Consider the following 228,138-nt stretch of genomic DNA (forward strand, 5'->3'; position numbering starts at 1 on the left):
AAGCTGCACGCCCGCGGCCCGATGGGCCTGCCCGAACTGACCAGCACCAAGTACATCGTCACCGGAGACGGACACGTCCGGGGCTGACCCGGCGCTGCGATCGGTCAGGCGGGTGTCCGGCCTGCCGGGCACCCGATCAGCCGGTGGCACCCGCTCGGCGGCAAGGCACAGACAAGCGGCTGGCCCGGCGCTAGGCTGCTTAGAAGCCCCGCCGGCGGTCGGATGGCGCATCTGCCGGTGGACGCTGACTCTGCAGTGAGACGACCTGGGGGCCTCCGTGAATCCCGATGGCTTCGACTCCAGCACCGGTGACTTCGGTGGCGGCGAGTCCGATGACGATGCCTTCACCGGTCTGATCCTCGACGAGGCGTTCGTGCTCGCCGCCCTGGTGCACGAGCCCTCCGCCGAGGAGCGGCTCCGGGCGCTGCGCGCGGGCGGACGCCGCCGCGGCGGCCCCGGCGGGGTGTCGCGCGAACTGCACTACCGCTCCGACCGCGACGAACCCGGCGGGGCGCCGGCCGACGGCGCCGGTGATCCCTACGGTTCCCGGCGGCGGGGTCGGTACCAGGCGGCTCCGGGGCGCTGGCAGCGGGTCGTCGCCCGGATGATGCTGGTGGTGATCGGCATGCTCGCGGTGCTGGTCGCCGCGGCGGCGGTGTACCGGGGCTCGGGGGAGGGGCAGCAGCCCGTGCAGCGCCCGGTGACCGGCAGCAGCGGCAGCACGGTCACCGCGCCGGCCACAGCGGGCGCCTCGCACTGAGCAGTTGGGGCACGGCCGGTGCGGCACGGGTGGGGGCTGGGATCCCGACGGCGCACCTGTTCAGTGACCAACATCTCATGCTGGGGCCAAGGTTGGGGGTTATGTCCGCTATGTCATAGCTTTCCCGGCCCGCCCTGGCACGACTGCCGCACAACGTCAAATCCCGGACAGAAGTTGCCCCCTGGGGACCCGTCACTGGGCTCACGGGCGACATACCCTGGGGGCATGGGTGGCCGGGCAGAGCCTCCGGAAGGCACGCCCGAGGGCGGATCCGGGGGCGAGGACGAGTTTCGATCCGTCGTGTTCGACGAGTCGTTCGTCCGGGCTGCGCGGATCCAGGAGCTGTCGGCGCGGGAGCGCGCCTCGGCGGGTACCCGGCCGGTCAGGCGGCGCGGGATGCGGGTCGGGCTGCCCCGTCAGGCGGTGGTGCTGATGCTGCTGGTGTCGCTGGCCTTCGCCGCCGCCGTCTACCTGGGCACCAGGCATCCCTATCCGACCGCCGGCGGTACCGCGGCGGAGCTCAGCATGACCATCGTGCCGCTGCAGCCCGGCCCGGGCGGCATCCCCACGGTTGCCGCGTTCAGCGCCCCGACGGCCACACCGACGGCCACGGCCACGGCAGGTGCCACGGCGACGGCCGGCGCGACGGCCACCGCGGCCTCCGGTGCGACCGCCACGCCGTCCGGCTCCGCCTCCCCCTCGGCGTCCGCGACGCCCTCGGCGGCCGTTTCGCCGGGCCCGTTCGCGGGCATTCCGCTGCAGGACTACCCGGTCGGCGACCACGGGCTCGGGCTGCCCGAGGCGAACCACACCACGCACTTCGCCCTCGGTCAGGTGGTCAACGCGCTGAACCTGGTCCGGCAGTACCTGGTGGCCTCGTCGCTGGATCCGCAGGTGCTCACCGGCGGACGGACGGACTCGGTCCGCGCGCTGCTGGCCCCCGGCCAGTACGGCCAGTTCGACTCCAGCATCGCCCACCCCAGGAACGACCGGCGGCACGAGGCGACCGGCTGGATGGTCCGCTTCGACCCGCAGCTGGTGCGGCTGGCGGTGAACGAGGTCAGGTCGCTCGGCTCGATCAGCTACCGGGAGCTGGACCCGGCCACCCTGGAGGTCGTCAGTGACCACACCTTCGTCTACGCGCTGAACCCGGTCCCGCCGAAGGGGACGGTCCCGGTCGCCTCGGTGGCCGAGCCCACCGTGCTCTTCGCGGTGCGGCGTGAGATCCACTACCTGATCACCGCCGACGACCTGCTCTCCGGTCAGCTGGAGCTGTCCGACTCGGTCACCCAGGCCGGGCCGATGTCCTGCGACAGCGCCACCTCGGCCTACCTGCAGCCGCTGTTTCCGCACCCGGCGACGGCCTCGACCGCGGGGGGTTCCACGGCGGCGGGCGCGACCGGTGCGGCCAAGGCGGTACCGACCCCGACCTCCGCGCCCGGGCCGACCGTCGACCCGTTCGACCGCAGCCGCCCCGCCTGGTCGGTGTGCGGCGTGCTGACGGGGTCGACGCTCTGACAGGTCAGTGCGCCGACCCCGTCGGGTCACCGTGCCTGAACGGGCGTCAGCCCGGTCAGCTCCGGCCCGGTGCGGCGTCGGCCGGGGGCTCCGAGTCGCCACCCGAGCCGTTGCCGGCCGCACTGCTGCCGCCGGACTCCGAGCCGCGCCCGGCGAAGACGTCGCGCAGCTTGCCGCCGAGGTCGCCGGCGCCGCCGGCCACGTCCCGGATCAGGCCCATCAGCGGGTCCTTGGTCTCCTTGAAGGACTGGGCGTAGGAGTCCGCCGCCGCCTTGAACTGGTCGCCGACCGAGGCGTCGCCGTCCTGCTCGCGGCGCGGGTAGGAGCCGGACATGATCTGGCGGAACTCCTCGCTCTCGCCCCACTTCTTCAGCTTCTGCACCCGCACCGCCACGAACGGGTGGGTCTGCGGCAGCAGCTGCAGCAGCTTTATCACCCCGTCCCGCAGGTCGCCGGCCCGGTCGTACTCCTCCGCCTGCTCCAGGAAGGCGTCGGTGTTCATCTCGTGCAGGTGGTGGCCGCCGGCCAGCTTCATCAGGCCGCGCATCGACGCCTGCAGGTCCTGACCCACCAGCAGCCCGGCCCGGTCGCAGGAGATCTCCGACTTGCGGAACCACTCCTTGAGCGCGGTGATCAGCGCCAGGATGGCGATGTTGCCCAGCGGCACCCAGGCGATCTTCGTGGCGATGTTGGTGAGGATCAGCAGCATCGTCCGGTAGACGGCGTGGCCGGACATCGCGTGGGCGACCTCGTGGCCGATGACCGCGCGCATCTCCTCCTCGTCGAGCAGCTCGACCAGGGAGGTGGTGACCACGATCACCGGAGCGTCCATGCCGATGCACATGGCGTTCGGGACCGGGTCCTGGGTGACGTAGAGCGGCGGGATCTTCTCCAGGTCCAGGATGTAGGCCGCGTCCCGCACCATGTCGTTCAGGTGCGGGAACTGGCGCTCGGAGGCGCGGACCGCCGAGGCCAGGAACATCAGCCGCACCGAGCGCTCGGAGACCATGCCGCCGAGCTTCTTGAGGATCTCGTCGAAGCCGCTCAGCTTGCGCAGCGCGACCAGCGCGGAGCGGTCGGCGGGGTGCTCCCAGGCGCGGGTGGAGATTCCGGGGAAACGCTTGCGGTTGCGGCTCGGCACGCTGCCGTCAGTGGGTTCGGTCATCTCTACTGCTTCCTCCCGGTCGACAGCGGAGCCCCCGGCCTCGCCGACCGGTCCCCCGCCGTCCTGCTGTCTGACTCTCCTGCTGGGTGGCGCCCCTGCTGTATCCGGCCCTCCCACGCTCTACAACGTCGGAGAGCCGCCGCTCGTCCCCTCGGCGCCACAGTACGCCGAGACCCCGTCAGCGGACCCGCGATCCCGCCGACAACCGCCGCGTGTGTCAGGACTAACCTGAGGGTGTCCGACTCGTTCCCCGAGGAGTCCTGTTCCCATGCGCACCACCACCGCCCTGCAGCAGCTGGCCGCCATCTCGGACGGCAGCGGCCCGGGGATGTTCCTGCGGATCATCGTCATCGCCTCGGTCGTGGGCGTCGTCCTCCTGGCCTTCATCCTGCTGCGCGGCTACAAGCAATGAGCGGTGCGGCCCCTGCTGGAGCACACGACATGTCAGACGCGTGGAGCCGACGAGCGGTTGCCCGTGCCGTGCCCGTAGCATGAGCCCGATCAAGCAGGCCCCCACACGCCTCCGAGTCAGAAGGTCCCGCCACCGATGAGCCTCCACGCCGCCGTCCCCGCGCTCGCCATGCTCGCCGACGACAACTCCAACCACGACAGCCTGAACCCGCTGCTCACCGGCGGCGGCGCGCTCGCGGTCCTGCTGCTGCTGCTGTTCCTGGCCACCCGCTTCAACAAGGACCGCTAGAGCGTTCGCGGCGAGCCCGCCGGAACCACGCCACTCCCGGCCGCCCAGCCCCGTCAGCCTCCGGCCGGGACCTTCGAACGCCATCCGGATCACGTACAGTGACTGCCCATGGGAGAGCAGGCTGAGCCCGATCGCGGGCCGGTGAAGAAGCGCCTCGGCGTGATGGGCGGCACCTTCGACCCGATCCATCACGGGCATCTGGTCGCCGCGAGCGAGGTCGCGAGTCAGTTCCACCTCGACGAGGTGGTCTTCGTGCCGACCGGGGAGCCCTGGCAGAAGGGCGGTCGGCCGGTGTCGCCTGCCGAGGACCGCTACCTGATGACGGTCATCGCCACCGCGTCCAACCCGCAGTTCTCGGTGAGCCGCATCGACGTCGACCGCAAGGGGCCGACGTACACCACCGACACGCTGCGGGACCTGCGCGTGCTGCACGCCGACGCGGACCTGTTCTTCATCACCGGGGCGGACGCCCTCGGCCAGATCTTCTCCTGGCGTGACGCCGAAGAGCTCTTTGACCTCGCGCACTTCATCGGAGTGACCCGTCCGGGGCACACTTTGACGGATCCCGGACTGCCCGAGGGCGGCGTGTCCCTGGTCGAGGTGCCCGCGCTGGCCATCTCCTCCACCGACTGCCGGCTGCGGGTCTCCCGGGGTGAACCGGTCTGGTACCTGGTACCGGACGGCGTCGTGCGCTACATCGACAAGCGCAGGCTTTACCAAGGCATAGGGACAGGGGCGGCGTGACCGGAACCGCAGACCGCAGGGGACCGGGGGGAGAGGCGTGGCCGGAGGAGCCGCAGCAGGGGGACTACGCGGCCCCGTACGGCGGCGTCCCGTCGCAGTACGGCTACGAGCAGCAGTACCAGCAGGGGTACGACACGGGCCAGTACCCCGCGCCGCTCTATGACGAGTACGGCCGCCCGGTGCAGCAGTACCAGGAGCCCGGCTACGGGTACCAGCAGCCAGCCGCGCCGGGTTACCAGGACTACCCGGAGTACCCGCAGCACTCGCAGCCCCCGGGGACCCAGCAGTACCGGACCGGGCAGCAGCAGTACCAGGAGACGCAGCAGTACCAGGGGGCACAGGAGTACCCGCCGGCGCAGCAGTACCCGGGCTACCAGGAGCAGCAGTACCAGCCGACGGCCTACCAGCCGTCCGGGTACCAGGCCTCCGGCTACGCGACGGCGCCGTCGTACGACGCCCCCGTCCACGAGGCTCCGGCCCACCAGGCTCCCGCCCAGCAGGCGCCGGCGCGGGAGACCTCCGCGCCGGCCGCCGAGCCCCGGGCGTACGTCCCGCCGCAGCCCGCGCCGAAGCGCACCGCGCCCGGCGCCGCCGCGCTGCCCTCGGAGAAGGTCGGCTACAACCAGGACGAGTTCGGCTTCGTCGACGACGAGGAGGAGTCCGCCGACGTCATCGACTGGCTGAAGTTCAGCGAGACCCGGGGCGAGCGGCGCGACGAGCGCCGCCGCCAGCTGCGCAGCCGGGGGCTGGCGGTGCTGGTCGCGCTGGCTGTGGTCGCGGTCGCCGGGGCCGGATACCTGTGGGCCACCGGCAAGCTGTTCGCCTCCTCACCGGGCACGGTCGCCGCCTCGACCCAGCGCACCGTGATCGCGGTGCACCTGCACGACCTGAACAAGAACGTCACCACCGCGCTGCTGGTCTCCGACCCGGGCGCCGGCAAGGCCAGCGTGGTGCTGCTCCCGGGCACTCTGGGCGTCCCCACCGACGGCGGCGGCCCGAGCGTGGCGCTGTCCTCCTCGGTGGACGCGCAGGGCAACGCGGCCACCAGGACCGGGCTCAACACGCTGCTGGGCTCCCAGGTGTCGGCGACCTGGGCGCTCTACACCCCGTTCCTGCAGTTGCTGGTGGACCACCTCAACGGGATCACCCTCAACGCCGACACCACCATCAGCCAGAACGGCAAGGACCTGGTCACCGCCGGACAGGGCACGCTGAACGGCACGGCGGCCATCGCCTACGCCACCTACCAGGCCAAGGGCGAGAGCACCGGCGCGCAGCTCTCCCGCTTCGGCCAGGTGCTGTCGGCGCTGGTCCAGGCGATGCCGCAGGATCCGACCAGCGCCGCCGCCGACATCACCAGCATGGGCGCGGTGCCGGACCCGTCGCTGCCCGACGCGACCCTGGGTGCGCTGCTGGCGACCATGTCCAAGGACGCGCACAGTGGCCACGCGGACACCCGGACCCTGCCGGTGAAGGCGGACGGCGGCCTGCCGGCCACCGCGAGCACCATGGTCAAGCAGCTGCTCGGCGGTTCGGTGAGCGCGAACGGTGGCGGTCCCACCGTCGCCCGGGTCGCCGTGCAGGACGCCTCCGGCAGTTCCAACAAGGTCAACCTCGCCGACGCGGCCGTGATCAACGGCGGCTTCACCCTGGTCCCGGGCACCGCCAAGGCGGCGTCCACCCAGGCCACGACGACGATCAGCTACACCGACGACGCCCGCGCGGCCGACGCCAGGACCCTGGCCTCCGCACTGGGGCTGCCGGCCTCCGTGGTGAGGAAGGTCACCACCAGCCAGGACGCGGACCTACTGGTGGTCCTCGGCCAGGACTACAAGGGCTGACAGCGGCCGGCCGGTAGCCGGACGGCCCTCCGGCAGACCGCTCCGGGCGGCAGCCCGCTCCCGGCGAAGGAAAGGCCGGAGCGGGCTGTCGGCCGTCCATGAGATCCTGGAGGGTATCCGAGTCCCCGAACCGAAAGCATCCTGTGACCGCGACTGACCGGGCTGTAGAACTCGTCACCACCGCCGCCCAGGCGGCGGCAGACAAGCTTGCCCACAACATCATTGCTTTTGACGTCAGTGAGGTCCTCGCGATCACTGACGCCTTCGTCATCGCCTCCGCGCCCAACGACCGCCAGGTCAAGGCCATCGCCGACGCCATCGAGGAGCAGCTCTCCGCGCAGCACCAGACCAAGCCGGTGCGCCGCGAGGGCGAGCGCGAGGGCCGCTGGATCCTGCTCGACTTCCTGGACATCGTGGTGCACGTCCAGCACTCCGAGGAGCGCTCCTACTACGGCCTGGAGCGGCTGTGGAAGGACTGCCCGGAGATCGCCCTCCCCGAGGACGCGGTGGCCAGCCGCAACCGTCCCGAGGACGAGCAGTTCGTGCGCGAGCCCAACGAGTTCGACCACGTGGAGGCCGTTCTGCAGGCCGAGGCTGATCGGAGTCTGCGCTGAACGGCATGGCGCGCGGACGGCGCGTCGTCTTCTGGCGGCACGGCCAGACCTCCTGGAACCTGGAGAACCGCTTCCAGGGCAGCACCGACATCCCGCTGACGGAGACCGGTGTCGCCCAGGCGCGCCGCGCCGCCCGGCTGCTGGCCGCGCTCAGCCCGGACGCGGTGGTCTCCTCGGACCTGAGCCGTGCCTCGGCCACCGCCGCCGAGCTGGCCGCGGTGACCGGCCTCGCGGTCGCCCACGACGCCGGCCTCCGGGAGACCTACGCGGGGACCTGGCAGGGGCTGACCAACGCCGAGATCCAGGAGCTGCACGGCGCGGAGTACCGGGCCTGGAAGCTCGGCGAGCCGGTCCGCAGGGGCGGCGGCGAGCTCGGCACCGAGGTCGCCGACCGGGCGGTACCGGTGGTCCTGGACGCGGTGAAGAACCTGCCGGAGCGCGGCACCCTGGTGGTGGTCAGCCACGGCGGCACGATCCGGATGGCCATCGGCCGGATGCTCGGCCTCGACCCGCTGCACTGGGAGGCGCTGGGCGGGCTGTCCAACTGCTGCTGGTCGGTGCTGGGCGAGGGCGCCCGCGGCTGGCGGCTGCAGGAGCACAACGCGGGCACCCTGCCCGAGCCGGTCATCGGCGACGACACCTGAGGCCGGGGCCGGATTTCGCAGTTCGGCCCCCCAGCCGCTAATGTTCTCTCGTCCGCACAACATCGCCGTGTGCAGGGCAGCGGGGCTGTAGCTCAGTTGGTAGAGCGCTTGCATGGCATGCAAGAGGTCCGGGGTTCAATTCCCCGTAGCTCCACGCAGGAAATCTCAGGCAGTACATCTCAAGCTGTACATTTCAATACGCGGGGCTGTAGCTCAGTTGGTAGAGCGCTTGCATGGCATGCAAGAGGTCCGGGGTTCAATTCCCCGTAGCTCCACAGAAGTTCGGGCCGTCTCCAGTTCACCGGAGGCGGCCCGCGCGCTTTCCGGCGGCCCGGCCGGGCCGCTCAGTGGGTGTGGTCGACCGGCGAGAGGCCGGGGTTGGCCAGCAGCCACCCGATGCGGTCGGTGCTCTCCTGGTCGGCCGGGGTGTAGACCACCAGCCGGGCCTCGGGTATTCCGAAGACGGTCAGATTGGTCACGGACATCCGCACCTCGCCGACCGCCGCGTGCCGGTACACCTTGTACCGGGTGGAGTGGGCCGCCACGTCCTGCCGTGCCCACAGCCGGGCGAACTCCGGGCTGGCGTCGATCAGGCCGCGGATGAAGTCCTCCCAGTACGGCTCTCCGACGTGCTTCCCGTAGCCGGAGCGCAGCACCGCGACCATCCGCGGCAGCTCCTCGGCGCGGTTCAGGAAGGCGTTGCAGCAGGACGGGACGGTGGCCGTGCACCACAGGCTGTTGCGCCGGGCGGGTTCCGAGCGCGTCAGGCCGGGGAACAGCGCGTCGTAGGCGCTGTTCCAGCGGACGATGTCGTAGCGGGCGTTGCTGATCGCGGCCGGCAGCGGCGAGAGCGCGTCCAGGATGGTCTGCATGTCCGGCGACAGCGGGCAGGATTCGGGCTCCGCCGGGGCCGGTTGAAGTCCGGCCAGGTGGTAGAGGTGGGCGCACTCGGCGGCGTCCAGCTTCAGCGTCCCGGCGATGGCGGCGAGGACCTGCTCGCTGGCGTTGATGGGACGCCCCTGCTCCAGCCAGGTGTACCAGGTGACACCGACACCGGCGAGCTGCGCCACCTCCTCGCGGCGCAGCCCAGGGGTGCGGCGGCGCAGGCCCGGCGGCATGCCGACGTCCTCCGGGGTGACCCGGGCGCGTCGGGCCTTGAGGAAGGCGGCGAGTTCGGTGCGGCGCGGTGCGGTGGCACGTCGCGAGGCCGGGGCCGCGACCGGGGCGGGCACGGCGGTGATCGTGGCGGCCGCCGCGATCGTGGCAGCCGTCATGGGCAGGTCCGTCACACTCATCCGGCTATCGTGCCGCATCCCGCGGGCCGGTGACAGGTACTGCCGGTACCAGCATCAGCAGGCTCTAACTACCTGTATCCGCGGCGGGCCAGGATGGACCCATGACCACGGCGGAGAACCTGAAAGCAACCGTAACCACCGTTTCCGACACCACAGTTGACGGCGCGAGAGGCAGCCGGGAAACCCCCGGTGCGGCGCCGCCGTCCGGACCGGCCCGGCCGGGGCTGCTGCTGGGCCTGGTACTCACCGGGCAGTTCATGGCGGTCCTGGACGTCTTCATCGTGAACGTCGCCGCACCGGTGATCCGCACCGACCTGCACACCTCGGGTGCGGCACTGCAGTTGGTCATCGCCGGCTACACCATCGCCTACGCGGTGCTGCTGATCACCGGCGCCCGGCTGGGTGAGCGGATCGGGTTCAGCCGGGTGTTCCAGTTCGGCGTGGCCGGTTTCACCGTGGCCTCGCTGGCCTGCGGCCTCGCGCCCGACGCCGGGACGCTGATCGGCTTCCGGGTGCTGCAGGGCGTGGGCGCGGCACTGATGGTGCCGCAGGTGATGAGCCTGATCCAGCGGACCTTCCAGGGCGCCTCGCGGCTCCGGGCGCTGGGCGGCTACACCGCGGTGATCGCCGGGGCGGGTGCGATCGGACAGGTGGTCGGCGGGGCGCTGGTCCAGGCCGACCTGTTCGGGTCGACCTGGCGGCCGGTGTTCCTGGTGAACGTGCCGATCGGACTGCTGCTGCTGGCCGCGGGCCGCACCCTGCTGCCGGTGATCCCCGGCAACCGGGAACGGGGGCTCGACCTGCCGGGGCTGGTGGTGCTCGCCGCCGCGATGGGCCTGCTGGTGGTGCCGCTGGTGCTGGGCCACGAAGAGCACTGGCCGGTGTGGGGGTGGCTGATGCTGGCCGGGAGTGTGCTGCTGTTCGGTCTCTTCGTCGTGGTCGAGCGGCGGGTCGCGGCCCGTGGCGGCAGCCCGCTGATCCACGGCCGGGTGCTGCGCTCGCCGGGTCTCGCGGCCGCGGGTGCCTCGATCTTCCTGACCATGTGCGCCGTCGGCGGCTACATGTTCGCGATGGCCATGCACGTCCAGGCCGGGCTCGGACTGGACCCGCTGCACGCCGGGCTGGTGTTCCTGCCGATGTCCGCGGGCTTCGGGATCTCCGGGATGTACTGGCAGCGCCTGCCGCAGCGGCTGCACCTCGCGCTTCCCGCGGTCGCCCTGGTGCTCTGCGCGGCCGGCTACGCCTCGGTCGGGCTGCTGCTGCGCGACGGCGGCCAGGTGGGTGTGGGCGTCGAGGTACTGCTCTTCCCGCTCGGCCTGATCGGCGGCTGCGCCTACGGCCCGCTGATGGGCCGGGCCCTGGGCCGGGTCGCCCCGGTGGACGCGGCCGACGCGAGCGGGGTCCTGGTCACAATGATCCAGCTGGGCAGCGTCATCGGTATCGCGGCGCTGGGCACGCTCTTCCTGAGCGGGGTGTCCTACCCCGCGCCCTCCTCGGTCTCCGGCCACGCCCTCGCGGCGACCACGCTGGCGGTGGGCGCGGTGATGCTGCTGGGCTCGGTCTTCGCCCACCGCACCCGCCGGGCCGTCCCGCCCCGGTAACGGCTGCGCCGACTGGCATCCGGAACCGTCCTGTGGTGGCTGTCCGGCCCTCGACCTTGCAGGTCGGGGGCGGGACAAGTGATTGGTGAGCCGCCTCGTGGACCGTGTAGAGTGGGGGATGTCGCCGCGGGGAACACCGCAGCGCGACGATCTGGGGCTGTAGCTCAGTTGGTAGAGCGCTTGCATGGCATGCAAGAGGTCCGGGGTTCAATTCCCCGTAGCTCCACAGAGGTTGAAGGGCCCGCCACCGTCACGGTGGCGGGCCCTTCGGCGTTGGTCCTCCAGGACCGGCCGCACCGGCCCACCCGCGGCCGAGCCGCGTCGGCCGGCCCGCGTCAACGGGCCGGCTTGCCGAACCGGAGGGCCAGGGCCGGGCACTGGCTCACCGCACGGCGCGCGCCGTGCTCCAGCCAGGGTGCCACCGGTGTGGTGCCGATCACGGGGTAGCCGTGCGGGCCGAGGGCGATCAGCTCCGGGGCGAGCGCCGCGCACAGCCCGTGCCCCTCGCACCGGGCCCAGTCCACCTCCAGCGACAGCTCCGCCGACGCGTCCGGCGCCGGGAGCGCGGAGCCGGTGTCGCCGGGCAGCGGCAGCAGGCCCCGCACCGGACGGCCGCAGCCGCGCCCCGACTCGTGCGCGGCCAGGTCGTCCGCGAAGACGGCCAGCGCGGACAGCACGAAGCGCGCCGTACCGTCCGGGTGGGCGCACGCCCCGCGGCCCCGGACCGCGGAGACCGTACGCCGTGCCTCGTCCAGCGCCGACGGGCCGCCGCCGCGCAGGGCGAGCTGCGCCAGGGCGTCGGCGGTGTTCGGCAGGCCGAGCCGGCAGGGCCCGCACTGGCCGGTCGACTCCGCGGCCAGCCAGGCCGTGACCCGGGCGACCTCGCCGATCGGGCAGGTGTCGGTGGGCAGCGACACCACGGCGCCGGCGCCGAGAGTGCCGCCGACCGCTGCGAGCCCGGCCCGGGAGAGGGCCGCATGGGCGGCGTCCTGGGGGCGGATCCACGCCCCGTGGTAGCCGCCGACCAGCAGACCCTGTCCGGGTTCCACGCCGCAGGCGTCCAGCACCACGCCCAGCCGGGCGCCGGCGGGCACCTCGACGACCAGCGGCGGCAGGGCGGGCAGGGTGACGGTGAGCAGCACGGTGCCCGGCTCCGCCGGGGTCCCGACCACGGCGAAGGCGTCCGGGCCGAGCCGTGCGGCCACGGCCAGCTGGGCGAAGGTCTCGGCGTTGGACAGCAGCGTCGGCCGACCGCGCACCCCCGCCGGTCCGCCGTCGCTGGCCCTGGCCTTTCGCGCGGGCGGGACGGCGGGCTGCCCGGAGACACCCCGGATCAGTGCGCCCGACTCGCCGGAGACGAAGCGCTCGGGCAGGCACAGCGTGCGGACCGGGCACGGCAGGGTGCCGCTCCGCTCGGCCACCGCGCGGGGCACGGACGTCTCGCCGGGGCCACCCGCGCCCACTCCGACGATCACCTCCTCGGCCCCGAAGGCGGCGGCGGCCAGGCAGGCGCCGTCCAGGATCAGATGCGGGGCGCGGGCCAGCAGCATCCGGTCCTTGGCGCTGGCCGGCTCGCCCTCGGTGGCGTTCACGACGATCACCAGAGGCGCGCGGGTGCGGTCGGCGGTGGCCAGGGTGGCGCGGGCCTTGCGGGCGAAGGGGAAGGCCGCGCCGCCGCGACCGCGCAGGTCGATGCGGTCGACCAGGTCGAGCAGGGCGGCACGGTCGAAGGAGGGGAGCGGGCCGTGCGCGGTGCGATGGTCCGTCAGATCGAGCCGGGCATGCTGTTCGAGGCCCGCGGTGAGGCGTGCCGGGCCGAGCCGCAGCACCTCGGTGACGGTCACCAGCCGTACCCGCCGCCGCCCCAGCCCGGCGCGGCCTGCGCGACCGGGATGCCGTTCGCGGGAGTGTCCCAGGTCAACGCACCCCACTCGGCGCTGTCGTCCCGCCATCCGCTGTTGCCCGCCTCGGCGTACCGCGCCCCGAACAGGCCGCCGGGCACCTCGGCCCCGGTCATCGCCTGCCCCGGCCCGGCCTGCCCCTGCATCGCCTGCGCCTGCGCCTGGGCCTGCATCGCCTGCGCCTGCATGTGTGCGGGCATGGCCTGCGCCGGCACGGCGAACCCGGGCATCGCCATGCCGGGTACGGCGAACCCCGGCACGGTCAGCCCCGGCACGGCGAACCCGTGCGGCGGCGTCTCCGCCAGCGCGGGATGCTGTCGCGCCTCCCCGTCCCCGGCCCACGGTGACGGGGCGGGGTACCCGTACCCGAACGACGCGCCCGGCTCCGGCGCGAACGGGTACTGCTGCATCGACTGCTGCGGCACCGAGCTCGGCTGCATCGACTGCTGCTGCATCGCGGGCTGCTGCATCGTGGGCTGGGCCATGGGGCTCTGCTGGGGCATCGGGCCCTGCGGCATCGCATACTGCGCCATCGACGGCTGCGGCATCGCCTGCTGCGCCGTCGGCGCCCCGGGGCCGTAGCCGTCGCCGCCGTAGTTCGCGCCGCCGTAGCCTGCACTGCTGTATCGGGCGTCTCCGGCTGCGCCGCCCGCAGGCGCGTAACCACCCGTCGGGGCACCGGTTCCGGCGAAGCGCGGGTCGAACCGGGGATCCCCGGGGTCGGCCTGGGCCGCTCCGACGGCCGCCAGGTCGGCATCGGTGAAGCTCAGCCCGACGGCGGTCGACGTCAGGGCGCTGTCCGCGTCCGCGGCGTCGGCGAAGGCCGCGTAGGGGATCGGGTCCGCCGGGGCGGCCGCGTCGGCCCGGGTCCGCCGGGAGGCGCGCGCGGGTTCCGCGCGGCGGGTGGTGGCCGGGGCCTCGGCCTCGGTGCCCCGCGCGTCGCCGGCCTCGTAGGCCAGCAGGGTCCGGGTCATGCGTCGCCGTGCGTCGCCCCGGCCCGCCGCGGCGAGGACCCGGATCAGCAGGGCCAGCCCGACCGCAGCCGCGCACAGCCCGTAGCTCCACAGCACCCACACCGCCGCCGCCCGGCCCGCGGTCAGCCCGTGCGCCAGGGCTATCGGCCAGCAGGCGTACGCACCCGCGTGCAGCACCCGCCACAGCCAGGGCCGTTTGCTCCCGGCGAACCGGCCGCGCACCGCGCCCGTGGCCGCCGTCAGCACCAGCAGGTCGGCCGCCACCGTGCCCAGGCCGACGGCGAAGGTCGCGCCGCCGCCGAACGGGAGCAGCACGGTGAGCGGACTGGCGTCCTGCTCCATCACCTTGACCGTGATGTGGGTGACCAGGAAGCCCAGCGCGGCGACCGAGGTGGCCCGGTGCACCGACTGCATGGCGACCCGCTGACGCGGGCTCAGCACCAGCCGGTCGGTGGCGGCCAGGCCGCACACCACGGCGGCGGTCAGCGACAGCAGCGTGAACACCCCGGCGAAGTAGTCCAGGAAGGCGAGCAGGCGCTCGGCCGTCCCGGCCAGGGCTCCGCTCATGCTCGACGTGCCGCTGCCGGTGAGTGCGCGCAGCGAGGTGGCGCCGACGGTCACGGCTGCGCAGACCGTCAACAGGAACACTGGGAGGGGAAGGCCACGTCGACGCGTGGCTCCCCTGGTGCGGGCGGTCATGGTCGCGGCCTCCGACTCGTCCTACGGTGATGTGCTGCAGGGCCCCCGGGATCGTGATCTGACCGTGATGCTAGCCGCGCCCGGTGACACTCCGTCGATTCCCGCGAAACCGTGTGCGGAAGTGAGTGGTGTGGCCTACCGTTCGCGCACCAGGGCGATAACCTGAACTGATGAATAATCAGCTCCGGGCTCGGGCGATCGGCCCAAGCCCCTGCTGACATCTCCCCAGGACTGCGCATTCTTCACATAAGTGAGGTCCCATCAGTCCCAGGAGAGATACCCCATGCGTGTTACACGGTCACGCTCCAGAGCGGGCGCGGCAGCGCTCCTGACCATCCCGCTGCTGTTGGCCGGCCTCGTCGCCGGGGCCCCCGCCGGGGCCGAGTCCCAGGCCACCCGGGTGACGCTGCCCGGCGGCGTGCCGGACTGGGCGGGGTCCGCCGCCGACCGGGGTCCGGTCGCCGACAGCGCCGCGGTGACCGCGCACGTCTACCTCGCCGGCCGGGACCGGGCCGGGCTGGCCGCGCTCGCGCACGCGGTCTCCGATCCCAGGTCCTCCACCTACGGGCAGTACCTGACCGCCGGTCAGGTGCAGCAGCGGTTCGGGGTCACCGCACGGCAGCGTGCCGCCGTCCGCGCCTGGCTGACCGGGGCCGGCTTCCGGGTGACCACCGAGGACGCCCACGAGCTGACCGTCCTCGGTGACGCCAGGGCGGTCCGGCTCGCCTTCCGCACCGAGCTGCACGCCTACCGCCGCGGTGGCCGGGTGTACTCCGCCCCCGTCGTGCGGGCCTCCGTCCCGGCCTCGGTCGCCGCCGACGTGCTCGCGGTCACCGGCCTGGACAACGCTCCGCACCTGGTCCACCACGACGGCCTGCGCGCCGTCGGCGCCGCCGCCGTGCCCGACCGCACCGCGCCCGCCGACGACCCCGCCGGCCACGGCGCCCGGCGCGACATCCTGCCGGGGCCGGGCCCGGCCTACGTCAACTCGGGCCCCTTCTCCTCCTCCTTCGGCCAGCGCCCGGCCACCTCCCTCCCGCGCGCGTACGGACACACCCAGCCGTACGCGCTGGCCGGGTACACCGGGACGCAACTGCGCCGCGCCTACGGCGCCACGGCCGGCGGGCTGACCGGCACCGGGGTCACCATCGCGATCGTGGACGCCTACGACTCCCCGACCCTGGGCCAGGACGTCACCCGCTACGCCGCCGCGCACGGTGACGCCGCCTACCGCAAGGGCCAGCTGACCCGGGTCGACCCGGCCCAGTGGACGGACGTGGTCGACCCGAGCCCCGCCTTCCCGAACGGCTGCGGCGCCTCCGGCTGGTACGGCGAGCAGACGCTCGACATCGAGGCCGCGCACGCGATGGCGCCGGACGCCAACCTGGTCTATGTCGGGGCGGCCTCCTGCGGTGACGACGACCTGGTGGGGGCCCTGAACCGGATCGTCGACGGACACCTCGCGGACATCGTCAGCGACTCCTGGAGCTCGCTGGAGGGCGACACCGACTCCGCGACCGACGCCGTCTACAACCACGCGCTGATGGGCGGCGCGGCCGAGGGCATCGGCTTCTACTTCTCCAGCGGCGACCACGGCGACGACCTGGCCGCGACCGGGACCAAGCAGGTCGAGACGCCGGCCGCACTGCCCTGGGCGACCGCGGTCGGCGGCACCTCGCTGGCCACCGACGCGGACGGGACCTACCGGTTCGAGACCGGCTGGGGCACGGCGAAGGCGTTCCTGGCGATGAACGGGCGCAGCTGGAGCCAGCTCCCGGGCGGCTTCGACGCGGGCGGCGGCGGTGGCACCAGTCGGCGCTCGGCCGAGCCGGACTACCAGCAGCACGTGGTCCCGGCCGCGCTGGCCGGAATCTACGGCGGGCACCACCGGGTGGTCCCCGACGTCGCCGCCGTGGCCGACTCCGGCACCGGCTTCCTGGTCGGCCAGACCCAGACCTGGCCGGACAACACGGTGCGCTACGGCGAGTACCGGATCGGCGGCACCAGCCTGGCCGCGCCGGTGTTCGCGGGCATCCAGGCACTGGCCCAGCAAGCCTCCGGCAAGCCGTTGGGCTTCGCCAACCCCGCCCTCTACCAGCGCTACGGCACGGTGGCGTACCACCAGGTGACCGACCATCCGTTGGGCGCCGGCACCGAACTGGCCCAGGTCCGGGTGGACTACCGGAACGCCGTCGACGCCACCGGCGGGCTGAGCACCACGCTGCGGACCATGGGCCACGACTCCTCGCTGCACGCGACCGTCGGCTACAACGACGTGACCGGAGTCGGCACGCCCGCCGCGGGCTACCTGACCTCCTACCTGCCGACGCACTGAGCGGCGACGGCGGCGGGGGGGGGCCCCCCCCCCCGGGGCCCCCCCCCCCCCCCCCGCCGCGCCCCCCCCCCCCCCCCCCCGGGGGGGGGGGGGGGGGGGGGGCCCCGCGGGCCGCCCCCCCCCCCCCCCCGCCGTCCGGACCTGCCGGACCTGCCGGACCTGCCGTCCGGTGCCTTCCGGTTCCACCGTCCCGGGCCCCCGGGGGAGCGGGTCCGCCGGTCGGGCGACTCCTCCGCTCCGGGCGGAACGTGCGGGCGGCGGGGCGGGGCGCTGCGGTATCCTGTGCCCATGCGATCCGTGCGCCTGCTTCTTAGCCGGCCGCGCTGACACGTACCGGCGTCGAGCCGGAGTCAGCGTGGCGACCCCTCATGTGAGGGGTCTTTCTGTTTTTCCGGCACATCCATCCGTCGACCACACCTGTCGTCGGGGGAGTCGGTGGCCGGGACCCGGAGCAGCAGTCGGCAGCGAGCAACCCCTGATGGAGTCTGACAACGATGAGCGAGACCACACCCGAGGCGCCCGAGGCGTACCGCTACACCCCCGCGCTGGCGGCGCGGATCGAGAGTGACTGGCAGGACCGCTGGGAGCGTGAGCGCGTCTTCGACGCGCCCAACCCGGCGGGGACGCAGGCCGACGGCTCCGACGTCGCGGGACGCCCGCACGCCTTCATCATGGACATGTTCCCGTATCCCTCCGGGGCGGGTCTGCACGTAGGGCACCCGCTGGGCTTCATCGCCACCGACGTCTACGCCCGCTTCATGCGGATGACCGGCCACAACGTGCTGCACACGATGGGCTTCGACGCCTTCGGTCTGCCCGCGGAGCAGTACGCCGTGCAGACCGGCACCCACCCCCGGGTGTCGACCGAGGCCAACATCGCCAAGTACCGGGAGCAGCTGCGCAGTCTGGGTCTGGGCCATGACTCGCGCCGTTCGATCGCCACGATCGACCCGTCGTACTACAAGTGGACTCAGTGGATCTTCCTGCAGATCTTCAACTCCTGGTACGACCCGGAGGCCGAGGCCGCCCGTCCGATCACCGAGCTGGTGGCCCGGTTCGAGCGCGGTGACCAGGCCACCCCGGACGGCAGGGCCTGGTCCGCGCTGAGCCCGTCCGAGCGGGGCGAGGTGCTGAGCGACTACCGCCTGGCCTACATCAAGATGGCCCCGGTCAACTGGTGCCCCGGGCTGGGCACCGTGCTGGCCAACGAGGAGGTCACCGCGGACGGCCGCTCCGAGCGCGGCAACTTCCCGGTGTTCAAGTCCAACCTGCGCCAGTGGATGATGCGGATCACCGCGTACGGTGACCGGCTGATCGACGATCTGGACCTGCTGGACTGGCCGGACGCGATCAAGCTGCAGCAGCGCAACTGGATCGGCCGCAGCGAGGGCGCCAAGGTCGACTTCGCGGTGGACGGCGCCGCGATCACCGTCTTCACCACCCGGCCCGACACCCTGTTCGGCGCGACCTACATGGTGCTGGCGCCCGAGCACGACCTGGTCGACGGCGTCGTCCCGGCCGCCTGGCCGTCCGCGGACCTGCCCGCCGAGTGGACCGGCGGGTACGCCACCCCGGCCGAGGCGGTCGCCGCGTACCGCAAGCAGGCCGCGTCCAAGTCCGAGGTCGAGCGGCAGACCGAGGGCAAGAGCAAGACCGGCGTGTTCACCGGCGTCTACGCGGTCAACCCGGTCAGCGGCGAGCAGGTCCCGGTGTTCATCGCCGACTACGTGCTGATGGGCTACGGCACCGGCGCGATCATGGCCGTCCCGGCGCACGACCACCGCGACTTCGAGTTCGCCCGGGCCTTCCGGCTGCCGATGCGCTGCGTCGTCCAGCCCGCCGACGGCCGCGCCACCGACACCGCCGACTGGGACGACGCCTTCGTCTCCTACGACGCGGCCATCGTGAACTCCGCCAACGGCGAGGTCTCGCTGGACGGCCTGGGCGTGGTCGACGCGAAGAAGGCCATCACCGAGTGGCTGACCGCACGCGGCATCGGCGAGGGCACCGTCACCTTCAAGCTGCGCGACTGGCTGTTCAGCCGCCAGCGCTACTGGGGCGAGCCCTTCCCGATCGTCTACGACGAGGACGGCGTCGCGCACCCGCTGCCCGCCTCGATGCTGCCGGTCGAGCTGCCCGAGATCGACGACTACTCGCCGCGCACCTTCGACCCGGACGACGCCGACACCTCGCCGGAGACCCCGCTGTCCCGGCGCGAGGACTGGGTCACCGTCGAGCTGGACCTGGGCGACGGCGTCCGGACCTACCGCCGCGAGACCAACACCATGCCCAACTGGGCCGGCTCCTGCTGGTACGAGCTGCGCTACGTCGACCCCGACAACGACGCCGAGGTCGTCGACCCGGTCAACGAGGCCTACTGGATGGGCCCGGAGACCGGGAAGCCGGCCGGTGGCGCCGACCTGTACGTGGGCGGCGCCGAGCACGCGGTGCTGCACCTGCTGTACTCGCGGTTCTGGCACAAGGTGCTGTTCGACCTGGGCCACGTCAGCTCGAAGGAGCCGTTCCACAAGCTGTTCAACCAGGGCATGATCCAGGGTCAGGTCTACCGCGATGAGCGCGGCTTCCCGGTCCCGGCCGCCGAGGTCGAGGAGCGCGACGGCGCCTGGTTCTACGAGGGCCAGCAGGTCAGCCGGGAGATCGGCAAGATCGGCAAGTCGCTGAAGAACGTGGTCGCCCCCGAGGAGGTCACCGACGAGTACAGCGTGGACACCCTGCGCCTGTACGAGATGGCGATGGGCCCGCTGGACGTCTCGCGTCCCTGGGACACCCGCGCCGTCGTCGGTTCCTTCCGCTTCCTGCAGCGGCTGTGGCGCACCGTGGTGGACGAGGAGACCGGCGCCGTCGTCGTCACCGACGAGGAGCCGGACGAGGCGACGCTGCGCGCCCTGAACAAGGCCATCGACGGGATCCGCAAGGACCTGTCGGGACTGCGCTTCAACACCGCCGTCGCCAAGGCCACGGAGCTGAACAACTTCCTGGTCAAGCGGGGTTCGACGCCGCGGGTCGTGGCGGAGCAGGCGGTGCTGCTGGTCGCGCCGCTGGCCCCGCACATCGCCGAGGAGCTGTGGTCCAGGCTGGGCCACACCGGCTCGCTGGTGCACCAGTCGCTGCCCGAGGCCGACCCGGCGTACCTGATCGACGACACGGTGACCTGTGTCGTGCAGGTCAAGGGCAAGGTCAAGGCCCGGCTGGAGGTGCCGCCGGCGATCGCCGAGGACGAGCTGGAGGCGCTGGCGCTGGCGGCCCCCGCGGTGGTCGCGGCGATCGCGGGCGCGGAGGTCCGCAAGGTGATCGTCCGGGCGCCGAAGCTGGTGAACATCGTCGTCTGACCGGCGCGGGCACCCGTCCGCGGGCGCTCGTCGGTGGTTCGGGCGGGCCGCGGGTGGCGCCGAGCGGTGCCCGGGGCCGGGGAGGACCCTGAGGTTCCCCTGATCCAGCCCCTGCTCTGCCCCGGAACCGGGCCTGACCGTCCCTCCACGGGTCTACCGTGGGGGGACAGTCCCCGTCCCGGAGGAGTCCTGCCGTGGAGGCAATCGCCATCGTGCTCGGCCTGCTGGTCGTGCTGCTGGGCGGAGTCGCAGCGCTCACCGGCCTGGTGGTCGTCAAGACCAAGCGCGCGCTGACCCGGGCCGCGCCGCAGGCCCGCCGCGCGGCGGAGGACGTCGCCATCAAGGCCCGCTCGCTGACCAGGGGCGGTGCCCACGGCAAGGTCGCCGGGCTGCGTGGCCAGGTCCGCTCGGCGCTGGCAGCGTCGCGCCGGGTGCTGGAGTCGGGCGCGGGGGACGACCCGCAGCTGGTCGAGTCGCTGCGGCTGCTGGCCAGGCTCGACGGGCATGCGGACGAACTGGACGGCGAGCTGCGGCTGCTGGAGCGCGAGCCGGATCTGACCAGGGTGGAGGCCCGTCTCGCTGTCGCGCGCGAGCGCGCCGAGCGGATCGTGCACCTGGCGTCCTCGCTGCGCTGGGCCGCCCAGGACCGGATGCACCGGTTCGCCGACGACGACCTGCAGCGGCTCGGCGAGGAGTGCGAGGCGGAGGCGGGCGCGCTGCGGCACTGGGCCCCGGCCGGGGCGGTGCCGCAGGCCGAGGACGTCGCCGGACTGGACCCGGCTCGCGAGCGCTCCGGCGCCCTCGGGGCGCTGGGCGAACGGCTGCGCAAGCCCCGGCCCGGAGCCAGCGCCGGCTGACGGCCGCCGGCGACCGCCGTCGTCCTTCGGCCCCCGACCGTCGTCGTCCGTCGCCGCCCTCTGTTGTCCGTCGTTGTCCGGGGCGTCACCAGGGCTTTGTTCCCCTGTCCCTTCCTCTTGGGTGGGGGTAATCTCCCGGACATGCCCGTCGCCCTGGTCACCGACTCCACCGCCTACCTCTCCGACGAGGTGATCGCCCGGCACGGGGTCGACGTGGTGCCGCTGAGCGTGGTCCTCGGGGACGAGGTGCTCGCGGAGGGCGTCGAGGCGACCCCGGCGGTGGTGGTCGAGGCGCTGCAGCGGCGAGTCAAGATCACCACCTCCCGACCCAATCCGGAGGCCTTCGCCGCCGCGTACCGGGCCGCCGCCGAGCGCGGCGCGGACGCCGTGGTCTCGCTCCACCTCTCCGCCGAACTGTCCGGCACCTACGCGGCCGCGCTGATGGCGGCCGAGGCCGCGCCGCTGCCGGTACGGGTCGTCGACACCCGCATGATCGGCATGGCCCAGGGCTACTGCGTGCTCGCGGCGGCCGGGGCCGCGCAGGCGGGCGGTACGTTGGACGAGGTCGTTGCGGCCGCCGAGAAGCGGGCCGGGGCCACCACCGCGTTCTTCTACGTCGACACGCTGGAGTACCTGCGCCGGGGCGGACGGATCGGCGCGGCGCGCGCCATGCTCGGATCCGCGCTCGCGGTGAAGCCGTTGCTGCACCTGGCCGACGGCCGGATCCAGCCGCTGGAGAAGGTCCGCACCTCCAGCCGGGCCATCGCCCGGCTGGAGGAGATCGCGATCCAGCAGGCCGGCGCCGCGGAGGTGGACCTGGCGGTCCATCACCTGGCCGCCGAGGAGGGCGCGCGGATGCTCGCGGAGCGGCTTCGGGAGCGGATCCCGGGGCTGCGGGAGATGTACGTGGGCGAGGTCGGCGCGGTGATCGGGGCGCATGTCGGCCCGGGGCTTCTGGCCGTGGTCGTCTCACCCGTGTGAGTGACGGGTTTCTGCACAGTGGCAGGGTTATCCACAGGTCGTCAGTCGGGCCGCTGGGACGTGGGTGCCGCGGTCTAGCGTCCTCGGCATGAGAACCGCACTGACCGGCGCTCGCCGGGACACCGATGCCGACCTCGTCCGCCGCCGCATGGACGCACTGTTCGCAGTGCAGCCGTACGCCCAGCAGCCGCACGCCGCACAACCGCACCGCTCGCAGCCGTACGCCTCGTCGCTGTTCCCCACGCAGCCCTGCCGACCGCAGCCGTACCCGGCGCAGATGTCCCCGGAGCGGCCTTCTCCTGGTGCACAGCCGATTCCGCCGTCGTTCGCGCCGCCGATCGACTCGCCGTCGCCGTCGCCGTCGTTGTCACAGCGTCAGTGTTACGTCGCGGCGCGGCCCCCGACCGATCCTGCGCCGTACTCCGAGCCGCTCCCCGGTGCGGACGAGCCGCGCGCGCCCGTACCGCCACGGTCGGGCGGTGGACGACCGGCACGGTCGTTGCGAAACCTGTCCCTGCCGCTGGCGCTCCAGGAGCGGCTGGACCTGGACCGACGGGCCATGGTCGGCCTCTCGGTGCTGCTGCTCCTCGCCCTCGGCTACGGCGTCCAGCACTTCTGGTCGGGGCGGCCCGAGCCGCTTTCCGTCCCCGTCGCGGAGGGGACCGCGCCGCCGAGCCCCGGGTCCAAGCAGGGTTCTCCGTCCGGTACCCAATCCGGTTCCCAACCCGGCTCCCGACCAGGCTCTCCCGCCGTGCCGACGGCTGCCGGCGGCCCCGGGCTGGTGGTGGACGTGGCGGGCCGGGTGCGCGAGCCGGGGGTGCGGACGCTTCCGGCCGGGTCGCGGGTGCAGGACGCCCTGCGTGCCGCCGGGGGAGCGGTCCCCGGTACCGACCTGACCGGTATCAACCAGGCCCGGCTGCTCAACGACGGCGAGGAGATCGTCGTCGGTGCGCCACCGGGGGCGGCGGGCGCCCCGGCCGTCGCGTCCGGTCCGCTCAGCCTCAACGCGGCGACGGCCCAGCAACTCGACGCCCTGCCCGGCGTCGGTCCCGTCCTGGCCCAGCGCATCATCCAGTACCGGGACCAGCACGGCGGCTTCACCTCCCTCGACCAGCTCAAACAGGTGAGCGGCTTCGGTGAACGCCGCCTCCAGGACCTCCGCGCCCTGCTCCGCCCCTGAGAGAGGCCGCTCCCCATGCCCCCGCCCCCGCCCGAATCCCCGCCCCCGCCCGTCCCACCACCCACACCCGCGCTCGCGTCGCCGCCCGCGCTGCACCTGCTCCCGCCTGCGTCGCCACCCCCGCCCGCGTCGCCGCCCTCGCTCCCGCCTGCGTCGCCGCCCTTGCTGCACCCGCTCCCGCCCACAACGCCACCCGCGCTCGCGCCCCCGCCCGCGCTGCACCCGCTCCCGCCTGCGTCGCCGCCCTCGCTCCCGCCTGCGTCGCCACCCGCGCCGCCCTCGAAGGCACGGCATGCTCAGCCGCTGCCTCCGCCCGCCCGCACATCCGCGTCGGCACCGTCGGCGCCACCCTCACCGCGGCAGCCGCAGGACCTGCGGCTGGTCGGACCGGCGCTGGTGGCCTGGGGGACCTCGGCCACCCTGCTCGGCCTCGGCGGTCGCGCCCAGCCGTGGGTACTCGGCACCGCCCTGCTCTGCTTCCTCGCCGCTGCCGCCCTGCTGCGGCACGCGCGGCGGCCGCTCCGGAGATCCCTCGCCGGTCTGCTGCTCAGCGCCTGCGCGGCAGCGTCCGCGACCACCCTCGGCACCGCCGACCTGCGCCGGGGCCCGGTTCCGGACCTCGCCCGCCGGCAGGCCACCGTTCCGGTTGAACTGACCGTCACCCGGGATCCCCGTGAGGGGACATCCGCCTCCACCGCCTTCGTCGTGCTGCGGGCGACCATCGACCGCGTCGGCACGACCAGGACCAGAACGCCCGTGGTCGTGGTCGCGAGCGGTCCGGACGCCGCCCGCTGGCTGCCGCTGCTCCCGTCCACCCGGGTGGCCACCACCGCCCGGCTGGGACCCGCGCGGGCGGGCGACGACGTCGCCGCCGTGCTCTACGGCCGAGCGCCGCCGCAACTCCTCGCGCCGCCCGTGGTGTTGCAGCGCGCGGCCGGGGTGCTGCGCGCCGGGCTGCGCCGCGCCACCGACGGGCTCGCGCCGGACCCGCGCGCCCTGCTGCCGGGAGTGGTCGTCGGGGACACCAGCCGGATCCCGCCGGACCTGGACGAGGCCTTCCTGGCCACCGACCTCGCCCACATCACCGCGGTGTCGGGCGCCAACCTCAGCGTGGTGCTGGTCCTGCTGATCGGGGTGGCGGCCCGCTCGCGTACCCCCGAACGCGGTGGCATCGCGGCTCGGCTGGGGCTGCCGCTCCGGGTCACCGCGGTGGGCGGGGTGGCGGCGACCGTCGGCTTCGTCATCCTCTGCCGCCCGGACCCCAGCGTGCTGCGTGCCGCGGCCACCGGCCTGATCATGCTGCTGGCGCTGGCCACCGGACGCCGGGCACCGGCGTTGTCCGCCCTCGCGGGCGCCACGATGCTGCTGGTTCTCATCGACCCCTGGCTGTCCCGTTCCTACGGGTTCGCGCTCTCCGCCCTGGCCACGGGCGGGCTGCTGACCCTCGGTCCGCGCTGGACCGCCGGCCTGGTCCGGCGCGGCTGGCCGCGCCGACTCGCCGAGGCCGTCGCCTGCGCGGCGGCGGCCCAGGCGGTCTGCGGGCCGCTGCTGGTCCTCAAGGCGGCCCGGGTCAGCCTGGTCGCCATCCCCTGCAACCTGCTCGCGGAGATCGCGGTGGCCCCGGCCACCCTGCTCGGCTTCGCGGCCCTCGCCGCGGCGCCGTTCTCCCTGCCCGCCGCGGTCGTCATTGCCCGGCTGGCATCCGTCCCGGCCGCCTGGATCGCCTGGCTGGCCCGGCGTGCCGCCGATCTGCCCGGCGCCGAGGTGGGCTGGCCGGGTGGCTGGACCGGCGCGCTGCTGCTGACCGCGTCCACCTGTGCGGCGGTTGCCTGCCTGCCGGTGCTGCGACACCGCTGGGTGGTGATCCCGCTCTGCCTGGCGCTGCTCGCGCTACTGCTCCGACCGGCACCGCTCACGCGTATGGTCACCGGCTGGCCGCCGCCGCACTGGCGGGTGGTCGCCTGCGACGTGGGGCAGGGCGACGCCCTGGTGGTCTCGCCCGGCTCGGCCGCGGGGGCGGCCCTGGTCATCGACGCCGGACCCGACCCGCACAGCGTCGACCAGTGCCTGCGCCGGCTCGACGTCACCCGGGTCGCCCTGCTACTGCTCACCCATCTGCACGCCGACCACGTCGAGGGCGTGCCCGGCGTGCTGCACGACCGCGAGGTCGGCGCCATCGAGACCACCCCCGACGAGGAACCGGCCGGCGAGTGGGCGAAGGTGCGCCGATGGGCCGCGGCGGCGGACGTCCCACTGCTGCACTCCAGCCCCGGCGAACGCCGTACCCTCGGCGACCTGCACTGGCAGGTGCTCTGGCCCGACGGGCCGCTGGACCTGGGCACGCCGGGCCCGAACAACGCCAGCGTCACCCTGCTGCTGACCACCCCTCATCTGCGGATGGCCTTCCTCGGCGACCTGGAACCACCCGCCCAGTCCCGTCTGCTCGCCCACCTCTCCGGCTATCCGGCGCTGCGCCACCTGGACCTGCTCAAGGTCGCGCACCACGGATCGGCCAAGCAGGACGTCGAGTTGATCCGGGCCCTGGCGCCGCGCGTCGCCCTGATCTCCTGCGGGATCGACAACTCCTACGGCCACCCCGCCCCGTCCACCCTCGGTCTGCTGCACTCCCTCGGCACCACCGTGCTGCGTACCGACCAGCAGGGCGACCTCGCCGTGCTGGACGAGCCGGCCGGCACCGACGGTACCGAAGGCCTGGCCGTGGCCACCAGACCGCGCTGAGCGAGCTGACCGCAGCGGGTGATCAGCACCGGCATTGAAGGCTCATTGCTCACTATTGTTTGATTGAGTGGATCGATCTGCATTTCTAATCATGTTTGACCCTTGTTTATGCACTCCTGCGCATCTACTGTCTGACACGTCCACGCTGAACCGGTCTGCGCGCCGACCCGCGCGCCTGCTGCTCGTGCGCCCTGGCAGTCCCTCAACTGTTCTCTGCCGCAAGTCGAAAGGAACCACGATGTCCTTCGTCCGTGATCGGGGCAGGCCGCGCTCAAGGTCCGTCACCGCGGCGGCGTCCACCGTCGCGCTGGCACTGGTCCTGCTCGCCGGTGGCGCCGCCGCCGCACCGGCCGCCTCGGCCTCGACCACCGCCACCTCCGGGGACGGCGCGGCACTGGCGGTGACGCCGCCGATGGGCTGGAACGACTGGGCCCACTACCAGTGCGGCTACAACGAGGCCACGATCCTGCAGAACGCCCAGGCGCTGGTCTCCTCCGGCCTTGCCGCGAAGGGCTACACCACGGTCACCATCGACGACTGCTGGATGAAGACCGCGCGCGACTCCTCCGGCAACCTGGTGGCCGACCCGGGCCTGTTCCCGGACGGCATGGCCTACGTCGGCTCCTACCTGCACGCCAGGGGCCTGAAGTTCGGCATCTACGAGGACGCGGGGACCAGCACCTGCGGCGGTTACGCGGGCAGTTGGGACCACTGGACGCAGGACGCCGACCTCTTCGCGTCCTGGGGCGTCGACTACCTCAAGCTGGACGGCTGCAACCTGCCGAGTGTCAGCGGCCAGACCGAGGAGCAGACCTACCGGTCGGCGTACTCGCAGATGTCCCAGGCGCTGAAGAACTCGGGCCGGGACATCGTCTTCTCCGAGTCGGCCCCGGCCTACTTCGAGGGCACCACGGACTGGGACACCGTCCTCGGCTGGGTCGGGCAGTACGGCCAGCTGTGGCGCGAGGGTTCGGACATCCAGACGTACGACTCCTCGGCCCCGAATACCAGCCGCTGGAACAGCGTGCTGACCAACTACGGCTACAACAACCCGATCCACCGCTATGAGAGTCCGGGGAACTGGAACGACCCGGACTTCCTGATAGCCGGCGACTCCGGGCTGACGGCCGCCGAGTCGCAGAGCCAGATCTCGCTGTGGGCCACCATGGGCTCACCGATGATCATGAGTGACGATGTGAGCAGCCTGTCGGCCGCCTCGATCGCCGCCCTCGGCAACACCCGGGTGATCGCCGTCGACCAGGACCCGCTGGGCTCTCCCGGCTACGTGGTCTCCCAGAACGGCTCGGAGGACGTGCTGACCAGGCCGCTCGCCAACGGCGACCGCGCCGTCGCGATCCTGAACCGGAGCGGTTCCACGGTCACCGCCGGCACCACGACCGCCGCCGTCGGCTTCACCGGCGGCTCGGGCTGCAGCTACTCGGCCCAGGACCTCTGGACCGGGGCCACGTCCAGCACCACCGGCACCATCACCGCGCAGATCCCCGCGCACGGCACCGCCCTCTACCGGGTGACACCCAGCGCGGGCTGCGGCGGGACCGTCGATCGCGGCCAGGTCACCGGCGCGAACGGGCAGTGCGTCGACGACTCCGGCAGCGGCACCGCCAACGGCAACCCGATCATCCTCTGGGGCTGCACCGGCAACCCCAACCAGCAGTGGACGCTGCCCGGCGACGGCACCGTCCAGGTCCTCGGCAAGTGCCTGGACGTCCCCGGCGCGGCCACCGCGGCCGGCACCGCCGTCGACCTGAGCAGCTGTACCGGCTCGGCGGGCCAGCAGTGGAGCTACGCCCAGAACGGCAACCTGACCAACCCGCACTCCGGCGACTGCCTGGACGCCACCGGTGGCAGTGCCGCCGACGGCACCCGGCTGGAGATCTGGCCCTGCGGCACCAACCAGACCAACCAGACCTGGTCGCTGCCGCAGTAGTCGCCGCTGCAGTAGTCGCAGCGTCAGCAGCTGCCCGGAAGCCGCGCGGTCAGCAGGTGCAGTAGCCACCGGCACCACACCGGGCCGAGCCGTGCGGGGGCCCCCGCCCCCCCCCCCCCCCCCGCCCCCCCCCCCCGCGCACCCCCCCCCCCCCCCCCCCCCCCCCCCCGGCCGCCCCCCCCCCCCCCCCCCCGGGCCCGCCCGGGGGGGGGCCCGGGCCCCCGGGGCCCCCCCCCGGCCGCCGGTCCGTCAGAACAGAACCGTCCCGCAAGGAGGCACCAGCACCGTGAGCATCGCCGACCGCGCCGCAGCCGCGTACCGGGTGGCACAGGAGCACCGGGTCCACGAGTCGTACCGGCTCGACACCGACGTCGACATCGCCCGCGTCATCGGACAGTTGGCGGCCCTGCTCGGCGTCGATCCGCAGCTGGTGCGGCCGGACCGCACCCGGCCCCGCCGTTCGCTGCCGCTGGAACCGCTGACCCTGCGCGTCGCCGACCCGGACGACCCAAGGCGCGGTTACACCTTCACCTACCTGGACCCGCTCTACGACGACGAGTCCTTCTTCCTGCTCGGGCCCTGCCCGAGCTGCGGCGCGCCGGTACCGCTCGCCGAGATCCGCACCCTGGCCGAGCTGGGCGCCTTCCTGGCCACCGGCCCGGACCTGCTTCCGGACGGCGGTGGCACCCCGCCCGACAGCTACCCCGACGCCTTCGACCAGCACCCCGCTCACCAGGTGGCCTGCCCGTACCAGGAGTCGCGGCGTGTCGGGCTGATGCGGCGTGGTCGCTGCGCGGAGGCCCTGGACCTCGACGACGCGCGTCCGCCGATCCTCCAGCCCGGGCGCGGCGGCCGCAGGCAGCCGGTGACCGAGCGGGTCGAGATACCGCTGGACCAGCGGTTCCCGTGGATCACCGGACCGGCCCTGATGGTGCTCCCGGCCCGGGCCTGACCGCCCGGCGTCGATAATGCCGGTGTGCACAACGACGACCCCACCGTGAATGATCCCTACGTTCTGGTCCTGCCCGATCGCGACGCCGCCGAGGCGGTCGCGGAGCAGCTCGCCGAGCGGCATCCTGGCCTGCCCGAACCCGAGCTGCACCGGGAGGCGCTGGCCGGGGAGGACGACGCCGAGGACGCGCAGTGGCTGGTCGTCCTGCACGACCCGCTGCCGGACGGGCTCAGCGGGGCCGTGCTCGACGCCCTCGCCGCCGAGCACGAGGGCTGGCTGGAATAGCGGCCGCACCACGCCTGGTGGGGCGGGCCGCACCACGCCTGCGGGGACGGACTGTCGGTGTCGGCCGATAGGCTGGCGGGCGATGGCCAGGAAACCCAGTGACGACCTGCTCTCCCCGCTGACGATCGTGGTCGGCCAGGAGGAGCTGCTGCTCGACCGCGTGGTCGCGCAGACCACCGCCGCCGCCCGGCAGGCGGATCCGGACGCCGACGTGCGGGACCTGCAGCCGGGCACACTGCAGCCGGGCATGCTCAGCGAGCTGACCAGCCCGTCGCTGTTCTCGGAGCGCAAGGTCATCGTGGTCCGCGCCGCCCAGGACCTCGCCGCCGACGTCGTCAAGGACGTCAAGGCGTACCTGGACGACCCGGCCCCCGAGGTGATCCTGGTACTGGTCCACGCCGGTGGCGCCAAGGGCAAGGGCCTGCTGGACGCGGCGCGGAAGAACGGCGCCCGTGAGGTCGTCTGCCCCAAGCTCACCAAGCCGGCCGAGAAGCTGGCCTTCGTCAAGGCCGAGTTCCGGGTCACCGGCCGCTCGGCGACCGAGGACGCCTGCCGGGCGCTGCTCGACGCCGTCGGCAGCGACCTGCGCGAGCTCGCCTCCGCCTGCAGCCAGCTCGCCGCCGACACCGAGGGCACCATCGACGAGACCGTCGTCGCCCGCTACTACACCGGCCGCGCCGAGTCCTCCGGATTCCAGGTCGCGGACCTGGCGGTGACCGGCCGCACCGCCGAGGCCCTGGGCCAGCTGCGCTGGGCGCTGGCGGTGGGGGAGAAGCCGACCGGGATCGTCTTCGCGCTCGCCTCGGGGGTGCGCGCGATCGGACGGGTGGCCACCGCCGACCGTGGCATGCGCCCTGGAGACCTGGCCCGCGAGCTCGGCATGCCGCCGTGGAAGATCGACCGGGTGCGGCAGCAGCTGCGCGGCTGGAGCGGGGACGGTGTCGCCGCCGCGCTGACGGCCATCGCCGAGGCCGACGCCGCTGTCAAGGGCGGCTCGGGCGACCCCGCGTACGCGCTGGAGCAGTGCGTGGTCGCGGTCGCCCGCGCCGCCCGCTCCCAACGCTGAGCACCGAGCACTCAGCACTCAGCACCGAGCACCCAGCACCCCGGTCGGGTGCTCCGCCGACAGGGTCCGGAAAACGACGAGACCCCCGACCGGTGAGGTCGGGGGTCTGCGCGAGGCTTTTCGCCGTATGAGCACCACTGCGGCCGAGGAACTACGGTCCGGAGACCGCAGGCGTGGCGAACGCAGGCCGCTGTGGCGCGTGATCCTGCACGGAGCCCGGGTAGAGGGCCGGGCGTGGTCCGTGCGGGGGCCGGATCGGTGCGGTTGAGAGGGACCGCTTATCCGCTCCGGCGGTGTGCATCAAGGCCGTGCACATCCAGGCGTCGGAACGACGCAGGGATGCGCGCAGGACAGAGAGGAAGGTCAGCCCTGGAGACCGGCAGCGCGAGCGGAGAGCGCCGACTTCTTGTTGGCGGCCTGGTTCTTGTGGATGACACCCTTGCTGACGGCCTTGTCGAGCTTCTTGGTGGCCTCGCGGGTCAGCGCGGTGGCCTTCTCGACGTCGCCCGCCTCCATGGCCTCACGGGCCTTGCGGACCGCGGTCTTCAGCGCGGACTTGACAGCCTTGTTGCGCTGACGAGCCTTCTCGTTGGTCTTGATGCGCTTGATCTGGGACTTGATGTTCGCCACGAAAGAGCCTCAGTCTGATTGGTTGGAACAGAATGTCGTGCCCGCCGCACCGCCGGCCCGAGGGCATGCGGTATCGCAGACACGGTGACCCAGGCTACCAGGGCTGATTCGCCCGGCCCAATCGACGGCGCCGTCGGGCCGCGGACGGGCCGGCGCGACGAACGGCGGCGATCCCGCCGCGGTCACGTCCCGGCGCCGACACACCGAGCCGCCACCGGGGCGCCATCGTGTCGCCACCAGGGCACCCGGCGGAGCGCATGAGCGGCGAGGCCCCTGCTCGTGGGACGATAGGCGGAACAACCCGCACACGCGCTGTCGCGCGGGCGTGCGTGGAGTCCCGCTCCAGCCACTCGACACCTTTGGACCCTGAGTGCCCGCCTCTCCCGTCAACGTTCCGCAGCCCAGCCGCACCGACCCGGCGCTGATCCGCAACTTCTGCATCATCGCCCACATCGACCACGGCAAGTCCACGCTCGCCGACCGGATGCTGCAGATCACCGGCGTGGTCGACCCCAGGCAGATGCGCGCGCAGTACCTCGACCGGATGGACATCGAGCGCGAGCGCGGCATCACCATCAAGTCGCAGGCGGTGCGCCTGCCCTGGGCCCCGCTCACGGGCGAGAACCAGGGCACGACGCACATCCTCAACATGATCGACACGCCGGGGCACGTCGACTTCACCTATGAGGTCTCCCGCTCGCTGGCGGCCTGCGAGGGCACGCTCCTGGTGGTGGACGCGGCCCAGGGCATCGAGGCGCAGACCCTGGCCAACCTCTACCTGGCGCTGGAGAACGACCTCACCATCATCCCGGTGCTGAACAAGATCGACCTTCCGGCCGCCCAGCCGGAGAAGTACTCCGAGGAGCTCGCCCGCATCATCGGCTGCGAGCCGGAGGACGTGCTGCTGGCCAGTGCCAAGAGCGGTCTCGGTGTCGAGGCGATCCTGGACGAGGTGGTCAAGCGGGTGCCCGCCCCGGTCGGGGTCAAGAACGCGCCCGCCCGCGCGATGATCTTCGACTCGGTCTACGACACCTACCGCGGCGTGGTCACCTACGTCCGAGTGGTCGACGGTGAGCTGACCAAGCGCGAGCGGATCGCGATGATGTCCACCGGCGCCACCCACGAGCTGCTGGAGATCGGTGTCATCTCCCCGGAGCCCAAGGTCGCCGACGGCCTGGGTGTCGGCGAGGTCGGCTACATCATCACCGGGGTGAAGGACGTCCGGCAGTCCAAGGTCGGTGACACCATCACCTCGATGCACAAGGGTGCGACCGAGGCGCTGGGCGGCTACAAGGACCCGCGTCCGATGGTGTTCTCCGGTCTCTACCCGCTGGACGGCTCCGACTACCCGCTGCTCCGCGACGCCCTGGACAAGCTGCGCCTCAACGACGCCGCCCTGGTCTACGAGCCGGAGACCTCGGTCGCGCTGGGCTTCGGCTACCGCTGCGGCTTCCTCGGGCTGCTGCACCTGGAGATCATCCGCGAGCGGCTGGAGCGCGAGTTCAACCTCGACCTGATCTCCACCGCCCCCAACGTGGTCTACCGCGTGGTGATGGAGGACGGCAGCGAGATCACCGTCACCAACCCCAGTGAGTTCCCCGGCGGCAAGATCACCGAGGTGAACGAGCCGGTCGTGCGCGGCACCATCCTCGCCCCCAACGAGTTCGTCGGCGCGATCATGGAGCTGTGCCAGGCCCGGCGCGGCAACCTGCAGGGGATGGACTACCTCTCCGAGGACCGGGTCGAGCTGCGCTACACCCTGCCGCTCGCGGAGATCGTCTTCGACTTCTTCGACAACCTGAAGTCCAAGACCCGTGGCTACGGCTCCTTCGACTACGAGCCCATCGGCGAGCAGGCCGCCGACCTGGTGAAGGTCGACATCCTGCTGCACGGTGACGCGGTGGACGCCTTCTCCGCCGTGGTCCACAAGGACAAGGCCTACAACTACGGCGTGATGATGGCCGGGAAGCTGCAGAAGCTGATCCCGCGCCAGCAGTTCGAGGTGCCGATCCAGGCCGCCATCGGCTCGCGCGTCATCGCCCGTGAGACGGTCCGCGCGATCCGCAAGGACGTGCTGGCCAAGTGCTACGGCGGTGACATCTCCCGTAAGCGGAAGCTGCTGGAGAAGCAGAAGGAGGGCAAGAAGCGGATGAAGATGGTCGGCCGCGTGGAGGTCCCGCAGGAGGCCTTCATCGCCGCGCTGTCCACCGACGCCGACGCCCCGTCCGAGAAGAAGAAGTAGGACTGCGGCGCGAGCGCGGTACCGACAGGGCGCCCTCCGGACCACCGGAGGGCGCCCTGTCGACATCGGGCGAGGTCGGGCGAGGTCAGGCGGGCGACCAGTTCGGGTCGCGGCCGGACAGGGCCAGCGCCCGGTCGAACATGGTGCTGTCCGCTGGCACCGGCAGCGCCTCGGCGAAGCCCTGGTACTGCCGGTACATCTCCGCGTACTCCTCGACCAGGCCGAGCGTCGCCGCGTCGACCGCACCCGGCACCCGGAACTCCTGTCCGGTGGCCACGGCCAGCTCCCAGCCGTGCAGCACCAGTTCCAGCAGGATCATCCCGGCCACCGCGGCGGCGGGCATCGACGAGCCGCCCATGTCCACCTCGCGTTCCCACACGGACGGCTCCGACCAGGCCACCAGCGCCTGGTCCAGGTGCTTCACATAGTCCTCGGCCCAGTCGGGGGCGGACGCGAAGTCGCGCTTCTGCAGTTCCTCGGACGCGGACTCGCCGCTTGCCCGCAGCTCGAAGTTGTACGAGGTCCACAGCACCAGATGGTTGACGAGGGTACTGACGTCCCACTCGGTGTCGGGGGTGGGACTGGACAACTGCTCGGCGGTGACCCCGCGCGCGACCCGGGAGACCTCGTCGGCGGCAGCGGCCAGCTGGGGAAGAAGATTGGTCATGCGGCCACGCTAAGCCCGCCCCGCTCCGCTGTCTTGAAGAAACGCGACAGCTTACAATCGGGCCCATGACCAGCGCGGAATCCCCCCGCGGTGTGCTGCACCCACAGGGGGCGGCCGGACGCTTCCAGCTCGACACGGTCCAGCCGTCGGCGGCGCTCGCCCCGTTCGTGGCGTACCACTGGCGCGTCCGCTGGGATCTGCGCGGACAGCCGCCGTACGAGCAGAAGGTGCTTGCGCACCCCAATGTGCACCTCGTCTTCGAGGAGCCCCGCCCCGCCGTCTACGGAGTGGACCGGGGGTTGTTCGTCCGCCGGCTGGAGGGCTGCGGCCAGGTGCTGGGGGTGAAGTTCCACCCAGGTGGCTTCCACCCGTTCTGGGGACGGCCGGTGCAGGAACTGGCCGACCGGGTGCTGCCCGCGACCGAGGTCTTCGACCCCGGCTCAGAACACGCCGGCCCGGAGGATGCCCGGCTGCTCGGGGTCGAGGAGACGGGGCGTCAGATCCTGGCCCTGGACGACTCCGCCGCGATGGCGGCGCTGGCCGAGGAGTTCCTGCTGGCCCGGCTGCCCCTGCCGGATACCCGGCCGGATCATCAGGCCGTGGAGGTCGCCGCGATGGTGGCGCTGGCCACCGGCGACCACACCCTGGTGCGGGTGGAGCAGCTCGCCGAGCGCTGCGGGGTGTCGGTACGGACCCTGCAGCGGCTGTTCGCCGAGTACGTGGGCGCGGGCCCCAAGTGGGTGCTGCGCCGGGCCCGGCTGCAGGAGGCCGCACAGCGCGCGGACGCGCGGGGCGGCGCCGTTGACTGGGTGGTGCTGGCCACCGACCTCGGCTACTCCGACCAGGCGCACCTGAGCCGCGACTTCACCGCCGTGGTCGGACTCCCGCCGACCCGCTACGCGAACTCCTGACATGCCGACAGTCGACACGAACCTTTGAACGATTGCGGTAATCTCCCGACGCCCCACCTGTCACACGAGGAAGCCGGGTCGTCCCATGCAGCAGTACCCACCGCCGCTCTCCGATCCGCGCGTCTTCGCGAGCACGGGTCTGGACCGCCTTGGCGCGGTGCCACTGCGTGCCGTCGACCCGCGGCAGGTCGGACCGTTCCGGATCATCGCCCTGCTCGGCGGTGGCGGGATGGGCCGGATCTACCTCGGCCGCGACGCCGCCGGTGCCCCCGGCCTGGCCGCGGTCAAGGTGATCCGCCCGGAGTACGCCGACGACGCGCAGTTCCGGCTGCGCTTCGAGCGCGAGGCGGCGGCCCTGGCCCGGGTGAGCGGGGAGCAGGCGGCGGTGCTGCTCGGCACCGGCTTCGACGGCGATCTGCTCTGGATGGCCACCGACTACATACCCGGCCTCAACCTCTCCGACGCGGTCAGGACCCACGGCCCGCTGGACGCCGCCGCGACCTGGCGCCTCGCCGCCGACCTCGGCCAGGCGGTGGGCGCGATGGAGCGGGTCGGGGTGGTGCACCGCGATGTGAAGCCGTCGAACGTGATCCTCGGCGCGGACGGCTCCCGGGTGATCGACTTCGGCATCTCCCAGGCCGCCGACACCAGCGCCATCACCACCACCGGACAGCAGGTCGGGACGCCCGCCTACATGTCGCCGGAACAGGTCAGGGGGCTGCCGGTGGCCATCTCCTCGGACGTCTTCGCGCTCGGTTCGGTCCTGGCCTACGCGCTCACCGGGAACGCCCCCTTCGGCGACGGGACCAGCGTCGACGTGCTGCACCGGGTGGCGTTCGAGCCGCCCAAGGAGGAGGTGCTGGCCCGGGTCGCCGGGATCGACGCCGACCTGGCCCTGCTCATCGCCGCCTGCCTGGACAAGGACGCGGAGCAGCGGCCGACCCCCGCCGAGGTGGTCGGGGCGGCGATGCCCCGCCAGGTGGCGGCGCCCTGGTCCGAGACGCTCAGCGGCGAGATCATGAGCCGGGTTCAGGTCGCGCTGTCCGTCCAGCAGTTGCCGCTGGGGGTGCAGGCCGGCCCGGATCCCGTCCAGCACACCGTGCTGCTCGGTGGTGCGGGCCCGAAGCCGGTCGGAGCGGGCTACCCGGCCCCGACCGAGACCGCCACGCCGCTGCCGGCCCCACTGCCGACCCCCACCCCGGGCTCGCCCTCCGGCTCCGGCTCCTACCGGACGCTGCCGACGGTGGCGCAGTTGCCCGGGGTCGGCATGGGCGTGGGCGTACCGATGCCGCCCGCCGCCGGTGTCCCGCTGCCCGGTCCGGCCGGGCGCCCGCAGCGGCGGCGCAACGCCTGGCTGATCGGCGGCGCGGTCGCCGCGGTGGCGGCCATCGCCACGGTCACGGTGCTGCTGGCCGGCTCGTCCCCGCAGCGGACGGTGACCGCCGGCAGCAGCCCGGGCGACGGAACCGCCTCGGCGGCCGGGCAGGGCGGCGGATTCGGCGGTTCACTCGGACCCTCCGCCTCAGCTTCGGCCTCCACCGGCAGCTCGGCGTCCGCGAGCGGCAGTCCCAGCGCGAGCGCGTCCGCGAGCAGCGTCGCCCCCGGCGCTCAGCCGAGCGGTAAGGCGGGCGCTCCGCAGCCGGGCGCCCCCGGCAGGACGGGTGCTCCGGGCGGCGCTCCCGCGTCCACCCCGGCCGGCGGCCCGGCCGCGCCGCCGCCGACCCCCAGGCCGACCCCCAGCCCGGCCGGTCCGCCCGCCTGGGACCAGGCCTGCCAGTACTACTCGGGCAACACGGAGACCGACTACGGGCAGAACAACAGCCGGGTGGTCGAGCTGCAGTGCCTGCTCACCCATCGCGGCTACAGCGTCGGCGCCTCCGGGGTGGACGGCCAGTTCGGCCCGGACACCCGGACCGCCGTCGAGCAGTTCCAGACCGCCAAGGGGCTGCAGGTCGACGGCCAGGTCGGCGTCAACACCTGGGCCGCCCTCCGCAGCGCCAACTAGGCAGCCCGAAGCGGCCCGAAGCAGCCGGAAACAGTCTGAAGCAGCCGGAAGCGGAAGGAAGCACGGACCGGGTACGCGAACGGCCCCGCACCACCTCGGTGCGGGGCCGTTCGCGCGGCCGGTGTCGCGCTTCGGGGCGGGGTTCGGCCGCCCCGGCGGGTCAGTCGACCTCGGCGACCGCCTGGGCGAACTGGGCCTCGTAGAGCCGGGCGTAGGCGCCCGACGCGGCGAGCAGCTCGCTGTGCGTGCCCTGCTCCACGATCGCGCCGTTCTCCATCACCAGGATGGTGTCGGCGTCGCGGATGGTCGACAGCCGGTGTGCGATGACGAACGCGGTGCGGCCGCTGCGCAGGGTGGCCATGGCGCGCTGGATCAGCACCTCGGTGCGGGTGTCGACCGAGCTGGTGGCCTCGTCCAGGACCAGGATGGACGGCTCCGCCAGGAACGCCCGGGCGATGGTGATCAGCTGCTTCTCGCCGGCGCTGACCCCGGTGCCCTCGTCGTCGATGACGGTGTCGTACCCGTCCGGCAGGGTGCGCACGAAGCGGTCGACGTGTGCGGCCCTCGCCGCCGCGACGACCTCCTCGCGGGTGGCCCCCTCCCGCCCGTAGGCGATGTTCTCGGCGATGGTGCCGCCGAAGAGCCAGGTGTCCTGCAGCACCATGCCGATGCCGGCCCGCAGTTCCTCGCGGGACATCCGGGCCACGTCCACCCCGTCCAGGGTGATCCGGCCGCCGGTGACCTCGTAGAACCGCATCAGCAGGTTCACCAGGGTGGTCTTGCCCGCGCCGGTGGGGCCGACGATGGCGACGGTGTGGCCGGGCTCGGCGGTCAGCGAGAGGTCCTCGATCAGCGGCTTGTCCACGTCGTAGCGGAACGCCACGTGCTCGAAGACGACCTCGCCGCGCAGGATCTCGGGGCGCAGCGGCTCGACCGGGTCGGGCTCCTGCTCCGGCGCGTCCAGCAGCTCGAAGACCCGCTCGGCCGAGGCCACCCCGGACTGCATCAGGTTGGCCATGCTGGCGACCTGGGTCAGCGGCTGGCTGAACTGCCGCGAGTACTGGATGAACGCCTGCACGTCACCGATGGACAGCGCGCCGGAGGCCACCCGCAGACCACCGACCACCGCCACCAGCACGTAGTTGATGTTGCCGATGAACATCATGCAGGGCTGGATCAGGCCGGAGATGAACTGCGCCTTGAAGCTGGAGGCGTAGAGCTTCTCGTTCTGCTCGCGGAACAGCTCCGCCGACTCCTCCTGCCGGCCGAAGACCTTGACCAGCGCGTGCCCGCTGTACATCTCCTCGATGTGGGCGTTCAGCTTGCCGGTGGTCTTCCACTGGGCGACGAACTGCGGCTGCGCCCGCTTGCCGACCTTGGCGGCGACGATCGCCGACGCCGGGATGCTGATCAGCGCGATCAGGGCGAGCATCCAGGAGATGTAGAACATCATCGTCAGCACGCCGACGATGGTCAGCAGCGAGGCGACGACCTGGCTGAAGGTCTGCTGCAGGGTCTGGCCGATGTTGTCGATGTCGTTGGTGACCCGGCTCAGCACCTCGCCGCGCGGCTGCTGGTCGAAGTAGCTCAGCGGCAGCCGGCCGATCTTCTCCTCGACGTCGGTCCGCAGCCGCTTCACGGCGCGGTTCAGCGCGCGGTTGGCGGTGCGGGCCTGGACGATGCCGCAGAGGCCGGAGAAGACGTAGATCGCCAGCACCCAGAGCAGCACCGTGCCGACGGCGTGGAAGTCGATGCCGTGGCCGGGGGTGATGTGCATCGAGGCGAGCAGGTCGGCCTGCTTGGTCTCGCCCTTGGCCCGCAGCGCGGCGACCGCCTGGGCCTGGCTGACCCCGGACGGCACGTGCCGTCCGAAGACTCCGGACAGGATCAGGTCGGTGGCGTGGCCGAGGATCTTGGGGCCGATCACCGACAGGGTGACGCTGACTGCGGCCAGCGCCAGCACCGCGGCCATCAGGGCGCGTTCGGGGCGCAGCAGGCCGAGGACGCGCTTGCCCGAGGCCTTGAAGTTCAGGGACTTCTCGGTGGGCTGACCGCCCATCATCCGGGCCGGGCCGAGGGCCGGCGCCGGTCCGCGCCTGGGCGCGGCGACGGGCTTCTCGGCCGTGGGCTCCTGGGAGTTGCTCATGCCGCCTCCTCCTCGGTGAGCTGGGAGAGGACGATCTCTCGGTAGGTGTCGTTGCTGTCCATCAACTCGTGGTGGGTGCCGGTGCCGACCACGTGGCCCTCGTCCAGGACGATGATCCGGTCGGCGTCGCGGATGGTGCTGACCCGCTGGGCCACGATGACCACGGTGGCGTCGGCGGTCTCCTGGGACAGCGCCGCGCGCAGTCGCGCGTCGGTGGCGTAGTCCAGGGCGGAGAAGGAGTCGTCGAAGAGGTAGATCTCCGGACGGCGGACCAGCAGCCGGGCGATGGCCAGCCGCTGGCGCTGCCCGCCGGAGACGTTGGTGCCGCCCTGGGCGATCGGCGCGTCCAGCCCCTCGGGCAGCGCCGAGACGAAGTCCCTGGCCTGCGCGGTCTCCAGCGCGGCCCACAGTTCCTCGTCGGTGGCGTCCGGGTTGCCGTAGCGGAGGTTGCTGGCGACGGTGCCGGTGAACAGGTAGGGCTTCTGCGGGACCAGGCCGACGGTCTTCGCGAGCAGTGCCGGGTCGAGGTCGCGGACGTCGACGCCGTCGACCAGCACGCTGCCGTCGGTGGCGTCGGAGAGCCGGGGGATCAGCGTGAGCAGGGTGGTCTTGCCGCTGCCGGTGCTGCCGATGATGGCGGTGGTCTCGCCCGGACGGGCGCTCAGGCTGACGTTGCGCAGCACCGCGGACTCGGCGCCCGGGTAGCGGAACTCGGCGTCGCGCAGCTCCAGGAACCCGCTCCGGCGCAGCTCGCGGACCGGGGCCAGCGGCGGGAGCACGGTGGTCTCGGTGTCCAGCACCTCCTGGATGCGCTCGGCGCAGACCTCGGCGCGGGGCACCATCATGAACATGAAGGTGGCCATCATCACCGACATCAGGATCTGCATCAGGTAGCTGAGGAACGCGGTGAGCGCGCCGATCTGCATCCCGCCGCTGTCGATCCGGTGCGCGCCGAACCACATCACGGCGACGCTGGAGATGTTCACCACCATCATCACCAGCGGGAACATCAGCGCCATCAGCTTGCCGACGCGGACCGCGGTGTCGGTCAGCTGCTCGTTGGCGGTGTCGAAGCGGCGGCGCTCGTGGGTGTCCTTGACGAACGCGCGGATCACCCGCAGGCCGGTGATCTGCTCGCGCAGCACCCGGTTGACCGTGTCGATGCGCTCCTGCATCGAGCGGAACAGCGGCCGCATCCGGCTGACGATCAGTCCGATCACGATGCCGAGCACCGGCACGATGGCGACCAGCAGGGTGGACAGCGGCACGTCCTGCCGCAGCGCCATGATGATGCCGCCGACGCACATGATCGGCGCCGAGATCATCATGGTGAACGTCATCAGCACCAGCATCTGGACCTGCTGGACGTCGTTGGTGCTGCGGGTGATCAGTGAGGGGGCGCCGAACTGGCCGACCTCGCGGGCCGAGAAGGACTGCACCCGGGCGAAGACCGAGGCACGCATGTCGCGGCCGAGCGCCATCGCGGTGCGCGCACCGAAGTAGACCGCGCCGATGGCGCACACCACCTGCGCCAGCGTCACCGCCAGCATGATCCCGCCGGTCTGCAGGATGTAGGTGGTGTCACCCTTGATGACGCCGTTGTCGATGATGTCGGCGTTCAGGGTGGGCAGGTAGAGGGTGGCGATGGTCTGGATCAGCTGCAGCAGCACCAGAACCGAGATCGGTCTGGTGTACGGGCCCAGGTGGGCTCGCAGGAGTCGGATCAGCACGCGAATCTCTCAGGATCTCGGGCGGTGGGCAGTGGGCGGAGGAGGAACGGGCTTCTGCGTCGGTGCTTCTGAGTCGGAGCCGGCGGCGTCGGTGCGTCTTGATTGGAGCATGCGGCTCTGACAGGTGGCGGCGATGCATCTGCGTACACCGTACCCGGTTTTCCTGGCCGGGGACGGCTGATCGATCCGGATGGCCATCGTAAGTTCCTTACTTGCCGACCGGCAAGTGAATTGCGGGCGACAGTTACCCCTTACGCCGAGGCCGCTGAGGTCCTACTCTGTCGTTGCCTGCTAGTTACTCGTGAGTTAACAACCGTCTCGGCCCGCCAGCTGGGCCCCGGAGGTAGCCGTGAGCCCGTCCCCTGACCTTCCGGTCCCCACCTCGCTGATCGACAGCCGCCCGGACTCCGTGGCACAGCTGTTCCTGTCGCGGGTACGTCAGACGCCCGAGCGCGAGGCGTACCGCTACCCCGTCCCCGTGGACGAGCACGCGGCCGACGGCGCGCCCGGCGCCGAGCAGTGGCGTTCGCTCACCTGGGGTCAGGCCGCGGAGCGGGTCAACAGCATCGCCGGCGGTCTGATGGCCCTGGGTATCAGGCCCGAGGAGCGGGTCGCCATCTCCTGCTCCACCCGCATCGAGTGGATCCTCGCCGACCTCGGCATCATGTGCGCGGGTGCGGCCGTCACCGCCGTCTACCCCAGCACCAACGCCGAGGAGACCGCCTACATCCTGTCCGACTCCGGCAGCCGCGCGGTCGTGGCCGAGGACGGCAAGCAGCTCGACAAGATCCTCGGGGTCAGTGCCGAACTCGCCGAGCTCAAGCACATCATCACCATCGACGGCAGCCTGCCGGAGCAGCCGGTCGAGGGCGTCGAGGTGCTCTCCCTGGCCGACCTCGAGGAGCGCGGCGCCGCGTACCTCAAGGAGCACCCGGACGCGGTCACCGCCGCGGTCGCCGCGATCGACCGCGAGCAGCTGGCCACCCTGATCTACACCTCCGGCACCACCGGACGGCCCAAGGGCGTGCGGCTGGTCCACGACTGCTGGTCCTACCAGGCCGCCGCGCAGGCCAGCACCGGCCTGCTCAACGCCGAGGACGTGCAGTACCTGTGGCTGCCGCTGTCCCACGTCTTCGGCAAGACCCTCACCTCCGGCCACATCCAGCTGGGCTCGGTCACCGCGGTGGACGGCCGGGTCGACCGGATCATCCACAACCTCCCGGTGGTCCGCCCCACCTACATGGCCTCCGCGCCGCGGGTGTTCGAGAAGGTCTACAACGGCATCGCCGGCAAGGCCAGGGCCGAGGGCGGCGCCAAGTACAAGATCTTCCTGTGGGCCGCCAAGGTCGCCCGCGACTGGGCCCGCACCGGCCAGGAGACGCTGATCGCCACCGGCACCCGGCAGATCCCGTTCGGCCTGCAGCTCCAGCACAGCATCGCCGACAAGCTGGTCTACGCGAAGATCCGCGCGGCCTTCGGCGGCCGGCTGCGCGCCTGCGTCTCCGGCAGCGCCGCCCTGGCCCCCGAGATCGGCTTCTTCTTCGCCGGCGCGGGCGTGCACATCCTGGAGGGCTACGGCCTGACCGAGACCAGCGCCGGATCCACCGTCAACCCCGGCGAGAACTACCGGGTCGGCACCGTGGGCACCCCGCTGCCCGGCACCGAGGTCAGGATCGGCGAGGACGGCGAGATCCTGCTGCGCGGCCCCGGCGTGATGCGCGGCTACCACAACCAGCCCGAGAAGACCGCCGAGGTGCTGGAGAGCGACGGCTGGTTCCACACCGGCGACATCGGCGAGGTCGACAAGGACGGCTTCGTCCGGATCACCGACCGCAAGAAGGACATGTTCAAGACCTCCGGCGGCAAGTACGTCGCCCCCAGCGAGGTCGAGGGCCGGTTCAAGGCGGTCTGCCCGTTCGTCAGCAACATCCTGGTGATCGGCAACGGCCGCAACTTCTGCACCGCGCTGATCACCCTGGACGAGCCCGCGATCATGCAGTGGGCGGACACCCACGGCCAGCAGGGCCGCAGCTACGCCGAGGTCTGCTCCTCCGCCGAGGTGCACACCCTGATCGACGGCTTCGTCCGTCGGCTCAACGGCGACCTGCAGCGCTGGCAGACCATCAAGAAGTTCACCGTCCTGCCCCGGGACCTGGACATCGAGCACGGTGAGCTCACCCCCAGCCTCAAGGTCAAGCGCCCGGTGGTGGAGCGGGAGAACGCCGAAGCGATCGAGGCCATGTACGCGGGCACCATCGAGGCCTGACCGGGGTGTGACGGGAGTGTGACCGGGGCGTCCGGCCGATACCGGACAATGGGTGCATGCCCTCCGCACTCCCCGACGGCGAAGCCGTCCCCCTCGACGGAGCCCTGCCCGAGCACGCCACCCGCGAGCTCGGGCAGCGGCCCTTCGGCTTCTACGTCCACGTCCCGTACTGCGCCACCCGCTGCGGGTACTGCGACTTCAACACCTACACCGCGACCGAGCTGCGCTCCTCCGGCGCGGTGGCCTCCCAGGACACCTACGCGGACAACCTGGTCGCCGAGATCCGGCAGGCCCGCCGGATCCTCGGGGACGCCGAGCTGCCGGTGCGGACGGTCTTCCTCGGCGGCGGCACCCCCACCCTGCTGCCGGCCGGCGACCTGGTCCGGATGCTGGCGGCGATCCGGGACGAGTTCGGCCTGGCGCCGGACGCCGAGGTGACCACCGAGGCCAACCCGGAGTCGGTCGACCCCGCGTACCTGGCGGAGCTGCGCGAGGGCGGCTTCAACCGGCTCAGCTTCGGCATGCAGAGCGTCCGGCCGCACGTGCTGGAGCTGCTGGACCGCAGGCACACCCCCGGCCGTCCGCAGGCCTGCGTCGCGGAGGCGCGCGCGGCCGGCTTCGAGCACGTCAACCTGGACCTGATCTACGGCACGCCGGGGGAGAGCGACGACGACTGGCGCGCCTCGCTGGAGGCGGCGCTGTCGGCCGAGCCGGACCACGTCTCGGCGTACGCGCTGATCGTCGAGGAGGGAACGAAGCTCGCGGCCCGGATCCGCCGCGGCGAGATCCCGATGACCGACGACGACGTCCACGCCGACCGCTACCTGATCGCCGAGGAACTGCTCAGCGCGGCCGGCCTGCACTGGTACGAGGTCTCCAACTGGGCGACCACCCCGGAGGCCCGCTGCCGCCACAACGAGCTGTACTGGACCGGCGCGGACTGGTGGGGCGCGGGTCCCGGCGCGCACAGCCACGTCGGCGGAGTGCGCTGGTGGAACGTCAAGCACCCGGCGGCGTACGCCCAGGCGCTGGCGGAGGACCGCACCCCCGCCCACGGCCGTGAGCGCCTCTCCGCCGAGGACCGCCGCGTCGAGCGCATCCTGCTGGAGCTGCGGCTGTCCGACGGCGTCCCCCTCGACCTCCTGCACCAGCCCGGCCGCATAGGCGCTGACCGCGCCCTCGCGGGCGGGCTCCTGGCGGCGCAGCCGTACGAGGCGGGCCGCGCGGTGCTGACCCTGCGGGGCAGGCTTCTGGCCGACGCCGTAGTCCGAGACCTGGTCGATTAGGCACACGAGCAACAACAGGGGCGCGGGGAACTGCGCTGCCAACCGTGCACCTCCGTAAAGGGCTGGCAGCGCAGTTCCCCGCGCCCCTCAGGTGGTTGCCTGTGCTGTTACGAAGTCGATCAACTCTTCGACTCTTCCGAGGAGTGCCGGGTCGAGGTCGCGGTAGGAGTTCACCGAGGCGAGGATCCGCTTCCACGCCGCCGGCGGATCCACCGGCCAGCCCAGCCGGCGGCAGACCCCCTCCTTCCAGACCTCACCCCGCGGCACCTCCGGCCAGGCCGCGATGCCGACCGAGGAGGCCTTCACCGCCGCCCAGACGTCGATGTAGGGATGCCCCACCACCAGCACGTCGGCACCGCTCACCTGCGCGGCGATCCGCGACTCCTTGGTGCCGGGCACCAGGTGGTCCACCAGGACCCCCAGCCGCCGTCCCGGTTCCGGAGCGAAGTCGGCGACGATCGCGGGCAGATCGTCGATCCCCTCCAGGTACTCCACCACCACGCCCTCGATCCGCAGGTCGTCGCCCCAGACCCGCTCCACCAGCTCGGCGTCGTGGCGGCCCTCGACGTAGATCCGGCTTGGCAGCGCCACCCGTGCCCGCACCCCCCGCACCGCCACCGACCCCGACGCGGTGCGCGCCGGTGCGACGGGTGCGGCGGCGGTGGGCCGGACCAGGGTCACCGGCTTGCCGTCCACCAGGAAGCCGCGCGGCGTCAGCGGGAAGACCCGGAGCCTGCCGTGCCGGTCCTCCAGGGTGACCGTGAACCCCTCCGCGGTCTTCTCGCAGCGCAGCACCGCGCCGCAGAACCCGGTGGTGACCTCCTCCACCACCAGGTCCCGCTCCGCGGGCAACTCCGGGACGGGCGCCGAGCGCTTCCACGGCGGTGTCAGGTCGTAGCTGCGCGGGGCGTTCGGCGGGGTCACAGGCCGGGCGCTCCCCAGACCGGGAACCACCGGGTCAGGTCCTGCTCGATCCGCAGGTCGTCGCCCAGCATCGCCTTGATCTGCAGCTCCAGCGCGTTGTCGCGCCGCTCGCCGCCCCCCTGCTGCGGGGAGAAGGGGTAGAAGGAGCCGCGCTTGTAGAGGTAGACCAGCGCCAGCGAGCGGTTCCGGCTGTCGGTGAAGTTCACCAGCGAGCACAGCAGCTGCGGGCCGAAGCCGGTGCTCTCCAGCGCGGTGTTGATCGCGTGCACGTCGTTGACCAGCGACACGATGTCGTCCGCGCTGTGACGCGAGGTCAGCCAGGTGTAGCCGTAGGAGTCGCGGGTGCTCTCCACCGGTACGCCGCCGCGCTCGGTGTCCGCGTCCAGCAGGGCCTGCACGTCCTGCTGGACCTGCGCGAAGGCGCCCCCCTCGGCGGCGGCGAAGCACACCGAACCGATGCCGGTGGGCTTGAAGTCGGCCGCCGCCTCCAGGGTGATCGCCGCGGACGGCAGGCCGAAGAGCTGGTCGAGATTGGGCTTGACGGGCTTGGTGCGGCCGAGCAGGGCGTCCAGGAAGCCCATGGGTGCTGCTCCTAGGGGAGTGGGGGAGGGAACGGTGTCCGCTATCCGCGGCCGAGTTCGGCGGAGATCTTGCCCAGCTGCTCCAGCCGCTGCTCCAGCGACGGGTGGGTGGAGAACGCCTGGCTGGCCATCTCCCGGGCCGAGATGGCCGGGGCGAAGTAGAAGGCGTTGAACGGCTGCGCGCGGCGCAGGTCCTGGGTGGGGATCGCCGCCATCTGGCCGGTGACCTTGGTCAGCGCCGAGGCCAGCGCCGAGGGGCGGCCGGTCAGCAGCGCCGCCGAGCGGTCCGCGGACAGCTCGCGGTAGCGCGAGAGCAGCCGGGTCAGCAGGAAGCTGATGGCGTAGACGACCGCGCTGACCGCGATCACCACCAGCATCACCATGCCGCTGTTGTCGTCCCGGTCGTCGCGGCGGTCGAAGCCGCCGAACATGCCGAACTGCAGGCCGACCCGGGTGATGATGCCGGCCAGCACGCCGAGGAAGCCGGCGATGGTCATCACCGCGACGTCCTTGTGCGCCACGTGCGAGAGCTCGTGCGCCAGCACGCCCTCCAGCTCCTCCGGCTCCAGCCGGCGCAGCAGTCCGGTGGTGACACACACCACAGCGTTCTTCTCATTGCGGCCGGTCGCGAAGGCGTTGGGCACGTCGCTCTGCGAGACCGCGACCCGCGGCTTCTGCATGTCGGCCAGCGCGCACAGCCGGTCGACGGTTCCGTGCAGCTCCGGGTACTCCTGCGCGGTGACCTCCTTGGCGCCCATGCTGAACGCGGCGATCTTGTCGCTGAACCAGAACTGGGCGATGAACAGCCCGCCGGCGACGACCGCGATGATCGGCCAGGCCCCCTTCAGCACCACCAGCAGCACGCCGACGAACACCACGTACAGCAGGCCGATGAAGAACATCGTCAGCAGCATCCGGCTCGTCAGTCCGCGGTCCGGAGCGAAACGTGTCCTGGCCATGGCCTCTCCTCGGTACTGCGCCGCTACGTGGCGGCGCTATCAGCTCATTCTGCCCTGTCGGGCCTACCCAGTGGTACGTACGGGACGGCCCAGCCGTTCCTGTGGCGCACCCCTGCGCCTTACACTGGCCGGACAGCTCCTGGCACTCGTTCGTCCAGAGTGCCAGAACGGCCCAGCGGACCGGTCAGCACAGGTCGCCGGCCACGACTCGGCAGAGGAGGTGCGTGCCCCGTGCATGAAGATCGCAAGCTCGACGATCGCAAGCTGGCGGTCCTGCGCGCCATCGTCCAGGACTATGTCGGCACCGAGGAGCCGGTCGGTTCCAAGGCGCTGGTGGAACGCCACAGCCTCGGCGTGTCCCCGGCGACGGTGCGCAACGACATGGCCACGCTTGAGGACGAGGGCTACATCCACCAGCCGCACACCAGCGCGGGCCGGGTGCCGACCGACAAGGGCTACCGGCTCTTCGTGGACCGGCTGACCGAGGTCAAGCCGCTGTCCGGGGCCGAGCGCCGGGCGATCGGCAGCTTCCTGGACCACGCGGTGGACCTCGACGACGTGGTGGCCCGTACGGTGCGGCTGCTGGCGCAGCTCACCCGCCAGGTCGCGGTGGTCCAGTACCCCTCGCTGTCCCGCTCCACGGTGCGGCACGTCGAGCTGGTCGCACTGAGCCCGAGCCGGGTGATGCTGGTGCTGATCACCGACACCGGCCGGGTCGAGCAGCGGCTGATCGACTGCCCGACGGTGGTCGGCGAGACCTTCCTCACGGACCTGCGCACCCGTTTGAACGGCGGGGCCGCAGGGCAGCGTTTCGCCGAGGTGCCGACGCTGCTCCAGGATCTTCCCGAGACCTTCGAGCGCGAGGACCGGGGCGCCGTCACGGCCGTCCTCACCTCGCTGTTCGAGGCGCTGGCGGAGCAGACCGAGGAGCGGATCGTGATCGGCGGCTCGGCCAACCTGACCCGCTTCCCGCACGACTTCCCGCTCACCATCGCCCCGGTCCTGGAGGCGCTGGAGGAGCAGGTGGTCCTGCTGAAGCTGCTCGGCGAGACCGCGGACGCGGGCATGATGGTGAGGATCGGGCACGAGAACGCCTACGAGGGGCTGAATTCCACGTCGGTCGTGTCGGTGGGCTACGGTTCGGGCGACGAGACAGTCGCCAAACTGGGCGTGGTCGGACCGACGAGAATGGACTACCCGGGCACCATGGGCGCCGTCCGGGCGGTGGCACGATACGTCGGTCAGATCCTGGCCGCGTCCTAACAGCCTTCTCAGCACCCTGAGCTCGCTGGACAAACTGGCGCGAACGAAAACAAGCGGAGCATTTTGGTGGCCACGGACTACTACGCGGTACTCGGCGTCAGGCGTGACGCGGGGCAGGACGAGATCAAGAAGGCATTCCGCCGACTCGCGCGCGAACTGCACCCGGACGTCAACCCCGACCCGAAGACCCAGGAGCGGTTCAAGGAGATCAACGCCGCCTACGAGGTCCTCTCGGACCCGAGCAAGCGGCAGATCTACGACCTGGGTGGCGACCCGCTCTCCGCCAACGGCGGCGGCGCGGGCCAGGGCGGTTTCGGCGCGGGCGCGGGATTCGGCTTCAGCGACATCATGGACGCGTTCTTCGGCGCGTCCGGGGGCCAGCGGGGACCGCGTTCGCGGACCCGGCGCGGCCAGGACGCGATGATCCGCATCGACATCGACCTGCAGGAAGCCGCGTTCGGCACCACCAAGGACATCCAGGTCGACACCGCCGTCGTCTGCACCACCTGCAACGGCGAGGGCGCGGCCCCCGGCACCTCCCCGCAGACCTGTGACATGTGTCGCGGCCGCGGCGAGGTGTCCCAGGTCACCCGGTCGTTCCTGGGCCAGGTGATGACCTCCCGTCCGTGCCCGCAGTGCCAGGGCTTCGGCACCGTCGTGCCCACCCCCTGCCCCGAGTGCGCCGGCGACGGCCGGGTCCGCGCCCGCCGCACGCTGACGGTGAAGATCCCGGCCGGCGTCGACGACGGCAACCGGATCCAGCTGGCCGGCGAGGGCGAGGTCGGCCCCGGCGGCGGCCCGGCCGGTGACCTCTACGTCGAGATCAGCGAGAACGCCCACTCCACCTTCCAGCGCCGTGGCGACGACCTGCACTGCACGGTGACGCTGCCGATGACCGCGGCGGCGCTGGGCACCAAGGTCCCGCTGGAGACGCTGGACGGGATGGTGGAGATCGACGTCCGCCCCGGCACCCAGTCCGGCCAGTCGGTGCCGCTGCACGGGCGCGGCGTCACGCATCTGCGCGGCGGCGGACGCGGCGACCTGATAGTGCATGTCGAGGTCCAGACCCCGGGCAAGCTCGACGCGGAGCAGGAGGACCTGCTGCGGCGGCTCGCCAAGCTCCGTGGCGAAGAACGCCCTTCGGGCACGTTCGCTCCGGGGCAGCAGGGGCTCTTCTCGCGTCTGAAGGATGCGTTCAACGGGCGTTAGTAACCACAGGGGCGCGGGGCTCTGCTTGATCAACCGCGCGCGCTGCCAGCCCTCTACGTAGGTGCGTGGTTGGCAGCGCAGTTCCTCGCGCCCCCAGGTAGTAACAGGAACAGGTACGTCGTGACTGCACCCGTGTTTGTTGTGGAGACCGCGCAGCTCGCGCCCGTGGGGGCGGTCGTCGCGCTGGGCGGGGCCGAGGGGCGGCACGCCGTTGCGGTCAAGCGGCTGACCGTGGGGGAGACCGTCGTACTGACGGACGGTGCGGGGGCCGGGGTGTCCGGGCCGGTCGTCGGCGTCGTCGGCAAGGACGTGCTGGAGGTCCGTGTCGCCGAACTCCTCGCCGAGCCCGAGCCGGAGCTCCGCCTCGTCGTGGTCCAGGCACTGCCCAAGGGCGACCGGGGCGAGCTCGCGGTGGAGCTGATGACCGAGGTCGGCGTGGACGAGGTGGTGCCGTGGGCGGCCTCGCGCTGCGTCACCCAGTGGCGCGGCGACCGGGGCCTGAAGGCGCTGGGCAAGTGGCGGGCCACCGCCCGCGAGGCGGGCAAGCAGTCGCGCCGGCTGCGCTTCCCGGTGGTCCGCGGGGCGATGAGCACGCGTCAGGTGGGCGAACTGCTGGCCGGGGCCGCCCTGGGCGCGGTGCTGCACGAGGAGGGGTTCTCGCAGCCGCTGGCCACCGCCGCGCTGCCGGAGCGGGGCGAGCTGGTGCTGGTGGTCGGCCCGGAGGGCGGGGTCTCGCCGGACGAGCTGGCCCGTTTCGCGGAGGCCGGGGCGGCCCCGTACCGGTTGGGGTCCTCGGTGCTGCGTACCTCCACGGCCGGGGTCGCGGCGGGTGCGCTGCTGCTCGGGCGCAGCGGGCGCTGGAACTGATCGTCCAGCTTCGGAAACCGCTGTCGCACTGTCAGTGGTGGTGGCTAGGGTGTCCGCGTGAGTGAAGCTGACAGCTACCCCCGGTTCCCGCACCTCCACGCCGATCTGGTCACCTTCGTGGCCGACGACGACGTCTGGCTGGCCCCGCTGGCCGGCGGACGGGCCTGGCGGGTGAGCGCCGACCAGGTGCCGGTCACCCGGCCGCGCATCTCGCCCGACGGCAGTCGGATCGCCTGGGCGTCGACCCGAGACGGCGCCCCCGAGGTGCACGTCGCGTCGGTGGACGGCGGCCCGGCCCGACGGCTGACCCACTGGGGTGTCAACAGCACCACCGTGCTGGGCTGGACCGAGGCCGGCGAGGTGCTGGCGCTCAGCACGGTCGGCCGGATGTCGCGGGCGCACCCGTGGGCCTACGCGGTGCCGCTGGACGGCGGCCCGGCCCGGGAGCTCCCGTACGGACGGGTCGGCGGGGTCGCGGTGGAGCCGGGCGGGGAGCGCGCGCTGCTGTCCTCCGCCGGGATGGGCCGCGAGCCGGCCCACTGGAAGCGCTACCGGGGCGGCACGGCCGGGAAGCTGTGGATCGGCACCGAGGGCGCCTACGCCCGGGTGCACGCCGGTGTGGACGGCAACATCGAGTCCCCGATGTGGGTCACAGGGGGTGCGTCGCGAAGCGACTCTCTTGGGGGTGGTGGTCGGGCGACGGGCGGGCGGATCGCGTTCCTCTCGGACCACGAGGGCGTCGGCCAGCTGTGGTCGAGCCTGCCGGACGGCTCCGACCTGCGCCGGCACAGCGACCACGAGTTCTACGCCCGCAACGCGAGCACCGACGGCGCCCGGGTGGTCTACCACAGCGGCGGCGACCTCTACCTGGTGCGGGACCTGACGGACGCTCGGCCGGAGCGCCTGGACATCCGCCTCGGCGGTCCGCGTACCGGCCGCCAGCCGTTCCCGATCAACGCCGCCGAGTTCCTGGGCGCGGTCGCCCCGGACGCGGACGCCCGCTCCAGCGTGGTCGAGGTCCGCGGCGGCATCCACCGGCTCACCCACCGCGACGGCCCGTCCCGGGTACTGTCCGCGCAGCCGGGCGTCCGCAACCGGCTGCCGCGGGCGCTTCCTGACGGCGCGTCGGTGTGGGTCACCGACGCCGAGGGCGAGGACGGCCTGGAGTTCTCCGACGGGCGCCGCCTGGGCGTCGGCCGGCTGGGCCGGGTCGAGGACCTCGCCGTCTCCCCGGACGGCAGCAGGCTGGCGATCGCCAACCGCGACGGCCGGGTGCTGCTGGTCGAGGGCGAGGACATCCGTGAACTGGACCGCGGCGACAGCGGCCAGGCCGACGGCCTCGCCTTCTCGCCGGACTCGCAGTGGCTGGTCTGGTCGCAGGCGCTGAGCACCGATGACTTCCCGCGCCAGCTGATCCTGGCGGACCTCGCCGAGGGCGGCGCGCTCACCGAGCTGACCTCGCCGCGCTTCAACGACTTCGCCCCCACCTTCACCACCGACGGCAGGCACCTGGCCTTCCTGTCGATGCGCGACTTCGACCCGGTCTACGACGAGCACGTCTTCGACCTGTCCTTCCCGCTGGCCTGCCGCCCCTACCTGCTGACCCTGGCCGCCGACACGCTGTCGCCGTTCGGCCCGCAGCCGCAGGGGCGCGCGCTGGGCAAGGGCGGGGAGCAGCCGGACCAGCCCGCCGCCGAGGGGCAGAAGCCCGGCGACGGCGACGCGGCCGGGAGCCCGGACGCCGGTGACCCCGCTCCGGAGCGGACCCGGCTGGATCTGGAGGGGCTCGGCGACCGCGTCGTGGCGTTCCCGGTCCCCTCCGGCCGCTACACCCGGCTGGAGGCGGTCAAGGGCGGCGTGGTGTGGCTGGAGCACCCGCTCACCGGTGAGCTCGGCACCAGCAGGGCCACCCCGCAGGACAAGCCGCAGCGCGCCTCGCTGCAGCGCTTCGACTTCGCCACCCGCCGCGCCGAGACCCTGGTCGACGCGCTGGACCGGTTCGCGGTCTGCGGCGACGGCGGCCGGCTGGCCGTCGTCGACCAGGACGAGCTGCGGATCGTCCCGGCCGACCGCAAGGCCGACAAGGACGACGCGGACGACTCGGTGCCGGTCGACCTGGGCCGGGTCCGGGTGACCGTCGACCCGGCCGCCGAGTGGCGGCAGATGTTCGACGAGACGGCCCGGCTGATGCGCGACAACTTCTGGCGGATCGACCTCGGCGGCCTGGACTGGCCCGCCGTGCAGCGGCGCTACCGCCCGCTGGTCGAGCGGGTCGGCTGCCACAGCGACCTGGTGGACCTGCTCTGGGAGCTCCAGGGCGAGCCCGGCACCTCGCACGCCTACGTCACCCCGCCGCCGGGCGGCCCGGCCGCCAACCGCCGCCAGGGTCTGCTCGGCGCCGACCTGGCGCGCGACGAGGAGGGCGTGTGGCGGGTGGCCCGGGTGCTGCCCGGCGAGTCCTCCGATCCGGCGGCGCGCTCGCCGCTGGCCGCCCCCGGCGTCGGCGTCCGGGCCGGCGACGCGGTGCTCGCGGTGGACGGCCGTCCGGTGGACCCGGTCACCGGACCGGCGCCGCTGCTGGTCGGCACCGCCGGGCGCCCGGTCGGGCTGACCGTCGGCAGGACGGACGGCACCGAGCGGACCGTGGTGGTGGTCCCGCTCGCCGAGGAGGAGTCGCTGCGCTACCACGACTGGGTCGCCGGCCGCCGCGCGTACGTCCGCGAGCAGTCCGGCGGACGCCTCGGTTACCTGCACGTCCCCGACATGATCGCCAACGGCTGGGCGCAGGTGCACCGCGACCTGCGCACCGAGATCGCCCGCGACGGCCTGGTCGTGGACGTCCGCGAGAACCGCGGCGGCCACACCTCGCAGCTGATCATCGAGAAGCTCAACCGCCGGGTCATCGGCTGGGACGTGGTGCGCGAGCACAAGGCGATCAGGTACCCGATGGACGCCCCGCGCGGCCCGCTGGTCGCCGTGGCCGACGAGTTCTCCGGCTCCGACGGCGACATCGTCAACGCCGCGTTCCAGGCGCTGAAGCTCGGACCGGTGGTCGGCGTCCGCACCTGGGGCGGGGTGATCGGCATCGACGGCCGCTACTCGCTGGTGGACGGCACCGGGGTGACCCAGCCGCGCTACGCGTTCTGGCTGGAGGGCTACGGCTGGGGGGTGGAGAACCACGGGGTCGACCCGGACGTCGAGGTCGTCTGCGCCCCGCAGGACTGGGTCGCCCGCCGCGACCCCCAGCTCGACGAGGCGATCAGGCTCGCGCTTGCGGCGCTCGCCGAGACGCCTGCGGTGACGGCGCCCAGCATTCCGGCGTTGTAGGAACCCGTCGGGGCGGGGGTGGCTGCGCGATCAGGGCTCTCCGTGAGTGTGTGGCTGGTCGCGCGGTTCCCTGCGCCCCTGTGGGGGTGTCGCCTGTGGGTAGCATGCGCGTAGTTGTTGTACTGACGAGGAGATGACGACGTGTCGGGTGAGCCGCAGGCTGACTGCCTGTTCTGCAGGATCGTGGCGGGCGGGATCCCGGCGACCGTGGTGCGGGAGACCGAGACCACGCTCGCGTTCCGCGACATAAACCCGCAGGCGCCGACGCACGTCCTGGTCGTCCCCAAGGCGCACTACCCCAACGCCGCGGCGCTCGCCGACGCGGACCCGGCGCTGGCCGGGACGCTGCTCGCGGAGGCGGGCCGGGTCGCGGAGGAGGAGAAGGTCGCCGAGGCGACCGGCGGGGCCGGCTACCGGCTGATCTTCAACACCGGCAGCGGCGCGGGGCAGACCGTGTTCCACGCCCATGTGCACGTCCTCGGCGGCGGGAACGGGCTGCGCGAGAAGCTGGTCTGATCGGGTGTCGCAACGCGAACTCGTGGTGCTGGGGACGGCCAGTCAGGTCCCGACCCGGCACCGCAACCACAACGGCTACCTGCTGCTCTGGGACGGCGAGGGCCTGCTGTTCGACCCGGGTGAGGGCACTCAGCGGCAGATGCTGCACGCCGGGGTGAGCGCGCACGCGGTGACCAGGATCTGCGTCACCCACTTCCACGGTGACCACTGCCTCGGCCTGCCCGGGATCATCCAGCGGATCAACCTGGACCGCCCCCCGCATCCGGTCAGCGTCTACTACCCCGCCTCCGGCCAGCACTTCTTCGAGCGGCTGCGGCACGCCAGCGCCTTCCACGAGACGGTGGAGCTGCGACCCGAGCCGATCGCGGCCGACAGCGCGCCCACGTTCGTCCCGCTCAGCGCGCCCGGCGCGCCCTTCGCGCTGGAGGCGGCGGCGCTGTCGCATCCGGTGGAGTCCTTCGGCTACCGCCTGGTCGAACCGGACGGGCTGCGGATACTGCCCGAGCAGTTGGCCCGGTACGGGATCGCCGGGCCGGCGGTGGGATGGCTGCAGCGCGAGGGCGAGGTGCTCGTCGACGGGCAGCGGGTGACCGTGGAGCAGGTCAGCGAGCCGCGCCGGGGCCAGCGGGCGGCGTTCGTGATGGACACCCGGATGTGCGAGGGCGTCGAGCGGCTGGCCGAGGGCGCGGACCTGCTGGTCATCGAGGCCACCTTCCTGGAGCAGGACGCCGCGCTGGCCCGCGACCACGGGCACCTCACCGCCGCCGAGGCGGGCCGGGTCGCCGCCGCCGCGGGGGTGCGCACCCTCGTGCTCACCCACTTCTCGCAGCGCTATCCCGTCCTGGAGGGCCACCTCGCGGAGGCCCGGCGCCACTTCGACGGAGAGCTGGTGCTGGCGCGGGACCTGATGCGGGTGCCGGTGCCCGCGCGGGCGTGAGGCGGCCGCGCGGGCGTGAGGCGGTGCGGGGGTGGTGCCTCAGCGGCCGCACCGGTCGCAGGAGCATGCGAAAAACGACTGGCGTCATCGACGGCACCGGCGGACCATCGTTCACGTCCCCCCGCCCGTCCGTCGTACCCTTGTCACACCACGCCCACGAGGCTGGCGGACCCGATAGAGAGATGGGATGAGGCAGGCCTCAGAGCCGACCCATGACTTCTACGACATCACGCGCACAGCAGCTGCCGACGCAGAACCAGGCGAAGATCGTCATCCCGGAGAAGCATCCGATGGTGACCGTGCTGGGCACCGGGGATTCGCTCCTGAAGGTGATTGAGAAGGGCTTCCCCGAGCTCGACCTCCATGCCCGCGGCAACGAGGTCACCGCCACCGGTGACCGTGCCGAGATCCGTCTGGTACAGCGCCTCTTCGACGAGATGATGCTGGTGCTGCGCACCGGCCAGCCCCTGACCGAGGACTCCGTGGAGCGTTCCATCACCATGCTGCGCAAGGCCGCCGAGGACCCCACCAGCCCCGAGGGCTCGGCCAGTCCCTCGTCCGTGTTCACCGCGAACATCCTGTCCAACCGGGGCCGCTCGATCCGCCCCAAGACGCTGAACCAGCAGAGCTACGTCGACGCCATCGACCGCCACACCATCGTCTTCGGCATCGGCCCGGCCGGTACCGGCAAGACGTACCTGGCGATGGCCAAGGCCGTGCAGGCGCTGCAGGCCAAGCAGGTCACCCGGATCATCCTGACCCGCCCGGCGGTCGAGGCGGGGGAGCGGCTGGGCTTCCTGCCCGGCACCCTCTACGAGAAGATCGACCCCTACCTGCGCCCGCTCTACGACGCGCTGCACGACATGATCGACCCCGACTCCATCCCGCGGCTGATGGCCGCCGGGACGATCGAGGTCGCCCCGCTCGCGTACATGCGCGGCCGGACCCTGAACGACGCGTTCATCATCCTCGACGAGGCGCAGAACACCAGCGCCGAGCAGATGAAGATGTTCCTGACCCGGCTCGGCTTCAACTCCAAGATCGTGGTCACCGGCGACGTCACCCAGATCGACCTCCCGGGTGGCACCACCAGCGGCCTCAAGATCGTCCAGCACATCCTCGCCGATGTCGAGGACATCCACTTCAGCCGTCTGACCAGCCAGGACGTGGTCCGCCACAAGCTGGTCGGCAAGATCGTGGACGCCTACGGCCAGTACGACGCCGAACAGGGAGCCCAGGCCGCCACCGACGCCCGGAGCACCTCCGGCACCCGAACACCCCGTTCCAACCACCGACGATCCGAAAGCTGAGATCCACTCCCCTCATGTCGATCGACATCAACAACGAGTCCGGCACGGAGGTGGACGAGCAGGCGATCCTCGACATCGCCCGCTTCGCCCTCGACCGGATGCGCATCCACCCCCTCTCCGAGCTCTCCGTGATCGTCGTCGACGCGGAGGCGATGGAGGCCCTGCACCTGCAGTGGATGGATCTGCCCGGACCGACCGACGTGATGTCCTTCCCCATGGACGAGCTGCGCCCCGGCAAGGAGGACGAGGAGCCCCCGCAGGGGCTGCTCGGCGACATCGTGCTCTGCCCCGAGGTGGCCGAGCGCCAGGGCACCGCCAACGGGCACTCCATGGACGCCGAGCTGCAGCTGCTCACCGTCCACGGAGTGCTGCACGTCCTCGGTTACGACCACGAGGACCCCGACGAGGAGCGGGAGATGTTCGGGCTGCAGAAGCGCATCCTGGACGACTGGCGCGCCGCACGCGGCGAGACCGGACCGTCACCCGCCCCGACCACTCGGTGAGCGTTCCACGATGAGCGGCAACAGTACCGGCTTCCTCGTCATCGCCGTCGTCCTGGTGATCCTCGCCTGGCTGGCGGCCTGCGCGGAGGCCGGCATCGCCAGGGTGTCCCGGTTCCGCGCCGAGGAGGCCCTGCGGCACGGCCGGCGCGGCGCCCTGCGGATGCTGACCCTGGCCAGCGACCCGATCCGCTACCTGAACCTGGCGACGCTGATCCGGGTCACCTGCGAGATGGCCGCGACCGTCCTGGTGACCGTGGTCTGCGTCCGCTCGTTCCACGAGACCTGGCAGGCGCTGCTGGTCGCCATCGGCGCGATGGTGCTGGTGTCCTTCGTCGCGGTCGGCGTCTCGCCCCGCACCATCGGGCGCCAGCACCCCATGAACGTGTCCACCGCGGCCTCGGTGGTACTGCTGCCGCTGAACCGGGTGCTCGGCCCGATCCCGCGGCTGCTGATCCTGCTCGGCAACGCGCTGACGCCCGGCAAGGGCTTCCGCGAGGGCCCGTTCGCCTCCGAGGCGGAGCTGCGCGCGCTGGTCGACCTGGCCGAGAAGGACTCGCTGATCGAGGACGAGGAGCGCCGGATGGTGCACTCGGTCTTCGAGCTGGGCGACACCATCGTCCGCGAGGTGATGGTGCCGCGCACCGACCTGGTGATGATCGAGCGGGAGAAGACCGTCCGCCAGGCGCTGACCCTGGCGCTGCGCAGCGGGTTCTCCCGGATGCCGGTGGTCGGCGAGAACGAGGACGACGTCGTCGGCATCGTCTACCTCAAGGACCTGGTCCGGCGCACCCACGTCAACCGCGACGCCGAGGCGGAGCCGGTCGGCTCGGTGATGCGGCAGGCGACCTACGTGCCCGACAGCAAGCCGGTCGCCGACCTGCTGCGGGAGATGCAGCGGGACCGCATCCACGTCGCCGTCGTCATCGACGAGTACGGCGGCACGGCCGGGCTGGTCACCATCGAGGACATCCTGGAGGAGATCGTCGGCGAGATCACCGACGAGTACGACCGCGAGGCGCCCCCGGTGGAGTCCCTGGAGGGCGGCGCCTACCGGATCACCGCACGCCTCCCGGTCGAGGAACTCGGCGAACTCTTCGGGATAGAGCTGGAGGACGAGGACGTCGAGACCGTGGGCGGCCTGCTGGCGAAGTCCCTGGGCCGGGTGCCGATCCCCGGCTCCGGGGTGGAACTGCCGGTGCCCGAGGACGGGGACCTCGCGATCCGCGCCATCCGGCTCACCGCGGAGAGCACGGCGGGCCGCCGCAACCGCATCGGCACGCTGCTCGCGGAACCGGTGGGGCGCGGCAGCCGCCCGCTGCACGACGACGAGGAACTCCCCGAGTCGGACTAGACCCGTCCGGCTAGGCCCTGCGGCGCAGGCCGAAGCCGACCAGCAGGGCGAAGGCGGCGACCAGCACCGCGTCCGCGCCCAGGCCGAGCCGCACCCCGCCGAGCGTCGCCCGGGCCAGCGAGTGGCCGGCCGTCCGCAGGCTGTCGGTCCGGGCCGAGGCCAGCGCGCTCAGCAGCGGGATGCCCACGGTGAGCGCCACCTGCTGGGTGGTGGTGACCAGGCCGGTGGCCAGGCCCTGCTCCTCGTCCGGCAGTCCGGCGGTCGCGGTGACGCTGTAGGCGACGATCGCGGACAGGTGGCCGACCGCGGCCAGCGAACCGGCGACGGTGAACACCCAGGCCCCGACGCTGCCCTGGCCGATCGTCAGCAGCACGGCGGTCAGCGCGGCCTGCAGCACCAGTCCGGCGACCAGAGTGCGGGCCGAGCCGATCCGGGCCACGATCCGCGGCGCGATGGTGCCGCTGATCGCGCAGGACACGCCCAGCACGCCGAAGACCAGGCCGGTCATGACCGGCGACATGCCGTTGACCTGCTGCAGGTACAGGGTGCCGAGGAAGACCACGGAGCTCATCATCGAGAAGGTGGCCAGTCCGCCCAGGTTGCCGAAGGCCACCGTCGGGCGGCGCAGGATCCGCAGCGAGACCAGCGGCTCGGCGGTGCGGGCCTCGATCACCACGAACGCGGTCAGCAGCACGACCGCCGCGACCAGGGCGGCGACCACCGAGGTGTCGCCGAAGCCGGCCTGCGCGGCCGTGGACAGACCGTAGATCAGCGCCAGCAGACCGCCGGTGACGGTGATCGCGCCGGGCACGTCGACCCGTGGCCGGACCTCGTTGCGGGACTCGGTCAGCAGCAGCGGTGCGCCGACCAGGACCAGCAGGCCCATCACCACGTTGAGGGCCATCGTCGAACGCCAGCTCAGGGTCTGCGTGAGGACGCCGCCCAGGACCATGCCGAAGGTGAAGCCCAGCGACATCAGGCTGCCCATGACGCCCAGCGCCCGGTCCCGCTGCGGGCCCTCCTTGAAGGTGGTGGTCAGCAGCGCCATCCCGGACGGGACGATCGCCGCCGCGCCGACGCCCTGCAGTGCACGGGCCGCCAGGAAGACCGTCGGCGACCACGCCAGCGTGGCCAGTACCGAGGCCGCGGTGAACAGGCTCAGCCCGACGATGAAGATCCGCCGCCGTCCGACCCGGTCCGCGATCCGCCCGAACAGCAGCAGGAACCCGCCGGACGGCAGCGCGAACGCGGTCATGCCCCACTGCAGGTTCGCCTGCGTCATGTGCAGGTCCCGGCCCAGCGTGGGCAGCGCGATGTTGAGGATGGAGAAGTCCAGCGCCACCGCGAACTGGGCGGCGCAGAGCAGAAAGAGGACCAACCGGGCCCGTACCGACAGCGACCCCGCTGTTGGGTCCGCCGCCGGGTTCGCCACCGGATTCGAGGTCGCTGCCACGGCGTCTTCCGTGGTCTCGTGTGCTGCAGTGTCCATTGTCATGCCCCGATGCTGCTGCCGATCACCAGGGCCTGGAGAGAGCCCACTTATCCTGTTGGCACCACCACCAGGCAGTTCGGCGGGCCAGGAATTACCAGGTCACCGGCCGGTGTTTGGATATCCTGTCGATACGACCACCAGCCAGGGGGAGCCTGTGGAAGCCGCGCCGAAGACGACTGCCGACGAGCGCCGCCGTGCCGACCTGCGTGAGTTCCTGATGAGCCGTCGGGCCCGGGTGACCCCCGCGGAGGCGGGGCTGCCGGACGGCGGGGCCCGGCGGCGGACGCCGGGTCTGCGGCGGGAGGAGGTCGCGGTGCTGGCGGGCGTCGGGGTCTCCTGGTACCAGTGGCTGGAGCAGGGCCGGGACATCACCGTCTCCGGGCAGGTGCTGGACTCCGTCTCGCGGGTGCTGAAGCTCGACGAGCCGGAGCGTCACCACCTCTACGTGCTGGCCGGGCTGAACCCGCCGCTGCAGCGGCCGGGGCCGGTCACGGCTCCGGTGGCGGAGGGGCTGGCCCGGATCATCGACTCCTGGATGCCGTTCCCGGCGAACATCATCGACCGGTACTGGAACAACATCGTCTTCAACGAGGCCGCCGCCACCGTCTTCGACTTCAACGAGCAGTGCCGCAACTGTCTGGTCAGCTACTTCACCAACCCGCTGTACCGGGTCTGGCACCTGGGCTGGGCGGAGGACGCGGCCCTGGTCGCCGCCGAGTTCCGGGCCGCGGCGGCGGAGTACCCCGAGGACGAGGGATTCCGGGCGATCACGGGCGAGCTCGCCGAGGCCTGCCCCCAGTTCGCGGAGGTCTGGGCGCGCGGCGACGTGCGGTCGCCGGGACAGCGGACCAAGTGGATCCAGCATCCACTGGTGGGCGAGCTGAGCTTCGAGAGCACCCATCTCAAGCTGCCGCAGCGTCCCGACCTGACCTTCGTGCTGCACAACCCCACGCCGGAGACGGACACGGCGCAGAAGCTGGAGTGGCTGGCCAGCAGCGAGGGACGGCAGGCCAGCCTGCGGCTCGTCGCCGGCTGACGGACATCGGCACGCTGCGGCGGCGGGCCGTGAGCCGGCGTAGGCGGGGACGGGCTGACCTCTCTGGGGCGGGCTCAACCCACCGGGGACGCGGCCGATCCGGGTCCGGTCCCCGGTGACGCGCGGGCGGTGATCGCTCTGTTGATCCGCTCGATCGTCGCCCCGTGCTCCACCAGGAGGTGACGGGAGACCCGGACGGTGATTCGCCGCTCCGGGTGGGTCGCGTGCGTGAACACGAGCGCCGCCGGAACCCGGTGCGGCCAGCGGCCCCGTTGAGGGACCACCCTGATCGGCTGCATCGCGTCGACGTGGAACAGCCGGCCGACCGGCCCGCGCCGCCAGTAGCGGTGCCGGACCGCGCGGGTGAACTGGAGCGGCCAGCCGCCCTCCTCCCGGAAGACCCGGTGATGGCGGGTCAGCCACCATCTGCGGCGCAGTACCACCACCACGTCGCCGGTGTACTCGATCGTGCAGTGCCGACACTTGAGCGTGATCGACCTGTTCAGACTCATGCGCCCCCCATGATCCGAGGATGCGCATTCTCCGGCACCGGATCGGAGGAGGCCAGTGGTTGGCCCCGGGGTCAACGGGCGGGTCGCGCCGGCGCCGCGCGCGGTGCCGGCGGCCGAGGAGGCGGTGGTGACTGATGCGGTGCTGCGGTGATAGGACCCCTGTGAGCTGTTCCGTCCCGTCGGCACACCGTCAGGAGCACACCCCATGCAGACCGCAGGTTCGTCGTCCCCGGCCCAGCAGTCCCTTCCCTCGCTGCGCGAGTCCGCCGCGCTGCTGCAGCCGGAGCTGGTCGCGCTGCGCCACGCCGTGCACCAGGAGCCCGAGATCGGCCTGGACCTGCCGCGTACCCAGGCGGCGATCGTGGCCGCGCTGGACGGGCTGCCACTGGAGGTCACCCTCGGCGAGAAGCTCAGCTCGGTCACCGCGGTGCTGCGCGGTGGCGCGGCCGGGCCCGCGGTGCTGCTGCGGGGTGACATGGACGCACTGCCGGTGCAGGAAACCAGCGGCCTCCCGTTCGCCTCACAGGTCCCCGGGGTGATGCACGCCTGCGGCCACGACCTGCATGTCGCCGCCCTGGTCGGCGCGGCGCGGCTGCTCTGCGAGCGGCGCGAGGAACTGGCCGGTGACGTGGTGTTCATGTTCCAGCCGGGCGAGGAGGGCCTGGGCGGTGCCAAGGTGATGATCGAGGAGGGCCTGCTGGAGGCCACCGGCGCGCTGCCGGTGGCCGGCTACGCGCTGCACGTGCTGTCCGGCCTGCTGCCCACCGGCACGGTCGCGGCCCGCCCCGGGACGATCATGGCCGCCGCCGACACCCTGACCGTCACCATGCGCGGACGCGGCGGCCACGGCTCGGCCCCGCACGGTGCGCTGGACCCGGTGCCGGCCGCCTGCGAGGCGGTGCTGGCGCTGCAGACGATGGTGACCCGCCGCTTCGACGCCTTCGACCCGGTGGTCGTCACGGTGGGCACCTTCCACGCCGGGACCGCCAACAACATCATCCCGGACGACGCCTTCTTCGAGGCCACCGTCCGCTCCTTCTCGCCGGAGGCGAGAGAGCGGGTCCGCGAGGAGACGGTCCGGGTGGTCCGCGGCATCGCGGCGGCCCACGGCCTGGACGTGGACGTGGCGTACAACGACATGTACCCGGTCACCGTCAACAACTCCGCCGAGGCGGAGTTCGTCGCCGGCACGGTCAGGGAACTGCTCGGCGACGAGCGCTTCGTGACGATGCCCCAGCCGCTCGCGGGCGCGGAGGACTTCTCCTACGTCGCGGAGCGGATCCCCTCCGCCTACTTCCTGCTGGGCGCCTGCGCCGAGGGCCGGGACCACACCACCGCCCCCTACAACCACTCGCCGGAAGCCGCTTTCGACGACTCCGTCCTCGCCGACGGCGCCCTGCTGCTCGCCGAACTCGCCCAGCGCCGCCTCACCCGCTGACCCGGGGTCGACACCAAGTCGTGGGCGAGGAAGCCGTGTTGCACACATGGTGGGGGAATCCTGGCCGGATCGCGGGAGTTCATCCCGCAGGGATCCGGCGGACCCGCCGGTGCACGGAGTCGAAGGAGTTCACACCATGGACCAGGCCCAACGGCTTGAGTGGAACCAGCGCATCATCGAGGAGTTCCGGGCCAACAAGGGAGTCGTCGGCGGCCAGTTCGAGGGCTCGTTGCTGCTCCTGCTCACCACGACCGGGGCGCGCAGCGGCGAGTCGCGCACCATGCCGCTGGCCTGTCTGGCCGACGGGGACCGCTATGTCGTCTTCGCGGCGAACGGCGGTCGGCCCACTCGTCCCGGCTGGTACTACAACCTGCTCGCCGATCCGACCGCGACGGTCGAGGTGGGCAGCGAGAGCTTCCACGCCGTGGCGACCTTCGCCGAGGGCGAGGAGCGGGACCGGCTCTGGGCGGAGCGACTGCTGACCGCCCCGTTCATGGCGGACTTCCAGGCCGCCGCGCCGGGCCCGATCCCGGTGGTCGTGCTGACGGCCGAGGGCGGGGCCGTATCCTCGGAGGCATGAGCGACCTGGTGGCGGGGACGGGGCCGGACGCGGCCCTGAACGCAGAAGACAAGAAGATCATCACTCTGGCGCGGTCCACCCGCGCCCGCAACGGCGTGCCCGAGGGCGCGGCGGTGCGGGACGAGACCGGGCGTACCTACGTCGCCGGCACGGTCGCCCTGGAGTCGCTGCGGCTCAGCGCGCTGCAGACGGCCGTGGCGATGGCCGTGGCCAGCGGTGCGCGGGGGCTGGAGGCGGCGGCGGTGGTCAGCGCGGCCGAGCAGCTCACCGCTGACGACCTCGCCGCGGTACGCGACCTCGGCGGCGCGGGCACCCCGGTGCTGCTGGCCGGCCCGGACGGCACGCTGCGGCTCACGGCCGAAGCGGTCTGACCGCTTCGAACGGACGTCTTGTCATCCGCCCCGACCCCGCTAGGGTCGGGGCGGAGGCCGTTGCGGCCACGGGGGACGGGCCAAGGGGGAGGGGTGCCGTGGGGGGCGTAGGTTTCGTCGCGGGGGTGCTGTTCGTGCTCATGGGGATGGGCCACTGGCAGCAGGACAAGAACCCCGGCTGGCTCGCGGCCTCGATCGTCGTGGCGCTGTTCACGGTGGTCGGAGGCATCGGAGCGCTCTTCAACCGCAGGAAGTGAACGCCCGCTCCCGCGTTCGGATGAGTGATCACGAAACCACTATGGGTACGCTTGACTGGTCGGCCAGGATCCTGCCCATGGGAGCACCAATGACCGCCGAACCTCAGCTCACGTGGCCCGTTCCGCCGGAGCGCGGATGGATCGCGGACGACCTCGACCGGCTCCCCGGCCTGCCTCCGCACACGGAGCTGATCGACGGGAACCTCGTTTTCATGAGCCCGCAGACTGCCTTCCATGATCGGGCGATGCTGTTGCTGCAGCTGGGTCTGTTCCGGACGGCCCCGCCGGAGCTGGACGTCCGCCGTGAGATGACGGTGACGCTCGGCCCGCGCAACCGACCCGAGCCCGATCTTCTGGTCATCCACGCGGATGCGTTGACCAGCGACACCCAGACCACGTTCCAGCCCGCAGATGTGGTGCTGGCGGTCGAGGTGGTCTCGCCGGACTCCGAGGCGCGAGACCTGGATGTCAAGCCGCGCAAGTATGCGGGCGCAGGCATCCCCCACTTCTGGAGAGTGGAGAACGAGGAGGGCTACCCCGTGGTCCATGTCTTCGAGTTGGAACGGGCGACGGACTCCTATGTGGCGATGGGAATCTTTCGCGAGAAGCTCTCACTCTCCGTGCCCTTCGAGATCGAGATCGACCTGACGGGGATGAACCGACGGCCTTGACCTTATGGGCTCCCCTGATGGGGGAGAATGGCCCCCATGAGCTCTCGCCCCGTCCAGCAGCACGCCAAGCCCGACACCGCCGCCGACGCCGCCCCGCAGGGGGCCAAGCCGCACCGGTCGGGCTTCGCCTGCTTCGTCGGGCGGCCCAACGCGGGCAAGTCCACGCTGACCAACGCCCTGGTCGGCATCAAGGTGGCGATCACCTCCGACCGCCCGCAGACCACCCGGCACACCGTCCGGGGCATCGTGCACCGTCCCGACGCGCAGCTGATCCTGGTGGACACCCCCGGACTGCACAAGCCGCGCACGCTGCTCGGTGAGCGGCTGAACGACGTGGTCAGGTCGACCTGGGCGGAGGTCGACGTGATCGGCTTCTGCGTCCCCGCCGACCAGAAGCTCGGCCCCGGCGACAAGTTCATCGCCAAGGAACTCGCCGGGATCAAGCGCACCCCCAAGGTCGCCATCGTCACCAAGACCGACCTGGTGGACTCCAAGCAGCTCGCGGAGCAGCTGATCGCGGTCTCCCAGCTGGGCGCGGAGCTGGGCATCGAGTGGGCGGAGATCGTCCCGGTGTCGGCGACCGGCAACCAGCAGGTCGAACTGCTCGCCGACCTGCTGGTGCCGATGCTGCCGGAAGGCCCGCTGCTCTACCCGGAGGGTGACCTCACCGACGAGCCCGAGCAGATCATGGTCGCGGAGCTGATCCGCGAGGCCGCGCTGGAGGGTGTTCGGGACGAGCTGCCGCACTCGCTGGCGGTCGTGGTCGAGGAGATGCTGCCGCGCGAGGGCCGGCCGGAGGGCCGCCCGCTGCTGGACATCCACGCCAACGTCTACATCGAGCGGCAGAGCCAGAAGGCCATCGTCATCGGCTCCAAGGGCGCCCGACTGAAGCACGTCGGCACGGTGGCCAGGCAGCAGATCGAGGCTCTGCTGGGCACGCCGGTCTACCTGGACCTGCATGTGAAGGTCGCCAAGGACTGGCAGCGGGACCCGAAGCAGCTGCGCAAGCTCGGCTTCTGACGCTTCGTCCGGCCCCCGGTGGGGGCCGACCTCCGGGCGGGGCCGACCTCCGGCGCGACCCGGGCGTCAGGCCGAGTCGCGGACCACGACGTGGGCGGTTGCCAGGTCGTGGGTCTCGGTCGGAGCGTCCGGGGTCTGGACCAGCCGGTCCACCAGGGCGGCCAGCATGTCGCCGGAGGGCAGGAGCTGGTGCACCGTGGTGAGCCGGGGCCGGGTGAGCCGGGCCAGCATCAGGTCGTCCGCGCCGACCAGTGCGGCCTCGCCCGGGACCTGGATTCCGGCGTCCTGGAAGGCGCTCAGCAGCAGGTGGGCGTACTCGTCGTTGTAGCAGAACAGTGCCGTCAGGCCGGACTCCCGCCAGCCGGAGGCGAGTTCGGCGGCTGACTCCTCGGTGTAGTCCAGGTCGATCCGCTCCACCCGGACCCCGCCCCCGGCGGACACGGCGGCGGATGCCGCGGCCGCGCGTACCCCGGCCAGCCTGGGCAGGCTGAAGCCGTCCAGGCTGCGGTCGGTGGGCACGATCGCGCCGATCGCCCGGTGACCCCGCGCCAGCAGGTGCGCGGAGGCGGCCGCGCCGACCTCTCGCTGGTCCAGGATCAGCGCGTGCGCCCCGGCCACCGGCCGCCCGCCGAGGGTGAGCACGGTACGGGTGCCGGAGCGGCGCAGCAGGCTGACCCCGCGCGGGGTCAGCCCGGCGTCCACGGTGGTGAGCACGGCGGTCGGCCGCAGCTCGGCCCAGGCGCGGGCGGAGGCGTCGTCCTGGCCGTGGCTGTCGCCGTAGATGACGGTGGTGTAGCCCCGGTCGCGCAGCCCGGCCCGCAGTTCGCTGAGGAAGGTGGTGAACAGCGGGCCGAAGACCACCTCGGGGATGGTGAGCAGCACGATCCCGGTGTGCCCGGCCCGCAGCGAGCGGGCGGCGGCGTGCGGGACGTAGCCGAGCTCGTCGGCGGCCGCGCGCACCCGCGCCCTGGTCTGCTCGCTGACCCGTCCGCCGGCGGTGTCGTTCAGCACGTACGAGACCGTGGCCCGGGACACCCCGGCGCGTCTGGCGACGTCGGCGCTGGTCGGTGCGGCGGGTGTGGGGTCGTGGGGGTGCTGCGGTGACTGTGTCATGGCAGGAGGAGATCTTTCCAGACCAGGGGGTGGTGCCGCTGGCGGGCAGGTGTTCGCGGCCCTGTTCAACCCGGTGGCCGGCGCCCTGTCGGACCGCTCCGGCCGGCGCAACCCGTGGATCCTGGCCGGCGGACTGCTCGCGGTCCCGGCCATGGCGCTGCTGGGCGCGGTCAACTCGGTCCTGCTGGTCGCCATCGCCTGGTGCCTCGGCCAGGCCGTGATGAACGTCTACCAGGCGGCCCTCACCTCGGTGGTGCCCGACCGGATCCCGGCCGCCCGGCGCGGCACCGCCTCGGCCGCCGTCGGTCTGGGCATGCCGGTCGGCAGCATCATCGGCGTGCTGGTCGCCAACGGTTTCTCCGGCCGCTTCGGCACCGGCTACCTGGTCCTCGGCGCGCTGGTCGCCGCCGCCGCGGTGCTGTTCACCGGCCTGAGCCGCGAGCCCGGCGGCCGGCTCGGCGACTCTCGTCGCGAGCCCGGGGACTCCGGCCGCGAGCCCGGCGGCGAGGCGCTCCCGGCCTCGTCCGCCCAGCGGTCCGGCGGCTCCTTCGGCGGGCAGGTGGCCGCCTTCGCCGACAGTCTGCGGGCGCACGACTTCCGTTGGGCCTTCATCGGCCGCGCGCTGCTGGTCCTCGGCTACTTCTCGGTCAGCGGCTACCAGTTGTACATCCTGCAGGACCACATCGGGCTGCCGCACGGCATGTCCCCGACCGCCGCGGTGGCCGTGCTCACCCCCGTCGCCAGCCTGGCGATGCTGGTCTCCATCGCCGTCTGCGGGCCGCTCTCGGACCGGCTGGACGCGCGCAAGCGTTTCGTCGGCGTCTCGGCCGCGGCGGCGGGCTGCGCCATGGTGATCCCGGTGATCAGCCCCACGTTCCCGGCGATGCTGCTCTTCGGTGTGCTCAACGGGCTGGCCTTCGGCTGCTACATGGCCGTGGACACCGCCCTGGTCACCCTGGTCCTGCCCAGGGCCGAGGACGCCGCGCGGGACATGGGCGTGCTGAACATCGCCAACGCCGGACCCCAGATCGTGGCCCCGTTCATCGCCTCCCTGGTGGTGAGCCTGGCCGGCTACACCTCCCTCTTCCTGGTCGGCGGGGTGCTGAGCATCCTCGGCGCCCTCGCCGTCCGTCCGATCCGCGGCGTGCGCTGACCGCGCAGGCTCACAACAACACAGACAGGTACCGCAGCATGAAGCTCAACATCCGCGAGTGGGGCACAGGCGACCGGATCGCCCTGCTGGTCCACGGCATCATGTCGGACTCCCGCACCTGGCGCCGGGTCGGCCCGGCCCTGGCCGAGCGCGGCTACCGGGTGATCGCCGTCGACCTGCGCGGCCACGGTGGCTCGGGCCGGGGCGAGTACAGCCCCGGGCTGTTCGCCGAGGACCTGGTGGAGACCCTGCCGGTGGGCGCGGAACTGGCGATCGGCCACTCCCTCGGCGGGCTCACCCTGTCCCGGGCCGTGGACCGGCTGCTGCCGCGGCGGGCCGTCTACTCCGACCCGGCCTGGCACTTCGCCAGGCCCGAGGAGGGCTTCGACCCGGCGGTGTTCGTGCAGTTCGCCGCAGCCGCCACGCACGACACCATCGCCGGGATGAACCCGCGCTGGGAGGAGGCGGACATCCAGGTCGAGCTGGAGACCCTGGCGGTATGGGACGGCGCGACGGCACTGGGCCTGTCGGCGCTGGCCGAGCAGGCCGGGCTGCCGGCCGGTGCCGTGGTGCCCTCGCTGGTCCAGGCCGCCGACCCGAGCTTCCTGCTCAGCCCCGCCGACCAGGAGACGCTGCGGGAGCGCGGTTTCGAGGTGCGTACCGTCACCGGGGCCGGGCACACCATCCACCGGGACGACTTCGACGGCTTCATGGGCTCGCTGGAAGGCTGGATCTGAGCATGGGCATGGGCAGCATCGACGACGGCAGTACCCGCCGGAACACCGGTACCGAGGAGAACGGCGACGCGGCCCGTGAGCGCGCCGTCGAGGCAGCGCTCGGCAAGCTGGACCTGACCGCCAAGGTCGCCCTGCTGGCCGGCGCCGACATGTGGTCGCTCCCGGCCAACGCGGACATCGGCCTGGGCCGCCTGGTCATGTCCGACGGACCGGTCGGCGTCCGCGGCGAGCAGTGGACCGCGGACGACCCGTCCATCGCGATCCCCTCGCCGACCGCCCTCGCGGCCACCTGGGACCTCGACCTGGCCCGCCGGATCGGCGGACTGCTGGCCCAGGAGGCCCGCCGCAAGGGCGCCCACGTGGTCCTGGCACCCACCGTCAACCTGCACCGCAGCCCGCGCGGCGGACGCCACTTCGAGGCGTACTCGGAGGATCCCCACCTCACCGGGGAGATCGGCGCGGCCCTGGTCGCGGGCGTCCAGGAGGGCGGGGTGGCCACCACGCCCAAGCACTGGGTCGCCAACGACTCCGAGACCGAGCGCTACACCGTGGACGTCCGGGCCGACCGGCGCACCCTGCGCGAGCTCTACCTGGCGCCGTTCGAGGCGATCGTCCGCAAGGCCCGCCCCTGGGGCCTGATGGCGGCCTACAACCAGGTCGACGGCCACAGCATGAGCGAGCACGACGCACTCAACAACGGTGTGCTGCGCGAGGAGTGGGGCTTCGACGGGTTCCTGGTCTCGGACTGGACCGGCGCGCGGGACACCGTCCGGTCCGCGCTGGGCGGCCTGGACGTGGCGATGCCGGGCCCGGTCACCGTGTACGGGGAGCGCCTGGTCGCCGCGGTCCGCGACGGCCGGGTGCCGGAGCAGGCGGTGGACGAGCTGGCCCGCCGGGTGCTGCGGCTGGCCGCCCGGGTGGGGCTGCTCGCCGGTGCCCCCGCCGCCGTCCCGGTGCCCCCGGCGCCGGTCGACGGCGAGGCGCTGGCCCGCGAGATCGCCGCCCGTTCGTTCACCCTGCTCCGCAATGACGGCATCCTGCCGCTGCGGCCCGGCCTCGGCTCGGTCGCGCTGGTCGGCGCGGCCGCGGCGGAGGCCCGGATCGGTGGCGGCGGCAGTGCGCAGGTCTTCCCGACCCGGGTGGTCAGCCCGCTGGACGGGCTGCGCGCGGCGCTGCCGGCCGCTACCGCGCTGAGCTACACGCTGGGCGCCGAGCCGCGCACCCACGTCCCCCCGTTCGCGGGCGGGCTGAGTGCGGAACTGCTGGGCGCCGACGGCGCGTTGCTGACCACGGCGACGCTGCCCGACGGCACCGTCCGCTGGCTGGGACAGCTGCCGGACGGCGTCGGCTTCGACGTGCTGCGCGCGGTGAAGGCCGTGGGCACCCTCACGCCGCGCTCGACCGGTCGGCACCGGCTGGCGATCCGTGGTGCCGGACGCTTCGTCCTGACCGCCGACGGGGCCCAACTGTTCGACGGTGTGCTGGAGTTCGAGGGCAACGACCCGGCCGGGGCCTTCCTCAACCCGCCCGAGCTGGTCGTCGAGCTGGAGCTGGAGGCCGGTCGCCCGGTCGAGGTGACGCTCCGGCACACCCTGCCCGAGGCCTCGGCGTTCGCCGGGTTCGGTCTGGTCTCCTTCGCGCTCGGCCACGCGGAGCCGGTCGGCACCGCGGACGAGCTGATCGACGAGGCGGTGGTGGCGGCCGCCGCGGCGGATGTCGCCGTGGTCGTGGTGGCGACCACCGAGGAGGTGGAGAGCGAGGGCGTGGACCGCGACAGCCTGGCTCTGCCGGGCCGTCAGGACGAGCTGGTGGCCCGGATCGCGGCGGTCAACCCGCGCACCGTGGTGGTGGTCAACGCCGGTGCGCCGGTGCTGATGCCGTGGCGCGACCGGGTCGCCGCGGTGCTGCTGACCTGGTTCCCGGGGCAGGAGGCCGGCGCGGCACTGGCCGACGTGCTGCTGGGCGCGTGCGAGCCCGGTGGGCGGCTGCCCACCACCTGGCCCGCCGAGGAGGAGGACTGCCCGGTCTGGGAGGTGGCCCCGACCGAGGGCCGGCTCGACTACACGGAGGGCCTGTTCGTCGGCTACCCGGCCTGGCAGCGTCGCGCGGCGGCGCAGCCGGCCTACTGGTTCGGTCACGGGCTCGGCTACACCGAGTGGGCCTACGAAGGCCTGGACGTGCACCTGACCGCCCCCGGTGCCGCACCCGCACTCGCCGCACCCGCCGCGGCCTCCGCTGCCGTCCCCGCGCCCGTGGCCGCCGCCGGCGAGGACCCGTACGCGGCGCTGGCCCGGGCCGTGGTCCGGGTCCGCAACACCGGGGCGCGGGCCGGTCGCGAGGTGGTCCAGGTCTACCTGGCCCCGGACGGCGTCGACCCGTCGCGTCCGGACCGCCGGCTCGCGGGCTTCGCCGTGCTGGAGGCCGAGCCGGGCCAGGTCGCCGAGGTCCGGATCGACCTGCCGCTGCGCGCCTTCCAGACCTGGGGCGACGCGGGCTGGGAGCTGCGCCCCGGCGGCTACGGCGTGGAGGCCGGCCGCAGCGCCGCCGACCGCAGGCTGTCCGGCGTCCTGGACGTGCCTGCCCTGGACGTGCCTGCCCTGGACGTGCCTGCCCAGGGCTGACGGCGCGGACGCCGTCCCCGGGGGCGGCGGGCTGTCCGTGCCCCTGCCGGTGCCGGCGCCCGCGTCGGGTGGTCCGGACGGGGCCGGTGGCCGTGGTGCCGTCTCACGTGCGCTGTCTCAAGGGGCGGAATGTCGCTGGGATGAGCTGTGGTACGCGGCGGGGCTGGGTTAGGGTTGCAGAATCATGCGCACCGGGCTGCTTCTTCTTAGCTGCCGCGGCGAGGGCCTGTAGTCCGCACCTGGCGGTGCCTACCTGGCCGACTCCCTCGTCGCGGGGGTTCGTGCTGTGTGTGCTCTCTGTGCCTCAGTCGTCGGCCGTCGGTCCTCCTTCCAGCGAAGCCATCGACAGCCCACCTCGATCAGGGAGCATGCGCCCCATGTCTGACACGCCCTTCAACGAGCGTTCCACGCCTGTCACCGCCGCCAGTGTCCGCCAGCGCCCGTCCGGGATGCCGTTCCAGCGGTACGTACCCTTCGGCACCGTGGACCTGCCGGACCGCACCTGGCCGAGCAAGGTGATCACCAAGGCCCCGCGCTGGCTGTCCACCGACCTGCGGGACGGCAACCAGGCACTGATCGACCCGATGTCCCCGGCCCGCAAGCGCGCGATGTTCGACCTGCTGGTGCGGATGGGATACAAGGAGATCGAGGTCGGCTTCCCCTCCTCCGGGGCCACCGACTTCGACTTCGTGCGCTCCATCATCGAGGAGGGCGCGATCCCCGAGGACGTCACCATCAGCGTGCTGACCCAGGCCCGCGAGGACCTGATCGCCCGGACCGTCGAGTCGCTGGTGGGCGCCCCGCGCGCGACGGTGCACCTGTACAACGCCACCTCGCCGCTGTTCCGCCGGGTGGTGTTCCGGGGATCCGAGGAGGACATCAAGAACATCGCCGTGGACGGCACCCGTCTGGTGATGGAGTACGCCGAGAAGATGCTGGCCGAGGAGACCGTCTTCGGCTACCAGTACTCGCCGGAGATCTTCATCGACACCGAGCTGGACTTCGCCCTGGAGGTCTGCGAGGCGGTGATGGACGTCTGGCAGCCCGCCGAGGGCCGCGAGATCATCCTGAACCTGCCCACCACAGTCGAGCGCTGCACCCCGAACGTCTACGCCGACATGATCGAGTGGATGTCGCGGAACCTGTCCCGGCGCGAGTTCGTCGCGCTGTCCACGCACCCGCACAACGACCGGGGCACCGGCGTCGCCTCCGCCGAGCTGGCCGTGATGGCCGGCGCCGACCGGGTCGAGGGCTGTCTGTTCGGCCAGGGCGAGCGCACCGGCAACCTGGACCTGGTCAACGTCGGCATGAACCTGTTCTCGCAGGGTGTCGACCCGATGATCGACTTCTCGAACATCGACGAGATCCGCCGCACCTACGAGTACTGCAACCAGATGGTCGTCCCCGAACGCCACCCCTACGCCGGCGACCTGGTCTACACGTCCTTCTCCGGCTCGCACCAGGACGCGATCAAGAAGGGCTTCGACGCGCTGGAGGCCGACGCCGCCGCGGCCGGCCACCCGGTCGGCGAGCACACCTGGGGCGTGCCGTACCTGCCGATCGACCCCAAGGACGTGGGCCGCTCCTACGAGGCCGTGATCCGGGTCAACAGCCAGTCCGGCAAGGGCGGCATCGCCTACGTGCTGAAGAACGACCACAAGCTGGACCTGCCGCGCCGGATGCAGATCGAGTTCTCCCGGATCATCCAGGCCAAGACCGACACCGACGGCGGCGAGGTCACCCCGGCGCAGATCTGGGCGGCCTTCGAGGACGAGTACCTGCCCACCCCGGACAGCCCCTGGGGCCGGATCCAGCTGGGCGGCTACAGCACCGCCAGCACCCCGGACGGCAAGGACTCGATCACCGTCGAGGCCGTGGTGGACGGCGCCCCCGTCGAGCTGTCCGGCATCGGCGACGGCCCGCTGGACGCCTTCTTCGGTGCGCTGGCGTCCATCGGCGTGGACGCCCGCCTGCTGGACTACGTCGAGCACACCATGAGCCAGGGCTCGGGCGCCCAGGCCGCCTCGTACTGGGAGTGCGCGGTGGACGACAAGGTGCTGTGGGGCGTCGGCATCGACACCAGCATCGTACGGGCCTCGATCAAGGCCGTCGTCAGCGCCGTCAACCGGGCGCAGCGCGGCTGACACCCGCAGTTCCGGAACCGGCCCCGTGCTGTTCGGCGCGGGGCCGGTGTGTTTCCCGCCACAAAAATCTGATCCGGTGGCCGACTCGGGTACTGACAGGGCGTCATCCCGCATGGCAGCATCGGTGCCACCGACAGTGGAGTCGGAGCAGCAGGCAGGGGAGTGCGCCGTGGCACAGCTGGTGTGTGTCCGAGCCCGGTGGCGTACCGAGGCGCTCGGGGAGTTCTTCTGTCTGGGTTGCGGGGGTGACCGCAACTACCGCCGCCAGGGCGGACGCCGATGGCTGCGACTGCTGGGCCTGCCGGTGCTGCCGGTCGGCGACGCGGGCACCACGCTGCAGTGCACCGCCTGCCGCGCCCGGTACGGTCTGGACGCCCTGGAGCGGCCCACCTCCGGCAACCTGCTGGCGATGCTGCGCACCGCCCAGTACACGATCGCGCTGGCGCTGCTGGCCTCCGGCGGCACCGCGCGCACGGCCCGGGACGCGGCGGTGGGCGTGGTCCACGAGGCCGGCTACCCGGAGCTGGACGAGCCGCAGCTGCTGGCCGCACTGGCCGCGCTGACCGAGGGCGAGGACGAACTCGGCGAGCTGTACGGCTGCGGCAGCGGCCTCGCGGTGGAACTGCACACCGCGCTGGAGCCGCTGGCCCCGCACCTCGCCGGCGCGGGCGCGGAGCGGCTGCTGCGGCAGGGGGCGTGGATCGCCCTGGCGGACGGTCCGTACCGTCCGGCCGAGCGGGAGACGCTGCGCGCGGCGGGGGCGTGCCTGGGGCTCAGCCCGGACCGCATCGACGCGACGCTCACCGCCGCGACGCATACTCCGCACTCGTAGCCTGGGCGCGGGGGCTGAGGGCAGCGGGTATGTGCGGGTTCGAGGGGGGTTGTTCGCGCAGTTCCCCGCGCCCCTGGGGTTGTCGCTGTTTGCGCGCATGCTCATGCACGACAATGGGGGCATGAGTCTGTTTCGGGACGACGGGGTGGTGCTTCGCACGCAGAAGCTGGGCGAGGCGGACCGGATCATCACCCTGCTGACCCGGCAGCACGGCCGGGTCCGCGCGGTGGCGCGCGGAGTGCGGCGGACCAAGTCCAAGTTCGGGGCCAGGCTGGAACCGTTCTCCCATGTCGACGTGCAGTTCTTCTCCCGGGGGGAGGAGCTCGTCGGCAGGCACCTGGCGCTCTGCACCCAGGTGGAGACGATCACCCCCTACGGCGGCCGGATAGTCGACGACTACGGCCGCTACACCGCCGCGACGGCCATGCTGGAGACCGCCGAGCGCTTCACCGAGAACGAGGGCGAGCCGGCGGTGCAGCAGTACCTGCTGCTCATCGGTGCGCTGCGGACCCTCGCCGCGGCCGAGCACGACGCGCCGCTGGTGCTGGACGCGTTCCTGCTGCGGTCGCTGTCGGTCAACGGTTACGCGCCGTCCTTCGACGACTGCGCCAAGTGCGGACTGCCGGGACCGAACCGGTTCTTCTCGGTGCAGACCGGCGGAGCCCTGTGCGCGGACTGCCGGGTGCCGGGGAGTGTCGTACCCTCCCCTGAGACACTGGAGCTCCTGGGCGCGCTGCTGTCCGGGGACTGGGAGACGGCGGACGCCTGCGACGGCCGTCACTGCCGCGAGGGCAGCGGGCTGGTCGCGGCCTACGTCCAGTGGCATCTGGAGCGGGGACTGCGGTCGCTCCGTTTTGTTGATCGTCGCAGCGTTGATCATTGATCGTCGCGGCGTCACAGCGTTGGCTTTCACAGTGTGGAGAAGAAGAAGCTCATGGCAACTGCACGGCGGGGACTCTTCGGCACCCGGCAGCGGGAGTACCTCCCGCCCACTCCGCACCCCAGCGGCGCGCGTCCGCCCCGGATCCAGAGCGAGCTGATCCCCGAGCACGTCGCGATCGTGATGGACGGCAACGGCCGCTGGGCCAAGGAGCGCGGGCTGCCGCGCACCGAGGGCCACAAGGTCGGCGAGTCGGTCGTGCTCGACGTGCTGAAGGGCTGCATCGAGCTGGGGGTCAAGAACCTCTCGCTCTACGCCTTCTCCACCGAGAACTGGAAGCGCTCGCCGGAGGAGGTGCGCTTCCTGATGAACTTCAACCGGGACGTCATCCACCGTCGCCGGGACGAGATGAACGCGATGGGGATCCGGGTCCGCTGGGCCGGGCGGATGCCGAAGCTGTGGAAGAGCGTGGTGCAGGAACTGCAGGTCGCGGAGGAGATGACCCGCGACAACGACATGATGACGCTCTACATGTGCGTCAACTACGGCGGCCGTGCCGAGATCGCGGACGCGGCGGCGGCACTGGCGGCTGACGTCGCGGCCGGGAAGCTGGACCCGAAGAAGGTCAACGAGAAGACCCTCGCCAAGTACATGTACCACCGCGACATGCCGGACGTGGACCTGTTCATCCGCCCCAGCGGCGAGCAGCGCACCTCCAACTTCCTGCTGTGGCAGTCGGCGTACGCGGAGATGGTGTTCCAGGACGTGCTGTGGCCGGACTTCGACCGCCGCGACCTGTGGCGCGCCTGCGAGGAGTTCGCCTCCCGGGACCGCCGCTACGGCGGCGCGCTGCCCAACGAGGTCGTCCTCCCGCAGCAGGGCTGAGCGCCCCGGCGCCGCGACCGTGCGGCGCCGGGCACCGTTCCGCCGGGGCCCGGGGGCGGTCAGCCCTGCTGCGCCGCGCAGTCCGCGCAGGTGCCGAAGATCTCCAGGGTGTGGGCCACGTCCACGAATCCGTGGTCCCTGGCCATGCCCTCGGCCCACCGCTCCACCGCCGGGCCCTCCACCTCCACCGTGCGTCCGCAGCTGCGGCAGACCAGGTGGTGGTGGTGCCCGCTGCTGCAGCGGCGGTAGACGGCCTCGCCGTCGTCGGTGCGCAGCACGTCGATCTCACCGGCGTCGGCCAGCGCCTGCAGCGTGCGGTACACGGTGGTCAGGCCCACCGAGTCGCCGCGGTGCTTCAGCAGGTCGTGCAGTTCCTGGGCGCTTCGGAAGTCGTCGATCTCGCCGAGCAGGGAGGTGACCGCGGTGCGCTGCCGGGTCGACCGTGCCGGGGACGACTGGTTCGCAGACGACGTCACTTGGGTCTCCTGTACCTCTCGTGCGGGGGCTGCCGCCGCCATTGTGCCAGTCGGTGCCCGCCTCGTGGCCATCGTGCGCGGCAGAATCGGTCGCAGCCGAAACAACTGCGGCAGAAAACCAGAAGAAAACCATTGTCAATCTAAATGGAAACGATTGTCAACTTGCTGGCCGAGGCCGCCCTCCGCGCCCGATCCCGGGAAACGGTGTGAAGGCCCTCCCGTGCGGCCCGGTAACCTGAGGTATTCGGTCGCGTCGCCGGCTCCCCCTTCGCGGGGCGCCCGCACGCGCCCCGCGTGCACTGAAACCCATCACTGACCGCATTCGTCGTACTGAAGAGAGCACTGTGGCCGCCGACAAGATCGACACCATCGTCAGCCTGAGCAAGCGCCGTGGCTTCGTCTACCCCTGCAGCGAGATCTACGGCGGCCAGAAGGCCGCTTGGGACTACGGACCGCTGGGTGTCGAGCTGAAGGAGAACATCAAGCGGCAGTGGTGGCGCAACATGGTCACCAGCCGCGAGGACGTCGTCGGCCTCGACTCGTCCGTCATCCTGGCCCGCGAGGTCTGGGAGGCCAGCGGCCATGTCGCCACCTTCAGCGACCCGCTGACCGAGTGCACCTCCTGCCACAAGCGCTACCGCGCGGACCACCTGGAGGAGGCGTACGAGGCCAAGCACGGCCACGTCCCGGCCAACGGCCTCGCCGACGTCAACTGCCCCAACTGCGGCAACAAGGGCGGCTTCACCGAGCCCAAGCCGATGTCGGGCATGCTGCAGACGCACCTCGGCGCGTTCAACGCCGACGACCCGGCCGGCCTGGCGTACCTGCGCCCGGAGACCGCGCAGGGCATCTTCGTGAACTTCGCCGCGGTCCAGCAGACCTCGCGCAAGAAGCCGCCGTTCGGCATCGCCCAGACCGGCAAGAGCTTCCGCAACGAGATCACCCCCGGCAACTTCATTTTCCGCACCCGCGAGTTCGAGCAGATGGAGATGGAGTTCTTCGTCAAGCCGGGCGAGGACGAGGAGTGGTTCGAGTACTGGACCCAGCAGCGCTGGGACTGGTACACCGGCCTCGGCCTCCGCGAGGAGAACATGCGGTTCTACGAGCACGCCAAGGAGAAGCTCTCGCACTACTCCAAGCGCACCGTGGACATCGAGTACCGGTTCCAGTTCGGCGGCAACGAGTTCGGCGAGCTGGAGGGCATCGCCAACCGCACCGACTACGACCTGGCGCAGCACTCGGAGCACTCCGGCCAGGACCTCAAGTACTTCGACCAGGAGTCCGGCGAGCGCTGGTTCCCCTACGTCATCGAGCCCGCGGCCGGCGTCAACCGCGCCATGCTGGCGTTCATGCTGGACGCCTACCGCGAGGACGAGGCCCCCAACGCCAAGGGCGTGATGGAGAAGCGCGTCGTCATGCGCCTCGACCCCCGGCTCGCGCCGGTCAAGGTCGCGGTCCTGCCGCTGTCGCGCAACGCCGCGCTGTCCCCGAAGGCCCGCGGCCTGGCGGCGGACCTGCGCAAGCACTGGAACGTCGAGTTCGACGACGCCGGCGCGATCGGTCGCCGTTACCGTCGCCAGGACGAGATCGGCACGCCGTTCTGCATCACCGTCGACTTCGACACCCTCGACGACAACGCGGTGACCGTGCGTGAGCGCGACACCATGGAGCAGCAGCGGATCTCGCTCGACCAGGTCGAGGCCTTCCTGGCCGGCAAGCTGCTCGGCTGCTGACACCGCACCACCGACGCCCAGGGGCGCGGGGGCCGGCGCGACCTGCTCCGCCACGCGATTCGCGTGGCGGAGCAGGTCGCCGGTTCCCGCGCCCCTGGCGCATCACAGAGGTTGTCGCCCCCTTCGCCCGGTGCTCGCCCTCGTCGCTGGTTCGCGCCGCTGCCCGTGGCCGCGGGCCCGGTCAGACGGAGGCGCGGAGGGCGAGCCGGGTGCAGAGGACGGAGATGGGCAGCTCCAGGAACGCGGCCATGGCGAGGGCGACAGCCAGGTCGGTGCCGGGGGCGGCGGTGGTGATGTCGAACCAGGCGTCGGTCAGCAGCAGCGCTGCGGTGGCGACGGCGGTCAGGCCGTGGCGCGGGTCAGCGCGGCGCAGCAGCAAGCCGGTGGAGATCAGCCCGGCCGCCTCCAGCGCGTCGAGGCCGACCCAGTTCCACTCGCCGGCCGCACCCAGCGTCGCCAGCCAGGGCAGCAGGGCCAGGCCCAGGCCGACCAGCGCCCAGGCGAGCCGGTCCGCGCGCCCGGCGGCCGGGAGCTTCCAGGCGAGCGGCAGCCGTGGGGAGGTGGTGCGGTGCAGGCCACCGCGCGCGGCGGTGGTGGTCGGCAGGGCAAGGCTCATCGGGACCACCCCGCGCGGATCCGCTCGCTCCGGACGCTGCCGTCGGCGGCGCTCGCGGTGACCCGGTCGAAGCAGCCCTCCACGGTCGCGATCCAGAACTCGCCGGCCGCGACCACGGTCTCGGCGCGGCCCGCGAGCCGGTGCCGCTGGCTGAAGGTCACCGCCGGCGGTTCCCCGCCCGGTGGCAGGTGCCCCCAGGCGAGCACCGAGGCCCGGCCGTTGTGCTGCGCGCGCCGCGCCCCGCGCAGCACGTCCCCCGCCAGCGGCTGGGCGACCAGCACGTCCAGCAGCACGCCCAGGTTGTAGACCTCCAGCGCGGTGCGCCCCCGGGTGCCCTGGGCGAACCGGACCGACCACGGCGAGTCGAGCAACGGCAGCCCGTCGGTGCCGTAGTCGAGGTCCAGTGTGGTCGGTCGGTTGCCCGGGTTGTTCATGGTCATCAGGTTCCCCCTCGAAGCTGTGCGCTCCCTGCGAGCACAGTGATCAGACTCTCGGAATCCGGGCCCCGCGTCGGTAGTGCCGGACTCCCAATCAGAGGTGGTGCCAGGTACACCCTTAGGGGGAACCGGGGTTCATGGTGGGGTGCCGATCACGGGCCGTAGGCTCTGCCCATGGACACCTCCGGACCTGCCACGACGACGCTGCCGCCGCCGTCCCGACCGCCGGGTCCGCCGTCCTCGGGACCGCGGCGGCCGTCCGGCTGGTCGACCGGGTGGCGGATGCTCTGGCTGGTGCTCACCGGACCGTTCCGTCGGCAGACCTGGCGGGAGACCGCGTTCCTCGCCGCGGGGGTGCCGCTGGCGCTGGCGCCGGCGTTGGCCTGGCTGGTGCCCGACAAGGGCGAGGTCGTCCTGGTCTGGGACGTGATCCTGGTGCTGATGGTGTTCTGCCGCCGGATGCTGACGGATGTCCAGCGGGACCGGTTCCGCTCGATGCTGGGGCTGGAGATCCCGGCGGCGCCGACCGCGGAGGGCGGTCGCCGGCTCCGCCGTGGTGCGCTGTCCCGGCTCCGCTCCGAGTCGACCTGGCGGCAGCTCCTCTACCACGTGCTGGTTGTGCCGCTGTTGGCCCTCGGTGCGGTCGGGGTGCTGATGGGGTGGACCGCGGCGGTGCTGTGCTCCACCGTCTTCGCCTGGGCCTGGGCGGCACCCGAGGACAGCACCGCGTACCTGGGCCAGGGCGATGTCGACGTGGTGACCACCGTGGCCGGCGTGCTGCTGCTGCTGGCGCTGCCGTGGCTGGTACGGCTGCTGGTCCACCTGGACACCAGGGCCGCCGCCGCGCTGCTCGGGCCGAACCGGGCCAGGGAGCTGCAGCGCAGGGTCGAGTCGCTGGCGGAGAGCCGCAGCGAGGTCGTCGACGCCGCCGACGCCGAACGGCGCCGGATCGAACGCGATCTGCACGACGGCGCCCAGCAGCGGCTGGTGTCGTTGGCGATGAACCTGGGCCTGGCCAAGCGGATGCTCCGCGGGCTGCCCCCGGAGGAGCAGGCGGCCCGGGCCATGACGGTCATCGACGAGGCCCACCTGGAGGCCCAGGCGGCCATCGCCGAACTGCGGGACCTGGTACGGGGGCTGCACCCGGTGGTGCTGGAGGACCGTGGCCTGGACGCGGCGCTGTCGGGCATCGTCGCCCGCGCCCCGCTGCCGGTGCGGCTCAGTGTGGACCTGCCGCGCCGGGCCGCGCCGCCGGTGGAGGCGGTCGCGTACTTCGTGGTCTCGGAGGCGCTCGCCAACATCGCCAAGCATGCCCGCGCCTCGCGTGCCGAGGTCACGGTACGTCAGACTCGGGGCGGCGACGGCTCCGGCGACGCTTCCGGCGGCGGCCCCGAGGACGTCTCCGGCGCCGGCGACCGGATGGTGATCGTGATCACCGACGACGGGGTCGGCGGCGCCGACCCGGCCAAGGGCACCGGGCTGTCCGGGCTGCGCCAGCGCGCCGCCTCCGTGGACGGCACCCTGACCATCACCAGCCCCCTCGGGGGCCCCACCATCCTGACTGTGGAGTTGCCGTGCGTGCTGTGATCGCTGAGGACTCGGTCCTGCTGCGGGTCGGACTGGTCAAGGTGCTGGAGGCGGTGGGCTACCAGGTGGTGGCCGCCGTCGGCGAGGCCGAGGCGCTGCTGGCCGCCGTGGCCGAGCACCGTCCCGACGTGGTGGTCACCGACGTCCGGATGCCGCCCGGCTTCACCGACGAGGGGGTGCGCGCCGCGCTGCTGATCCGTCGGCAGTGGCCCGAGGTGGCGGTGCTGCTGCTGTCCCAGTACGTGGAGGAGCGCTACGCCGCCGACCTGCTGGCGGGCAACACCCGGGGGGTCGGCTACCTGCTCAAGGAGCGGGTCGCCAACGTCGACGACTTCCTCGACGCCCTGGAGCGGGTCGCGGCCGGGGGCACCGCCCTGGATCCGGAGGTGGTCTCACAGCTGCTGCTGCGGCGGCAGAGCGTCCCGCTGGACTCGCTCACCCCGCGCGAGCGGGAGGTGCTGTCGCTGATGGCCGAGGGCAGGTCGAACGCGGCGATAGCGCAGGCGCTGGTGGTCGGCGAGAGCGCGGTGGCGAAGCACATCAACAGCATCTTCACCAAGCTCCAGCTGTCGCCCACCGAGGGCGAGCACCGCCGGGTGATGGCCGTCCTGCAGTTCCTGGACAACGCGTGAACATCCTGGTCCGGCGTCGGCTGTGGTGGGTGCTCGCTCTGGTGACGGCGGTGACGGTGGCGCTGACCACCGGCGGGAGCATGGTCGGCCGGCTGGTCAGCCAGGCGACCACCGCCAGCGGCAGCTACACCGACGGGGTGACGATGCTCGACCTCGACGTCACTGCCGGGAGCGTTGAGATCAACCCGGGCCCGCCCGGCGTGGTGAAGGTGTCCCAGGAGATCAACTGGACCTCCACCAAGCCGACCGTGGACGTCAGGGAGGACCAGGTCACCCACACCCTGCGGATCCACGCCAGCTGCGACAGCTTCGGGCCGTTCTCGGCCTGGGGCTGCGGGGTGGGACTGCGGATCACCGCCCCGCCACAGACCGTGGTCCGCACGGTCACCCGCTCCGGCTCGGTCTTCGTCGACGGCCTCACCGGGCCGCTGGACCTCACCACCACCTCGGGCTCGATCACCGTGCAGGACGTCACCGGAAACCTTCAGGCGACCACCTCGTCCGGCGCGATCTCCGGCCAGGGGATCCGGTCGGCGTCCGCCGTGGCCGAGACCGGCTCGGGTTCGATGGACCTGACCTTCGCCGTCGCGCCGAAGCACCTGGAGGCCGGCACCGGCTCCGGCTCCATCGACCTGATCGTGCCCAGGAACAGCCACTACCGCGTGAACCAGAACACCGGCTCGGGCCACACCGACGTCGCCCAGGGCCTCGACGACTCCGCCTCCCCGAACCTGCTCTCCCTCTCCGTCGGCTCCGGCGTGGCCGACGTCGAGTACGGCTGACCGCGCCCCATACCGGGTGCCCGGGGGATGTGCGGCGGCTCATCTACTCCGCGCGGCAGCTCGCCGCGCAAACGGTCGACGGCGAGGCTCGCCGCGTCGTCGACCGCGCTGCGGCCCGAGCGCCGCGCTCAGGTCGAGGGCTGGTCCGCGAGGCGGGAGCGGGCTTCCATCAGCGCGAAGCCGAGCAGGTTGAGGCCGCGCCACTGGGAGGGGTCGGTGGCGCGCTCGTTGGCGGCGCCGAGGCCGATGCCCCAGATCCGGTCGCGCGGGCTGGCCTCGACCAGGACCCGGTCGCGGGTGCCCAGCAGGTACTCCCGCAGGGCCTCGTCCTGTCCGAACTTCGCCACGTTCCCGGCCACGACCAGCTCGTACCGTGCCGCCGTCCAGTGCACGTCGTCGAAGCCGCGCACCAGCCGCCCCAGGTTCTTCGCCTCGGCCGGGGTACGGGCGGCGAGGATCGCCGGTATCGACGCCTCGTCGTCGAACATCCGGGCCTTGCCCGCCATCATCCAGTGCTCCGCGGTGGCGTAGCCGACCCCGTCCACCGTGAAGGCCGACGGCCACCACTGGCTCAGGCAGCCCGCCCCGATCGAACCGTCCCGCTGCGGCCGGTGGCCCCAGAACATCAGCCACTTCGGCCGCGCCCCGGCGGCCGTCAGTCCCGCCAGCTCCTCCCGGCTGCGGGCCTGCGCCGGGTGCTGCTGCCCTGTTGTCGTCATACCCGCGATCCTCGCACCCGCCACCGACAACAGGCGACGGGGTTTCCCCGGCGGCAGGCGCCCGGCGGTCGAGTTGCACCGTGCACGTGCCGCAGCTCCCACTTGCCGGTTTCCAATCCGCGGACATGTTCCGTCAGGTGGGATACGGCGGTCAGAGACCCAGGACGGATGGCTGTTTCTCTGCTTCGCGCCGCTTCGCCAGGCGTGCGCGCACAGGGCTTCTGCTTCTCCTTGCCCGCCGCTACGGTGCGGAGCAGCCCGGTGACACATCCGGGATCGAGTGAAGGGTGACCACCATGAAGCTCAGGTTCCTCGGCACCAACTCCGAAGACGGCAAGTGCCCCACGCTGTACGAGACCGAGACCGGGCAGATCGTCGTGCAGGGTTACGAACTCACCGACGCCGAGGCGTTGGAGCAGCTCCGCGACGTGCTGCCCGGGGAGAAGTTCGTCATCGTCCCGCGCGATCTGTTGATCAACTTCGCCCCCAGGGAGTAGACCGCGTGCCCGAGTTCATCAGCGACGAGACGTTCGACCGCCTGCTGTCCGGCGGCTTCCAGCACACCGCATGGCGGCTGGAGAGCCGTCGGTCCTACGCATCCGACCAGGCTGGTCCCGGCTACCAGCGGTGGGAGCGCGGTGAGGACCCGGAGACCGATCCTGACCGGCCCTGGTGCCGCAACATTCGGGCCCAGGTCGCGGCAGGAAAGCGGGTCGGGCGTGTCCGGGTCGCCGACGACCCTCTCACGCTCGGCCAGGCGTATCTGTTGCGGGTGGGCTGGGCGAACGTTGCGGCTGGGGAGGACATTCGGCACCTGCCGAGGTCCGACGCGGATCGATTGGAGCTGCCTCAACGGGACTTCTGGCTCTTCGACTCCCGCACGCTGTTGGAACTGCATTTCGACACGCAGGACGGGTACCTCGGTGCCGAGCTGGTCGAGGACCCGGCCAGGGTGCTCACGGGCTGTCAGATCCGCGACGCTGCCTGGCACCACGCGATCAGGTACCAGGAGTTCAAGTTGCGGGTACCTTCCCCCGTGTGACCACCGATTTCCAGCGAGCCCGTGAAGCCCTCGGGGCGCGGTCCTCATCGTGCCACTGACCGATCCCCACCCCACCAAGCCCGTGCTGACGCGGGGAAGGGTGCCCGAGCGTTCAAGCCCACAATGCCGGACCTGGCGTCAGCCTGACCAGTGCGCACGAGTCGCGGTGGATCATCCGTCCTCCTCGTCGCGCAGTTCCTCCAGCGTCTCGGAGAGCGGCTTCTGCCCTGGGTGCGGTGGGAGCGGCTCCCAATCGGCGAGACCGACGGCCTGCTCGACGTTGCGCGGGTCCAGCGTTCCGTCCCGGACCAGGTCCTCCAGGAGAGGCACTCTCGCGGTCATGAACCCACGATAGGCCCGAGCGTGCGTCGATTCCACGGAGCGTGCGTCAGGTTCACGCGATCGAGTAGTAAACGTGCCCGCGCCGCGTGGGGGTCGGCTGAGGCTGCGTCGGGTCGCGGGCTAGTCGGCGTGCCAGACGTGGGGGCCGCCGCCGATCCAGTGCACGTTGCCGGGGGTCTCCAGATCGAGGTCGGCCAGGCCGGCGCGGCGGCAGAACTCGGCGACGTCGCGGAGCGAGTGCGCCTTGCCGACCTGTGCGCCGAGGATGTCGACGCGGCGGAACGGCGGGGTGGCGTCGACGACGGGGTGGACGACGACATGGGCGAGGTGCGCGGAATCGGGGAGGTCGTGGGCGCTCATGGACTCAGGGTCCCCTCTGTGGCACGGGTCGGCATCCGGAGGCCTCGACCAGGCCACCGGGACCCCGGGGGCTGCCGCCCGACCGCGAGGACACGGCGCCCGACGGCCCGGGAGACGGCACCCGACCCGTGGGGAATGCGGCAGGCCTCCCCCGGGCGGAGCCGGGGGAGGCCTGTGGCTACTGCTGGCTACTGCCGGCCGCGGTCAGCCGATGCGGCGGGGGAGACGGGTGGAGAGGGCGATGACCACCAGGGTGAGCACCACCTGCGTGCCGAGCACCCAGGTCAGCGCGGCGTGCATGCCGATGGACGGGGACAGGGTGAGGAACAGCGTGCCCAGGGTGGCCACGCCCAGCGCGAGGCTGGACTGCTGGGTGGTGGCGAGGATGCCGCCGCCCACGCCCGCGCGCTCGGCCGGGATCTCCGACAGCACCAGGCGGATCAGCGGGGGCATCACCAGGCCCTGGCCGGTGCCGGCGATGGCCATGCCGGGCAGCAGCACCAGCGGGCTCAGGCCGGACCAGTCGGTCAGCACGGTCACCGCGAGCACGGTCAGGCCGATTCCCTGGACCACCGCGCCGACCCGGATCACCAGGCTGCCGTAGCGGGCCAGCAGCCGCGGTCCGGCCAGCGAGGTGGCGAAGAAGCCCACCGCCATCGGGACCATGGCCAGGCCGGAGGCGATCGGGCCCTCGCGCAGGCCCTGCTGCAGGGCCACCGCCATCACCAGCATGAAGCCGCCGAAGCCGGTGAAGAAGGGGACGGCCATGGTCAGCCCGGTGCGCAGACCGTCGATACGGAGCAGCGACAGCGGGATCAGCGGGATGCCGCCGGCCCGCTCGGCGCGGCGCTCCACGGTCACGAAGGCGGTGCCGAGGAAGGGGACGGAGGCCAGCAGCGCCCAGGTCCACCAGGGCCAGCCCACCGCGCGCCCCTCCATCAGCGGGACCAGCAGCGCGAGCAGCGTGGCGGCCAGCAGCGCCGTGCCGGGCAGGTCCACCCGGGCCGGGTTGGCGGAGCGGGTCTCCGGGACCGAGCGCAGCGCGAGCACCGCGGCGACCACCGCGACCGGCACGTTCACCAGGAAGATGAAGCGCCAGCCGGTCCCGAACAGGTTCGCGGAGAGCAGTACCCCGCCCAGCACCTGGCCGATGACCACCGAGATGCCGCCGACGGCGCCGTAGATGCCCATGGCCCGGGCCTTGCGCTCGCCGTGGGTGGCGGACTGGATGGTGGCCAGCGCCTGCGGCAGCATCAGCGCCGCCGCCGCGCCCTGCAGTACCCGGGCGGCGACCAGCGCCAGCGCGGTCGGGGCCAGGCCGCAGGCCAGCGAGGTGAGGCCGAAGGCGAGCGATCCGGCGATGAACAGCCGGCGGCGCCCGAAGAGGTCGCCGAGCCGTCCGCCGAGGACCAGCAGCACGGCGTAGGCGATGCCGTAGCCGGCGACGAACAGCTCAAGCGTCGCGGGCCCGGCGACCAGGTCGCGGTCGATGGTGGGCAGCGCGACGTTGACGATGAAGAAGTCCAGCATCGGCAGGAACGCGCCGAGCAGGACGGTGACCAGGCCCAGGGTGCTGAGCCGGGGAGCGGTGGACGGCGTGGAGGGCCTGGCACCGGAGGGGCTGGTGCCGGGGTCGAGTCGGGTCACTCGGGGCAGGACGTTCGCCCGGGTCGCGGGGGCGGTCAGTGGAGTAGCCATGACCCAAAGATCCGCCCATCCTCAGCCTGGTACCAGAGTGTGGTTATCCAGGTATAAGAACTACCTGGCACAGGAACTCCCCATGGAGCATCCTGGTAGACATGGCCACTCCAGCAGCCTCCCTCGAACTTGTCCACTCCTCCTCCGGCAAGCCGGAGGAGGTCCGCCGCCGGGAACTGGCGGCCTTCCTGCGCAGCCGGCGCGAGCGGATCTCGCCGGAGCAGGTCGGCCTGCCCGCGGTCGGCCGCCGCCGTACTCCGGGGCTGCGCCGCGAGGAGGTGGCCCAGCTCGCCGCGGTCGGGGTCACCTGGTACACGTGGCTGGAGCAGGCCCGCGCCATCCAGGTCTCGCCGCAGGTGCTGGACGCCATCGCACGGGGCCTGCTGCTGGACTTCAACGAACGCCAGCATCTCTTCGCACTGGCGGACGCGGCCGACCCGATGCCGAGGCCGACCTGCCCCACGGTCACCCCGGCGGTGCTGACGATCATGGAGCAGCTGGAGCCGCTGCCTGCGGTCGCGATGAACAACCGCTACGACATCCTCGCCTACAACCGCACCTACGGACGGTTGTTCGGCGACCTGGACGCGATCGCGCCCGAGGACCGCAACGCCATGCTGCTGGCGTTCACCCACCCCGGCTGGAAGCGCACCCTGGTGGACTACGAGGCGGCCACCGCGATGATGGTGGCCAAGTTCCGCTCGGCGATGGCCGACCACGTCGCCGAGCCGGCCTGGAAGTCGCTGGTCAAGCGGCTGCTGCTGGCCTCGCCCGAGTTCGACGCACAGTGGCGGCGGCATGAGGTGGGCACCTCGGAACACGGCGAGAAGCGCTTCCTCAACCCAGAGGTCGGGCTGCTGCACTTCGAGTTCACCTCGATGTGGCTCGGCCCGCGCCAGGGCACCCGCATGGTCACCTACACCCCGGCCGACGACGAGACCCGCGAGCGGGTGGAGAAGCTGCACGCCATCGCGGTCGAGCAGGGCTGCGCCGCCGACGGCCCGCAGTAGCCGCGCCATCCGCCGACGGCGGGAGGCGAACACCAGGCGGCAGACGGCGAGGGCACCGGACGGCGAGGACGGCGGACGGCGAGGACGGCGGACGGCGAGGAGTGGTCGGCGCGGGTGGGACACTGGAGGATCGCGCCCGAGGACCGCACCGGACCGCCACGGCGCACCGCGACGCACCGGCCGCACCACCACGGGCCGGGCCCTACTGGAACAGATCGGGAAGCAGCAGCACCATGACGACCGCACTCGAAGCCCCCGCCGCCGCGCCGCTGCGCCTCGGCCCGTCGATCGAGGTGTGGCCGCCGGTGGTGCTCGCGCCGATGGCCGGGATCACCAACGCCCCCTTCCGCACCCTCTGCCGCGAGCAGAGCGCCGGCAAGGGCCTGTTCGTCTCCGAGATGATCACCACCCGGGCCCTGGTCGAGCGGGACCAGAAGACCATGCGGCTGATCCGCTTCGACGCGTCGGAGCAGCCCCGTTCGATCCAGCTGTACGGGGTGGACCCGGTGACCGTCGGACGCGCGGCCCGGATGATCGCGGACGAGGACCTGGCCGACCACATCGACCTCAACTTCGGCTGCCCGGTCCCCAAGGTGACCCGCAAGGGCGGCGGCTCCGCGCTGCCGTACAAGCGGAACCTGCTGCGGCAGATCCTGCGCGAGGCGGTGGCCGGCGCCGGCCGGCTGCCGGTGACCATGAAGATGCGCAAGGGCATCGACGACGACCACATGACCTACCTGGACGCCGGCCGGATCGGCGCCGACGAGGGCGTGGCCGCCATCGCGCTGCACGGCCGCACCGCGATCCAGCACTACAGCGGGACGGCGGACTGGAGTGCCATCGCCCGGCTGCGCGAGGCGGTGCCCGCGCACATCCCGGTGCTGGGCAACGGCGACATCTGGTCGGCCGACGACGCGGTGCGGATGGTCCGCGAGACCGGCTGCGACGGCGTGGTGGTCGGCCGCGGCTGCCTGGGGCGGCCGTGGCTGTTCAAGGAGCTCGTGTCGGTGTTCGAGGGTGAGACCCAGTACGCGCGGCCCGACTTCGGCTATGTGGCCGGGGTGATGCTGCGGCACGCCCAGCTGCTGGGGGAGTGGATCGGCGACGAGAAGCACGGCGTCGTGGACTTCCGGAAGCACGTGGCCTGGTACACCAAGGGCTTCTCGGTGGGCTCCGAGCTGCGGCGGGCGCTGGCGCTGTCCTCCTCGCTGGACGAGCTGGAGACCCACCTGGCGGCGGTCGACCAGGAGCAGCGCTGGCCGGAGAGCGCGGACGGCCCGCGCGGCCGCACCTCGGGGGCGAACCGGGTGGTGCTGCCCGAGGGCTGGCTGGACGACCCCTACGACTGTGCCGTGCCCAGCGCCGATGCTGAACTGGACACATCAGGCGGCTGAAGCCGAGGTTTCTACGTCCGAGAGCTGACCGAGTGCCTCACCTGGGGACGTGACTCTGGCCACACCGGTGCTCACTTTGCGTCAGTTGGACGTGAAACGGCGCGCGCACGCGGGGGTGGATCAGCTCTCGAACGGGTGGGCGTCACGGGGTGGCTGATTCCTACACATGATCAAGCCAAGGTTGCCCGGCTGAAACTGATCATGAACGCAGAGTGGCGGTTATGTGATCGTACGGTTTCCCTTCCTTCAACCTTTGAAGGCAAGCTAGCGTCAGGGCGACGATTTAACTTTCACAGGCGAAGCCCGATACGGCGCATTCGATCTATCGGGTTACCCATGGGTACAGGCCACTGACGGCCCAACGGGGGCGCTGAACCGCCTTTGATCTGGGTATGTTCTCCGGCGTCAGGGCAACCGTGCGGCAGGAGAACAACCCGTGTCGGCAGAGCAGAAATTCGTCTACGACTTCACCGAGGGCAACAAGGATCTGAAGGACCTGCTCGGCGGGAAGGGTGCGAACCTCGCCGAGATGACCAACCTCGGTCTCCCGGTCCCCCCCGGGTTCACCATCACCACCGAGGCCTGCAAGGTCTACCTGGAGACCGGTGACGAGCCCGCCTCGCTGCGGGACGAGGTGACCGCGCACCTGGACGCGCTGCAGCAGCAGATGGGCAAGCGCCTCGGCGACGCGGCCGACCCGCTGCTGGTGTCGGTCCGCTCCGGCGCCAAGTTCTCCATGCCGGGCATGATGGACACGGTGCTGAACATCGGCCTGTCCGACGCCTCGGTGGCCGGCCTCGCCGCCCAGTCCGGCAACGACCGGTTCGCCTGGGACTCGTACCGCCGCCTCATCCAGATGTTCGGCAAGACCGTGCTGGGTGTCGAGGGCGAGCTGTTCGAGGACGCCCTGGACGCGGCCAAGCAGGCCAAGGGCACCGCGGACGACCTGGACCTCGACGCCGACGACCTGAAGGCGATCGTCGAGGTCTTCAAGGGCATCGTCCGCGAGCACACCGGCCGCGCCTTCCCGCAGGACCCGCGCGAGCAGATGGACCTCGCCGTCCACGCCGTCTTCGACAGCTGGAACAGCGACCGGGCCAAGCTCTACCGCCGCCAGGAGCGCATCCCCGGCGACCTGGCCACCGCGGTCAACATCTGCTCCATGGTCTTCGGCAACCTGGGCACCGACTCCGGCACCGGCGTCGCCTTCACCCGCGACCCGGCCAGCGGCCACGCCGGGGTCTACGGCGACTACCTGCAGAACGCGCAGGGCGAGGACGTCGTGGCCGGCATCCGCAACACCATGCAGCTGGCCGAGCTGGAGGGCCTGGACAAGGCGTCCTACGACCAGCTGATGGCCATCATGGAGACCCTGGAGAACCACTACCGGGACCTCTGCGACATCGAGTTCACCATCGAGCGCGGCAAGCTGTGGATGCTGCAGACCCGGATCGGCAAGCGCACCGCCGCCGCCGCCTTCCGGATCGCGGTCCAGCTGGTCGACCAGGGCCTGATCGACCTGGACGAGGCGCTGCACCGGGTCAACGGCGCGCAGCTGGCGCAGCTGATGTTCCCGCGCTTCGACGAGTCCACCAAGGCCGAGCGGGTCGCCTGGGGCATCGCCGCCTCGCCCGGCGCCGCGGTCGGCAAGGCCGTCTTCGACTCCTACACCGCGGTCAAGTGGTCCCGCTCCGGCGAGCAGGTCATCCTGGTGCGCCGCGAGACCAACCCGGACGACCTGGACGGCATGATCGCCGCCGAGGGCATCCTCACCTCGCGCGGCGGCAAGACCTCGCACGCGGCGGTCGTCGCCCGCGGCATGGGCAAGACCTGTGTCTGCGGCGCCGAGGAGCTGGAGGTCGACACCAAGAAGCGCCGCTTCACCACCGCCGACGGCAAGGTGGTGGAGGAGGGCGACCTGATCTCCATCGACGGCTCCACCGGCAAGGTCTACCTGGGCGAGGTCCCGGTCGTCCCGTCCCCGGTCGTCGAGTACTTCGAGGGCACCCTGCACGCCGGCGCCGACGAGGAGGGCGGCCTGGTCCAGGCGGTCCACCGGCTGATGGCCCACGCCGACGTCCGGCGCAGGCTGAGCGTCCGCGCCAACGCCGACAACGCCGACGACGCGAACCGCGCCCGCCGCTTCGGCGCCCAGGGCATCGGGCTGTGCCGCACCGAGCACATGTTCCTCGGCGAGGAGCGGCGCAAGGAGGTCGAGCACCTGATCCTGGCGGACAACGACAAGGACCGCGAGTCGGCCCTGTCGACGCTGCTGCCGCTGCAGAAGGGCGACTTCGTCGAGCTCTTCCAGGCCATGGACGGCCTGCCGGTGACGGTCCGTCTGCTCGACCCGCCGCTGCACGAGTTCCTCCCGGACATCACCGAGCTCTCGGTCCGGGTGGCGCTGGCCGAGGCCCGCAAGGACCCCAACGAGAACGACCTGCGCCTGCTCCAGGCCGTGCACAAGCTGCACGAGCAGAACCCGATGCTGGGCCTGCGCGGCGTACGCCTCGGCCTGGTCATCCCCGGTCTGTTCGGGATGCAGGTCAGGGCCATCGCCGAGGCCGCGGCGGAGCGCCGTCTGGGCGGCGGGGACCCGCGCCCCGAGGTGATGATCCCGCTGGTCGGCACCGTCCAGGAGCTGGAGATAGTGCGGGACGAGTGCGAGCAGGTGCTGGCCGAGGTCGCCGCGGCGACCGGCGTCACCCTCGACATCAAGCTCGGCACGATGATCGAGCTGCCCCGGGCCGCGCTGACCGCCGGTCAGATCGCCGAGGCCGCCGAGTTCTTCTCCTTCGGGACGAACGACCTGACCCAGACGGTGTGGGGCTTCTCCCGCGACGACGTGGAGGCCTCGTTCTTCACCGCGTACCTGGAGAAGGGGATCTTCGGGGTCTCCCCGTTCGAGACCATCGACCGGGACGGCGTCGGCGCGCTGGTCAGGCACGCCGTGAAGGAGGGCCGGGCCACCCGTCCCGACCTCAAGCTCGGCGTCTGCGGCGAGCACGGCGGCGACCCGGACTCGGTCCACTTCTTCCACGAGGTGGGGCTGGACTACGTGTCCTGCTCGCCGTTCCGTATCCCGGTGGCGCGCCTGGAGGCAGGCCGCGCCGCCATCGAGACCGCGGGCAGCGACTCGCGCTGACACACCCTCACGGGGCCCCTCACCCCGTGTCAGCGTGAGCACCCCCTTCACCCCGTTCCCCGACCAAGGATGAGGGGGCGAAGGGGGAGCTGCCCGCCCACCCGTCGCCCACCGCCACCCTCAACCGGCGCGCGGCGCGCGACACCCCCCCAGAGCACGGCGGCGCTCGGCGCAGAGTTCCCGCCGTACGGCTGGGGCGGGTCATCCGGACAACGGCGTCCGGGCGACCCGCCCCAGCCACCTTCCGTTTCGGCACCCGAACGCCGCCGTGCCGCCCGAACGTTTCGGCAGAGCTCCGCGGTGCGGGTGCTATGCGGAGATGAGGTGCGGCTCGTAGACGCGGCGTTCCAGCGCGGCCTGGGCCACGGGCCACTCCTCGTCCAGGATCGAGTAGAACGCGGTGCCCCGGACCAGGCCGTCGAGGCCGCGGGTGTGCGCCCGGTGGACACCTTCCAGCACCGCGCCCAGCCGTTCGATCGCCGCGCGGGACCGCGCGTTGCGGGCGTCCGCGCGCATGGAGATCCGGCGCACCCCCCACTTCTCGAAGGCATGACGCAGCATCAGCAGCTTGGCCTCGGTGTTGATCCCACTGCCCTGGGCCTCCGCGGAGAGCCAGGTCGCGCCGATCTCCGCCGCGTCCGGCACGGCGGTCAGCGGGTCGCCGACCGGGCCCCGGGGGGCCGGCGGCCAGATCACCGGGCCCTCCCAGTAGTCCAGTTCGCAGAACCGGGTCGAGCCCACCACCAGGCCGTCGCGCATCCTGACCGTGGCGAACGGCAGCGCCCGGCCCGCCGCCTGGGCGGTCAGGGCGTCCTGGACGTAGCGGGCGGTCGCCTCGATCCCGTGCGGGACGGGCGTGAACGCGTAGCTGCTGCGGTCCTGCGCGGCGGCAGCGGCCAGCGCCTCCACGTGGCGCTCGGCGAGGGGCTCCAGCCGCACGCTGCGGCCGAGCAGGAAGACGGAATCAGGCACAGGGATTCGGTCCTTCGGCGTTCTCGGGCAAGGGGTGGCGCCCTGCGAACCGGGTGCGGCGACGGAGCGCGTCAACCGTGTCGGTGCAGGGAGCGAGGGGACAGTGTGTGTCCGGGAGATGGCCGAGGAAGGAACGAGAGCGCGAAGGACAGCGGGCGGCCAGGTGAAGGCAAGGTGCGATGCGAGGTACAGCTGTGGCAAGGTCTGCTGACAGCAGCGATGCAGTGCAGCGAGAGGACCATACCGGCCTGCGGTGGCCAAGTCATCCCACGCCGCGCCCGAGTATTTCAGGCCGATCGTGTTTGTGAAAGTCGCTGCGGGAAATCGTCCCTGGTCGGGAATGTGGCGCGGGTCCGCGCTGCTGGTGCTTGGATGAAGGAGTCCGCGCGAAACCCGCCCGCGGACCTCAGGAGATTGGGTTCACCGTGCTTGATCCGCAGGCGCTGTTCGCATTCGAGCCGCAGGCCCTGGAGGCCGTCGAGGCGGCCTTCGGCACGGGTGCGGGCGAGGCGTCCGCCGTCGCCCCGACGGGCCCGGTGCTGCTGCACTTCTTCGAGGGCTTCATGGACGCCGGCGAGGCCGGTGACCAGGTCGTCGCCCATCTGCTGGAGGATCCGGAGCGGGTGCTGCTGGCGCGTTTCGACGCGGACCGGCTGGTGGACTACCGGGCCCGGCGCCCCTCGATGGTCTTCGACCGGGACCACTGGGCCTCCTACGAGGCCCCGGCGATCGACCTCTACCTGCTGCACGACTCGGTCGGGGCGCCGTTCCTGCTGATCAGCGGCCCGGAGCCGGACGTGGAGTGGGAGCGCTTCGCGAAGGCGGTGCTGCTGATGGTGGAGCGGCTCGGGGTGCGGCTCTCGGTGAACTTCCACGGCATCCCGATGGGCGTCCCGCACACCCGTCCGGTGGGCCTCACCCCGCACGGCAGCCGCGAGGACCTGCTCGGGCTGTACCCGCGCTGGTTCGAGAAGGTGCAGGTCCCGGCCAGCGTGGCGGCGATGCTGGAGTTCCGGCTGGCCGAGGCCGGCCACGACGTGCTGGGCTTCGCCGCGCACGTCCCGCACTACCTGGCCCGTACCCCGTACCCGCAGGCGGCGGTCGCGGTGCTGGAGGCGGTCCAGGCGGCGACCGGGCTGGTACTGCCGGGGATTGAACTGCGCGCCCGGCTGGACGAGGTGCGGTCCGACATCGACCAGCAGATCGAGGACGGCGACGGCGAGCTGCGTACCGCCGTGGCAGGCCTGGAACAGCAGTACGACGCGGTGGCGGGTGCCGCCGACCGGGAGAACCTGCTGGCCGAGCCCGCCGACCTGCCCTCCGCGGACGAGCTGGGCCGGGCCTTCGAGGAGTTCCTGGCCGAGCAGTCCGACGGCGACGCCTGACCGCCTACCGGCGCAGTACCGGGGGAGTCTGGTGCGTCACCGGCGGGGTCACCACCTGGGCGTCGTCCAGGTGGGCGCTCAGCCAGGGGAAGACGGTGGGGAACAGGCGCTGCCAGGTGTTCCAGTTGTGACCGCCGGAGGGAAGTATCTCGGGGGCGGCGAGGTCGGTCGGCCACTGCACCACCTTCGCGAAGTCGGTGATGTTGGACACCGGGCTGTACCGGTCCTTGGCACTGGTGGCCAGCATCAGGGAGACCGCGGGCTTCTGCCGGGCCAGCCACATCGGGCTGTTGGCCTGGCGCAGCTGCGCGTCCTTGAGCACCGAGGGGTCGCCGGACAACGGGTCGGGGTCCATGCCGACGGCCGAGGCGAAGGTGTTGGGGTACTGCATCGCCAGTTTCACCGAGCAGAGCCCGCCGGTGGAGAAGCCGATCAGGCCCCAGCCCCTGGCGTCGTTCAGGGCCCGGAACTGGGTCTCGATCAGCTCGGGCACGTCCTTGACCAGCCAGGTGGCGTTCTTCCTGACCGGGGTGTCGCTGCAGTCGGTGTCGCCGCCGCCGGGATCGATCACCGGCATCACCACGATGGCCGGCTTCACCGTCCCGGCCGCCATCATCTGCGCCAGCGTGCCCGGCATACCGCCGCCCTCGGCCCAGGACTGCGGCGAGCCGGGGACCCCGTGCAGCAGCATCATCACCGGGAACCGCATGGTGCGGTACTGCGGCTGGTCGTACTGCGGCGGCGTCCAGACCAGCACCTGGCCGGACAGCTTGGAGTACTTGCCGTGGACGTAGGTCTCCAGCAGGCCGTTGCCGGTCCGGGTGAACATGGCCCGGCTGGGCGGCGGCCCGGGCATGGCCGGTACCGGCCCGCTGGTGCCGCTGCCGGCCGCGACCGCGCCGCCCTTCTCCTCGCCGAGCAGGTCCGACCAGGAGGTGTAGAGGCCGTAGCTGTTGTTGATCCACACGGCCACGATGGAGATGGCGGTGAGCTGGCACACCACGATCATCAGCAGCCGGACCGCCCAGCGCAGCGGGCGCGGCCCGCGGACCAGGCCCCAGGCGACCAGGGTCCCGGCGACCGCCAGTACCGTGGCGAGGATGAGCAGGTAGAAGAACGCGCTCCCGGTCAGGCTCACGGGTGGGCTCTCCTGCTCTCCACGGTCGGGGCTGGTGCCGTGGCGTCTCCGGTGGCGTGCGCGGCCCGCCGCGGGGCCGACTGCTCTCTCAGCAGACCTTAACCCGGGGCGGATGCGTAGTTTGACCGTTCTATGTGCTTTATTACGCGCCTGTGACACTGCGGATTGCCGGGGATGGGCGTCCGAGATGCGGCATAATGCCGGAAATGGTCGCCCCTCCCGACAGCGCTGCCACTGACGCCGCCGCTACCGACGTCGAGGCCGCCGGACGAACGGTCCCTCGTGGCAGGCATCGACAGCAGCGCCCAGGGCAGTCTACGGTCCACCCAGTCAGCACTGACGCCCGACCGGTCGGTAGGCCGGGGCGGCGACGACGGCCTGCCTGGCTCGGAAGGGAGCTCCTGGGTGTGACCCGTTCTCAACTGCGCCTGCTCTCCAGAACCCTCGGCGTCCTGGCTTTCGGCGTCTGCTTCGCGGTGGTGGTGGACCAGTCGCAGGACGAGGGTTCCGGGCCCCGCCCCGCGCCGTCGGCGCAGGCCGCCGCCCGGCGCGCGCCGGTCAGGCTGCCGAACGTCGTCGTCCCCACCGCGCTCGGCGGGACGGGGAGCGCGGCGGCGCCCGCGGCCGGGACGCCGTCCGCCGGCCCGGCCGGGTCCGGCACCAGCTCCGACGCCGCGCCGGCCGGCTCCGCGCCGGCCACTCCGGCGACGCCCGTCGGCGTCCCCTTCACCGGCCTGCCGACGGTCGGCGCGGTGTTCGTGACCGGACCGGACGGCAAGGCCGACCTGCACCACCACTTCTGCACCGGCACCGTGGTCGACAGCCCCGGCGGCGACGTGATCGCCACCGCCGCGCACTGCCTCTCCGACCCCGCCAACGGCATCCCCTCCCCGGGCGCCTTCGTCTTCGTCCCCGGCTACCACGACGGGCAGGAGCCCTACGGCGAGTGGACCCCGGTGAAGGTCTCGATCGACCCGCACTGGGCGGCGAACAGCAACCCCGACTACGACGTGGCCTTCGTCCGGGTGCAGCAGTCCGGCGGCTCCGGAAAGGCGCTGGCGGACCAGGTCGGTGCCCAGCACATCGCCTTCTCCCAGCTGCGCCCGGCCCAGGTCGGGGCGATCGGCTACCCCAGCTCCACCGAGCAGCCGGTGGCCTGCACCAACACCCTCAAGGTCTACGCGGCGACCCAGTCGGAGTTCGACTGCGTCGGTTTCGCGGACGGCAGCAGCGGCGGGCCGATGCTGGCCGGGATCGACGCGACCACCGGCCTGGGCACCATGGTGGGAGTGATAGGGGGCTACCAGGAGGGCGGCGACTCGCCGGACGTCTCCTACAGCTGCTACTTCGGCGACGACGTCAAGGCGCTGTACCAGCAGGCGATCGGAGCGGGCTGAACCGCCGGCTCCGGCCGGTTGAGGCGTGTCCGACCTGGCCTGTCACTGCTTCCGACTAGCGTGGCCCCATGGACGTCACCTCGTCGAGCACCGAGTGCACCGAGTACAGCGCCGCCGCGGCGGCCCGCTGGGTGGACGAGCCGGACAAGCGCCCCGGCCGCACCGCCTTCCAGCGCGACCGCGCCCGGGTGCTGCACTCCGCCGCGCTGCGCCGCCTGGCCGGGACGACCCAGGTGGTGGCGCCGCTCGCGGACGACTTCCCGCGCACCCGGCTGACCCACTCGCTGGAGTGCGCGCAGGTCGGCCGGGAGCTGGGCGCGGCGCTCGGCTGCGACCCCGACCTGGTGGAGACCGCCTGCCTGTCCCACGACATCGGCCACCCCCCGTTCGGCCACACCGGTGAGGAGGCCCTCGACCGGGCCGCCGCGGCCTGCGGCGGCTTCGAGGGCAACGCCCAGAGCCTGCGCATCCTGACCCGGCTGGAGCCCAAACGGTTCACCCCGGGTGCCGACGGCCGCAGCGTCGGGCTGAACCTCACCCGCGCCGCGCTGGACGCCGCCACCAAGTACCCCTGGACCCGGGGCAGCCACCCCGAGTTCCCGCACAAGTTCGGCGTCTACGACGAGGACCTGGCGGTGTTCGGCTGGCTTCGGCAGGGCGCCCCCGGTGCGCACCGCTGCTTCGAGGCCCAGGTGATGGACTGGTCCGACGACGTCGCCTACTCCGTCCACGACGTCGAGGACGGGCTGCAGGCCGGCCATGTCGCCCCGGCCGCGCTGCGCTCCGAGCCGGAGCGCGAGGAACTGTTCCAGGTCGCGGTCCGCTACGCGCCCAACGCCGAACCGGCCGAACTGGCCGAGGCACTGGACCGGCTGCAGGCGGAGGACTGGTGGCCGCGCAGTTACGACGGCTCGGCCCGGGGCCGGGCCGCGCTCAAGGATGCCACCAGCCAGCTGATCGGCCGCTTCTGTACCGCCGCCGAGCAGGCCACCCGCTCCGCGTACGGGCCGGGACCGCTCAGCCGCTACCAGGCGGACCTGGTCGTCCCGCGCGGGGTGCGGCTGGAGTGCGCGGTGCTCAAGGCGGTCGCCGACCGGTACGTGATGCAGCGCGACGACCAGGAGCAACTGCGCACCTGGCAGCGCACCGTCATCGCCGAGCTCGCCGACGCCCTGGTCGCCTCCGCCCCCTACGGCCTCGACCCGGTGTTCGCCGCCCTCTACGAGGACGCGGCCACCGACGAGGCCCGGCTGCGGGCGGTGATCGACCAGATCGCCACGCTTACCGACGCCTCCGCCGCCGCCCGGCACCGGTTGCTCACCAGCTAGTCCCCCCGCACCGGCCCGCCGGGCCGCCGTTCGGGGTGCGGCGCGCGCTGTGCGCCCTTTTCCGTTCCCGGCCGGTGCGGGAGGCTGCACTCTGGGCAGTGCGGCGTCGCGCGCGGAGGCCTCCCCCCAACCGATCCCGTCCGACCCCGTCCGACGAGCCGACAGGAGAACGTTCCATGGTGGACGCACATGAGACCCACGTCATCGTCGGAGCCGGTCTGGCCGGGGCCAAGGCCGCCGAGACCCTGCGGGCGGAGGGGTTCACCGGGCGGGTGATACTGGTCGGCGCCGAACGCGAGGCCCCGTACGAGCGGCCCGGTCTCTCCAAGGGCTACCTGGCCGGCAGCACCCCGCGCGCGGACCTGTTCGTCCATGACTCGCCCTGGTACGCCGCGCACGAGATCGAGCTGCGGCTCGGCTCGCCGGCCACCCGGCTGGACCGGTCGGCCCGCGAGGTGCACCTGGCCGACGGCACCGTGCTGGGCTACGACCGGCTGCTGCTCACCACCGGCTCGGCCCCGCGCCCGCTGGACGTGCCCGGCATCGGCCTGGGCGGTGTGCACTACCTGCGCAAACTCGCCGACTCGGAGCGGCTGCGGGCCACCCTGCAGGCGCTGGGCCGGGAGAACGGCCGGCTGCTGCTGGTCGGCGCGGGCTGGATCGGCCTGGAGGTCGCCGCGGCCGCCCGTACCTACGGTGCCGAGGTGACCGTCATCGAGCCGCAGCCAACCGCTCTCTACGGCGCGCTGGGCCCGGAACTGGGGGCCTTCTTCGTCAACCTGCACCAGGACCGCGGCGTGACCTTCCGCTTCGGCGCCTCGGTCACCGCGATCGAGGGCGAGGACGGCATGGTCCTGGCGGTGCAGACCGACGACGGCGACGAGTACCCCGCGCACGCCGTGGTCGTCGGCATCGGCGCGGCCCCGCAGACCGGCCTGGCCCAGGACGCCGGCCTGGAGCTCGCCGCCAGGGAGGACGGCGGCGGCATCGCCGTGGACGCCTCGCTGCGCAGCGTCACCGACCCGGCGGTGTTCGCGGCCGGGGACGTCGCCTCCGCCTGGCACCCGCTGTTCGAGCGGCGGCTGCGGGTCGAGCACTGGGCCAACGCCCTCAACGGCGGCCCGGCCGCCGCCCGCGCCATGCTCGGCCAGGAGGTGGTCTACGACCGCGTCCCGTACTTCTACTCCGACCAGTACGACGTCGGCCTGGAGTACTCCGGCTTCGCCGCCCCCGGCGCCTACGACCACGTGGTGCTGCGCGGCGACGCGGGCAAGCGCGAGTTCATCGCCTTCTGGCAGGCGCCGGACAACCGGGTGCTGGCCGGGATGAACGTCAACACCTGGGACGTGGTCGGCAGCATCCAGCAGCTGGTCCGCTCCGCCCGCCCGATCGACCCCGACCGCCTCGCGGACCCCTCCGTGCCACTGGCCGACCTCTGACGCCTGCCGTCCCGCTCGCCCGGGGAGTCCTGTCGGCCCCCGGGCATACACTGCACGACGTGGCAGGGCGGATCAGGGACGAGGACGTGGACGCGGTCAAGGCCGCCGTCCGGATCGACGACGTCGTGGGCCAGTACGTCCAGCTCACCAACGGTGGCGGGGGGCAGCTGAAGGGCCTCTGCCCGTTCCACGACGAGAAGTCCGCGTCGTTCTACGTGAGTCCGAGCAAGGGCGTCTTCAGCTGCTTCGGCTGCCAGGAGAGCGGCGACACCATCGGCTTCGTCATGAAGATGGAGCACCTGTCCTTCGTCGAGACGGTGGAGCGCCTCGCCGCGCAGCTGAACATCACCCTGCGCTACGAGGGCGGCGGCTACCAGCCGGGACGGCAGCAGGGCGAGCGCACCCGGCTGCTGGAGATCAACCGGATCGCCGCCGCCTGGTTCACCGAGCAGCTGGCGAGCCCGGAGGCGGAGACCGGCCGCCGCTTCCTCAAGGAGCGCGGTTTCGAGTCCGAGGCCGCCGCGCACTTCGGCGTGGGCTATGCGCCCGGCGGCTTCGAGAACCTCACCCGCTTCCTGCGCGGGCGCGGTTACACCGACCGCGAACTGCTGGTCTCCGGAATCTGCTCGGAGGGCAACCGGGGTCCGATGGACCGCTTCCGGGGCCGGCTGGTCTGGCCGATCCGCGACATCACCGGCGAGGTGGTCGGCTTCGGCGCGCGCAAGCTGCGCGAGGACGACAAGGGTCCCAAGTACCTGAACACCCCGGAGACCCCGCTCTACAAGAAGTCCCATGTGCTCTACGGCATCGACCTGGCCAAGAAGGAGATCGCCAAGTCCGGCCGGGCCGTGGTCGTCGAGGGCTACACCGACGTGATGGCCTGTCATCTCGCCGGCGTCACCACGGCCGTCGCCACCTGCGGAACCGCGTTCGCCGAGGACCACATCAAGATCCTGCGCCGGCTGCTGATGGACACCTCGCAGTTCCGCGGCGAGGTGGTCTTCACCTTCGACGGCGACGCGGCCGGGCAGAAGGCGGCGCTGCGGGCCTTCGAGGACGACCAGAAGTTCGCCGCGAAGACCTCCATCGCGGTCACCCCCGGCGGGATGGACCCCTGCGAGCTGCGGCTCGCCCAGGGCGACGAGGCGGTCCGCACGCTGATCGAGAATCCGGTGCCGCTGTTCGCCTTCGCGATCCGGGCCGCCGTCGCCCAGCACAACCTGGAGACCGCCGAGGGCCGCTCCGCCGCGCTGGAGCAGGCCGCGCCGATCGTCGCCCGGATCAAGGACGGCTCGATCCAGCACGACTACGCGGTCCAACTCGCGGGCATGGTCGGCATCCTGGACGAGCAGTTCGTGGTGCGCCGGGTCAACCAGCTGGCCCGATGGCAGCGCCAGCGCGATGCCGAACGCGAGCGCAACGGCGGCCGCCCCGGCGACCGGCGCGGCGCCGCCGCGGCGCCGGCCGCGCCCGCGGTGGCCCGTCGTCCCTCGTACCGGCTCAACCCGCGCGACCCGGCCCAGTTCGTCGAGCGCGAGTTGCTGAAGCTGGCCCTGCAGTACCCGGCGCTGGTCGCGCCCACCTTCGACTTCTTCGCCGAGGAGGAGTTCCCCACCCCGCCGTACGCCACGGTCCGTGCCGCCATCGCCGCGGCCGGCGGGGTCGCCGCGGGCGCGGCCGCGCCGGACGCCTGGTCACCCACGGTCCGCGAGGCGGCCCCGGACGAGGCGGTGCGCGGCCTGATCACCGAACTGACCGTGGAGCCGGTGCGCACCCGGCGGGCGGCGGACGAGGTCTACGCGGGCGAGTTCCTGGTCAAGCTGCGGCTGCAGGCGGTGGACCGCAGGGTCGCCGACTGCCGAGCCCACCTGCAGCGTCTGGGCCCGCGCGCCACGCCGGAACAGCTCTCCGCGGTCCAGGGCGAGCTGTGGGCACTCCAGCAGTACGGCCAAGGCCTCCGCGAACGCGGCGCCTCCGCCCTCTAGCCCGCGCTCCGCGCTCCGCGCCGCGGGTTCGCGCGCCCCGCGCCGTGGGCTTCGCGCGCCCCGCGCCGTGGGCTTCGCGCGCTCCGCGCGGTGGGCTTCGCGCCCCGCGCCGCGCGGGTGCGCGCTTCGCGCGGCCCGTGGTGGGCGCTTGTCGCAGAAAGTGCGCGCACGCGTCTCTGCCGGAGCGTCAGCGGAGGGGCACACTGGGTGGTGGTGCCCCACTCATCTGAGCGCAGGACCGTCGGCCCCGACGGACCCTCGCCTACCGCGTCCCGGACGGAGGGCGGCGAGGCCCCCACCGTTCCGATGCGGCGCGCGCACCGTACGAGCCGAAGCCCCGGCCAGCAGGCGCCGACCCCCTCATCCGCAGAGCGGTTCCCGGCGTCGGAAAGGAGGGACGTGGACCTCGCCACGGCCGTCCGCCAAGCTCCTCCGTCGCCCATACCGACCGCCGACGACCCCGCGCCCGCCGACCCCGACGTCCCGACCGACCGCACGGACCCCGCCAACCACGAAGTCTCCGCCGACCCCTCCCTCGACGCCCCCGCCGACCACGCTGCCCGCCGACCCGTGGCCGACCACGGTGCCCCGGCCGACGACGCCGACGCCCCCGCCGGCCTCGACGTCCCCGCCGACCAGGCGGACCCCGCCGACGTCGAAGTCCCGGCCGACCAGGCCGATCCGCCGCAGCCCGCGCTGGACGAGGGCGCCGGCCCCTCCGCCGACCTGTTCCGGCAGTACCTCCGCGAGATCGGCCGCATCCCGCTGCTCACCGCCGTCGACGAGGTCGACCTCGCCAGGCAGGTCGAGGCCGGGCTCTTCGCCGAGGAGTTCCTCAACTCCCACCCCAGCCTCCCGGACGACGGCCTCGCCGACGACCTCGACCGTCTGGTCGTCATCGGCCGGATCGCCAAGCGGCGCCTCATCGAGGCCAACCTGCGCCTGGTCGTCTCGGTCGCCAAGCGCTACGTGGGCCGTGGCCTGACCATGCTGGACCTGGTCCAGGAGGGCAACCTCGGGCTGATCCGGGCGGTGGAGAAGTTCGACTACGCGCGCGGCTACAAGTTCTCCACCTACGCCACCTGGTGGATCCGTCAGGCGATGAGCCGCGCCCTGGCCGACCAGGCCCGCACCATCCGGGTCCCGGTCCACGTGGTGGAGCTGATCAACCGGGTGGTCCGGGTGCAGCGGCGGCTGCTGCAGGAGCGCGGCTACGAGCCCTCCGCGGCCGAGGTCGCGGCGGTGCTGGAGCTGCCGCCGGAGCGGGTCACCGAGGTGCTCCGGCTGGCCCAGGAGCCGGTGTCGCTGCACGCCCCGGTGGGCGAGGAGGACGACGTCGCCCTCGGCGACCTGATCGAGGACGGCGACGCGGCCTCCCCGGTGGAGTCCGCCGCGTTCATGCTGCTGCGCCAGCATCTGGAGGTGGTGCTGTCCACGCTGGGCGAGCGCGAACGCCGGGTGGTGCAGCTGCGCTACGGCCTGGTCGACGGCCGTCCGCGCACGCTGGAGGAGATCGGCAGGCTGTTCGGCGTCACCCGCGAACGGATCCGCCAGATCGAGTCCAAGACCCTCAACAAGCTCCGCGACCACGCCTTCGCCGACCAGCTCCGCGGCTACCTGGACTGAGGGCGGCCGGACTGACGCCGGCCGGACCGGGGCTGACTGGACCGGGACGGCGCCGGGCGGCCGACGGTGTCACCGGCCGAGCTCGGGGTGGGTCTGGTCGCGGACCGCCGCGTACTGCTCCCGGATCGCGCCGCCGATCGCCAGGTCGTCGCCGGGGTCGACGGTGACCGCGTCGGGCAGCGCCCACTGCGGCGGTTCCACCGTCCCGGCCAGCGACCAGGCGGCCTGCCGGGCCGCACCGCGGGCGGCGTAGTCGCCCGGCGGCGGAATCACCACCGGAACGCCCAGCACCAGCGGGGCGATGCTCTGCACAGCGGCGAGCCGGGACGCCGAGCCGGTCAGGAAGACCCGACGGACCGTCACCCCGCGCTGCCGCAGCACGTCCAGCGCGTCGGCGAGGTTGCACAGCACGCCCTCGACCGCGGCCCGGGCCAGGTGCTCCGGGCGCATCGCCTCGATCCGCAGGCCGGACAGGGTGCCGGCGGCCTGCGGCAGGTTCGGGGTGCGCTCGCCGTCCAGGTAGGGCAGCAGCACCAGCCCGTAGGCGCCGGGGGTGGACCGCAGTGCCAGCTCGCTGAGCCCCTCCGGGTCGGTGCGCAGGAGTTCCGCCGAGGCGCGCAGCACCCGGGCCGCGTTCAGCGTGCTGACCAGTGGGAGATGCCGGCCGGTCGCGTCCGCGAAGGCGGTGATCGTGCCGCTGGGGTCGATCAGGGCCTCGTCGTGCACGGCGTAGACGGTGCCGTTGCTGCCCAGCGACACCACGGCGTCGCCCGGGCCGAGGCCCAGACCGAGGGCGGTGGCCATGGTGGCGCCGGTCCCGGCCGAGATCAGCAGGCCCTCCGGGCTGTGTCCGGCGGCCTCGGACGGGCCGAGCACCTCCGGGACGGCCGGCTCGTGGCCCAGGGCGAGGGAGAGCAGGTTGCCGCGGTACTGGCCGGTGACCGGCGACCAGTAGCCGGTGCCGGAGGCGTCGCCCCGGTCGGTGGTCCTGCGGGCGGACTGGCCGAGCAGTTGCCAGACCAGCCAGTCGTGCGGGAGCAGGACCTCGGCGACCCGCTTGGCGGCCTGCGGCTCGTTCTCGGCCAGCCAGCGGAGCTTGGCGACGGTGCTGCCGGCGTGCGGGACCCCGCCGACGGCCTCGGCCCAGGCGCCGGGACCGCCGAGCGCGGACACCAGCTGGGCCGCGGCCCGGGCGGCGCGCGGATCGTTGCGCAGCAGCGCGGGCCGGACCAGCACGCCGCCGGCGTCCAGGGCGAGCAGCCCCTGCTGCTGGGCGCTGACACCGATGGCGCGGACGCCTTCCAACATCCCGCCGTCGGCCGCCGCGCCCAGGGAGCGCAGCCAGGACTGCGGGTCGATCTCGGCGGTGGCGGTTCCGGTGCTCACCCCTGGGTGCGGCGCGCGGCTCTCCCGCAGCACCGCACCGGTGTCACCGTCGCAGACGATGATCTTCGTGTTCTGAGTGGAGCAGTCGATGCCAGCCGATATCGCCATGGCGAGATCATGCCTCACCTGGGCACCAACCGCTCCCCCCGGCAGGCGGATTGACCGTCGGCAGCCGCTCCACGGCTAGCGGCCGCCGCTGTCCCAGCTGTCGGCGGCGTTCGCGGCGGCCCGGTCGCGGAGGTAGGGGACCCGCTCGGTGACCGAGTCGGGCAGCCGGTCGCCGACCCGTCCGGCCACCGCGTCGGCGGCCTTGCAGGCGGCCGAACCCGCCGCCTGCTTGGCGTTGCGGGTCGCGGATTGGACCGCCGGGGTCTGCGCGATGTCACGTGCGGTCTTGCGGAGCTGTTCGTAGCGTTCGCGTCCGGCGCGGGTGCCCAGCACATAGCCGAGGGCCAGCCCCGCGAGGAAAGTGAGCTTGCGCACTTGTCGCCTCCACCTCTTGTCCCGCTGCCGCCGCTCCGCAGCCGCAGCGTGCTGCTCTCCTGCTGGGGAGCCTACGGGGAGCTCCGGCACGCTGCTGCCTGCCGCGCCGCGCCGCACCGGGCACGGACCCGCCCCCGCACCCCCATCCGTGCACGCCTACCCGTCCCACTGGCCGCTACACCCCGCGCCGGGGACATCGCGCCGGACAGGCACCGCGCCGGACAAGCAGGCACCGCGCCGAGCAGGCACCGTGCCGCGGTGGCCGGGGAGTATCGATTGGCGGACCACCCCCCTCGGTGCGCTAATGTATGACCCGCAGCGAACGCCGCCCCACGCTCGACGGAGCCGGGCCGGCGCAGCGGCACCTTCCCCCATAGCTCAATTGGCAGAGCAGCCGACTGTTAATCGGCAGGTTATTGGTTCGAGTCCAATTGGGGGAGCAGCCGGAAGCCAAACCGGCGCAGTGAACGATCCTCCATAGCTCAATTGGCAGAGCAGCCGACTGTTAATCGGCAGGTTATTGGTTCGAGTCCAATTGGAGGAGCTCAACCGTCAAGCCCGTCTCGGTCCGAGGCGGGTTCTTTGCTGTCCACGGGCCGGTTCTCTCTCACCGCCGACAGGCGCACAATGGTCGAACGGCATACCCGTGCGACCGCGCCCCGGTCGTCCGGCCAGCGCCTGGCCCGCCGGGGAGTGAGTACCGCGGGCGCCGGGAGGTTCATCATGCGCAAGGTTGCCGACTGCCGGGACCATCCGAGCGTCTCCGGCTGCACCCTCACCATCGCCGGCGAGGAGGAGGAGGTCGTCCGGGCCGCCTCCGAGCACGCCGTCTCGGTGCACGAGCACACGGACTCCCTGGAGCTCCGTCAGATGATCCGCGAGAGCCTCAAGAACGAGGAGGTTCCGCAGCACGCCTGACCGTGCGCCCCGGACCCGTCCATCAGGACGCACCGACCCACCCGCCCCGGTCCGTACGGAGAATCCCGTATGGCCCGGGGTTCGCCGTGCCTGCTGGAGTTGGGGGCGAAAGCAAGGCTGCGGCGGGGGACGAGACTGCGTTGAGGAGGTGGTTGCCATGGCCGAGGCCATGGACGAGGACAAGGTGATGGAGTTCCTGGGCCGGGTGGTGACCGACGCCGGGGCCGCGGTCGCGGGGCTGTGCACCTCGCTCGGCGACCGGCTGGGGCTGTACACGGCGATGGCCGGCGCCGGTCCGCTCACCGCGGCGCAGCTCGCCGAGAAGACCGGGCTGGTGGAGCGCTACCTCAGCGAGTGGCTGGCCGCCCAGGTGGCGGGGGAGTACGTGCTGTACGACCCGGAGATGGACGCCTACCTGCTGCCGGACGAGCACGCGGCCGTCCTGGCCGACCCCGCCGCACCCACCTACGCGGCCGGCTTCCTGACCATGATGCAGGCCCTCTACGGCAGCGAGGACGCGCTGATGGAGGCGTTCCGCACCGGTGCCGGCGTCGGCTGGGAGGAGCACAGCTCGGCGCTCTTCGCCGGTACCGCCAAGTTCTTCCGCCCCGGCTACACCGGCGCGCTGGTGTCGGAGTGGCTGCCGGCCATGAACGGCACGGTCGGCAAGCTGCAGCGCGGCGCCGAGGTGGCCGACGTCGGCTGCGGTTACGGCTACTCCACCATGCTGATGGCCGCGGCCTACCCCAACTCGCACTTCCACGGCTTCGACTTCCACCAGCCCTCGATCGAGGCCGCCCGGGAGATCGCGAAGGAGCAGGGGATGGCCGACCGGGTCGGCTTCGAGGTGGCCGGCGCCGAGAACTTCCCCGGCGACCACTACGACCTGATCACCTTCTTCGACTGCCTGCACGACATGGGCGACCCGGGCAGGGCCCTGGCCCACGCGCAGGAGACCCTGGCCGAGGACGGCAGCTGCATGATCGTCGAACCGAACGTCTCGGCGGACGTGCGGGAGAACATCAACCCCATCGGCCGCGCGGTGGTCTCCGCCTCGGTGGCCGTCTGCCTGCCCTCCGCGCTGGCCCAGCACGGACCGCAGTCGATGGGCAACCACGCGGGCGAGGACGCGATGCGGCACCTCGCCGACGAGGCCGGACTGCACCACTGGAAGCTCGCCGCCGAGAGCCCGGTCAACCGCGTGTACGCGGCCAGCCGCTAGCGCGGTCCCCGGGTCCGGGGTTGACCGGGCGGCCGGGGCGGGGCACGCTCCAAGGGTGGCTTCCCCGGTGGAGGCCGGACTGCGACGCATCCTGGCCGTCGTCGACCTCCTGCTCGACGCCGTCGACGAGGAGACGCTCCTCCCGGCGCTGTTCCCGCTGCTGCTCCAGACCCTTCCCGGGGACCATCTCGTCTGGTCGGCGCGCACTCCGGGCGGTCGCTGCCCGGTGACCCTGCCCGCCGGGCTGTTCGGTCCGGACGACCTGGGCCGCTTCTACGTCAACGCACCGGCGGACCCGCTGTTCCGGCACAACGACACCGGCAGCGGGGTACCGCTGCGCCGTTCCGACCTGCAGTCCCGCACCGAGTACCACCGGCTCGCCACCTACGCGGAGGTGCTGCGGCCGGTCGGCGCGGAGTACCAGCTGACGATGGCCTTCCCGGCCGGCCACGTCAGGGCCGGCCGGCGCACGGTATGCCTGGTGGTGAACCGGAGCGGCAGCGACTTCTCCGACGCGGACGTGACCTCGGCGGCGCTGCTGCGCGCCCGGCTGAGCCATGCGCTGGACCGGCTCGCACCGCCGCTGTGCCTGCCGGCCGGGGTGACCGCGCGGGAGGCGGCGGTCCTGGACCTGCTCGCCCTGGGCCGCTCGGACCAGCAGATCGCCCGCCGCCTGGACGTGTCGGTGCGCACCGTGGACAAGCACCTGGAGCACGCCTACGCCAAACTCCGGGTCCACGGCCGGGTCGACGCCGCCAGACTGTGGCTCGCGGTCTCCAGCCCCGAACGACCGCGATAGCCCCGAACGACCGCGATAGCCCTGAACGATCGCGCTGGACCGAACGACCGCGCAGGTCCCGAACGGGCGGGACCGCCGCCCCGAATGCGCTCGGGCCCCTCATGACCTCGTAGGATGCGGCGGACCGGAAGTCGAGGAGGGGCCGTCGGATGACGCATGCTCAGGTGTACGAAGCGCTGGCGCGGCACGGCGGGGCGGGCGGGGCCGGAGCGCTGGTCGCCGGCGGGGTGCTGGTGCTGGTGTGCGTCCTCGGCGTCCTGGGCTACCGCGCGTCCGGCCGCCGCCGGGGCGATACCCGCCGTCCGGAGGACCGCGCCGCCCGGCCCGGGTCGACGCGTCCCCAGGGCCGCCCGGGCACCGGACCGGCGCGGGGCGCACCCTCGCGGCTGCCCGAGCCGCGCGAGATCTGGTGGGCCGAGGTCCCGTTCGAGGACGGGCCCGGCTCCAAGGACCGGCCCTGCCTGGTGCTGCGCCGGGGACCGCGCAGCGCCACCGTCCTCAAGATCACCAGCAAGCACCACACCGAACTCCCCGGCGTCCTGCCGCTGCCGCCCGGTACGGTCGGCGACCGCGACAAGCGCGCGAGCTGGCTGGAGACGGAGGAGTCCCGCGAGGTCCCGCTTGCCGACTTCCGCCGCAGGGTGGGCACGGTGGACGGCGGACTCTGGGCCCGGGTGCAGAAGGCACTGGCCTGAGGGCGGGGTGCGCGCCGCGCCGCGTTGGGCCATGTGGCGGGTCCGTCACCCGAGGCGCATGGTGAAGGAGTAACCGTCCGGGAGGAGACCCCGCAATGAGCGTGATCGACAAGGTCAAGGGCATGCTCAAGGGCCACGAGAGCCAGGCCCAGCAGTCGGTCGGCAAGGCCGGCGACATGATCGACGAGAAGACCGGCGGAAAGTACGCCGACAAGGTGGACATGGCGGAGAAGCAGGCCGAACAGCAGCTCGGCCTCGACCCGCAGCCCCCTGACGCCGGTCAGCAGCCCTGATCCGCAGAGTTCCCCGCTCAACCCGCACGGGGCAACCCCGTACGAGTGAAATGCGGCCCGCCGATGCACGCACCGGCGGGCCGTTCCTCTAACGTGTGTGCTGGTCAGCACGTGTGGGGCGGGTGGGACTCGAACCCACGACCAAGGGATTATGAGTCCCCTGCTCTAACCGGCTGAGCTACCGCCCCATCTCACTGGTCCTGCTGATCCGTCGAAACCATCAGCGTGACGGCGACCATGCGCACTGATCGTCGTACATCAGGACGAGCGGCCCACGAGTGCACCGCTCGCCGCAGCATAGCTGGTGAGACGCAGGCTCCGCGCGCGGGGTTCCCTCATCTGGATCTTTATCGAGCGTGGTCCCCGCCGGGGTCACCGCTGCCCGGCGCTGTCGGCCATGCGCCGCAGGAGGTCCCGCAGTTGGGTGCGCTCCTCCGGGCCCAGAGCGGCGAGCGGGGCCCGGGCGAAGTGCAGGGACTCGCGCAGTTCTGCGGAGGCGGCCTCGCCGGCCTCGGTGGCGGCCACCCGCTTGACCCGGCGGTCCTCGGGATCGGCCTGGCGGGCGACCAGTCCGCGTGCCTCCAGGCGGTCGACGATGCCCGTGATGTTGGAGGGCTCGCAGCTGAGCGTCTGGGCGATCTGGCGCATCGGCAGCGGGCCGCGCCGCAGCAGTGCGAGCACCTTGGCCTGGGCGCCGGTGAGCGAGCGGGCTGCGGCGGCCTCCTCGTACTCCTTGTGGAAGACCGAGACGAGGGTGGCCATCAGGTCGACCACCTCAAGGGTGAGGGGGTCCTGGGGTTGCGACATGCGACCAGGGTAGCTGAATATTTGACATAGTGAACCTTCAGGCGCAGAGTTACTTGAGATGGTCTTTGTTTGACTGCATCAATGAACGACTAGCTGAAGGAACATGTCATGGCTGAGCAGACCCTCCCCGCGACCGGCCGCGAGTGGCATCTGGTGAAGCGACCGGCCGGCTGGCCGGTGCCCGAGGACTTCGCGCTGGTGGAGGCCCCGGTGGCGGAGCCCGGGGAGGGGCAGATCGTCGTTCGCAACACCTTCCTGTCGGTCGACCCCTACATGCGTGGCCGGATGAACGACGTGAAGTCCTATGCGCCGCCGTTCGCGCTCGGCGCGGTCATGGACGGCGGAGCGGTCGGCCGCGTCGTCGCCTCGCGGGCCGAGGGCTTCGCGGTCGGCGACGCGGTGCTGCACGCCGCCGGCTGGCGCGAGTACGCGACCCTGGACGCGGCCAGGACGGTGAAGGTGGACGACTCGCTGCCGCTCCAGTCCTACCTCGGCGTGCTCGGGATGACCGGACTCACCGCTTATGCGGGCCTGCTGGACGTGGGCGGGTTCAAGGAGGGTGACGCGGTCTTCGTCTCCGGCGCTGCCGGTGCGGTGGGCAGCATGGTCGGCCAGATCGCCAAGCTGCGCGGCGCCTCGCTGGTGGTCGGCAGCGCCGGCTCGGCGGAGAAGGTCCGCAAGCTCACCGAGGAGTACGGCTTCGACGCGGCCTTCAACTACAAGGAGGGCCCGGTCGCCGAGCAGCTCGCCAAGGTGGCCCCGGACGGTGTCGACGTCTACTTCGACAACGTCGGCGGTGACCACCTGGAGGCCGCGATCGGGGCGCTGAAGCTGCACGGCCGCGCGGTGCTGTGCGGGGCCATCGCCCAGTACAACGACACCACCCCGCCGGTGGGCCCGCGCAACCTGGCCCTGGCCATCGGCAAGCGGCTGCGGCTGCAGGGCATGCTGGTCAGCGACCACTACGGGATGCAGCCGCAGTTCGTGGCCGAGGTCGGCGGCTGGCTGCGCGAGGGGAAGCTGGTGCACGAGGAGACCGTGGTGGACGGCTTCGAGCACAGCGTGGACGCCTTCCTGGGCATGCTGAAGGGGGCCAACACCGGCAAGATGCTGGTGGCGCTGGGCAGCTGACGCCGTGTGACCACGGCAGGGCGGCGGCCGGGAGCGGCCGGAGGCGCAGGAAGGACGCGCGCCGCCGGTGCTGACGGTCCGACAGTCCGGTGATCTGACCGGACTGGTGATCCGACAAGCGCACGCATCCCACCCTCCGGGGTGGGATGCGCGTGCTTTCGGGTGGTTCCGATGGACGGTCACCCACGCGGGCCCGCCGCGCGGTACCGTTTCCTCAATCTTTCAACCGGCTGCCGTAGCAGTGGTTGAAGCGATCAACTGAGACTGCCTGTGGTCACGAAGAGTCAGTTTCTGTCCGTTTTGTTGAGATTGTCGATTCAGTAGCGTTTACAGAAAGTCACGTCGGGTACCCATTCCGTTGTGACGAACTGACACCAGGAGCTTGCGGACGTGGCATCGAGGTCGCTGGGGAAGGCGCCCCTCGCACCACACTGGAGGTCCCGGTGACGACTCGTGGAGTTCTCTACCTGCACTCCGCGCCGCGCGCGCTGTGCCCGCACGTCGAGTGGGCGGCGGCCGGCGTGCTCGGCGTGCGTGTCAGCCTCGACTGGATCCGCCAGCCGGTCGCGCCCGGGACCTGGCGCGCCGAGCTCTCCTGGCAGGGTGAGCCCGGCGCCGCGTCCCGGCTCGCCTCCGCGCTGCGCGGCTGGCACCTGCTGCGCTTCGAGGTGACCTCGGAGCCCGTCGCGGGTGTCGAGGGCGAGCGCTACAGCAGCACCCCGGATCTCGGCATCTTCCATGCCGTCACCGGAGTGCATGGCGACATCCTGATCCCCGAGGACCGGCTCCGCGCCGCGCTGTTGCGGTCCCGGACCGGGGAGTGCGACCTGGAGGCCGAGATCAGCCGACTGCTGGGCAAGCCCTGGGACGACGAGCTGGAACCGTTCCGGCATGCCGGCGAGGGCGCCCCGGTCCGCTGGCTGCACCAGGTCGTCTGACCCCGCCCCGCCCGTCCGGCCTCGCCCGACCCGTCCGCGCCGCCTGATCCGCCGGACCCGCCCGATTCGCTTCGTCCACCGCGCCCCCGGACCCGCCCCTGTCGGCCGGTCCGGGGGCGCGTGTGTGATCTTTCACGCCTCGCCCGGTCCACGCGCGTCAACCTGTTCGCAGAATCGGCGGCTTGTCCGGGTATATCCCTGTCAGTGCTCGACCCCGGGCCCCATCCGTGCACAGGGCGCACCCAGGTTGACCCGCAATTATCCGATAATCGACACCTGCACTCCACTTGTCGGACGGTCAGATCACTTCCGCGTGAACGCGATGTTGCATCCACTCGCAGTGGTGGCACCAGGTCAATCAGTTCTCACCGACCTCTTGCGCAGCAATTCTCACCCCGTGTACACATCACCGTGGGACGTTCCGAACGAGCGTTCATCTGGCCTGTTCGGCCCCGTTGTCCTGACGGACCATCAACTCTGGAGTCGTCATTTCCGATAACCAGTCCACGCGTGGACGCCGCAACCGGATAGCCACGGCTGCGCTCGCCTCTATCGCCCTCGCGACCGGTGCGCTGACCCTCGCCTCGCCTTCCCAGGCGGCCCCGGTCACCCCGCAGGCGAAAATTCTTACCAACACCCGCCCCGCATGGGCCACCACCGCTGCAGACAAGGGCGCTGTCGCCCCCGCCACCGTGGTCAACGCCACCGTGTACCTGAACAGCCAGGACGCCGCAGGCCTCGCCGCCTACGCCAAGGCCGTCTCCACGGTCGGGAGCGCGTCCTACGGCAAGTTCCTCACCGCCGACCAGGCCGCCAAGCGCTTCCTGGCCACTCCGGCCCAGGTCCAGGCGGTCCACGGCTGGCTCACCTCGGCCGGTCTGACCATCACCAGCAGCAGCGCCCACGCAGTCTCGGTCAGCGGCAACCCGGCCGCGATCCAGCGTGCCTTCGGCACCGCGCTGCACCAGTACACGGTCAAGGGCCAGAAGGTGCACGCGCCGACGACCAACGTCGTCATCCCCGCCTCGGTCTCCTCGATCGTCATGGGCGTGGTCGGCCTGTCCTCGGCGACCCCCTCGGTCAAGCCGATGTCCATCTCGGTGAAGACCGCCGCCCAGGGCGAAGGCGCCGCGGTGGTCAAGAAGGGTCTGCCCACCGTGGCGACCTGCTCCGACTACTGGGGCCAGAAGACCGCCACCGGTGCGCCTCGCGGCTACACCGACAAGAGCACCTTCGACGAGTGCTCCTTCCAGCCCTCGCAGCTGCGCCAGGCCTACGGCATCACCAAGTCCGGCCTGACCGGCAAGGGTGCCACGGTCGCCATCGTCGACGCCTACGCGTCCTCGACCATGCTGGCGGACGCCAACAAGTTCTCCACCAGCCACGGTGACAAGGCCTTCCGGGCCGGTCAGTACACCGAGGTCGTCACCCCGGCGCAGTGGAACAGCCAGGCCGGCTGCGGTGGCCCGGCGGGCTGGGCGGGCGAGGAGTCGCTGGACGTCGAGATGGTGCACGGGCTCGCCCCGGACGCCAACGTCGTCTACGTCGGCGCGAACTCCTGCAACGACAACGACCTGTCGGCCGCGCTGGCCAACATCGTCGACAAGCACCTCGCGGACGTCGTCTCCAACTCCTGGGACGGCCTGATGCACACCACCAGCGGGGACGAGCCGGCCGCGACGATCGCCGCGTACGAGCAGATCTTCCAGCAGGGTGCGGCCGAGGGCATCGGCTTCGACTTCTCCGCGGGCGACTGCGGCGACAACTCGCCCGGTGCGGCGGCGACCGGGGCCAACTGCGACCCGACCTCCACCCGCGCGCAGGCCGGCTACCCGTCCGCCGACCCGTGGGCGACCAGCGTCGGCGGCACCGCGCTCGGCATCAAGGACAAGAAGGGTGACTACGGTTTCGAGACCGACATGGGCACCCTGCGCTCCGCGCTGACGCCGGACGAGAAGGGCTGGACGCCTCTGCCCGGTCACTTCTACTTCGGTGGTGGCGGCGGCACCAGCGAGGACTTCGCCCAGCCGTGGTACCAGGGGACGGTCGTGCCCAGCGCGCTGTCGCACACCCTGATGACCGGCGCGCCGAGCAAGACCGCGCAGCGCGTCACCCCGGACGTCGCCATGAACGGTGACCTCTACACCTCGGTCCTGGTCGGCATGTCCGACGGCTCGCCCTACAGCGAGGGTGGCTACGGCGGCACCAGCGTCTCGGCGCCGGAGTTCTCCGCGGTCCAGGCCGACGGCATCCAGGCCCGCCACGGCCGTCCGATCGGCTTCGCCAACCCGGAGATCTACTTCAAGGCCGGCAGCAAGTCGTTCACCGACGTCGTCAACAAGGCGTCCGTGCTGGGTCAGCCCCCGCTGAACGCGGTCGCCGACTTCGGCGTCATCTCCGGCTCGCTCCGGGTCCGCCTGGTCGCCTTCGGCCAGGACTACGGCCTGACGGCGACCAAGGGCTACGACGACGCCACCGGTGTCGGCTCGCCCACCGAGCAGTACCTGAAGTCGCTCGCCAACAGCTGACGCCTCCTGGCGCCGGCTGATCGCGGACAGGGCCCGGCGGGAACGTTTCCCGCCGGGCCCTGCCCTGTGGGCAACCACAGAAGGGGCGCGGGGAACTGCGCTGCCAACCATGCACCTCCGTGCAGGGCTGGTCGCGCAGTTCCCCGCGCCCCTTAGGTCGTAACGGGGTTGCTCAGTTGCCTAAGGCACCGCGCTCAGCGGGTGCGGAAGGCGAGGACCACGTTGTGGCCGCCGAAGCCGAAGGAGTTGTTCAGCGCGGCGATCGGGCCGGACGGCAGCGCGCGGGCGGCGCCGGTGACGATGTCGGCGTCGACCTCGGGGTCGAGGTCGTCGACGTTGACCGTCGGCGGAGCCAGCCGGTGGTGCAGCGCCAGCACGGTGGCGACGGTCTCGATGCCGCCGGCGCCGCCCAGCAGGTGGCCGGTCATCGACTTGGTGGCGGAGACGGCGATGTGGTCGACGTCCGAGCCGAGCTCCTTGCGCAGCGCCTTGACCTCGGCGACGTCGCCCTGCGGGGTCGAGGTGGCGTGCGCGTTGAGGTGCGCCAGCTCCGACTTGTCGAGGTCGGTCGACTCCAGCAGGTGCGCGATGGCACGGGCGATACCGGCGCCGGTGGGCTCGGGCTGCGCGATGTGGTGCGCGTCGGAGGACAGACCCTGGCCGACCGCCTCGCAGTAGACGCGCGCGCCACGGGCCGCCGCGTGCTCGGCGGACTCCAGCACCACCACGCCGGCGCCCTCGCCCAGGACGAAGCCGTCGCGGGCCTTGTCGTAGGGGCGCGAGGCGGCCTCGGGGTGCTCGTTGTTCTTGGACATCGCCATCATGTTGGAGAAGGCGACGATGGGGAGCGGGTGGATGGCCGCCTCGGTGCCGCCGGCCACCACGATGTCGGCGCGGCCGGTGCGGATCATCTCGATGGCGTAGCCGATGGCCTCGGCGCCGGAGGCGCAGGCGCTGACGGGGGTGTGCACCCCGGCCCGCGCGCCGATCTCCAGGCCGACGTTGGCGGCCGGGCTGTTCGGCATCAGCATCGGCACGGTGTGCGGGGAGACGCTGCGGACGCCCTTCCCCTTCAGTACGTCGTACTGGTCGAGCAGGGTGGTCACGCCGCCGATGCCGGAGGCCACGACCGCGCCGAGCCGGTCCGGGTCGACGGTCGAGCCGGGCTCGGTGGCCGCGACCTCGAAGCCCGCGTCGGCCCACGCCTCACGGGTCGCGATCAGCGCGAACTGCGCCGAGCGGTCCAGCCTGCGGGTCTGGTGCTTGGGGATGATGTCGCCGGGCTCCACCGCGGTGCGCGCGGCGATGCGGACGGGAAGGTCCGCGGCCCACTCCTCGGTCAGTGCGCGAACGCCGGAACGTCCGTTGACCAGGCCCTCCCAGGTGGACGCGGCGTCTCGGCCGAGCGGCGTGAAAGCGCCGATCCCTGTGACGACCACGGTGCGGTTGTCGTTGGTCACTGCAATGTCTCCCACGTTGATGCGTCTACTGGTGGTACGGGGCTGGTTCGCTGCCGCGTGGTCGTGGACCCTCCTCCGGCACGTGGCCGGAGGAGGGGACCACGGGGGTTCAGCTGTTGTCGAGAATGAACTTGACGGCGTCGCCGACCGTCTTCAGGTTCTTGACCTCGTCGTCCGGGATCTTCACGTCGAAGCGCTCCTCGGCGGCGACGACGACCTCGACCATGGACAGCGAGTCGACGTCCAGGTCGTCGGTGAACGACTTGTCGAGCTGGACGTCCTCGGCGGGGATCCCGGCGATCTCGTTGACGATCTCCGCGAGACCGGTGAGAACCTCGTCCTGGGTGGCCATGTCGGCACTCCTTCTTCATTGTGCGCTGTCCGGGTCCCGCCGGAATGCGGAACCCGGTTGTCTGGCTGGCGGGTGTTTCCCTACGGGAGGGTAACGACCGCCGCGGCGTACACGAGACCCGCCCCGAACCCGATGATCAGGGCCAGGTCGCCGCTCTTCGCCTCGCCGCTCTGGAGCATCCGCTCCATCGCGAGCGGGATGGAGGCGGCGGAGGTGTTGCCGGTCTCCGCGATGTCGCGGGCGACCGGAACGCTGTCGGGCAGCTTCAGGGCCTTGATCATGGCGTCGGTGATGCGCATGTTCGCCTGGTGCGGGATGAACGCCCCGAGCTGGTCGGCGGTGATCCCGGCGGCGTCCAGGGCCTGCTGGGCGACCTTGGCCATGTCCCAGACGGCCCAGCGGAAGACGGTCTGGCCCTCCATCCGCAGGGCCGGCCACTTGCCGTGGCCCTCCGCGGCGGCCTCGCCGGCGCCGTTGACCGCGTCCGGCTTGCCGAAGGCGGTGTCCCAGGCCTCGGTCTGGCTGATGACGTCCTTCTGGGTGCCGTCGGCGCCCCAGATCACCTTGCCGATGCCGGGGGTCTCGGACGGGCCGACCACGGCCGCGCCGGCGCCGTCGCCGAAGATGAACGCCGTCGAACGGTCCGTGGTGTCGGTGAGGTCGGAGAGCCGCTCCACGCCGATCACCACGACGTACTCGGCGCTGCCGCTGCGGACCATGCCGTCGGCCAGGCCCAGGCCGTAGCCGAAGCCGGCGCAGGCGGCCGAGATGTCGAAGGCCGCGGCGTTGCCGACGCCGAGGCGGGTGGCGATCTCGGTGGCGATGGCCGGGGTCTGCTTGAGGTGCGAGACGGTGGCCACCACCACCGCGCCGACCTGCTCCGGCGCGATGCCGGCGTGGGCGATGGCCTTGCTGGCGGCCTGCACGGACATCTCCGCGACGGACTCCTCCGGGCCGGCCCAGCGCCGCTCGGTGATGCCGCTGCGGGTGCGGATCCACTCGTCCGAGGACTCGATCCAGTTCAGCACCTCGGCGTTGGGGATCACCCGGACCGGGCGGTAGCCGCCGACACCCAGGATCCGCGCGTACGCTGCGCCGTTGCTCGGCTTGATCTGTGTCGTACTGCCGTCGTTCAAGACATGTCCCCCTCGGGTGCGGCGTGCTCGGCGATCAACTCGCGGGCCCTGTCGAGGTCGTCCGGAGTCTTCAGGGCGAGCGTAGCCACCCCCTTGAGGTTGCGCTTCACCAGACCGGTCAGCGTCCCAGCAGGTGGGACCTCGATGACGCAGGTGGCGCCGAGACGCTCCAGCGCCTCCATGCACAGGTCCCAGCGGACCGGGTTGGAGACCTGCGACACCAGCCGCGAGAGCACCGTCGCTCCGTTGCCGACGGTCGCGCCGTCGGCGTTGGAGAGGTAGGTGATCTGCGGGTCGCGCACCGAGATGCCGGGGGCCAGCTTTGCCAGCCGCTCCACGCCGGGGGCCATGTGCCGGGTGTGGAAGGCGCCGGCCACCGAGAGACCGATGATCCTGGCCCTGGCGGGCGGGTCGGCCTTGAACGCGTCGAGCTGCTCCAGCGTGCCGGCGGCGACGATCTGCCCGCCGCCGTTGTCGTTGGCCGCGGTCAGACCGTGCTCGGCGATCTTCGCGGCGACCTCGGCCGGGTCGCCGCCGAGGACGGCGCACATCCCGGTGGCGGTCGCGGCGGCGGCCTCGGCCATCGCCAGCCCGCGCTGGCGGACGAAGGCCATCGCCTGCTCGGGGTGCAGCACCCCGGCGAAGGCGGCGGCGGTGATCTCGCCGACGCTGTGCCCGGCGACCGCGCCGACCCGGTAACGCTGCGAGGAGGGGTCCTTGTGCAGTGCTCCGGCGGCGGCCATGCCCGCGGCGACCAGCAGCGGCTGGGCGACGGCGGTGTCCTTGATGGCGTCGGCGTCCGCCCGGGTGCCGTAGTGCACCAGGTCGAGCCCGGCCACGGCGGACCACCAGTGCAGCCTGTCGGCCACACCGTCGACCTCCAGCCACGGGGCGAGGAATCCTGGCGTCTGGGCGCCCTGTCCGGGAGCAACGAGTACGAGCACGAAACCAACCTTCTCTCGCGGGGGGTCCCGGGCGCGGGTGGGGACGGGCACGAAGAACGGAACCCCCAGTTGTGGGTTCCCTACAGTAGGACGTTTGTGCAGGTCATCCCGCTTGGAGTCGTCCCAGGGCCAGGGCGATGCGCAGGGTGAAGGCGGAACGGACGTCGCTGGGCGCGTATCCGGTGACATCGGTCACACGACGCAGCCGGTAGCGGACGGTGTTCGGGTGCACGAACAGCATCCGGGCCGCGCCCTCCAGCGACGAGGCCTGCTCCAGGTAGACCGAGAGCGTGTCCAGCAGCGCGGAACCGGCCTCGTCCAGCGGCGTGTAGATCTCCTCGACCAGCTGCCGCCGGGCTGCCTGGTCGCCGGCCAGGGCGCGCTCCGGCAGCAGGTCGTCGGCGAGGACCGGGCGCGGTGCGTCCGGCCAGGCCGAGCAGGCCCGCAGTCCGGCCGCGGCGGCCTGGGCGGAGCGGGTCGCCGACAGCAGGTCGCCGACGGTGGGGCCGATCACCACCGGTCCGGCCGCGAACTGGCCGATCAGCGACCGGGCGGCGGGGACCGGGTCCCAGACCCGGTCCGGGTTGCGGCCGCCGTCGCCGACCACCACGACCAGACGGGCGCCGAGCACCCCGGTCAGCACATGCAGCTTGGCGTGCCGGGCGGCCCGGCGGATGGCCTCGACCACCAGCTCGCTGTCGCCGGACGGGGCGCTGCCCATCACCACCATCACCCGGTCGGGTGAACCCCAGCCCAGCGCCGCGGCCCGGGACAGCACGCCCTCGTCGGCGTCGCCGGACAGCAGCGAGTTGACGACCAGCGCTTCCAGCCGGGCGTCCCAGGCCCCGCGCGCCTCGGCGGCCTGCGCGTACACCTGGGCGGTGGCGAAGGCGATCTCCCGGGCGTAGACCAGGACGGCCTCGCGCAGCCCGTCCTCGCCGCCGGGGGAGGCGACCTCGTCGATGGCCTCCTCGACCACCTCGATGGTGGTCCGGATCATCTCCACGGTCTGCCGCAGCGTCACCGCCCGGGTCAGCTCGCGCGGCGCGGTGCCGAAGACGTCGGTGCTGATCGCCTGCGGCGCCTCGGGGTGGCGGAACCACTCGGTGAACGCGGCGATGCCGGCCTGGGCGACCAGGCCGATCCAGGAGCGGTGCTCCGGCGGCATGTTGCGGTACCAGGAGAGGTTCTCGTCCATTCGGGCGATGGCCGCGCTGGAGAGTTTGCCGGAGGCGCGTTCCAGTCGCTTCAGCGTCGCGGCATGCCGCTCGGCCCGCTCGGCGGCGGTCCGGCGTTCTATGGCCGTCCCTCTCGGCGATCCCCGCCGGGGTTCGGCTTCGGCGGGCGAACCCGGCGCGGCAGCGGTGTCGGAGGCGGGGGCGTCGGCGGCGGCGGCCGCCGTGGCGGCGGCTTTCTTCGGGGACTTCTTGGCAGGAGCGGCTGGCACAGCACAAGCCTGCCCTACGCAGGGGCGGATGCGCGCCGGGGTGCCCCACTGCCACGCGTGGCAACGGTCACAACAGCCGCCCCGGAGCGCGGTAGCGTCGGAGGGTGATCACTGTGCACCGGGCTGAGAAGAGGTACCGGTCCGCGCCGGAACCGGGCGTGCGGACCCAGCACGCCTTCTCCTTCGCAGGCCACTACGACCCGGAGAACACGCACTTCGGCGCGCTGCTGGCGGCCAACGAGGAGGCCCTGGAAATCGGCGCGGGGTTCGCCCCGCACCGGCACCGGGACACCGAGATCCTCACCTGGGTGCTGCAGGGAGCGCTGTCGCACCGCGACGACCGGGGGCACGCGGCGGTGGTGCGCCCCGGGCAGTTGCAGTACCTCAGCGCGGGCAGCGGGGTGACGCACAGCGAGAGCAATCTCGGCGGTGCGCAGGTCCCGGTCCGGTTCCTGCAGTTCTGGCTGCAGCCGGACGTCTTCGGGGCCGAGCCCCGGTACGGGCTGCGCGACATCGCCGCCGCCGGGGCCGACGGCCTGCAACTGCTCGCCGACGGTACGCAGTTGCGGCGGACGGACGCGGCGCTGTACCTGCTGCGGAGCGGGCCGCACGCCCCGCTGCCCGCGTTCCCGGCCGCCGCGTACCGGTATCTGCACGTGGTGCGCGGGGAGCTGGGCTTTCGCACGGCGGCCGGGCCGCGCGGGGCGGGCCGGGAGCTCGCGGCCGGGGACAGCCTGCGGGTGACCGGCCCGGAGCAGCCCGTCGATCCCACCGCCGGCCCGGACGGTGTCGAGGCGCTGCTGTGGGCGATGGGCTCCCCGCTGCGGTACGGCTGACGCCGGGTCGCGGACGGCGTCGCCCCTGACCGGCGTCCGCGCCGGCGCGCGGCTACGGGTGCCGGTTCAGCTCGGCCAGCACCGCGTCGGTGAACAGCGGCCACAGTTCCGCGGCCCAGGGGCCGAAGTCGCGGTCGGTGAGCACGACGCAGGCCGCGCCGGCGACCGGGTCGACCCACAGGAAGGTGCCCGTCTGGCCGAAGTGCCCGAAGGTCTGCGGGGAGCTGTGCGTGCCGGTCCAGTGCGGGGACTTGTGGTCGCGCAGGTCGAAGCCGAGGCCCCAGTCGTTGGGGCGCTGGTGGCCGAAGCCGGGCAGCACTCCGTCCAGGCCGGGGAACACCACGCTGGTGGCCTCGGCCAGGGTCGACGGGTGCAGCACCCGCGGGGCCTGCAGCTCGGCGGCGAAGCGGGACAGGTCGGCGGCGGTGGAGACGCCGCCCGCGCCGGCCGGGCTCCTGGATCCCGGGTCGAGCCGGGTGTCGTCCATGCCGAGCGGGGCGAACACCGCCTCGGCGGCGTACTGCGGGAAGGGGATCCCGGTGGCCTTCTCGACGGTCTCGGCCAGCACGTCGAAGCCGGCGTTGGAGTACAGCCTGCGGGTACCGGGGGCGGCCGTCACCCGGTGCTCGTCGAAGGCCAGCCCGGAGGTGTGGGCCAGCAGGTGCCGCACCGTGGAGCCCTCGGGCCCGGCCGGCTCGTCCAGCTCCAGCGCGCCCTCCTCGACCGCGACCAGAGCGGCGTAGGCGCTGAGCGGCTTGGTCACCGAGGCCAGCGGGAAGGGGTGCTGCTGCGGGCCCCTGGCCCCGGCGAGGCTGCCGTCGCGCCGTACGACGGCGACGGCGGCGGTCGGGACCGGCCAGGTTTCGATGATCAGCAGACTGTCCATGGCCCCCAGACTAGCGAGCCGCCCGCACCGGACAGGCCGCAGGCCGGGCGGGTCGCGTTTGCTTGGAGTGCACTCCAAGTCGGTAGCGTCGGTGCAGTCGATACGGAGGAAAGGGGGCCACCGAATGTCGCAGGCAGTGGTGGAGACGGCAATCAAGGAGGAGCGGCCCGGTGCCGACGACACCCCGCGCTACACCATCGGCGAGGTCGTCGCCCGCAGCGGGCTGACCGCGCACACCCTGCGCTGGTACGAGCGGATCGGGCTGCTGGAGCACCCGGCCCGGTCGCACACCGGACAGCGCCGGTTCAGCGACCGCGACCTGGCCTGGCTGGACTTCCTGGGCAAGCTGCGGCTCACCGCGATGTCGGTGGCCGACATGCTCCGCTACGCCGAACTGCGCCGTGAGGGCGAGCACACCGCGGCGGCCCGGCAGCAGCTGCTGGAGCAGCACCGGGACGAGGTCCGGCAGCGGATCGCGGACCTGCAGGCCACCCTTCTGATCATCGACCACAAGATCGACTTCTATGCGGAGAGGCAGCAGCAGTCATGAGCAGCAGCACTGTCATCCCGAGCGCGACGCTCGGTACCAACGGCCCCGTGGTCGGCGTCCAGGGCCTCGGTTGCATGGGCATGAGCGAGTTCTACGGCGAGACCGACACCGCGGAGGCCCTGGCCACCCTGGACCGGGCGCTGGAGCTGGGCGTCACCCTGTTCGACACCGCCGACGTGTACGGCAGCGGCGAGAACGAGAAGCTGGTCGGCCCCTTCGTCCGGGCCAACCGGGACCGGGTGGTGCTGGCCACCAAGTTCTCGATCGAGCGCCGCGCGGACGACCCGCAGCACCGGGGCATCCGCAACGACCCCGCCTACATCCGGCAGGCCGTGGACGCCAGCCTGAGCCGGCTCGGCCTGGACGTCATCGACCTGTACTACATGCACCGGCGCGACCCCGCGATTCCGTTCGCGGAGTCGGTCGGCGCGATGGCGGAGCTGGTCCAGGCCGGCAAGGTGCGCCACCTGGGCCTGTCCGAGGTCACCGGTGCGGAGCTGCGGGAGGCGCACGCGGTGCACCCGATCGCCGCGCTGCAGTCGGAGTGGTCGCTGTTCTCCCGGGACGTGGAGATCAGCGCGGTCCCGGCCGCGGCGGAGCTGGGGGTCGCCCTGGTGCCGTACTCCCCGCTCGGGCGCGGGTTCCTGACCGGCTCCTTCGCCAACGCCGGCGAGCTCGGCGGGAGCGACTTCCGGCAGCACCAGCCGCGGTTCACCGGCGACAACGCCGCGCGGAACGCGGAGCTGCTGGCCCCGGTCCAGAAGATCGCGGCCGCGCACGGGGCGAGCCCGGCCCAGGTCGCGCTGGCCTGGGTGCAGCAGCGGGCCCGGGTGCACGGGCTGACCGTGGTGCCGATCCCGGGCACCCGCAAGCGCACCCGGCTGGAGGAGAACACCGCGGCGACCGCGCTGACGCTGAGCGCGGAGGAGCTGGCCCTGCTGGAGCCGATCGCCGCGCAGGTGTCCGGTGACCGCTACGCCGACATGAGCAGCACCTCCGCCGCCCGCGAGTAGCCGCGGCTCAGAGGCCGGCGACGCAGCCGCCGTCGTTGCCGGAGCAGGTGACGTCGGCGTAGCGGTCGAGCGCGATGTCGGCGAAGTTGCGCAGGCTGGCGGTGCCCGGGTTGAGGTAGCCGGTGTGGCCGTCGGCACCGGTCGAGGCGATCACATGGGAGCCGAAGCCGGAGCTGGTCGGGTCCGCGCCGTGGCCCAGGCCGCCGATCTCCAGGTACGGGACGTTGCCGATCCAGTCGCCGGGGTTGCGGGCGGTGGCCCACAGCCGGACGCCGTCGCCCAGCGCGGCGGCGTCCGGCACGTCCATGCCGGGGCTGCCGAGGACCACCATGTCGGTGACGCCGCCGGTCGCGGACTGCCGGATCGCGGGCGCGGCGACGCCGCAGACCACCGAGCCGTAGGAGTGGCAGAACAGCGACGGGGGGCTCGCCGGGTGCGCGGTGACGGCGAGGCCCGCCAGCAGGCTCTCCAGCCGGGGGGCGGCGGCCTCGGCCAGTCGGCCGGTCGCGGCGTCCGCGCCCAGGCCCACCGGGGTGACGTAGCCGGCCCACGCTATGACGGCGGTGCCGGTCCCGGGGGAGACCTGCTGCTCCTCGGCGCGCAGCGCCTGTCCCATTCCGGCGGCGTACTTCAGCGGCTGGTCGGTGCCCTCGAAGTGGGTGAGGTCCACATCGGAGCCGGGCACCAGCACGGACACCTTCTCGGCGGTGGTGAGGTCCCCGTAGACCTCGGCGACCAGCCCGCGTCCGCGCGGGTCGAAGACCAGGATCTGGCGGCCGGGGGTGAGCAGCGACTGCAGCGTGGCGACCCGGGCGGCGGCGACGTCGCGGGCGTCGGAGGTGAGCGCGGGGTCGGTGGCCCGGACCTGCTCGCGCTCCAGCTCGTCCCGCATGGCCAGCGCGTTGGCCTGGTAGCGCAGGGCCGCCGGGGCGCCGTCGAAGTTGCCGACGACCAGCGGGTAGAGCTGGACCAGGCGCTGCTGCTGGGCCGGGGTGAGCGAGGCGAAGAAGGCGGCGGCCTCGGCCGCGGTGGCCTTCGCCGGGTCGGGCAGGTCGCGTCCGAGCGAGTGGTCGCGCACCCAGGCCTTGCTGCCGGCCGGCGGCGTGGTGATGGTCGCCTGCTCGTCGGAGACCGCCGCGCCCGCAGCGGCCGCGCCGGTGCCGGCGAGGACGGTGACGGAGACCATGGCCGCTATCAGGGTGCGCCTGAATCGCATACGCGTGTGTCTCCTAGGGATTCCGGCGACCTGACGACGGGCCGGGCCCGGAGGTCTTGCGGTTTGAGGATGCTCGCGCCAGCCTAAACGCATCGTCCAGCTGCGTACGCTGTACGCCAGGGGCGCAGACTGCGACAACCATCACATTGGCCCCTAATCGACCAACAGATTCACGGCGCCTTCATAACCCCGGTACCCTCTTCCGCTCGCAACGGGCCCGTACCCGGGAACGCATCGGGCCCGTACCCGGGAAGGGGTACGGGCCCGTTGCCGGCCCGGCGGCGGCCGTGACGGTCAGGCTCAGATCTCGGCGCCCTCGACCTGCTTGCCGTGGACCTGGTCCCAGGCCTCGGAGACGTAGCGCTCACGCTCCACCAGGGTCAGCTCCGGGAAGTAGTCCTTCAGCCGCTCCACCACGACCTGCTCGGGCTCGTGGCACTCGTGGAGCAGGAAGGCGGCCTTGTGCACGATCTGGCTGTCCATTGTGCGTGTTTCCTCTCGGCACCCGTCCGCACTGTGCCGACGGAGATCGCCGACAGCATAGACACACGTCCGGTGAGGTCCCGCCAAGAGGGTGGTCGGCTGTGCTTCCAGGTCACCGCTCTGCGGTGAATCACGGCGAGCCCCGCCCGGTGACGGATCGTCACCGGGCGGGGCTCGTCCGCTCATCGGGTACTACGGGCGGGTCAGGCGTCGCCGCCGGCCGCGCCCGGGTGCGCCGCCGAGACGTCCAGCAGCTGGTAGCGGTCGATGGCCGCCTTCAGCGCCGTACGGTCCACCTTGCCCTGCTTGGCGAGCTCGGTGAGCACACCGAGGACCACCGACTGGGCGTCGATGTGGAAGAAGCGACGGGCCGCGCCGCGGGTGTCGGCGAAGCCGAACCCGTCCGCGCCCAGCGACTGCCACTGGCCCGGTACCCAGCGCGAGATCTGGTCCGGCACCGCGCGCATCCAGTCCGAGACGGCCACGAACGGGCCCTCGGCGCCGGACAGCTTGCGGGTGACGTACGGGACCCGCTGCTCCTCCTCGGGGTGCAGCAGGTTGAACGTCTCCACCTCGATCGCGTCGCGGCGCAGTTCGTTCCAGGAGGTCGCGGACCAGACGTCGGCCCGGACGTTCCACTCCTCGGCGAGGATCCGCTGGGCCTCCAGGGCCCACGGCACGGCCACGCCGGAGGCGAGGATCTGCGCCGGGATCTGGCCGCCGGTGCCGGGGGCGTACCGGTGCAGGCCCTTGAGGATGCCCTCGACGTCGACGTTCTCGGGCTCGGCCGGCATCCGGATCGGCTCGTTGTAGACCGTCATGTAGTAGAAGACGTCCTCGCCGTGCGGGTGCTCGGCGCTGGACCCGTACATCCGGCGCAGGCCGTCCTGGACGATGTGGGCGATCTCGAAGCCGTAGGCCGGGTCGTAGGCGACGACGGCCGGGTTGGTCGAGGCCAGCAGGTGGCTGTGGCCGTCGGCGTGCTGCAGGCCCTCACCGGTGAGGGTGGTGCGGCCGGCGGTGGCGCCGAGCACGAAACCGCGCGCCAGCTGGTCGGCCATCTGCCAGAACTGGTCGCCGGTGCGCTGGAACCCGAACATCGAGTAGAAGACGTAGACCGGGATCATCGGCTCGCCGTGGGTCGAGTACGAGGACCCGGCCGCGATCAGCGAGGCGGTGCAGCCGGCCTCGGAGATGCCGTCGTGCAGCATCTGCCCGGTCGGCGACTCCTTGTAGGCGAGCAGCAGTTCGCGGTCCACCGACTCGTACAGCTGGCCCTGCGGGTTGTAGATCTTCGCCGAGGGGAACAGCGAGTCCATGCCGAAGGTGCGGTACTCGTCGGGGGCGATCGGCACGAAGCGCTTGCCGATCTCCTTGTCCCGCATCAGGTCCTTGAGCAGCCGGACGAACGCCATGGTGGTGGCGATCTCCTGGTTGCCCGAGCCCTTCTTGAGGACCTTGTAGGTGTCGTCGCCGGGGAGCTCCAGCTTGCGCGGCCGCACCTTGCGGGTCGGCATGTAGCCGCCGAGCTCGCGCCGGCGGTCGTGCATGTACTGGATCTCCTCCGAGTCCTTGCCCGGGTGGTAGTAGGGCGGGTAGCCCTCGTCCAGCTGCTTGTCGGTGATCGGCAGGTGCAGCCGGTCCCGGAAGCGCTTGAGGTCCTCGGTGGTGAGCTTCTTCATCTGGTGGGTCGCGTTGCGGCCCTCGAAGTTCGGCCCCAGGGTCCAGCCCTTGACGGTGTGCGCCAGGATCACGGTCGGCTGGCCGACGTGCTCACGGGCGGCCTTGAACGCCGCGTAGACCTTGGCGTGGTCGTGACCGCCGCGGCCCAGGTGCTGGATCTGCTGGTCGGTGAGGTCCTCGACCATCTTGCGCAGCCGCAGGTCGCTGCCGAAGAAGTTGTCCCGGATGTACGCGCCGGACTCGGTGGCGTACGTCTGGAACTGGCCGTCCGGGGTGGTGTTGAGCTTGTTGACCAGGACGCCGTCGCGGTCCTGCGCCAGCAGCGGGTCCCAGCTGCGGTCCCAGATCAGCTTGATGACGTTCCAGCCGGCGCCGCGGAACTGCGACTCCAGCTCCTGGATGATCTTGCCGTTGCCGCGGACCGGGCCGTCCAGGCGCTGCAGGTTGCAGTTGACCACGAAGGTCAGGTTGTCCAGGTTCTCGCGGGCGGCGAGGGAGAGCTGGCCCAGCGACTCCGGCTCGTCCATCTCGCCGTCGCCGAGGAAGGCGTAGACGTGCGAACTGGACGTGTCCTTGATGCCGCGGTCCTGCAGGTAGCGGTTCATCCGCGCCTGGTAGATCGCGCCCAGCGGGCCCAGGCCCATGGAGACGGTCGGGAACTCCCAGAAGTCCGGCATCAGGCGCGGGTGCGGGTAGCTCGACAGACCGTACGGGGCCTTGGACTTCTCCTGGCGGAAGGAGTCGAGCTGCTGCTCGCTCAGCCGGTCCAGCAGGAAGGCGCGGGCGTAGATGCCGGGGGAGGCGTGGCCCTGGAAGAAGATCTGGTCGCCGGACTCGCCGTCGGCGTCCTTGCCCCGGAAGAAGTAGTTGAAGCCCACGTCGTACAGCGACGCGGAGGAGGCGAAGGTGGCGATGTGGCCGCCCACGCCGATGCCCGGACGCTGGGCCCGGGAGACCATCACGGCCGCGTTCCAGCGGGTCGCGTTGAGGACCTTGCGCTCGATCTCCTCGTTGCCGGGGAAGAACGGCTCGTTCTTGGTCGCGATGGTGTTGATGTAATCCGTGCTGCGCATCTCGGGCACGGCGACACGCTTCTCACGGGCGCGCTCGATGAGTCGCAGCATCAGGTAGCGGGCGCGCTCACGGCCCCGCTCGTCGATGGCGGCATCGAGCGATTCCAGCCACTCGCTGGTCTCCTCGGGATCGAAGTCCGGGACCTGGCTGGGCAGGCCGCCAATGATGATCGGGTTGCGATCGGATCCGGAAGCCACGCTGTTCCTTCACTGTCGGTCTAACGAGAAAGGTGGTGTCGCGCCGCCTCCATCGTGGACCGCAGGTCGAGAAACGTCATCTCTACCCATGGGTAACCGGTTCGTGCCCACTGCCGTAAACGACACGAAGGCACCACTTTCAGGTGAAACCGGTCACCCGCCCTGCAGCGGGCACCCGGGATGGGGGTTCGCGCTACGACGAGGTGGCCCGACCACCACGCCACATCGTTGTGGTGAGTGGGCGGCTGGGGAGGGCCAATCCAGAACTGTACGCCCGCAAAGCCCGTGCTCAGGCACTGGTTGGGTGGCACTCGGTGCCACTCCGCAGCTCGCGTACGCTGCAGACCGGCCGGCGCCGTCGGGGCCGAGGAGTGAGGCGGCGGCGCGACGGGTAGGGACTGCGCAGCCTGCCGTGCGGTCCGCCGCGCGACTCGCAGTCCGTTTCGCAGGGCGACTCGCTGCCTGTTCGCAGTGCGAAAGTTCTGCACCGGTCGATACTGGGGCAAACGGGCGTGATCTGTGTCACGCTCCGCGGCGTGTCGCGTTGCGACGCAGCGCTGTCGGAGCGGGATCAGGGGCCGGGTACTTGCGCTGAGCGTCCCGCCCGTGTGGACTACGGCCACAGCCCTGGCTTCAGGAGACAGGGTCGGATATAGGAGGCAATTCCCGTGAGCGCGACCGCGGACCCCGCGGAGGACAGGTCCAACCCGGCACGTCGGTTGGGCTTCCAGCCCGGACAGGTGGTCCAGGAGCTCGGCTACGACGACGATGTCGACCAGGAGCTGCGTGAGGCCGTCGAGGACCTCACCGGCAGCGAACTCGTCGACGAGGACTACGACGACGTCGCAGACGCCGTGCTGATGTGGTTCCGCGAGGACAGCGAGGACGGCGATCTCACCGACGCCCTCGTCGACGCCCAGGAGCTCCTGGTGGAAGGCGGCCTGGTCTGGCTGCTGACCCCCAAGACCGGGCGTACCGGGCACGTGGAGGCCAGCGACATCGCCGACGCGGCGACCACCGCGGGCCTCTCCCAGACCAGCACCGTTGCCGTCAGCAAGGACTGGTCGGCCGTTCGGCTGGCCACCCCCAAGGTCGCCAAGTCAGGCAGGCGCTGACAGCGAACACGCTCCGCCCGAGGCTCCGCCGGTAGGCGCACGGGACATCGCACAGTACGGGGGCGCGGCACGCCGCGCCCCCGTGGCTGCACCGTCCCGCCGCCGACCGGCGGAGCCTCGGCTTTTCCTGCCCTTTCGCCCGCTCCCGGCCCCGCTTCCGGGGGGCGGATCCCGGTGCCGCGGTTCCGGAGCCGCGGCCTCCTGGGCCGCCGCGGCGGGGCGGGCATGCAGAATGGCCGGATGGACGATCACCGCGGAGTGGCCACCGGTCCGCCCGGGGAACTCCGCACACGGACCCTCGGCGCCTGGGACGCGGTGCTGGACCTCGCCGCCGCGCTGCCGGCCGGCCCCGGTGGACTCGGCGAGCTCGCCCCGCTGGCCTCCTGGCCGGAACGGCCGGTACTGGCCCGGCTGCTGGAGCAGGCCGAGGCCGCTCTCGGCGCGCCCACCGGGCCCGGTGCCGTGCCGCCGGGCCCTGCCGGGGGTGAGCGGGTGGACCACCGGGGCGAGGGCCGCGAGGCCGTACTGGCCGCACTCGCGGAGGCCAGGGAGCGGGTCGCCGCCGGCCTGGACCGGATCGAGGCGCGCCCCGAGCTCGGTCTGGTGCCGCTGGACTCCGTGCTGGGGCCGCTGCCGCTGCTGACCCAGGTGCACGCGACCGGCCACGAGCTGGCGCTGGCCGCGCTGCGCTGCGTTCCGCCGGGGTCGGTGCCGGAACCGGTGACCGAGGCCGGGGTGGCCGCGATGGTGGACGTCGTCGGGGCGCTGGCCTGGCGGCAGGGGGTGCGCACCAGTGCCGGGGTCTGGGGCGGCGGCAGTTCCGGCTGGGTGTTCCGCTCCGACGCCACCGGCTGGCGTACCGACTCCAGGGCCGTCGTCGGGGCCGATCCGGCGGTACCGGGGGTGGAGGGCGAGGCGGCGACCGTGCTGGGCGTACCGGCCGGCCGCTCCGCGCTGCCCGGGCTGCTCGCCAGGGGTGAGCTCCGGCTGCACCGGATCGGCGGGCTGATGGCGCTGGCGCCGCTGGTGGAGCAGGTCCCCGGGCTGCCCGGCGGGGCGCTGCTGCGGCGCGCGGTGGGCATGGTCGGCCTGCTCGGCCGCCTCCCCGGGATGCGCTGAGCCGCACGCCGTCCGACCGCTGGACGGGACGCCGGTGCGGGCGGTCCGCCGCTGGTGGCAGGATGGCTCCGGGCACGACACCCGGCAGGACCCACCCGCATCGGCGGGGCGGTCCCAGGCACCATTGAGGGGCAAGCATGACGATCGAGGTCGGTACCGAGGCTCCGGACTTCGAGCTGAAGAACCAGCACGGCGAGCTGGTCAAGCTCTCCGACTTCCGCGGCGAGAAGAACGTCGTCGTGGTCTTCTACCCGTTCGCGTTCACCGGCGTCTGCACCGCCGAGCTGTGCAGCCTGGAGAAGGAGCTGCCGCAGTTCCAGAACGACGACGTGCAGATCCTCGCGGTCTCCAACGACTCGGCGCCCACCCTGCGGGTCTTCTCGGAGAAGGAGGGCCTGGAGTACCCGCTGCTCTCGGACTTCTGGCCGCACGGCGCGGTCTCCCGCGCCTACGGCGTGTTCGACGAGGAGAAGGGCTGCGCCGTTCGCGGCACCTTCGTCATCGACAAGACCGGCGTGGTCCGCTGGACCGTCGTGAACGGTCTGCCGGACGCCCGTGACCAGCAGGAGTACCTGAAGGCCCTCGCGGCACTCTGATGCACTGACACCCGCGGTCCTCCGGCGCGCCGGGGACATTCGCCGCGGATCCCCCGGTGCGTGCGGCTGCGAAGTCCGGGAACCCGCCACTACGATCGATCCGTTGGCTGGAGAGCAACCGCAAATCGCACCAACGGGGGCACGGAGATGTGCTCCCCCAGCATCTGGAGGACTCGTGGGTGTCAGCCTCAGCAAAGGTGGCAATGTCTCGCTCACCAAGGAGGCGCCCGGTCTGACGGCGGTCCTCGTCGGCCTGGGCTGGGAGGCCCGGACGACCACGGGCGCCGACTTCGACCTGGACGCGAGCGCCATCCTGACGGCCGAGACCGGCAAGGTCGTCTCGGACAAGGACTTCGTGTTCTACAACAACCTCAAGTCCGCCGACGGCTCGGTCGAGCACACCGGTGACAACCTCACCGGTGAGGGTGAGGGCGACGACGAGGTCATCAAGGTCAACCTGGCGACCGTCCCGGCCGGGGTCGCCAAGATCGTGTTCCCGGTCTCCATCTACGAGGCCGAGTCCCGGCTGCAGAGCTTCGGTCAGGTCCGCGATGCCTACATCCGCATCGTCAACCAGTCGAACGGCCAGGAGATCGCGCGCTACGACCTCACCGAGGACGCCTCGACCGAGACCGCCATGGTCTTCGGCGAGCTCTACCGCAACGGGGCCGAGTGGAAGTTCCGGGCCATCGGCCAGGGCTACGCCTCGGGCCTGCGCGGTATCGCGCAGGACTTCGGCGTCAACGTCTGACAAGCCCGCCGTCCGACAAGCCCGCCGTCTGACAAGCGCGCCGTCCGACAAGCCCGCCGTCCGACACGTCCGTTCCAGGTTCGCCGGCAGGCCGCTGACGCGGTGACCCTTCGGGTGTCGCCGCGTCAGCGGCCCGTTCCCCAGGGAGGGAAGAGAAACACATGGGTGTCACGCTCGCCAAGGGCGGCAACGTCTCCCTGTCCAAGGCCGCCCCCAACCTCACCGCGGTGCAGATCGGCCTGGGCTGGGAGGCGAGGGCTACCACCGGTGCGGACTTCGACCTGGACGCCAGTGCGCTGCTCTGCGCCAACGGCCGGGTCCTGGGCGACGAGTACTTCGTCTTCTACAACAACCTCAAGAGCCCCGAGGGTTCGGTCGAGCACATGGGCGACGAGCTGGTCGGTGGCACCGGAGCGGGGGACGACGAGGTCGTCAAGATCAACCTGACCATGGTCCCGCCGCAGGTGGACAAGATCGTCTTCCCGGTGTCCATCTATGAGGCCGAGTCGCGGCTGCAGAGCTTCGGCCAGGTCCGCAACGCCTACATCCGGGTGCTGAACCAGGCGGACGGCAGCGAGCTGGCACGGTACGACCTCACCGAGGACGCGTCCAACGAGACCGCGATGATCTTCGGTGAGCTCTACCGCTACAACAACGAGTGGAAGTTCCGGGCGGTCGGGCAGGGGTACGCGAGCGGACTCCGCGGCATTGCCCTGGACTTTGGGGTTAACGTTCAGTAAGAAAATGTGGTGGGATTCGCGGGGGCCGTCGGAGGCCTGCTCATGAGTGCGACCGGACATGAGCGTGCCCGACGGCCCCCGCAGTCGTGCCCGCCATGCGCAAGTGAAAGGAAATGACCCCCAGTGCTCCTCCGCACCTTCGGATGGTCCTTCGGGATCACGGTCCTCGGCCTCGCGGCTGCCGCGTACTTCTGGGGGGCGGACGGCTTCGGCGTCGTACTGATCCTCTCCATCCTGGAGATCTCGCTCTCCTTCGACAACGCCGTCATCAACGCGACCATCCTCAAGCGGATGACGCCGTTCTGGCAGCGGATCTTCCTCACCGTCGGTGTGCTGATCGCCGTGTTCGGCATGCGCCTGGTGTTCCCGCTGCTGGTGGTGGCGCTGACGGCGCACATCGGGCCGCAGACCGTGATCCAGCTGGCCCTGGACTCCACGAAGACCTACGGCGGCATGAACTACGCGCAGCACCTGGACGCCGCGCACCCGGCCATCGCCGCCTTCGGTGGGATGTTCCTGCTGATGATCTTCCTGGACTTCATCCTCGGCGAGAAGGAGGTCCGCTGGCTGAACTGGATCGAGGCGCCGCTGGAGAAGGTCGGCAAGCTGGACCAGCTGTCCGTGGTGGTTTCGCTGATCGTGCTGATGCTCTCCGCGCGGTTCTTCGCGCAGGGCGGAGCAGAAACCGTTCTGCTGGCCGGAGTCGCGGGTCTGACGACCTATCTGGCCGTCAGCGGCCTGTCCAACCTGTTCGAGGACGCCGGCGAGGAGGACGCGGGCGAGGACGGTGAGGACGCGGCGTCCGCCGAGGACCCGGACACGGCCGCCGCCCGGTCCGCCGCCCCGGCCCGGAAGTCCGCCGTACTGGTCGCCGGCAAGGCCGCGTTCTTCCTCTTCCTCTACCTGGAGGTGCTGGACGCCTCGTTCTCCTTCGACGGGGTCGTCGGCGCCTTCGCCATCAGCCAGGACATCTTCCAGATCACCCTGGGCCTGGGCATCGGCGCTCTCTACATCCGCTCGCTCACCGTCTACCTGGTGCGCCAGGGGACCCTGGACGACTACGTCTACCTGGAGCACGGCGCCCACTACGCCATCGGCGCGCTGGCGCTGATCCTGATGGTCTCCATCCGCTACACCATCCCGGAGATCGTCACCGGCCTGATCGGGGTGGCGTTCATCGGTCTGGCGTTGTTCTCCTCGATGCTGCGCAACCGGCGGCTGGCCGCGGAGGAGGCCGAGCAGACGCCGGTCTCCTCAGGGTCTGCGGTGTCCTGACGGGGCGAACCGCTCGGTGAGGATCTGCTCCAGGGCGGCGCGGGTGGCCACGGCGACGGCGCCGGTGAGCACCGCCGCGTCGCCCAGGGCGGAGACCTCCACCCGGGGCGGATAGGGGACGCGGGCGGCCAGCCGCTCGCGGACCCGCTCCAGCAGCAGGTCACCGTTCAGGCCGATGCCGCCGCCCAGCACCACCAGCTCCACGTCCACCACCGCCGCGACCGTGGCCAGGTAGCCGACGATGCGCCGGGCCTCCTCGTCCAGCACCGCGCAGGCGGACGGGTCGCCCTCACGGGCCAGCGCGAAGACCAGCTCGGTGGTCAGCGGACCCCGGCCGGGCTGCTCGGGCAGCCGCTGCTCGGCGTAGCGGAGCAGCGCGGTGGCGCACGGGTCGTTCGCCTCGAACCGGGCCGGGTCCACCGCGCAGTCCAACTCCCCGGCCGCGCCCGCGAAACCGCGGTGCAGCTCGCCGCGCAGCACCAGGCCCGCGCCGACGCCGGTGCCCACCGACAGGAAGGTGAAGCTGTCCGCGTCGGTGCCGGTGCCGTGGCGCTGCTCACCGAGGGCGGCCAGGTGGATGTCGTTCTCCACGATCACCGGCAGGTCGAGCGCCGCCGAGAACGACTCCAGAGCCGGAAAGCCCTCCAACGAGGCGACGTTGGCGGCCTGCCAGGTCCGGCCGTCGCTGCGGTCCACCACGCCGGGCACGCCCACCGCCGCGTAGCGCAACGCGGAGCGGCTGATGCCGGCGCCCGCGCTGAGTTCCTCGGCCAGCGCGGCGGCCGTCCGTACGATCCTGGGCGCGTCCAGGCCCTCCGCCGGAACGTCGCGGCGGATCCGGATCACCCCGTCCAGGTCCGCGACCGCCGCGCGCAGCCGCCGCGCGCCGACGTCCAGAGCCAGCACATAGGCGGCCTCGGGACGCGGTGCGAAGAACAACGCGCCGTAGGTGGGGCCCAGTTCGGCCCGGACCGTCTCCGAGACCAGGCCCATGTCCAGCAGGTCCTGCAACAGCGCCGAGACGGTCGGCTTGGAGATCCCGGTGCGCCGGGCGATCTCCGCCCGGGAGACCGGGGGCTCGGCGCGGATCACCTCAAGGACCGTGCGGAGGTTGATCTCCTTGAGCGTGGACGAGGTCGCGGGCCTGGCAATCATGGTCACACTTTAGTGCTTTCGGGCGCGTGACCAGGGAGATCCCGGATTAGTGGATCTCCCTGGCACGCGACCGGTCGCTGTGGCCGACTACTGCGCGTGACCGCCGTGAATGAGCGCAGTGGGTGACCGAGCAGCGCGGTGACTGTCGGTCAGCCGAACTGCTGCTCCAGGTCCTTCAGCTTCTTCTCCAGCGAGTCCAGGCGCGGCAGCGGCGAGCTGTCCTCCTCCGGCTGCGCCGGCAGCGGGGACTCCAGCGCGTCGGCGCGGCGGCGGCGCGGCAGTATGCCGCGGGTCGACGCCGGCTCGAGTCCGGCCGCGGTTCCGGCACCGCCGGAGGCCTCCAGCGTGGTCAGCTCGCGCAACGGCGCGGACCGCGAGATCGCCTTCAGCTCGGCCCGCTCACGGCGGCTCTCGCTGCGCTGACGGGCGGCGGCCAGCTCGCGCTCGCGCTTCTCCTCGCGGACCTCCTCGACCGCGTCGTCCAGCGTGCGGACGTTCTCCAGCAGCATCAGCGACCAGGCGCGGTAGGTCTCGACGGGCGCGCGCAGCCAGCGGACCATACGGATCTGCGGCAGCGGGCGGGGCACCAGGCCCTGCTCGCGCAGCGCGGCCCGGCGGGTCTGCTTCAGCGCGCGGTCGAACAGGACGGCGGCCGACAGCGACATTCCGGCGAAGAACTGCGGGGCGCCGTTGTGGTCGCCGCCGCGCGGCGCGTGCACCCAGTTGAACCAGGCCGAGGCTCCGGCGAAGAGCCACACCAGGATGCGCGAACCGAGCGCGGCGTCACCGTGGCTGGCCTCGCGGACGGCGAGCACCGAGCAGAACATCGCGGCCCCGTCCAGGCCGAAGGGGACCAGGTACTCCCAGCCGCCGGACAGGTTGAGGTTCTCCCGGCCGAAGCCGACCAGGCCGTGGAAGGACAGTGCGGCGGCGACCGAGGCACAGGCGAAGAGCAGTACGTAGGACGCGCTCCCGTACAGGGCCTCCTTGCGGCGGCGGCGCTCCTCGCTGCGCTCCCAGGAGTCGCTGGCCTCGGCGGCGTGCTTGGGCTTCTTCGTCCTCAGCAGGCCCATGACCACCGCGATGAGCAGGGCTATCGCACAGCCGACAGCCAGCCACACCAGCTGTATGGAGGAGAAGTTCATACGGGGTCAGCCTCGGCTTCGGGTTTCGGGCGGCGGGGGACGCGGCCGCTGGTGTACGCGAACGACGTGCGGCGCAGTGTCCCCCGGGGCGGCGCAGTTGACGCCGCGACATGCGTGCGGGGAGCACGATATCGCGTCGGAGGGGAGCGCATCGTACCGGTTCACGAGTTGTGACCTTCAGTCATGGCCGGGGGCGGGGCCGGGCAGTGCCGAGCCGTCTCGCAACTGTCGTACCGGTACGGAAGAGTGGTGCCCGAAGGCCCCCGGCTGGGTAGGGGCCAGCCCAGGTGGCAGCGGAGGGGTGGAGCCATGGCCGGGATCATGGGTTTTCTGCGCAAGTCGGACAAGGGGTTCGACAACGGATTCGATGCCGGGTTCGACAGCGGATTCGGCAAGTCGGGATTCAAGGGCTTCACCACGGGGGCCGACCGGGTCACCCTCACCAAGGGCACTCCGCAGGTGTCGCTGAACGAGATGGGCACGGTCGGCGGGACCATGCAGGTCAACCTGCACTGGACCACCCGGGCGGCGGAGGCGCCGCCGAGGACCGGACGCCAGCGCTGGCGCGGGCTGCTGCACCCGGCGCTGTTCCGTCCCGTGGAGGTGCCGCAGACCTCCGGGGACCGTCCGGTGGACGTCGACCTCGACCTCGGCTGCATGTACGAGCTCGCGGACGGCACCAAGGGCGTGGTCCAGCCGCTCGGAAACTACTTCGGGGACCTGCAGCACCCGCCGTTCATCCGGCTGAGCCGGGACGACCGTTCCGGCTCGGCGTCCGGCGAGATGATGTACATCGACCTGGACAAGAGGGACCGGTTCCGGCGGCTGCTGATCTTCGTCTACATCTACGACGAGACGCCCGCGTTCGACCGCACCCACGCGGTGGTGACGCTGTTCCCGCCGGGCGGCCGGCCCATCGAGGTGCGGCTCGACCAGCATCATCCGCAGGCCCGGTCCTGCGCGGTGGCCCTGATCGAGAACCGGGACGGCGCGCTGACGGTGCGTCGGGAGGCCCGCTACGTGTACGGGTTCCAGGCGGAGCTGGACCGGCTGTACGGGTGGGGCCTGCAGTGGCAGCGGGGGTACAAGCCGGCGAGCTGACGCCCGGAGGCGCGGGGGCGCTGCCCGGTGGCGGCGTCGCGGGGGGTGCTCGGCGGGGGCGTCGCGGGGCTGTTCGGCGGGTGCTCAGCGGTTGTTGGGCTGGAACTGCGGGCCCTGGAGCGGGAGGGCGAAGCCGGCCGGTTCGGGCAGCAGGGTCGGGCGCGGCGGCGGGTAGCCGTAGCCCGTGCCCGGCGTGGGCGGCGCGCCGGTCACCGGCGGGGGGCTTACCGGCGGCGGATTCACCGGCGGGGGGTTCACCGGCGATGCGGGGGGCTCCGGCGCCGGTTCGTGCTGCGGCTGGGGCCGGGGCGGCGCGTCCGGCTGGGGCTGCGGCTGCGACTGCTGTGCGGGCACGGTCTCGGGCACGGCGCCGGCCTGCTGGGACGCGGCCGGGGGTGCCGCTTCCTCGTCCTCCTCGACGGTGATGCCGAAGTCCGTCGCCAGCCCGACCAGCCCGGACGAGTAGCCCTGCCCGATCGCGCGGAACTTCCACGCGCCGCCACGCCGGTAGAGCTCTCCGCAGAGCAGCGCGGTGACGCTGCTCGTGTCGGTGATGTCGAAGCGCGCCAGCGGCTCCGCGCCCGGGCCGCCCGCGATGTCGAACAGCAGGATGTGCAGCCCGCTGATGTCGCCGAAGCTGCCGCCCTCGACCGAGCCGCCGACCACGACCCGGTGCACCTCGGCGGGCAGCCGGTCCAGGTCGATGTCGATGGTGTCGGTGACCTCCCCGTCGAGCCGTGCCTTGGAGCGGTGCCGGACCAGCCCGGTGGGGTGCCGGGGCTGGTTGTAGAACACGAAGTCCTCGTCCGAGCGCACCCGGCCGTCTGCGCCGAGCAGCAGCGCGGACACGTCGACATCCGGGGTCCCGGGCACGATGCGCCAGCGGAGTACGGCGCGCACAGCCGCCACGCTGCCGCCGAGCGTGGTGTTGGAGCCCTTGGGCAGGACCTTCGTCATGTCCCCATCCTGCCGTCCGGCGGGGTGCGGGGACAATGCGGGGCCGTCACCCGGGAAGGCGACCCGGGGCGGTGTGGATGACCTGCGGTGCGGTGCCGTGCGGGGGCCGCCTGCTCCGCCGTGGGCCGCGCCGTGTTAAGGGGAGGCCACCATTCCGAGAACGTCGTGTTTCCCTGCAGCTTTCCGTCCCGGTCTTACGTACGATGTGCCGCTAAGGCCCCGGTGGCCTCGTGGAGGTATCCCGTCAAGGACGTCATCCGGCCGCACCGCCGGCCGCGTCCCCCGGTAGGTCTCCCTCCTCGTGGTCAGCCACCGTGCAGTCACGGCCTCGGCAGTCCCCACCGTCAGGCACCCGTGCCTGTCATCCGTCGTACCGTCGAATCCGAGGAAGGGGCCCATGCGCCATTTCCCCCAGCTGGACCGGGACATCCGGCAGCGCCTCTTCCTGCACGAGCCCGTCGCCTTCGACCGGCACAGCGATCCGTCGGTGCTGTCCACCGCGCTGGGTGCGACGCTCTACTCGCCGGCGACCCGGCCGCACCTGGTGGAGGACATCCGCAGGCAGGCCACCCAGGGCGTGGTCTCCATGGTGCTCTGCCTGGAGGACGCCATCGACGACCGCGAGGTCCCGGACGCGGAGGCCAACCTGGTCCGCCAGCTCAGCAGGCTGGCGGCTGAGGAGGCGGGCCGGGCGGACCGGGCGGCTGGCCCGGCGGCGGGGGAGCGGGCGCCGGAGCAGCTGCCGCTGCTGTTCGTCCGGGTCCGGCATGCCGCGCAGATCACCGACCTGGCCGCCCGGCTCGGGCCCGCGCTGCGGGTGCTCTCGGGCTTCGTCGTCCCCAAGTTCACCGAGGAGACCGGGCTTCCGTTCCTGGAGGCGCTGGAGCAGGTGCGTTCCGAGACCGGTCTGCGGCTGTTCGCCATGCCGGTGCTGGAGTCGCCGGAGCTCGCACACCTGGAGACCCGGGCGGAGACCCTCTTCGGGATATCCCGGGTGCTGGAGAAGTACCGCGAGCAGATCCTGGCGGTACGGCTCGGCGTCACCGACCTCAGCTCCGCGTACGGGCTGCGCCGCCCGCCCGAGCTGACCGCCTATGACGTGCAGCTCGTCGCCTCGGTGATCGGCGACGTGGTGAACGTCCTCGGCCGTTCCGACGGCAGCGGGTACACCGTGACCGGGCCGGTGTGGGAGTACTTCCCGGTGCAGGAACGCAAGTTCAAGCCGCAGCTGCGCAGCTCCCCGTTCGAGGACACCGAGCCGCCGACGGACGGGGTCCGCCGCAAGCTGATCGAGCACGACCTGGACGGTCTGATCCGGGAGATCGAACTCGACCGGGCGAACGGGCTGCTCGGCAAGACCTGCATCCACCCCAGCCACGTCCCCGCCGTGCACGCCCTGTCCGTGGCCACCCATGAGGAGTGGTCGGACGCGATGGACATCCTGCACCAGGACCGGTCCGGCGGTGGGGTGCTCCGGTCCGCGTACACGAACAAGATGAACGAGGTGAAGCCGCACCGGGCCTGGGCGCAGCGGGTGATGCTGCGCGCCTCGGTGTTCGGGGTGGCACGCGAGGACGTGACCTTCGCGGAACTCCTGGCCGCCTGCGTCTGCCCGCAGTGACGCCCCGGGGCAGCTCAAGCACCGCAGTACCAAGCACCGCAGTACCAAGCACCGCAGTACCAAGCACCGCAGCACCGACGAGGAAAGCAGCACGATGACAGTGGAGCAGCAGAACCCGGACGGCCGGACCTGGGCCGGGGAGTGGGTCGAGCAGCGGCTCGGCGTCCGCGTGCCGGATCCGTCGGTGCGCGAGCTGGTCGGCGTGGCGCTGCGGAACAACCCCCGCCGGGCACACCTGCTGGTGTCGAAGGTCCTGGGCAAGCACCTGCCGCAGCGGCCCGAGCGGGTGTACCGGGCGGGCTTCGAGCTGGGCGTCACCGTACGCGGGCTGCTGGGCGAGGCCGAGGCCGCCGAGGCGGTGGTGCTCGGCTACGCGGAGACGGCGACCGGCCTGGGCCACTGCGTCGCGGACGGCCTGGGCGGCGCATCCGGCGCCTCCGCGCCGTACCTGCACTCGACCCGGCGGCAGATCACCGGACTTGAGCCCTTCGGCGGCTTCGAGGAGGAGCACTCGCACGCGACCTCCCATCTGCTGCTGCCCGAGGACCCCGACTTCCTGGCCGGCGCGGGACCGCTGGTGCTGGTGGACGACGAACTGTCCACCGGACGCACCGTGCTCAACACGGTCGCGGCGCTGCAGCGGCGCTGCCCGCGCTCCCGCTACGTGGTCGCGGCCCTGGTCGACCTGCGCGACCGGGAGTGCCGCGAGCAGTTCGAGAAGACCGCCGCCGAGCTGGGCGTGCGCCTGGACGTGGTGGCCCTGGCGACCGGAACGGTCCGGCTGCCGGAGGCGGTGCTGGAGCGCGCGGCGGCCCTGGTCGCGGCCGAGGAGTCGCGGGCCGGTTGCACGGTCCCGCAGGGCGGTGCGCGCGGTGCGCTGACCCGGGTGGAGCTGGGCTGGCCGCGCGGACTGCGCGACGGCGGGCGGCACGGGTTCGTCGCCGAGGACCGCCGGCGCCTGGACGCCGCACTTCCGGCCATGGCGGCACGACTGGCGGAGGCACTGGACCCGGTCCCCGGGCCGGCGGCGGTCCCCGGGCCGGCGGTGGAGGCTGGGCCGGCGGCGCAGGCCGGGGTGCCCGGGGCGCCGGAGGCCCGCTCGCGGGTGCTGGTCCTCGGCAGCGAGGAGCTGATGTACGCCCCGCTGCGCCTCGCGGCGGCGCTGCAGGAGGTGGTCGGATCAGGGGTGGAGGTCCTGTTCTCCACCACGACCCGCTCCCCGGCGCTCGCGGTCGACGACCCCGGCTACGCCCTGCGCACCCGGCTGGCCTTCCCCGCGCACGACGCCCCGTCCGACGGCGAGGGCACCCGCTACGCGTACAACGTCGCACCCGGACGCGACCTGAGCCGCCGCTTCGACGCCGTCGTGCTGGTCGTCGACGACCAGGGCGATCGTGCACCCCTGCACGCCCCCGGCCGTGGGCTGCTCGACCGGCTGCGCGCGGTGACCGGCCAGGTGCTGCTCGCCACCGTCCCCGCCCACCGCCCCCGCCCGGCGGGGACCGGGTCCGGGGCGACCGGGTCCGGGGCGACCGGTGCCGCCGGTGTGGGCGCGGTTGCCGTACTTCCGCCCGCGCTGCATGGTCCGGCGTTCTCGTCCTACCGGGCCGACGAGGTGTCCTGGCTGCTCAAGGACCTCTCCGAGGTCACCCTGGAGGCGCCCATCGAGGAGCGGGAGGAGGCCATCCAGCAGGGCGGCGCCCACTACGCCGAATCGCTGCCGGTCGAGTACCAGCCCACCGCCGCGTACCAGGACCTGTTCCAGCAGGCGCTGTGCGACTCCGCCGCCCGGATCGCCGAGGCGGTCGCCCGGGTCACCGAGACCGTGCTCGCGGAGCGCGGCCACGGGGCCGTGCTGGCCTCGCTGGCCCGGGCCGGGACGCCGGTCGGCATCCTGATGCGCCGCTGGGCGCAGTACGCCCACGGCCTGGACCTGCCCCACTACGCGGTGTCCATCGTCCGGGGACGCGGGATCGACACCGTCGCCCTGCGCTACCTGGCGGACCGTCACCGGGCCGCCGACGTGGTCTTCGTGGACGGCTGGACCGGCAAGGGCGCGATCACCCGCGAACTCGCCGAGGCCCTGCGCGGCACGGAGTTCAACCCCGAACTGGCGGTGCTCGCCGACCCGGGCCACTGCGTCCGGACCTACGGCACCCGCGAGGACTTCCTCATCCCCTCGGCCTGCCTCAACTCGACCGTCTCGGGCCTGGTGTCGCGGACGGTGCTGCGGCCGGGGCTGATCGGACCCGACGACTTCCACGGCGCGAAGTTCTACCGCGAGCTGGCCGGCGCCGACGTGTCGGCGGAGTTCCTCGACGCCGTCACCGCGCATTTCCCTGGCGTGCAGCTGACCGCCGTAGCCTCCGATGGTGGGCGGGGCCGGGAGTCCGGCCGGGAGCCGGACTGGTCCGGCTGGTCCGCTGTCGAGCGCATCAGCGAGGAGTACGGCATCAACAGCGTCAACCTGGTCAAGCCGGGCGTGGGGGAGACCACCCGGGTACTGCTGCGGCGGGTGCCCTGGAAGGTGCTGGTCCGCAGCGGGGCCGAGGCGGAGCTGGGGCACGTACGGCTGCTGGCCGAGCAGCGCGACGTACCGGTGGAGGTGGTCGACGGCCTGCCGTACAGCTGTGTCGGACTGATCCACCCCCACTTCACGCGCGGCGCGACCGGCGAGGAGGGCACGGCGATATGAGCGGCACGGTGAACCCCGGTGGGCGCTTCCTGGTCGGCAGCGACCTGGACCGCACCCTGATCTACTCGCCGCGCGCCCTGGCCCTCGACATGTCCGACGAGCTGGCCCCCCGGCTGCTCACGGTCGAGGTGCATCACGGCAGGCCGCTGTCGTTCATGACCGAGCGCTGCGCCGAGATGCTGGTGGAGCTGATCGCGGCGGCCGAGTTCGTCCCGGTGACCACCCGGACCCGGGCCCAGTACCAGCGGGTCCACCTGCCCGGTCCGGTGCCCGGCTGGGCGCCGCGCTACGCGATCTGCGCCAACGGCGGTCACCTGCTGGTGGACGGGGTCACCGACGAGGACTGGCACGCCCAGGTCCTCGCCATGATCACGCAGAACTGCGCGCCGCTGGACGAGGTGGTGCGGCACCTCGCGCTGAGCGCCGACCCGGAGTGGACGCTGAAGCGCCGGGTCGCCGAGGACCTCTTCGCCTACCTGGTGGTGGAGCGGGAGCTGCTGCCGCCGGGGTGGGTCCCGGAACTCACCGCGTGGGCCGACGAGCGCGGCTACACCGTGTCCCTGCAGGGACGGAAGATCTACCTGGTGCCGCAGCCGCTGACCAAGTCCGCCGCACTGGCCGAGGTCGAACGGCGGACCGGCGCCGCCACGGTGCTGACCGCCGGCGACTCGCTGCTCGACGCCGAGCTGCTGCTCGCGGCCGACGCCGGGTTCCGTCCCGGACACGGCGAGCTGGCGGACGCCGGGTGGGCCGCGCCCGGCGTCACCTCGCTGGCACAGGTCGGGGTGGCCGCCGGCGAGGAGATCGTCCGGCAGCTGCTCGCCCGGGTACGGGTCCAGGTCGGCGGTGCGGGCCTGGTGCATTAGCCCTGCTCGGTGCGTCAGCCCTGCTCGGTACGTCAGCCCTGGGGGAGCGCCGAGGTGGGCAGGTCGACATGCTGCCGCTTGGCCGCCTTGGGGTGGCGTTCCTTCCAGTACGGGTTGTCGTAGGGCAGGTGGGTGGTCACCCTGCCGTACATTCCGAACATCATCAGCAGCACGCCGACCACAAAGCTGAACAGCACGTTCTGCATGTGGAAGGCGAGGAAGTTGTGCTTGCCGTCGAGGAGCCCTAGGTTCACGAAACCGCTGAGGATGAAGAGCACGCCGACGCAGATGTTGAGGGTGGAGGCGTCGTTCCCGCCCCGTACCGCACCGGCCATCAGCAGCACGCCGAACAGTACGGACAGCAGGCTGAGCAGGCCGTTGCTGCTCATGCCCGCGACCTTGTCGCCGTGGGTGCTGAAGAATCCCACGTGGTTGGTGAAGCCGAAGATGCCGAAGACCACGAGGAAGAGGCCGATCGTCCCCGCGCTGTAGCGGTAGACCTGGCCCAGTCGGTGATCCACAGGCAGGCTGTCCTGGAGTTTCATCGCCGCCTCCCAACGGGGGTGAGACGAGTGACGGCCGACTGCTCCATGATGTGACCGGCGCGCCCTCCCGGCAACCCTCGCCCCGCGCGGCAACCCCCCTCGCCCCGCGCAGCACGCGCGCGTACGCGCTGGGCACGGCCGCAGCACCCGGCCGGCCCACTGCGGTCTACCGCCGAGCGCGCGGCGACGGCAGGCGCGTCGATCCGCGCCGCAGCAGCCCGCTCGGCCGCTGCAGCCCGCCCAGCCGGAGGCGTCTGCTCAGCCGAGGGCGTTCCACTCAGCTGGGAGCGTCCCGCTCAGCCGCAGCAGCCGCCACCGCAGCAGCCGCCGCCCCCGCCCTGGCCCGCGCTCGGCGCGGAGCCGCCCGACGCCGTGCCGGTGACGGCGACCATGGACATCAGCTTCACGGCGTCCTCGTGTCCGGCCGGGCACATGGCCGGGGCGTCGGACTGGGACATCGGGCGGCGCAGCTCGAAGGTGGCACCACAGGAACGGCAACGGTAGTCATAACGAGGCATGGCCGTACTCTACGGCGTACCCGGCCACCCGCGACCGGGGTCAGGGCCGGTCCGTCAGCGGTTGCCCGCTCCGCGCTCCTCGCGGATCGCCTGTACCACCTGCGCCGCCGTCTCCCGCACCGCGGCCATCTCGGTCAGGAAGTGCCAGTAATCCGGGTGACGACCCGTCAGCGCCTCGGCCGCGCCGTCCAGCCGGGCGACCGCCGCGTCCAGCGGCGCGGCGTGGCGCGGATCCGGCGCGCTGCGTCCGGCCATGGCGAGGCGCTGGGCGTCCCGTACCGCGAACCGGGTGCGTTCGATCTCGGCCTCCGGGGCGCGCTGGGCCTCGTTGAGCGAGTGCAGCCGCTCGTTCACCACGGCGACGGCGCCGTCGGCGGTGCTCAGCAGCGTCCGGACGGTGGCGATCACACCGGTGGCGTCGTCCCAGCGCAGCTCGTCCCTGGCCTTGGCCGCCTCGGCCAGCCGGTCCTGGGCGCTGCGGACCGCCGCCTCGCTCTGCTCGGGGACGTTCTGCAGGTCCTGCCAGCACTCGGCGCTGAAGCGGCGGCGCAATTCGCTCAGGGTGGGGCCGAGGTTCCCGGCCCGCGTCTCCAGGGCCTGGGTGCGGGTGCGCAGCGAGGCCAGCCGTTGGTCGACCTCCCGTGCCTGCTGCGGCAGCCGCTCGGCCTCGGCCCGCACCGCCTCGGCGGTGCGCTGCACCTCCGACGCCGTCTGCAGCACCGTCTGGACGCCGTGCCGTCCCGCGCCCTCGCCCATCAGCGTCAGCTGCGGTCCCAGGGCCGCCAGTCGGCGCGCCAGCTCGTCCGGGCCGAGCCGCGCGGCCCGGACCTCGTCCAGGGCGTTGCTGGCGGCCAGCCACGACTGCTTCGCCCGCTCCACGGCCGGCCCGACCTGCGCCAGCCGGGTCTCCGCCGCCGCGACCAGCGGCTCCAGGAACCCGGCGAACCGTTCCAGCTCCGCCTTGACCGACAGCAGCTGCTGCCGGGACTGCTCCAGTTGCTGTCGCGCCTGCGCGGCGACCGCCGGGTCCAGCTCCTCGGCGTCCAGGTCGTGCGCGTCCAGCGCGGAGATGTACGCGCTGCTGACCTCGTCGATCCGCCGCCCCATTGCGGCGAAGTCCGCGACGGCGCGCTTGGCCCCGGGGGAGTCGTCGGAGGCGGACACCGCCTCCACCGAGATCAGCACGTCCCGCTGCACCGTGTCCAGCTCGTAGAACGCCTGTGCGGCGGCGTCCTTGGCGGCCTGCGCCTCCGCGCGAACCGCTTCGCCACGACGCCACCGCGCTGATCCCGACGCCACGTCTTCTCCCGCTCCCGCCAGCCCCGCCACCAGGCCGCCACGGCCCACGCGCCCCATCCTCGCACCCCCCTCACCCCCACCGCACCAGGCCCGACGTCGACCACCCCGACGAGCGGGTATTCTTAGCTCTCGCCCAGGGCGCATAGCTCAGCGGTAGAGCGCTGCTCTTACAAAGCAGATGTCGGCGGTTCGAAACCGTCTGTGCCCACCTGACGCGAGTGATCGCGGAGTACGACGAAGGCCCAGTTCAGAGGGATGATTCCCCTGAGCTGGGCCTCGGCCGTTACTGGTGGCACTCAGAGTGCTGATCGCCCTCGTGCCACTTACGTGCCAGATGGTTCCCCAGGTGGCTGCCTCGGTGCCTGCTTCGGCCGCTGTTCGTTACGGAGCGCCAAGGCGACCCACGCCAGGCGTGCGACCATCGATCGTCAGGTAGTCGGGAGTCCCTTGTCCTTGCACCAATCTGGGAACGATCGACCATTGCATGGAAACCGAGCCCCATGGATCAGGAGGGCATCGATGAAGTGTGCCGCCTCCACAGGAGTCACTGATCCTTGCCTTAGAAGACGGGCAAGAAGCCATAGCGTCCCGTGTGCTTCGAGGTCATGAGAAGCAGCCACCTTTGCAGCCTCTCGGTCATCCGTAATAGCTACTCCGTGGCGGAGTTCGGCGCAAGCAAAAATGCTGGCCTCTCCTCTGTGTCGGACACTCGCGCCCACTCGTCGAAGCCACAGGGCATATGAGGTTACGCCGTGGAGAGAGTCCAGAGGATCACTGGAAACCCACTCGGCGCTGACGGCACGCTGCAACTCCGGATATTGGGGATATCCGGCCTTGAGTTCATCAAGAACCACATCAGTTGTCCAGCACTCAAACCCTCGGAGATATGCACCGAGAAAATCGATATTGTCCGCTCTGGCTGAATGATTCAGGAGTGTGGCATCCAAAATGAGAATGCCGTGACTGGCGTCAGTCATTAACATTCCACATTTTCTTCGGCGGGCAGGTCATCTTGTGTAACTTCACCGTGCAGCATTTCAGCGGCACGTGCCCGCGTCAGCTTTCCGGCCTGGTAGGCTCTGAAAATTGCTGCGGCATAGTCGGGTGCGACTCTTACGGAGGAGAGGTCCGGCTCCGGTGCCCAGCCAAGCGCCTCGAGAAATTCGGCTCGCGTAGGCGTACGCGCCATAAGGCTACTTTTTGAGGCGCTCTCGATAACGCCCGCCCGTTCGGCCTGGGCTAGTGCAAGACTCCATGAGACTCGGAACGTTGCAGCGACCCTGACAAGCTGCTCCCTATCTGATTTCTGCTTTACCCAAGAATCGCCAATCGCCCTGGCGGGAAGAAGAAGCTCGGCAGCGAATGCTTCGATCGCGCGTTCACGGTCCATGGCGGAGGCGTGCACGCCGAGATCATTCGAATATGCATCTCCAAGAACCATGTGCCCGAGTTCGTGTGCCGCAGTCGCACGGCGACGACCCGGGTCGCCACGCAGGCTGATGATTGAAACGGCCACGCCGCCATCGATCAATGACGCGCCGTCGCTTGGGATTTCGGCAACAAGGGGCCACTGTCCCGCCAGGGCACAAAGCGATGCCATGGACTGAAGGGGACCCGTCGCGTTGCCCAGCCTCCTTCGTACCCAACGGGCCGCTGTCCGGTAGGACTCGATGCCTTCGACGGGATCGGGGTATGTCCACAGCTCGCGCAGCGGCAGGAATCCTAGCTCACGCGCCTGATGCACATCGCGAAGCCAAGCGCCGAGCAGTGCCTGCGTACGAAAAGCTGACTTGGTGGCATCAGACTCAACTTCCTCAACCAATGGTTGGCGGTTTGACAGCACCAATGCGGGTGTGGCGAGGAAGTGATCAAGGGGCAAGCCAAGAGCATCAGCTAGGCGTGTGAGCTCCAACGCCGCAATCCTTCGACTGCCGCTCTCGATCTTTGAGACCGCTGTGCGATCCAGCCCCATCTGGTCAGCCAGCTGTCCTTGCGTGAGACCAGCAGCTCGTCTGGCCTCACCTACGCGAGCACCTACGTCATGCCAACTCGTCTCGGTCCCCATGGTGCGATTTTGGCACATCAGGCAGATCGAGGCGAGAAGTGGGGCCCGTCCTCACCCTAACGGAGGATGTGCAAGTAGTCACTGATTGTGAAAGCACCAGCTCTCAGGCATGCTGATCGCCAGCTGATCTTCCTGGTGTTGGGCGGGACAAGTCCGGGCCGTGGCAGGTCGTGCGACGGTAAGGCTGCACAACGATGTACTCACCCCTCCGTGCTGTACCTGCCTGCCCAATGTTCGGTCGCGGCACTACTCGCGGATTCCACATGCCAACGTGACGGTGGCCGGCGACTGGATGCTGCTTCGCAGTCGCGATACCTGGTGCGCGGCGGCGGCACCATCGGTCAGTTGCGGGCATTCGCCCGGGGAGTCCCGTGTGCTCAAGGATCCTCAGGTCAGGGCCGTGATTGGCGACGACTTCCAGCCAAACTGGGTCTGCGAGGCATTCTGCACGGCCGCGGGGGTTGAGCGGACGTTGCCGATCGGGGGCTCTGCAACCTGACGGGCCTGGCGGGCTTGTGTTGGTGGGCGTGTCGGCCGCCGTATGATCGCGCGGCTGACAGCGAGTCAAACGAACACACTTGGAACGCTCTGTGACCTCTCACGATGCCCCCGTGTCCGATTCTGCACCTGCGGAGCCTTCACCTTCACCTTCACGCGGCGGACTCCCTTCGTACCCGCGCCAAACGCCGCCGGGTCACTACGCACCGAGGATCTATGGGCCCAACGGCTATGCCATATCGTCGTTCATGGCCGGTCTGGCCGGGGGGATACCGCTCAGCGTGATCCTCGCGCTGGTCGCCTTCGGGAAGATCCGCGAAACCGGTCAGAGCGGCCGCGGCCTCGCCATTGGCGGACTCGTGCTCTCAGTGCTCTGGCTTCCGGTCTGGGTCTTCTGGATCATGACCCACGTCTCGGGCGGATGACGCTCAGGCGGTTAACGTCTCCCGCTGACCGCGTCCCCCCATCGCCCCGGCGCCTGCCACCCGCCTGCGGCCTCGTGGGTCATGGGTGGCGGGTGGGGGCGGGGTTGGGGGTCCAGGCGTAGAGGGTGACGCCGCCGCCGGTGGCGATCTGGTGGTAGCCCTGGGCGGGGAGGCGGGCGCGGGCGGCGAGTTGCTGCTGGACGCCGAGCGGGAACGGGTCGGGGCGGTCCTGCAGGGCGACCCAGCGCGCGGTGGGGCGCGACCAGTCCCCGTGGGCGCCGGGGGCGGTGAGGTAGGGGAACAGCGAGACGGTGCAGCGGTCGGTGAGCTGCGGCGCCAGCCGGTTGGCGGCGGCGACCGACGCCCCGTCGGGGATCAGCGCGAGCACGCGGCGGGCGGCCGACACGTCCAGAGCGCCGCGCGCCGCGGCCGGTGCGGCCGGTGCGGTGAGTTGGGCAGCCAGGTCTCCGACCGGCAGCCACAGGGTCGCGGCGAGCGCGACGGCCAGTGCGGCGGCGGGGATGCCCGGCACCACCCGGAGCGTCCAGGCGCGGCGGTCGGCGTGCTTCGCCCGACGCAGCCCGTCCGCCATGGCCAGGAAGAGGATCGGCATCAGCTCGGCGTCGTAGTGGTAGCCGATGCCCCAGTAGGCGGGCGAGAGCACCCAGAACCTGGCGGCCAGCGGCAGTACGGCGAGCAGGACCAGCGGCGAGCGCAGGGCGAGGAACAGCGTCGGTGCGAGGAGCAGCAGCACGGTGTGCTCCTTGGTCGCGGGCAGCAGCAGCCGGCTCAGTGGATCGCCCCCGGTCGCCGCACCCATGCCGGAGTAGGCGTACGTCCCGTCGAGGTTGAACGCCGGTATCACCACGGTGGTCAGCAGCACGGTGGACGCCACCGCCAGCAGCACGGCGCCGGCGCCGAGCGGCCGCCGGCCGCGGCACCAGACGTAGACCCCGACGGCCGCCAGCAGCAGCCCCTGGTCCTCCTTCACCAGGAGCAGCGGCAGCGCCCAGCACACCGCCGCCCGTTCCTCGTTCCGGCTCAGCGCGGCCACGCTCATGGCCACCAGCGGTACCGCGAACGCGACTTCGTGGAAGTCGAACGCGGCCGCGTACTGCAGGCCGAAGGAGAGCCCGTAGGCCGCGCCGAGCATGGTGCCGCCGACGGTGCCGACCACCGCGATCGCGGCCCGGGTGACCGGTACGGCGGACAGGGCGAGCAGCAGTGCCTGGGCGACCAGCAGCGTCTCGGCGTGCGGGAAAACCCGGTAGGCGGGCGCGAGCAGAGCCAGGACCGGACTGAAGTGGTCGCCCAGCAGGTTGAATTCCGCCCCCTTCAGGGCGGAGAGCGGGGAGCCCAGGCCGGCGTAGCCGCGAACCGCCTGGTCGAAGATGCCCAGATCGAATCCGGTGCTGAACATCCGCCGCTGCCGCTCGATTGACACCGCGCTGTACACGCAGCTCAGCACTGCCGCCAGCAGCCAGGGGAGAGTCCGCCTCGATTTCATGGCGTGACGTTAGAAAATCTCACCTGAACGGCGGCCAAAAGAACCTGAGGATTTCTTCAGAATGGATATCAGCGACATTCCGGCCGGGTTTGTCGTGGCGTTGGGAATTCGCCTATGCTGCCCCGATGCGGCTACTGATGGTCGAGGACGAGGCGAGGCTCGCGCAGGCGCTCAGCCGGGGGCTGAGCGCCGAGGGTTATGCGGTGGACGTGGCGGGTGACGGTGTCAGCGGCCTGGAGCTGGCCATGTCCGGGAACTACGCGGCCATCGTGCTGGACCTGATGCTGCCGGGAATGAACGGATTCCGGGTCTGCGAGGCCCTGCGCCGGGCCGGCAGCCCGGTGCCGATCCTGATGCTGACCGCCAAGAGCGGGGAGTACGACGAGGCCGAGGCGCTGAACTGCGGGGCCGACGACTTCCTCAGCAAGCCGTTCTCGTACGTGGTGCTGACCGCGCGGCTGCGGGCCCTGCTGCGGCGCGGGGCCGTCGCCCGTCCGGTACGGCTGGAGGTCGGGGACCTGAGCGTGGACCCGGCGGCGCGCAGCTGCGCCGTCGCGGGCACCCCGGTCCGGCTGACCGCCAAGGAGTTCGGGGTGCTGGAGTGTCTGGCCCGCCGCGCGGGCGAAGCCGTCCCGAAGGGGGAGATCCTGGACGCGGTCTGGGACAGCGCGTTTCGCGGCGACGTCAACATCGTCGAGGTCTACATAGCCGCCCTGCGCAAGAAGCTGGCGCTCCCCGGCGCCCGTTGTGGGATCAGCACCGTGCGCGGCAGCGGCTACCGGCTGGTCCCCGATGCGCGCGGCTAGGGCAAGCGGGGAGCGGGGGGCGGTCGGCTCGCGCACAGCTCCGGCCGAGTCACCGCGTGAGCGACCGCGCGAACGGCCTCGTGAACGAGTGCGCGGACACCAGCGTGAGCGGCCGCGCGGCTGGCGGCGGACCTCGGTGCGTACCCGGGCCGCGCTGGCGGCCGCCGCCGCCTCGCTGCTGGCCTCCGGGCTCGCGACGCTGCTGGTCGGCAACGCCGTGTACGACCGGACCATGTCGACGGTCAACGACCGTAGCTGGACCGACCTGCAGAGCATCAGCTACGGGGCCGCCGGCGGCCACTGGGCCGATGGGGTCTACCCCCGGTCGCCGTTCCTGCTGGTCGGGGCGGACGGGCGGTGGCTGGTCGAGCGGGGGGTGTTCCAGGACTACGCGGGGCCCGCCGGGGTCCCCTTCGCCACACTTCCGCCCTACCCGCCGGACCAGCTCTACGACGTCGAGCAGATGACCATACGGCTGCCCCGGCATGTCGCGGACGGGGGCGCGGGTGCGGCACCGCTGGACGGACGGACCGTCACCGTCCTCAGGCTGCCCAGCGACCAGGTGTCCAGCGCGGCGCTGGTTCAACTCACCGGTATCCACGGGCTCCCGGCGCAGCGGATCACCGTCTACGTGATGGTCGACCCCTCGGACGCGGACGCGGCCAGGTCACAGGTGGACCAGATCCTCGGCTGGTACCTGGTGCCGGGCAGTGCGCTGTTCGTCGCCCTGGTGGCGTGGCTGGTCACCGGCCGCGCCCTGCGCCCGGTGGAGGCCATCCGGCGGCGGATGGCCGAGATCGGGGACGGGGCCTTCGACGAGCGGGTGCCGGTGCCGCCGTCCGGGGACGGCATCAGCCGGCTGGCGGTCACCACCAACGTCACCCTGGACCGGCTGGAACGCGCGCTGAACGAGCAGCGGCGGCTGGTCGCCGACGCCTCGCACGAACTGCGCAGCCCGCTGGCGGTGCTGCGCAGCGCACTGGAGGTGCCGCTGGCGCACCCGGACGAGGCCGACTGGCCCGTGGTGGTCGCCGACGCGCTGGCCGACACGGCTCGGCTGCAGGCCCTGACCGAGGACCTGCTGCTGCTCGCCACGGCCGAGGAGGGCCAGGCCGGCCGGAGTGCACCCGCCGGGGTCGACCTCGCCGACCTGGCGGCCGAGCAGATCGCCGAACGCGCCCATCTGGCGGCCCACCCGGCGGTGCGCGCAACGGTGCGCGCGGCGGATGCGGGACCGCGCATCCGGGCCGCGGGTCTCGAACCGGCCTTGGTGGGTGGACCCGAGGTGATGGTCGGTCGGCTGCTGCGCAACCTGCTGGACAACGCCGCCCGGCACGCCCGCGCCGAGGTGACCGTGAGCGTCTCGGTGCGCGACGGGCAGGCGTGGCTGGTGGTCGCGGACGACGGGCCCGGCATCGCAACGGAGGACCGTGAGCGCGTGTTCGACCGCTTTGTGCGGCTGGACGCCGCCCGCGACCGTACGGCGGGCGGCTCGGGTCTCGGGCTGTCGCTGGTCCGGACGATCGCCCAGCGGCTCGGCGGCACCGCGGAGTTCACCGATCCGCAGCGCGGCGAGGTGGATCGCGCCGACCCGGCCCGCGTCAACCCGGCCCGCGCCGACGAGCGGTGCGCAGGCGCGGACTCTGCCTTGGCGGAGCGCGCGGACGCGGGCCAGGCCGCCCCGGAGTCGGCCGGGCCGTCGGCTGCGGCCGGTGGCGCCAGGGCGCTGGTCCGGCTGCCGCTGGTGGCGGACCGGGACCTGGAGCCGGACCGGCCCGCGTATCAGCCGTCGCGGGGTGGGCGCCCCCGTGTCACCCGCCCGTAGCTCCGCTCAGCCGAGCGCTGCGAGATGCGCCTTGTAGCCGGCGCCGAAGGCGGTCGGGGTGCCGTCGTGGGAGCTGATCAGCGCGGGTCCCGAGTGCACGGCGTCCTGACCGAGGGGGGTTCCACCGGGCCCGCCGCGACCGCGGCGGGCCCGTCCCGCGCGCCGGGAGGCTCCACGCGCGTCTCTCGTCGGGCGGCGGGCGCCGCGCCGGATCGTGCTGGGCACGCAGCTGGTGGTGCGCCAGTCCGGCTGACGGCCGGTCGCCGGGTACGGGCCCGGTGCTCGCCCGGTACGCACGGAACGGCCGAGCCGCCGGCCGTTGAACCGGTCAACGGTCCGGCGGCTCGGGTGCTGCGGTGATGCGGCGGCGACTGCTCAGGCGGCGGTCGCTGCTTCCTCGGCCGGCGTGGACGCCGTGCTGTCGGCCTGGACACCGCCGGGCAGCCCGAACAGGGCGACAACGGCGGCCAGGGCCATCATCCCGGCCATGATGTAGAAGACCGTCTGCGCGCCGTGGGCGAAGTCCAGCCGCACCCACTGCGGGATGGTGCCGGAGCCGGTGCCGGTGCCGCCCTGACCGCTGCCGCCGTTGTGGGTGGCGGTGGCGGCCAGCTTGGACGCCGTCGCGGCCGGGACACCCTGCGAGACCAGCGTGGAGGCGATCTGCGACTGGAACACCGACACCAGCACCGTGCCGAGGATGGCCACGCTGAGGCTGGAGGCGTAGTTGCGGACCGTCATGGTGATGCCGGTGGCCTCGCCGTAGGAGAGGCTGGAGGCCCGGTTGACCGCGTCCGTGTTGGCGGGGCCGACCATCAGGCCCATGCCCGCACCGGCCATGACGATGTACCAGGTCTCCTTGTTCAGGTCGAGCGAGGTCATCTTGCTCGCCCACAGGTAGTACCCGACCGTGGCGATCACGGAGCCGACCACCACCGGGCGCTTCGCGCCGACCCGGTCCAGCATCCGGCCGCCGATCTGCGCGGTGACCATGAAGCCGAGGAAGAAGTACAGCAGCGTCAGACCGGCCTGCTGGGTCGTCTGCCCGAGCGAGAGCGCCGCGTACTCGCTGGCGAAGAAGAACATCGGGAGGAACACCGTCATCGCCAGGCCGAGCACCACGCACTGCATCAGGAAGGCGCGGTCGCTGAAGATCGCCACGTTCATCAACGGCGAATCCTGGCGGCGCTCGTAACGGTAGAAGAGCACCAGCAGTACCGCGCCGGCGGCGATCGACAGGCCGATCGCCGGGTTGTGCCAGCCCCAGACGCTCGACTGCTGGAAGCCGAAGACGCTCAGCGCCACACCGCAGACGATCAGGACCAGACCCCGGTAGTCGATCGGCGCGGCCTGGAACCTGGTGACCGGCTTGGAGACGGCGATCAGCAGCAGCGCGACCAGCGCGACCGGGATGTTGACCCAGAAGATGCCGCGCCAGGTCCACTCGGTCAGGTAGCCGCCGAGGATCGGGCCCACGGCGGTCAGGCCGCCGGCGATACCGAAGAACAGGGCCAACGCCCGTCCGCGTTCCCGCAGTTCGTAGGTGTTGACCACGATGGCCAGCGCCGCCGGGTACATCAGCGCGCCGCCGAGGCCCTGCACGGCGCGGAAGAAGATGATCCAGGTCTGCGCCAGCGAACCGGTCGGCGTCAGCCCGCACAGGGCCGAGGCCCCGGCGAAGACGATGACCCCGATGACGACCATCCGGCGGTGGCCGAAGGTGTCGGAAAGCCTTCCACCGAACGCGAAGAACGCCGCCATGGCCAGCAGATAGGAATTGATCGCCCACTGCACGCCTGTCCCGGACAGGTGCAGTTCGGTCTGGATCTTCGGTGCCGCGATGGAGACGATCGTCTGGTCGATGAACGTCATCGCCACAGCGAAGATCATCGCTGCCAGAACCAGGCCCTTTCGGCCGGTGCCGGCCGCATTCGTACTCATGACAGTGCTCCCCCTTGTGTCAAACTGAGCGGCCAGAGACTAGCAGCTACCGGGGAGTATCCGACCCGCTCGGTTCAGCCTTCGCCCCCGCCGGGTTCGGCCTTCGCGCGGCTCGGCTGGACCCGCTTCGGCTCGCCCGCCATCTTGGGGTGCTCCGGGGGGTACGGGAGGTCGCCGAGCCCCCGTTCCCGCTCGTCCCTGGCGGCCGACTCGAGGGCCGCGTCCAGGTCGAAGGCCTGCCCGTCCATGTCCGCGTGGACGTCCCCCAACTCGGCATAGCGGGCCCGCATGGTGACGATGTCGAAGTGTTCCGGGCGGGCCGTGTCGAGCTCCTCCCAGCGCAGCGGGGCGGACACCGGGGCATGCGGGAACGGGCGGACCGAGTACGCCGAGGCGATGGTCCGGTCCCTGGCCATCTGGTTGAAGTCCACGAACACCCGTTGGCCGCGCTCCTCCTTCCACCACGCCGTGGTCACCTGGTCCGGCATCCGCCGCTCCAGCTCCCGGCCGACCGCGATCACCGCGTGGCGCACCTCGACGAAGGTCCAGCGCGGCCGGATCGGGACGAACACGTGCAGCCCCCGGCCGCCGGAGGTCTTCGGCCAGCCGCGCATCCCGAACTCCTCCAGCACCGCCCGCAGCTGGTGCGCGGCGCGGACCGCGTCGGCGAAGTCGGTGCCGGGCTGCGGGTCCAGGTCGATCCGCAGCTCGTCCGGCCGGTCGGTGTCGGCGCTGCGCACCGGCCAGGGGTGGAAGGTCAGGCAACCCCGGTTCACCGCCCACAGGATCGCGGCCGGCTCGGTCGGGCACATCTCGTCGGCGGGGCGGCCGCTGGGGAAGGAGATCCGGGCGGTGGGGATCCAGTCCGGCAGGTCGCGCGGCGCGCGCTTCTGGTAGAAGGCCTCGCCACCGATGCCGTCGACAAAGCGCTGCAGGGTGGTGGGCCGGTCCCGCACGGCGCGCAGGGCGCCGTCCTGGACCGCCTCGAAGTAGCGGGCCACGTCCAGCTTGGTGTAGCCCCGCTCCGGGAAGTAGACCTTCTCCGGGTGGCTGAGGCGCACGGCGCGCCCGCCGATCGTCAGCTCCAGCGCGTCACCCATGTGCCCACCGTAGGTCGGCCGCCCGGTCCGCGCCCGTCGGGCGCGGGCGGACCGACGGCCGGACAATCGGGCCATGGACCTGCCTGTGATGCCCCCGGTCAAGCCGATGCTGGCCAAGGCGGTGGCCACGATCCCGCCCGGGATGCTCTACGAGGCCAAGTGGGACGGGTTCCGGGCGATCGTGCACCGCGACGGCCCGGAGACGGTGATCGGCAGCCGCAGCGGCAAGCCGCTCACCCGGTACTTCCCGGAGCTGGTCCGGGTGCTGGAGGCGCAGCTGCCGCAGCGCTGCGTGGTCGACGGCGAGATCATCCTGGTCACCGGCGACCGGCTGGACTTCGACGCGCTGACGGAGCGCATCCACCCGGCCGACTCCCGGGTCCGGCTGCTGGCCGAACGCACCCCCGCCTCCTTCGTGGCCTTCGACCTGCTCGCCCTGGACGACCGCGGCCTGCTGGACCAGCCCCAGCGCGAGCGCCGTGCCGCGCTGGAGCGCACCCTGGCCGACGCGCTGCCGCCGCTGCACCTGGCACCGGCGACGCTGGACCAGGCCCTGGCCCAGCAGTGGTTCCGCCAGTACGAGGGCGCGGGCCTGGACGGCATCGTCGCCAAGCCGCTGGACCAGCCCTACCGGCCGGACCAGCGGCTGATGTTCAAGATCAAGCACGAGCGCACCGCCGACTGCGTGGTGGCCGGCTACCGGGAGCACAAGAGCGGCCCGGTGGTCGGCTCGCTGCTGCTCGGCCTGCACGACGCGGAGGGGCGGCTCCAGCACGTCGGGGTGTGCGCGTCCTTCCCGATGCGCCGCCGCGAGGAGCTGGCGCGAGAGCTGGCGCCGCTGCGGATGGACCCGGCCGACGGCCACCCGTGGGCGGACTGGGCGGACGCGGACGCCCAGGCGAGCGGCCGGATGCCGGGTGCGACCAGCCGGTGGACCGGCGGCAAGGACCTGTCCTGGGTGCCGCTGCGGCCGGAACTGGTCTGCGAGGTCGGTTACGACCATATGCAGGGGGACCGCTTCCGGCACACCACCCAGTTCCGCCGCTGGCGTCCGGACCGCGAGCCGGCCGGCTGCGGCTACGACCAGCTCGACGAACCGGTCCGCTACGACCTCGCCGACGTGCTGGGGCCCGGCCGGGCCGGAGGTTCGGCGCCCGGCTAGGCCGCCGCGTGGAGCGGCGCGGGCTCGGACGCGTCGTCGGAGCGGTCCGGGCGCCGGCGCGGACGGTAGGCGAGGGCGAGCCCGGCGAGCACCGCGCCGATGGCTCCGGCGACGGCGAAGCCCCAGGCGGCGGAGGAGTGGTCGATCACGGCCCCGGCCAGCGGCGCGCCGAAGGAGCCGCCGAGGGTCAGCGCGGCGGCCTGCAGTCCCATCGCCTGGCCGCGGGCCGACGCGGGCACGGCCGCGCTGATCGCCTCCGCGGTCGACGCCACGGTGGGCGCGCAGACGAACCCGGCCGGGATCAGGGCCAGGCAGGTCCAGGCCCAGCCCAGACCGCCGATCACGCCCACCGGGATGGTCCCCAGCCCGAGCAGCAGCATCAGCACCGGCAGGCGCCGGGGCCGCGAGGTGGACCCGTGCCAGAAGCCGCCGACCAGCGAGGCGGCGCACCAGGCGATGATGGTCACCCCCGCCCACTGGGTCTGGCCCAGTGCGCGCAGCGTCGCGACCACGGAGACCTCGGTGCCGGACAGCACCAGGTTCGCCGACATGCAGACCGCGAGGACCAGCAGCAGGCCGGGGTTGAGCCAGGTCCCGCGCGGCAGCTTCGCCACCGGCTCGTCCCCGGCCGCGCCGGCGTCCGCCGCGTCCCGCCCGCGGAACCGGGAGCCGAGCGGCCACAGCGCGGCGACGGCGCCGAGGGTCAGCACGCTCAGGCCCACCATCGTCGTGCCCGCGCCGTGCAGGCCGGTCACCGCGAGGACGGCGACGGCCGGGCCGACCATGAACGCCAGCTCCACCAGCATCGAGTCCAGCGCGAAGGCCTGACGCCGCTGCTCCACCGGGACCTGGGCCGCGACGGCCTGCCGGATGACCGAGAACACCGGCACCGCCAGCACCCCGCCGACCAGGGTCGCCGGGATCAGCGCGGGATAGGGGAGCAGCGGCGCGCTCACCCAGTAGAGCGACTCGGCCACACCGGTGACCAGCAGCACCGGGCGCAGCCCGTGCTTGTCGACCATCCGGCCGGTCACCGGCGACCCGATCGCGAAGCCGAGCGTCAGCGTCATCGCCAGGATCCCCGCCGCGCCGTAGCCCCGGTGCTGGTCGAGGACGACGTGCAGGGTGAGGATCATGCTCTTGGCGGTCGCCGGGATGCGCGCGAGGAAGGCTATGACGAAGAGCGTCCGCGCGCCGGGCAGACGGAAGACGGATCGGTAAGGACTGAACAGGCGGTGCATGGGTTTCCTCCGGCGCAGATCATCGCAGATCCGCTCCGCCGCCCGCCGAGAATTTCCGCCCGCCCGCGGCCCCGGCAGCCCGCCTCCGAGCGACCCGGCCCGCGGCGCGGATCCCGGTCCCCGGGGCCGGGAACGGGTGTGGCGGCCGGACGGGCCCGGGGAGCCCGTCCGGCCGCCACACCGTTCGTCATCCGGTCGGCAGCGCCGCCCGGGCGGCCTGGGCGCAGGGGTCGTCGGGGGCCAGGGCGACGGCCCGGTCCAGGGCCTCGTGGGCCCTGGCGGTGTCGCCGAGACGGGCGGCGACCTTGCCCAGCAGCAGCCAGGCCGGGGTGAGTTCGGGCTCCTCGCGGACGGACTGTTCCAGCAGCGGGCGGGCGGCGGCGTGGTCGCCGTCCCTGGCCAGGGCCAGCGCCTGGTTGTAGCTGATCCGGCCGCGCAGCAGCAGGTGGGCCAGCGGGGCCAGGTCCTCCTCGCAGCCGGGGCAGTGCAGGGTGTCCGGCACCGCCTGCAGGTTGCACTGCGGGCAGTCGATCCGGATCTGCGGGGCCGACGGTGAATCGGTGGCGGGCATCGGGTGCGGGTCCTGACTATTCGAGGCGGACGGGGGTGGTGTCGATGACGGGACGGTCCTTCAGCTCCGCCTGGGCCGCCGCGTACAGGTCGACCAGGGTGGACAGAGCCTGGTTGACCTGCTCCATGTTGGCCGACTCCAGGCCGTCGTCGATCGCGCGCAGCGCGCTGCGCAGCCGCTGGGTCAGCGCCGGGGAGAGCAGGTTCTGGCTGACGTAGATGTGGCTGTAGGTGACCACCAGGATGTTGGGACCCAGGGAGTCGGCGAGCCGGTCGCAGGCGATGGTGAGCCGCTTCATCGCGTCGAAGTCGGCGCGCTCCCGCGCCGCGCGGAGCTCGTCGTGGACCCGGCGCAGCGCCTCCCGGTCCTCGTCCCTGATCAGCTTCTCGCAGAAGAACAGGACCGCGCCGACGTAGGCGTCGGTGCCCCGGGCACGGCGCTGGATGTCGGCCTGCTCGCTGAAGCTGCGCAGCGCCGCCTCCACCGAACGGCCCTCGGTCATGCCGGAGGAGAAGTCGTCCAAGTCCTCGATGGCCTTGCGGGCGGCGGTCTTCTCGGCCTCGGTCAGCTCGTCGGACCAGTGCTCGGTGTAGCTCTCGATCTCGGTCCGCTTCTTGTCCAGCTCGCCCTTGGTCTGCGGGTCCAGGGAGGCCCGGACCATCTTGACGGTGTGCTGCGGGCCGCCGTGGATCCGCACCGAGAGGGTGATGGTGCGGTCCTGGGACAGGCCGAACGAGACGGTGACCGGCACCCGGCCGGAGAAGTTCTCGGGCAGCCGCAGGTTGAGGTGGCCGATGAGCTCGTTCTGCTGGGCGATCTCCTTGTCGCCCTCCAGCACGGCGACCTCCAGCCGCTGCCTGCCCTTGCCGCTGACGTGGAAGTCGCGGCTCACCGGGTCGGAGGTGGGGTAGCTGGTGCCCTTGGGCATGATGACGGCGAAGCGGCCGTCGTTGAGCTCGATGCCCAGGCTCTTCGGGGTGATGTCGAAGGGGTTGGCCACCTGGAGCCACGCCCCGCAGCCGGAACAGGTCTCCGCGCCGGGCACGTTGACGGTACGGCACTGGGCGCAGCGCAGCCCGGCCGGCTCGTCGGTGATGATCTGGTCCGCGGCCTGGGCCCCGCCCAGCGGCGAGCCGCACAGGTCGCACTCGGTCTCGCCCGGCGCGGCCGGGGTGCCGCAGCGCGGGCAGCTGCGGTTCTGCGGCTGGGCCGCGGGACGGGGCGCGGCCTTGGCCGAGCCCGCCTCCGGTGTCCCCGGGGCGGCGCCGCTGCCGTCCAGCGCGGTGTCGCACTTGGGGCAGGTGGCGTCCTCGGCCGGGACCGGGATGTAGCAGGTCGGGCAGGAGACCCGTTCCGCGCCGACCAGGGACGCGCTGCAGTTGCCGCAGCTCTCCTCCGCCAGGTCGGCGGCCTGCCGGCACTCCGGGCACTCCACCTCGCCCAGCAGTGCGGACTGCACCGCCGCGCCCAGCGCCACGCACTGCATGGGGTTGCCGCCGAGCTTGATCCGCTTGGGGCCGAAGACCTCCCCGAGCCGCCGGATCACCAGCGGGATCGAGGTGGACCCGCCGACCAGCAGCACCTCGTCGATGTCGGCGACGGTCAGGTGCGCCTCCATGATGGCCTTGTGGGTGAGCTCGATGGTGCGCTCGACCTGTGCCTCGATCAGCTGCTCGAACCGGGTCCGGTCGAACTCGGTCTCCAGGATCAGCTGCCCGTCGCCGAGCCCGACCACGGTCAGGTCGGTGGCCAGCTGGCTGGACAGGTCGATCTTCGTGGGCTCGGCGACGGTCGCGATCCGGGGACGGTCCTTGCGGTTCGGCTGGTACTCGGAGCCGAACTCCGCCCTGGCGTCCTCCAGCAGGGCGTTGGTGATGGCCTTGTCGAAGTCGTCGCCGCCCAGCAGGTTGTCGCCCTCGATGCCCAGCACCGAGCAGGAGCCGGGGATCAGCAGCAGGATCGAGATGTCGAAGGTGCCGCCGCCGAGGTCGTAGACCAGCACGGTGCGGCCGTCCTCGCCGAGGTCGCCGGTCATCCCGTAGGCGAGGGCGGCGGCGGTCGGCTCGTTGATGATCCGCAGCACATGGAAGCCGGCCAGTCGTCCGGCCTCCTGGGTGGCCGCGACCTGGCGTTCGCCGAAGTAGGCCGGGACGGTGATGACGGCCCGCTGGAACGGGGCCCCGGCCCGCTCCTCGGCATCCTCCTTGAGCTTGCGCAGGATGATCGCGGAGATCTCGATGGGGGTGTAGGAGCGGCCGCCCAGCCAGACGTTGACGTCGCCGTCCTGGCCCGCGGTGACCTTGTAGTCGAGTTCGCCCAGGGCGGCCTGGACCTGCTGGTCGCGGAACTTGCGGCCCATGAAGCGCTTGGCGGACCGGATCACGTTCTCGCTGTCCGAGGCCATCCGCCCGCGTGCGGCGGTCCCCACCAGCAGTTCACCGCGCCGGCCACGGCCGACCACGGAGGGCGTGGCCTCCTGGTTCTGCTTGTTGTAGACGATTTCCGGCTCTCCACGGCGGAGTTGGGCGACGACGGAGTTGGTCGTGCCCAGGTCGATGCCGAGCGTACGGATCATGCGGTGGGATTCCATTCACGGTCGGTGACGGATGAGGACAGCGGACTGCGGGGGACGAAGTGTCACTTGCCGTGGCGGGAACGGTTGGAGCGTCCCCGGCGCGGCTTCTTCGGAAAGGGCTTTCGGCGTGGCTTCGAGGAATCCGCCGATGTGGCGCCGGCGCCCTGCGCGGGTTCGGCCCCGGGCGCGCCGTCGGGCGCGGCCGCTTCCGTGGACGGGGGCGTCGGCTCGAACTCGGCAGGGGCCTCGGAGGAGACCAGGACCTGGCCCCGGCGCAGTACCTCGTCGTTCCAGTAGAAGCCGGTGATCAGGGTCTCCATCACGGTCTCCGCCGGGATCCCGGCCTGCGGTCGCCGCTCCACGATGTCCGAGACGGCCGGCTGGGCGAGGTAGCCGTCCAGTCGCATCGGGGTGACCCCGGCCCCGGCGAGCTTGCGCCGCAGCACGGTCTGGATCGCCGCCGCCATCACGTCGAGGTGCTCGCGCGGAAGCAGCCCGTACCCGGGCACGGCCTGCCGGCCCTGGATCGCCCCCAGGGCGTCGTCCACCTCCAGCAGCCCGCGCAGCAGGTCGCGTTGGGTCGAGGCGGCGGCGCGGGCGTCCTCCTCGCGGCGGCGCCGGGTGACCGAGCTGCGGAACAGCAGCTTGGTGAACGCGCCGGTGAGGTCCACGTCCACGGCCCGTTCCGGGACGGGGAGGAAGTCCTCGGTGATCGCCAGCGGATCGGCGTCGGCACTGGTGCCGGTCAGGGGGCTGGTCATGGGGGTGGTCACTCCGGGATCTCGACGGGCGGCAGGACGGACGTCTCCGCCCGGTACGGTGCCGGCACGCGCAGCGCCGACAGGCCTTCCATGGGCGGGAGTTCGGCCCAGTCGGCGACCAGGTCCTGCTCGCGCAGCACCACCAGGGCGGACGGCGCCGGCGGCTGGTACTCCTCCGGCAGCGGCAGTGGCTGCTCCGCCTCGACCGGGGCGAACACCGACGCCAGGGCGTCGGAGGTCTGCGGCGGCAGATGCTCCAGCAGGTCCCAGCCGAGCCGCTTCTCCGGGTCGCGGAGCTGCGCCGCGGCCTGCGCCACCTCGTTGGGGCGGTGCCTGCGCTGCTTCATCGCCCGCGACTGGGCGGCCTTCAGCTCGGCGTTGCCGGCCGAGCCGTCGATGTCGAGGATCTCGTAGGGCGACGGGCCTGAGAGCGGCATGGTCGGGTGCTCCTTTCCTGTTTCCTGGAGGAAGCCGTCAGCGGTAGCCGCGCTGGCGGAGAACGCCCTGCAGCCGCAGCAGGTCGCTGTTGTCGGGCTCGTACGTCAGCCCCTCCTTGGTGTTGGTCAACGCGGAGGCGAACTGGCTCTGGTTGGCCTGGCGGTAGGCCTCGTTCGCGTAGGCGCCGGCCAACTGCTGCCGGGTCACCGGGTCGTTCAGGATGCCCAGGGCCGTCGTGAGGAAGGACACCCCCTCCGCGTGCTTCTTCGCCTTGAGCAGCTCCACACCGTGGTTGTGGACCAGCACCGACACCCGGCGGCGGGCCTCCTGGTCGATGTCCGTCCCGGTCTTCTGCTTGGCGTCGGGGTCGGTCTCGATCGACGCCGTCATCAGGCGCAGCGCCGGCCCGGAGCCGTCGCGGAGCAGCACGACCGCCTTGGCCCTGAGGTAGAGGACGTGGGCGTGGAGCCGCCGGCGACCGGCGTTGCCGGGATCCAGCTCCAGCGACTCGACGAGCAGTTCCTCGGCCTCGGTCAGCGACGACTGGTCGTCCGAGCCGAGGAGTTCGTCCGCCCGGTTGCCGAGCGCGGCGGCGGCGAACTCACGGGCGGTCGGGTCGTCGGGGGCGAGCACCAGGGCCTTGCGCAGCAGCCGCACCGCCTCGGCGAAGTCCTTGCTCTTGTTGTTCGCACGCAGGCCGAGCTGGGCGTATCCCGCGCTGAGGTTGGCGGCCACCGAGGCGTCCCCGGGGACCAGGCGCAGCGCCAGCTCCAGCACGGCGACGGCCGTCTCGTGCGCGTCACGGTCCTCGGCGAGCAGCCTCCGTGCCTCCTTCACGCCCGCGTCGGCGGTGTCCTCGCGCTGCGCCGGGCTGAGTTCGGCGCCGAGGCCGACGGCTTCGGCGAACTCGGTGAGCGCGGCGCCCCAGCGCAGGTGGGCATGGTGGTCGCGGGCGGAGGCGAGCAGTGCGTCGGCCAGCAGGGTGCTGCCGGCCGTGCCCAACTGCCCCGGGGACAGCGCGCGCAGGCCGGTGACGGCCTCCTCGAAGCGGCGCTGGTCGACCAGGAACCAGTAGCCGCCCAGGGGTTGGAACATCGGCCGGAGCTTCGCGGCGGACTCGGACGGCGGCTCCCGGCCGAGCCAGTCGCGCAGGCCCAGCGCCGTCCCGGCGGTCGACGACCCCGCCTCGGCCAGCAGTTGCAGCAGGACCGGGCCGCAGACCAGCGGCCGCTTGCCGGTCGACTCCGCCGTGACGTAGACCCCGGCGTCGGCCATGACCTGGGAACTGTGGCACTCCAGCTCCCAGCGGACCGCGCGCCCGACCGGCCCTGCGGAATCGCTGCCTGACGGACCGTCGGACTCGTCGAGCCCCCTGAGGTCCTGCCGGATCCGCTCGATCAGTGCGCCGCGGACGCTGGTGGCGCGCTCGTCGGGTACCGGGCGTCCGGTGGCCTCCGCGATCCCCGGCCAGAGGTCGGGGTGGTGCAGGGCGGCGGCCCAGCAGGCCATGGTCCAGGTCCAGTAGTCCTGTTCGGCCGCGCAGTCCGGCTGCTCGCCGTCGTCGCCGGCGAGTTGGCCGCCTGTGGGCAGGCGCCCGGCGAGGCGGTCGCTGGCGAGGCGGTAGCTGGCAAGGCCCAGCGAGTGCAGCGAGCGGATGTCCTGTGGTTTGGCCTGCCACAGCTCGTGGTAGCGGATCCAGGCCTGGGCATGCCGTCCGGCCCGGGCGTGGGCGAGCGCCTCGTGTTCGGCGAGCAGCGGCAGGGCGGTCGCGACCGTCGGATCGTCGGGTACGGCGTCCTGGGCCTCGCGCAGGTCGGTGAAGGTCCGCTCGTAGTCGCCGAGGGCGGCGGCGGCCGAGGCGCGGCGCAGGGCGACCAGCCGGCGGGTGGCGGCGTCGGCGCCGTCCAGCGCGGCGGTCGCGCCGTCCAGGTCGCCGGCCCGCAGCCGGATCCGGGCCAGGGCCCCGCGCATGGTGGCGGCGGAGCCGCCGTCGGCGGGCAGCACGGCGGCCCAGGCCGCCAGCGGCGCGGTGACCTGCTCGGGGGCGTCGGCGCGGAGCGCGTGGGCGAGGAGGGCGGCCAGGTCGGCGTCGATGCAGGTGTGGCAGCGCGTGGGGAGCGGGGACGTGGTGGTGGCGGCGGCGGTGGGCGCGGTGGTGCCGGCCGGCGAGTCGGCGTCTGCCGAGTCCGCGTCTGTCGAGTCCCCGTCTGCCGAGTCGGTGGGCGGTGGCGCGTCCGTCGGGGAGGCGGCCGGGTCGCTCGCGGTGGGCGCGGCGGACGGCTGCCGGTACAGGTGCCGGGCGCAGCCGGGGCGGCCGCACTGGCCGCAGGCGGCGACGGCGGGAGTGGTGCAGCGGTCGCCGTGGGCGCCTGCGCAGGGTGTCCCGGGGGTGACCCGGTCCGGCCCTGCGGCCCGCAGGGCCAGCGTCTGGGCGGCCATGGCGGCGGACCAGCCGCCCGCCCTCGCGGCCAGCAGCGAGCGCAGCCGATGCGTCGCGGCCTCGTCCCCCGCCGGCTGGACTGCCGTGCCCTGCCCGGCCGGTGCGTGATTTCCGGCCTCGTGGCCATCTGCCCCGTGGTCCACCGTCCGGTAGCCGACCGGGCCGCTGCCCGCGGCCCCGTGTCCCGCTGAGCCGTGGGCGGCGCCGTCCGCCGAGCCCTGCCCCGATGCGTTCCCCGCTGCGCCCTGCACCGCCGCCGAGCCCTGCCCCGCCGCTGCGTACGCCGGTGCCGCGTGACCGGCGGCGAGCAGGGCTATCGCGCGGCGCGGCTGGCCGGCCGCGAAGTGGCCTGCGGCCAGCTGGATCGCGGCGGATCGTGCGGCGGCGGGTGTCCGAGCCGCGCCGGACCCAGTGCTGCCGCTCGGTGCGGCGGAGGTCGCCCCCGCCGCCGCGAGCCCGCTCTCGGTGAGCAGGGTGACGGCCGTCGCCGCGTCGTCGCGCAGCATCGCCAGAATGCCGCGCAGGCGGCGGAGCCTCGGGCTGCCGGAGTCCGTCAGGCCGTACCGGGAGGCCGACTGGAGCGCGGCGTCGGCCCGTTCCCGCTCGTCCGGGTCGTCGCGGCCGGTGAGCAGCACCAGTCCGGCCTCGCGCAGCGCCGCCTCCGCCAGGGCGGCGCGGTAGCGGCCGTCCTCGGGGAAGGCGTCGCTGCACTGCTGCCACAACCGCGTCGCCGCGGCGGGCTGACGCTGCGTCAGCTGCTCCGTCGCCAGCAGGCCGCGCAGCACCGCGCGGTCGCGGTCCAGGTCGCGCTCGGGGCTGGTGTCGGCCAGTTCCTGCCAGGTGTCCAGCGCGGCGACCGGTTCGTCGGCCCTGGCCCGGGCCAGGCCCAGGTGGAAGGTGACGGTGTCGTTCCAGGCGTCCGGCGGCCGGGCCGCCTCGGCGGCGAGTGCCCGGCAGGCCTCGGGCTGCTGTCCGGCCGCGCTCAGCGCCGCGCCGAGGCGGATCCGGCCCGGACGCCAGTCGGGACGCAGCGCCGTCCCGGCCCGGTACTCGGCGGCGGCCGCCGCGCCCTGGCCGGCCCACTCGTGCAGCAGGCCGAGGCCGAACCGGGCCGGGGCGTAGTCCGGGTCGGTCCGCACGGCGGCGGTGAAGCAGGCCAGCGCGGTGGCCGGGTCCGGGGTGGGGGAGTGCAGCGCGAGGCTGCCCAGGGCGTAGTGGGCCCTGGCGTCACCGGGGTCCGCCCGGACCGCGGCCAGCAGGTCGTCTGAGGCGTCCTCCCAGTGCCGCAGCCGCTGCTGGGCCAGGCCCCGGAACAGCCGGATCTCGGCCGGCAGCCGTACCGCACGGGCCCAGCGGCCCGCGCCCCAGTTGCCGGGCGGGCCGGGCGGCCGTACCAGCGCCTGGGTGAAGGCGGCGACCGCCTCCTGGTCGTGGCCGAGGGCGCTCTGGACCGCGCCGAGCCGGAACCAGACCTCCGCACTGCCGCCGGGTCCGGCCGCCGTGAGTACGGCGCGCGCCTCGTCCAGGCGACCCAGGGACCGCAGTGCGGCGGCGCGGGCCAGTACGGTCCACTCGGCCCGCGGCAGCGCGGCCAGCGCCCGGGCGGTGAAGGCGTCGCGGTGCTCGGGCGGGCCGCCCTGGGCGCACCGGGACTGCAGCCACAGCAGCACCGGCTCGGCGACGGAGTGCGCGGACTGCGACGGATCCCCACCGGGGAACGAGGACTGCACCGCGCCCAGGTAGCAGAGCAGCGGGTCGAGGTCCTCCGGCCGGTCGCCCTCCTGGACCCGCTGCACCGCGAGCCCGTGCAGGGCCCACGGCGGCAGAGCGGCGACCGGGTCGGCGAGCAGCGGGAAGGCCTCGCGGTAGAGGGCCAGCGCCTGCCCCGGCTCGGGGGTGGCCGTCGCCTGCCCGAGTACTGCCAGGCCGCGCTGGGCGGCGAGGTGCGGCGGGGTGCCGGGGCGGGCCAGACGATCGGAGAGCTTGCGGTAGCGCTGCAGGGCCTGCGGCACTCTGCCGTTCGTGGCGGCGTTCCGGGCGGCGTTCAGAGCGCGGTCGAGGTTGCGCTGGTTCAGGCGGCTGCGGCTGAACCCGACGGCACCGGAGCCGATGCACAGGAGCAGCACGACGGCGAGGAGCACGGTGATCATCGGTGCCCCCGGACGTCAATCTGGCAGTTGCTGGACATTCCCGGAGGTTCCCCCTGCTGCTCCGTCAAATCTCGCTGCTGTCCGTGAAGTTGTTGATCAAGTAAGTTGTCGCAACCTGTTCCAGGGTAGGGAACTCTCCGCTCGAACGCAGCACTTTGACCGCTCGTGTACCCGCTAACCTGGTCGGGGCCGGGCGGGGACGACGGTGGGTCGGGGGCGCAGAGATGCAGCATGGGCGTGCGGGCGGGGTGCCGGGAACGCGGTGGGCGGCCGGGCAGTGTTTCGGCCCGAACCACGACCCGGAGCAGTACCGGCTGCTGGAGTTCCGCCATCGCGGCGGTGAGGCCGAGGTCTGGCGTGCGGAGCGCACCAGCCACAGCGGCCGCAAGGAGATCGTCGCCGCGAAGATCATGCTGGAGCGCGATCCGTCCGAGGTGCGCCGCTGGCTCGGCCGCTGGGAGGACGTCACCCACAACGCCAACCGGCTCGGCGTCCAGGACCTGGTCGTCCCCACCTTCCTGCACGGCCCGGTGCCGCATCCGCCCGGGGGAGCCCCCAAGGGCCTGGTGGCGTACCAGATTTCGCCCTGGCTGGACGCGGTGCCGCTGGACCAGTGGGCCCGTGCCGCCAGGGGCGGCCCGGCCGCCGCGGTCGACGTGCTGCTGCGGCTCTGCCGCATCGTCGACGACCTGCACGGCAAGCACTGGGTGCACCGCGACATCTCCGCCGCCAACGTGCTGGTCGACGCCGAGGGAAGGGTCAAGCTGATCGACCTGACCTTCCTCGCCCCGCTCGACAGCGCGCTCACCGTCGCCGTCTACACCCCGGGCCACGTCCCGCCCGAGTCGGAGCAGGTCGGCGGGCTGCCGACGGCGGCCAAGGACCGGTTCGCGGTCGGGACGCTGGCCCGCGCGCTGCTGCTGCCCGAGCACGGGCGGCTGGACCTGCATGAACCCGAGGCGCAGACCCGGCGCGAACTGCAGGAGGCCGGACTGCCGTCGCCCGTCGCCGACTGGCTCTGCGAGGCCCTGGACGCGGTGCCGGAGCGCCGTCCCGCGCCGCTGGTCCCCTGGGCCGAGCGCGGCGCCGAGCTGCTGCGTTCCCTCCCGGCCGCGAACCGGATCAGCTGCCTGGGCCTGCTGGCCGACGGCTGGGGCCGGCCGGTGGTGGTCGTCGGCGGGCCCGACGGCGTGGAGTTCCACGCCGCCTCTCCCGACGAGACCGGGACCCGGCTGCGCACCGGAACCGCCGTGCCTTCGGCGGCGCCCGCGGTGTGGCCGGGCCGTTCGGCGCTGCCGCCGAGCGGCGGCCCGACCGGGGTTCGCGACCTCGCGGCCGCGCGGGCCGCCGACGGTGGTACCGCGGTGTTCGCCGTGGACCGGCGCGCGGTGCTGTGGTGCGGCACCAGCGGACAGGGCTGGTCGCAGGCGCTGCACAGCGCCGCCGGGATCGCGGCCGCGACCACCGCCCTCGGCGACGTGGCCGCCTGGACCGCGCGCGGCGGGGTGGTGCACATGCTGCGCTGGACCCCCGGCGTGGCGCTGTCGGTCAGCGAGCTGCGGCACTGCCCGGCGGACCGGGTGCACGCGGTCGCTCCTGAGCAGGACGGCGGCTGGGGGCTGCTGGTGGAACGTCACGGACGGCTGGTGCACTGCTCGGTGACCGACCCCGCCCGCTACGAGCGGACCTCCTACGACGTCGCCGAGCCCGCCGGCGCGGTCCCGTCCAGGGAGCTGCTGGCGGAGCCGGTGCTCAGCGCCGCGCTGGCCCCGGCGCCCGGCGGTGGGCTGCAGGCCGGAGCGGTGCTCGCCGACGGCGCGGTGGCGCTGTGGAGCCGCGGTACGGGCGGGAGCTGGCGTCGCGCCCCGCTGGTCGGCGACGCCGCCGACCGGGCGGCCGGATTCGCCCTGGTCGGCCACCGCGGCGGCCCGACCTGCGCGGTGGTCGGCGGCGGCGGGGTCCGGCTCCGGCTGCTGCCGGGCGGCACCGCGGGCTGGTGGCGGCCGACGCTGCGGCCGGCCACCCGGGTGGCGCTGCTGCAGGGTGCGGACTGGCGGCTGAGCCTCGCCGCGGTCGTCGAGGACGAGGTGCACTGCTGGCAGGAGGACGAGGCCCAGCGCTGGCACCCGGTGCCGCTGGCCCCCGGCCACTGAGGCGCGGTCACTGAGATGCGGCACTGGGGGCCCGGCCATGCGTGGTTTCGCCGGAGTTTGGCTGTAAGTCGCCCCCGGTGCTTGCGCGGTGGGTGATGTCGTCTTCCGCCCCCGGTGGGGGTGTTGTGCGGAAGAGGGTGGTTCTGGTGGGACAAGAGGGAGTCTGACGGTGCGGATGACCTGGAGAATGACCGGGACACCGAGGTTCCGCATCCAATATGTCGTGCTCTTGTCAAGGGCATGCGTCTGCATCACGCCTTTTCACTGCGAGTGATCGACCTGCTACGTCCTGCCGGGTAGGTTCGTACGCGTCATCCATGTGTGCGACGAATCGTCCCCGGAGGGTGCTCACCGTGAAGAGTCAGACGTTAACCGCCGGACCCGTCGTCGACCGCGGTCGGCGGACCGTCCACGTCGCCGGCCGGGAGCTCGAACTGACCTGCCTTCAGTTCGAGTTACTGGACCACTTCGTGTCACATCCCGGCCAGGTCTTCCGCCGTGAACAACTGCTGGCGTCGGTCTGGGGATTCGCGGTGCTGTCCTCCCGGCGTACGGTGGACGTGCAGGTGGCCCGGCTGCGCAGCCGGCTGGGCCCGAAGCATCGTGGCGCGATCGTCACGGTGCGCGGCGTGGGCTACAAGTACGCGCCATAGCCGCGTGCCGAACGCGCAACGGCGACGTCTGGTAGCCGGCGGGCTGGTGGCGCGGGCTGCGAGGGTCGCGCGCGTGGCGAGGGTCGCGCGGGTCGCCGCGCCGGACGGTGCGTGTGGCGACGAACCGCCTGGCGCCTAACCGCCACCCCATCTGTGTCGTGTACGTGTCACCATGGTCCTGAGCCTGCACGGTGCGCGTCGCAACCCGCCGCCCAGGACGAGGATGCCCTGCCGTGTTCTGGGACGCGGCAGGGCATCGTCATGCCCACGCCGTCGTGACCACCATGATCGCCCGCTCGCCCTCCCCGCCGCAAGGCCGCCCACCGCCGGCGCCAGGGCCGGGACGCCGGACGCCGACGGGCCCGGGGAGGATTGCTCCCCGGGCCCGTGGCAGGTGGGCGTCGCGTGTCACTGCTCCGGTTCAGACCAGGGCGGTGACGGTGCCCGCGCCGACGGTGCGGCCGCCCTCGCGGATGGCGAAGCCCAGGCCGGGCTCCAGCGGAACCGGGCGGCCCAGCTCGACGGTCACCTCGACCGTCTCGCCGGGCAGCGCCACCGCGACGCCCTCGGGGAGCGTCACGTCGCCGACCACGTCGCCGGTCCGCAGGTAGAACTGCGGGCGGTAGCCGGAGGCGATCGGCGTGCGGCGGCCGCCCTCGGCGCTGCCCAGCAGGTACACCCTGGCCGTGAAGCGGGTGTGCACCTCGATGCTGCCCGGCGCCGCCACGACCTGGCCCCGCCGGACCTGGCCCCGCTGTACCCCGCGCAGCAGCAGCGCGACGTTGTCGCCCGCCTCCGCGCACTCCATCGTCCGGCCGAAGGTCTCCACCCCGGTGACCACGGAGGTCAGTTCCGCCCCGCCGAGGCCGAGCAGCTCCACCCGGTCGCCGAGCCGGATCCGGCCGCGCTCCACCGCACCGGTGACGACCGTGCCGCGACCGGTGATGGTCAGCACGTTCTCCACCGGCAGCAGGAACGGCGCGTCGGTGTACCGGACCGGCGTGGGCACGTAGCTGTCCACGGCGTCCAGCAACTCGCCGAGCGCGGCGGTCCACTGTGGGTCGCCGTCCAGGGCGCGCAGCCCGGACACCCGGACCACCGGCAGCTCCGTGCCCGGGTAGCCCTGGGCGCTGAGCAGTTCGCGGACCTCCAGCTCGATCAGGTCCAGCAGCTCCGGGTCGCCCGCGTCGGCCTTGTTGAGGGCCACCACGATGTGCTCGACCCCGACCTGACGGGCGAGCAGGATGTGCTCGGCCGTCTGCGGCATCACACCGTCCTGCGCGGAGACCACCAGGATGGCGCCGTCCAGCTGGGAGGCACCGGTGATCATGTTCTTGACGAAGTCGGCGTGCCCCGGCATGTCGACGTGGGCGTAGTGCCGGTTCGCCGTCTCGTACTCGACGTGGGCGATGTTGATGGTGATGCCGCGCAGCGCCTCCTCGGGCGCGCGGTCGATCCGGTCGAACGGGACGTAGTTGCCGGTGCCCTGCTCGGCGAGGACCTTGGTGATCGCGGCGGTGAGGGTGGTCTTGCCGTGGTCGACATGACCCATGGTGCCGATGTTGAGGTGCGGCTTGGTGCGCTGGTACGCCTGCTTGGCCATGACTGGTGTTCCTGTTTCTGGCTTCCCGGGCGGGGCTCGTCAGGAGCACTGCGCCCGGATGTCGGGGGGACCTCTGCGACGGGCCGACCTTCCCCGTCCGAGGTCCCGGGACATCCCGGGGAAGGTCAGCTTCGCGCGCCGTCGAACCGCGCGGCTGCGGGGGCGAATGCCGCTGCCGCTGCCGCGGGTGCCAGGGCAGCAGCCATCGCGCCCGCGACTGCGGGCTGCTGGGCGATGGCGTAGCTGGACATGTCGAGCATCATGCCGTCGGGAACGGCTCGGGCGCGAGCGAATTACGGACGCCCCGGCCTCCCGTACGCAGGGTCGGGGCTCCCGGGGTCAGTCCTCAGGGGCGGTCGAGGTGGGGCCGGCGGCACGTGAGCTCGGCTGCGCGGACTGGTGACAGCTTGCGAGAGGTTCGGGTCGCAACGGCTCCTGCTCCACGTATACAGTCCACAGGTCGCGCTGCGGACATATGGATCACGCGGCCGGTTCCAGCAGGACGTGCGAGAAGGAGGGTATCGATGTCATCGAGAGATGAGCTCTTGCGGCTCCTCAAGCCGCCCGCTGAGAAGTGGGCTCTCCTCAGCACTGACGAGATCCTGCACGGCTACGGGACCGCGTTGCCCGGGGACTACCTGTGGCTGATGGAGACGTACGGTCCGGGAGAGGTTTCGGACTATCTCGGAATTCTGCCCCCGGTCGGCGCCTCCGAGATCGCAAAGGTTCCTGGCATCTGTCCGGGCGCGGCCGAGCAGGAAGAAGGCGTCGAAGGCATCGAGCCGGAGTACCTGGTGCACGGTGGCCTGTTCGTGTGGGGCACGAACCCCGACGGCGACAGCGCCTTCTGGAGCACCGTCGGTGAGCCGGATGAGTGGTCGGTCGTCATCTTCCGCAGGCACCCCGGTCCTTACGAGCCGGCGTGGACCCGCTATGACTGCGGCATCGTGGAGTTCCTGATGCGCACCTTCCAGGGGCGGCTCCAGCGCAACCCTTTCAGCGGGACCGACCTGTGGCGCAACGAGTCCCCGAGCTTCACCCGCGACTGAGCCTCGGCCTGGCAGGCACCATGGTCATGCCGGTTGACGCCCCGAGGGGCCGTGGCCGTTCTTGTTCATTGCGGCGGCGTCGCCGCGAAGAAGCCTCCCTTCCGGCCGCGTACCACTGAGCCAGGGAGCTTCCTGTTCACGCCCCGGTGCCGGCCTCCCGGTGGGTGCGGGTGGGGGTCAGTCTTCGGGCGGGGCAAGGGCGCTGGTCGGGGCCGGGCGGCGGCGTTCGGTGGTGACGACTGCGCAGACGCCGGCCACGACGATGCCGCCGCCGACGGCGATGGGCCAGCTGACCGCCTCGGAGAGGATCAGCCAGCCGAGCGCCACGGCGACCACCGGGTTGACGTAGGCGTAGGTGGAGACCAGCGACAGCGGGGCGTTCTGCAGCAGCCAGGCATAGGCGCTGAAGGCGACCAGCGAGCCGAAGACGATCAGGTAACCGAGCGCCAGCCAGGAGCTGGTGCTGACCGCGGCCAGGTGCAGGTGGTGCTGCTCGCCCCGGGCCAGGCCGAGCAGCAGGTCGCCGACGCCGCCGATGAGCATCTCGTACGCGCTGGCGGTGAACGGGTTGGCGGGCATGGGCAGGCGGGCGGACGCGAACGAGCCGGTCGACCAGAGCACCGCGGCGACGATCACCGCGATCACCCCGCTGAGCTTCACGCTGCCGGACATCCCGGGGACACTCAGGACCAGCAGGCCGGCGAAGCCCACCGCGACGCCGCCGATCGTCGCCGTGCGCGGACGGTCGCCGAAGGCGGAGCGCAGCACCACCACCCAGAGCGGCACCGCCGCGACCAGCAGTGCGGTCAGCCCGGAGGGGATGCCGGTCTCCGCGAGCACCACCAGCCCGTTGCCGCCGACCAGGAGCAGCAGCCCGACCAGCGCCGCCGACGCGAGCTGCCGGCCGGACACCCGCAGCGCGGCCGGACCGGAACGCCAGGCGAGCAGCAGCGTCAGCAGCAGTCCGGCGCAGAGGAAGCGGGCGGAGGCGGCGAGGAACGGCGGCATGGTCTGGTCGCAGATCCGGATCGCCAGATAGGTGGAGCCCCACACCACGTAGACCAGCCCGAGCGCGGTCCACACCGCCCCGCCCAGGCGGGGAGCGGACGGCGCCGGACCCCCGGGCGGCCCGGCGGCCGTTCGCGGCGGCCCGTCGGCCGGGGCACCCGCCGGGCTGCTCGCAGAGGGGCCGGCCTCGGCGCCGAGGCCACCGGCGGACGTGTCGACGGAGCGGTCCGACATCAGTGTCTCCCTCTGTTGCTGCTGTACGTGTGCTGCAGGAACAGCCAAGCGCAGTCGGCTGTCGGACGCCAGCGATAGTCTGACCTCATGTCCGTGTCGTGGTTCACCGTGCCCACGCCGCTGCCCAGCGGGCCGGTCCGGGTCGGGGTCAGCGCCGAAGGGGTGGTCGCGGCCGAATTCTCCGCCGCCGCCCCGAACTGCGACGCCGACGCGCTGCGCCCTTCGGACGAACCGAAGGCCGAGCTGGTCAGGCGGCGGCTCGGCGAGTACTTCGAGGGCCGCCGCAGGCAGCTCGACCTGCCGGTCGACTGGCGGCTGACCAACGGCCCGCAGCGGGCGGTGCTGCAGACCCTGCACCGCACCGTCGGTTTCGGCGAGACCGTCAGCTACGGGGAACTGGCGTCCCGCAGCGGGGTGTTCGAGGACGGGCAGTACGCGCTGGCGGCCCGTGCGGTCGGCTCGATCATGGGCTCCAATCCGGTCTTCCTGCTGGTGCCCTGCCATCGGGTGGTGGCTGCCGACGGTATCGGCGGCTTCGGCGGCGGCGAGGTCGGCATGGAGGTGAAGCGCTGGCTGCTCACCCTCGAAGGGGTGCTGCCCCCGACCCTCGACTGGACCGGTCCGTCCTGACCGGACGGTCCTCGCCGGCGGCCCGGCGGGCCGGTCCGTCGCGCAGGGTGAAGGCGAACAGGGCGGCGACGACCGCGATCGCGGCCAGCGCGAGGTAGGTGTCCTGGTAGGCGGAGACCGGGAGCGCTGCCGCGTACCGGCCGTGCACGGTCAGCAGCGTGGTGACCACGGCGGGGGCGAGCGCCCCCGAGGTCTGCCGGATGACGGTGTTCAGGGTGGAGGCGTGGCCGATGTCGGCGGCGCCGACCGTGCTCAGCGCGGCCACCGTGGTCGGCATGAACACCCCGCCCATGGCGACCCCGAGCAGGAACATGTCCAGCCGGAAGGTCCACAGGCTGGAGTGCGCGCCGTAGCGCGAGAGCAGCACCAGGACCGCGGCGACCCCGGCCAGCCCGGAGCCGATGATCACCCGGGGGCCGATCCTGGCGTACAGCGCCCCGGCCACCTGGACGGTCAGCACCACGCCGAACGCCTCGGTGAAGGTGCTGGTGCCGGAGTCCAGGGCGCTGCCGCCCAGTCCCTGCTGCAGGAACAGCGGGCCCAGGAACATCGCCCCGAGGATCGGGATCAGCCCGATCAGCCCGATCAGGTTGGCGTCCCGGAAGAGCCGGTCCTGGAACAGCCGCAGCCGCAGCAGTGGTTCGGCGGTGCGCAGTTCCACCACCACCGTCAGCGTCAGCAGCAGGCCGCCGCCGAGCAGCGTGGCCAGGATGGCGGGGGAGGCCCACCCCTGCTGGGCGCCCTCGCAGACGCCGTAGGTCATCGCCCCCAGGCCGCCGGCGGAGAGCAGCAGGCCGGGGAGGTCGAAGCGGGACGGGCCGGTCGCCGGCCCGGGGGCCTCGTGCCGGTCCAGGAAGAGCAGCCCGAAGACCGCGGCGAGCAGGCCGAACGGCAGGTTGACGTAGAACACCCAGCGCCAGGACAGGCCGTCCACCAGCACGCCGCCCAGGATCGGGGCCAGCGCCGGTGCCAGCTGCTGCGGCAGGATCATGATCCGGGAGGCGCGGACCCGCTCCCGCGCGGAGAAGGTGCGGAACAGCAGGGTGCCGGCCACCGGAGTGAGCAGCCCGCCGGCGAGCCCCTGCAGGGCGCGGAACAGCACCAGCGTGCCGAGATCCGCGGCCGCCCCGCAGAGGGCGGACGACAGGGTGAACAGCAGCAGCGAGTACAGCAGCAGCCGCTTGCCGTCGAAGCGCTCGCCGAGCCAGGCCGAGGCGGGCACGGTCACCGCCACGCACACCGGGTAGACCATGACGATCGCGTCCAGCCCGGACGGTGCCAGCTGGAACTGCCGGGCCACGGCCGGCAGCGCCACGGTGGTGATGGCCCCGTCGACGATCACGATGAAGACGGTGGCGACGAACATGACGGGGACGACGACACGCTGGCCGAGGCGGCGGTGTGCCATGGCGGGACAGCCCTCCGGACGCATGGGGGATCATGTGACGGCGGTGTCCACGGCTGCGTCGACGGCGGTGTCGACGGCGGTGTCGACGAAAGGCATCGTGGCCACCCGCACATGCTGAGCATACTCACTATGAGGGTGCTCACAAGAATGGAGGCGCGGCTGATGGAGCCACGGCGAACAGCGGTACCCGGTAGCAGCGACATCCTGATCGACGAGCTCTACGCCACCACCCGGCGGCTGCGCGCCTATGTGGAGGACCGGCTGCGCGGCTCGGGGATGTCGGTGGCCCGGCTTCGTGCCCTGCGGATGCTCGCCGCCGCGCCCGAACCGCTGCGGATGCGCGACCTCAGCGACATGCTCGACGTGGCCCCGCGTACCGCCACCGCCATCGTCGACAGCCTGGAGCGGGACGGACTGGTCGAGCGCTCCCCGCATCCGGGCGATCGCAGGGCCTTCCTGCTGGCGCTCACCGAGGCCGGGCGGGAACGGCACCGGCAGGCCGAGGAGGTGGACCGGGACGCCCTGGCCCGGGCGACCAGCGGGCTGGACGCCGAGGCGCGGGAGCGGCTGCGCGCGCTGCTGGCGACCGTCCGCGCGTCGGTCAGTCCTTCCGGACCAGCAGACTCACCGTGACGTCGGGGAGCCGGTAGGTCTCGGAGACCGTGTAGTCCCGGTCCAGCACTCCTCGGGTCGACCGCTGCTGCGCGTTCACCACCCAGACATCAGCCGGGCCGCGGGCCAGGCAGGCGGCCAGGTCGGGGCACGGAGTCGGGCCGTAACTGCCGTTCTGGGCGGCGCTCTCGGTGACCCACACCGGGTCCAGATGGACCCGCGAGCCGAGGTAGTAGTCCACCCCGAGGCTGACCATCTTGTTGTAGCCGGCCAGGACGATCACGCCCTGGCCGTTGTGCGCCCGGGTGGCGAGCACGTCCGCCGCCCCCTGGTAGGCCAGGTAGTCGGGCTTGGCGCCCTCCGGGTAGCTGGTCCACTCGTGGGAGCCGTAGGCGCGCACCGCGCTCTGGTCCGGGACGGTCACGACGAGGGCGAGCGCGACCGTGAGCCCGGCCAGCACCGCCGTCGCGGCCCGACCGGACCGCCGGCCGCCCGGCTCCGCGCCGCGGCCCGGCTCCGCGCCGCGGCGCCTGGCGGGGAGCAGCCGGCCGGCCACCTCGCGGCCGCGGACCAGGCCGAAGCCGGCCAGCAGGCAGAAGGAGGGCAGGGTGAACAGCAGGTAGCGGGCCAGGAAGTACGACGTCCCCAGTTGTGAGAGCACCAGCACGGCGACGACCGGCAGCACCCCGCCGGCCACCAGCACCGCCACGGCGTCACGCCGGATCCGCGGCTGACGCCGGCACAGCAGCAGGCCCACGCCGGCCAGTAGCGCGAGCAGCGCCGCTCCGTAGTAGGAGGCGGCCAGCTCCACCCAGAGTGCTCCCAGCACATGCACAGGCCGCGTCAGATCCGGTGGCAACAGCCAGCCGAGCTGGTACCCCACCTGGCCGTGCGCGAAGACCAGCAGCGGCGACAGCATCGCCACGGCGGCCGACACGGTGCCGGCGAACCAGGCCGGGGGTCCCCAACGGCGCTCCCGGAAGCCGTGCAGCAGCACCGCGACGGCATGGCCGGTCAGGCAGCTGAGCGCCACCATGTGGAACAGGCCGACCAGGAGGATCGCCGCACCGTAGGCCGTCCAGGCGCCCAGCCGTCGCCGCGGCACGGAGGCGGCGCGGTCGGCGTCGCCGCTGCTCTCGCTCCAGTCCAGGGCGCGCAGCAGCAGCAGGGTTGCCAGCGCCACCGCGAACACCGCGAAGGCGTAGGCGCGGACTTCCTGTCCGTACCGGGAGACGCTGGGCAGCAGGGCGAACAGCAGGCCGCCGATCAGGCCCGCCTGCCGACCGCAGAGCCGTGCCCCGATGGCCGCGGTCAGCGCGGCCGCCCCGGCCATGGCCAGGGCGGAGGGGAGCCGCAGCGCCAGCAGCGAGGTGCCGAACAGCTCGCTCCAGCCGTGCAGCACCAGGTAGTAGAACCCGGTGGAGGCGTCGACCGAGTGCAGCAGGGAGAACAACTGGCTGATGCTGCGCCCCGAGGCGCTGACGCTGGCGATCTCGTCCCGCCACAGCTGCGCGGAGGTGCTTCCGTACAGGCAGACCAGCAGCGCCAGCAGGCCTGGCCAGATCCACAGTCGCGATCCGTCCGGTCCCGGTGTTTCGGGTTCCGCCACGGCGGGCGGACGGGTACGGAGGGAGGACAACACGCAGACCTCGTGATCGTCTCTCGTGAGCTCGGGCTGGGATGTCCCGAATGGTACAGCGTGAATCTGGGAACCGATCGGCCCCGCTGCCGGGCGGGTTGCCCCGCCCGACAGCCTTCGGGAGCGCGGTTCCCAGGCGCACGCGGGGCTCGCGCGCCCCGCCCGAACAGGGCTACCAGGCGTAGTCCTCCGGCGCTGGACGGTGGCCGGGGAAGATCTCGTCCAGCCGGTCGAGCGTCTCCTGGTCCAGCGTCACGTCCAGTGCCCGCAGCGCGGTGTCGAGCTGGTCGGCGGTGCGCGGGCCGACGATGGGGGCGGTGACGGCGGGCTGGTGCAGCAGCCAGGCCAGCGCGACCGTGCCCGGCTCGTGGCCGAGCTTGTCGCAGAGGTCCTCGTACGACTGCAGTTGCTCGCGCTGAGCGGCAGTCAGCTTCCTGGCGCGGTCCGCGCTGCGGACGCCGGACTGGCCGGCCTTGCGCAGCACCCCGCCCAGCAGCCCGCCCTGCAGCGGGGACCAGGGGATGACGCCGAGGCCGTGGTACCGGGCCGAGGGCAGCACCTCCAGCTCCACGGTGCGGGCCAGCAGGTTGTAGAGCGACTGCTCGGCAACCAGGCCGGTGAAGTGGCGCCGGCCGGCGGCGGCCTGGGCGGCGGCGATGTGCCAGCCGGCGAAGTTGCTGCTGCCCACGTACAGCACCTTGCCCTGGGCGACCAGCACCTCCATCGCCTGCCAGATCTCCTCCCAGGGCGTGGCCCGGTCGACGTGGTGCATCTGGTACACGTCGATGTAGTCGGTCCCCAGCCGCTTGAGGCTGGCCTCGCAGGCCCGGCGGATGTTCAGCGCGGACAGCTTGTCCTCGTTCGGCCAGGGCGCGCGACCCGGGGCGCCGGCGTTCCCGTACAGCTTGGTGGCCAGTACGGTGCGCTCGCGGCGGCCACCGCCCTGGGCGAACCAGCTGCCGATGATCTGCTCGGTACGGCCCCGGTGGTCGCCCCCGCCGTAGGTGTTGGCGGTGTCGAAGAAGTTGAGGCCCTCCTGGTGGGCGGTGTCCATCAGCGCGTGTGCGGCGGCTTCGTCGGTGTGTGGGCCGAAGTTCATGGTGCCCAGGCAGATCCGGGACACGGACAGGCCGGTGCGGCCGAGAGAGGTGTACTCCATGAGGCCACCCTGTCCCCGCCCCCGCCCCGTTGTCGAGATCGCCTCGGGCCCGGCTCAGCCGATCGGGTAGGGTTGTACCGATCGAAGGGGAGTAGCCCCCACCGGACCGTCGACATACTGGCGGGCCCCGCATCGCGAGGCCGGCCCGGCGCCCGGGGCATCGTGCGACGGTGCTGGTGAGACCTTCGGCCGCAGGACCTGAGCCCCCGCCCAGTGTGCTGCCGTGCCGAGGCGACCCCGAACGGATGCCGAAGGCGCGGCGGAACACCCCGACCTTCGAGGACGTCTCCCACGTGAACATCACCGTTGCCGCGATCACCTTCGGCATCATCTTCCTGGCCGAACTCCCGGACAAGACGGCTCTGGCCAGCCTGGTGCTGGGCACGCGCTACCGGGGCAGCTACGTGTTCGCCGGCATCGCCGCCGCGATGGCGGTCCAGGTCGGCCTGGCGATCGCGGCCGGAAGCCTGCTCGCGCTGCTTCCGCACCGCTGGGTGGAGGCGGTGGTCGGCCTGCTGTTCCTGGGCGGCGCGGCGATGCTGCTGCTGCAGAAGGAGGAGGACGAGGAGGGGGGCGCCGTGAAGGAGCCCTCGTCGACCGGGTTCTGGAAGGTCGCCGGGGCCGGCTTCCTGATGATCCTGATCGCCGAGTTCGGCGACCTGACCCAGATCGCCACCGCCAACCTGGCCGCGAAGTACGCGGATCCGCTGGCGGTCGGCCTGGGCTCGTGGCTGGCGCTGTGCTCGGTGTCCGGCCTGGCCATCGTGGGCGGGCAGAAGCTGATGAAGCACGTGCCGCTGCGGGTGATCACCCGGGTGGCGGCGGTGGTCATGCTGATCATGGCCGGCGTCAGCCTGGTCGGAGCCGTCACCGGCTGACGGCGCCGAACGGTGCGGCGGCCCGGGTGGGGCTGGGGTCAGCCGCCGCCGCTCTGCAGGGCGGCCAGCTCGGCCTGGGTGTTCGGCCCGTACACGCCCGAGGGGTCGCCCTGGACGCCGTACTGGTCCTGGAACGAGGCGACCGCCTCCGTGGTCTTCCTGCCGTACACGCCGTCGGGGTAGACGTAGCCGCTGATCCAGTTGTCCAGCTGCTCCTGCATGGTCATCACGGCCGGCCCGCTGTCGCCCTGCTGCAGCGTCTGCCCGCCGCCGGCCGACGACGGGGTGGCCGAGGCGGTGCCGGGCGCGGAACTGGCCGGGGAGGTCGGGCTGGTCGGGGCGGTGCTGCGGACCGTACTCGGTGTGGCCGGGGCGGACGGCCTGGCGCTGTGGTGCACCCGGGACGGTGACGCGGTCGGCCTGGCCGAGGGGGAGGCCGTGCTCTGCTGGGCGGCAGCCGCGGGCGAGGCGGAGTCGGAGGTCTGGGTGGGCAGCGGGGCGGTGACCCCGGGCTGCGGCATGGCCTGGTCGACCCGGTTGCCGTTGAGCAGTGACGGCACCGCCGCCGCGGCGACGCCCAGCCCGGCCACGGCCAGCGCGCCGGCGGCGATCAGCAGCGCGCGCCGCCGCTTCGCACCGGAGCCCGAAGCACTCGCGCCGGAGGCCGCCGCGCGTCTGCTGACGGCGCGTCCGCCGGGCTGGTAGCGGACCAGCTCGGTGGAACGGCGCTGCGCCGGAAGCAGTACGGTCTCGCCGCCGGCGCCATCGCCGCCGCCCCCACCGGGCCGGAACGGGCCCTGCCCGTACCCGGCTTCGTACCCGGCGGGCTGGAAGACCGTGGTCTCCGCCCCGCCGCCCCCGCCCTGCTGGTACGGCCCGGGCGCGTACGGGTCGTGGCCCCCGTCCGGGTAAGCATCCGGGTACGAGTCGGGGTCGGCGACGGCCGGCTCCACGATCTCCGCGGACTGCACGTAGGGGCGGACCAGTTCCGGACCGCCGACGATCGGGATGACCGCGGTCTCGGCGTCACCCACGGCCGGGCAGCGGCAGGCGCCGGACGCCTGCGAAAGGCCGCATATGCCGCAAGGCTGACCCGCCATCGATTCCCCTCCATCGGACCCGTCGAACGGTGACCGATTATGCAGGACATTCACTCCAGTGGGCAGCCGTACCAGCAGCTGGACCCGGCGCGGGGTGGAGCGGGCTCAGGACAGCACCCGGCCGGGCGCGTCCATGGAGTTGTCGGCCAGCTCCTTGAGCATGGACAGCAGCTCCGCGTGCTGGTCCGGGGACCAGCCCTCCAACTTCTCGTTCAGCAGCGCCAGGCGTGCGTCGGTCAGCTTCCGCACCACCTCGTCGCCGGCCGGAGTGAGCGTGATCAGACCGTCGCCGTCCCGCTGGATCCGGCCGGAGTTGACCATGGCGTCCAGTTTGGGCCGGATCTCGTCCGCGGAGACCTTGTTGCGGCGGCAGATCTCCTCCTCGGTGATCGGTCCGGCATGGCACAGCCGGAACAGGCCGTACGCGTGCGGGACGCTGATGTCGACGTCCGCCCGCTCGATGACCCGGCCGTAGCGCTCCCAGATGTTCTCCCGGCTGGAGAGCTTGGTGACCATGCGTTCGATCTCCTCCGCCGAGCTGCGGAAGGTCGGCAGTCCGGCCGCCTCGCCCTGCTCCGCCGTGCGGTTGGCGGTGCGCAGCGGCACCTCGCGCAGGAACAGCGACAGCACGAACGCCAGCACCGCGATCCCGGCCGCCACCAGGTACACCGTCTGCAGCGACAGCGCGTAGATGTGCAGGAAGGGCTGTGCCAGCGGCTTCAGAGCCGGCGGCAGGTGCTGCACGCTGGTCGGGTTGGCCAGTAGCTGCTTCACCGGGAGGAGCGGCGACAGGGTGCCGTTCGCCTGCGCCGTCGTGAGCTTGGAGTTGAGCTGGTTGTTGAGCACGGTGCCGAAGATGGACGCGCCGAAGGAGCCGCCGATGGAGCGGAAGTAGGTGACGCCGGAGGTGGCGGTGCCCAGGTCGGCGAAGTCCGTGGAGTTCTGCACCGCGATGATCAGCACCTGCATCACCATGCCCAGACCCAGGCCGAGCACCAGCAGGTCCAGCCCCATGACGGTGCTGCTGGTGGTGTCGTCCACCTGCGCCAGCAGCACCAGCGCCAGCACGGTCAGCGCGGTGCCGATGATGGGGTAGATCTTGTACTTGCCGGTCCTGCTGATCAGCTGGCCGGTGCCGATGGAGGTGAGCAGCAGTCCGGCCATCATCGGCAGCAGCCGCAGTCCGGAGACCGTGGGCGAGTTGCCGTTGACGACCTGCATGTAGAGCGGGACGAAGGAGAGCGCGCCGAACATGCACAGGCCGATCACGAAGCCCATGCCGGAGCAGACCGTGAAGACCGGGTTGCGGAACAGTCGCAGCGGCAGCACCGGCTCCGGGACCCGCTGCTCGACCAGGATGAAGGCGGCGATCAGCACGGCCGCGCCGACGGCGCAGCCCCACACCTCGACCGAGTTCCACTTCCAGGTGGTCCCGCCGAGGCTGGTGATCAGCACCAGGCAGGTGGACGCGGCGGCCAGCAGCAGGGTGCCCAGGTAGTCGATCTTCGGGCGGGTGTCCGGGTTCTTGGCCTTGAGCGCGGTCGCGATGACGAACAGGGCGACGATGCCGACCGGCAGGTTGACGTAGAAGACCCAGCGCCAGTTGAGGTTGTCCACCAGGAAGCCGCCGAGCAGCGGCCCGACCACCGAGGACACCCCGAACACCGCGCCGATGACGCCCTGGTAGCGGCCCCGGTCCCGGGGCGGCACCACGTCGGCGATGACCGCCATCGCCAGCACCATCAGCCCGCCGCCGCCCAGGCCCTGCAGCGCGCGGAAGCTGATCAGCTCCAGCATGTTCTGCGAGATGCCGCAGAGCGCGGAGCCGATCAGGAAGATGACGATGCAGATGATGAAGACGTACTTGCGGCCGAAGAGGTCACCGAGCTTTCCCCACAGCGGGGTGGTCGCGGTCGCGGCCAGCAGGTAGGAGGTGACCACCCAGGAGAGGTGGTTGGCGCCGCCGAGGTCGCCGACGATGGTCGGCAGCGCGGTGGAGACGATGGTCTGGTCGAGTGCGGCCAGGAACATGCCCAGCATGACGCCCACGAAGACCAGCCGGACCCGGCCCGAGTCCTCCTCGATCGGCGGCTGGTCGGGCCCGACCCCCACGGTTGCCTGCTGCTGGGCCATCGACCCCTCCGCTGCTGGTGGACTGGCTTCCCAGCCTCTCAGCGGAACGGCCTTGCTGCCTGCGGTGGACGCCCGAACGGGCGAGCCGGTCAGGCGTACTGGACCGGGAGTTCCTTGACGCCGTTGAGCCAGGCCGAGCGCAGCCGCCGGGGCTCGCCGGTCAGCCGGATGTCCGGCACGGTGTCGGCGATGGCGTTGAAGACCAGGTCGAGTTCCAGCCGGGCCAGGTTGGCGCCGAGGCAGAAGTGCGGGCCCCCGCCGCCGAAGCCCAGATGCGGGTTGGGGTCGCGGAGCACGTCGAACCGCTCGGGGTGGTCGAAGACCTCGGGGTCGTTGTTGGCGGAACTGTAGAAGATGCCGACGCGGTCGCCCTCCGCGATCTTCGCGCCGCCGAGCTCGACGTCCCGGGTCGCGGTGCGCTGGAAGGACATCACCGGCGTGGCCCAGCGGACGATCTCGTCGGCGGCGGTGTGCGGGCGGCGCTGTTTGTAGAGCTCCCACTGCTCGGGGTGGGTGAGCAGGGCGTGCATCCCGTGGCTGGTGGCGTTGCGGGTGGTCTCGTTGCCGGCCACGGCCAGCAGCAGCACGAAGAAGCCGAACTCGTCCGAGCTGAGGTTGCCCTCGCCCTCGGCGCTGACCAGCTGGGTGACGATGTCGTGGGCGGGGCAGCCCTTGCGCTGCTCGGCGATGCCCATCGCGTACATCATCAGCTCGATCGCGGACTGGGTGCCGACCTCCTGGCTGACGGACAGCTCGGGGTCGTCGTAGGCGACCATCTTGTTGGTCCAGTCGAAGATCTTCGCGCGGTCCTCCTGCGGCACGCCGATCAGCTCGGCGATGGCCTGCAGCGGCAGCTCGCAGGCGATGTCGCGGACGAAGTCGCCGCTGCCGTCCTTCCGGGCGGCGGCGACGATGCGTTCGGCCCGGTCGCGCAGGGTCTGCTGCATCGCGTTGATGGCGCGCGGGGTGAAGCCGCGCTGGACGATCTGGCGCAGCCGGGTGTGCTCCGGAGGGTCCATGTTGAGCATGATCAGCTTCTGGCCGTCGATCCCGGAGGGGTCCATGTCGGGGTGGAAGCGGATGATCGCGGTCTTGCGCTCGGAGGAGAAGGTCTCCGGGTGCACCGAGACCTCCTTGACGTCGGTGTGCCGGGTGACCGCCCAGTAGCCCCCGTCGGTGAACCCGGTGGTGCCCGGCCGCTGCGGGATCCAGCGCACCGGCTCGGTCCCGCGCAGCAGTGCGAACTCGGGCAGCGGGACCCGCTGCTGGTTGAGGTCGGGATCGGTGAAGTCGAAGCCGTCGGGCAGGGCCGGGCAGGTCATCGGTGCCTCCGGGGCAACGGGCCAGGACCTGACGGCACGTCAGGTCTGCGACTCGACAGTAATAACACGTTCTAGTCAACGCAAGAGCCTTGCGCCGGTGCGCCTGGGGCGCATACAAAGGTCCCCAGAACTAGAACGCGTATCAGTTCTCACCGGCGCTCCGAGCGAGCGCCCGGGCTTCCCGGAGGGCGAGTCATGGCCGCTGAACCCGTCATCGTCGAAGCAGTGCGCAGCCCCATCGGCAAGCGGGGCGGCGCCCTCGCCAACCTTCACCCCGGCTACCTGCTCGGCGAGACCTTCCGTGAGCTGCTGGCCCGCACCGGGGTCCAGCCGGACGTGGTCGAGCAGATCGTCAGCGGGACCGTCACCCACGCCGGGGAGCAGTCCATGAACCCGGCCCGCACCGCCTGGCTCGCGATGGGCCTGCCCTACGAGGTCGCCGCGACCACCGTGGACTGCCAGTGCGGCTCCTCGCAGCAGGCCAACCACATGGTCGCCAACATGGTCGCGGCCGGGGTCATCGACGTCGGGATCGCCTGCGGCGTCGAGTCGATGAGCCGGGTGCCGCTGGGCAGCGCCTCTGCGCACGGCCCGGGCCGCCCGTTCCCGGAGGAGTGGAACGTCGACCTGCCCAACCAGTTCGAGGCCGCCGAGCGGATCGCTCGCCGGCGCGGGCTGACCCGTACCGACCTGGACCGGCTCGGGGTGATGTCGCAGGAACGTGCCGCCAACGCCTGGGCCGAGGAGCGCTTCAAGCGTGAGACCTACGCGGTCCAGGTGCCGACCACCGAGGCCGAGCAGCTCGCCGGGCAGGGGATGTGGCGGCTCTTCGACCGCGACGAAGGCCTGCGCGACACCTCCATGGAGGCCCTGGCGGGCCTGCGCACGGTGATGCCCGCGGCGATCCACACGGCCGGCAACTCCTCGCAGATCTCGGACGGCGCCGCTGCCGTGATGTGGTCCTCCCGGCGTGCGGCCAAGGCGCTCGGGCTGGTCCCGCGCGCCAGGATCATCGCCCAGGCCGTCGTCGGCACCGACCCGCACTACCACCTGGACGGGCCGATCGACGCCACCAGGGCGGTGCTCGGCAAGGCCGGGATGAAGCTCGCCGACATCGACCTGGTGGAGATCAACGAGGCGTTCGCCTCGGTGGTGCTCTCCTGGGCCCAGGTGATGGAGGCGGACCTGGCGAAGGTCAACGTCAACGGCGGGGCCATCGCCCTGGGCCACCCGGTGGGCTCCACCGGCGCCCGGCTGATCACCACGGCGCTGCACGAACTGGAGCGTGCGGACAAGGAGTTCGCCCTGGTCACCATGTGCGCGGGCGGCGCGCTGGCGACCGGGACGATCCTGCAGCGGCTCTGACGTCCGCAGTTCTGACGTCCGCAGGGGGTTCCGAGGTCCCCCACCCGGGGAGCGGCCCGGACGGCGTGGTGGGGACCGCGCCGTCCGGGCCGTCTTGTGCCCCGGCCCGTCCGGGGCTAGCCGATTGCCGCCTTCAGTTCGCCTGCGAGGTCCAGCAGTTGGCTGCTGCTGCTCAGGCCGGTCTGCTGGAGGTCGAGCAGCACCTCGTGGAGCCCCAGGGCCTCGGCCGCGTGCACGTAGCCGGCGATCTGGGCGACGGTGCCGTTGGTGGGCACCGCCTCGGCCGGAGCCGGGTCGCGGGTCACGTGCGGGTTGAGGCGGAGCACTCCGCGCAGCGCCTCCGGGTCCCGGCCGGCCTCCTCGGCGGCGCGCCGGGCGCCCTGCCACATCGTGCCGAGCACGGGCAGCGGCACGCCCACGGCGAGCCAGCCGTCCGCGCGGCGGCCGACCCGGGCTATCGCCGCGGGGGTGAGTCCGGCCAGCAACAGTGGCGGGCGTGGGGACTGCGCCGGCTTGGGCTCCACGGTCGAGGCCGGGACGGTCCAGTGCGCGCCGTGGTGCTCGATCGTGGGCGCGGTCCACAGGGTCTCCAGCAGGTCCAGCGTCTCGTCCAGGCGCTTGCCGCGTCCCTCCCAGGGGACGGAGACCGACTGGTACTCGTCCCGGGACCAGCCGAGGCCGATGCCGACGTCCAGCCTGCCCCGGCTGATCAGGTCCAGGGTGGTGAGCGTGCGGGCCAGCATCACCGGGGGCGTCCACAGTGCGTTGAGGGTGCTGGTGCCGAGACGGACCCGGGTGGTGACCGAGGCGGCCAGGGTCAGCAGGGTGAGCGGGTCGAGGAACACCCGGAACTCCTCGGGCATCGGCCGGCCGGTGCCGCCGTAGCTGTCGCGGGGGGCGAGCGGGGCGAGGATCCGGTCGGCGGCCCAGAGGCTGTCGAAGCCGGCCGCCTCGGCGGCGGTGGCCACCGTGACGGTGGCCTCGGGGTCGGCGAAGACGCCGTACTGGGGCAGGGCGAGACCGATGCGCATCGTGCGGATGCTCCGTCCGGAGAGGGGCTGTGACGGAGCTGATTCTCCGTCGGCGAACCGCCGCCCGTCCCCGGTTCGCCCGGATCGGCCCCGGGCGCGGAGCGGAACCGGATCCGCCCGGTGTCAGGGCTGGGCGGCCGTGGTCGTCCAGCCCTGGTCGAGCAGGAGGCAGGCCTGGTCGATGGCGGCGGCGGGGTCCGGGCGGGAGCCGGCGAACGCGAGGGCTTCGAGGGTGAACCGGGCGTAGGCGGCGCAGATGAGGTCGTCGGCCGGCCGGCCGGTCTGCTCGGCGAGCGCGCCGGCCAGAGCGCTTTCGTGGCGCAGCCACATCGTGCGGGCGTACTCCCGCAGGGCCGGGGTCTCCTGGATGAGCCGCCGGAAGTCGGCGAAGCGGGGGTCCTGGGTGTGGGCCGAGCCGACGAAGCCGGTGAGGTGGGCGCGCAGCGCCTGGGGGATGGTCTGGCCCGGCGGCCGGTCGGTGACCGCGCGGACCAGGGCGGCCTCGTTGCGGGCGTCCTCGTCGAAGACCAGGGCTTCTTTGCCCTGCGGGAAGTAGTTGAACAGGGTCGACACGGACACGTCGGCGCCCTCGGCGATCTCGCGGACGCCCACCTGCTCGTAGCCGCGTTCCAGGAACAGCCGCAGTGCCGTATCGGCGATCGCCTGGCGGGTGGCGGCCTTCTTGCGTTCGCGGCGTCCCCCCGTCCCCGCGCGGTCGATCGTCTCTGCCATGCCGTCAACCTTACCGGGCATTGCGCAAACATGGAACTGTTGTATGTTTGTAGCGGTTCCAAAAAAACTACGTAGGGAGCAGCATGACGTCCGTGGCACCTGCCCAGGCCAGGATCAGCATCATCGGCGCCGGACCCGGCGGGCTGACCTGCGCCCGCATCCTCCAGCGGCGCGGCATCGCGGTCACCGTCCACGACCGCGACCCGGGCCCCGACGCCCGCAACCAGGGCGGCACCCTGGATCTGCACGCCGACAACGGCCAGATCGCCCTGCGCGAAGCCGACCTGCTCGACGAGTTCTTCGCGCTGGCCCGCCCCGAAGGGCAGGAAATGCGCCGGATGGACCCGAGCGGCACGATCACCTCCCACCACGTCCCGCAGGACGGCGAGCTCTTCAAGCCGGAAATCGACCGCGGCCAGCTGCGCGATCTGCTGCTGAACTCCCTGGAGCCGGGGACCGTGCGCTGGGGACAGGCCCTCGACGCGATCAGCGGTCCCGCCGACGGACCGCGGCGGCTGCACTTCGCCGACGGCACGACCGTCGAGACCGATCTGGTGATCGGCGCCGACGGCGCCTCCTCCCGGGTGCGGCCGGCCGTGTCCCCGGCCGTCCCCGAGTCCACCGGGGTGAGCTTCCTGGAGGCCTGGTTCTCCGACGTCGACAACCGGCACCCGGACCTCGCCGGACTGGTCGGTTCAGGCAGCGCCGCGGCAGCCGACGGTGACCGCGGCCTGTTCGCCCAGCGCAACAGCGGAGACCACATCCGCGTCTACCTCATCCAGCGGGTCCCGGTCGACTGGATCAGCCGGAGCGGCCTGACCGCCGACGATACCGACGGCATCCGCGCCCTGCTTCTCGACAGCTACGCCGACTGGTCGCCCCGCCTGCGCCGGGTGATCACCGACAACGAAGGCCGCTACGTCGACCGCCCGATCCTCGCGCTGCCCGTCCCGCACACCTGGGAGCACAACCCGACGGTGACCCTGCTCGGCGACGCAGCCCACCTCATGCCCCCGCTCGGCGTCGGCGTCAACCTCGCCATGCTCGACGCCTGCGAACTCGCCCTCGCCCTGGCCGACTCGGCCACCGTCGACGACGCCGTCCGCAGCTACGAGAAGACCATGCTCCCCCGCTCCACCGAGATGGCCAGGCTCCTCGAAGGCGGCGCCGAGCACCTGCTGGGCGCCGGCCTGCCCGGGGTCGGCCCCGACGGCGACGCCCGGCCCTGAGGCGAATCCAGTCAGGAGTCAGGAGTCAGGAGTCGGGGACCGCAGGCCGTCACAGGGCGCGGAACAGGACCGGGTCGGTGTCGGCGAGTTCCTCGGCCAGGTCGGTTTTGACCAGGCGGCGGACGTGGGCGGCCGCCTCGGACAGGGCGAGGTGCCGGGACACGAAGCTGAGCTCGGCCCAGGGCCGGTTCCAGTGCATCTGCTGGGCGGCCTGCCAGAGTGTCAGTGGCTCCTGCTTGAGTTGGGTGTACAGGTCGGCCAGCCGGACCACGTGATGGTCCAGCAGTTCCCGGATCCGGCCCGCGGTGTCGGTGAAGCGGTACTGGTGTGCGGGGAGGATCTCCTCGGGGGCGAGCGCCGCGATGCGTTCCAGGGAGTCGAGAAAGTCGCCCAGCGGGTCGCCCCGGACCAGGTCGGAGACCGGCTCGGCGGGATCGTCGTCGGGGTTCTCCGGGTAGAGGCTGACGACCGGGCTGATCGTGGGCAGCAGATGGTCGCCGGAGAGCAGGCGCGAGGGGTGGCCGTCCTCGTTGAGGTACAGGCAGACGTGGCCGGGCGTGTGGCCCGGCGTCCACAGCACGCGCAGGTCGCGGCCGGGGACGCCGGCCGACTCGCCGTGCACCAGCTCCCGGTCGGGCAGGGTGGTCGCCAGCGGCGCTCCGGCGCTGCCGAAGGCCGACAGCCCGTCCAGGTGCTCCTGCGGCACGCCCGCGGTGCGGATCGACCGGGACATCCGGCCGATCCAGCGGCTCGACGGGGTGTCGTGCAGCGCCCGGACGATGCCGGCCTCGACGCCGTGCATGGCGATCCAGGCGCCGGACTGCTCCCGTACATGGGCGGACAGGCCGTGGTGGTCCGGGTGGTGATGGGTGATCAGCACGCCGTGCACGTCGGCGAGGGAGAAGCCGGCCGCGGCCAGTCCTTCGGCGAGGGCGGTGCGGCCGCTGGGGTCGTCCCAGCCGGTGTCCACCAGGACCGGGCCGCGGTCGCTCTCCAGCAGGTAGACCAGGGTGTAGCGGAGGGGGTTGTCCGGGATGGGGACGGTGATGCTCCACACACCGCCGCCGAGGTCCTGCGTGGGCGGGGTCTCCCAGGCGGGCATGCTGCCGTCCTCTCCGAGAGGTAGAACATGTTCCATGTATGGGGCAACTAGTCGGGCAGCCTACTGCACGACCGTTGCCCCGGATAAGTAGAACTGATATCAGTTCTATCAACCGTCGAATATGACGGGGCGTCAGCAGTCGAGGTGGAGGACGGGCAATGGCCGAGCTAGTCGAGTACGGCGAACTCTTCATCGGCGGCGAGCTGGTCGCCCCCGCCGGCACGGACGTCATCGAGGTGGTCTCCCCGCACACCGAGGAGGTCATCGGCCGGGTCCCGCACGCCTCCCGGGCCGACGTGGACCGCGCGGTGGCCGTCGCCCGGCGTGCGTTCGATCAGGGGCCCTGGTCCCGGACGCCGCTGGCGGAGCGGCTCGCGGTCGCCGAGCGGATCAAGGACGGGATCGCCGCCCGGGCGGACGAGATCGCCCGCGTGATCAGCTCCGAGAACGGCTCGCCGTACTCCTGGAGCATCCTGGCCCAGGCCTTCGGTCCGATGATGATCTGGGACGCGGCCATCGCCACCGCCCGGGACTTCGCCTTCGAGGAGCACCGGGCCGGGGTGCTCGGGCCGATCCTGGTGCGCCGCGAGCCGGTCGGCGTGGTCGCGGCCGTGGTGCCCTGGAACGTCCCGCAGTTCGTGGCGGCCGCCAAGCTCGCCCCGGCGCTGATCGCGGGCTGCTCGGTGATCCTCAAGCCCTCGCCGGAGACCCCGCTCGACTCCTACATCCTGGCCGAGATCGTCAAGGACGCCGGGCTGCCGGAGGGCGTGCTGAGCATCCTCCCGGCGGACCGCGAGGTCAGCGAGTACCTGGTCGGGCACGAGGGCGTCGACAAGGTCTCCTTCACCGGCTCGGTCCCGGCCGGCAGGCGGATCATGGAAGTGGCCTCGCGCCACCTCACCCGGGTCACCCTGGAGCTGGGCGGCAAGTCGGCCGCGATCCTGCTCCCGGACGCCGACCTGGACGCGGCCGTCGCCAACCTGATGGGCTCGTCGTACATGAACAACGGTCAGGCCTGCGTGGCGCTGACCCGGATCCTCGCCCCGCGCTCCCGCTACGACGAGATCGCCGAGCGGCTGGTCGCCGCGATCGGCGCGCTGGTCGTCGGCGACCCGCTGGCCGAGTCCACCCAGGTCGGCCCGCTGGTGGCGCGGCGCCAGCAGCGGCGCAACCTCGACTACATCCGGATCGGCCAGGAGGAGGGCGCCAAGGTGCTGACCGGCGGCGGCGTCCCGGCGGCGCAGCCGAAGGGCTGGTACGTGGAGCCGACGCTGCTGGGCGGCGTGGACAACCGGATGCGGGTCGCCCGCGAGGAGATCTTCGGCCCGGTCGTCTGCCTGCTCCCGTACGAGGACGAGGCGGACGCGGTGCGGATCGCCAACGACTCCGACTACGGGCTGTCCGGCGCGGTCTGGTGCGGGGACGTCGAGCACGGAATCGACATCGCCCGGCAGGTGCGCACCGGCACCTTCTCGGTCAACACCTTCAGCCTGGACTTCAAGGGCCCCTTCGGCGGCTTCAAACAGTCCGGCATCGGCCGGGAGTTCGGCCCCGAGGGCCTGGACTCCTACCTGGAGGCCAAGACCGTGCATCTCCCGCAGGGCTACACCGCTCCGGCGGCGGACGGGGAGGCCTGATGGGCGACCGCTGGCGGGTGGAGGTGGACCGCTCCGTCTGCATCGGCTCCGGGCTGTGCGTCGCCTCCGCGCCGGACGGCTTCCGCCTCGACAGCGCCCGCCAGTCGCACCCGCAGGCGGAGGAGGCCGACGCCTCCGAGGCGCTGCTGGCCGCCGCCGAGAGCTGCCCGGTCGAAGCCATAACCCTCCGCCTCGCCGACACCGCCGACCCCGTCTTCCCCCCAGAAGACTGAACTGGCGAGCAACCCCGTTACCACCTAAGGGGCGCGAGGCTCCGCTTGATTAACTACGTGCGCTGCCAACCCCCCACGCACCTGCACTGTTGGCAGCACAGCACCCCGCGGTTACTCCGCGAGCAGTCGACAAGCCGTCTCCAGATCGATCCGCACCTGCGCGATCGAAGCCCGCCCGGAGAGCCAGGTGACCAACGCGGAGTGCCAGGTGTGCTCGATCACGCGAACAGCGGCCAGCTGCTCGCGGCTCGGCGGGTGGTCGAGCCCCATGGCCTCGGTGATCAGGATCGCGGTGAGCCGGCTGACCTGGTCGACCTCCGCGCTGACCGAGCGGTCCGCGAAGCTCAGCGCTCTGACCATGGCCTCCGCGAGCTGCGGTTCCCGCTGCAGCCCGCGGAAGGTCCGCATCAGCATCTCGGTGACCCGAGCACCGGGATCGTCGCCGGACGGCGGGTGCTTGCGGACCTGCTCCTGCATCAGCTGGAGCTGGTCCTGCATGGTCGCCACCAGCAGGTGCACCTTGGAGGGGAAGTAGCGGTAGAGCGTGCCCAGGGCGACACCGGAGTTCTCGGCGACCTCGCGCATCTGCACCGCGTCGAAGCCGCCGCGTGAGGCCAGCTGTGCGGCGGTGTGCAGGATGCGCCTGCGGCGGGCCTCCTGGCGTTCGGTCAGCGGCGGGGTCGCGGGCGGCCTGGGGCTGGTGGTCATGCGGGCTGTCCCCCCGTCTGGTGGTGCCCTGGGTGGCGCTGGTAGCGGAGTCTGCGGCGTTGTGCCTGGTGGAGATGATGGCGCAACGGCGGGGCGTGGCGCGAATCACCCGCCCTGCCCCCGGGGGTCCCGCTACGGGCCGGTAACCTCTAGGTCTCCATGCGCTCCACCAATGGAACGTGTTCTAGATTACCCTGACTGGGGCGATCGTCGGCAGAGGAGAGTATTCCAGGGTGACCAGTGCCGCGCGGGACGTCGTACCCGCTGACCGGCCGCTGCGGATCGCGTTGCTCTCCTACAAGGGCAACCCCTTCTGCGGTGGCCAGGGCGTCTACGTCCGCCACCTGTCCCGCGAACTGGCCCGGCTGGGCCACGATGTCGAGGTGCTCGGCGGGCAGCCCTATCCCGTGCTGGACGAGACCGACGGGCCCGGGCGGCTCACGTTCACCGAGATCGCCAGCCTGGACCTGTACCGGCAGCCGGATCCGTTCCGCAACCCCCGTCTGGGCGAGTACCGCAGCGTCGCGGACGTGGTCGAGTACGCGACCATGCGCACCGGCGGCTTTCCCGAGCCGCTCACCTTCAGCCTGCGCGCCCGCCGCCACCTGGCCCGGCACCGGGGCCGCTACGACGTGGTCCACGACAACCAGACCCTCGGCTACGGCCTGCTCGGCCTGGAACGCATCGGCTTCCCGCTGGTCACCACCGTCCACCACCCGATCACCGTCGACCGCGCGCTCGACCTGGCCGCCGCCGACGGGCTGGTGAAGCAGCTGTCGGTGCGCCGCTGGTACGGCTTCACCCGGATGCAGCGCCGGGTCGCGCAGCGGCTCGACTCGGTGCTCACCGTGTCGCAGAGCTCGGGCCGCGAGATCAGCGAGCACCTGGGCGTGCGCCCGGAGCGGGTGCACGTGGTCCCGATCGGGGCGGACACCCGGCTGTGGTCGCCGGATCCGTCGGTGGCCGAGGTCCCCGGACGGATCGTCACCACCTCCAGCGCGGACGTGCCGCTCAAGGGTCTGGTCCACCTGATCGAGGCGCTCGCCAAGGTCCGCACCGAACGCGACGCGCACCTGGTCGTGGTCGGCCGGCGCCGCGAGGACGGCCCGGTCGCCGAGGCGATCCGGCGGCTCGGTCTGGAGCAGGCGGTCGAGTTCCGGGGCGGGATCAGCGACGCCGAACTGGTGGATCTGGTGCGCAGCTCCGAGGTCGCCTGCGTGCCCTCCCTCTACGAGGGCTTCTCGCTGCCGGCCGCGGAGGCGATGGCCACCGGCACGCCGCTGGTTTCCACCACCGGCGGGGCCATCCCCGAGGTGTCCGGCCCGGACGGCGAGACCTGCCTAGCGGTGCCGCCGGCCGACCCGGGGGCGCTCGCGGCGGCGCTGGGACGGCTGCTGGACGACCCGGACCTGCGCCGCCGCATGGGCGCGGCCGGGCGGGAACGGGTGCTGGCGCACTTCACCTGGGAGCGCGCCGCCGAGCTCACCGCCGAGCGCTACCGCGAGGCGATCGCCACCGGGGCCGGGCAGCGCGCCCGGGCCGGCGCCGGCTGGCGCTACGTCTGACCGCCGTACCGACACCCCTGAACCTGACGCCGTGAACGGAGCCCCACGACTGTGCTGACTGTCGACTTCTCACGTTTCCCGATCGCCCCCGGCGACCGGGTCCTCGACCTGGGCTGCGGTGGGGGCCGGCATGCCTTCGAGGTGTACCGGCGCGGCGGCCGGGTGGTCGCCCTGGACCGCAACGCGGAGGAGATCCGCGAGGTCCAGCGCTGGTTCGCGGCGATGGACGCGGAGGGCGAGGCCCCGGCCGGCGCCTCCGCCGTCGCCATGGAGGGCGACGCGCTGGCGCTGCCGTTCCCCGACGACAGCTTCGACAAGGTCATCATCTCCGAGGTGATGGAGCACATCCCGGACGACAAGGGCGTGCTCGCCGAGATGGTCCGGGTGCTCAAGCCGGGCGGGTCGATAGCGATCACCGTGCCGCGCTGGCTGCCGGAGAAGGTGTGCTGGGCGCTCTCGGACGCGTACCACGAGGTCGAGGGCGGCCACATCCGCATCTACCGGGGCGACGAGCTGCTGGAGAAGATGCGCGGCGCCGGGCTCGACCCCTACGGCACCCACCACGCCCACGCGCTGCACTCCCCGTACTGGTGGATCAAGTGCGCGGTCGGCGTCGACAACGACAAGGCACTGCCGGTCAAGGCCTACCACCAGCTGCTGGTCTGGGACATCGTCGGCACCCCGGTGATCAGTACGCTCACCCGGGCCGCCGAGAGCGCGCTGAACCCGCTGATCGGCAAGAGCTTCGTCGCCTACGCGACCAAGCCCCGCTCCGACCGGCAGGACCTCGGGTGACGGCCGGCACCGGACCGGTCGCGGTACCGGACGTCCTGCTGCTGCCCGGAGTGCTCGACGCCGGCCAGGCCGCGGCCACGGTGCGCAGCATCCTCGCGGACCAGCGCGCCGACGGCGGCATCCCCTGGTTCACCGGCGGCCACCTCGACCCCTGGGACCACACCGAGGCCGCCATGGCCCTGGACGTCGCCGGCGAGCACGCGGCCGCCGAGGCCGGCTACCGCTGGCTGATGCGGCATCAGAACCCGGACGGTTCCTGGTACTCCGCCTACACCGACGGTGTGGTCACGGACCACAACCGGGAGTCCAACTTCTGCGCCTACATAGCCGTCGGCGTCTGGCACCATCACCTGGCCACCGGCGACGACGCCTTCCTGGAGGAGATCTGGCCCACCGTCAGCCGCGCCGTCGGGTTCGTGCTCGGCCTGGAGCGCGCGGACGGCACCGTCGCCTGGCGGCGCGAGGAGGACGGCAGCGCGCCCGACGAGGCGCTGCTCACCGGCAGCTCCAGCGTCCACCACGCGCTGCGCTGCGCACTGGCCATCGCCGACTACCTGGAGGAGCCGCAGCCCGACTGGGAGCTGGCCGCCGGGCGCCTCGGCCACGCCGTCGCCTGCCACCCGGAGCGGTTCCTCGACAAGGACCGCTACTCCATGGACTGGTACTACCCGGTGCTGGGCACGGCGCTGCGCGGCGACGCCGCCAAGGCGCGCATCGAGCGCGACTGGGACCGCTTCGTCGTCCCCGGCCTCGGCGTGCGCTGCGTCTCCGACCGCCCCTGGGTGACCGGCGGCGAGAGTGCCGAACTGGCGCTGGCACTGTGGGCGATCGGCGAGTCGGACCACGCGGTGGAGATCCTGCGCTCCATCCAGCACCTGCGGCACGAGGACGGCGGCTACTGGACCGGGTACGTCTTCGAGGACGACGCGGTCTGGCCCGAGGAGCGCACCACCTGGACCGCGGGCGCGCTGCTGCTGGCCGTCGCGGCACTGGGCGGCGACGACGCCACGGTCTCGGTCTTCGGCGGCGCGCAGTTGCCGGCCGGCCTGGCCGACGACTGCTGCGGCGCACGGCTGGGTTGAGCGCCCGACGGCCGGAACAATACCGAGGCCCCTGTCGTACCCGGGTGCTAGCGTCCCGACTGACCGTCCATCGGTGGGGTGGACGGCGAAGGGGGTGCGAGCACGTGGTGGACGAGACGGCCGGCTGGCTGGAGCACGAGCGCTATCTGACGGAGCTTGAGGCGGACGTACGCCTCTTCGCCGGCCTGGTCGCCGAGGGGGACCAGGCCGCGCGGGTGCCCAGCTGCCCCGACTGGGATCTGGCCGAACTGTGCCGGCACCAGGGCATGGTGCACCGCTGGGTGACCGAGGTGGTCCGGACCGGGGCCCAGGAGCGGCTCGGCTTTGACGCCCTGCCGGACCCGGTCATGCCGGACGACGCGGACGGCCGCGCCGACTGGCTGCGGCGTGGCGGCCTCGCGGTGGCCGAGGAGCTCCGCAAGGCCGGTCCCGACCTGCGGGTGTGGGGCTGGGCCTGGGAACAGAACACCCGCTTCTGGGGCCGGCGGATGGCGCACGAGACGATGGTGCACCGGCTCGACGCCGAACTGGCGCTGGGCCGGGCCGGGAAGGTCCCGGCCGACCTGGCCGCCGACAACATCGACGAACTCCTGCACAACGCCGGTGCCCCGGCCGCCCGGGTCTACCGGAACCGGGACCGGCTGCGGGGCGACGGCGACACCCTGCATGTGCACTGCACCGACACCCACGGCGAGTGGCTGCTCAGCCGTACGCCCGAGGGCTTCCGCTACGAGCGAGGTCACGCCAAGGCGGACGCGGCGCTGCGCGGCCCGGCCGCCCAGCTGATGGAACTGCTGCTGAACCGGCATACCAGTGCGGTGCCGAACGAGGTGGAGCGGTTGGGCGACAGCGCGGTGATTGCGCTCTGGCTGGACGGCCTCGCCTTCGGCTGACCTACTTGGCGGCGCCACTTGCGGGGTTAGGGACCCGGCGGTCAGAGGACGAGCTCGGCCAGGGTCCGCAGGGTGTGCGGGTCGCGGGAGGTGACCAGCAGGTCGGTGACCGGGCTCGCGCGCCAGGCGTCCAGGCGTTCGGCGATCCGCTCGCGCGGGCCGACCAGTGAGATCTCGTCGGCGAAGGCGGCCGGGACGGCGGCGATCGCCTCGGCCTGCCGGCCGTCCAGGAACAGTTGCTGGATCTGCCGCGCCTCGGCCTCGAAGCCCATCCGGGCCATCAGGTCGGCGTGGAAGTTCCGTCCGCGCGCGCCCATGCCGCCGATGTAGAAGCCCAGCATGGCCTGGATGGGGGCCAGCCCCTCGGCCACGTCGTCGCAGACCCGGGCGTGGACCAGGGGCGCCACGGTGAAGCCGGGGCGGGCGGCGGACAGTGGCTCGGCGTAGAGAGCGGCGCGTTCCGGCGCGGGGGAGAAGTAGAGCGGCAGCCACCCGTCGGCGATCCGCACGGTCTGCGCGATGTTCTTCGGGCCCTCCGCACCGAGCAGGATCGGCAGGTCGGCACGGAGCGGATGCAGGATCGGCTTCAGCGGCTTGCCCAGGCCGGTGCCGTCCGGGCCGGGGTAGGGGAGCGGGTGGTAGGCGCCGTCCAGGGTCACCGGCTTCTCGCGGCGCAGCACCTGGCGGATCACGTCCACGTACTCGCGGACCGAGGTCAGCGGCGAGCGCGGGAACGGGCGCCCGTACCAGCCCTCGACGACCTGCGGGCCGGAGAGGCCGAGCCCGAGGACGAGCCGGCCACCGGAGAGGTGGTCCAGGGTCATGGCGTGCATGGCGGTGGCGGTGGGGGTGCGCGCGGCCATCTGCGCCACGCCGGTGCCCAGCTGGATCCTGCTGGTGTGGGCGGCGATCCAGGTGAGCGGGGTGAACGCGTCGGACCCCCAGGCCTCCGCCGTCCACACCGAGTCATAGCCCAAGCGTTCGGCCTCGACTGCGAGTTCGACGAATCCTGGGGTGGGGGCCGCGCCCCAGTAGCCGAGCACCAGACCGAGCCGCATGGTGGATGACCCCCTGATCCCGATGACTGCCGCGTCTGATGCATCGCCTGATCTGATGTACCGTCAGATCCATTGGAGGTGATGGTATGCCGCGCGGCACACGGCCACAACAGAGGCGGGCACAACGACGGCGGGCACAACGGCGACGGCACCGGGGCGCGAGATCCTGTCTCGCGCCCCGGTGCCGGAGTTTCTGTGCCGCGGCTCGCTGCGGGTGTGCCGTATCGGGTCAGCCGCGCTGGATCCCCGAGGTGTCGGTGAGCAGTCCGCGCCTGCCCTCCTGGGTCTGGGTCAGCAGGGCGTCGCCGCGCTGCTGGATGGCCAGGTACCAGGTGCCGGGGACCAGTTCGCCGACGGGTGCGCCGCCCCCGCCCTGCTCCGCGTAGAGCGGCCGGGCGGCCGGGACGGCGAACCAGAACGGCGCGAACGCCGGTGCGGCCGACTCCTCGTGGGCCGCCGCCTGCGGGGCCGCCGGCTGCGGAGTTTCTGCGTGCGGGGCTTCGGCGCTCGGGCCTGCCGCCTGCGCCGCCGCGTCCTGCGGCTCGGCCGCTGCGGGCTCGGCCGCCTGGCCGGTCTGCGGCTCGGAATGCAGGGCCTCGGAATGCGGTGCCTCGGGGGACTGCGGCTCGCGGCCCTGCGGCTCGGCCGACTCCGGCAGCTTCACCACCGGGGTGAGCAGCGCCGTCGCGTTGTCCTGGCGCGGCGGGGCGTCCTGCGGCGTGGGCTCGGGCGTCACCGGGGCGGCCGGCGACGGCCGGCCCTCGGCGGCGGGGGCCGGAGCCGGGGCAGGGGCCGGCGCAGCGGCGGCCGGGGCACCGTACGGGCTGCCGTAGCCCTGCTGCGGCTGGGGGTAGCCGTACCCGGCCGGAGGCTGCTGCTGCCCGGGGTACGGGGCCTGCGGACCGGTGAACGGCTGGCCCGGCGTTGCCTGCTGGACCGGCTGCCCGTGCTGGAAGTGCTGCCCGGGCTGCTGCTGGTACGGGTACGGCTGCCCCTGCTGCCCGTACAGCCCCGGGGTCTGTGCCGGCGGCGCGTTCGAGACCAGCGCCGCCGACAGCCCGGGCACCATCGGCGTGGCGACCGCGAGGCCGGCCAGCGCCAGCGTGGCCAGGAAGCCGAGGTACGCGCCGACGCCGAGGTTCACCCCGGTGCCGCCGCTGAGCATCGACCACAGCGAGGACCAGAACGACGCCACGGCCAGCACGGTGCCCCAGTGGCTCAGCTGGATCCCGGCGGGCTTCGGCTCCTGCGGCGTCAGCCGGGAGGCCAGGATCAGCGCGGCACCGATGATCCCGAGCAGGAACGCCGAGGGCAGCAGCGGGAAGTACTCGGTGTGCCAGGCGTTCGCCGTGCTGCCGTCCACCGAGTAGAAGGGCAGGAACGAGGCGATCAACAGCAGGAGCGCGGCGCCCGCGACGGCGGCGTCCCCCCTGGTGATGGTTCGGAGGTTCACTCGGAAGAGCCCTCTCATGAGTGACGGGGACGATGCGTTGAGCCGCCCATAGCGTACGTGGTGGACGAGTCGGGCGAATCACCCGGTCCGGGCCGGGGTCGGGTGGCCGCCCGCCGCGTCAGTGGGTCTGCGCGAGGAAGGCGGTGAAGCCGTTCGCCAGTCCCTGGGCGGCCTGTTGGCGCCATGCGGGGTTGGTCATCTCGGCGGCGTCGGTGGAGTTGCGCATGTTGCCGCACTCGATGAAGACCTTCGGCACGGTCGACATGTTGAGGCCGCCGAGGTCGCCGCGCACGTCGTAACCGAGGCCGCCGTTGATGTAGTTGGCGAAGGGCTCGCCGGTGGCGGTGGTGAAGGCGGAGCGGATGTCCATCCCCAGGGTGCGCGACGGACCGACGATCGGACGGGTGTCCGCGCGGCCGGCCACCACGGTCTGCGGCAGGATCACGTGGAAGCCCCGGTCCGAGGCGCCGGCGCCGTCGCCGTGGATGGAGATCGCCGCGTCGGCGTGGGCCGCGTTGCCGATCGCCGCGCGCTCGGTGACGCAGGGCCCCCAGGGCCGGTTGCCGTCCTGGGTCAGCACCACCGTCGCACCCTCCGCCTGCAGCAGGGCCCGCAGCCGGTGGGCGACGTCGAGGGTGAAGTTCGCCTCCAGGTAGCCGGCGTTGGTCTCGGTGCCGGTGGTGTCGCAGTTCGTGGTGCCGTTGCCGATGTTGACCAGGGCGTTGATCTCGCTGGGGTAGTTCCCGTTGTCGGGGTTGTGGCCCGGGTCGATCACGATCGTCTTCCCGGCCAGCGGATGCGCGCCGTTGGCCGGGGCCGCGGTCGCGGCTCCGGGCGCGGAGGTCGAGGGTGCGGCGGAGGCGGAGGCCGGGGCCGACGGTGTGCCGGAGCCCGCGTGGCTCGGCGACGCGCCGAGCCCGTCCACGCTGGAGCCGGGCACGCCGGAGCCGGGCACGCCGGAGCCGGGCACCGGTGCGGCGGCGGCAGCCGTGGCCGTTCCGCTGCCGGATCCGGCGATGGCACGCCACCCGAGCCAGCCGGCGAAGGCCAGCGGCACGATCGCCGCCAGCACGACGGCGATGGTCGCCGTGCGGGCGCCCCACCGACGGCCCTCGGGCTCGTCATAGCGGTCCAGCGGATGGTCAGAGCGCATCGGCGGTCCTCGTCTGCAGTCCGTACTGGGTGGCGATGGGGGTCCATTGCGTCACGAAGGTGTTCTTGTCCGTGGTCGCCTTCCCGCTCTGCGCCGTCCCGTTGTCCCAGTCGGCGTTGTGCGGGGCGCTGTTGGGGGTGCAGCCGCCGGAGGCCATCGCCCCGGCCCAGCTGGCGTAGGCGCTGTCCGCCGCGGACGACTCGCTCCAGGCCTGCTCGATGGTCTGCATCGCGGCGGCGCCCCCGGAGATGGCGGACACGTCCAGTGCCTGTGCCTGGGTCACCAGCGACTGACGCGCCGTGGCAGCCTGGGTGAGCGCGCTCTGCGCGGCGGAGACCGAGGAGGGATCGCTGCACTGGTCCACGGCGGCGACCGCGTTCACCACCTGCTGGCGCGAGCTGGCGGCGCTGGCCAGCAACTGGTCCACGGCCTGGGCCTGGGCCTGGCCCGGGTCGGTCGAGGCGCTGTCAGTCGGTGAGGCCGACGAGGTGTCGGTGGGGGAGTCGGTCGGCGAGGCGGAGTCGGAGGACGAGTCCGACGCGGAGGCACTCGACCCGTCGGTCGAGGAACCCGAGCCCGCGTTCGTGGTCCGGCCGAGGCCCAGACCCCACACCGCGCCCACCCCGGCCAGCGCGGCGACCAGGACCACGATCACCACCAGCAGCGGCACGCTCATCCGCGGGCCGCGGCCGTGCGGGTCGCCCGAGCCGGGCAGGTCGTAGCGGGGGCCGCCCTGCGGCGGGATCGGTCCCGACGACTGCGGCACGCCGGAGTACGACGCACCGCCGCCGCCGTAGAGCGGACCCCCGTACTGCGGTGCCGTGTAGGGCGGGGGTGCAGTCTGCGGTCCCGGGGCCTGCTGTCCGGAGTTCTGCGGTGGCGGGCCCTGGGGTGCCTGGTTCTGCGGCGGGGGTGCGTAGCCCGGTGCGCTGTAGGTGCCGCCGCCGTAGGTGGGCGCGTTGGCGGAGGACGGCGGGCCGTAGGGCGGGTAGCCGTACTGGCCGGCCTTCGGGGCGTCGGGAGCCGGGGTGGAGCCGGAGGCGGGGGGTGGCCCGGCGGCCGGCGGCTGCTTCGGCGCGGCCTGGGTGGGCTTCTCTGCCGCCGCCTCGGCCGGGCTGACCTTGGGGAAGTCCTTGACGGTGGGGATGTAGGGACGTCCCAGCGGCGCGTCCACCTCCGGCGTGGAGGGGGCCCCGGGGGTAGGCGGCATCGGCGGCAGCACCTGGGTCCGCTCATTGCCGGACCCGCCGTCCTGCGCGGACGCACCGTCCTCTGCGGGCCCGGCCGTGGCCGGCTCCGCGTCCGCCGGCTCGGGCGGCGGGGACCTGCGCAGCATCGCCGCCGTGGCCGGGTCGCGGCGGCGCACCCAGCCACCCGCACCGTTGCGGGCCGTGGGGTCCCACACCGCCGGCGCGCTCTCCGCGCCGTCTTCTGCGTCGGCCATCGCCGAATCCTCCCCGACCTGCTGTCCGTCTGTTGCGGCCACCGTACCGAAGAGCGCGCCTGGTGAGCGGCGCTTGCCCACATCCGCGGGCGGCGGCGCGCGAGCGTGACCGCGGCCGCGGAGCCAATCGTCCGTGTGCCTACGAGCCGCCGACGGACAGGTCGACAGCCGCCCGCGACGATCCGAACCGTACCGACCCGCGACCGCCCGACGGCGGCTGTGCGCGATGCGTCCGGACGGTGCCGGTCCCCGGCCGTCCGACGGAGGCATCCTGCCCGCGACCGTGCGACGGCGGCTGCCCGCGACCGTGCGACGGGTGCCGGTCTGCGACGGTCCGGGCCGGCAGGGTCTAGCCGCGCTGGAGCACCCGCAGCGAACCGGTGACCGACACCTCGGTGAAGCCCTCGGCCAGCGCGCGCAGGTAGACCCGGTACGGGGCCTGACCGCCGTCCGCGGGGTCCGGGAAGACGTCGTGCACGACCAGCAGGCCGTTCGGCGCCAGCTTCGGGACCCAGCCCTCGTAGTCCGCGGTGGCGTGCTCGTCGGTGTGCCCGCCGTCCACGAAGACCAGCCCGAGCGGGGACCCCCAGACCGCCGCGACCTGCGGCGACCGGCCGACCAGGGCGATCACGTGGTCCTCCAGGCCGGCTGCATGCAGCGTCCGGCGGAAGCGCGGCAGCGTGTCCATGCGACCGACCTCGGCGTCGACCAGCGAGCTGTCGTGGTACTCCCAGCCGGGCTGCTGCTCCTCGGAGCCGCGGTGGTGGTCGACGGTCAGCGCGACCGTTCCGGCCCGCCGGGCCGCGTCGGCGAGCAGGATCGTGGAGCGGCCGCAGTAGGTGCCCACCTCCAGCACTGGCAGCCCGGTACGCGTCGCCGCCTCGTACGCCGCGGCGTAGAGGGCGAGCCCCTCGTCGACGGGCATGAAGCCGGTCGCCGCCTCGAACGCCGCCAGCACCTCAGGGGTCGCTGCCTCAGGGGCCGCAGCCTCCGCCGCCGTCACCACCGCGTCCGTCATCCGCTGCTCTCCTTCTCGTCGAAGCACTCGCCCTGCATCCGACCGCACCGACTGCGCGGAACTGCACCGACGGGGTCAGCCTGGACCCTACTCGACGGTACTGCGACGTCCGTCGAGAAGGTCGAGGATCCCGGCGCGGGCCGATGCGAGCTCCGCGTCGATGGCGGTGAAATCCGGCAGGGCGAGCGGCTCGGCATCGGCGTAGGGCCCGGACAGCCGGCGGACGAAGGCCAGCCGCAGGTGCTTGGGCGGGTGGGTGCTGTCCGTCGCGGTCTCGCCCAGCTCCGAGACCAGGATCCGCCGGGTGCGCTCCTCGGGCGGGATGGAGGCGACGTAGGCGCGCAGCTCGGTCCACAGATCGCCGGCGGCGTCCTCGGGCGTACGGTCCCCGCCGCGCCGTCGGTGCACCCGCTGAACCCGGCCGCGCCGCTGCAGCACCAGGTGCTCGTAGGCGCCCTCCAGGGTGAGCGCCTCCACCAGACCGGCCGCCCCCTCGCGTCCGGCGATCCGCAGGGCGAATGCGTCGGCCAGGTACTCGGCACGGCGACTGGACGCCCGGGTCAGCCAGGCCAGCAGCCGGTAGCACTGCCGGATCAGGACGTTGACCAGCCCCAGCAGCAGCCGGGTCAGCAGTGCGGCCAGCGCGGCGAGCCCGCGCGGGGCGGCTATCGACGTGGTGGTGGTGGCCTCGTGCCAGCCGGCGAGGCCGCGCAGTGCGCTGCCCACCCACAGCCCGCGGCGCGAGTCGCCGTTGGCGCCGTGGCCGAACTCGTGCCCGAGCAGGGCGAGTCGTTCGGCGGGCCGGAGCGACTCCCACAGCGGGAGGCCCAGGTGCAGCACGACCCGCTGGCGCAGGCCGACCCGCTGATAGCCGGCGTTGTAGGAATCGTCGACGACGATCAGCTCGGGCCGCCGGGTGCCCAGCGCGTCCGCCGTGGCGTCGGCGAGTGCGTACAGGACCGGGGCGTGCGCCCGGTCCAGGGCGAAGGGCTTGCGCCGCTCTGCGCGCAGCGAGCCGAGCCGTGGACGCAGCAGGGCCACCGCCGCGACCAGCACCAGCGCGCCGATCACCCGCCCGGGCCAGCCGGGCTGCAGCAGCAGCCATCCGCCGCAGCCGACCACCGCCACGCTGACCAGGTGCACCAGCCCCGCCATGACCAGGGCCGCGGCCCAGACGCCGTCATGGGCCGGGCGCAGCGGTGCGCCGCTGGTCACCTGCTCGTAGAGCCGCTCCTCCAGCGACCTGTTCAGCCGCTGCTGGATGCGCCCGTGCTCGGCCGCCGCTTCCCTGCCCGTCTTCGGGACCGCGTTCCAGTGGCAGGACGGGCACCACTGGACGAAACGCGGGTCGGTGGTCAGCGGGGAACCGCACTCGGTGCAGCCGGCGGCGGTGATCGCGGCGCTGGGAGGGGTGGTCACGGTTGCGGATCCTGTCGCATTCGGGGTCTGCCTGTGAAGCGGATTAGTGGGGGCAGTTCCCGAAGCGGTCTGGCCGAGAGGTGGAACACGTTCTAATCTGACGATGCGTCAGCGATGAGGGAGAGCCTGGATGAGTATTGGCGTCGGCGAGGACCACCGCGCGCTGCACCGGACGGTGCGGGGCTGGGTGGAGCGGGAGGCATCGGACCGTCCGGGGTGGTGGAAGGGGCTGGCCGGGCAGGGGCTGCTCGGCCCGCACCTGCCGGAGGCGTACGGCGGGGGCGGCGGCACGCTGCTGGACCTGGCCGTGGTGCTGGAGGAGGCCGGTCGGGCGCTGTTGCCCGGCGCGTTCCTGCCGACTGTGCTCGCGTCCGCGCTGCTGGCCGGGTCCTGGGACGAGGCTGCGGTGTTCGCCCCCGCCTCGGCCCACTCCGCCTCGGCCCACTCCGCCTCGGCCCACTCCGCCTCGGCCGCCGCCTCGGCCGCCGCCTCGGCCGCCGCCTCGGCCGCCGCCTCGGCCGCCGCCTCGGCCGCCGCCTCGGCCGCCGCCCCGGGCGATGCCGGGCGGCGGTCGGGCGCGGGGCGGTGGCTGCCCGGCCTCGCCGATGGCAGCCGCACCGCTGCCGTCGCGCTGGACCCCGGCGGCGTCGAGGCTGAGCCGACCGGGGACGGCGGCCACCGGCTGCACGGCACCGTCGGCCCGGTCCTGGCCGCCGCCGAGGCCGACCTGCTGCTGGTCGCCGCACGACTCGGGCCGGTGGTGCGCTGGTTCGCCGTCGAGGCGGCCGAGGCCGAGCTGGAGCCGCTGGAGGCGCTGGACCTGACCCGCGGCCTGGCCCGGGTCCGGCTGGACGGGGTGCTGCTGCCGCCGGGGCGCGAGCTCGCGCTCTCCCCGTCCGGAGTGCGGCGCTGCGCGGAACTGCTGCTGGCCGCCGAGGCCTGCGGGGTGGCCGGGTGGGCTCTCGACACCGCCGCCGAACACGCCCGCACCCGGCACCAGTTCGGGCGTCCGATCGGACAGTTCCAGGGCGTGAAGCACCCCTGCGCGCTGATGCTGGTCCGGGTCGAGAAGGCCCGCGCCGCCGTCTGGCAGGCGGCCCGCAGCGGTTCCGCCCTGGACGGGCGTATCGCGCTTGCGCTGGCTCTGGAGGCCGGTTACCAGAACGCCAAGGACTGCGTCCAGATCCTCGGCGGGATCGGCTTCACCTGGGAGCACCCGGCCCATCTGCGGCTGCGCCGGGCCGTGGCGCTGCGTCAGCTCGCCGGTGGCGAGCGGGCCGCGCTGGCGGAGGCCGCCCGGCTGGCCGCGACCGCGGGGCTGGTTCGGCCCACCCTGGAACTCCCGCCCGAGGCCGAGGACTTCCGCGCCGAGGCACGCCAGGCGGCTGCCTCCGTCGTCGGGTTGGAGCCCGCCGAGCAGCGGCGCAGGCTCGCTCCGGACGGCTGGGCCGCCCCGCATCTGCCCGTTCCGTACGGCCTCGGGGCGGGCCCGCTGCGGCAGTTGGTGGTCGAGGAGGAGTTCCGTGCGGCCGGAGTCCGGCTGCCGGATCTGACCATCGGCAACTGGGTGGTGCCCTCCCTGGTCGCCCACGGCACCCCCGAGCAGCGCGAGCGCTTCCTGATGCCGACCCTGCGCGGCGAACTGACCTGGTGTCAGCTCTTCTCCGAACCGGAGGCCGGGTCCGACCTGGCCTCGCTGCGCACCCGCGCCGTCCGACTCCCGGACGGGCGCTGGCGGGTGGACGGGCAGAAGGTCTGGACGTCCAGCGCCCGCACCGCGGACTTCGGCATCCTGCTGGCCCGGACCTCGCCGGACAAGCCCAAGCACAAGGGCCTGACCTACTTCATCGTGGACATGCGGCGGACCCCCGGCATCGACATCCGCCCGCTGCGCGAACTGACCGGCGACGCCGTCTTCAACGAGGTGTTCCTGGACGCGGTGGAGCTGCCCGCCGACGCCGTCGTCGGCGAGGTCGACGGCGGCTGGCGGGTCGCCCGGCACACCCTCGGCAACGAGCGGGTGCACATGGCCGACGCCAGTCCGACCGGTGACGCGGTCCGGCTGCTGCTGTCCGTCCCCGGCGCCGACCCGGTGCGGCTGGGCCGGCTGGTCGCCGACGAGCAGGTGCTGGCCTGCATCGACCTGCGTACCGCGCTGAGCAGCCTGGACGGCCTGGACCCCGGCGCGGGCGCCAGCGTCCGCAAGCTGGTCTCCGCTCCGCACGCCCAGCGGGTCGCGGAGCTGGCGCTGGAGCTGTGCGGAGCCGCCGGCGCGGTCTACGACGGGGTGGGGCGCGAGGCGGGCCACGGCTTCCTGATGTCGCGCTGCCTCACCATCGCCGGCGGGACCACGCAGGTGCAGCTGAACGTCGTGGCCGAGCGCCTGCTCGGGCTGCCCCGGGACTGAGTTTCGACCAACTGGAGAGGTCAGCATGCCTGGAAAGACGTATCTCGTCGGCGTCGGAATGACGAAGTTCGAGAAGCCGGAGACCCGCGACTGGCAGTACTGGGACATGGCCCGGGAGGCGGGCGCCGCCGCGCTGGCCGATGCCGGTGTCGACTACGCGCTGGTGGAGCAGGCCCCGGTCGGCTTCTGCCACCAGCAGTCGACGGCCGGCCAGCGGGCGGTCTACGAGCTGGGGTTGACCGGGATCCCGGTCTACAACGTGAACAACAACTGCTCCACCGGGGCGTCCGCGCTGATGCTGGCCCGCCAGTTCGTGGCCGGTGGCATCAACGACTGCGTGCTCGCGGTGGGCTTCGAGAAGATGAGCCGCGGCGCACTCGGCGCCGGAAAGGGCGCCGGCGACTTCGCCAGCAGCCCGCTGGCCCGCCACTACGGGGTGATGGCGGCCCGGCACGGCTTCGAGATGACCCCGCCCACCGCGCAGATCTTCGGCAACGCCGCCCGCGAGCACATGGAGCGCTACGGCACCACCGCCGAGCAGTTGGCGATGGTCGGCGTGAAGAACCACCGCCACTCGGTGGCCAATCCCAGGGCCCAGTTCCGCGACGAGTACACGCTGGCGGAGGTGCTGGCCGCGAAGACCATCCACGCGCCGCTCACCAAGCTGCAGTGCTCGCCGACCTCGGACGGCGCGGCGGCCGCCGTCGTGGCGAGTGAGCGCTTCGTCGAGCAGCACGGCCTGCGGAACCGCGCGGTGGAGATCCTCGGGCAGGCGATGACCACCGACGGCGAGGAGAGCTTCGCCTCGGGCTCCTGCATCGACGTCGTCGGCGCCCCGATGAGCAGGGCCGCCGCACGGGCGGTCTACCAGGAGTCCGGGCTCGGCATCGAGGACGTGGACGTGGTCGAACTGCACGACTGCTTCTCCGTCAACGAGCTGCTCACCTACGAGGCGCTGGGCATGTGCGCGGAGGGGGAGAGCGGCAAGCTGGTGGCCGAGGGCGCGACCACCTACGGCGGACGGTGGGTGGTCAACCCGTCCGGAGGGCTGATCTCCAAGGGCCACCCGCTGGGCGCCACCGGTCTTGCGCAGTGCGCCGAACTGGTGTGGCAGCTGCGCGGCGAGGCGGGGGAGCGGCAGGTCGCCAACGCGCGGGTGGGCCTGGCGCACAACATCGGCCTGGGCGGCGCGGCGGTGGTCACGATGCTGCGGCGCTGAGCCGACGCGCGTCGTTCTCATCTGATCGGCGATGCGCTATACCTGGACGGCAGACAGTTAGAACCTGTTCTACAAATGAGCCGGCAGGACCGGGTGGACGGCAACGCCGCCCGGTACCCGCCCCGAACGACCCCGGCGCGTCCGACGGTGCGGACGGCCGCGCCGGGGTCTCCTCCATCGACGACAGCAGGACCACAGCAGGCACGACGGCAGTACGCCGCAAGCACTCCGCACCGACAGTCAGCCGACGGCTTCCGCAAGCAAGGGGAGACACCCGCCATGCCCATCGACCCCGCCACCGCCCTGGCAGCCCCGCCGCGCAGCACCGAACTCGCGTGGGACCACAAGGACGTGCTGCTCTACCACCTCGGCGTCGGCGCGGGCGCGCACCGTCCGGCCACCGACCCCGACGAGCTGCGCTACACCTACGAGAAGGACCTCCAGGTCCTCCCCAGCTTCGTCACCGTCGCGGGGGGCGGCCTCGCCAAGGCGGGGGCGTTCAACCTGCCCGGCCTGGAGATCAACCTGGCCCAGGTGCTGCACGGCGGCCAGCGCATCGAGCTGCACCGCCCGGTGCCCGCGGCCGGCACCGGGGTGCTCACCAGCAGGCTCGCCGCCCTCTACGACAAGGGCAAGGCGGCGGTGCTGGTCATGCGCAGCGAGGCCGCGGACGACGCGGGCCCGCTGTGGACCTGCGACACCGAGATCTTCGTGCGCGGCGAGGGCGGCTTCGGTGGTGAGCGCGGCAGCAGCGAGCGACTGGCCGTGCCGGAGCGGACCGCCGAGTGGGAGCGGGAGATCCCGGTGCGGCACGACCAGGCGCTGCTCTACCGCCTCTCCGGAGACTGGAACCCGCTGCACGCCGACCCGGACTTCGCCAAGCTGGCGGGCTTCGACCGGCCCATCCTGCACGGGCTCTGCTCGTACGGGACGACCCTCAAGGCCGTGGTCGACACCGCGCTGGGCGGCGACGCGAACCGCGTCCTCAGCTACAGCACCCGCTTCGCGGGCGTCTTCTTCCCCGGCGAGACCCTGCGGGTGCGGATCTGGGACGAGGGCACCGCCGGGCTCGTGGTCACGGCCACCGCCGTTGAGCGCGCGGACGCACCCGTCCTCACCGACACCGTCGTCACCTACCACTGAGTCCGCCCGCCGCCCGCCACCGGGCGTGAAGCACCGGGCACACAGCACCGGGCACACAGCACCGGGCACGACCCACCAAGCGCCGAGTACCAGTCAGGCACCGCCGATCCGCACAGGGAGCAGACCATGCGCGCAGCCGTCCTGCACGAGACGGGACAGGAGAAGCTCGAGGTCCACGAGGGAGTCCGACTCCCGGAAACCGGGCCGGGGAAGGTCAGGGTGCGGTTGCGGGCGGCCAGCCTGTGCCACTCCGACCTGTCCGCGATGAGCGGCGTGCTGCCGCAGCCCGCCCCGTTCGTCCCTGGCCACGAGGGCGCCGGGGAGGTCACCGAGCTCGGCGAGGGCGTCGCCGAGACCTTCGGCCTGGCCGTCGGCGACCACGTGGTCATCTGCTGGATGCCGCCCTGCGGCATCTGCCCCAACTGCCGGCGCGGCGAGGGCAACCTCTGCCTGTCCGGGTTCGCCAACATGGGCACTCCCGGCTACCACCACGACGGCACCGACATCTTCGGCTTCTCCGGCACCGGCACCTTTGCCGAGGAGAGCGTGGTCGCGGCCGGCTGCGCGGTGAAGCTGCCGGACGACGTGCCGTTCGAGGTCGCCGCGCTGATCGGCTGCGGCGTCACCACCGGTGTCGGCGCGGCGATCCACACCGCCAAGGTCGTGCCGGGCTCGTCCGTGGTCGTCTTCGGCTGCGGCGGAGTGGGCATCGCCACCATCCAGGGCGCCAGGGTCGCCGGGGCCGCGCAGATCATCGCGGTGGACCCGGTCGCCTCCCGCCGCGAGTGGGCGCTGCGCTTCGGCGCGACCGAGGCGGTCGCCCCGGAGGGGCTGGCCGAGGTGCAGCAGCGGCTGACCGGCGGCGAGGGCTTCGACTACGCCTTCGAGGTGGTCGGCCGCTCCGCCACGGTCCGGGCCGCCTACGACGCCACCCGGCGCGGCGGCGCGCTGGTCGTGGTCGGCGCCGGCGCGATGGACGACATGGCGCAGTTCAACATGTTCGAGCTGTTCTTCAACGAGAAGCGCATACTGCCCTCCCTCTACGGGGGTTCGGACGTGCTGCGCGGCTACCGGACCGTCATCGACCTGTGGCGGGCGGGCCGGCTCGACCTGGAGGGCATGATCACCCACCACGTCCGGCTGGAGGGCGTCAACGACGCGGTGCAGCAGATGCGCAGCGGCGAGGCCCTGCGCACCGTCATCGACCTCTGAGCCCGGCCGGCCGCCGGTCACCTCAGGGCCGGCCACCGAAGCCGGCTGCCTGAGGAACGGCCACCGAAGCCGACCACCCGGCCGGTCACCCGAGCCGGTCACCACGAGCGGATGGGGAGTCACCACCCGATGAGCAGCAGTACATCCCTGCGGGGCAGGACCGCGATCGTCACCGGCGCGGGCCGTGGTCTGGGCCGGGCCGAGGCCCTGGAACTGGCCAGGCTCGGCGCGAACGTCGTGGTCAACGACTTCGGCGCACCCGGACGCGACGGCAGCGGCGCGGCCAGCGCCGCCCCCGCCGACGAGACGGTCGCCGCCATCGTCGCCGAGGGCGGCCGGGCCGTCGCGCACTACGGCGACATCGCCGAACTCGACGCCGCCCGCGCCCTGGTCGACCTGGCCGTCGAGACCTACGGGCAACTCGACATCCTGGTCAACAACGCGGGCATCCTGCGCGACCGGATGATCTTCTCGATGTCCGAGGAGGAGTGGGACTCGGTCATCCACGTCCACCTGAAGGGCCACTTCGCCACGACCCGGTTCGCCGCCGCGCACTGGCGGGACCGCTCCAAGGCGGCCGGGGCGCCGGTGTACGGGCGGATCGTCAACACCTCGTCGGAGGCCTTCGTGGCAGGCTCGGCCGGCCAGCCCAACTACGCCGCCGCCAAGGGCGGCATCGTCGGGCTGACCACCAGCTGCGCGTCGGCGCTGGCCCGGTACGGGGTGACGTCGAACGTCATCTGCCCGCGCGCCAGGACCCGGATGACCGAGGACGTGTTCACCGGCACGATGGGCGCACCGGCCGAGGGGCTGGACCCGCTCGCACCCGAGCATGTCTCGCCCCTGGTCGGCTACCTCGCCTCACCGGCCGCCGAACGCGTCAACGGCCAGGTCTTCGTGGTCCACGGCGGCATGGTCGCCGTGCTCGGCCGGCCGCCGGTGCTGGCCAGGTTCGACACCGCCAAGGACCAGTTCACCCCCGGCGAGCTGGACGACCTGCTCACCCCGTTCTACGCGGGGCGCACCCCGGGCGACGGCTACGCCAACTCGGCCGTCCTGGGGCTGCGGCACGAGCAGCCCTGAGCCCTGTCATTCCCAGCCCTGTCAGTCGCAGCCCCGTCAGTCCCGAAAGCGTTGCTGTCAGTCCCGAAATGCCGCTAGTCGACGACGACGCGGCGGTGCCGGCCGTGGCCCGCGGGTTCGCGGCGTCCCTCCACGTCGTCGTCGGCCACGGTGCCGCGGTGCTTCCCGGTGTCGCCGTCGTGGTCTCCCGGAGCGGCGTCCAGGCGGTTCTCAGTGATGTCTGTGAGGGCATCGGACATGAGAGTCGTCTTCTCCGTTGTGTCTGCTGTCTGTCACGTCATGGGGCAGGAGTGGTCACTGTCGCCTGCTGTGGCGACTTCCACCCGTGATCACCCTATTCAATGTGCAATGCCACGGTCTCGCCGGGTCGGTAACAAAGCGTGCACGATCAGTACTCCCCGGTACGATCACCGCTGATACAGGCTCAGTCCTCGCTGGTCAGAGCGTCGGCCCGGCGCGTCGTCAGGTCGGGCTGCCGGTGCGCAGGAACCTGGCCAGCAACTCGTGCAGCACCGGCGCGCCGTCCTCGGCGAGCACCTCGTGGCCCGCCCCGGCCGCCTCCACGTAGCGGAAGTCGACCCCCTCGGTGCGACCGCTGCGGAGCAGTTCCTGACGCAGCGTCCGGGACTGGCCCACCGGTACCACCTGGTCCCCGTCACCGTGCACCACCAGCAGCGGCGCCGTCAGCCTATGGCAAAGCGCCAGCACGTCCCGGGGCCCGCGCCCGTCGCCGGGCTCCAGCGTCCCGCCCAGACGCCGCGTCAGCGCCTGCACCGCCGGACCCGCCTCGGCCTGCAGCCGCGCGCCGGACAGGAACGGCGCCACCACGGCGCACCTGGTCACCAGGTCCGGCACCGAGCAGGCGGCGAGCAGTGCCAGGAACGCCCCGTAGCTCACCCCGAACAGCGACGCCGGCTCAAGCCCCAGCGCCACCCGCTGACCGCTGACCGAGGCCAGCAGCGTCATCACGTCGTCCAGGTCCGGGCCGCCCCAGGCGTTCTGCAGGGCCTGCGCGTGCTCCCGGCCGTAGCCGGTGCTGCCGCGCTGGTTCACCGCGACCACGGACAGGCCCTCGGCGGCCATCCGCTGCAGCGCCGGGTCGAACTCCAGCCGCCAGGCGTCCGCCGGGCCGCCGTGCAGGGCGACGGCCAGGTGCTGCGCCGTCAGCCAGGTGTCCCCGCCGTACACCACGGCCTCCAACGGGCCTGCCGCACCCGCGAGTTCCACGGTGCGCGCGCTGTGCCAGCGGCCGCCGTCGGTGGGCGCGGCGCTGCCGTCCAGCCGCCACCCGGACGCCCCCGCCCGCCCGACGCCGACCCCGCCACCGGCACCCTCGCCTACGCCGCCCGCGCCCGAGCCCGTGCCGCCTACGCCCGTGCCGCCCGCGCCCATGCCGCCGTTGCCGCCCGCGCCCGTGCCGCCCACGCCGAGACCGCGCCAGCCCGGGCCGGTACCGCCGCCGGCTGTTCCGCCACCGCTGGTTCCGCCGCCGCCCGTTCCGATGGCACCCGTGGCACCCGGCTGCGGGACCTTCGGGAGTATCCGCATTACGCTGCTCATCCCCGCCGAACCGCCCTGCAGCGGTGCCAGCCGCAGCGGCATCGTTGGCGCGGGCTCGTCCGGCTCGACGGGTCTGCGTCTCAGCAGGTCGACGTCGACGGTGGCGACGCCGGCCGGGTGGTCCGGTGACGAGTACGGGATCCGCAGTCCGCCCGAGCCTGCGGCACCGTACCCGTCCTCGCCCGCCGACCAGTGGCCGACCCCGCCCAGCCGTCCGGGCGGCACCGGCACCGGCACCAGGCGCCCCTCCGCCGGACGCCACACCGCCAGCGACGAGCCCGCGCCCCAGTCCCCCTGCAGCGCCACCCGCTGCTCGGCCGCCGGGCGGTCGGCCGGGCCCGGCTCGATCGCGATCGGACGCAGGAACTGCCGGGGCGCGGCCCGGTGCAGGCAGTCCGGGAACCGCAACGGTTCGCCGCCGCCGAGCACGCCCCAGCCGAGCCGGTCCTCGCCGGGCGCGTCGCTGCGCACCAGGATCAGTCCGCTGCGGGGATCCGCCGCGACCAGCCGGTCGTTGCTCTGCGGCGCCAGCTCCAGCAGTGGACTGACCTGGCCCAGCGCCAGATCCAGCAGCACCGTCTTCACCAGCGGTCCGGGCCCGCCGACGGGCGGGACCACCCGGTCCAGCGCCAGCAGCCGCCCGCCCTGGTCCAGCCACACCCCGCCACCGGTCAGACCGGCGAACTCGGCGACCTGCTGCGGCTGGGCCCTGCCGTCCGAGCTGACCAGCCAGACCGTGGTGACCTGCCGCGCGTCGCTGCCCAGCGCCACCGCGACCGGGCCGCCGGGACCCGGCGCGGGCATCGCCAGCAGCCGCAGCACCGGTGCGCGCAGCACCCCCACCGACACCTCGCGCACCGAGGCCGGCGTACGGACCACGAACTCGTGCCGCTCGCCCTGGCGGCGGCAGACCAGCACCCGCCCGTCCGGTAGCGAGACCAGCGGGGAGTGCACGTCCTCGGGGGCCTGGCCCGGCCCCTGCGGCAGCGGCATGGGTATGGCGCCGCCGCTGGTCAGCCGCCAGCTCTCGACGAACCAGCCGCCCTCGCCGGAGCTGGCCAGGCAGGCCGCGAACCCGCCGTCGGCGGCGAAGGTGAAGCTCACCCGTCGTAGCGCGGGTGCCACCCGGACCAGCGGGGACGTGCCCAGCGGCGCCAGGGGCGCCGTCGTCAGTGGTGTTGCAGTCACAGTGGGTCACCGCCGAATCGGAGGAGGGTCCGCGACGGCCCGCAGCCGCCCGCCCGCGGCCGGGGCCTCGGCGCAGCGGCCCACGGGCCGCCCGCCGGCATCCCCGCCGCAGAGACGACGCTACTTACGCGACCCCGGCCACCCGAACGGATCGATGCCCCTTCACCCATAAGGGTGAGCAGTGGACCCGGCGGTCCCGGAGCCCGGGAACGGCGCCGGGAACCGCCCCACACCGGGCTCCGCGTACGGCTCCGCGCCGAAACTTCTGTAATCTCGACGGGTGCCGAACCTTTCCGACGTCCTCAGCCTGTTCGACGAGCTCTACCCGCCCACCCGGGCGGAGTCCTGGGATGCGGTCGGGCTGGTCTGCGGCGATCCGGACGCGGAGGTGCGACGGGTGCTGTTCGCCGTCGACCCGGTCCAGCAGGTCGCCGACGAGGCCGTGGCCTGGGGCGCGGACCTGTTGGTCACCCACCATCCGCTGTATCTGCGCGGGACCACGACGGTGGCCGCGACCGGCTTCAAGGGCCGGGTGGTGCACACCCTGATCAAGAACGACGTGGGACTGCTGGTCGCGCACACCAACGCCGACTCGGCCGACCCCGGCGTCTCCGACGCGCTGGCCGAAGCCGTCGGCCTGCGGGTCACCGGCCCGCTGATCGCCGACCCGACCGACCCGGCGGGCCGCCGCGGCACCGGACGCATCGGCGAGCTGCCCGAGCCGGAGCCGCTGTCCGCCTTCGCCGCGCGGGTCGCCGCCGGGCTGCCCGCCACCGCGCAGGGTGTCCGGGTCGCCGGTGACCCGGACCAGCCGGTGCGGCGGGTCGCGGTGTGCGGGGGCTCCGGGGACTCCTTCTTCGCCGAGGTACGGGCCAGCGGTGTGGACGCCTACGTCACCGCCGACCTGCGCCACCATCCCGCCTCCGAGGCCCGCGAGACCAGCGGTCTGGCCCTGGTCGACGCCGCGCACTGGGCCACCGAGTGGCCCTGGCTGCGCGGCGCGGAGCGGGAACTGCTGGCGGCGGCGGAGAAGCGCGGCTGGAGCCTGGAGACCCGCGTGTCGCACCAGGTCACCGACCCCTGGACGCTGCACGCCCCGATGCCCACCCTTGAGGGTGAAGCCGCCGCAGGCGTGGCCACCGCACCCGGTGGCACCGCACCCGGTGCCGCCGCCCCCGAGGCCCGCAGCACCTGACCGCCGAACCTGAAGCCCGCCGCACCCGCGGCCCGCTGATCCGCCCGGCCACCACCGACCTGTACTGACCGAGACCGACGCACCGCCCGAGGAGCACCCCCTGAACGCCTCCGCTGCCGACCAGATCCGCCTGCTCGACCTGCAGGCCCTCGACTCCCGCCTGGACCAGCTCGCCCACCGCTCCCGCACCCTGCCCGAGCACGCCGACATCGCCCAGCGCAGCAGTGACCTGACCGAGCTGCGCTCGCTCACCGTCGCCGCCGAGACCCAGCTCAGCGACACCAAGCGCGAGCTGGTCAAGGCGGAGCAGGACGTCGAGCAGGTGCGTACCCGCGCTGCCCGGAACCAGCAGCGGATGGACTCCGGCGCGGTCGGCTCCGCCAAGGACCTCGCCAACCTGCAGCACGAGGTGGGCGCGCTGGCGAAGCGTCAGAGCGACCTGGAGGACATCGTCCTGGAGATCATGGAGCGGCTGGAGTCCTCGCAGACCCGGGTCAGCGAGATGACCGCGCGCCGCGACGACGCCCAGCACAGCCTGGCCGGCGCCGAGGCCAGCCGCGACGCCGCCCAGGCCGAGATCGACGCCGAGGCCGAGAAGGTCACCCGGGACCGCGAGATCCTCGCCGCCGTCATCCCGGCCGACCTGCTCAAGCTCTACACCCGGCTGCGCGAGACCCAGGGCGGCACCGGCGCGGCCCGGCTCTACCAGCGCCGCTGCGAGGGCTGCCGGGTCGAGCTCAGCATCACCGACCTGCGCGAGGTGCGCGCGGCTGCGCCCGACACCGTCGTGCGCTGCGAGAACTGCAGCCGGATCCTGATCCGCACCTCCGACTCCGGTCTCTAGGCCACCGGCCCGCGAGGAGCACACTGCAGTGACGACCACCCGACGGTTCATCATCGAGGCGGACGGCGGCTCCCGGGGCAACCCGGGCCCGGCCGGCTACGGCGCGACGGTACGTGACGGTGACACCGGCGAACTGCTGGCCGAGGCCGCCGAGTACATCGGCCGCGCCACCAACAACGTGGCCGAGTACCGGGGGCTGATCGCCGGGTTGCGCGCGGCACACGCGATCGACCCCGCCGCGAAGGTCGACGTCCGGATGGACTCCAAGCTGGTCGTCGAGCAGATGTCGGGTCGCTGGAAGATCAAGCACCCCGACATGCAGCCGCTGGCCGCCGAGGCGAAGGCGGTCTTCCCGCGCGGCCAAGTCGCCTACCAGTGGATCCCGCGCAACCAGAACAAGCATGCGGACCGGCTCGCCAACGAGGCCATGGACGCAGGCAAGGCCGGCAAGCAGTGGCAGCCCAAGCCCCTGGCCGGCGCCGCGTCCGGTACGGCGGCCGTGCCGGTCACAGCCTCCGGAGCCGTCACGGCCTCCGGAGCCGCTGCGGCAACGCTGCCGCTCGACGCCCCGGCCGCCGCAGACGGCGCCGCCGCCCTGTCCACCCCGCCACCGTTCGCCGGCTGGGCCGCGCCCGCGGACCTGGGCACCCCCACCACGCTGGTGCTGCTGCGCCACGGCGAGACCGCGCTCACCCCGGAGAAGCGCTTCTCCGGCAGCGGCGGCGGCGACCCCGAGCTGTCCGAGCGCGGTCGGGGCCAGGCCGAACGCACGGCGGCCGCCCTCGCCGCCCGCGGCACCATCCAGGCCGTCGTCAGCTCGCCGCTGCTGCGCTGCCGCCAGACCGCCGAGGCCGTCGCCACCCGCCTCGGTCTGGAGGTGAGGATCGAGGAGGGCCTGCGCGAGACCGACTTCGGCGTCTTCGAGGGGCTCACCTTCGCGGAGGCGAAGGAGCGCTACCCGGCCGAGCTGGACGCCTGGCTGGCGTCCGCCAGGACCGCCCCGCCGGACGGCGAGAGCTTCGCCGCCGTCGCCCGCCGGGTCGCCGTGGCGCGGGACAAGCTGCTGGCCCGCCACGCGGGCCGGACCGTCCTGGTGGTCTCGCACGTCACCCCGGTGAAGACGCTGGTCCGGCTCGCGCTCGGAGCTCCGCCGGAGTCCCTGTTCCGGATGGAGCTCTCGGCGGCCTCGCTCTCGGCCGTGCAGTACTACGCGGACGGCAACGCGTCGCTGCGCCTGCTCAACGACACCTCCCACCTGCGCTGACCGGGTGCGGCAGGGGCAGGGGGAGGCGGTGCACGGCTAGAGCTCGCTGACGACGACGTCCAGCCCCCACGGCTTTCCGGCCGCGGGGGCGGTCGTCTCGACGGTGTGCTTCAGGTCCCGCAGTGCCACCGCGAGTTCCGCCGGGGACGCGGGCTCCATGCCGGACTCCAGCAGGTCGCGGACCAGCCGTCCCTTCGTCGCCTTGTTGAAGTGGCTCACCACGGTCCGCTTGACCACGCCGCCCACCTCCCGCTCGTGCAGCACCCGGACCGTCGCGGTGCGCCCGGCCACATCGCCGCTCGGCTTCCACAGCGCGGCGTAGGCGGAGGAGCGCAGGTCCAGCACCAGCCCGGTCCCGGCGACGGCCGGCATCACCTGGGCCATCGCGGTGCGCCAGTACCCGCCGAGTGCGCCCAGCGGCGGCAGCTTCACCCCGCCCGAGCAGCGGTACGGGGGGATCCGGTCGCTGATCCGGACCGCGCCCCAGAGCCCGGAGAAGACCAGCAGCATCCGCTCCGCGCGCCGGTAGGCCTCCGGGCTCAGCGTCGACAGCTCCAGCGCGTCGTAGAGCACGCCGGTGTAGAGCTCGCCGGCCGGCAGCGCGCCCGCCTCGCGGAGCACGGTGTTGCGGGCCAGCTCACCGCGCAGGCCGGGGCTCAGCCCGAGTACCTCCGCCGCCCGGTCGGCGTCGCCGCTGCTCAGCTCCACCAGCGCGGCCAGCACCCGCTCCCGGGCGGGGCCCAGTTCCGGCAGCGACAACGCGTCCAGGGCGACGGGCGCGCCGGAGCCCGACGTGGCCTTTCCCTCGGACGGCGGCAACAGCACCAGCACAGCGCGACTCCTCGACTCGACTGCGGGGACGGGGTCCCCGCCTGGGACAGGCCCCCCACCCTAGAGCCCGCGCCTGACCAGCCAGGTAGTACGTCACACGGCACTGTCGATGCTGGGGTTATGTGTTTGGTATTGACGAGTGCTGTTGGTTTTGGTTCGCTTGGCCACGCCCTACGCAGGCAACAGCACCGCTGGTCCACCCGTCCGTACCACCCCCGGACCCAGGAGAAGCAGGCATGCGCACAACGTGGGCCGCACTCGTCGCGGCCGCACTCACCACGGCGACCTTCGTCGCCGTGCCCCTGACCGCCACCCCGGCCGCCGCGCTGGACAACGGACTGGCCCTCACACCCCCGATGGGCTGGAACGACTGGAACGCCTTCGGCTGCAACGTCAGCGAGCAGCTGGTCGAGCAGACCGCCGACACGATCGTCAGCAGCGGCCTCAAGGCCGCCGGCTACCAGTACGTTAATATCGACGACTGCTGGCTCACCCACAGCCGCGACGCCAACGGCAACCTCGTGCCCGATCCGACGAAGTTCCCCGACGGCATCAAGGGCGTCGCCGACTACGTCCACGCCAAGGGCCTCAAGCTCGGCATCTACGAGACGGCCGGCACCTACACCTGCGCCGGCTACCCGGGCAGCCTCGGGCACGAGCAGCAGGACGCCGACTCCTTCGCCGCCTGGGGCGTCGACTACCTCAAGTACGACAACTGCAACAACCAGGGCATCCCCGCCGAGACCCGCTACAAGGCCATGGGCGACGCGCTGGCAAAGACCGGCCGCCCCATCGTCTACAGCCTCTGCAGCTGGGGCGAGGAGAACGTGGCGGGCTGGGGCGGGTCGGTCGGCAACCTGTGGCGGACCACCGGGGACATCAACGCGTCCTACGGTTCGATGCTGTCGAACTTCCACCAGAACGTGGTCCTCGCCGCCGGGGCCAAGCCGGGGGCGTGGAACGACCCGGACATGCTGGAGGTCGGCAACGGGATGACCCCGACCGAGGACCGTACCGAGTTCTCGCTGTGGTCGGAGATGGCCGCCCCGCTGATCTCCGGCACCGACCTGCGGACGGCGACGCCGGCGACCCTGGCGATCTATGCCAACAAGGAGGTCGTCGCGGTCGACCAGGATCCGCTGGGCAAGCAGGCGACCGAGGTGTCCGCCGCCAACGGCCTGGACGTCCTGGCCAAGCCGCTGGCCGACGGCAGCGTCGCGGTCACCCTCTTCAACGAGAACGCCGCCCCGGCCACCATCTCCACCACGGCCGCCGCGGTCGGTCTGGGCAGCGCCAGGGCCTACACCCTGCGCGACCTCTGGGCCCACAGCAGCACCGAGACCAAGGGCGTCATCAGCGCGAACGTGCCCGCTCACGGCACGGTGATGTACCGGGTCGCCGGCAGCAGCCGGACCGGGCAGTTCCCGCCGCAGGTCAGCCTGGCCGCCGACGTTCCGGCGCAGACCGCGGGCCAGTCCACCACGGTGACCGAGACCTTCGTCAACAACGGAACCGCCGCGACGAAGAGCGTGAAGCTGGAACTCCACGTGCCCACGGGCTGGAGCGTTAAGCCGCTGAGCGGTACCACCTTCGGGCGGGTCCCGGTCGGTCACGAGGCGCTGGCCGCGTTCAAGGTCACCCCGCCGGCCACGCTGCCCGCGCCGATCGCGAGCTACGACGTGGCCGCCGAGGCGGTGGTCGGCTGGAGCGGCGGCACCGAGCGGATCAGTACCGACGACTCCGTGGTCATGGCCTCGCCGGTACAGGCACCGTGGCAGAGCTTCACCGACACCACCGCGCTGTTCGGGCAGCAGGGCGCCAACCTCGGCATCAGCGGCGCCGGGGACGACCTCTGGGGCAGCACCGACCAGTACAGCACCCTCTACCAGCAGGGCGCCGAGCACGACGGCTCCACCACGGTCGTCAAGATCACGGCGCAGGCCGCCACCAGTGACTGGGCCAAGGCCGGGATCATGGTCCGGGACGACATCACCAAGCCCGCCGCCTCCACCGGCTACGCGATTCTCGCCGAGGCGCCCGGCAAGGGCTACGTACTGCAGTGGGACAGCACCGGCAACGGCCAGCTGGACAGCAACAGTGCCCCCAGCAACCAGGGTTCCGGCACCGCCGCCTACCCGAGCTGGCTCAAGCTGGTCCGCTCCGGCTCGACCTACACCGGCTACTACTCCACCGACGACAGCACCTGGACCCTGGTCGGCACCGCGACCCTCCCGGGCGTGACCGCCACCCAGGACGTCGGCGTCTTCACCAGCTCCCACAGCGCGGGCACCTCCGGCGAGGCCGACTTCACCGGCTTCACCCAGAACTGACCCGAGCACAGAGCCGGTGCCCAGCCGGGCCGACCGCACCACCGAAGACTGAGGCGGGGCCGGAAACGTTGAGGGGCGTTCCCGGCCCCGGCCTCGCCCACCCCGCCCGGCTGTACCGCCTTCGGGCCCGCCTTCGGGCCCGCCGAGGGCCGAGGGGCGCGGCCCCTCCGGGTGGGCCGCCAGGGGACGTTCCCCGTCCCCGCAGCCCCTGCCCTAGGCTGGCTCTCATGCCGCGTCGCAAGCTGAGGGTACGGACCGCCGGGACCGCCCGGATCAACAGCGAGCTCAGCGAGCTGCGCGCCCGTATGGAGATCCACGAGAGCTGGCCGCAGGACGTCCTCGACGAGGCCGAACGCGCCGCCCGCGACCCCCGGCTGCCGACCACCGACGCGACCGACCTGCCCCTGTTCACCCTCGACCCGCCCGACTCCCGCGACCTCGACCAGGCCATGCACCTGGAGCGGCGCGGCAACGGCTACCGCGTCCACTACGCCATCGCCGACGTGGGCGCCTTCGTCCGTCCGGGCGGGGCCATGGACATCGAGGCCCGGCGCCGGGTCGAGACCCTCTACTTCCCCGACGTCCGCATCCCGCTCCACCCGCCGCAGCTCTCCGAGGGAGCCGCGAGCCTCCTCCCCGACCAGGACGCACCCGCGCTGCTCTGGCAGCTCGACCTCGACGCCGACGGCGTCCTGCTCACCACCGACGTCCGCCGTGCCATGGTCCGCAGCCGCCGCAAACTCGACTACGCCGGCGTCCAACGCGCCATCGACTCCGGTACCGCCGACGAGTCCCTCGCCCTGCTCGGCGTCATCGGCCCGCTGCGCGAGGAGCGCGAGCGCGACCGGGGCGGGATCAGCCTCCCCATCCCGGAACAGGAGATCGAGGAGGACGACGGCGGGTACGCCCTCGCCTACCGTGCGCCACGGCCCGCCGACGGCTGGAACGCCCAGATCTCGCTGCTCACCGGCATGGCAGCGGCCGAGCTGATGCTGGACGCCGGAGTCGGGCTGCTCCGCACCCTGCCCAGCGCCCCGGAGTCGGCGTACCACCGGCTGCACCTGGTCGCCCGCGCGCTCGGCGTCGACTGGCCGCCGGAGCTCCCGTACGCCCAGCTGATCCGCTCGCTCGACCCGGCGCTGCCCGCGCACGCCGCCTTCCTCAACGAGTGCACCGGCCTGCTGCGCGGCGCCGGCTACACCGCCTTCGACGGTCTGGCGCCCACCGACCCCGGCCACGCGGCCGTCGCCGCCCCGTACACGCACTGCACCGCGCCGCTGCGTCGCCTCGCCGACCGGTTCGCGGGGGAGGTGTGCGTCGCGGTCGCGGCCGGTGACCCGGTCCCGGGCTGGGTCCGCGAGGCGCTGCCGGAGATCCCGAAGCTGATGGAGACCGGCGACCGCCGCGCCCACGAGGTCGAGCGCGCGAGTGTGGACCTGGTCGAGGCGGAACTGCTCTCCGGCCACGAGGGTGAGTTCTTCGAGGGCGTGGTCGTCGATGTCGACGAGCGCAAGCCGCTCACCGGCACGGTCCAGCTCGGCGAGCCGGCCGTCCGCGCCCGCCTCACGGACCACCGCCCCGACGCGGCCCCGCTCCCGCTCGGTGCCCGCATCCGGGTCCGCCTCGACTCCGTCGACCCGGCCGGGCGCACGGTCCGCTTCGCACCCGCCTGAGCGAGCCCTCGGGTGCGGATCGTTTGTAGGATCCTCCGATCCCTCCGTGGTCCAGCTCGGCTAGATTGGCACCTAACGGGCACTCAGCACGCGTCGGAGAAACGGGCGGGTCGACGCGCGGATTGGAGTGCCCGTGCCCGCCGTCCCGCCCGACCCCATCCCTCTCCCGCCCGCCCGCACCCCCGCCGGTACTGCCGCAGCCCCGGACCGCCCCGTCGCCCTGACGGACCGTCCGGCCACAACTCCCGCACCCGCCCCCGGTCATGGGACCGCACCCGCCCCCGGTCATGGGACCGCACCCGACGCGAGTCAGCCGCCGCCCCGTGACGGTCTGCGCGGGGTGCTGGACCTCGCCGGCCTCCGCCTGCCCGTGGTCTCCTTCCTGGCCCGGCTGCCCGCAGCCGTCTGTCCCACCGGCACGCTGCTCCTGGTCACCACCCGCAGCGGCATCGGCGCAGCCGGGATCGTCGCGGGCGCACTGTGGGCGGGCCAGGCCGTCGGCGGGCCGCTGATCGGACGGATCGCCGACCGCAGGGGCCAGCGGCGGGTGGTCCTCGTCGCCGCCGTCGTCAACGCCGCGCTGCTGGCCGCCCTGGTCGTCACCGCCCTGGCCCGTCAGCCCCTCGCCGCGCAGGCCGTCTGCGCGGCCCTGGCCGGATGCACGGTCCCGCAGGTCGGCCCGCTCACCCGCAGCCGCTGGGTCGCCCTCGCCGACGGCCACCCGCACGGCCGGGAGCTGGTCGGCCGCGCACTCTCGCTGGACGCGGTCCTGGACGAGGTCAGCTTCGTCGCCGGACCGGCCCTGGCCGGGATCCTGGCCTTCGCCGTCGACCCGGCCGGCGGGCTGGTCCTCTCCGCCGTGCTGATCGCGGTCTTCGGCGTGCTCTTCGCGCTCCACCCCAGCGCCCCGACCCCCACGCGCGCCACCGCGCCCGCGCTCACCCTCCGCCGGTCCGCCGCCGGCGGCCCTCGCCTGCTGAGCCCGGCGCTCTGCGTCCTGATCACGCTGACAGTCCTTCAGGGCCTCTTCTTCGGCTCCGCCAATGCGGGGGTCAACGCCCTCGCCGCAGGCGACTCCGGCGTCGCCGGCCTGGTCTGGTCGGTGCTGGGGGCCACCAGCGCCGTCTCCGGTATCCTCACCGGCGCCCTCTTCGGCGGCACCAGTCTCACCCTGCGCCTGCGACTCGCCCTCCTCGCCCAGTCCGTCCTGGTCCTCCCGCTGCTCGCGGTCACCAGTGCGCTCCCGGCCACCCTCACCCTCGCGGGCATGGGCCTGGCCGTGGCCCCCAACCTGATCAGCATCTTCGGCCTGGCCGAACGTGCTGCGCCGGTGGACCGCATGGGTGAGGCGATGACCCTGCTGGCCAGCGGCCTGATCATCGGCCAGGGCATCGGCGCCCTCGCCGCCGGCCAGCTCGCCGCCACCCACGGCTGCACCGCGGCCTTCGCCCTCACCGCCGTCGCCGCAGCCCTGGCCCTGGTCACCTCCCTCACCCTCTCCGGCCCGCTGCGCAGGCTCACCCGCTGACCCGGCCGTCCCCCCGCCCCAGGCCGGGCGGGGGGACACCGCTCGAACGGCTACCATGGTCCACACGGCGGACGAGCCGGCCGGGCGGTCGCGTTGCACCCTTCACGGGGTGCGCCGAGGAACGTCCGGGCTCCACAGGGCAGGGTGGTGGGCAACGCCCACCCGGGGTGACCCGCGGGACAGTGCCACAGAGAACAGACCGCCGGCGGCCTCGGTCGCCGGTAAGGGTGAAACGGTGGTGTAAGAGACCACCAGCGACCAGGGTGACCTGGACGGCTAGGTAAACCCCACCTGGAGCAAGGTCAAAATGGAGCGCCACGGTGCTCTGCGCAGGCGTTCGAGGGCTGCCCGCCCGAGCCTGCGGGTAGGCCGCTAGAGGCTGTCGGCAACGGCAGTCGTAGATGGATGACCGCCTCCGCGCGGGCCGCAAGGCCCCCGCGAGACAAAACCCGGCGTACAGGCCGACTCGTCCGCCCCCAGCTGGGGCTTCGCCCTCGAAAGGGCCTCTGACCTGCATCGGAGGCCCTTTCCGAGCTTTCAGTCCCTTGCCTGTTTAGGCGTCCTTGACCACCGTGAGGGGCTTCCGGGACCGAGGCACGAGCTGCACGACCTTCTCGGCGGCGTCGCGTGGCACCACATCACCCGACAGGGGTGATCCTGTGCGCACGACCGGGGGTGCCCCGCCTGGGCGGCGCGGGCCGTTGCCGTGCCGGGACCGCCGCACGGTCGGCCGGGTCAGCGTCAGCCCGGTCGGCGCGGACCGCTCAGCCCGGTTCGCGCGCTCCGGCGGGCGGAGCGATCGGGACGGGCCCGCGCGGCAGACCCGCGGCCGCACCGAGACCGACGAGGCCGACGAAGGCCAGGGCGACCATGGCGGCCGCGTAGGCGCCCCGGTCCAGACCGGCGACCAGGATGGTGCCGGCGATCGCTGTGCCGAGTGAGGATCCGAGGTTGGAGACGCTGCGGGACAGGCCGGAGATCTCTCCCTGCTGAGCCTCCGGAAAACTCGACTGCACGATGGTGACCGAGGGCGTGAGCATGACGCCCAGTCCGAGCCCGATCAGCAGCAGGCCGGGGGCGAACCGCCAGGCGCTGGGCGAACCGCTCACCAGGGCGAGCAGGACGCCGATGCCGCAGATCGTGACCACGAAGCCGGACATGACGAGGGCCCGCGGCGAGTGCCGCTTCGTAAGCCGCTCGGCGGCCAGGGAGGAAGCGAGGATGCCGAGAGTGGCGGCGGTGAAGATCACGCCGGTCTGGATCGCGTCGTAGCCGCGCACGGTCTGCAGGTAGGCCGCCACCGTGAACGAGACGCCCATGAGCACCAGCCACTGGGTGTTCTGCGTGACGAGGCCCAGGTTGGAGGTCTGGTTGTGGAACAAGGACGTGGGCAGCAGCGGTTCGACGCCCGCCCGCTCCTTGGCGCGAACACTCCGGAAGAACCAGGCGAGGACCAGGAAACCCATCAGGAGCAGCCCGAGCATCAGCCACAGGTTGTCGTCGGCCGCCAGGATTCCCATCACGATGAGGACCAGGCCGGCTGCGGACAGGATGGCGCCGCCGATGTCGAAGGACCGGGTCGGGTCCGGCGGCAGCGGGTCCTCGACCTGGCGGCTCAGCACGATGATCACGGCGATGACCAGCGCCTGGAACACGAAGGCCGCCCTCCAGCTGATCGCCGCGGTGATCAGTCCGCCGAGCAGAGGTCCGGCGGCGGCGCCGATGCCGCCCATCGCCATCACCACGCCGAAGGCGCGGGCGCGGGAGGCCACCTCCGGGAACAGCAGCGTGGTGAGGATGTACACCGGCGGGATCAGCAGCGCCGTGCCGGCGCCCTCGAGAATTGAGTTGCCGAGGATCAGGACGCCCAGGCCCGGGGAGAGCGCGCTCACCACGGCACCCGTCCCGTAGACGGTGAGGCCGATCACGAAGCAGCGCTTTCTGCCCCACCGGTCGGTCAGTTTGCCGCCGGGAATCATCAGCGCGGCCATGACCAGGAGGAAGAGCGTGATGGCCACCTGGACGCCTTTCACGGTCGTGTCCAGGTCGGTGCTGATGTCGGTGATCATGACGTTCATGTTCGAGCCGGCGAAGCTGCAGATGAACTGGGACAGGGCCAGCGGCAGGAGTACCCGCCGGGAGGCGCCGCTCGCTCGTCGTGGCGGGCCTGCTTCCATCACCGGCGCCGCCTTCGGGTCGGGTTCGAGGTCAGGCAGAAGATTCCCACGGTCGTCGGCGACCGGCAGGCGACGAGGCCACGTGCCACGCTGGAAGGCCACGGGTTCACCCGTCCGACACAGTCCGCCACCCGAGTGGGCCTCTCCGGTCGTGCGGGGGCGGTGTCTCGGGTCTGCTGCGTGGGAGAGGCCGGACACCCGGGTCTCGACGGTTGCTTGATTGCGGTGATCGCGGTGTGGACGCACGACGTGGACGGATGATGGCGGCGACCGATCGCCGGGCACCGGCGCATGCTCGCCTGCTGGCCCAGCTGGCGTTGGCGTGTCTGGTGGGTGCGGTGGCGGTGCTGTCGGCCGCGAGCGGGCCGGCTGGTCTGCTGATCCTCGGCGTCGGGTTGGCGGGGCTGGCGCTCGCGGGGGCTGGGACGTGGTGGGTGCTGGCGCATCACGGCGCGGTCCGGGTGGTGGGTGCGGCGCTCATGGTGGGCGCGCCTGTGGCCGTACTGGTCGCCTACGCCTGGGTGGGTCTGTGGCCGACCGCGCTGGCGGCGCTCGTGCTCCTGGCGGGCGCGGCGGCGTGCGCGCGGTCGGCGTTGGGTCGTGTGCGGCGGCCCAACGGCATGGGGGCGGTCGCGTGCGTCCTGCCCGAGCGCCCGGTGCTGATCATGAACCCGAAGTCCGGCGGCGGCAAGGTCGGCCGGTTCGGACTGGTCGAGAAGGCCGAGGCGCTCGGCGCCAAGGTGGTGCTGCTGGACACGTCCGTCCAGACGGACGTCGCGCAGATCGCCCGTCGGGCGGTGGCCGAAGGCGCGGACCTCCTCGGGGTGGCCGGCGGAGACGGCACCCAGGCCCTGGTGGCCGGGGTGGCGGCCGACCACGGTCTGCCGTTCCTGGTGATTTCCGCAGGCACCCGTAACCACTTCGCCATGGACCTGGGCCTTGATCGCGAGGACCCCGGCCGCTGCCTGGAGGCACTGACCGACGGTGAGGAACTGCGGGTCGACCTGGGCGTCGTGGGCGGCCAGGCGTTCGTCAACACGGTCTCCTTCGGGGTCTACGCGCAGATCGTGCAGCGCCCGGAGTACCGCGACGCCAAGGCGGGCTCCGCCCTGGACACGCTGCCCGGACTCCTGCTCGGGTACTCCAACCCCCCGCTCGACGCGCTGGCGGAGGGCGCCCGGCTGGAGTCCCAGCAGGCGCTCCTGGTGAGCAACAACCCCTATGCGACCCCCCAGCCGATGGCCGCGGGTGGCCGTAGACCCAGGCTCGATCTCGGAACCCTCGGTGTCGTCGGAATCCGCGTGAACAATGCCGCTCAGGCGGCTGAGGTCGCGCTCCGCGGCTCCCAGGCGTCCGGACTGTTCGTCCTGACGACTCCCTGGGTCAACGTCGATTCCGAGGCGAAGAGCATCCCCGTCGCCGTCGACGGCGAGGCGCTCGTCCTGCCCACCCCCGTCACCTGCAGCATCCGCCCGGGCGCGTTGCGCGTCCTGGTACCCAGGCACCGACCCGGCGCAACGGCGGCTGCACGTCTGGACTGGCGGGAGATCATCGCACTCGCCTTCGGCCGACTGCCGTCGGCGTCAACCGAAATGGACCGGGCCGATGTACAGCACCCATGACGTACTGCGCGACCTCACCGCCGTCGACCATGCCCTCTACCTCGCGGTGGCCGGCACGGAGACACCCGCACTCGACCGAGGTCTGCGGCTCATTTCCGCTGCGGCCGACCACTCCAAGATCTCCCTCACGTTGGCCGGTCTCATGACGCTGCGTCGCGGGCGGGCGCGGCGCGCGGCGCTGCACGGTGTCGCTGCCGTGGCCACGGCCTCGGCCGTGGCCAATCTGGTGGGCAAGCACCTGGTCCGGCGCCCACGCCCGGTCCGGGCTGCGGAGACGAACCCGGAACGTCACGTCCCGATGCCGGACTCCGCCTCCTTCCCATCCGGGCACACCGCCTCCGCGTTCGCCTTCGCCCTCGCAGTGGGGTCGGTGCTGCCTGCGGCGGCCATGCCGCTCGGCGCGCTGGCCCTTGCGGTGGGGTACTCCCGGGTGCACACCGGAGTCCACTACCCGGGCGACGTGGCCGCCGGGGCAGTGGTCGGAATCGCCTGCGCAGCCGTCGTATCGGCTGTCGCGAGCCGATGGGCGACGCACGCGCGGAATGCCTGATCCGATGCGCGGCGTCACAATGGGATCGAGTTGCTCTTCACTGCCCGGTAGGAGGTATCCGTGAAGGACATCAAGTTCGAACAGAAGGATTCGCTGACCCGCCTTGAGGCCGCTGACCAGCTCTCCGCCCTCGCGGCTGCGCTGAGGCACGGCGGAAACGCCGAACTGGACTTCGGCCCGGGGAGACTGAGCCTGCGGATCCCCGACGAACTCCACACCGAACTCGAGGTCGAGGTGGGTGACGGGCAGATCGAGCTGGAGATCGAACTCAAGTGGCCGACTGCGCAGCCCGGTTCCACTCCCACGGACAGTGCAGCCGCGGGCCCGGACGAGTGACCCTCACCGGGCACCGTCGGACGGTGCCGGCTGGGATCGTGGTGGTCGGACCCGCGCAGCGTTGCGCCCACGTCACGCGACCGCCTGACGACGGCAACTGCCGGGCGGTTCTCCGAAGCTGACGGTGCGAGAGCGATGGGGGGTCATGTCCCTTGGAGTGGTGTAACGGTCGCATGCCAACGGTTATGCGGTGGGCGGTAGTTCGTCGGGGGTGTGCGGGTCGGGGTAGATCTT

The 228,138-nt window shown here is 72.4% G+C and carries 190 protein-coding genes, 7 tRNA genes and 1 other RNA gene; 122 read left to right on the forward strand and 76 right to left on the reverse strand.

The window, feature by feature from the left end:
- Nucleotides 1-277: 277 nt before the first annotated feature.
- Nucleotides 278-760, forward strand: coding sequence for a hypothetical protein (locus ABH925_RS13580; RefSeq protein WP_370147739.1), 483 nt, complete (start codon nt 278-280; stop codon nt 758-760).
- A 300-nt stretch (nt 761-1,060) separates the two neighbouring features.
- Nucleotides 1,061-2,278: a hypothetical protein gene (locus ABH925_RS13585; protein WP_370147740.1), complete on the forward strand. Its 1,218-nt coding sequence runs from the start codon at nt 1,061-1,063 to the stop codon at nt 2,276-2,278.
- Nucleotides 2,279-2,333: 55 nt separating this feature from the next.
- Here the strand turns inward: ABH925_RS13585 and ABH925_RS13590 are convergent, their stop codons facing one another.
- Nucleotides 2,334-3,443, reverse strand: coding sequence for a M48 family metallopeptidase (locus ABH925_RS13590; protein WP_370147741.1), 1,110 nt, complete (start codon nt 3,441-3,443; stop codon nt 2,334-2,336).
- A 268-nt stretch (nt 3,444-3,711) separates the two neighbouring features.
- Between ABH925_RS13590 and ABH925_RS13595 the strand changes: the two genes are divergently transcribed.
- The 8 genes from ABH925_RS13595 to ABH925_RS13630 all read left to right on the forward strand — a co-directional run bounded on the left by ABH925_RS13595 (nt 3,712) and on the right by ABH925_RS13630 (nt 8,261).
- Nucleotides 3,712-3,855 carry a hypothetical protein gene (locus ABH925_RS13595; RefSeq protein ID WP_370147742.1) on the forward strand — a complete coding sequence of 48 codons (144 nt, stop codon included), beginning with the start codon at nt 3,712-3,714 and terminating at the stop codon, nt 3,853-3,855.
- Between the two features lie 135 nt (nt 3,856-3,990).
- On the forward strand, nt 3,991-4,143 hold the full coding sequence (locus ABH925_RS13600; RefSeq protein ID WP_370147743.1) for a hypothetical protein: 153 nt from the start codon (nt 3,991-3,993) through the stop codon (nt 4,141-4,143).
- Between the two features lie 108 nt (nt 4,144-4,251).
- Nucleotides 4,252-4,887: a nicotinate-nucleotide adenylyltransferase gene (nadD, locus tag ABH925_RS13605; protein WP_370147744.1), complete on the forward strand. Its 636-nt coding sequence runs from the start codon at nt 4,252-4,254 to the stop codon at nt 4,885-4,887.
- Nucleotides 4,884-6,728, forward strand: coding sequence for a LytR C-terminal domain-containing protein (locus tag ABH925_RS13610; protein ID WP_370147745.1), 1,845 nt, complete (start codon nt 4,884-4,886; stop codon nt 6,726-6,728). The genes nadD and ABH925_RS13610 overlap by 4 nt, the downstream gene beginning before the upstream one ends.
- A 143-nt stretch (nt 6,729-6,871) precedes the next feature.
- Nucleotides 6,872-7,342, forward strand: a complete 471-nt coding sequence (gene rsfS / locus ABH925_RS13615; RefSeq protein WP_370147746.1) for a ribosome silencing factor — start codon at nt 6,872-6,874, stop codon at nt 7,340-7,342.
- 5 nt (nt 7,343-7,347) lie between these two features.
- Entirely contained in the window at nt 7,348-7,986 is a 639-nt protein-coding gene (locus ABH925_RS13620) for a histidine phosphatase family protein (RefSeq protein ID WP_370147747.1), read from the forward strand.
- Nucleotides 7,987-8,067: 81 nt separating this feature from the next.
- Nucleotides 8,068-8,140 (forward strand) — tRNA-Ala (locus ABH925_RS13625).
- A gap of 48 nt (nt 8,141-8,188) precedes the next feature.
- Nucleotides 8,189-8,261 (forward strand) — tRNA-Ala (locus ABH925_RS13630).
- A gap of 69 nt (nt 8,262-8,330) precedes the next feature.
- Here the strand turns inward: ABH925_RS13630 and ABH925_RS13635 are convergent.
- Nucleotides 8,331-9,281 carry a helix-turn-helix transcriptional regulator gene (locus ABH925_RS13635; RefSeq protein WP_370147749.1) on the reverse strand — a complete coding sequence of 317 codons (951 nt, stop codon included), beginning with the start codon at nt 9,279-9,281 and terminating at the stop codon, nt 8,331-8,333.
- Between the two features lie 101 nt (nt 9,282-9,382).
- On the opposite strand from ABH925_RS13635, the gene ABH925_RS13640 reads away from it, so the two are divergent.
- Both ABH925_RS13640 and ABH925_RS13645 read left to right on the forward strand, forming a co-directional pair.
- Entirely contained in the window at nt 9,383-10,882 is a 1,500-nt protein-coding gene (locus tag ABH925_RS13640) for an MFS transporter (protein WP_370147750.1), read from the forward strand.
- 153 nt (nt 10,883-11,035) lie between these two features.
- Nucleotides 11,036-11,108, forward strand: a tRNA-Ala gene (locus ABH925_RS13645).
- A 109-nt stretch (nt 11,109-11,217) separates the two neighbouring features.
- Here the strand turns inward: ABH925_RS13645 and ABH925_RS13650 are convergent.
- Together ABH925_RS13650 and ABH925_RS13655 are read right to left on the reverse strand one after the other, a co-directional pair.
- Nucleotides 11,218-12,726 (reverse strand): NADH-ubiquinone oxidoreductase-F iron-sulfur binding region domain-containing protein, encoded by a 1,509-nt coding sequence (locus ABH925_RS13650; RefSeq protein ID WP_370147751.1) that lies wholly within the window; start codon nt 12,724-12,726, stop codon nt 11,218-11,220.
- Nucleotides 12,723-14,378 (reverse strand): hypothetical protein, encoded by a 1,656-nt coding sequence (locus tag ABH925_RS13655; protein ID WP_370147752.1) that lies wholly within the window; start codon nt 14,376-14,378, stop codon nt 12,723-12,725. The genes ABH925_RS13650 and ABH925_RS13655 overlap by 4 nt, the downstream gene beginning before the upstream one ends.
- A 361-nt stretch (nt 14,379-14,739) precedes the next feature.
- On the opposite strand from ABH925_RS13655, the gene ABH925_RS13660 reads away from it, so the two are divergent.
- From ABH925_RS13660 to holA, 10 genes are all read left to right on the forward strand, one after another.
- Nucleotides 14,740-16,791 (forward strand): protease pro-enzyme activation domain-containing protein, encoded by a 2,052-nt coding sequence (locus tag ABH925_RS13660; protein WP_370147753.1) that lies wholly within the window; start codon nt 14,740-14,742, stop codon nt 16,789-16,791.
- A gap of 494 nt (nt 16,792-17,285) precedes the next feature.
- Nucleotides 17,286-20,141, forward strand: a complete 2,856-nt coding sequence (gene leuS / locus ABH925_RS13665) for a leucine--tRNA ligase (RefSeq protein ID WP_370147754.1) — start codon at nt 17,286-17,288, stop codon at nt 20,139-20,141.
- A gap of 194 nt (nt 20,142-20,335) precedes the next feature.
- Nucleotides 20,336-20,998 (forward strand): hypothetical protein, encoded by a 663-nt coding sequence (locus ABH925_RS13670; protein WP_370147755.1) that lies wholly within the window; start codon nt 20,336-20,338, stop codon nt 20,996-20,998.
- 141 nt (nt 20,999-21,139) lie between these two features.
- Nucleotides 21,140-21,979: a DegV family protein gene (locus ABH925_RS13675; RefSeq protein WP_370147756.1), complete on the forward strand. Its 840-nt coding sequence runs from the start codon at nt 21,140-21,142 to the stop codon at nt 21,977-21,979.
- An 88-nt stretch (nt 21,980-22,067) separates the two neighbouring features.
- Nucleotides 22,068-23,159 (forward strand): helix-hairpin-helix domain-containing protein, encoded by a 1,092-nt coding sequence (locus ABH925_RS13680; RefSeq protein ID WP_370147757.1) that lies wholly within the window; start codon nt 22,068-22,070, stop codon nt 23,157-23,159.
- Between the two features lie 396 nt (nt 23,160-23,555).
- Nucleotides 23,556-25,898: a ComEC/Rec2 family competence protein gene (locus ABH925_RS13685; protein WP_370147758.1), complete on the forward strand. Its 2,343-nt coding sequence runs from the start codon at nt 23,556-23,558 to the stop codon at nt 25,896-25,898.
- A 238-nt stretch (nt 25,899-26,136) separates the two neighbouring features.
- On the forward strand, nt 26,137-27,846 hold the full coding sequence (locus tag ABH925_RS13690) for a ricin-type beta-trefoil lectin domain protein (protein WP_370147759.1): 1,710 nt from the start codon (nt 26,137-26,139) through the stop codon (nt 27,844-27,846).
- Between the two features lie 286 nt (nt 27,847-28,132).
- A complete protein-coding gene (locus tag ABH925_RS13695; RefSeq protein WP_370147760.1) occupies nt 28,133-28,798 on the forward strand; it encodes a hypothetical protein in 666 nt (221 codons plus the stop codon).
- A gap of 24 nt (nt 28,799-28,822) precedes the next feature.
- On the forward strand, nt 28,823-29,083 hold the full coding sequence (locus ABH925_RS13700; protein ID WP_370147761.1) for a hypothetical protein: 261 nt from the start codon (nt 28,823-28,825) through the stop codon (nt 29,081-29,083).
- An 82-nt stretch (nt 29,084-29,165) separates the two neighbouring features.
- Nucleotides 29,166-30,149: a DNA polymerase III subunit delta gene (holA, locus tag ABH925_RS13705; RefSeq protein ID WP_370147762.1), complete on the forward strand. Its 984-nt coding sequence runs from the start codon at nt 29,166-29,168 to the stop codon at nt 30,147-30,149.
- Between the two features lie 363 nt (nt 30,150-30,512).
- Here holA and rpsT read toward each other — a convergent pair whose 3' ends face one another.
- Nucleotides 30,513-30,779, reverse strand: a complete 267-nt coding sequence (gene rpsT / locus ABH925_RS13710) for a 30S ribosomal protein S20 (protein ID WP_370147763.1) — start codon at nt 30,777-30,779, stop codon at nt 30,513-30,515.
- 370 nt (nt 30,780-31,149) lie between these two features.
- On the opposite strand from rpsT, the gene lepA reads away from it, so the two are divergent.
- Nucleotides 31,150-33,021: a translation elongation factor 4 gene (gene lepA / locus ABH925_RS13715; RefSeq protein WP_370147764.1), complete on the forward strand. Its 1,872-nt coding sequence runs from the start codon at nt 31,150-31,152 to the stop codon at nt 33,019-33,021.
- Between the two features lie 85 nt (nt 33,022-33,106).
- Here lepA and ABH925_RS13720 read toward each other — a convergent pair whose 3' ends face one another.
- Nucleotides 33,107-33,688, reverse strand: a complete 582-nt coding sequence (locus ABH925_RS13720; protein WP_370147765.1) for a TIGR03086 family metal-binding protein — start codon at nt 33,686-33,688, stop codon at nt 33,107-33,109.
- Between the two features lie 65 nt (nt 33,689-33,753).
- Here ABH925_RS13720 and ABH925_RS13725 point away from each other — a divergent pair, with 65 nt between their 5' ends.
- Nucleotides 33,754-34,599 carry a DUF6597 domain-containing transcriptional factor gene (locus tag ABH925_RS13725; RefSeq protein ID WP_370147766.1) on the forward strand — a complete coding sequence of 282 codons (846 nt, stop codon included), beginning with the start codon at nt 33,754-33,756 and terminating at the stop codon, nt 34,597-34,599.
- A gap of 85 nt (nt 34,600-34,684) precedes the next feature.
- Nucleotides 34,685-36,604 carry a protein kinase gene (locus ABH925_RS13730; RefSeq protein WP_370147768.1) on the forward strand — a complete coding sequence of 640 codons (1,920 nt, stop codon included), beginning with the start codon at nt 34,685-34,687 and terminating at the stop codon, nt 36,602-36,604.
- A 160-nt stretch (nt 36,605-36,764) separates the two neighbouring features.
- On the opposite strand, the gene ABH925_RS13735 is transcribed toward ABH925_RS13730, so the two are convergent.
- Nucleotides 36,765-38,750: an ABC transporter ATP-binding protein gene (locus tag ABH925_RS13735; protein WP_370147769.1), complete on the reverse strand. Its 1,986-nt coding sequence runs from the start codon at nt 38,748-38,750 to the stop codon at nt 36,765-36,767.
- A complete protein-coding gene (locus tag ABH925_RS13740) occupies nt 38,747-40,480 on the reverse strand; it encodes an ABC transporter ATP-binding protein (protein WP_370147770.1) in 1,734 nt (577 codons plus the stop codon). Before ABH925_RS13740 ends, ABH925_RS13735 begins: the two co-directional genes overlap by 4 nt.
- Nucleotides 40,481-40,829: 349 nt before the next feature.
- On the opposite strand from ABH925_RS13740, the gene ABH925_RS13745 reads away from it, so the two are divergent.
- Together ABH925_RS13745 and hemW are read left to right on the forward strand one after the other, a co-directional pair.
- The gene (locus ABH925_RS13745) at nt 40,830-42,746 is read left to right on the forward strand and encodes a long-chain fatty acid--CoA ligase (protein ID WP_370147771.1); all 1,917 of its coding nucleotides are present in this window, start codon (nt 40,830-40,832) and stop codon (nt 42,744-42,746) included.
- Nucleotides 42,747-42,802: 56 nt separating this feature from the next.
- Nucleotides 42,803-44,032 (forward strand): radical SAM family heme chaperone HemW, encoded by a 1,230-nt coding sequence (gene hemW, locus ABH925_RS13750; protein WP_370147772.1) that lies wholly within the window; start codon nt 42,803-42,805, stop codon nt 44,030-44,032.
- A gap of 87 nt (nt 44,033-44,119) precedes the next feature.
- Here the strand turns inward: hemW and ABH925_RS13755 are convergent, their stop codons facing one another.
- Genes ABH925_RS13755 through htpX form a run of 3 tightly spaced genes read right to left on the reverse strand, consistent with a single transcriptional unit; the run spans nt 44,120 to nt 46,496 of the window.
- Nucleotides 44,120-44,956: a DUF3097 domain-containing protein gene (locus ABH925_RS13755; protein WP_370147773.1), complete on the reverse strand. Its 837-nt coding sequence runs from the start codon at nt 44,954-44,956 to the stop codon at nt 44,120-44,122.
- Nucleotides 44,953-45,537, reverse strand: coding sequence for a hypothetical protein (locus ABH925_RS13760; RefSeq protein WP_370147774.1), 585 nt, complete (start codon nt 45,535-45,537; stop codon nt 44,953-44,955). The genes ABH925_RS13755 and ABH925_RS13760 overlap by 4 nt, the downstream gene beginning before the upstream one ends.
- 41 nt (nt 45,538-45,578) lie before the next feature.
- Complete coding sequence (gene htpX / locus ABH925_RS13765) at nt 45,579-46,496, reverse strand: zinc metalloprotease HtpX (protein WP_370147775.1); 918 nt, start codon at nt 46,494-46,496, stop codon at nt 45,579-45,581.
- A gap of 231 nt (nt 46,497-46,727) precedes the next feature.
- Between htpX and hrcA the strand changes: the two genes are divergently transcribed.
- From hrcA to ABH925_RS13810, 9 genes are all read left to right on the forward strand, one after another.
- A complete protein-coding gene (gene hrcA / locus ABH925_RS13770; protein ID WP_370147776.1) occupies nt 46,728-47,759 on the forward strand; it encodes a heat-inducible transcriptional repressor HrcA in 1,032 nt (343 codons plus the stop codon).
- 66 nt (nt 47,760-47,825) lie between these two features.
- Nucleotides 47,826-48,968, forward strand: coding sequence for a molecular chaperone DnaJ (dnaJ, locus tag ABH925_RS13775; protein ID WP_370147778.1), 1,143 nt, complete (start codon nt 47,826-47,828; stop codon nt 48,966-48,968).
- Between the two features lie 120 nt (nt 48,969-49,088).
- Nucleotides 49,089-49,835, forward strand: a complete 747-nt coding sequence (locus tag ABH925_RS13780) for a 16S rRNA (uracil(1498)-N(3))-methyltransferase (protein WP_370147780.1) — start codon at nt 49,089-49,091, stop codon at nt 49,833-49,835.
- A gap of 57 nt (nt 49,836-49,892) precedes the next feature.
- Nucleotides 49,893-53,162 carry a PDZ domain-containing protein gene (locus ABH925_RS13785; protein WP_370147782.1) on the forward strand — a complete coding sequence of 1,090 codons (3,270 nt, stop codon included), beginning with the start codon at nt 49,893-49,895 and terminating at the stop codon, nt 53,160-53,162.
- Nucleotides 53,163-53,303: 141 nt separating this feature from the next.
- Nucleotides 53,304-53,678, forward strand: coding sequence for a histidine triad nucleotide-binding protein (locus ABH925_RS13790; protein ID WP_370147783.1), 375 nt, complete (start codon nt 53,304-53,306; stop codon nt 53,676-53,678).
- A 4-nt stretch (nt 53,679-53,682) separates the two neighbouring features.
- Nucleotides 53,683-54,615 (forward strand): ribonuclease Z, encoded by a 933-nt coding sequence (locus ABH925_RS13795; RefSeq protein WP_370147784.1) that lies wholly within the window; start codon nt 53,683-53,685, stop codon nt 54,613-54,615.
- Nucleotides 54,616-54,827: 212 nt separating this feature from the next.
- Nucleotides 54,828-55,925 (forward strand): PhoH family protein, encoded by a 1,098-nt coding sequence (locus ABH925_RS13800; RefSeq protein WP_370147786.1) that lies wholly within the window; start codon nt 54,828-54,830, stop codon nt 55,923-55,925.
- Between the two features lie 14 nt (nt 55,926-55,939).
- A complete protein-coding gene (ybeY, locus tag ABH925_RS13805) occupies nt 55,940-56,428 on the forward strand; it encodes an rRNA maturation RNase YbeY (RefSeq protein WP_370147787.1) in 489 nt (162 codons plus the stop codon).
- 10 nt (nt 56,429-56,438) lie between these two features.
- Nucleotides 56,439-57,779 carry a hemolysin family protein gene (locus ABH925_RS13810; RefSeq protein ID WP_370147788.1) on the forward strand — a complete coding sequence of 447 codons (1,341 nt, stop codon included), beginning with the start codon at nt 56,439-56,441 and terminating at the stop codon, nt 57,777-57,779.
- A 10-nt stretch (nt 57,780-57,789) separates the two neighbouring features.
- Here the strand turns inward: ABH925_RS13810 and ABH925_RS13815 are convergent, their stop codons facing one another.
- A complete protein-coding gene (locus ABH925_RS13815; RefSeq protein ID WP_370147789.1) occupies nt 57,790-59,274 on the reverse strand; it encodes an MFS transporter in 1,485 nt (494 codons plus the stop codon).
- 214 nt (nt 59,275-59,488) lie between these two features.
- On the opposite strand from ABH925_RS13815, the gene ABH925_RS13820 reads away from it, so the two are divergent.
- Nucleotides 59,489-60,307: a helix-turn-helix transcriptional regulator gene (locus ABH925_RS13820; protein WP_370147939.1), complete on the forward strand. Its 819-nt coding sequence runs from the start codon at nt 59,489-59,491 to the stop codon at nt 60,305-60,307.
- A 74-nt stretch (nt 60,308-60,381) separates the two neighbouring features.
- On the opposite strand, the gene ABH925_RS13825 is transcribed toward ABH925_RS13820, so the two are convergent.
- A complete protein-coding gene (locus ABH925_RS13825) occupies nt 60,382-60,819 on the reverse strand; it encodes a hypothetical protein (protein WP_370147790.1) in 438 nt (145 codons plus the stop codon).
- A 205-nt stretch (nt 60,820-61,024) separates the two neighbouring features.
- Here ABH925_RS13825 and ABH925_RS13830 point away from each other — a divergent pair, with 205 nt between their 5' ends.
- The 6 genes from ABH925_RS13830 to era all read left to right on the forward strand — a co-directional run bounded on the left by ABH925_RS13830 (nt 61,025) and on the right by era (nt 65,156).
- Nucleotides 61,025-62,257: a M20 family metallopeptidase gene (locus ABH925_RS13830; RefSeq protein WP_370147791.1), complete on the forward strand. Its 1,233-nt coding sequence runs from the start codon at nt 61,025-61,027 to the stop codon at nt 62,255-62,257.
- A 136-nt stretch (nt 62,258-62,393) separates the two neighbouring features.
- Nucleotides 62,394-62,837 (forward strand): nitroreductase/quinone reductase family protein, encoded by a 444-nt coding sequence (locus tag ABH925_RS13835; RefSeq protein ID WP_370147792.1) that lies wholly within the window; start codon nt 62,394-62,396, stop codon nt 62,835-62,837.
- Nucleotides 62,834-63,208 carry a cytidine deaminase gene (locus ABH925_RS13840; RefSeq protein WP_370147793.1) on the forward strand — a complete coding sequence of 125 codons (375 nt, stop codon included), beginning with the start codon at nt 62,834-62,836 and terminating at the stop codon, nt 63,206-63,208. The genes ABH925_RS13835 and ABH925_RS13840 overlap by 4 nt, the downstream gene beginning before the upstream one ends.
- 98 nt (nt 63,209-63,306) lie before the next feature.
- The gene (locus ABH925_RS13845; protein WP_370147794.1) at nt 63,307-63,465 is read left to right on the forward strand and encodes a hypothetical protein; all 159 of its coding nucleotides are present in this window, start codon (nt 63,307-63,309) and stop codon (nt 63,463-63,465) included.
- Between the two features lie 89 nt (nt 63,466-63,554).
- The gene (locus tag ABH925_RS13850) at nt 63,555-64,136 is read left to right on the forward strand and encodes a Uma2 family endonuclease (RefSeq protein WP_370147795.1); all 582 of its coding nucleotides are present in this window, start codon (nt 63,555-63,557) and stop codon (nt 64,134-64,136) included.
- Nucleotides 64,137-64,163: 27 nt separating this feature from the next.
- A complete protein-coding gene (gene era / locus ABH925_RS13855) occupies nt 64,164-65,156 on the forward strand; it encodes a GTPase Era (RefSeq protein ID WP_370147796.1) in 993 nt (330 codons plus the stop codon).
- Between the two features lie 66 nt (nt 65,157-65,222).
- Here era and ABH925_RS13860 read toward each other — a convergent pair whose 3' ends face one another.
- The gene (locus ABH925_RS13860) at nt 65,223-66,269 is read right to left on the reverse strand and encodes a LacI family DNA-binding transcriptional regulator (protein ID WP_370147797.1); all 1,047 of its coding nucleotides are present in this window, start codon (nt 66,267-66,269) and stop codon (nt 65,223-65,225) included.
- A 49-nt stretch (nt 66,270-66,318) separates the two neighbouring features.
- Between ABH925_RS13860 and ABH925_RS13865 the strand changes: the two genes are divergently transcribed.
- The 7 genes from ABH925_RS13865 to ABH925_RS13895 all read left to right on the forward strand — a co-directional run bounded on the left by ABH925_RS13865 (nt 66,319) and on the right by ABH925_RS13895 (nt 75,521).
- Nucleotides 66,319-67,422 carry an MFS transporter gene (locus tag ABH925_RS13865; protein ID WP_370147798.1) on the forward strand — a complete coding sequence of 368 codons (1,104 nt, stop codon included), beginning with the start codon at nt 66,319-66,321 and terminating at the stop codon, nt 67,420-67,422.
- 38 nt (nt 67,423-67,460) lie between these two features.
- Complete coding sequence (locus ABH925_RS13870) at nt 67,461-68,159, forward strand: alpha/beta fold hydrolase (RefSeq protein WP_370147799.1); 699 nt, start codon at nt 67,461-67,463, stop codon at nt 68,157-68,159.
- A gap of 8 nt (nt 68,160-68,167) precedes the next feature.
- Entirely contained in the window at nt 68,168-70,780 is a 2,613-nt protein-coding gene (locus ABH925_RS13875; RefSeq protein WP_370147940.1) for a beta-glucosidase, read from the forward strand.
- Nucleotides 70,781-71,148: 368 nt separating this feature from the next.
- Complete coding sequence (leuA, locus tag ABH925_RS13880) at nt 71,149-72,924, forward strand: 2-isopropylmalate synthase (RefSeq protein ID WP_370147800.1); 1,776 nt, start codon at nt 71,149-71,151, stop codon at nt 72,922-72,924.
- A 169-nt stretch (nt 72,925-73,093) separates the two neighbouring features.
- On the forward strand, nt 73,094-73,756 hold the full coding sequence (locus ABH925_RS13885) for a TerB family tellurite resistance protein (RefSeq protein ID WP_370147801.1): 663 nt from the start codon (nt 73,094-73,096) through the stop codon (nt 73,754-73,756).
- Nucleotides 73,757-73,877: 121 nt separating this feature from the next.
- Nucleotides 73,878-74,639 carry a DNA repair protein RecO gene (recO, locus tag ABH925_RS13890; protein WP_370147802.1) on the forward strand — a complete coding sequence of 254 codons (762 nt, stop codon included), beginning with the start codon at nt 73,878-73,880 and terminating at the stop codon, nt 74,637-74,639.
- A 51-nt stretch (nt 74,640-74,690) separates the two neighbouring features.
- The gene (locus ABH925_RS13895; RefSeq protein ID WP_370147803.1) at nt 74,691-75,521 is read left to right on the forward strand and encodes an isoprenyl transferase; all 831 of its coding nucleotides are present in this window, start codon (nt 74,691-74,693) and stop codon (nt 75,519-75,521) included.
- Between the two features lie 59 nt (nt 75,522-75,580).
- Here ABH925_RS13895 and ABH925_RS13900 read toward each other — a convergent pair whose 3' ends face one another.
- Complete coding sequence (locus tag ABH925_RS13900) at nt 75,581-75,997, reverse strand: Fur family transcriptional regulator (RefSeq protein WP_370147804.1); 417 nt, start codon at nt 75,995-75,997, stop codon at nt 75,581-75,583.
- A gap of 344 nt (nt 75,998-76,341) precedes the next feature.
- Here ABH925_RS13900 and ABH925_RS13905 point away from each other — a divergent pair, with 344 nt between their 5' ends.
- Nucleotides 76,342-77,730 (forward strand): glycine--tRNA ligase, encoded by a 1,389-nt coding sequence (locus ABH925_RS13905; protein WP_370147805.1) that lies wholly within the window; start codon nt 76,342-76,344, stop codon nt 77,728-77,730.
- Between the two features lie 181 nt (nt 77,731-77,911).
- On the opposite strand, the gene ABH925_RS13910 is transcribed toward ABH925_RS13905, so the two are convergent.
- The 3 genes from ABH925_RS13910 to ABH925_RS13920 all read right to left on the reverse strand — a co-directional run bounded on the left by ABH925_RS13910 (nt 77,912) and on the right by ABH925_RS13920 (nt 79,085).
- Nucleotides 77,912-78,346: a hypothetical protein gene (locus tag ABH925_RS13910; protein WP_370147806.1), complete on the reverse strand. Its 435-nt coding sequence runs from the start codon at nt 78,344-78,346 to the stop codon at nt 77,912-77,914.
- Nucleotides 78,343-78,786, reverse strand: a complete 444-nt coding sequence (locus tag ABH925_RS13915) for a hypothetical protein (RefSeq protein ID WP_370147807.1) — start codon at nt 78,784-78,786, stop codon at nt 78,343-78,345. Before ABH925_RS13915 ends, ABH925_RS13910 begins: the two co-directional genes overlap by 4 nt.
- 149 nt (nt 78,787-78,935) lie before the next feature.
- Nucleotides 78,936-79,085 (reverse strand): hypothetical protein, encoded by a 150-nt coding sequence (locus tag ABH925_RS13920; protein WP_370147808.1) that lies wholly within the window; start codon nt 79,083-79,085, stop codon nt 78,936-78,938.
- Here ABH925_RS13920 and ABH925_RS13925 point away from each other — a divergent pair.
- The 3 genes from ABH925_RS13925 to ABH925_RS13935 are packed head-to-tail and all read left to right on the forward strand — an operon-like array spanning nt 79,078 to nt 81,784.
- Complete coding sequence (locus ABH925_RS13925) at nt 79,078-80,370, forward strand: sensor domain-containing protein (RefSeq protein ID WP_370147809.1); 1,293 nt, start codon at nt 79,078-79,080, stop codon at nt 80,368-80,370. The two genes, ABH925_RS13920 and ABH925_RS13925, sit on opposite strands and share 8 nt — an antisense overlap.
- On the forward strand, nt 80,358-81,002 hold the full coding sequence (locus ABH925_RS13930; RefSeq protein WP_370147811.1) for a response regulator: 645 nt from the start codon (nt 80,358-80,360) through the stop codon (nt 81,000-81,002). Before ABH925_RS13925 ends, ABH925_RS13930 begins: the two co-directional genes overlap by 13 nt.
- Entirely contained in the window at nt 80,999-81,784 is a 786-nt protein-coding gene (locus tag ABH925_RS13935) for a DUF4097 family beta strand repeat-containing protein (RefSeq protein ID WP_370147812.1), read from the forward strand. Before ABH925_RS13930 ends, ABH925_RS13935 begins: the two co-directional genes overlap by 4 nt.
- A 128-nt stretch (nt 81,785-81,912) precedes the next feature.
- Here ABH925_RS13935 and ABH925_RS13940 read toward each other — a convergent pair whose 3' ends face one another.
- Nucleotides 81,913-82,503, reverse strand: a complete 591-nt coding sequence (locus tag ABH925_RS13940; RefSeq protein WP_370147813.1) for an NADAR family protein — start codon at nt 82,501-82,503, stop codon at nt 81,913-81,915.
- A 296-nt stretch (nt 82,504-82,799) separates the two neighbouring features.
- Here ABH925_RS13940 and ABH925_RS13945 point away from each other — a divergent pair, with 296 nt between their 5' ends.
- Nucleotides 82,800-83,000, forward strand: coding sequence for a hypothetical protein (locus ABH925_RS13945; protein WP_370147814.1), 201 nt, complete (start codon nt 82,800-82,802; stop codon nt 82,998-83,000).
- 5 nt (nt 83,001-83,005) lie between these two features.
- Nucleotides 83,006-83,545 carry a DUF6879 family protein gene (locus ABH925_RS13950; RefSeq protein ID WP_370147815.1) on the forward strand — a complete coding sequence of 180 codons (540 nt, stop codon included), beginning with the start codon at nt 83,006-83,008 and terminating at the stop codon, nt 83,543-83,545.
- Nucleotides 83,546-83,716: 171 nt separating this feature from the next.
- Here ABH925_RS13950 and ABH925_RS13955 read toward each other — a convergent pair whose 3' ends face one another.
- The 3 genes from ABH925_RS13955 to ABH925_RS13965 all read right to left on the reverse strand — a co-directional run bounded on the left by ABH925_RS13955 (nt 83,717) and on the right by ABH925_RS13965 (nt 85,945).
- Nucleotides 83,717-83,887, reverse strand: a complete 171-nt coding sequence (locus ABH925_RS13955; RefSeq protein ID WP_370147816.1) for a hypothetical protein — start codon at nt 83,885-83,887, stop codon at nt 83,717-83,719.
- Nucleotides 83,888-84,007: 120 nt separating this feature from the next.
- Nucleotides 84,008-84,247: a hypothetical protein gene (locus ABH925_RS13960; RefSeq protein WP_370147817.1), complete on the reverse strand. Its 240-nt coding sequence runs from the start codon at nt 84,245-84,247 to the stop codon at nt 84,008-84,010.
- Nucleotides 84,248-84,451: 204 nt separating this feature from the next.
- Nucleotides 84,452-85,945, reverse strand: coding sequence for an MFS transporter (locus ABH925_RS13965; protein ID WP_370147818.1), 1,494 nt, complete (start codon nt 85,943-85,945; stop codon nt 84,452-84,454).
- A gap of 101 nt (nt 85,946-86,046) precedes the next feature.
- Here ABH925_RS13965 and ABH925_RS13970 point away from each other — a divergent pair, with 101 nt between their 5' ends.
- From ABH925_RS13970 to ppdK, 3 genes are all read left to right on the forward strand, one after another.
- Nucleotides 86,047-86,955: a helix-turn-helix transcriptional regulator gene (locus ABH925_RS13970; protein ID WP_370147819.1), complete on the forward strand. Its 909-nt coding sequence runs from the start codon at nt 86,047-86,049 to the stop codon at nt 86,953-86,955.
- 233 nt (nt 86,956-87,188) lie between these two features.
- The gene (gene dusB, locus ABH925_RS13975; RefSeq protein ID WP_370147820.1) at nt 87,189-88,349 is read left to right on the forward strand and encodes a tRNA dihydrouridine synthase DusB; all 1,161 of its coding nucleotides are present in this window, start codon (nt 87,189-87,191) and stop codon (nt 88,347-88,349) included.
- 436 nt (nt 88,350-88,785) lie between these two features.
- Nucleotides 88,786-91,494: a pyruvate, phosphate dikinase gene (ppdK, locus tag ABH925_RS13980; protein ID WP_370147821.1), complete on the forward strand. Its 2,709-nt coding sequence runs from the start codon at nt 88,786-88,788 to the stop codon at nt 91,492-91,494.
- Nucleotides 91,495-91,803: 309 nt separating this feature from the next.
- Here ppdK and ABH925_RS13985 read toward each other — a convergent pair whose 3' ends face one another.
- A complete protein-coding gene (locus ABH925_RS13985; protein WP_370147941.1) occupies nt 91,804-92,472 on the reverse strand; it encodes a GNAT family N-acetyltransferase in 669 nt (222 codons plus the stop codon).
- A 419-nt stretch (nt 92,473-92,891) separates the two neighbouring features.
- Between ABH925_RS13985 and ABH925_RS13990 the strand changes: the two genes are divergently transcribed.
- On the forward strand, nt 92,892-93,851 hold the full coding sequence (locus ABH925_RS13990; protein WP_370147822.1) for a proteasome assembly chaperone family protein: 960 nt from the start codon (nt 92,892-92,894) through the stop codon (nt 93,849-93,851).
- A gap of 4 nt (nt 93,852-93,855) precedes the next feature.
- On the opposite strand, the gene ABH925_RS13995 is transcribed toward ABH925_RS13990, so the two are convergent.
- Entirely contained in the window at nt 93,856-94,989 is a 1,134-nt protein-coding gene (locus ABH925_RS13995; protein WP_370147823.1) for an alpha/beta hydrolase, read from the reverse strand.
- A 407-nt stretch (nt 94,990-95,396) separates the two neighbouring features.
- Between ABH925_RS13995 and ABH925_RS14000 the strand changes: the two genes are divergently transcribed.
- The 5 genes from ABH925_RS14000 (at nt 95,397) to ABH925_RS14020 (ending at nt 102,764) form a co-directional block, all read left to right on the forward strand.
- Nucleotides 95,397-96,386, forward strand: coding sequence for a trypsin-like serine protease (locus ABH925_RS14000; RefSeq protein ID WP_370147824.1), 990 nt, complete (start codon nt 95,397-95,399; stop codon nt 96,384-96,386).
- A gap of 68 nt (nt 96,387-96,454) precedes the next feature.
- Nucleotides 96,455-97,714, forward strand: a complete 1,260-nt coding sequence (locus ABH925_RS14005; protein WP_370147825.1) for a deoxyguanosinetriphosphate triphosphohydrolase — start codon at nt 96,455-96,457, stop codon at nt 97,712-97,714.
- A 176-nt stretch (nt 97,715-97,890) separates the two neighbouring features.
- Nucleotides 97,891-99,153 (forward strand): NAD(P)/FAD-dependent oxidoreductase, encoded by a 1,263-nt coding sequence (locus tag ABH925_RS14010; protein ID WP_370147826.1) that lies wholly within the window; start codon nt 97,891-97,893, stop codon nt 99,151-99,153.
- Between the two features lie 59 nt (nt 99,154-99,212).
- Complete coding sequence (dnaG, locus tag ABH925_RS14015) at nt 99,213-101,138, forward strand: DNA primase (RefSeq protein ID WP_370147827.1); 1,926 nt, start codon at nt 99,213-99,215, stop codon at nt 101,136-101,138.
- A gap of 399 nt (nt 101,139-101,537) precedes the next feature.
- Nucleotides 101,538-102,764 carry an RNA polymerase sigma factor gene (locus ABH925_RS14020; protein ID WP_370147828.1) on the forward strand — a complete coding sequence of 409 codons (1,227 nt, stop codon included), beginning with the start codon at nt 101,538-101,540 and terminating at the stop codon, nt 102,762-102,764.
- Nucleotides 102,765-102,833: 69 nt separating this feature from the next.
- On the opposite strand, the gene ABH925_RS14025 is transcribed toward ABH925_RS14020, so the two are convergent.
- Both ABH925_RS14025 and ABH925_RS14030 read right to left on the reverse strand, forming a co-directional pair.
- On the reverse strand, nt 102,834-104,258 hold the full coding sequence (locus tag ABH925_RS14025; protein ID WP_370147829.1) for an FGGY family carbohydrate kinase: 1,425 nt from the start codon (nt 104,256-104,258) through the stop codon (nt 102,834-102,836).
- 75 nt (nt 104,259-104,333) lie between these two features.
- Entirely contained in the window at nt 104,334-104,633 is a 300-nt protein-coding gene (locus ABH925_RS14030; RefSeq protein WP_370147830.1) for a YtxH domain-containing protein, read from the reverse strand.
- A gap of 367 nt (nt 104,634-105,000) precedes the next feature.
- On the opposite strand from ABH925_RS14030, the gene ABH925_RS14035 reads away from it, so the two are divergent.
- From ABH925_RS14035 to ABH925_RS14065, 7 genes are all read left to right on the forward strand, one after another.
- Nucleotides 105,001-105,073, forward strand: a tRNA-Asn gene (locus tag ABH925_RS14035).
- Between the two features lie 31 nt (nt 105,074-105,104).
- Nucleotides 105,105-105,177: transfer RNA gene (locus ABH925_RS14040), tRNA-Asn, on the forward strand.
- 179 nt (nt 105,178-105,356) lie between these two features.
- Nucleotides 105,357-105,551: a DUF1059 domain-containing protein gene (locus tag ABH925_RS14045; RefSeq protein ID WP_370147832.1), complete on the forward strand. Its 195-nt coding sequence runs from the start codon at nt 105,357-105,359 to the stop codon at nt 105,549-105,551.
- 157 nt (nt 105,552-105,708) lie between these two features.
- A complete protein-coding gene (locus ABH925_RS14050; protein ID WP_370147833.1) occupies nt 105,709-106,773 on the forward strand; it encodes a class I SAM-dependent methyltransferase in 1,065 nt (354 codons plus the stop codon).
- 55 nt (nt 106,774-106,828) lie between these two features.
- Nucleotides 106,829-107,572: a response regulator transcription factor gene (locus ABH925_RS14055; protein WP_370147834.1), complete on the forward strand. Its 744-nt coding sequence runs from the start codon at nt 106,829-106,831 to the stop codon at nt 107,570-107,572.
- A gap of 149 nt (nt 107,573-107,721) precedes the next feature.
- Nucleotides 107,722-108,267: a type II toxin-antitoxin system PemK/MazF family toxin gene (locus ABH925_RS14060; RefSeq protein ID WP_370147835.1), complete on the forward strand. Its 546-nt coding sequence runs from the start codon at nt 107,722-107,724 to the stop codon at nt 108,265-108,267.
- 95 nt (nt 108,268-108,362) lie between these two features.
- Nucleotides 108,363-108,560, forward strand: a complete 198-nt coding sequence (locus ABH925_RS14065) for an antitoxin (RefSeq protein WP_370147836.1) — start codon at nt 108,363-108,365, stop codon at nt 108,558-108,560.
- Between the two features lie 114 nt (nt 108,561-108,674).
- Here ABH925_RS14065 and ABH925_RS14070 read toward each other — a convergent pair.
- Both ABH925_RS14070 and ABH925_RS14075 read right to left on the reverse strand, forming a co-directional pair.
- Nucleotides 108,675-108,748, reverse strand: a tRNA-Ile gene (locus tag ABH925_RS14070).
- Nucleotides 108,749-108,932: 184 nt separating this feature from the next.
- Nucleotides 108,933-109,367 (reverse strand): MarR family winged helix-turn-helix transcriptional regulator, encoded by a 435-nt coding sequence (locus tag ABH925_RS14075; protein ID WP_370147837.1) that lies wholly within the window; start codon nt 109,365-109,367, stop codon nt 108,933-108,935.
- A 108-nt stretch (nt 109,368-109,475) separates the two neighbouring features.
- On the opposite strand from ABH925_RS14075, the gene ABH925_RS14080 reads away from it, so the two are divergent.
- The 3 genes from ABH925_RS14080 to ABH925_RS14090 all read left to right on the forward strand — a co-directional run bounded on the left by ABH925_RS14080 (nt 109,476) and on the right by ABH925_RS14090 (nt 113,964).
- On the forward strand, nt 109,476-110,498 hold the full coding sequence (locus tag ABH925_RS14080) for an NADP-dependent oxidoreductase (protein WP_370147838.1): 1,023 nt from the start codon (nt 109,476-109,478) through the stop codon (nt 110,496-110,498).
- Between the two features lie 443 nt (nt 110,499-110,941).
- The gene (locus ABH925_RS14085) at nt 110,942-111,436 is read left to right on the forward strand and encodes a DUF3145 domain-containing protein (RefSeq protein WP_370147839.1); all 495 of its coding nucleotides are present in this window, start codon (nt 110,942-110,944) and stop codon (nt 111,434-111,436) included.
- Between the two features lie 623 nt (nt 111,437-112,059).
- Nucleotides 112,060-113,964 carry a protease pro-enzyme activation domain-containing protein gene (locus tag ABH925_RS14090; RefSeq protein WP_370147942.1) on the forward strand — a complete coding sequence of 635 codons (1,905 nt, stop codon included), beginning with the start codon at nt 112,060-112,062 and terminating at the stop codon, nt 113,962-113,964.
- A gap of 194 nt (nt 113,965-114,158) precedes the next feature.
- On the opposite strand, the gene ABH925_RS14095 is transcribed toward ABH925_RS14090, so the two are convergent.
- The 5 genes from ABH925_RS14095 to ABH925_RS14115 all read right to left on the reverse strand — a co-directional run bounded on the left by ABH925_RS14095 (nt 114,159) and on the right by ABH925_RS14115 (nt 119,156).
- A complete protein-coding gene (locus ABH925_RS14095) occupies nt 114,159-115,424 on the reverse strand; it encodes a beta-ketoacyl synthase (RefSeq protein WP_370147840.1) in 1,266 nt (421 codons plus the stop codon).
- 109 nt (nt 115,425-115,533) lie between these two features.
- The gene (locus tag ABH925_RS14100; RefSeq protein ID WP_370147841.1) at nt 115,534-115,776 is read right to left on the reverse strand and encodes an acyl carrier protein; all 243 of its coding nucleotides are present in this window, start codon (nt 115,774-115,776) and stop codon (nt 115,534-115,536) included.
- Between the two features lie 80 nt (nt 115,777-115,856).
- Nucleotides 115,857-116,912 (reverse strand): beta-ketoacyl-ACP synthase III, encoded by a 1,056-nt coding sequence (locus ABH925_RS14105; RefSeq protein ID WP_370147842.1) that lies wholly within the window; start codon nt 116,910-116,912, stop codon nt 115,857-115,859.
- Nucleotides 116,909-117,856 carry an ACP S-malonyltransferase gene (locus tag ABH925_RS14110; RefSeq protein WP_370147843.1) on the reverse strand — a complete coding sequence of 316 codons (948 nt, stop codon included), beginning with the start codon at nt 117,854-117,856 and terminating at the stop codon, nt 116,909-116,911. Before ABH925_RS14110 ends, ABH925_RS14105 begins: the two co-directional genes overlap by 4 nt.
- A gap of 103 nt (nt 117,857-117,959) precedes the next feature.
- The gene (locus ABH925_RS14115) at nt 117,960-119,156 is read right to left on the reverse strand and encodes a PucR family transcriptional regulator (RefSeq protein ID WP_370147943.1); all 1,197 of its coding nucleotides are present in this window, start codon (nt 119,154-119,156) and stop codon (nt 117,960-117,962) included.
- Between the two features lie 251 nt (nt 119,157-119,407).
- Here ABH925_RS14115 and ABH925_RS14120 point away from each other — a divergent pair, with 251 nt between their 5' ends.
- On the forward strand, nt 119,408-120,139 hold the full coding sequence (locus ABH925_RS14120; RefSeq protein ID WP_370147844.1) for a pirin family protein: 732 nt from the start codon (nt 119,408-119,410) through the stop codon (nt 120,137-120,139).
- Between the two features lie 52 nt (nt 120,140-120,191).
- On the opposite strand, the gene ABH925_RS14125 is transcribed toward ABH925_RS14120, so the two are convergent.
- Nucleotides 120,192-121,025, reverse strand: a complete 834-nt coding sequence (locus ABH925_RS14125; protein ID WP_370147845.1) for a serine hydrolase domain-containing protein — start codon at nt 121,023-121,025, stop codon at nt 120,192-120,194.
- Between the two features lie 124 nt (nt 121,026-121,149).
- Between ABH925_RS14125 and ABH925_RS14130 the strand changes: the two genes are divergently transcribed.
- Both ABH925_RS14130 and ABH925_RS14135 read left to right on the forward strand, forming a co-directional pair.
- Entirely contained in the window at nt 121,150-121,575 is a 426-nt protein-coding gene (locus ABH925_RS14130) for a MerR family transcriptional regulator (RefSeq protein ID WP_370147847.1), read from the forward strand.
- Nucleotides 121,572-122,588 (forward strand): aldo/keto reductase, encoded by a 1,017-nt coding sequence (locus ABH925_RS14135; RefSeq protein ID WP_370147848.1) that lies wholly within the window; start codon nt 121,572-121,574, stop codon nt 122,586-122,588. Before ABH925_RS14130 ends, ABH925_RS14135 begins: the two co-directional genes overlap by 4 nt.
- 7 nt (nt 122,589-122,595) lie before the next feature.
- On the opposite strand, the gene ABH925_RS14140 is transcribed toward ABH925_RS14135, so the two are convergent.
- The 3 genes from ABH925_RS14140 to aceE form a co-directional block, all read right to left on the reverse strand.
- Nucleotides 122,596-123,804 (reverse strand): alpha/beta hydrolase, encoded by a 1,209-nt coding sequence (locus ABH925_RS14140; protein ID WP_370147849.1) that lies wholly within the window; start codon nt 123,802-123,804, stop codon nt 122,596-122,598.
- 300 nt (nt 123,805-124,104) lie between these two features.
- Nucleotides 124,105-124,287, reverse strand: coding sequence for a hypothetical protein (locus ABH925_RS14145; protein WP_370147850.1), 183 nt, complete (start codon nt 124,285-124,287; stop codon nt 124,105-124,107).
- 203 nt (nt 124,288-124,490) lie between these two features.
- The gene (aceE, locus tag ABH925_RS14150) at nt 124,491-127,241 is read right to left on the reverse strand and encodes a pyruvate dehydrogenase (acetyl-transferring), homodimeric type (protein WP_370147851.1); all 2,751 of its coding nucleotides are present in this window, start codon (nt 127,239-127,241) and stop codon (nt 124,491-124,493) included.
- 668 nt (nt 127,242-127,909) lie between these two features.
- Here aceE and ABH925_RS14155 point away from each other — a divergent pair.
- The 6 genes from ABH925_RS14155 to ABH925_RS14180 all read left to right on the forward strand — a co-directional run bounded on the left by ABH925_RS14155 (nt 127,910) and on the right by ABH925_RS14180 (nt 132,837).
- Complete coding sequence (locus ABH925_RS14155) at nt 127,910-128,356, forward strand: DUF3052 domain-containing protein (RefSeq protein ID WP_370147852.1); 447 nt, start codon at nt 127,910-127,912, stop codon at nt 128,354-128,356.
- Nucleotides 128,357-128,596: 240 nt separating this feature from the next.
- Nucleotides 128,597-129,475: a hypothetical protein gene (locus ABH925_RS14160; protein WP_370147853.1), complete on the forward strand. Its 879-nt coding sequence runs from the start codon at nt 128,597-128,599 to the stop codon at nt 129,473-129,475.
- Nucleotides 129,476-129,612: 137 nt separating this feature from the next.
- The gene (locus tag ABH925_RS14165) at nt 129,613-130,071 is read left to right on the forward strand and encodes a peroxiredoxin (RefSeq protein WP_370147854.1); all 459 of its coding nucleotides are present in this window, start codon (nt 129,613-129,615) and stop codon (nt 130,069-130,071) included.
- A 175-nt stretch (nt 130,072-130,246) separates the two neighbouring features.
- On the forward strand, nt 130,247-130,822 hold the full coding sequence (locus ABH925_RS14170; protein WP_370147855.1) for a TerD family protein: 576 nt from the start codon (nt 130,247-130,249) through the stop codon (nt 130,820-130,822).
- A gap of 161 nt (nt 130,823-130,983) precedes the next feature.
- Entirely contained in the window at nt 130,984-131,562 is a 579-nt protein-coding gene (locus ABH925_RS14175; RefSeq protein WP_370147856.1) for a TerD family protein, read from the forward strand.
- A 123-nt stretch (nt 131,563-131,685) separates the two neighbouring features.
- Nucleotides 131,686-132,837 carry a DUF475 domain-containing protein gene (locus tag ABH925_RS14180; RefSeq protein ID WP_370147857.1) on the forward strand — a complete coding sequence of 384 codons (1,152 nt, stop codon included), beginning with the start codon at nt 131,686-131,688 and terminating at the stop codon, nt 132,835-132,837.
- On the opposite strand, the gene ABH925_RS14185 is transcribed toward ABH925_RS14180, so the two are convergent.
- Both ABH925_RS14185 and ABH925_RS14190 read right to left on the reverse strand, forming a co-directional pair.
- Entirely contained in the window at nt 132,817-133,992 is a 1,176-nt protein-coding gene (locus tag ABH925_RS14185) for an ROK family protein (protein ID WP_370147859.1), read from the reverse strand. The two genes, ABH925_RS14180 and ABH925_RS14185, sit on opposite strands and share 21 nt — an antisense overlap.
- A 149-nt stretch (nt 133,993-134,141) precedes the next feature.
- Nucleotides 134,142-135,137, reverse strand: coding sequence for a DUF2637 domain-containing protein (locus tag ABH925_RS14190; protein ID WP_370147860.1), 996 nt, complete (start codon nt 135,135-135,137; stop codon nt 134,142-134,144).
- A gap of 321 nt (nt 135,138-135,458) precedes the next feature.
- Between ABH925_RS14190 and ABH925_RS14195 the strand changes: the two genes are divergently transcribed.
- Nucleotides 135,459-136,238: a Tellurium resistance gene (locus ABH925_RS14195; RefSeq protein WP_370147944.1), complete on the forward strand. Its 780-nt coding sequence runs from the start codon at nt 135,459-135,461 to the stop codon at nt 136,236-136,238.
- An 84-nt stretch (nt 136,239-136,322) separates the two neighbouring features.
- On the opposite strand, the gene ABH925_RS14200 is transcribed toward ABH925_RS14195, so the two are convergent.
- Nucleotides 136,323-137,195, reverse strand: a complete 873-nt coding sequence (locus ABH925_RS14200) for a TerD family protein (RefSeq protein ID WP_370147861.1) — start codon at nt 137,193-137,195, stop codon at nt 136,323-136,325.
- A gap of 397 nt (nt 137,196-137,592) precedes the next feature.
- Between ABH925_RS14200 and ABH925_RS14205 the strand changes: the two genes are divergently transcribed.
- The 3 genes from ABH925_RS14205 to ABH925_RS14215 all read left to right on the forward strand — a co-directional run bounded on the left by ABH925_RS14205 (nt 137,593) and on the right by ABH925_RS14215 (nt 142,377).
- A complete protein-coding gene (locus ABH925_RS14205; protein ID WP_370147862.1) occupies nt 137,593-138,816 on the forward strand; it encodes an HpcH/HpaI aldolase/citrate lyase family protein in 1,224 nt (407 codons plus the stop codon).
- Nucleotides 138,817-138,910: 94 nt separating this feature from the next.
- Nucleotides 138,911-141,511, forward strand: a complete 2,601-nt coding sequence (locus ABH925_RS14210) for a phosphoribosyltransferase (RefSeq protein WP_370147863.1) — start codon at nt 138,911-138,913, stop codon at nt 141,509-141,511.
- Complete coding sequence (locus tag ABH925_RS14215; protein WP_370147864.1) at nt 141,508-142,377, forward strand: HAD family hydrolase; 870 nt, start codon at nt 141,508-141,510, stop codon at nt 142,375-142,377. Before ABH925_RS14210 ends, ABH925_RS14215 begins: the two co-directional genes overlap by 4 nt.
- A gap of 32 nt (nt 142,378-142,409) precedes the next feature.
- On the opposite strand, the gene ABH925_RS14220 is transcribed toward ABH925_RS14215, so the two are convergent.
- The 3 genes from ABH925_RS14220 to ABH925_RS14230 all read right to left on the reverse strand — a co-directional run bounded on the left by ABH925_RS14220 (nt 142,410) and on the right by ABH925_RS14230 (nt 144,796).
- The gene (locus tag ABH925_RS14220) at nt 142,410-142,922 is read right to left on the reverse strand and encodes a DUF4383 domain-containing protein (RefSeq protein WP_370147865.1); all 513 of its coding nucleotides are present in this window, start codon (nt 142,920-142,922) and stop codon (nt 142,410-142,412) included.
- A 296-nt stretch (nt 142,923-143,218) separates the two neighbouring features.
- The gene (locus ABH925_RS14225) at nt 143,219-143,440 is read right to left on the reverse strand and encodes a zinc ribbon domain-containing protein (RefSeq protein ID WP_370147866.1); all 222 of its coding nucleotides are present in this window, start codon (nt 143,438-143,440) and stop codon (nt 143,219-143,221) included.
- Nucleotides 143,441-143,494: 54 nt separating this feature from the next.
- On the reverse strand, nt 143,495-144,796 hold the full coding sequence (locus ABH925_RS14230) for a hypothetical protein (RefSeq protein ID WP_370147868.1): 1,302 nt from the start codon (nt 144,794-144,796) through the stop codon (nt 143,495-143,497).
- A 79-nt stretch (nt 144,797-144,875) separates the two neighbouring features.
- On the opposite strand from ABH925_RS14230, the gene ABH925_RS14235 reads away from it, so the two are divergent.
- Nucleotides 144,876-144,947: transfer RNA gene (locus ABH925_RS14235), tRNA-Val, on the forward strand.
- Between the two features lie 768 nt (nt 144,948-145,715).
- On the opposite strand, the gene ABH925_RS14240 is transcribed toward ABH925_RS14235, so the two are convergent.
- The gene (locus tag ABH925_RS14240) at nt 145,716-146,822 is read right to left on the reverse strand and encodes a helix-turn-helix domain-containing protein (RefSeq protein WP_370147869.1); all 1,107 of its coding nucleotides are present in this window, start codon (nt 146,820-146,822) and stop codon (nt 145,716-145,718) included.
- Nucleotides 146,823-147,415: 593 nt separating this feature from the next.
- Here ABH925_RS14240 and ABH925_RS14245 point away from each other — a divergent pair.
- A complete protein-coding gene (locus ABH925_RS14245) occupies nt 147,416-147,727 on the forward strand; it encodes a DUF4190 domain-containing protein (protein WP_370147870.1) in 312 nt (103 codons plus the stop codon).
- Between the two features lie 79 nt (nt 147,728-147,806).
- On the opposite strand, the gene ABH925_RS14250 is transcribed toward ABH925_RS14245, so the two are convergent.
- Complete coding sequence (locus ABH925_RS14250) at nt 147,807-149,234, reverse strand: DUF2079 domain-containing protein (RefSeq protein WP_370147871.1); 1,428 nt, start codon at nt 149,232-149,234, stop codon at nt 147,807-147,809.
- A 125-nt stretch (nt 149,235-149,359) separates the two neighbouring features.
- Between ABH925_RS14250 and ABH925_RS14255 the strand changes: the two genes are divergently transcribed.
- Both ABH925_RS14255 and ABH925_RS14260 read left to right on the forward strand, forming a co-directional pair.
- On the forward strand, nt 149,360-150,040 hold the full coding sequence (locus ABH925_RS14255; protein ID WP_370147872.1) for a response regulator transcription factor: 681 nt from the start codon (nt 149,360-149,362) through the stop codon (nt 150,038-150,040).
- 88 nt (nt 150,041-150,128) lie between these two features.
- Complete coding sequence (locus tag ABH925_RS14260) at nt 150,129-151,865, forward strand: sensor histidine kinase (protein WP_370147873.1); 1,737 nt, start codon at nt 150,129-150,131, stop codon at nt 151,863-151,865.
- 375 nt (nt 151,866-152,240) lie between these two features.
- Here ABH925_RS14260 and ABH925_RS14265 read toward each other — a convergent pair whose 3' ends face one another.
- Nucleotides 152,241-153,806 carry an MFS transporter gene (locus ABH925_RS14265; RefSeq protein WP_370147874.1) on the reverse strand — a complete coding sequence of 522 codons (1,566 nt, stop codon included), beginning with the start codon at nt 153,804-153,806 and terminating at the stop codon, nt 152,241-152,243.
- 74 nt (nt 153,807-153,880) lie between these two features.
- Entirely contained in the window at nt 153,881-154,906 is a 1,026-nt protein-coding gene (gene ligD / locus ABH925_RS14270) for a non-homologous end-joining DNA ligase (RefSeq protein ID WP_370147875.1), read from the reverse strand.
- A 73-nt stretch (nt 154,907-154,979) separates the two neighbouring features.
- Between ligD and ABH925_RS14275 the strand changes: the two genes are divergently transcribed.
- Nucleotides 154,980-156,068, forward strand: coding sequence for an ATP-dependent DNA ligase (locus ABH925_RS14275; protein ID WP_370147877.1), 1,089 nt, complete (start codon nt 154,980-154,982; stop codon nt 156,066-156,068).
- Here ABH925_RS14275 and ABH925_RS14280 read toward each other — a convergent pair.
- From ABH925_RS14280 to ABH925_RS14305, 6 genes are all read right to left on the reverse strand, one after another.
- The gene (locus tag ABH925_RS14280) at nt 156,065-157,309 is read right to left on the reverse strand and encodes an MFS transporter (protein WP_370147878.1); all 1,245 of its coding nucleotides are present in this window, start codon (nt 157,307-157,309) and stop codon (nt 156,065-156,067) included. The two genes, ABH925_RS14275 and ABH925_RS14280, sit on opposite strands and share 4 nt — an antisense overlap.
- A gap of 187 nt (nt 157,310-157,496) precedes the next feature.
- Nucleotides 157,497-157,880 carry a tetratricopeptide repeat protein gene (locus ABH925_RS14285; RefSeq protein ID WP_370147880.1) on the reverse strand — a complete coding sequence of 128 codons (384 nt, stop codon included), beginning with the start codon at nt 157,878-157,880 and terminating at the stop codon, nt 157,497-157,499.
- Nucleotides 157,881-157,896: 16 nt separating this feature from the next.
- Nucleotides 157,897-160,455 (reverse strand): Hsp70 family protein, encoded by a 2,559-nt coding sequence (locus ABH925_RS14290; RefSeq protein WP_370147881.1) that lies wholly within the window; start codon nt 160,453-160,455, stop codon nt 157,897-157,899.
- 62 nt (nt 160,456-160,517) lie between these two features.
- Entirely contained in the window at nt 160,518-161,216 is a 699-nt protein-coding gene (locus ABH925_RS14295) for a hypothetical protein (RefSeq protein ID WP_370147882.1), read from the reverse strand.
- A gap of 8 nt (nt 161,217-161,224) precedes the next feature.
- Nucleotides 161,225-161,653, reverse strand: a complete 429-nt coding sequence (locus ABH925_RS14300; protein ID WP_370147883.1) for a hypothetical protein — start codon at nt 161,651-161,653, stop codon at nt 161,225-161,227.
- Nucleotides 161,654-161,690: 37 nt separating this feature from the next.
- Nucleotides 161,691-166,244: a hypothetical protein gene (locus ABH925_RS14305; protein ID WP_370147885.1), complete on the reverse strand. Its 4,554-nt coding sequence runs from the start codon at nt 166,242-166,244 to the stop codon at nt 161,691-161,693.
- Between the two features lie 224 nt (nt 166,245-166,468).
- On the opposite strand from ABH925_RS14305, the gene ABH925_RS14310 reads away from it, so the two are divergent.
- Nucleotides 166,469-168,397, forward strand: coding sequence for a protein kinase (locus ABH925_RS14310; protein WP_370147886.1), 1,929 nt, complete (start codon nt 166,469-166,471; stop codon nt 168,395-168,397).
- A 353-nt stretch (nt 168,398-168,750) separates the two neighbouring features.
- Nucleotides 168,751-169,050: a winged helix-turn-helix domain-containing protein gene (locus ABH925_RS14315; protein ID WP_370147887.1), complete on the forward strand. Its 300-nt coding sequence runs from the start codon at nt 168,751-168,753 to the stop codon at nt 169,048-169,050.
- Nucleotides 169,051-169,471: 421 nt separating this feature from the next.
- On the opposite strand, the gene tuf is transcribed toward ABH925_RS14315, so the two are convergent.
- Both tuf and ABH925_RS14325 read right to left on the reverse strand, forming a co-directional pair.
- Complete coding sequence (gene tuf, locus ABH925_RS14320; protein WP_370147888.1) at nt 169,472-170,653, reverse strand: elongation factor Tu; 1,182 nt, start codon at nt 170,651-170,653, stop codon at nt 169,472-169,474.
- 125 nt (nt 170,654-170,778) lie between these two features.
- Nucleotides 170,779-170,904, reverse strand: coding sequence for a hypothetical protein (locus tag ABH925_RS14325; protein ID WP_370147889.1), 126 nt, complete (start codon nt 170,902-170,904; stop codon nt 170,779-170,781).
- A gap of 273 nt (nt 170,905-171,177) precedes the next feature.
- Here ABH925_RS14325 and ABH925_RS14330 point away from each other — a divergent pair, with 273 nt between their 5' ends.
- Nucleotides 171,178-171,702 carry a hypothetical protein gene (locus ABH925_RS14330; RefSeq protein WP_370147890.1) on the forward strand — a complete coding sequence of 175 codons (525 nt, stop codon included), beginning with the start codon at nt 171,178-171,180 and terminating at the stop codon, nt 171,700-171,702.
- A 177-nt stretch (nt 171,703-171,879) separates the two neighbouring features.
- Here ABH925_RS14330 and ABH925_RS14335 read toward each other — a convergent pair whose 3' ends face one another.
- Nucleotides 171,880-172,944 (reverse strand): EamA family transporter, encoded by a 1,065-nt coding sequence (locus ABH925_RS14335; RefSeq protein WP_370147891.1) that lies wholly within the window; start codon nt 172,942-172,944, stop codon nt 171,880-171,882.
- An 87-nt stretch (nt 172,945-173,031) separates the two neighbouring features.
- On the opposite strand from ABH925_RS14335, the gene ABH925_RS14340 reads away from it, so the two are divergent.
- Complete coding sequence (locus tag ABH925_RS14340) at nt 173,032-173,574, forward strand: methylated-DNA--[protein]-cysteine S-methyltransferase (RefSeq protein WP_370147892.1); 543 nt, start codon at nt 173,032-173,034, stop codon at nt 173,572-173,574.
- Here ABH925_RS14340 and ABH925_RS14345 read toward each other — a convergent pair.
- Nucleotides 173,522-174,982, reverse strand: coding sequence for a DHA2 family efflux MFS transporter permease subunit (locus ABH925_RS14345; protein WP_370147894.1), 1,461 nt, complete (start codon nt 174,980-174,982; stop codon nt 173,522-173,524). The two genes, ABH925_RS14340 and ABH925_RS14345, sit on opposite strands and share 53 nt — an antisense overlap.
- A gap of 129 nt (nt 174,983-175,111) precedes the next feature.
- On the opposite strand from ABH925_RS14345, the gene ABH925_RS14350 reads away from it, so the two are divergent.
- Nucleotides 175,112-175,615: a MarR family winged helix-turn-helix transcriptional regulator gene (locus ABH925_RS14350; RefSeq protein WP_370147895.1), complete on the forward strand. Its 504-nt coding sequence runs from the start codon at nt 175,112-175,114 to the stop codon at nt 175,613-175,615.
- Here the strand turns inward: ABH925_RS14350 and ABH925_RS14355 are convergent.
- On the reverse strand, nt 175,584-177,203 hold the full coding sequence (locus ABH925_RS14355; RefSeq protein ID WP_370147896.1) for a glycosyltransferase family 39 protein: 1,620 nt from the start codon (nt 177,201-177,203) through the stop codon (nt 175,584-175,586). The two genes, ABH925_RS14350 and ABH925_RS14355, sit on opposite strands and share 32 nt — an antisense overlap.
- A gap of 202 nt (nt 177,204-177,405) precedes the next feature.
- Nucleotides 177,406-178,392 (reverse strand): aldo/keto reductase, encoded by a 987-nt coding sequence (locus ABH925_RS14360; protein ID WP_370147897.1) that lies wholly within the window; start codon nt 178,390-178,392, stop codon nt 177,406-177,408.
- Between the two features lie 245 nt (nt 178,393-178,637).
- Between ABH925_RS14360 and ABH925_RS14365 the strand changes: the two genes are divergently transcribed.
- On the forward strand, nt 178,638-179,270 hold the full coding sequence (locus ABH925_RS14365) for a TMEM165/GDT1 family protein (RefSeq protein WP_370147898.1): 633 nt from the start codon (nt 178,638-178,640) through the stop codon (nt 179,268-179,270).
- Between the two features lie 38 nt (nt 179,271-179,308).
- Here ABH925_RS14365 and ABH925_RS14370 read toward each other — a convergent pair whose 3' ends face one another.
- The 3 genes from ABH925_RS14370 to ABH925_RS14380 form a co-directional block, all read right to left on the reverse strand.
- Entirely contained in the window at nt 179,309-180,304 is a 996-nt protein-coding gene (locus tag ABH925_RS14370; RefSeq protein ID WP_370147899.1) for a peptidoglycan-binding protein, read from the reverse strand.
- Nucleotides 180,305-180,475: 171 nt separating this feature from the next.
- Nucleotides 180,476-182,503 carry an MFS transporter gene (locus ABH925_RS14375; protein ID WP_370147900.1) on the reverse strand — a complete coding sequence of 676 codons (2,028 nt, stop codon included), beginning with the start codon at nt 182,501-182,503 and terminating at the stop codon, nt 180,476-180,478.
- An 89-nt stretch (nt 182,504-182,592) separates the two neighbouring features.
- Nucleotides 182,593-183,825 carry a cytochrome P450 gene (locus ABH925_RS14380; protein WP_370147901.1) on the reverse strand — a complete coding sequence of 411 codons (1,233 nt, stop codon included), beginning with the start codon at nt 183,823-183,825 and terminating at the stop codon, nt 182,593-182,595.
- Nucleotides 183,826-184,020: 195 nt separating this feature from the next.
- Here ABH925_RS14380 and ABH925_RS14385 point away from each other — a divergent pair, with 195 nt between their 5' ends.
- On the forward strand, nt 184,021-185,190 hold the full coding sequence (locus ABH925_RS14385) for a steroid 3-ketoacyl-CoA thiolase (RefSeq protein WP_370147902.1): 1,170 nt from the start codon (nt 184,021-184,023) through the stop codon (nt 185,188-185,190).
- Nucleotides 185,191-185,306: 116 nt separating this feature from the next.
- On the opposite strand, the gene ABH925_RS14390 is transcribed toward ABH925_RS14385, so the two are convergent.
- Together ABH925_RS14390 and ABH925_RS14395 are read right to left on the reverse strand one after the other, a co-directional pair.
- Nucleotides 185,307-186,221, reverse strand: a complete 915-nt coding sequence (locus tag ABH925_RS14390; protein WP_370147904.1) for a TIGR03619 family F420-dependent LLM class oxidoreductase — start codon at nt 186,219-186,221, stop codon at nt 185,307-185,309.
- Nucleotides 186,222-186,344: 123 nt separating this feature from the next.
- Nucleotides 186,345-186,953: a TetR/AcrR family transcriptional regulator gene (locus ABH925_RS14395; protein ID WP_370147905.1), complete on the reverse strand. Its 609-nt coding sequence runs from the start codon at nt 186,951-186,953 to the stop codon at nt 186,345-186,347.
- Between the two features lie 83 nt (nt 186,954-187,036).
- On the opposite strand from ABH925_RS14395, the gene ABH925_RS14400 reads away from it, so the two are divergent.
- Nucleotides 187,037-188,182, forward strand: a complete 1,146-nt coding sequence (locus tag ABH925_RS14400) for an FAD-dependent oxidoreductase (RefSeq protein WP_370147906.1) — start codon at nt 187,037-187,039, stop codon at nt 188,180-188,182.
- Nucleotides 188,183-188,231: 49 nt separating this feature from the next.
- Here the strand turns inward: ABH925_RS14400 and ABH925_RS14405 are convergent, their stop codons facing one another.
- Nucleotides 188,232-189,284, reverse strand: a complete 1,053-nt coding sequence (locus ABH925_RS14405; RefSeq protein WP_370147907.1) for an MBL fold metallo-hydrolase — start codon at nt 189,282-189,284, stop codon at nt 188,232-188,234.
- A gap of 158 nt (nt 189,285-189,442) precedes the next feature.
- On the opposite strand from ABH925_RS14405, the gene ABH925_RS14410 reads away from it, so the two are divergent.
- Together ABH925_RS14410 and ABH925_RS14415 are read left to right on the forward strand one after the other, a co-directional pair.
- Nucleotides 189,443-190,921 carry an aldehyde dehydrogenase gene (locus tag ABH925_RS14410; protein WP_370147908.1) on the forward strand — a complete coding sequence of 493 codons (1,479 nt, stop codon included), beginning with the start codon at nt 189,443-189,445 and terminating at the stop codon, nt 190,919-190,921.
- Nucleotides 190,921-191,154, forward strand: a complete 234-nt coding sequence (locus ABH925_RS14415) for a ferredoxin (RefSeq protein WP_370147909.1) — start codon at nt 190,921-190,923, stop codon at nt 191,152-191,154. The genes ABH925_RS14410 and ABH925_RS14415 overlap by 1 nt, the downstream gene beginning before the upstream one ends.
- A 111-nt stretch (nt 191,155-191,265) precedes the next feature.
- Here the strand turns inward: ABH925_RS14415 and ABH925_RS14420 are convergent, their stop codons facing one another.
- Nucleotides 191,266-191,862 (reverse strand): TetR family transcriptional regulator, encoded by a 597-nt coding sequence (locus ABH925_RS14420; protein ID WP_370147911.1) that lies wholly within the window; start codon nt 191,860-191,862, stop codon nt 191,266-191,268.
- Between the two features lie 233 nt (nt 191,863-192,095).
- Between ABH925_RS14420 and ABH925_RS14425 the strand changes: the two genes are divergently transcribed.
- From ABH925_RS14425 to ABH925_RS14440, 4 genes are all read left to right on the forward strand, one after another.
- Nucleotides 192,096-193,427 carry a glycosyltransferase family 4 protein gene (locus ABH925_RS14425; protein WP_370147912.1) on the forward strand — a complete coding sequence of 444 codons (1,332 nt, stop codon included), beginning with the start codon at nt 192,096-192,098 and terminating at the stop codon, nt 193,425-193,427.
- 51 nt (nt 193,428-193,478) lie between these two features.
- A complete protein-coding gene (locus tag ABH925_RS14430; protein WP_370147913.1) occupies nt 193,479-194,222 on the forward strand; it encodes a methyltransferase domain-containing protein in 744 nt (247 codons plus the stop codon).
- Between the two features lie 50 nt (nt 194,223-194,272).
- Nucleotides 194,273-195,304 (forward strand): prenyltransferase, encoded by a 1,032-nt coding sequence (locus ABH925_RS14435; protein WP_370147945.1) that lies wholly within the window; start codon nt 194,273-194,275, stop codon nt 195,302-195,304.
- A gap of 104 nt (nt 195,305-195,408) precedes the next feature.
- Nucleotides 195,409-196,197, forward strand: coding sequence for a maleylpyruvate isomerase family mycothiol-dependent enzyme (locus tag ABH925_RS14440; RefSeq protein ID WP_370147914.1), 789 nt, complete (start codon nt 195,409-195,411; stop codon nt 196,195-196,197).
- Between the two features lie 41 nt (nt 196,198-196,238).
- Here the strand turns inward: ABH925_RS14440 and ABH925_RS14445 are convergent, their stop codons facing one another.
- From ABH925_RS14445 to ABH925_RS14470, 6 genes are all read right to left on the reverse strand, one after another.
- Nucleotides 196,239-197,255: an LLM class F420-dependent oxidoreductase gene (locus ABH925_RS14445; RefSeq protein ID WP_370147915.1), complete on the reverse strand. Its 1,017-nt coding sequence runs from the start codon at nt 197,253-197,255 to the stop codon at nt 196,239-196,241.
- 229 nt (nt 197,256-197,484) lie between these two features.
- Nucleotides 197,485-198,708 carry a hypothetical protein gene (locus tag ABH925_RS14450; RefSeq protein ID WP_370147916.1) on the reverse strand — a complete coding sequence of 408 codons (1,224 nt, stop codon included), beginning with the start codon at nt 198,706-198,708 and terminating at the stop codon, nt 197,485-197,487.
- A gap of 118 nt (nt 198,709-198,826) precedes the next feature.
- Nucleotides 198,827-199,861: an N-acetylmuramoyl-L-alanine amidase gene (locus ABH925_RS14455; protein WP_370147917.1), complete on the reverse strand. Its 1,035-nt coding sequence runs from the start codon at nt 199,859-199,861 to the stop codon at nt 198,827-198,829.
- On the reverse strand, nt 199,851-201,305 hold the full coding sequence (locus tag ABH925_RS14460; RefSeq protein ID WP_370147918.1) for a hypothetical protein: 1,455 nt from the start codon (nt 201,303-201,305) through the stop codon (nt 199,851-199,853). The genes ABH925_RS14455 and ABH925_RS14460 overlap by 11 nt, the downstream gene beginning before the upstream one ends.
- A 349-nt stretch (nt 201,306-201,654) precedes the next feature.
- Complete coding sequence (locus tag ABH925_RS14465; RefSeq protein ID WP_370147919.1) at nt 201,655-202,323, reverse strand: class I SAM-dependent methyltransferase; 669 nt, start codon at nt 202,321-202,323, stop codon at nt 201,655-201,657.
- Nucleotides 202,324-202,410: 87 nt separating this feature from the next.
- Complete coding sequence (locus ABH925_RS14470) at nt 202,411-203,742, reverse strand: M48 family metallopeptidase (protein ID WP_370147921.1); 1,332 nt, start codon at nt 203,740-203,742, stop codon at nt 202,411-202,413.
- A 130-nt stretch (nt 203,743-203,872) separates the two neighbouring features.
- Here ABH925_RS14470 and ABH925_RS14475 point away from each other — a divergent pair, with 130 nt between their 5' ends.
- The 5 genes from ABH925_RS14475 to ABH925_RS14495 all read left to right on the forward strand — a co-directional run bounded on the left by ABH925_RS14475 (nt 203,873) and on the right by ABH925_RS14495 (nt 210,806).
- Nucleotides 203,873-206,149 carry an acyl-CoA dehydrogenase family protein gene (locus ABH925_RS14475; protein ID WP_370147922.1) on the forward strand — a complete coding sequence of 759 codons (2,277 nt, stop codon included), beginning with the start codon at nt 203,873-203,875 and terminating at the stop codon, nt 206,147-206,149.
- Nucleotides 206,150-206,174: 25 nt separating this feature from the next.
- The gene (locus tag ABH925_RS14480; protein ID WP_370147923.1) at nt 206,175-207,368 is read left to right on the forward strand and encodes a lipid-transfer protein; all 1,194 of its coding nucleotides are present in this window, start codon (nt 206,175-206,177) and stop codon (nt 207,366-207,368) included.
- 279 nt (nt 207,369-207,647) lie between these two features.
- Complete coding sequence (locus ABH925_RS14485) at nt 207,648-208,511, forward strand: MaoC/PaaZ C-terminal domain-containing protein (RefSeq protein WP_370147924.1); 864 nt, start codon at nt 207,648-207,650, stop codon at nt 208,509-208,511.
- A 126-nt stretch (nt 208,512-208,637) separates the two neighbouring features.
- Nucleotides 208,638-209,723: a Zn-dependent alcohol dehydrogenase gene (locus ABH925_RS14490; RefSeq protein ID WP_370147925.1), complete on the forward strand. Its 1,086-nt coding sequence runs from the start codon at nt 208,638-208,640 to the stop codon at nt 209,721-209,723.
- A 129-nt stretch (nt 209,724-209,852) separates the two neighbouring features.
- Nucleotides 209,853-210,806, forward strand: coding sequence for a 3-oxoacyl-ACP reductase (locus ABH925_RS14495; RefSeq protein WP_370147926.1), 954 nt, complete (start codon nt 209,853-209,855; stop codon nt 210,804-210,806).
- Nucleotides 210,807-210,880: 74 nt separating this feature from the next.
- Here ABH925_RS14495 and ABH925_RS14500 read toward each other — a convergent pair whose 3' ends face one another.
- Both ABH925_RS14500 and ABH925_RS14505 read right to left on the reverse strand, forming a co-directional pair.
- Nucleotides 210,881-211,045 (reverse strand): hypothetical protein, encoded by a 165-nt coding sequence (locus ABH925_RS14500; protein ID WP_370147927.1) that lies wholly within the window; start codon nt 211,043-211,045, stop codon nt 210,881-210,883.
- Between the two features lie 223 nt (nt 211,046-211,268).
- The gene (locus tag ABH925_RS14505) at nt 211,269-213,554 is read right to left on the reverse strand and encodes an alpha/beta fold hydrolase (protein ID WP_370147928.1); all 2,286 of its coding nucleotides are present in this window, start codon (nt 213,552-213,554) and stop codon (nt 211,269-211,271) included.
- 280 nt (nt 213,555-213,834) lie between these two features.
- Between ABH925_RS14505 and ABH925_RS14510 the strand changes: the two genes are divergently transcribed.
- The 3 genes from ABH925_RS14510 (at nt 213,835) to ABH925_RS14520 (ending at nt 216,857) form a co-directional block, all read left to right on the forward strand.
- Nucleotides 213,835-214,749: a Nif3-like dinuclear metal center hexameric protein gene (locus ABH925_RS14510; protein WP_370147930.1), complete on the forward strand. Its 915-nt coding sequence runs from the start codon at nt 213,835-213,837 to the stop codon at nt 214,747-214,749.
- Nucleotides 214,750-214,849: 100 nt separating this feature from the next.
- Nucleotides 214,850-215,593 (forward strand): zinc ribbon domain-containing protein, encoded by a 744-nt coding sequence (locus tag ABH925_RS14515; protein WP_370147946.1) that lies wholly within the window; start codon nt 214,850-214,852, stop codon nt 215,591-215,593.
- Nucleotides 215,594-215,621: 28 nt separating this feature from the next.
- Nucleotides 215,622-216,857, forward strand: coding sequence for a bifunctional RNase H/acid phosphatase (locus ABH925_RS14520; protein ID WP_370147931.1), 1,236 nt, complete (start codon nt 215,622-215,624; stop codon nt 216,855-216,857).
- Nucleotides 216,858-216,893: 36 nt separating this feature from the next.
- Here the strand turns inward: ABH925_RS14520 and yaaA are convergent, their stop codons facing one another.
- Complete coding sequence (gene yaaA, locus ABH925_RS14525) at nt 216,894-217,688, reverse strand: peroxide stress protein YaaA (protein ID WP_370147932.1); 795 nt, start codon at nt 217,686-217,688, stop codon at nt 216,894-216,896.
- A gap of 236 nt (nt 217,689-217,924) precedes the next feature.
- Here yaaA and ABH925_RS14530 point away from each other — a divergent pair, with 236 nt between their 5' ends.
- The 4 genes from ABH925_RS14530 to rnpB all read left to right on the forward strand — a co-directional run bounded on the left by ABH925_RS14530 (nt 217,925) and on the right by rnpB (nt 223,692).
- Entirely contained in the window at nt 217,925-220,018 is a 2,094-nt protein-coding gene (locus ABH925_RS14530) for an NEW3 domain-containing protein (RefSeq protein WP_370147933.1), read from the forward strand.
- Nucleotides 220,019-220,245: 227 nt separating this feature from the next.
- Nucleotides 220,246-221,691, forward strand: coding sequence for an RNB domain-containing ribonuclease (locus ABH925_RS14535; protein ID WP_370147934.1), 1,446 nt, complete (start codon nt 220,246-220,248; stop codon nt 221,689-221,691).
- A gap of 340 nt (nt 221,692-222,031) precedes the next feature.
- Complete coding sequence (locus ABH925_RS14540; protein ID WP_370147935.1) at nt 222,032-223,219, forward strand: MFS transporter; 1,188 nt, start codon at nt 222,032-222,034, stop codon at nt 223,217-223,219.
- A 72-nt stretch (nt 223,220-223,291) separates the two neighbouring features.
- Nucleotides 223,292-223,692: RNase P RNA component class A (gene rnpB / locus ABH925_RS14545), an RNA gene on the forward strand.
- A gap of 291 nt (nt 223,693-223,983) precedes the next feature.
- Here the strand turns inward: rnpB and ABH925_RS14550 are convergent.
- Nucleotides 223,984-225,396, reverse strand: a complete 1,413-nt coding sequence (locus ABH925_RS14550; protein WP_370147948.1) for an MFS transporter — start codon at nt 225,394-225,396, stop codon at nt 223,984-223,986.
- 260 nt (nt 225,397-225,656) lie between these two features.
- Here ABH925_RS14550 and ABH925_RS14555 point away from each other — a divergent pair, with 260 nt between their 5' ends.
- The 3 genes from ABH925_RS14555 to ABH925_RS14565 are packed head-to-tail and all read left to right on the forward strand — an operon-like array spanning nt 225,657 to nt 227,904.
- Nucleotides 225,657-227,018 carry a diacylglycerol kinase family protein gene (locus tag ABH925_RS14555; protein ID WP_370147949.1) on the forward strand — a complete coding sequence of 454 codons (1,362 nt, stop codon included), beginning with the start codon at nt 225,657-225,659 and terminating at the stop codon, nt 227,016-227,018.
- Nucleotides 227,002-227,568, forward strand: a complete 567-nt coding sequence (locus ABH925_RS14560; protein ID WP_370147936.1) for a phosphatase PAP2 family protein — start codon at nt 227,002-227,004, stop codon at nt 227,566-227,568. The genes ABH925_RS14555 and ABH925_RS14560 overlap by 17 nt, the downstream gene beginning before the upstream one ends.
- Before the next feature lie 60 nt (nt 227,569-227,628).
- Nucleotides 227,629-227,904 carry an amphi-Trp domain-containing protein gene (locus ABH925_RS14565; protein WP_370147938.1) on the forward strand — a complete coding sequence of 92 codons (276 nt, stop codon included), beginning with the start codon at nt 227,629-227,631 and terminating at the stop codon, nt 227,902-227,904.
- Nucleotides 227,905-228,138: the final 234 nt, after the last annotated feature.

The sequence above is a fragment of the Streptacidiphilus sp. EB129 genome (assembly GCF_041262645.1).
In the GTDB taxonomy this organism is placed as follows: Bacteria; Actinomycetota; Actinomycetes; order Streptomycetales; family Streptomycetaceae; genus Streptacidiphilus.

Excerpts from the sequence above, each read along its gene's own strand:
- ABH925_RS14305 (WP_370147885.1), bottom strand. The coding sequence starts at position 166,244 with ATGATCACCGTGCTCCTCGCCGTCGTGCTGCTCCTGTGCATCGGCTCC.
- ABH925_RS14160 (WP_370147853.1), top strand. The coding sequence starts at position 128,597 with ATGGACGATCACCGCGGAGTGGCCACCGGTCCGCCCGGGGAACTCCGC.
- ABH925_RS14065 (WP_370147836.1), top strand. The coding sequence starts at position 108,363 with ATGAGCGTGATCGACAAGGTCAAGGGCATGCTCAAGGGCCACGAGAGC.
- ABH925_RS14400 (WP_370147906.1), top strand. The coding sequence starts at position 187,037 with ATGACGTCCGTGGCACCTGCCCAGGCCAGGATCAGCATCATCGGCGCC.
- ABH925_RS13640 (WP_370147750.1), top strand. The coding sequence starts at position 9,383 with ATGACCACGGCGGAGAACCTGAAAGCAACCGTAACCACCGTTTCCGAC.
- ABH925_RS13945 (WP_370147814.1), top strand. The coding sequence starts at position 82,800 with ATGAAGCTCAGGTTCCTCGGCACCAACTCCGAAGACGGCAAGTGCCCC.
- ABH925_RS14285 (WP_370147880.1), bottom strand. The coding sequence starts at position 157,880 with ATGCCCGCCACCGATTCACCGTCGGCCCCGCAGATCCGGATCGACTGC.
- ABH925_RS14130 (WP_370147847.1), top strand. The coding sequence starts at position 121,150 with ATGTCGCAGGCAGTGGTGGAGACGGCAATCAAGGAGGAGCGGCCCGGT.
- ABH925_RS14555 (WP_370147949.1), top strand. The coding sequence starts at position 225,657 with ATGGCGGCGACCGATCGCCGGGCACCGGCGCATGCTCGCCTGCTGGCC.
- ABH925_RS14050 (WP_370147833.1), top strand. The coding sequence starts at position 105,709 with ATGGCCGAGGCCATGGACGAGGACAAGGTGATGGAGTTCCTGGGCCGG.
- ABH925_RS14535 (WP_370147934.1), top strand. The coding sequence starts at position 220,246 with ATGCCGCGTCGCAAGCTGAGGGTACGGACCGCCGGGACCGCCCGGATC.
- ABH925_RS13735 (WP_370147769.1), bottom strand. The coding sequence starts at position 38,750 with ATGAGCAACTCCCAGGAGCCCACGGCCGAGAAGCCCGTCGCCGCGCCC.
- ABH925_RS13830 (WP_370147791.1), top strand. The coding sequence starts at position 61,025 with ATGCAGACCGCAGGTTCGTCGTCCCCGGCCCAGCAGTCCCTTCCCTCG.
- ABH925_RS13965 (WP_370147818.1), bottom strand. The coding sequence starts at position 85,945 with ATGGCTACTCCACTGACCGCCCCCGCGACCCGGGCGAACGTCCTGCCC.
- ABH925_RS13760 (WP_370147774.1), bottom strand. The coding sequence starts at position 45,537 with ATGGGCTTCCTGGACGCCCTGCTCGGCCGCACCAAGCCCGTCAAGCCC.
- ABH925_RS14460 (WP_370147918.1), bottom strand. The coding sequence starts at position 201,305 with ATGGCCGACGCAGAAGACGGCGCGGAGAGCGCGCCGGCGGTGTGGGAC.
- ABH925_RS14290 (WP_370147881.1), bottom strand. The coding sequence starts at position 160,455 with ATGATCCGTACGCTCGGCATCGACCTGGGCACGACCAACTCCGTCGTC.
- ABH925_RS14380 (WP_370147901.1), bottom strand. The coding sequence starts at position 183,825 with ATGACCTGCCCGGCCCTGCCCGACGGCTTCGACTTCACCGATCCCGAC.
- ABH925_RS13620 (WP_370147747.1), top strand. The coding sequence starts at position 7,348 with ATGGCGCGCGGACGGCGCGTCGTCTTCTGGCGGCACGGCCAGACCTCC.
- ABH925_RS14490 (WP_370147925.1), top strand. The coding sequence starts at position 208,638 with ATGCGCGCAGCCGTCCTGCACGAGACGGGACAGGAGAAGCTCGAGGTC.
- dusB (WP_370147820.1), top strand. The coding sequence starts at position 87,189 with ATGACGACCGCACTCGAAGCCCCCGCCGCCGCGCCGCTGCGCCTCGGC.
- ABH925_RS14365 (WP_370147898.1), top strand. The coding sequence starts at position 178,638 with ATGCCGAAGGCGCGGCGGAACACCCCGACCTTCGAGGACGTCTCCCAC.
- ABH925_RS14165 (WP_370147854.1), top strand. The coding sequence starts at position 129,613 with ATGACGATCGAGGTCGGTACCGAGGCTCCGGACTTCGAGCTGAAGAAC.
- ABH925_RS13720 (WP_370147765.1), bottom strand. The coding sequence starts at position 33,688 with ATGACCAATCTTCTTCCCCAGCTGGCCGCTGCCGCCGACGAGGTCTCC.
- ABH925_RS13690 (WP_370147759.1), top strand. The coding sequence starts at position 26,137 with ATGTCCTTCGTCCGTGATCGGGGCAGGCCGCGCTCAAGGTCCGTCACC.
- holA (WP_370147762.1), top strand. The coding sequence starts at position 29,166 with ATGGCCAGGAAACCCAGTGACGACCTGCTCTCCCCGCTGACGATCGTG.
- ABH925_RS14140 (WP_370147849.1), bottom strand. The coding sequence starts at position 123,804 with ATGCGATTCAGGCGCACCCTGATAGCGGCCATGGTCTCCGTCACCGTC.
- ABH925_RS14080 (WP_370147838.1), top strand. The coding sequence starts at position 109,476 with ATGGCTGAGCAGACCCTCCCCGCGACCGGCCGCGAGTGGCATCTGGTG.
- ABH925_RS14200 (WP_370147861.1), bottom strand. The coding sequence starts at position 137,195 with ATGACGAAGGTCCTGCCCAAGGGCTCCAACACCACGCTCGGCGGCAGC.
- ABH925_RS14195 (WP_370147944.1), top strand. The coding sequence starts at position 135,459 with ATGGGTTTTCTGCGCAAGTCGGACAAGGGGTTCGACAACGGATTCGAT.
- ABH925_RS14330 (WP_370147890.1), top strand. The coding sequence starts at position 171,178 with ATGTCATCGAGAGATGAGCTCTTGCGGCTCCTCAAGCCGCCCGCTGAG.
- ABH925_RS14475 (WP_370147922.1), top strand. The coding sequence starts at position 203,873 with ATGAGTATTGGCGTCGGCGAGGACCACCGCGCGCTGCACCGGACGGTG.
- nadD (WP_370147744.1), top strand. The coding sequence starts at position 4,252 with ATGGGAGAGCAGGCTGAGCCCGATCGCGGGCCGGTGAAGAAGCGCCTC.
- ABH925_RS13960 (WP_370147817.1), bottom strand. The coding sequence starts at position 84,247 with ATGAGCGCCCACGACCTCCCCGATTCCGCGCACCTCGCCCATGTCGTC.
- ABH925_RS14185 (WP_370147859.1), bottom strand. The coding sequence starts at position 133,992 with ATGATTGCCAGGCCCGCGACCTCGTCCACGCTCAAGGAGATCAACCTC.
- ABH925_RS14205 (WP_370147862.1), top strand. The coding sequence starts at position 137,593 with ATGCGCCATTTCCCCCAGCTGGACCGGGACATCCGGCAGCGCCTCTTC.
- ABH925_RS14455 (WP_370147917.1), bottom strand. The coding sequence starts at position 199,861 with ATGCGCTCTGACCATCCGCTGGACCGCTATGACGAGCCCGAGGGCCGT.
- ABH925_RS13910 (WP_370147806.1), bottom strand. The coding sequence starts at position 78,346 with ATGAGCCTTGCCCTGCCGACCACCACCGCCGCGCGCGGTGGCCTGCAC.
- ABH925_RS14005 (WP_370147825.1), top strand. The coding sequence starts at position 96,455 with ATGGACGTCACCTCGTCGAGCACCGAGTGCACCGAGTACAGCGCCGCC.
- ABH925_RS14345 (WP_370147894.1), bottom strand. The coding sequence starts at position 174,982 with ATGGCACACCGCCGCCTCGGCCAGCGTGTCGTCGTCCCCGTCATGTTC.
- leuS (WP_370147754.1), top strand. The coding sequence starts at position 17,286 with ATGAGCGAGACCACACCCGAGGCGCCCGAGGCGTACCGCTACACCCCC.
- ABH925_RS14265 (WP_370147874.1), bottom strand. The coding sequence starts at position 153,806 with ATGAGTACGAATGCGGCCGGCACCGGCCGAAAGGGCCTGGTTCTGGCA.
- ABH925_RS14445 (WP_370147915.1), bottom strand. The coding sequence starts at position 197,255 with ATGCGGCTCGGTCTGGTGCTCGGCTACTGGGGCGCGGCCCCCACCCCA.
- ABH925_RS13970 (WP_370147819.1), top strand. The coding sequence starts at position 86,047 with ATGGCCACTCCAGCAGCCTCCCTCGAACTTGTCCACTCCTCCTCCGGC.
- ABH925_RS14075 (WP_370147837.1), bottom strand. The coding sequence starts at position 109,367 with ATGTCGCAACCCCAGGACCCCCTCACCCTTGAGGTGGTCGACCTGATG.
- ABH925_RS13595 (WP_370147742.1), top strand. The coding sequence starts at position 3,712 with ATGCGCACCACCACCGCCCTGCAGCAGCTGGCCGCCATCTCGGACGGC.
- ABH925_RS14275 (WP_370147877.1), top strand. The coding sequence starts at position 154,980 with ATGGACCTGCCTGTGATGCCCCCGGTCAAGCCGATGCTGGCCAAGGCG.
- ABH925_RS14025 (WP_370147829.1), bottom strand. The coding sequence starts at position 104,258 with ATGGCGATATCGGCTGGCATCGACTGCTCCACTCAGAACACGAAGATC.
- ABH925_RS14100 (WP_370147841.1), bottom strand. The coding sequence starts at position 115,776 with ATGGCCACCCAGGACGAGGTTCTCACCGGTCTCGCGGAGATCGTCAAC.
- ABH925_RS14335 (WP_370147891.1), bottom strand. The coding sequence starts at position 172,944 with ATGTCGGACCGCTCCGTCGACACGTCCGCCGGTGGCCTCGGCGCCGAG.
- ABH925_RS13660 (WP_370147753.1), top strand. The coding sequence starts at position 14,740 with ATGCGTGTTACACGGTCACGCTCCAGAGCGGGCGCGGCAGCGCTCCTG.
- ABH925_RS14340 (WP_370147892.1), top strand. The coding sequence starts at position 173,032 with ATGTCCGTGTCGTGGTTCACCGTGCCCACGCCGCTGCCCAGCGGGCCG.
- ABH925_RS13590 (WP_370147741.1), bottom strand. The coding sequence starts at position 3,443 with ATGACCGAACCCACTGACGGCAGCGTGCCGAGCCGCAACCGCAAGCGT.
- ABH925_RS14395 (WP_370147905.1), bottom strand. The coding sequence starts at position 186,953 with ATGGCAGAGACGATCGACCGCGCGGGGACGGGGGGACGCCGCGAACGC.
- ABH925_RS13870 (WP_370147799.1), top strand. The coding sequence starts at position 67,461 with ATGAAGCTCAACATCCGCGAGTGGGGCACAGGCGACCGGATCGCCCTG.
- ABH925_RS13820 (WP_370147939.1), top strand. The coding sequence starts at position 59,489 with ATGAGCCGTCGGGCCCGGGTGACCCCCGCGGAGGCGGGGCTGCCGGAC.
- ABH925_RS14500 (WP_370147927.1), bottom strand. The coding sequence starts at position 211,045 with ATGTCCGATGCCCTCACAGACATCACTGAGAACCGCCTGGACGCCGCT.
- ABH925_RS13815 (WP_370147789.1), bottom strand. The coding sequence starts at position 59,274 with ATGACAATGGACACTGCAGCACACGAGACCACGGAAGACGCCGTGGCA.
- ABH925_RS14045 (WP_370147832.1), top strand. The coding sequence starts at position 105,357 with ATGCGCAAGGTTGCCGACTGCCGGGACCATCCGAGCGTCTCCGGCTGC.
- ABH925_RS13860 (WP_370147797.1), bottom strand. The coding sequence starts at position 66,269 with ATGACACAGTCACCGCAGCACCCCCACGACCCCACACCCGCCGCACCG.
- ABH925_RS13725 (WP_370147766.1), top strand. The coding sequence starts at position 33,754 with ATGACCAGCGCGGAATCCCCCCGCGGTGTGCTGCACCCACAGGGGGCG.
- ABH925_RS14230 (WP_370147868.1), bottom strand. The coding sequence starts at position 144,796 with ATGGGGCGCGTGGGCCGTGGCGGCCTGGTGGCGGGGCTGGCGGGAGCG.
- ABH925_RS14010 (WP_370147826.1), top strand. The coding sequence starts at position 97,891 with ATGGTGGACGCACATGAGACCCACGTCATCGTCGGAGCCGGTCTGGCC.
- ABH925_RS14530 (WP_370147933.1), top strand. The coding sequence starts at position 217,925 with ATGCGCACAACGTGGGCCGCACTCGTCGCGGCCGCACTCACCACGGCG.
- ABH925_RS14300 (WP_370147883.1), bottom strand. The coding sequence starts at position 161,653 with ATGCCGCTCTCAGGCCCGTCGCCCTACGAGATCCTCGACATCGACGGC.
- ABH925_RS14560 (WP_370147936.1), top strand. The coding sequence starts at position 227,002 with ATGTACAGCACCCATGACGTACTGCGCGACCTCACCGCCGTCGACCAT.
- ABH925_RS13800 (WP_370147786.1), top strand. The coding sequence starts at position 54,828 with ATGACTTCTACGACATCACGCGCACAGCAGCTGCCGACGCAGAACCAG.
- ABH925_RS14225 (WP_370147866.1), bottom strand. The coding sequence starts at position 143,440 with ATGCCTCGTTATGACTACCGTTGCCGTTCCTGTGGTGCCACCTTCGAG.
- ABH925_RS14390 (WP_370147904.1), bottom strand. The coding sequence starts at position 186,221 with ATGCGCATCGGTCTCGCCCTGCCCCAGTACGGCGTCTTCGCCGACCCC.
- ABH925_RS14375 (WP_370147900.1), bottom strand. The coding sequence starts at position 182,503 with ATGGCCCAGCAGCAGGCAACCGTGGGGGTCGGGCCCGACCAGCCGCCG.
- ligD (WP_370147875.1), bottom strand. The coding sequence starts at position 154,906 with ATGGGTGACGCGCTGGAGCTGACGATCGGCGGGCGCGCCGTGCGCCTC.
- ABH925_RS13850 (WP_370147795.1), top strand. The coding sequence starts at position 63,555 with ATGACCGCCGAACCTCAGCTCACGTGGCCCGTTCCGCCGGAGCGCGGA.
- ABH925_RS14210 (WP_370147863.1), top strand. The coding sequence starts at position 138,911 with ATGACAGTGGAGCAGCAGAACCCGGACGGCCGGACCTGGGCCGGGGAG.
- ABH925_RS13875 (WP_370147940.1), top strand. The coding sequence starts at position 68,168 with ATGGGCAGCATCGACGACGGCAGTACCCGCCGGAACACCGGTACCGAG.
- ABH925_RS14255 (WP_370147872.1), top strand. The coding sequence starts at position 149,360 with ATGCGGCTACTGATGGTCGAGGACGAGGCGAGGCTCGCGCAGGCGCTC.
- ABH925_RS14480 (WP_370147923.1), top strand. The coding sequence starts at position 206,175 with ATGCCTGGAAAGACGTATCTCGTCGGCGTCGGAATGACGAAGTTCGAG.
- htpX (WP_370147775.1), bottom strand. The coding sequence starts at position 46,496 with ATGGCCAGGACACGTTTCGCTCCGGACCGCGGACTGACGAGCCGGATG.
- ABH925_RS13600 (WP_370147743.1), top strand. The coding sequence starts at position 3,991 with ATGAGCCTCCACGCCGCCGTCCCCGCGCTCGCCATGCTCGCCGACGAC.
- tuf (WP_370147888.1), bottom strand. The coding sequence starts at position 170,653 with ATGGCCAAGCAGGCGTACCAGCGCACCAAGCCGCACCTCAACATCGGC.
- ABH925_RS14485 (WP_370147924.1), top strand. The coding sequence starts at position 207,648 with ATGCCCATCGACCCCGCCACCGCCCTGGCAGCCCCGCCGCGCAGCACC.
- ABH925_RS13675 (WP_370147756.1), top strand. The coding sequence starts at position 21,140 with ATGCCCGTCGCCCTGGTCACCGACTCCACCGCCTACCTCTCCGACGAG.
- ABH925_RS14465 (WP_370147919.1), bottom strand. The coding sequence starts at position 202,323 with ATGACGGACGCGGTGGTGACGGCGGCGGAGGCTGCGGCCCCTGAGGCA.
- ABH925_RS14215 (WP_370147864.1), top strand. The coding sequence starts at position 141,508 with ATGAGCGGCACGGTGAACCCCGGTGGGCGCTTCCTGGTCGGCAGCGAC.
- ABH925_RS13635 (WP_370147749.1), bottom strand. The coding sequence starts at position 9,281 with ATGAGTGTGACGGACCTGCCCATGACGGCTGCCACGATCGCGGCGGCC.
- ABH925_RS14240 (WP_370147869.1), bottom strand. The coding sequence starts at position 146,822 with ATGTGCCAAAATCGCACCATGGGGACCGAGACGAGTTGGCATGACGTA.
- ABH925_RS13730 (WP_370147768.1), top strand. The coding sequence starts at position 34,685 with ATGCAGCAGTACCCACCGCCGCTCTCCGATCCGCGCGTCTTCGCGAGC.
- recO (WP_370147802.1), top strand. The coding sequence starts at position 73,878 with ATGAGTCTGTTTCGGGACGACGGGGTGGTGCTTCGCACGCAGAAGCTG.
- ybeY (WP_370147787.1), top strand. The coding sequence starts at position 55,940 with ATGTCGATCGACATCAACAACGAGTCCGGCACGGAGGTGGACGAGCAG.
- ABH925_RS14325 (WP_370147889.1), bottom strand. The coding sequence starts at position 170,904 with ATGTCCAGCTACGCCATCGCCCAGCAGCCCGCAGTCGCGGGCGCGATG.
- ABH925_RS14135 (WP_370147848.1), top strand. The coding sequence starts at position 121,572 with ATGAGCAGCAGCACTGTCATCCCGAGCGCGACGCTCGGTACCAACGGC.
- ABH925_RS14350 (WP_370147895.1), top strand. The coding sequence starts at position 175,112 with ATGAGGGTGCTCACAAGAATGGAGGCGCGGCTGATGGAGCCACGGCGA.
- ABH925_RS14295 (WP_370147882.1), bottom strand. The coding sequence starts at position 161,216 with ATGACCAGCCCCCTGACCGGCACCAGTGCCGACGCCGATCCGCTGGCG.
- ABH925_RS14175 (WP_370147856.1), top strand. The coding sequence starts at position 130,984 with ATGGGTGTCACGCTCGCCAAGGGCGGCAACGTCTCCCTGTCCAAGGCC.
- ABH925_RS13840 (WP_370147793.1), top strand. The coding sequence starts at position 62,834 with ATGAGCGACCTGGTGGCGGGGACGGGGCCGGACGCGGCCCTGAACGCA.
- ABH925_RS13825 (WP_370147790.1), bottom strand. The coding sequence starts at position 60,819 with ATGAGTCTGAACAGGTCGATCACGCTCAAGTGTCGGCACTGCACGATC.
- ABH925_RS14190 (WP_370147860.1), bottom strand. The coding sequence starts at position 135,137 with ATGAACTTCTCCTCCATACAGCTGGTGTGGCTGGCTGTCGGCTGTGCG.
- ABH925_RS13940 (WP_370147813.1), bottom strand. The coding sequence starts at position 82,503 with ATGACGACAACAGGGCAGCAGCACCCGGCGCAGGCCCGCAGCCGGGAG.
- ABH925_RS14415 (WP_370147909.1), top strand. The coding sequence starts at position 190,921 with ATGGGCGACCGCTGGCGGGTGGAGGTGGACCGCTCCGTCTGCATCGGC.
- ABH925_RS13915 (WP_370147807.1), bottom strand. The coding sequence starts at position 78,786 with ATGACCATGAACAACCCGGGCAACCGACCGACCACACTGGACCTCGAC.
- leuA (WP_370147800.1), top strand. The coding sequence starts at position 71,149 with ATGCGCCCCATGTCTGACACGCCCTTCAACGAGCGTTCCACGCCTGTC.
- ABH925_RS14495 (WP_370147926.1), top strand. The coding sequence starts at position 209,853 with ATGAGCAGCAGTACATCCCTGCGGGGCAGGACCGCGATCGTCACCGGC.
- ABH925_RS14220 (WP_370147865.1), bottom strand. The coding sequence starts at position 142,922 with ATGAAACTCCAGGACAGCCTGCCTGTGGATCACCGACTGGGCCAGGTC.
- ABH925_RS14310 (WP_370147886.1), top strand. The coding sequence starts at position 166,469 with ATGCAGCATGGGCGTGCGGGCGGGGTGCCGGGAACGCGGTGGGCGGCC.
- ABH925_RS14250 (WP_370147871.1), bottom strand. The coding sequence starts at position 149,234 with ATGAAATCGAGGCGGACTCTCCCCTGGCTGCTGGCGGCAGTGCTGAGC.
- ABH925_RS14550 (WP_370147948.1), bottom strand. The coding sequence starts at position 225,396 with ATGGAAGCAGGCCCGCCACGACGAGCGAGCGGCGCCTCCCGGCGGGTA.
- ABH925_RS14410 (WP_370147908.1), top strand. The coding sequence starts at position 189,443 with ATGGCCGAGCTAGTCGAGTACGGCGAACTCTTCATCGGCGGCGAGCTG.
- ABH925_RS13835 (WP_370147792.1), top strand. The coding sequence starts at position 62,394 with ATGGACCAGGCCCAACGGCTTGAGTGGAACCAGCGCATCATCGAGGAG.
- ABH925_RS13955 (WP_370147816.1), bottom strand. The coding sequence starts at position 83,887 with ATGACCGCGAGAGTGCCTCTCCTGGAGGACCTGGTCCGGGACGGAACG.
- ABH925_RS14125 (WP_370147845.1), bottom strand. The coding sequence starts at position 121,025 with ATGGACAGTCTGCTGATCATCGAAACCTGGCCGGTCCCGACCGCCGCC.
- ABH925_RS14405 (WP_370147907.1), bottom strand. The coding sequence starts at position 189,284 with ATGCCCGCCTGGGAGACCCCGCCCACGCAGGACCTCGGCGGCGGTGTG.
- ABH925_RS14360 (WP_370147897.1), bottom strand. The coding sequence starts at position 178,392 with ATGGAGTACACCTCTCTCGGCCGCACCGGCCTGTCCGTGTCCCGGATC.
- ABH925_RS13810 (WP_370147788.1), top strand. The coding sequence starts at position 56,439 with ATGAGCGGCAACAGTACCGGCTTCCTCGTCATCGCCGTCGTCCTGGTG.
- ABH925_RS13680 (WP_370147757.1), top strand. The coding sequence starts at position 22,068 with ATGAGAACCGCACTGACCGGCGCTCGCCGGGACACCGATGCCGACCTC.
- ABH925_RS14280 (WP_370147878.1), bottom strand. The coding sequence starts at position 157,309 with ATGCACCGCCTGTTCAGTCCTTACCGATCCGTCTTCCGTCTGCCCGGC.
- hemW (WP_370147772.1), top strand. The coding sequence starts at position 42,803 with ATGCCCTCCGCACTCCCCGACGGCGAAGCCGTCCCCCTCGACGGAGCC.
- ABH925_RS13895 (WP_370147803.1), top strand. The coding sequence starts at position 74,691 with ATGGCAACTGCACGGCGGGGACTCTTCGGCACCCGGCAGCGGGAGTAC.
- ABH925_RS14145 (WP_370147850.1), bottom strand. The coding sequence starts at position 124,287 with ATGGACAGCCAGATCGTGCACAAGGCCGCCTTCCTGCTCCACGAGTGC.
- ABH925_RS14385 (WP_370147902.1), top strand. The coding sequence starts at position 184,021 with ATGGCCGCTGAACCCGTCATCGTCGAAGCAGTGCGCAGCCCCATCGGC.
- era (WP_370147796.1), top strand. The coding sequence starts at position 64,164 with ATGGCCCCCATGAGCTCTCGCCCCGTCCAGCAGCACGCCAAGCCCGAC.
- ABH925_RS14420 (WP_370147911.1), bottom strand. The coding sequence starts at position 191,862 with ATGACCACCAGCCCCAGGCCGCCCGCGACCCCGCCGCTGACCGAACGC.
- ABH925_RS14060 (WP_370147835.1), top strand. The coding sequence starts at position 107,722 with ATGACGCATGCTCAGGTGTACGAAGCGCTGGCGCGGCACGGCGGGGCG.